The organism is Caballeronia pedi (assembly GCF_001544915.2).
GTDB lineage: Bacteria > Pseudomonadota > Gammaproteobacteria > Burkholderiales > Burkholderiaceae > Caballeronia > Caballeronia pedi.
The window spans coordinates 114,938-345,623 of the sequence record NZ_FCOE02000002.1; the positions used below are offsets into that span (position 1 = coordinate 114,938).

The 230,686-nt window shown below is 64.5% G+C and carries 190 protein-coding genes and 1 pseudogene; 111 read left to right on the plus strand and 80 right to left on the minus strand.

The features are described from left to right. The first annotated feature begins 11 nt into the window (after window positions 1-11). The 3 genes from AWB80_RS03190 (at window position 12) to AWB80_RS03200 (ending at window position 3,818) form a co-directional block, all read left to right on the plus strand. On the plus strand, window positions 12-320 hold the full coding sequence (locus AWB80_RS03190) for a helix-turn-helix domain-containing protein (protein WP_061173197.1): 309 nt from the start codon (window positions 12-14) through the stop codon (window positions 318-320). Window positions 321-370: 50 nt separating this feature from the next. Further along, window positions 371-1,642, plus strand: a complete 1,272-nt coding sequence (gene cls / locus AWB80_RS03195) for a cardiolipin synthase (RefSeq protein ID WP_061173198.1) — start codon at window positions 371-373, stop codon at window positions 1,640-1,642. A 106-nt stretch (window positions 1,643-1,748) separates the two neighbouring features. After that, window positions 1,749-3,818, plus strand: a complete 2,070-nt coding sequence (locus AWB80_RS03200) for a putative bifunctional diguanylate cyclase/phosphodiesterase (protein ID WP_061173199.1) — start codon at window positions 1,749-1,751, stop codon at window positions 3,816-3,818. Window positions 3,819-3,848: 30 nt separating this feature from the next. Here AWB80_RS03200 and AWB80_RS03205 read toward each other — a convergent pair whose 3' ends face one another. Continuing rightward, window positions 3,849-5,390, minus strand: coding sequence for a DHA2 family efflux MFS transporter permease subunit (locus AWB80_RS03205; RefSeq protein ID WP_061173200.1), 1,542 nt, complete (start codon window positions 5,388-5,390; stop codon window positions 3,849-3,851). Window positions 5,391-5,510: 120 nt separating this feature from the next. On the opposite strand from AWB80_RS03205, the gene AWB80_RS03210 reads away from it, so the two are divergent. Together AWB80_RS03210 and AWB80_RS03215 are read left to right on the plus strand one after the other, a co-directional pair. Beyond that, complete coding sequence (locus AWB80_RS03210) at window positions 5,511-5,954, plus strand: MarR family winged helix-turn-helix transcriptional regulator (RefSeq protein WP_061122936.1); 444 nt, start codon at window positions 5,511-5,513, stop codon at window positions 5,952-5,954. 135 nt (window positions 5,955-6,089) lie between these two features. After that, window positions 6,090-6,374, plus strand: a complete 285-nt coding sequence (locus tag AWB80_RS03215; RefSeq protein WP_061173201.1) for a DUF4148 domain-containing protein — start codon at window positions 6,090-6,092, stop codon at window positions 6,372-6,374. A 25-nt stretch (window positions 6,375-6,399) separates the two neighbouring features. Here the strand turns inward: AWB80_RS03215 and AWB80_RS03220 are convergent, their stop codons facing one another. Next, window positions 6,400-8,112, minus strand: a complete 1,713-nt coding sequence (locus AWB80_RS03220; protein ID WP_061173202.1) for a ShlB/FhaC/HecB family hemolysin secretion/activation protein — start codon at window positions 8,110-8,112, stop codon at window positions 6,400-6,402. Window positions 8,113-8,232: 120 nt separating this feature from the next. After that, window positions 8,233-9,711, minus strand: a complete 1,479-nt coding sequence (locus tag AWB80_RS03225) for a collagen-like triple helix repeat-containing protein (protein WP_061173203.1) — start codon at window positions 9,709-9,711, stop codon at window positions 8,233-8,235. A 581-nt stretch (window positions 9,712-10,292) separates the two neighbouring features. Between AWB80_RS03225 and AWB80_RS03230 the strand changes: the two genes are divergently transcribed. From AWB80_RS03230 to AWB80_RS03295, 14 genes are all read left to right on the plus strand, one after another. Further along, window positions 10,293-10,469 carry a Flp family type IVb pilin gene (locus tag AWB80_RS03230; protein ID WP_061173204.1) on the plus strand — a complete coding sequence of 59 codons (177 nt, stop codon included), beginning with the start codon at window positions 10,293-10,295 and terminating at the stop codon, window positions 10,467-10,469. A 169-nt stretch (window positions 10,470-10,638) separates the two neighbouring features. Continuing rightward, window positions 10,639-11,133, plus strand: a complete 495-nt coding sequence (locus tag AWB80_RS03235) for an A24 family peptidase (protein ID WP_061173205.1) — start codon at window positions 10,639-10,641, stop codon at window positions 11,131-11,133. Further along, window positions 11,130-11,588 (plus strand): TadE/TadG family type IV pilus assembly protein, encoded by a 459-nt coding sequence (locus AWB80_RS03240; protein WP_061173206.1) that lies wholly within the window; start codon window positions 11,130-11,132, stop codon window positions 11,586-11,588. Before AWB80_RS03235 ends, AWB80_RS03240 begins: the two co-directional genes overlap by 4 nt. Before the next feature lie 33 nt (window positions 11,589-11,621). Continuing rightward, a complete protein-coding gene (cpaB, locus tag AWB80_RS03245) occupies window positions 11,622-12,545 on the plus strand; it encodes a Flp pilus assembly protein CpaB (protein ID WP_061173207.1) in 924 nt (307 codons plus the stop codon). A gap of 29 nt (window positions 12,546-12,574) precedes the next feature. Next, on the plus strand, window positions 12,575-13,948 hold the full coding sequence (locus AWB80_RS03250; protein ID WP_087130939.1) for a type II and III secretion system protein family protein: 1,374 nt from the start codon (window positions 12,575-12,577) through the stop codon (window positions 13,946-13,948). Then, a complete protein-coding gene (locus tag AWB80_RS03255) occupies window positions 13,945-15,192 on the plus strand; it encodes a fimbrial protein (RefSeq protein WP_061173208.1) in 1,248 nt (415 codons plus the stop codon). Before AWB80_RS03250 ends, AWB80_RS03255 begins: the two co-directional genes overlap by 4 nt. Window positions 15,193-15,195: 3 nt before the next feature. Continuing rightward, window positions 15,196-16,578: a TadA family conjugal transfer-associated ATPase gene (locus tag AWB80_RS03260; protein WP_061173209.1), complete on the plus strand. Its 1,383-nt coding sequence runs from the start codon at window positions 15,196-15,198 to the stop codon at window positions 16,576-16,578. Continuing rightward, window positions 16,571-17,509 (plus strand): type II secretion system F family protein, encoded by a 939-nt coding sequence (locus AWB80_RS03265; protein ID WP_061173210.1) that lies wholly within the window; start codon window positions 16,571-16,573, stop codon window positions 17,507-17,509. Before AWB80_RS03260 ends, AWB80_RS03265 begins: the two co-directional genes overlap by 8 nt. Further along, complete coding sequence (locus AWB80_RS03270; RefSeq protein ID WP_061173211.1) at window positions 17,506-18,456, plus strand: type II secretion system F family protein; 951 nt, start codon at window positions 17,506-17,508, stop codon at window positions 18,454-18,456. Before AWB80_RS03265 ends, AWB80_RS03270 begins: the two co-directional genes overlap by 4 nt. 4 nt (window positions 18,457-18,460) lie before the next feature. Next, window positions 18,461-19,186, plus strand: coding sequence for a tetratricopeptide repeat protein (locus tag AWB80_RS03275; RefSeq protein ID WP_087130941.1), 726 nt, complete (start codon window positions 18,461-18,463; stop codon window positions 19,184-19,186). Window positions 19,187-19,208: 22 nt separating this feature from the next. Further along, window positions 19,209-19,487, plus strand: coding sequence for a DUF3613 domain-containing protein (locus AWB80_RS03280; RefSeq protein ID WP_061173212.1), 279 nt, complete (start codon window positions 19,209-19,211; stop codon window positions 19,485-19,487). A 6-nt stretch (window positions 19,488-19,493) separates the two neighbouring features. Next, entirely contained in the window at window positions 19,494-21,221 is a 1,728-nt protein-coding gene (locus AWB80_RS03285) for a TadG family pilus assembly protein (protein WP_061173213.1), read from the plus strand. Between the two features lie 4 nt (window positions 21,222-21,225). Then, the gene (locus AWB80_RS03290; protein ID WP_061173214.1) at window positions 21,226-22,614 is read left to right on the plus strand and encodes a sigma 54-interacting transcriptional regulator; all 1,389 of its coding nucleotides are present in this window, start codon (window positions 21,226-21,228) and stop codon (window positions 22,612-22,614) included. A gap of 14 nt (window positions 22,615-22,628) precedes the next feature. Then, window positions 22,629-24,536, plus strand: coding sequence for a M60 family metallopeptidase (locus AWB80_RS03295; RefSeq protein WP_061173215.1), 1,908 nt, complete (start codon window positions 22,629-22,631; stop codon window positions 24,534-24,536). 107 nt (window positions 24,537-24,643) lie between these two features. Here AWB80_RS03295 and AWB80_RS03300 read toward each other — a convergent pair whose 3' ends face one another. The 7 genes from AWB80_RS03300 to AWB80_RS03330 all read right to left on the minus strand — a co-directional run bounded on the left by AWB80_RS03300 (window position 24,644) and on the right by AWB80_RS03330 (window position 32,243). Next, complete coding sequence (locus AWB80_RS03300; protein WP_061173216.1) at window positions 24,644-25,516, minus strand: EAL domain-containing protein; 873 nt, start codon at window positions 25,514-25,516, stop codon at window positions 24,644-24,646. Window positions 25,517-25,819: 303 nt separating this feature from the next. After that, window positions 25,820-26,788 (minus strand): Csu type fimbrial protein, encoded by a 969-nt coding sequence (locus AWB80_RS03305; protein ID WP_061173217.1) that lies wholly within the window; start codon window positions 26,786-26,788, stop codon window positions 25,820-25,822. Further along, window positions 26,785-29,223, minus strand: a complete 2,439-nt coding sequence (locus AWB80_RS03310; RefSeq protein ID WP_061173218.1) for a fimbria/pilus outer membrane usher protein — start codon at window positions 29,221-29,223, stop codon at window positions 26,785-26,787. The genes AWB80_RS03305 and AWB80_RS03310 overlap by 4 nt, the downstream gene beginning before the upstream one ends. A 52-nt stretch (window positions 29,224-29,275) precedes the next feature. After that, the gene (locus tag AWB80_RS03315) at window positions 29,276-29,983 is read right to left on the minus strand and encodes a fimbrial biogenesis chaperone (protein ID WP_244206374.1); all 708 of its coding nucleotides are present in this window, start codon (window positions 29,981-29,983) and stop codon (window positions 29,276-29,278) included. Window positions 29,984-30,060: 77 nt separating this feature from the next. Next, window positions 30,061-30,570 (minus strand): Csu type fimbrial protein, encoded by a 510-nt coding sequence (locus AWB80_RS03320; RefSeq protein WP_061173219.1) that lies wholly within the window; start codon window positions 30,568-30,570, stop codon window positions 30,061-30,063. Window positions 30,571-30,737: 167 nt separating this feature from the next. Further along, window positions 30,738-31,034 (minus strand): hypothetical protein, encoded by a 297-nt coding sequence (locus tag AWB80_RS03325; protein WP_061173220.1) that lies wholly within the window; start codon window positions 31,032-31,034, stop codon window positions 30,738-30,740. 87 nt (window positions 31,035-31,121) lie between these two features. Further along, window positions 31,122-32,243 (minus strand): ABC transporter ATP-binding protein, encoded by a 1,122-nt coding sequence (locus tag AWB80_RS03330; RefSeq protein ID WP_061173518.1) that lies wholly within the window; start codon window positions 32,241-32,243, stop codon window positions 31,122-31,124. Between the two features lie 178 nt (window positions 32,244-32,421). On the opposite strand from AWB80_RS03330, the gene AWB80_RS03335 reads away from it, so the two are divergent. From AWB80_RS03335 to AWB80_RS03365, 7 genes are read left to right on the plus strand one after another with little or no spacing between them, the layout of a single operon-like run. Then, the gene (locus tag AWB80_RS03335) at window positions 32,422-33,792 is read left to right on the plus strand and encodes an ABC transporter substrate-binding protein (protein ID WP_061173221.1); all 1,371 of its coding nucleotides are present in this window, start codon (window positions 32,422-32,424) and stop codon (window positions 33,790-33,792) included. 24 nt (window positions 33,793-33,816) lie between these two features. Continuing rightward, entirely contained in the window at window positions 33,817-34,746 is a 930-nt protein-coding gene (locus AWB80_RS03340) for a carbohydrate ABC transporter permease (protein WP_061173222.1), read from the plus strand. A gap of 11 nt (window positions 34,747-34,757) precedes the next feature. Next, window positions 34,758-35,609: a carbohydrate ABC transporter permease gene (locus AWB80_RS03345; protein ID WP_208635602.1), complete on the plus strand. Its 852-nt coding sequence runs from the start codon at window positions 34,758-34,760 to the stop codon at window positions 35,607-35,609. Between the two features lie 32 nt (window positions 35,610-35,641). Further along, the gene (locus tag AWB80_RS03350; RefSeq protein WP_061173224.1) at window positions 35,642-36,622 is read left to right on the plus strand and encodes a sugar-binding transcriptional regulator; all 981 of its coding nucleotides are present in this window, start codon (window positions 35,642-35,644) and stop codon (window positions 36,620-36,622) included. 22 nt (window positions 36,623-36,644) lie between these two features. Next, on the plus strand, window positions 36,645-37,391 hold the full coding sequence (locus AWB80_RS03355) for an SDR family oxidoreductase (RefSeq protein WP_061173519.1): 747 nt from the start codon (window positions 36,645-36,647) through the stop codon (window positions 37,389-37,391). Window positions 37,392-37,421: 30 nt separating this feature from the next. After that, window positions 37,422-38,459 (plus strand): NAD(P)-dependent alcohol dehydrogenase, encoded by a 1,038-nt coding sequence (locus tag AWB80_RS03360; RefSeq protein WP_061173225.1) that lies wholly within the window; start codon window positions 37,422-37,424, stop codon window positions 38,457-38,459. A 34-nt stretch (window positions 38,460-38,493) separates the two neighbouring features. Further along, the gene (locus AWB80_RS03365; protein WP_061173226.1) at window positions 38,494-39,567 is read left to right on the plus strand and encodes an alcohol dehydrogenase catalytic domain-containing protein; all 1,074 of its coding nucleotides are present in this window, start codon (window positions 38,494-38,496) and stop codon (window positions 39,565-39,567) included. An 18-nt stretch (window positions 39,568-39,585) separates the two neighbouring features. On the opposite strand, the gene AWB80_RS03370 is transcribed toward AWB80_RS03365, so the two are convergent. Genes AWB80_RS03370 through AWB80_RS03385 form a run of 4 tightly spaced genes read right to left on the minus strand, consistent with a single transcriptional unit; the run spans window position 39,586 to window position 43,498 of the window. Next, window positions 39,586-39,954 carry a VOC family protein gene (locus AWB80_RS03370; protein WP_244206375.1) on the minus strand — a complete coding sequence of 123 codons (369 nt, stop codon included), beginning with the start codon at window positions 39,952-39,954 and terminating at the stop codon, window positions 39,586-39,588. Window positions 39,955-40,003: 49 nt separating this feature from the next. Then, a complete protein-coding gene (locus AWB80_RS03375) occupies window positions 40,004-41,083 on the minus strand; it encodes an ABC transporter substrate-binding protein (RefSeq protein WP_061173521.1) in 1,080 nt (359 codons plus the stop codon). A 23-nt stretch (window positions 41,084-41,106) separates the two neighbouring features. Next, window positions 41,107-42,132, minus strand: a complete 1,026-nt coding sequence (locus AWB80_RS03380) for an aldo/keto reductase (protein ID WP_061173227.1) — start codon at window positions 42,130-42,132, stop codon at window positions 41,107-41,109. Window positions 42,133-42,154: 22 nt separating this feature from the next. Next, window positions 42,155-43,498: a Rieske 2Fe-2S domain-containing protein gene (locus AWB80_RS03385; RefSeq protein ID WP_061173228.1), complete on the minus strand. Its 1,344-nt coding sequence runs from the start codon at window positions 43,496-43,498 to the stop codon at window positions 42,155-42,157. A 134-nt stretch (window positions 43,499-43,632) separates the two neighbouring features. Here AWB80_RS03385 and AWB80_RS03390 point away from each other — a divergent pair, with 134 nt between their 5' ends. The 5 genes from AWB80_RS03390 (at window position 43,633) to AWB80_RS03410 (ending at window position 49,889) form a co-directional block, all read left to right on the plus strand. Beyond that, a complete protein-coding gene (locus AWB80_RS03390; protein ID WP_061173229.1) occupies window positions 43,633-44,424 on the plus strand; it encodes an IclR family transcriptional regulator in 792 nt (263 codons plus the stop codon). A 42-nt stretch (window positions 44,425-44,466) separates the two neighbouring features. Next, the gene (locus AWB80_RS03395) at window positions 44,467-45,432 is read left to right on the plus strand and encodes a PDR/VanB family oxidoreductase (protein ID WP_061173230.1); all 966 of its coding nucleotides are present in this window, start codon (window positions 44,467-44,469) and stop codon (window positions 45,430-45,432) included. Window positions 45,433-45,574: 142 nt separating this feature from the next. Further along, the gene (locus AWB80_RS03400; protein ID WP_061173231.1) at window positions 45,575-46,264 is read left to right on the plus strand and encodes an ABC transporter ATP-binding protein; all 690 of its coding nucleotides are present in this window, start codon (window positions 45,575-45,577) and stop codon (window positions 46,262-46,264) included. Beyond that, a complete protein-coding gene (locus AWB80_RS03405) occupies window positions 46,261-48,804 on the plus strand; it encodes an FtsX-like permease family protein (protein WP_061173232.1) in 2,544 nt (847 codons plus the stop codon). The genes AWB80_RS03400 and AWB80_RS03405 overlap by 4 nt, the downstream gene beginning before the upstream one ends. Beyond that, complete coding sequence (locus tag AWB80_RS03410) at window positions 48,804-49,889, plus strand: lipocalin-like domain-containing protein (RefSeq protein ID WP_061173233.1); 1,086 nt, start codon at window positions 48,804-48,806, stop codon at window positions 49,887-49,889. Before AWB80_RS03405 ends, AWB80_RS03410 begins: the two co-directional genes overlap by 1 nt. A 7-nt stretch (window positions 49,890-49,896) precedes the next feature. Here the strand turns inward: AWB80_RS03410 and AWB80_RS03415 are convergent, their stop codons facing one another. After that, complete coding sequence (locus AWB80_RS03415) at window positions 49,897-51,063, minus strand: GGDEF domain-containing protein (protein WP_061173234.1); 1,167 nt, start codon at window positions 51,061-51,063, stop codon at window positions 49,897-49,899. Window positions 51,064-51,369: 306 nt separating this feature from the next. Between AWB80_RS03415 and AWB80_RS03420 the strand changes: the two genes are divergently transcribed. The 7 genes from AWB80_RS03420 to AWB80_RS03450 all read left to right on the plus strand — a co-directional run bounded on the left by AWB80_RS03420 (window position 51,370) and on the right by AWB80_RS03450 (window position 58,171). Continuing rightward, the gene (locus tag AWB80_RS03420) at window positions 51,370-52,071 is read left to right on the plus strand and encodes an RNA polymerase factor sigma-70 (RefSeq protein WP_061173235.1); all 702 of its coding nucleotides are present in this window, start codon (window positions 51,370-51,372) and stop codon (window positions 52,069-52,071) included. Between the two features lie 63 nt (window positions 52,072-52,134). After that, window positions 52,135-52,380: an MbtH family protein gene (locus tag AWB80_RS03425; RefSeq protein WP_061173236.1), complete on the plus strand. Its 246-nt coding sequence runs from the start codon at window positions 52,135-52,137 to the stop codon at window positions 52,378-52,380. A gap of 42 nt (window positions 52,381-52,422) precedes the next feature. Then, window positions 52,423-53,427 (plus strand): TauD/TfdA family dioxygenase, encoded by a 1,005-nt coding sequence (locus AWB80_RS03430; protein WP_061173237.1) that lies wholly within the window; start codon window positions 52,423-52,425, stop codon window positions 53,425-53,427. Then, window positions 53,424-54,239, plus strand: a complete 816-nt coding sequence (locus AWB80_RS03435; RefSeq protein WP_061173238.1) for an ABC transporter ATP-binding protein — start codon at window positions 53,424-53,426, stop codon at window positions 54,237-54,239. Before AWB80_RS03430 ends, AWB80_RS03435 begins: the two co-directional genes overlap by 4 nt. A gap of 94 nt (window positions 54,240-54,333) precedes the next feature. Beyond that, window positions 54,334-56,424 carry a Fe(3+)-hydroxamate ABC transporter permease FhuB gene (gene fhuB, locus AWB80_RS03440; protein ID WP_061173239.1) on the plus strand — a complete coding sequence of 697 codons (2,091 nt, stop codon included), beginning with the start codon at window positions 54,334-54,336 and terminating at the stop codon, window positions 56,422-56,424. Further along, window positions 56,421-57,188 (plus strand): siderophore-iron reductase FhuF, encoded by a 768-nt coding sequence (fhuF, locus tag AWB80_RS03445; RefSeq protein ID WP_061173240.1) that lies wholly within the window; start codon window positions 56,421-56,423, stop codon window positions 57,186-57,188. Before fhuB ends, fhuF begins: the two co-directional genes overlap by 4 nt. Continuing rightward, complete coding sequence (locus AWB80_RS03450; protein ID WP_061173241.1) at window positions 57,185-58,171, plus strand: ABC transporter substrate-binding protein; 987 nt, start codon at window positions 57,185-57,187, stop codon at window positions 58,169-58,171. Before fhuF ends, AWB80_RS03450 begins: the two co-directional genes overlap by 4 nt. A gap of 88 nt (window positions 58,172-58,259) precedes the next feature. Here the strand turns inward: AWB80_RS03450 and AWB80_RS03455 are convergent, their stop codons facing one another. Continuing rightward, entirely contained in the window at window positions 58,260-60,005 is a 1,746-nt protein-coding gene (locus AWB80_RS03455) for a cyclic peptide export ABC transporter (RefSeq protein WP_061173242.1), read from the minus strand. Between the two features lie 206 nt (window positions 60,006-60,211). On the opposite strand from AWB80_RS03455, the gene AWB80_RS03460 reads away from it, so the two are divergent. The 11 genes from AWB80_RS03460 (at window position 60,212) to AWB80_RS03510 (ending at window position 83,898) form a co-directional block, all read left to right on the plus strand. After that, window positions 60,212-69,745 (plus strand): non-ribosomal peptide synthetase, encoded by a 9,534-nt coding sequence (locus AWB80_RS03460; RefSeq protein ID WP_061173243.1) that lies wholly within the window; start codon window positions 60,212-60,214, stop codon window positions 69,743-69,745. Next, complete coding sequence (locus AWB80_RS03465; RefSeq protein ID WP_061173244.1) at window positions 69,742-74,712, plus strand: non-ribosomal peptide synthetase; 4,971 nt, start codon at window positions 69,742-69,744, stop codon at window positions 74,710-74,712. Before AWB80_RS03460 ends, AWB80_RS03465 begins: the two co-directional genes overlap by 4 nt. A 13-nt stretch (window positions 74,713-74,725) precedes the next feature. Then, window positions 74,726-76,087 (plus strand): lysine N(6)-hydroxylase/L-ornithine N(5)-oxygenase family protein, encoded by a 1,362-nt coding sequence (locus AWB80_RS03470; RefSeq protein ID WP_061173245.1) that lies wholly within the window; start codon window positions 74,726-74,728, stop codon window positions 76,085-76,087. A gap of 47 nt (window positions 76,088-76,134) precedes the next feature. After that, complete coding sequence (locus tag AWB80_RS03475) at window positions 76,135-78,333, plus strand: TonB-dependent siderophore receptor (protein WP_061173246.1); 2,199 nt, start codon at window positions 76,135-76,137, stop codon at window positions 78,331-78,333. A 55-nt stretch (window positions 78,334-78,388) separates the two neighbouring features. After that, window positions 78,389-79,234: a formyl transferase gene (locus tag AWB80_RS03480; protein ID WP_061173247.1), complete on the plus strand. Its 846-nt coding sequence runs from the start codon at window positions 78,389-78,391 to the stop codon at window positions 79,232-79,234. Between the two features lie 153 nt (window positions 79,235-79,387). Beyond that, a complete protein-coding gene (locus tag AWB80_RS03485; RefSeq protein WP_061173248.1) occupies window positions 79,388-80,314 on the plus strand; it encodes a GNAT family N-acetyltransferase in 927 nt (308 codons plus the stop codon). Window positions 80,315-80,420: 106 nt separating this feature from the next. Beyond that, the gene (locus AWB80_RS03490) at window positions 80,421-81,560 is read left to right on the plus strand and encodes an iron-containing alcohol dehydrogenase (protein WP_061173249.1); all 1,140 of its coding nucleotides are present in this window, start codon (window positions 80,421-80,423) and stop codon (window positions 81,558-81,560) included. A gap of 114 nt (window positions 81,561-81,674) precedes the next feature. Continuing rightward, entirely contained in the window at window positions 81,675-81,878 is a 204-nt protein-coding gene (locus AWB80_RS03495; RefSeq protein WP_061173250.1) for a hypothetical protein, read from the plus strand. A gap of 133 nt (window positions 81,879-82,011) precedes the next feature. Continuing rightward, window positions 82,012-82,923, plus strand: a complete 912-nt coding sequence (locus AWB80_RS03500; protein WP_061173251.1) for an urea transporter — start codon at window positions 82,012-82,014, stop codon at window positions 82,921-82,923. After that, a complete protein-coding gene (locus AWB80_RS03505; RefSeq protein ID WP_061173252.1) occupies window positions 82,901-83,677 on the plus strand; it encodes a class II aldolase/adducin family protein in 777 nt (258 codons plus the stop codon). The genes AWB80_RS03500 and AWB80_RS03505 overlap by 23 nt, the downstream gene beginning before the upstream one ends. 35 nt (window positions 83,678-83,712) lie before the next feature. Then, window positions 83,713-83,898 carry a 4-oxalocrotonate tautomerase gene (locus AWB80_RS03510; protein ID WP_008347661.1) on the plus strand — a complete coding sequence of 62 codons (186 nt, stop codon included), beginning with the start codon at window positions 83,713-83,715 and terminating at the stop codon, window positions 83,896-83,898. A gap of 53 nt (window positions 83,899-83,951) precedes the next feature. Here the strand turns inward: AWB80_RS03510 and AWB80_RS03515 are convergent, their stop codons facing one another. The 3 genes from AWB80_RS03515 to AWB80_RS03525 all read right to left on the minus strand — a co-directional run bounded on the left by AWB80_RS03515 (window position 83,952) and on the right by AWB80_RS03525 (window position 86,970). Further along, the gene (locus AWB80_RS03515) at window positions 83,952-86,129 is read right to left on the minus strand and encodes a malate synthase G (protein WP_061173253.1); all 2,178 of its coding nucleotides are present in this window, start codon (window positions 86,127-86,129) and stop codon (window positions 83,952-83,954) included. A gap of 185 nt (window positions 86,130-86,314) precedes the next feature. Next, a complete protein-coding gene (locus AWB80_RS03520) occupies window positions 86,315-86,668 on the minus strand; it encodes a HepT-like ribonuclease domain-containing protein (RefSeq protein WP_341866803.1) in 354 nt (117 codons plus the stop codon). An 11-nt stretch (window positions 86,669-86,679) separates the two neighbouring features. Beyond that, complete coding sequence (locus AWB80_RS03525; protein WP_061173255.1) at window positions 86,680-86,970, minus strand: nucleotidyltransferase family protein; 291 nt, start codon at window positions 86,968-86,970, stop codon at window positions 86,680-86,682. 260 nt (window positions 86,971-87,230) lie between these two features. On the opposite strand from AWB80_RS03525, the gene AWB80_RS03530 reads away from it, so the two are divergent. Beyond that, window positions 87,231-88,544, plus strand: coding sequence for a S8 family serine peptidase (locus AWB80_RS03530; RefSeq protein ID WP_087130946.1), 1,314 nt, complete (start codon window positions 87,231-87,233; stop codon window positions 88,542-88,544). Between the two features lie 114 nt (window positions 88,545-88,658). Here the strand turns inward: AWB80_RS03530 and AWB80_RS03535 are convergent, their stop codons facing one another. From AWB80_RS03535 to AWB80_RS03550, 4 genes are all read right to left on the minus strand, one after another. Next, window positions 88,659-90,887 carry a xanthine dehydrogenase family protein molybdopterin-binding subunit gene (locus AWB80_RS03535; RefSeq protein WP_061173257.1) on the minus strand — a complete coding sequence of 743 codons (2,229 nt, stop codon included), beginning with the start codon at window positions 90,885-90,887 and terminating at the stop codon, window positions 88,659-88,661. Window positions 90,888-90,907: 20 nt separating this feature from the next. Then, complete coding sequence (locus AWB80_RS03540; RefSeq protein WP_061173258.1) at window positions 90,908-91,912, minus strand: FAD binding domain-containing protein; 1,005 nt, start codon at window positions 91,910-91,912, stop codon at window positions 90,908-90,910. A 10-nt stretch (window positions 91,913-91,922) separates the two neighbouring features. Then, a complete protein-coding gene (locus tag AWB80_RS03545) occupies window positions 91,923-92,504 on the minus strand; it encodes a (2Fe-2S)-binding protein (RefSeq protein WP_061173259.1) in 582 nt (193 codons plus the stop codon). 567 nt (window positions 92,505-93,071) lie between these two features. Then, the gene (locus AWB80_RS03550; RefSeq protein ID WP_061173260.1) at window positions 93,072-94,388 is read right to left on the minus strand and encodes an MFS transporter; all 1,317 of its coding nucleotides are present in this window, start codon (window positions 94,386-94,388) and stop codon (window positions 93,072-93,074) included. Between the two features lie 194 nt (window positions 94,389-94,582). Between AWB80_RS03550 and AWB80_RS03555 the strand changes: the two genes are divergently transcribed. From AWB80_RS03555 to AWB80_RS03570, 4 genes are all read left to right on the plus strand, one after another. Then, entirely contained in the window at window positions 94,583-95,479 is an 897-nt protein-coding gene (locus AWB80_RS03555; RefSeq protein ID WP_061173261.1) for a LysR substrate-binding domain-containing protein, read from the plus strand. A gap of 96 nt (window positions 95,480-95,575) precedes the next feature. Beyond that, the gene (locus AWB80_RS03560) at window positions 95,576-96,769 is read left to right on the plus strand and encodes a M20 aminoacylase family protein (RefSeq protein WP_061173262.1); all 1,194 of its coding nucleotides are present in this window, start codon (window positions 95,576-95,578) and stop codon (window positions 96,767-96,769) included. Window positions 96,770-96,779: 10 nt separating this feature from the next. Continuing rightward, window positions 96,780-97,847 (plus strand): M14 family metallopeptidase, encoded by a 1,068-nt coding sequence (locus tag AWB80_RS03565; RefSeq protein ID WP_061173263.1) that lies wholly within the window; start codon window positions 96,780-96,782, stop codon window positions 97,845-97,847. Window positions 97,848-98,023: 176 nt separating this feature from the next. Then, window positions 98,024-98,530 carry a DUF4019 domain-containing protein gene (locus AWB80_RS03570; protein WP_061173264.1) on the plus strand — a complete coding sequence of 169 codons (507 nt, stop codon included), beginning with the start codon at window positions 98,024-98,026 and terminating at the stop codon, window positions 98,528-98,530. A gap of 7 nt (window positions 98,531-98,537) precedes the next feature. On the opposite strand, the gene AWB80_RS03575 is transcribed toward AWB80_RS03570, so the two are convergent. From AWB80_RS03575 to AWB80_RS03590, 3 genes are all read right to left on the minus strand, one after another. Beyond that, window positions 98,538-98,843, minus strand: a complete 306-nt coding sequence (locus AWB80_RS03575) for a high-potential iron-sulfur protein (RefSeq protein ID WP_061173265.1) — start codon at window positions 98,841-98,843, stop codon at window positions 98,538-98,540. Between the two features lie 543 nt (window positions 98,844-99,386). Continuing rightward, window positions 99,387-99,524, minus strand: coding sequence for an MFS transporter small subunit (locus AWB80_RS03585; protein ID WP_061173267.1), 138 nt, complete (start codon window positions 99,522-99,524; stop codon window positions 99,387-99,389). A gap of 22 nt (window positions 99,525-99,546) precedes the next feature. Then, the gene (locus AWB80_RS03590; RefSeq protein WP_061173268.1) at window positions 99,547-100,944 is read right to left on the minus strand and encodes an L-lactate MFS transporter; all 1,398 of its coding nucleotides are present in this window, start codon (window positions 100,942-100,944) and stop codon (window positions 99,547-99,549) included. Window positions 100,945-101,463: 519 nt separating this feature from the next. Here AWB80_RS03590 and adh point away from each other — a divergent pair. Both adh and AWB80_RS03605 read left to right on the plus strand, forming a co-directional pair. Next, window positions 101,464-102,984 (plus strand): aldehyde dehydrogenase, encoded by a 1,521-nt coding sequence (gene adh, locus AWB80_RS03600; RefSeq protein ID WP_061173270.1) that lies wholly within the window; start codon window positions 101,464-101,466, stop codon window positions 102,982-102,984. Between the two features lie 56 nt (window positions 102,985-103,040). Beyond that, a complete protein-coding gene (locus AWB80_RS03605) occupies window positions 103,041-103,430 on the plus strand; it encodes a DUF779 domain-containing protein (protein WP_061173522.1) in 390 nt (129 codons plus the stop codon). 5 nt (window positions 103,431-103,435) lie between these two features. On the opposite strand, the gene AWB80_RS03610 is transcribed toward AWB80_RS03605, so the two are convergent. Beyond that, window positions 103,436-104,215: an enoyl-CoA hydratase gene (locus tag AWB80_RS03610; RefSeq protein WP_061173523.1), complete on the minus strand. Its 780-nt coding sequence runs from the start codon at window positions 104,213-104,215 to the stop codon at window positions 103,436-103,438. A gap of 14 nt (window positions 104,216-104,229) precedes the next feature. Further along, window positions 104,230-105,873 (minus strand): acyl-CoA synthetase, encoded by a 1,644-nt coding sequence (locus AWB80_RS03615; protein ID WP_061173271.1) that lies wholly within the window; start codon window positions 105,871-105,873, stop codon window positions 104,230-104,232. A 222-nt stretch (window positions 105,874-106,095) separates the two neighbouring features. On the opposite strand from AWB80_RS03615, the gene AWB80_RS03620 reads away from it, so the two are divergent. After that, window positions 106,096-106,350 (plus strand): hypothetical protein, encoded by a 255-nt coding sequence (locus AWB80_RS03620; protein WP_061173272.1) that lies wholly within the window; start codon window positions 106,096-106,098, stop codon window positions 106,348-106,350. A 50-nt stretch (window positions 106,351-106,400) separates the two neighbouring features. Here AWB80_RS03620 and AWB80_RS03625 read toward each other — a convergent pair whose 3' ends face one another. From AWB80_RS03625 to AWB80_RS03635, 3 genes are all read right to left on the minus strand, one after another. Then, window positions 106,401-107,036, minus strand: a complete 636-nt coding sequence (locus AWB80_RS03625; protein WP_061173273.1) for a glutathione S-transferase family protein — start codon at window positions 107,034-107,036, stop codon at window positions 106,401-106,403. Between the two features lie 16 nt (window positions 107,037-107,052). Next, a complete protein-coding gene (locus tag AWB80_RS03630) occupies window positions 107,053-107,679 on the minus strand; it encodes a glutathione S-transferase family protein (RefSeq protein ID WP_061173274.1) in 627 nt (208 codons plus the stop codon). 72 nt (window positions 107,680-107,751) lie between these two features. Beyond that, window positions 107,752-108,528 (minus strand): NAD(P)H-dependent oxidoreductase, encoded by a 777-nt coding sequence (locus AWB80_RS03635; protein WP_061173275.1) that lies wholly within the window; start codon window positions 108,526-108,528, stop codon window positions 107,752-107,754. Between the two features lie 92 nt (window positions 108,529-108,620). Between AWB80_RS03635 and AWB80_RS03640 the strand changes: the two genes are divergently transcribed. Continuing rightward, window positions 108,621-109,517: a LysR family transcriptional regulator gene (locus AWB80_RS03640; RefSeq protein WP_061173276.1), complete on the plus strand. Its 897-nt coding sequence runs from the start codon at window positions 108,621-108,623 to the stop codon at window positions 109,515-109,517. Between the two features lie 195 nt (window positions 109,518-109,712). Further along, on the plus strand, window positions 109,713-110,849 hold the full coding sequence (locus AWB80_RS03645; protein ID WP_061173277.1) for a porin: 1,137 nt from the start codon (window positions 109,713-109,715) through the stop codon (window positions 110,847-110,849). Window positions 110,850-110,856: 7 nt separating this feature from the next. Here AWB80_RS03645 and AWB80_RS03650 read toward each other — a convergent pair whose 3' ends face one another. Together AWB80_RS03650 and AWB80_RS03655 are read right to left on the minus strand one after the other, a co-directional pair. Further along, window positions 110,857-111,879, minus strand: a complete 1,023-nt coding sequence (locus AWB80_RS03650; RefSeq protein WP_244206377.1) for an aldose epimerase family protein — start codon at window positions 111,877-111,879, stop codon at window positions 110,857-110,859. A 13-nt stretch (window positions 111,880-111,892) separates the two neighbouring features. Further along, on the minus strand, window positions 111,893-112,567 hold the full coding sequence (locus AWB80_RS03655) for an HAD family hydrolase (RefSeq protein WP_061173279.1): 675 nt from the start codon (window positions 112,565-112,567) through the stop codon (window positions 111,893-111,895). A gap of 167 nt (window positions 112,568-112,734) precedes the next feature. Here AWB80_RS03655 and AWB80_RS03660 point away from each other — a divergent pair, with 167 nt between their 5' ends. Continuing rightward, window positions 112,735-113,853: a 3-deoxy-7-phosphoheptulonate synthase gene (locus tag AWB80_RS03660; RefSeq protein ID WP_061173524.1), complete on the plus strand. Its 1,119-nt coding sequence runs from the start codon at window positions 112,735-112,737 to the stop codon at window positions 113,851-113,853. Between the two features lie 59 nt (window positions 113,854-113,912). On the opposite strand, the gene AWB80_RS03665 is transcribed toward AWB80_RS03660, so the two are convergent. Continuing rightward, window positions 113,913-115,457: a methyl-accepting chemotaxis protein gene (locus tag AWB80_RS03665; protein ID WP_061173280.1), complete on the minus strand. Its 1,545-nt coding sequence runs from the start codon at window positions 115,455-115,457 to the stop codon at window positions 113,913-113,915. Between the two features lie 237 nt (window positions 115,458-115,694). Here AWB80_RS03665 and AWB80_RS03670 point away from each other — a divergent pair, with 237 nt between their 5' ends. The 6 genes from AWB80_RS03670 to AWB80_RS03695 all read left to right on the plus strand — a co-directional run bounded on the left by AWB80_RS03670 (window position 115,695) and on the right by AWB80_RS03695 (window position 122,980). After that, entirely contained in the window at window positions 115,695-116,696 is a 1,002-nt protein-coding gene (locus AWB80_RS03670) for an FUSC family protein (protein WP_061173281.1), read from the plus strand. A 22-nt stretch (window positions 116,697-116,718) separates the two neighbouring features. Beyond that, entirely contained in the window at window positions 116,719-117,939 is a 1,221-nt protein-coding gene (locus AWB80_RS03675) for a hypothetical protein (RefSeq protein ID WP_061173525.1), read from the plus strand. 38 nt (window positions 117,940-117,977) lie between these two features. After that, a complete protein-coding gene (locus AWB80_RS03680; RefSeq protein ID WP_061173282.1) occupies window positions 117,978-118,616 on the plus strand; it encodes a Vgb family protein in 639 nt (212 codons plus the stop codon). A gap of 80 nt (window positions 118,617-118,696) precedes the next feature. Continuing rightward, window positions 118,697-120,976: an EAL domain-containing protein gene (locus AWB80_RS03685; RefSeq protein ID WP_061173283.1), complete on the plus strand. Its 2,280-nt coding sequence runs from the start codon at window positions 118,697-118,699 to the stop codon at window positions 120,974-120,976. A 46-nt stretch (window positions 120,977-121,022) separates the two neighbouring features. Next, complete coding sequence (locus tag AWB80_RS03690; RefSeq protein ID WP_061173284.1) at window positions 121,023-121,676, plus strand: hypothetical protein; 654 nt, start codon at window positions 121,023-121,025, stop codon at window positions 121,674-121,676. Window positions 121,677-121,762: 86 nt separating this feature from the next. Beyond that, window positions 121,763-122,980 carry an MFS transporter gene (locus tag AWB80_RS03695; RefSeq protein WP_061173285.1) on the plus strand — a complete coding sequence of 406 codons (1,218 nt, stop codon included), beginning with the start codon at window positions 121,763-121,765 and terminating at the stop codon, window positions 122,978-122,980. On the opposite strand, the gene AWB80_RS03700 is transcribed toward AWB80_RS03695, so the two are convergent. Beyond that, on the minus strand, window positions 122,922-123,914 hold the full coding sequence (locus tag AWB80_RS03700) for a LysR family transcriptional regulator (protein WP_061173526.1): 993 nt from the start codon (window positions 123,912-123,914) through the stop codon (window positions 122,922-122,924). The genes AWB80_RS03695 and AWB80_RS03700 overlap by 59 nt on opposite strands. 123 nt (window positions 123,915-124,037) lie before the next feature. Here AWB80_RS03700 and AWB80_RS03705 point away from each other — a divergent pair, with 123 nt between their 5' ends. Genes AWB80_RS03705 through AWB80_RS03715 form a run of 3 tightly spaced genes read left to right on the plus strand, consistent with a single transcriptional unit; the run spans window position 124,038 to window position 127,957 of the window. Further along, complete coding sequence (locus tag AWB80_RS03705; protein ID WP_061173286.1) at window positions 124,038-125,351, plus strand: MFS transporter; 1,314 nt, start codon at window positions 124,038-124,040, stop codon at window positions 125,349-125,351. A 31-nt stretch (window positions 125,352-125,382) separates the two neighbouring features. Next, window positions 125,383-126,888: a M81 family metallopeptidase gene (locus AWB80_RS03710; protein WP_061173527.1), complete on the plus strand. Its 1,506-nt coding sequence runs from the start codon at window positions 125,383-125,385 to the stop codon at window positions 126,886-126,888. A gap of 40 nt (window positions 126,889-126,928) precedes the next feature. Continuing rightward, window positions 126,929-127,957, plus strand: coding sequence for an alpha/beta fold hydrolase (locus AWB80_RS03715; protein ID WP_061173528.1), 1,029 nt, complete (start codon window positions 126,929-126,931; stop codon window positions 127,955-127,957). Window positions 127,958-127,969: 12 nt separating this feature from the next. On the opposite strand, the gene cadR is transcribed toward AWB80_RS03715, so the two are convergent. Then, window positions 127,970-128,401, minus strand: coding sequence for a Cd(II)/Pb(II)-responsive transcriptional regulator (gene cadR, locus AWB80_RS03720; protein ID WP_061173287.1), 432 nt, complete (start codon window positions 128,399-128,401; stop codon window positions 127,970-127,972). Window positions 128,402-128,644: 243 nt separating this feature from the next. On the opposite strand from cadR, the gene AWB80_RS03725 reads away from it, so the two are divergent. Then, entirely contained in the window at window positions 128,645-128,887 is a 243-nt protein-coding gene (locus AWB80_RS03725; RefSeq protein WP_061173288.1) for a hypothetical protein, read from the plus strand. A gap of 212 nt (window positions 128,888-129,099) precedes the next feature. Continuing rightward, window positions 129,100-131,070: a PhoX family protein gene (locus AWB80_RS03730; RefSeq protein ID WP_061173289.1), complete on the plus strand. Its 1,971-nt coding sequence runs from the start codon at window positions 129,100-129,102 to the stop codon at window positions 131,068-131,070. A 67-nt stretch (window positions 131,071-131,137) separates the two neighbouring features. On the opposite strand, the gene AWB80_RS03735 is transcribed toward AWB80_RS03730, so the two are convergent. From AWB80_RS03735 to AWB80_RS03765, 9 genes and pseudogenes are all read right to left on the minus strand, one after another. Further along, complete coding sequence (locus tag AWB80_RS03735; protein ID WP_061173290.1) at window positions 131,138-131,341, minus strand: hypothetical protein; 204 nt, start codon at window positions 131,339-131,341, stop codon at window positions 131,138-131,140. 154 nt (window positions 131,342-131,495) lie between these two features. Beyond that, window positions 131,496-132,551 (minus strand): glycosyl hydrolase family 28 protein, encoded by a 1,056-nt coding sequence (locus AWB80_RS44770; protein WP_425266831.1) that lies wholly within the window; start codon window positions 132,549-132,551, stop codon window positions 131,496-131,498. 15 nt (window positions 132,552-132,566) lie between these two features. Beyond that, window positions 132,567-133,433 (minus strand): glycoside hydrolase family protein, encoded by an 867-nt coding sequence (locus AWB80_RS44775; protein ID WP_244206380.1) that lies wholly within the window; start codon window positions 133,431-133,433, stop codon window positions 132,567-132,569. 172 nt (window positions 133,434-133,605) lie between these two features. After that, entirely contained in the window at window positions 133,606-135,240 is a 1,635-nt protein-coding gene (locus AWB80_RS03745; RefSeq protein ID WP_061173291.1) for a cyclic peptide export ABC transporter, read from the minus strand. A gap of 20 nt (window positions 135,241-135,260) precedes the next feature. Continuing rightward, a complete protein-coding gene (locus AWB80_RS03750; protein WP_061173292.1) occupies window positions 135,261-135,464 on the minus strand; it encodes an MbtH family protein in 204 nt (67 codons plus the stop codon). A 13-nt stretch (window positions 135,465-135,477) separates the two neighbouring features. Continuing rightward, on the minus strand, window positions 135,478-136,974 hold the full coding sequence (locus AWB80_RS03755; RefSeq protein ID WP_061173293.1) for a 4-hydroxyphenylacetate 3-hydroxylase N-terminal domain-containing protein: 1,497 nt from the start codon (window positions 136,972-136,974) through the stop codon (window positions 135,478-135,480). A gap of 16 nt (window positions 136,975-136,990) precedes the next feature. Further along, complete coding sequence (locus AWB80_RS03760; RefSeq protein WP_482764095.1) at window positions 136,991-148,603, minus strand: amino acid adenylation domain-containing protein; 11,613 nt, start codon at window positions 148,601-148,603, stop codon at window positions 136,991-136,993. 9 nt (window positions 148,604-148,612) lie between these two features. Continuing rightward, window positions 148,613-150,145 (minus strand): annotated as a pseudogene (locus AWB80_RS45740) (amino acid adenylation domain-containing protein); the annotation flags it as partial. Window positions 150,146-150,149: 4 nt separating this feature from the next. After that, complete coding sequence (locus tag AWB80_RS03765; RefSeq protein ID WP_244206397.1) at window positions 150,150-151,448, minus strand: NtaA/DmoA family FMN-dependent monooxygenase; 1,299 nt, start codon at window positions 151,446-151,448, stop codon at window positions 150,150-150,152. A gap of 176 nt (window positions 151,449-151,624) precedes the next feature. Between AWB80_RS03765 and AWB80_RS03770 the strand changes: the two genes are divergently transcribed. Further along, a complete protein-coding gene (locus AWB80_RS03770; protein ID WP_061173295.1) occupies window positions 151,625-151,984 on the plus strand; it encodes a DUF6072 family protein in 360 nt (119 codons plus the stop codon). Window positions 151,985-152,093: 109 nt separating this feature from the next. On the opposite strand, the gene AWB80_RS03775 is transcribed toward AWB80_RS03770, so the two are convergent. Beyond that, window positions 152,094-152,789, minus strand: coding sequence for an SAM-dependent methyltransferase (locus AWB80_RS03775; protein ID WP_087130949.1), 696 nt, complete (start codon window positions 152,787-152,789; stop codon window positions 152,094-152,096). A gap of 185 nt (window positions 152,790-152,974) precedes the next feature. Between AWB80_RS03775 and AWB80_RS03780 the strand changes: the two genes are divergently transcribed. The 3 genes from AWB80_RS03780 (at window position 152,975) to AWB80_RS03790 (ending at window position 155,096) form a co-directional block, all read left to right on the plus strand. Further along, window positions 152,975-153,988, plus strand: coding sequence for a prohibitin family protein (locus tag AWB80_RS03780; protein ID WP_244206381.1), 1,014 nt, complete (start codon window positions 152,975-152,977; stop codon window positions 153,986-153,988). A gap of 22 nt (window positions 153,989-154,010) precedes the next feature. After that, a complete protein-coding gene (locus tag AWB80_RS03785) occupies window positions 154,011-154,214 on the plus strand; it encodes a hypothetical protein (protein ID WP_061173298.1) in 204 nt (67 codons plus the stop codon). A 135-nt stretch (window positions 154,215-154,349) separates the two neighbouring features. Then, the gene (locus AWB80_RS03790; RefSeq protein WP_061173530.1) at window positions 154,350-155,096 is read left to right on the plus strand and encodes an SDR family oxidoreductase; all 747 of its coding nucleotides are present in this window, start codon (window positions 154,350-154,352) and stop codon (window positions 155,094-155,096) included. Window positions 155,097-155,116: 20 nt separating this feature from the next. Here the strand turns inward: AWB80_RS03790 and AWB80_RS03795 are convergent, their stop codons facing one another. Then, a complete protein-coding gene (locus AWB80_RS03795) occupies window positions 155,117-155,746 on the minus strand; it encodes a TMEM175 family protein (RefSeq protein ID WP_244206382.1) in 630 nt (209 codons plus the stop codon). A gap of 83 nt (window positions 155,747-155,829) precedes the next feature. On the opposite strand from AWB80_RS03795, the gene AWB80_RS03800 reads away from it, so the two are divergent. From AWB80_RS03800 to AWB80_RS03820, 5 genes are all read left to right on the plus strand, one after another. Then, window positions 155,830-156,438, plus strand: a complete 609-nt coding sequence (locus AWB80_RS03800; RefSeq protein ID WP_061173299.1) for a VC0807 family protein — start codon at window positions 155,830-155,832, stop codon at window positions 156,436-156,438. Window positions 156,439-156,501: 63 nt separating this feature from the next. Beyond that, complete coding sequence (locus AWB80_RS03805) at window positions 156,502-157,221, plus strand: FadR/GntR family transcriptional regulator (protein ID WP_061173300.1); 720 nt, start codon at window positions 156,502-156,504, stop codon at window positions 157,219-157,221. Window positions 157,222-157,324: 103 nt separating this feature from the next. Further along, window positions 157,325-158,092, plus strand: coding sequence for an SDR family oxidoreductase (locus tag AWB80_RS03810; RefSeq protein ID WP_061173532.1), 768 nt, complete (start codon window positions 157,325-157,327; stop codon window positions 158,090-158,092). 13 nt (window positions 158,093-158,105) lie between these two features. Next, a complete protein-coding gene (locus tag AWB80_RS03815; protein ID WP_061173533.1) occupies window positions 158,106-159,425 on the plus strand; it encodes an MFS transporter in 1,320 nt (439 codons plus the stop codon). A 4-nt stretch (window positions 159,426-159,429) separates the two neighbouring features. Next, window positions 159,430-160,677 carry an enolase C-terminal domain-like protein gene (locus AWB80_RS03820; RefSeq protein WP_061173301.1) on the plus strand — a complete coding sequence of 416 codons (1,248 nt, stop codon included), beginning with the start codon at window positions 159,430-159,432 and terminating at the stop codon, window positions 160,675-160,677. Here the strand turns inward: AWB80_RS03820 and AWB80_RS03825 are convergent. The 9 genes from AWB80_RS03825 to AWB80_RS45260 all read right to left on the minus strand — a co-directional run bounded on the left by AWB80_RS03825 (window position 160,630) and on the right by AWB80_RS45260 (window position 169,748). Then, a complete protein-coding gene (locus tag AWB80_RS03825; protein ID WP_061173302.1) occupies window positions 160,630-161,589 on the minus strand; it encodes a vWA domain-containing protein in 960 nt (319 codons plus the stop codon). The two genes, AWB80_RS03820 and AWB80_RS03825, sit on opposite strands and share 48 nt — an antisense overlap. Further along, on the minus strand, window positions 161,586-162,131 hold the full coding sequence (locus tag AWB80_RS03830; protein ID WP_061173303.1) for a hypothetical protein: 546 nt from the start codon (window positions 162,129-162,131) through the stop codon (window positions 161,586-161,588). Before AWB80_RS03830 ends, AWB80_RS03825 begins: the two co-directional genes overlap by 4 nt. Then, complete coding sequence (locus tag AWB80_RS03835; protein WP_061173304.1) at window positions 162,128-163,108, minus strand: vWA domain-containing protein; 981 nt, start codon at window positions 163,106-163,108, stop codon at window positions 162,128-162,130. The genes AWB80_RS03830 and AWB80_RS03835 overlap by 4 nt, the downstream gene beginning before the upstream one ends. A gap of 5 nt (window positions 163,109-163,113) precedes the next feature. After that, window positions 163,114-163,992, minus strand: coding sequence for a hypothetical protein (locus AWB80_RS03840; protein WP_061173305.1), 879 nt, complete (start codon window positions 163,990-163,992; stop codon window positions 163,114-163,116). After that, complete coding sequence (locus tag AWB80_RS03845) at window positions 163,989-164,852, minus strand: DUF58 domain-containing protein (RefSeq protein ID WP_061173306.1); 864 nt, start codon at window positions 164,850-164,852, stop codon at window positions 163,989-163,991. Before AWB80_RS03845 ends, AWB80_RS03840 begins: the two co-directional genes overlap by 4 nt. Window positions 164,853-164,855: 3 nt before the next feature. Further along, on the minus strand, window positions 164,856-165,875 hold the full coding sequence (locus AWB80_RS03850) for an AAA family ATPase (protein ID WP_061173307.1): 1,020 nt from the start codon (window positions 165,873-165,875) through the stop codon (window positions 164,856-164,858). Between the two features lie 156 nt (window positions 165,876-166,031). After that, window positions 166,032-167,261: a M24 family metallopeptidase gene (locus AWB80_RS03855; protein WP_087130950.1), complete on the minus strand. Its 1,230-nt coding sequence runs from the start codon at window positions 167,259-167,261 to the stop codon at window positions 166,032-166,034. Between the two features lie 30 nt (window positions 167,262-167,291). Beyond that, window positions 167,292-168,422, minus strand: a complete 1,131-nt coding sequence (locus AWB80_RS03860; RefSeq protein WP_061173308.1) for an FAD-binding oxidoreductase — start codon at window positions 168,420-168,422, stop codon at window positions 167,292-167,294. Between the two features lie 327 nt (window positions 168,423-168,749). Next, window positions 168,750-169,748 carry a hypothetical protein gene (locus tag AWB80_RS45260; RefSeq protein ID WP_208635598.1) on the minus strand — a complete coding sequence of 333 codons (999 nt, stop codon included), beginning with the start codon at window positions 169,746-169,748 and terminating at the stop codon, window positions 168,750-168,752. A gap of 43 nt (window positions 169,749-169,791) precedes the next feature. Here AWB80_RS45260 and AWB80_RS43840 point away from each other — a divergent pair, with 43 nt between their 5' ends. Both AWB80_RS43840 and AWB80_RS03880 read left to right on the plus strand, forming a co-directional pair. Further along, a complete protein-coding gene (locus tag AWB80_RS43840) occupies window positions 169,792-170,025 on the plus strand; it encodes a hypothetical protein (RefSeq protein WP_061173310.1) in 234 nt (77 codons plus the stop codon). Between the two features lie 584 nt (window positions 170,026-170,609). Continuing rightward, a complete protein-coding gene (locus tag AWB80_RS03880; protein ID WP_061173311.1) occupies window positions 170,610-171,824 on the plus strand; it encodes a trypsin-like serine peptidase in 1,215 nt (404 codons plus the stop codon). A gap of 81 nt (window positions 171,825-171,905) precedes the next feature. Here the strand turns inward: AWB80_RS03880 and AWB80_RS03885 are convergent, their stop codons facing one another. Both AWB80_RS03885 and AWB80_RS03890 read right to left on the minus strand, forming a co-directional pair. Beyond that, window positions 171,906-172,964 (minus strand): glycosyl hydrolase, encoded by a 1,059-nt coding sequence (locus AWB80_RS03885; RefSeq protein ID WP_087130953.1) that lies wholly within the window; start codon window positions 172,962-172,964, stop codon window positions 171,906-171,908. A 593-nt stretch (window positions 172,965-173,557) separates the two neighbouring features. Further along, window positions 173,558-174,595 carry an SGNH/GDSL hydrolase family protein gene (locus AWB80_RS03890; protein WP_061173313.1) on the minus strand — a complete coding sequence of 346 codons (1,038 nt, stop codon included), beginning with the start codon at window positions 174,593-174,595 and terminating at the stop codon, window positions 173,558-173,560. A 191-nt stretch (window positions 174,596-174,786) separates the two neighbouring features. On the opposite strand from AWB80_RS03890, the gene AWB80_RS03895 reads away from it, so the two are divergent. Together AWB80_RS03895 and eno are read left to right on the plus strand one after the other, a co-directional pair. Beyond that, complete coding sequence (locus tag AWB80_RS03895; RefSeq protein ID WP_160147404.1) at window positions 174,787-175,809, plus strand: phosphotransferase; 1,023 nt, start codon at window positions 174,787-174,789, stop codon at window positions 175,807-175,809. Beyond that, entirely contained in the window at window positions 175,806-177,083 is a 1,278-nt protein-coding gene (gene eno, locus AWB80_RS03900) for a phosphopyruvate hydratase (protein WP_061173314.1), read from the plus strand. The genes AWB80_RS03895 and eno overlap by 4 nt, the downstream gene beginning before the upstream one ends. A gap of 22 nt (window positions 177,084-177,105) precedes the next feature. On the opposite strand, the gene AWB80_RS43845 is transcribed toward eno, so the two are convergent. The 3 genes from AWB80_RS43845 to AWB80_RS03915 all read right to left on the minus strand — a co-directional run bounded on the left by AWB80_RS43845 (window position 177,106) and on the right by AWB80_RS03915 (window position 181,815). Continuing rightward, a complete protein-coding gene (locus AWB80_RS43845) occupies window positions 177,106-177,411 on the minus strand; it encodes a hypothetical protein (protein ID WP_061173315.1) in 306 nt (101 codons plus the stop codon). A 111-nt stretch (window positions 177,412-177,522) separates the two neighbouring features. Continuing rightward, entirely contained in the window at window positions 177,523-178,572 is a 1,050-nt protein-coding gene (locus tag AWB80_RS03910; protein WP_061173316.1) for a glycosyl hydrolase family 28-related protein, read from the minus strand. Between the two features lie 138 nt (window positions 178,573-178,710). Then, window positions 178,711-181,815: an acetoacetate--CoA ligase gene (locus tag AWB80_RS03915; RefSeq protein ID WP_061173317.1), complete on the minus strand. Its 3,105-nt coding sequence runs from the start codon at window positions 181,813-181,815 to the stop codon at window positions 178,711-178,713. A 430-nt stretch (window positions 181,816-182,245) separates the two neighbouring features. Here AWB80_RS03915 and AWB80_RS03920 point away from each other — a divergent pair, with 430 nt between their 5' ends. From AWB80_RS03920 to AWB80_RS03945, 6 genes are all read left to right on the plus strand, one after another. Beyond that, on the plus strand, window positions 182,246-182,518 hold the full coding sequence (locus AWB80_RS03920) for a DUF4148 domain-containing protein (RefSeq protein WP_061173318.1): 273 nt from the start codon (window positions 182,246-182,248) through the stop codon (window positions 182,516-182,518). 191 nt (window positions 182,519-182,709) lie between these two features. Beyond that, window positions 182,710-183,939: a TolC family protein gene (locus tag AWB80_RS03925; protein ID WP_244206384.1), complete on the plus strand. Its 1,230-nt coding sequence runs from the start codon at window positions 182,710-182,712 to the stop codon at window positions 183,937-183,939. 10 nt (window positions 183,940-183,949) lie between these two features. Continuing rightward, window positions 183,950-185,407 (plus strand): efflux RND transporter periplasmic adaptor subunit, encoded by a 1,458-nt coding sequence (locus tag AWB80_RS03930; protein WP_061173319.1) that lies wholly within the window; start codon window positions 183,950-183,952, stop codon window positions 185,405-185,407. A 31-nt stretch (window positions 185,408-185,438) separates the two neighbouring features. Next, entirely contained in the window at window positions 185,439-188,654 is a 3,216-nt protein-coding gene (locus AWB80_RS03935; protein ID WP_061173320.1) for an efflux RND transporter permease subunit, read from the plus strand. Beyond that, window positions 188,655-189,335: a heavy metal response regulator transcription factor IrlR gene (gene irlR, locus AWB80_RS03940; RefSeq protein ID WP_061173321.1), complete on the plus strand. Its 681-nt coding sequence runs from the start codon at window positions 188,655-188,657 to the stop codon at window positions 189,333-189,335. Beyond that, a complete protein-coding gene (locus AWB80_RS03945) occupies window positions 189,335-190,735 on the plus strand; it encodes a heavy metal sensor histidine kinase (RefSeq protein ID WP_061173322.1) in 1,401 nt (466 codons plus the stop codon). The genes irlR and AWB80_RS03945 overlap by 1 nt, the downstream gene beginning before the upstream one ends. A gap of 44 nt (window positions 190,736-190,779) precedes the next feature. On the opposite strand, the gene AWB80_RS03950 is transcribed toward AWB80_RS03945, so the two are convergent. Both AWB80_RS03950 and AWB80_RS03955 read right to left on the minus strand, forming a co-directional pair. Further along, window positions 190,780-191,079: a DUF4148 domain-containing protein gene (locus AWB80_RS03950; protein ID WP_061173537.1), complete on the minus strand. Its 300-nt coding sequence runs from the start codon at window positions 191,077-191,079 to the stop codon at window positions 190,780-190,782. 100 nt (window positions 191,080-191,179) lie between these two features. Next, window positions 191,180-192,007 carry a MetQ/NlpA family lipoprotein gene (locus AWB80_RS03955; protein ID WP_061173538.1) on the minus strand — a complete coding sequence of 276 codons (828 nt, stop codon included), beginning with the start codon at window positions 192,005-192,007 and terminating at the stop codon, window positions 191,180-191,182. A gap of 233 nt (window positions 192,008-192,240) precedes the next feature. Between AWB80_RS03955 and ssuD the strand changes: the two genes are divergently transcribed. The 4 genes from ssuD (at window position 192,241) to AWB80_RS03975 (ending at window position 195,836) form a co-directional block, all read left to right on the plus strand. Continuing rightward, complete coding sequence (gene ssuD / locus AWB80_RS03960; RefSeq protein WP_061173323.1) at window positions 192,241-193,389, plus strand: FMNH2-dependent alkanesulfonate monooxygenase; 1,149 nt, start codon at window positions 192,241-192,243, stop codon at window positions 193,387-193,389. Beyond that, window positions 193,386-194,168, plus strand: a complete 783-nt coding sequence (gene ssuC, locus AWB80_RS03965) for an aliphatic sulfonate ABC transporter permease SsuC (RefSeq protein ID WP_061173324.1) — start codon at window positions 193,386-193,388, stop codon at window positions 194,166-194,168. Before ssuD ends, ssuC begins: the two co-directional genes overlap by 4 nt. Further along, entirely contained in the window at window positions 194,165-194,974 is an 810-nt protein-coding gene (locus AWB80_RS03970; RefSeq protein WP_244206385.1) for an ATP-binding cassette domain-containing protein, read from the plus strand. The genes ssuC and AWB80_RS03970 overlap by 4 nt, the downstream gene beginning before the upstream one ends. Window positions 194,975-195,077: 103 nt before the next feature. Next, window positions 195,078-195,836 (plus strand): SDR family NAD(P)-dependent oxidoreductase, encoded by a 759-nt coding sequence (locus tag AWB80_RS03975; protein ID WP_061173325.1) that lies wholly within the window; start codon window positions 195,078-195,080, stop codon window positions 195,834-195,836. A gap of 27 nt (window positions 195,837-195,863) precedes the next feature. On the opposite strand, the gene AWB80_RS03980 is transcribed toward AWB80_RS03975, so the two are convergent. Next, window positions 195,864-196,337, minus strand: a complete 474-nt coding sequence (locus tag AWB80_RS03980) for an Lrp/AsnC family transcriptional regulator (RefSeq protein WP_061173326.1) — start codon at window positions 196,335-196,337, stop codon at window positions 195,864-195,866. A gap of 178 nt (window positions 196,338-196,515) precedes the next feature. On the opposite strand from AWB80_RS03980, the gene AWB80_RS03985 reads away from it, so the two are divergent. The 3 genes from AWB80_RS03985 (at window position 196,516) to AWB80_RS03995 (ending at window position 200,737) form a co-directional block, all read left to right on the plus strand. Further along, window positions 196,516-197,889 (plus strand): amino acid permease, encoded by a 1,374-nt coding sequence (locus tag AWB80_RS03985; protein WP_061173327.1) that lies wholly within the window; start codon window positions 196,516-196,518, stop codon window positions 197,887-197,889. A gap of 11 nt (window positions 197,890-197,900) precedes the next feature. After that, complete coding sequence (locus AWB80_RS03990; protein ID WP_061173328.1) at window positions 197,901-199,106, plus strand: amino acid aminotransferase; 1,206 nt, start codon at window positions 197,901-197,903, stop codon at window positions 199,104-199,106. Between the two features lie 74 nt (window positions 199,107-199,180). After that, a complete protein-coding gene (locus AWB80_RS03995) occupies window positions 199,181-200,737 on the plus strand; it encodes a class I adenylate-forming enzyme family protein (protein ID WP_061173329.1) in 1,557 nt (518 codons plus the stop codon). Window position 200,738: 1 nt separating this feature from the next. Here the strand turns inward: AWB80_RS03995 and AWB80_RS04000 are convergent, their stop codons facing one another. From AWB80_RS04000 to AWB80_RS04015, 4 genes are all read right to left on the minus strand, one after another. Beyond that, window positions 200,739-201,944, minus strand: a complete 1,206-nt coding sequence (locus tag AWB80_RS04000) for a benzoate/H(+) symporter BenE family transporter (RefSeq protein ID WP_061173330.1) — start codon at window positions 201,942-201,944, stop codon at window positions 200,739-200,741. A gap of 3 nt (window positions 201,945-201,947) precedes the next feature. Next, window positions 201,948-202,226 (minus strand): muconolactone Delta-isomerase, encoded by a 279-nt coding sequence (gene catC / locus AWB80_RS04005; protein ID WP_061173331.1) that lies wholly within the window; start codon window positions 202,224-202,226, stop codon window positions 201,948-201,950. Between the two features lie 32 nt (window positions 202,227-202,258). Beyond that, complete coding sequence (locus AWB80_RS04010) at window positions 202,259-203,386, minus strand: muconate/chloromuconate family cycloisomerase (RefSeq protein ID WP_061173332.1); 1,128 nt, start codon at window positions 203,384-203,386, stop codon at window positions 202,259-202,261. 105 nt (window positions 203,387-203,491) lie between these two features. Next, entirely contained in the window at window positions 203,492-204,415 is a 924-nt protein-coding gene (locus tag AWB80_RS04015; RefSeq protein WP_061173333.1) for a LysR family transcriptional regulator, read from the minus strand. Window positions 204,416-204,592: 177 nt separating this feature from the next. Between AWB80_RS04015 and catA the strand changes: the two genes are divergently transcribed. The 8 genes from catA (at window position 204,593) to AWB80_RS04055 (ending at window position 212,523) form a co-directional block, all read left to right on the plus strand. Next, on the plus strand, window positions 204,593-205,528 hold the full coding sequence (gene catA, locus AWB80_RS04020; RefSeq protein WP_061173334.1) for a catechol 1,2-dioxygenase: 936 nt from the start codon (window positions 204,593-204,595) through the stop codon (window positions 205,526-205,528). Between the two features lie 113 nt (window positions 205,529-205,641). Beyond that, window positions 205,642-207,000, plus strand: coding sequence for a Rieske 2Fe-2S domain-containing protein (locus tag AWB80_RS04025; RefSeq protein ID WP_061173335.1), 1,359 nt, complete (start codon window positions 205,642-205,644; stop codon window positions 206,998-207,000). Continuing rightward, the gene (benB, locus tag AWB80_RS04030; protein WP_061173336.1) at window positions 206,997-207,485 is read left to right on the plus strand and encodes a benzoate 1,2-dioxygenase small subunit; all 489 of its coding nucleotides are present in this window, start codon (window positions 206,997-206,999) and stop codon (window positions 207,483-207,485) included. Before AWB80_RS04025 ends, benB begins: the two co-directional genes overlap by 4 nt. A gap of 35 nt (window positions 207,486-207,520) precedes the next feature. Continuing rightward, on the plus strand, window positions 207,521-208,549 hold the full coding sequence (benC, locus tag AWB80_RS04035) for a benzoate 1,2-dioxygenase electron transfer component BenC (RefSeq protein ID WP_061173540.1): 1,029 nt from the start codon (window positions 207,521-207,523) through the stop codon (window positions 208,547-208,549). Next, window positions 208,546-209,322 (plus strand): benzoate diol dehydrogenase BenD, encoded by a 777-nt coding sequence (gene benD / locus AWB80_RS04040; RefSeq protein ID WP_061173337.1) that lies wholly within the window; start codon window positions 208,546-208,548, stop codon window positions 209,320-209,322. The genes benC and benD overlap by 4 nt, the downstream gene beginning before the upstream one ends. Before the next feature lie 20 nt (window positions 209,323-209,342). Continuing rightward, window positions 209,343-209,750 carry a RidA family protein gene (locus AWB80_RS04045; RefSeq protein WP_061173541.1) on the plus strand — a complete coding sequence of 136 codons (408 nt, stop codon included), beginning with the start codon at window positions 209,343-209,345 and terminating at the stop codon, window positions 209,748-209,750. Window positions 209,751-209,797: 47 nt separating this feature from the next. Then, window positions 209,798-210,985 carry a GTPase gene (locus tag AWB80_RS04050; RefSeq protein WP_244206398.1) on the plus strand — a complete coding sequence of 396 codons (1,188 nt, stop codon included), beginning with the start codon at window positions 209,798-209,800 and terminating at the stop codon, window positions 210,983-210,985. Then, window positions 210,982-212,523, plus strand: a complete 1,542-nt coding sequence (locus tag AWB80_RS04055; RefSeq protein WP_061173338.1) for a dynamin family protein — start codon at window positions 210,982-210,984, stop codon at window positions 212,521-212,523. Before AWB80_RS04050 ends, AWB80_RS04055 begins: the two co-directional genes overlap by 4 nt. Before the next feature lie 15 nt (window positions 212,524-212,538). Here AWB80_RS04055 and AWB80_RS04060 read toward each other — a convergent pair whose 3' ends face one another. From AWB80_RS04060 to mdlC, 5 genes are all read right to left on the minus strand, one after another. Continuing rightward, window positions 212,539-214,002: a benzaldehyde dehydrogenase gene (locus tag AWB80_RS04060; RefSeq protein ID WP_061173339.1), complete on the minus strand. Its 1,464-nt coding sequence runs from the start codon at window positions 214,000-214,002 to the stop codon at window positions 212,539-212,541. Between the two features lie 44 nt (window positions 214,003-214,046). Then, window positions 214,047-215,399, minus strand: a complete 1,353-nt coding sequence (locus tag AWB80_RS04065) for an MFS transporter (RefSeq protein ID WP_061173340.1) — start codon at window positions 215,397-215,399, stop codon at window positions 214,047-214,049. Window positions 215,400-215,499: 100 nt separating this feature from the next. After that, on the minus strand, window positions 215,500-216,579 hold the full coding sequence (locus tag AWB80_RS04070) for an enolase C-terminal domain-like protein (RefSeq protein WP_061173341.1): 1,080 nt from the start codon (window positions 216,577-216,579) through the stop codon (window positions 215,500-215,502). A gap of 12 nt (window positions 216,580-216,591) precedes the next feature. Further along, window positions 216,592-217,764, minus strand: a complete 1,173-nt coding sequence (locus tag AWB80_RS04075) for an alpha-hydroxy-acid oxidizing protein (RefSeq protein WP_061173342.1) — start codon at window positions 217,762-217,764, stop codon at window positions 216,592-216,594. Then, complete coding sequence (gene mdlC / locus AWB80_RS04080) at window positions 217,761-219,341, minus strand: benzoylformate decarboxylase (protein ID WP_061173543.1); 1,581 nt, start codon at window positions 219,339-219,341, stop codon at window positions 217,761-217,763. Before mdlC ends, AWB80_RS04075 begins: the two co-directional genes overlap by 4 nt. 105 nt (window positions 219,342-219,446) lie before the next feature. Between mdlC and AWB80_RS04085 the strand changes: the two genes are divergently transcribed. From AWB80_RS04085 to AWB80_RS04105, 4 genes are all read left to right on the plus strand, one after another. Continuing rightward, window positions 219,447-220,340: a LysR family transcriptional regulator gene (locus tag AWB80_RS04085; RefSeq protein WP_061173544.1), complete on the plus strand. Its 894-nt coding sequence runs from the start codon at window positions 219,447-219,449 to the stop codon at window positions 220,338-220,340. Between the two features lie 272 nt (window positions 220,341-220,612). After that, window positions 220,613-221,959 (plus strand): MFS transporter, encoded by a 1,347-nt coding sequence (locus AWB80_RS04090; protein WP_061173545.1) that lies wholly within the window; start codon window positions 220,613-220,615, stop codon window positions 221,957-221,959. A gap of 332 nt (window positions 221,960-222,291) precedes the next feature. After that, complete coding sequence (locus tag AWB80_RS04100) at window positions 222,292-222,732, plus strand: universal stress protein (protein ID WP_061173343.1); 441 nt, start codon at window positions 222,292-222,294, stop codon at window positions 222,730-222,732. 93 nt (window positions 222,733-222,825) lie between these two features. Then, window positions 222,826-223,131, plus strand: coding sequence for a DUF1488 family protein (locus AWB80_RS04105; protein ID WP_061173344.1), 306 nt, complete (start codon window positions 222,826-222,828; stop codon window positions 223,129-223,131). Window positions 223,132-223,134: 3 nt separating this feature from the next. Here AWB80_RS04105 and AWB80_RS04110 read toward each other — a convergent pair whose 3' ends face one another. The 3 genes from AWB80_RS04110 to AWB80_RS43850 all read right to left on the minus strand — a co-directional run bounded on the left by AWB80_RS04110 (window position 223,135) and on the right by AWB80_RS43850 (window position 224,010). Next, entirely contained in the window at window positions 223,135-223,365 is a 231-nt protein-coding gene (locus AWB80_RS04110; protein ID WP_061173345.1) for a hypothetical protein, read from the minus strand. Between the two features lie 76 nt (window positions 223,366-223,441). Continuing rightward, a complete protein-coding gene (locus tag AWB80_RS04115; protein ID WP_061173346.1) occupies window positions 223,442-223,693 on the minus strand; it encodes a hypothetical protein in 252 nt (83 codons plus the stop codon). A gap of 158 nt (window positions 223,694-223,851) precedes the next feature. Beyond that, window positions 223,852-224,010, minus strand: a complete 159-nt coding sequence (locus tag AWB80_RS43850) for a hypothetical protein (RefSeq protein WP_160147405.1) — start codon at window positions 224,008-224,010, stop codon at window positions 223,852-223,854. Window positions 224,011-224,260: 250 nt separating this feature from the next. Between AWB80_RS43850 and AWB80_RS04120 the strand changes: the two genes are divergently transcribed. Further along, a complete protein-coding gene (locus AWB80_RS04120) occupies window positions 224,261-226,030 on the plus strand; it encodes a PQQ-binding-like beta-propeller repeat protein (protein WP_061173347.1) in 1,770 nt (589 codons plus the stop codon). 66 nt (window positions 226,031-226,096) lie between these two features. Continuing rightward, window positions 226,097-226,669: a DUF1993 domain-containing protein gene (locus tag AWB80_RS04125; protein ID WP_061173348.1), complete on the plus strand. Its 573-nt coding sequence runs from the start codon at window positions 226,097-226,099 to the stop codon at window positions 226,667-226,669. 12 nt (window positions 226,670-226,681) lie between these two features. On the opposite strand, the gene AWB80_RS04130 is transcribed toward AWB80_RS04125, so the two are convergent. From AWB80_RS04130 to AWB80_RS04145, 4 genes are all read right to left on the minus strand, one after another. Continuing rightward, a complete protein-coding gene (locus tag AWB80_RS04130) occupies window positions 226,682-227,959 on the minus strand; it encodes an MFS transporter (RefSeq protein WP_244206399.1) in 1,278 nt (425 codons plus the stop codon). 133 nt (window positions 227,960-228,092) lie between these two features. Continuing rightward, window positions 228,093-229,025 carry a 3,5-dioxohexanoate:acetyl-CoA acetone transferase gene (gene kce / locus AWB80_RS04135; protein ID WP_061173350.1) on the minus strand — a complete coding sequence of 311 codons (933 nt, stop codon included), beginning with the start codon at window positions 229,023-229,025 and terminating at the stop codon, window positions 228,093-228,095. Between the two features lie 17 nt (window positions 229,026-229,042). After that, window positions 229,043-229,834 (minus strand): SDR family oxidoreductase, encoded by a 792-nt coding sequence (locus AWB80_RS04140; RefSeq protein ID WP_061173351.1) that lies wholly within the window; start codon window positions 229,832-229,834, stop codon window positions 229,043-229,045. A 109-nt stretch (window positions 229,835-229,943) separates the two neighbouring features. Continuing rightward, window positions 229,944-230,603 carry a GntR family transcriptional regulator gene (locus AWB80_RS04145; protein ID WP_279628637.1) on the minus strand — a complete coding sequence of 220 codons (660 nt, stop codon included), beginning with the start codon at window positions 230,601-230,603 and terminating at the stop codon, window positions 229,944-229,946. Window positions 230,604-230,686 lie beyond the last annotated feature (83 nt).

Genomic DNA, 230,686 nt, shown 5'->3' on the forward strand with positions numbered 1-230,686 from the left:
TTCAAAACGAGATGGTGAGTAGCAAACTGCTGAAGGCGCTGCACGAGACAGCGGGAGGATTGCATCACGCGGGCGCGATTGATGCGATGACGCTGCGGGAATTCGATGCGCTGTGTCTGCCGCCGGTGAAGGAGTACAGCGCGGCGCAAATCAAGCGATTGCGTCAGCGCACCAAGGCGAGCCAGGCGGTGTTCGCGGCGTGCCTGAACACCAGCGCATCGACGGTGCAGAAATGGGAGCAAGGACAGAAGCGGCCCAACGGCCCGTCACTGAAACTGCTGAATTTGGTGGATCGTCAGGGATTGGAAGTTCTTCTGTGAAACGTGGCATCAATGGGTGAAGGACAAATGTTCGCTTCACGAGGCCGCGCATGCCAACGATTGCCCTGATTGTCCTGACGGTTGTCGTGACGCTCGTCATCGTGCTGATCATCGCGAATCTGACGAGCGGCGAGAAGAAGATCGAGCACAAGATCGAACGTCTGTACCCAAGCGACGATCCGCAGTTCGTCCGCTCGATGGGTCTGCTGCTCGGGCCGCCCGTTGTCGGCGGTAACCGCTTCGAAGTGCTCCTGAACGGCGACGAGATTTTTCCTTCGATGCTCGCGGGCATCCGTTCGGCGCGCGAGACGATCACCTTCGAAACGTTCATCTACTGGTCGGGCGCGATCGGCGAGGAGGTCGCGCGGGCCTTGTCGGATCAGGCGCGCGCGGGCGTCGCGGTGCATGTGCTGCTCGACTGGGTCGGCACGTCGAAGATGGACAAGCGCTACTTGCGCATGCTGCGCGAAGCGGGCGCGGAAGTCGTCCAGTATCACAAACCGCACTGGAGCGGACTCGGGCGCATGAACGACCGCACGCACCGGAAGCTGCTCGTGATCGACGGGCGCATCGGATTCACGGGCGGCGTCGGTATCGCCGAGGAATGGACCGGGCACGCGCAGGACGAGAAACACTGGCGCGACACACATTTTCGTGTCGAAGGCGCGGCGGTCGGGCAGATGCAGGCGGTCTTCATGGACAACTGGATCAAGGCCACCGGCAACGTGCTGCACGGCCCGCGCTATTTTCCGAAGATCGACGCCGCGGGTGATGGTTACGCGCACATGTTCAGCAGCTCGCCCTCGGGCGGCAGCGACGACATGCAGTTGATGTACCTGATGGCGATCACCGCCGCGACGCATTCCATCCATTTGTCGAGCGCGTACTTCGTGCCGGACAAGCTGACGATCAACGCGATCGTCGAGGCGGCCAAGCGCGGCGTGCGCGTGCGCATCATCACGCCGGGCAAGCGCATCGACACGCACACGGTGCGCGAGGCGTCGCGCGCGTGCTGGGGCGATCTGCTCGCGGCGGGCGTCGAAATCTACGAATACCAGCCGACGATGTTCCACTGCAAGCTCATCGTCGTCGACGAATATCTGGTGTCGGTCGGCTCCACCAACTTCGACAGCCGCTCGTTCAAGCTGAACGACGAAGCCAACCTCAACATCTACGATCGCGATTTCGCGCGCCGCCAGACAGCGATTTTCGACGACGACGTCGCCCACGCGAAACGCATCACGCTCGACGACTGGCGCCGCCGTCCGCTCACCGAAAAACTGCTGGAACGCGTCGCCGCGCTGCTCGATTCGCAATTGTGACGTGCGGGTGAAGCGAATTGCGAATATTTCTCATTTGGAGTCTAAAGATTGCCAGACCTCAGCCGATAAGACGCTCACGCAAACGAGTCTTCGGCTACTGGCAACTATGCACGGCACCTACAACTTCTGGCTGGTCGCGGCATCGCTGGTCGTCGCGACGCTCGCTTCCTTTACCGCGCTCGATATTTCGGGGCGGATCGCGATGCTCGCGCATTCGCGCACGCGGCACATCTGGCTGGCTGGCGGCGCGGCGTCGATGGGCATCGGCATCTGGTCGATGCATTTCATCGGCGTGCTCGCCTTCGAGCTGCCGATTCCGCTCGGTTACGACTTCAAGATCACCGCCGGGTCGCTCGGCATCGCGGTGCTGGTGTCGTTCTTCGCGCTCCATGTCATCACCAGCAAGCGGCTGACGGCGCGAAGGCTCGTCGCGAGCAGCGTGCTGATGGGCGCGGGCATCGCGGCGATGCACTATACCGGCGACGCCGCGATGCGCATGCAGCCCGCGATCCAGTACGATCCGCGCCTTTTCGCCGCCTCGATCGCGATTGCCGTGGTGGCGTCGGGCGCGGCGTTGTGGATCGCGCATACGCTGTCGGACGCGAAGCAGATGAACGTGCTCGCGAAGCGCCTGGTGTCGGCGCTGGTGATGGGCATTGCGATCACCGGCATGCACTACACCGGCAACGCGGCGGCGAACTTCCTGCCGGGTTCGATCTGCGGCGCGGCGAACGACGTCGACGCGAACTGGCTCGCCACCACCGTCGTGCTTTTCACGCTGGCGATCCTGATCATCACGCTCGTGCTGTCGCGCTTCGATGCGCGCACCGCGTTGCTGGCCGGTTCGGTCTCGCGACTGAACGGCCAGATCGTGCGGATGGCGACGTTCGACACGCTCACGGACCTGCCGAACCGCCGCACGATGAACGAGCGCATCGAGCGCGCGATCATCAACGCGAAGCGCAGCGACAGCCGCTTTGCGATCCTCTTCATGGACCTCGACGGCTTCAAGACCATCAACGATTCGCTCGGCCATACGGTCGGCGACGAAGTGCTGAAGGCGTTTGCGCGACGTCTCCAAGAATGCGTGCGCGGCGGCGATACGGTGGCGCGTCTGGGCGGCGATGAGTTCGTCGTGATGCTGGAAAACCTGCATGCGCCGACCGATGCGCAGACCCTGGCCGAGCGCATCCTCGACGCGATGAAAAAGGGTTTGCTCGTGAGCAATCATCCGTTGCAGGTGATGCCGAGCATCGGCATTGCGCTGTATCCGCAGGACGGCGACAGCGTCGAGTCGCTGCTCAAGCACGCCGACGTCGCGATGTACGAGGCGAAGCGCGGCGGGCGCAGCACGTACCGCTTCTTCGAGGCGAGCATGAACGAGGCGGCGGTGCGGACCTTGCAGATTCAACAGGCGCTGCACGAGGCGCTGAACGGCGGCCATTTCTATCTGCTGTTCCAGCCGAAGTTTCGCGGCAAGAGCGGCGAACTTGCGGGCGCGGAGGCGCTGATCCGGCTGGACCATCCGGACATCGGCACGCTGACGCCGCTCGAATTCATTCCGATTGCGGAACGTTCAGGGCAGATCGTGCCGATCGGTTACTGGGTCGTGCGCGAGACGTGCCGGCATCTCGCGCGCTGGCGTGCAGAGGGGCGGCCGCCGGTGAAGGTGGCGATCAATCTGTCGCCGCGGCAGATGAACGAGGCGGATCTGGTCGCGAACATTCTCGAGATCGTGCACGAGGAAGGCGTGCCGAGCGTGCAGATCATGTTCGAGATCACCGAGACGGTGGCGATGCAGGACGCGCCGCGCACCATCGAGATGATTCGCGCGTTTCAGGAGAATGGCTTCGAGATCGCGATCGACGATTTCGGCACGGGCTATTCGAGTCTCGCGTATTTGCAGCGCTTTCGTGCGAAGCAGTTGAAGATCGACCGGTTCTTCACGAACGGGCTCGATGAGAACGGGCAGGAAGGGCGGGCGATCGTGTCGGCGATCATCGCGCTCGCGCATTCGCTCGATATGGACGTGGTCGCGGAAGGGGTGGAGACGGGTTCGCAGCTCGACCGGCTGCAGGACATGATGTGCGATGAGATGCAGGGGTTCTTGCTGGCGGTGCCTTTGTCGGCGGATGCGTTCGGGGTGATGCTGGAGCGGGGGGAGGTGAGTGCGTGAGGGGCTGGGCGCAGCCCTCGCACCCAAGACTCAATCCATCGCCGCATGCGGGACGGCTTCATCCGCGGCCGCCTTGCGCGCGGGCCGGATCAGCAGCAACAGCGGCACCACCAGCAAGGTCGCCACGAACATCAGCTTGAAGTCGTTGAGATACGCGATCATCGATGCCTGCTGCGTGATGGTCTGATTCAGCATCGCCATGTCCTGCATCGAGCCGCTCGACAGCACCGACTGCATCGCCGGATTGAACGGCGTCACCTGCGCGGCGAGGTCCGCGTGCGCGACCTGCGTGTTGCGCGTCATCAGCGTCTGCACGATCGAAATGCCGATACTGCTGCCGATATTGCGCATGAGGCTATAGGTGGCGGTGCCGTCGGCGCGCAGTTCGGGCGTGAGCGTGGAAAACGTCAGCGCCGACAGCGGCACGAACACGAGTCCTAGCCCGAAGCCCTGAATCACGCCCGGCCACACGATGTCCGATGCCGACAGCACGATCGTGTAATGCATCATCTGCCAGAGCGCGAGCGCCGAAATCAGAAACCCCGACAGCAACAGCAAACGCGCGTCGATGTGCTTCAGGAGCCGTCCGGCGACGAGCATCGCGATCATCGTGCCCGCGCCGCTCGGCGCCGTGACGAGGCCCGTCGTCGCGACCGGATAGTTCATCAGGTTCTGCAGCATCGGCGGCAGGAGCGCGCGCGTCGCGTACATCACCGCGCCGATCACGAAGATGAAACACGTGCCCGTCGCGAAGTTGCGATCCTTCAGCAACTGGTATTTGAAGAACGAACGCTGGCCCGCCGTGGCCGTATGCGCGATGAAAAACACGAACGCGAGCGCCGCGAGCAGCGCCTCGATACGGATTTCCATCGAGCCGAACCAGTCGAGCTGCTCGCCGCGATCGAGCATCGCCTGGAACGCGCCGATCGCGAGGCCGAGCGTCGCGAAGCCGAAGGCGTCGAATTTCACGGCGCGCCGCGCGGCCTGCGCGGGCAGAAAGGTCGACACGCCGAATAGCGCAAACGCGCCGATCGGCACGTTGATGAAAAATACCCAGCGCCAGTTGTAGCTGTCGGTGAGCCAGCCGCCGAGCGTCGGACCGAGAATCGGCCCGACCATCACGCCCATGCCCCAGACGGCCATCGCCTGGCCCTGTTTCTCGCGCGGGTTGATGTCGAGCAGGATCGATTGCGACAGCGGCACGAGCGACGCCCCGAAAATACCCTGCAACAGCCGCGACCCGACGATCTGCGTGAGTGTCTCCGACAGCCCGCACAACGCCGACGCCACCGTGAAGCCCGCGATCGATATGCACAGCAGCCGCTTCACGCTCAGCCGGTCGGAGAGCCAGCCGGTGAGGGGCGTCGCGATCGCCGCCGCGACGATATACGAAGTGAGCACCCACGTGATTTCGTCCTGCGACGCCGACAGGCTGCCCTGCATATGCGGCAGCGCCACGTTCGCGATGGTGCTGTCGAGCGTCTGGATCAGCGTCGCGAGCATGATCGCGATGGTCAGCATGCCGCGGTTCAGGGGCGCCGCGGCGCTTTCCGTGGAGACTTCGGAGGACATGGACTGGGCCGCGGGGCGGCGGCTTTTGTAAGTAGGGTGATGATAAGCAGGCTTATTATACGTTGCATTTCGGCCGATGAACGGCTGCACGCGTCGAAAGCCGTTACCTATAATCGCGCGATGGAAACCCAACTCGACAAACGCTTCGGCTTTCTGGTCGCGGACGTGGATCGCCTGTGCGGCAACCGGTTCGACGTACTGGCGAAGTCATCGCTCAATCTCACGCGCGCGCAGTGCCGCGTGCTCGCGTATCTCTCGCATTACGGCGAGGTGAATCAGGCGCGGCTCGCGGGGCTGCTCGAAGTCGCGCCGATTTCCGCCGGACGGCTGCTCGACCGGATGGAAGAGGGCGGCTGGATCGAGCGCCGCCTGAATCCCGACGACCGCCGCGAACGCCAGGTGCGCATGACCGCGAAGGCGGAAAAGGCGCTCGACCGCGCGCGCCGCGTCGGCGACGAGATCACGTCGGAGGCGCTCGCCGGTTTCAGCCGCCAGGAAAGCGAACAGTTGATCGCGCTGCTGCAACGCGTGCGCGGCAATCTGAGCCGCATCGTCGACCGGTGACGGGGCGCGAAATCGATCGCTGCCGGTTCTGGCGCGCCATGCTAACGTGCCGCCCGTGGATCGCGGATTGCTGACGCGATCCTTGCAAGCGTCGTTGTCTACTGTCGCAATTCATCCATCCGGAGAAGATCGATCATGAACAAACGCACACCGTTGGCCGTCATCGCCATGTCCGTCGCCGCGCTCGTCGCGATGCCTCTCGCGCAGGCGCAGGACACGGCGGCCTCCACGCCGAAGCAGGTCAAACAAGCCGAACGCAAGGCGGCGCGCGCGAAGAAGAACGCCGAATTGAAGGAACTGGAGAAGAACGGCTACAACCCGGCCGGCGAGCAGACCAACTATCCGCAGAATCTGCAGAACGCGCAGGCGAAGGTCAACGCGCAGAAGGCGGGCAAGCCGGCGCCGGCTTCGGCGCCGTAACGGACGCCGAGCTCGTTTCGCGTCTTTAATCGAGCTGATACGACAACGTCGCGTTGATCCGCGGACTGCGCGACGTACTCTCGACCGGCGCATCGCCCACCGCCTTCGCGACCGACAGATCGATGCTGTAATGCTTCGCATCGGACACGCGAAAGCCGATCCCCACCGACGACAATCTGCCCGGATTCGGCGTGCCGCCATGCAGGAACACGCGCGCGGCGTCGACCATCACATACGGCGTGAACGTTTTCAGATACGTCATGCCGATGTCGATCTTCCGGTTCACGTCGAACGACGCGCCCCAGCCCGAATCCCCGGACGCCTCGCCCGGCTGATAGCCGAGCGCGAAGCGCTGCGCGCCGAATGAGATCTGCTCGGACGTGGGCAGCGTATCGGGCGAATACTGTCCCGTGACCGATACGAGCGTGCCGATCTTCCACGGCCACTCGTTGCTTTGCGTGTAGGTCGCGCCGGTGCGCACGAACGTCAGCGAAACCGGATTGACCGGCGCGTAGCCCGCGATATTCGTCTGCGCGCTCTTCGATGCACCGAGCACGTCGAACGCCTTCGCCACGTTCACGCTCGCACGCCGCACGACGCCCGCGCCGATACCGGTGTAATCGAGCTGAAGCTGCGCGACGCGCACCTGCGAACGCTGCGACAGAAACGGATTGCCCGCGACGATGGTGTTCTTCAGCCGATCCTCGTCGTGCGACGCATACACCGTCGCCGTGCCGATCAGACTGCGCGCGTTGCTCAGCATGAATGGATAGACGCCGGAGAACGCGAGCTTGTCGTTCACGACCGTGCGTTCGATATACGACGGCAGGCCCGGATTGTCGACGGGATGACCGCGATAGTGCGAGGCATCGACCTTGGCGGTGAAGCCGTCCGTACCGACGGGCAAGGCGCCGTTCAACGCGTAATAGGTCTGATCGTCGCGGCCTTTTGGCAGGAGCGCTGCCGCCGTCAGCGCTTCGCCGAGCCCGAGCACGCCGTTTTCGGTCGCGCTCAGAATGCCCTGCACGCCCGGATGATTGAAGTCGATGCCCGTGCTGAAGTTGAACGGGTTGCGCTCGACATCGAGTTCGAGCGCGGTCGCGCCATCGGTGTTCTGCGGCGGCGCGACGTTCGCGCGGGTCGTCACGCCCGGAATCATGCCGAGCACGTTGATATAGCGCTCGAAATTCGCCTGCGTGAGCGGACGGTCCGCTTGCAGGCGTTCCGCGACCGCGCGAATGCGCTGCTGCGCCGCGCCCGCGTTGCCTTTCACGACGACCCGCGCAATATAGCCTTCGACGACCGTCACGCGCACGACGCCGTCCTGAAACGTCTGCGCCGGCACGAACGCGAACGACAGCGCATAGCCGCGTTCCTTGTAGAGCGCGGTGACGCCGTTCGCGGCCTCGATCAACTGGCCGATGGTCACGTCGCGGCCGACGAACGGCGCAAAGCGCGCGGCGATTCGATCGAAGGGCAGCGCCTTCACGCCTTCGATCTCGATCTTGCCGGGCGTGAGATGGCGCGCGAGCAGCGCATCGAGCGCGGGCGCGGGCGGCGCGACGCTCACCGAAACGGGCGGCCTGGGCGGCGCGTTGACTTGCGGCAGGGCGTCGAGCGGATTGCCGCCGAGGTTGGCGCGCGGCGCGGGCGGCGTTTGCGCCTGCGCGTGATGCGATGACATGGGCGCCGCAAGCGCGGCAAACATGAGCGCCCGTGTCCAGTCACGGATCTTCATTGTGATGCCCTCGTAGGGTTGCGAGAACGTCGTCGCGTTCTCGTCGCTTGTGTGCTGATGGTTTCAGTGAGGAGCGGGCGCGCCTGGCGAACTCGCTCCTCCAGTTTCCGCGTACGATGCCTAGCGCCGCGTGCCTCCCAACACGCCGCCGACGATCGAGCCCACCGCGCCCAGCAATCCGCCGCCGTTCGCGCCGCCCGTGGAGTTGCCGGTGGTGTTGCCCGTCGTGCTCGACAGACCCGCGCCCGCGCCGGCGCCCGCCGTCGTCGTCGAGCCCTGATTGGTCGCGACGGTCACGCCGACCGCGCCCGTGATCGACGTCACTGTGCCGAGCACGGAGCCCGCGCCGCCGGGCGAACCCGTCGTTCCGCCCGGCGCGCCGGTCAATGCGCCGACGACGCCGGTGACGGGCGCAAGCACGCCGCCCGTGCCCGTGCCGCTGGCCGCGCCCGTCAACCCGTTCACGATGCCCGTGACAGGCGCAAGCACGCCACTCGCGCCCGCGCCGCCCGCCGCGCCCGTCAACCCGCCCAGCAAACCTGTCACCGGCGCAAGCGGACTCGCGCCCGGCGTGCCGTGCACCAGCCCGCCCGCCGATGCCACCGTCTGCCCCGTCGTCGAAACCAGATTCCCGGCGCCCGCCGTCACCCGATTGCCGCCCGTCGCCGTGATGCTCTTGCCGGCGTTGTCGAGCGTGCCGCCGAGCGTCGTCAGCAGGTTGTCGACCGGCGTGCCGAGTCCGGTCGCCGCGCCCACGGTTTGCGTCGTCGAACCGGCGAGCGAGGTGATCGGCGTGATCGCCTGGCTGACTGTCTGCGTGAGCTGCTGCACGGGCGCGCTCGTGAGCGTCTGATCGAGCACGCCGCCCGTCTGCGTAACGGCGTTGCCCGCAATGCCGACGATGCCGCCGACCGGCGCCGTGACCGGCGCGAGCGGCGACAGCGCCCCACTGCCGAGACTGGACACGAGCGTGCCCGCGCCCGACACCGTCGTCCCGGTCTGCTCGACGACGCCGCCGAGACTCGACACCGTCGTGCCCACCGGATTCGTGCTCGTGCCGATGGCGCCGAGCCCGGCCGACACGCCATCGCCGAGCGTGGACACCGCCGCGCCCGCGTTCGATACGACAGCGCCAGCGGCCTTCGTGGTGTCCGTGCCGACGCCGGGCGCGGTCGTCGAGCCGATGACCGTGCCGACGCCCGATACTGTGTCGCCGACCGCGGACACCACGTTGCCCGTCTTGTCCGCGACGGCCGCGACCGGCTGGACAGTCGCGCTGCCCGTTCCGCCACCCGATCCGCCGCCGCCGGTCCCCCCGCCACCGCCACTGCCGCCGCCACCGGTGCTGCCGGTGTTGGTCCCCGAACCGCCGCCCGACCCCGAACCTCCACCCGATCCCGATCCGCCGCCGCTTCCCGATCCGCCGCCCGCGCTGCTGCCGTCGCCGGTCGAGATCGTGCCCGAGCCGCTGCCGCTCGCGCCGGCCGACTTGCTCATCGTCCCCGATCCGCCGCATGCCGCGAGCGCGAGCAGGCTGGCGACCGCAGCCGCGACGATGGTTTTGCGCATGACTTCGCGTTCGATGTTCTTCGTATTCATTTCGCCCTCGATGTTTCGTATTGAACGAACCGCGAGCGAATAACTGCATTAGGTGTGCCATCGCACGGACCGCGAACGATTGCGATGCTTGCGCACTACCGTTCGTTCCGATGCATCAAGGACTTGCGCCGAAAACGTATGAGTCGTACAGCACGCGGCAACGGCGCGTCGTAACGTTACGCACGCTGGGCGGCGTTACGCCGCGACGGGTTACGCGAAAAGCCCATGCTGGCTTGCAGGCAGGAAATTCGTGCTCCGGCGATCGCGTGAATCAGTTGCATTTACTGATATTTCGAATACGCCTGCCAAAAAGCAGCATCGATTAAGCGCCCTGCTCAAACAATCGGTCAGACAATAATTGATTTTGAGATAGGCTTGCGTTATAAATCGGCTAACGAATACCTCTTCCACGATGAACCGCCAGAGAGGGCGCGATCGACAGAGACGAGGCGAAAGATAAATCAAAGTTGGTATACCGGACCGACGCGCCGTTTCGGGCGAGGCGTAAGCACGCGCCTTTCCGTCAGGTGTGCGGATGGTATAAGCGGCCAGAGAATTAGAACCCATCCGAGGGCAACAAAATGAACGCAAACATTCTTCGATTCTTTCGCGACCGCCGCGGGATAACTGCCATCGAATATGGACTGATTGCCGGTGTATTGGCACTGGGCATCATGACGGCGGTCGGCGATGTCGCCACTCAACTGAAAAGCACGTTTCAGGCAATCAAGACAGAACTCGCGAAAACCGCGACCTGAGCGGCAATCGGCTTTTGCCGTTATTCGGCGCGGCCGACTGATCCGGTAAGTCCTTGATATTCGCGCCGTCGGTGACGGCGCGAGGATTTTTGTCGCCGCGCGATTATCGATTGAAAATCCGGATTAACGCGGATGACGGTTTTCGCCTTGCCTGCCGATTTGCTTTTATATGCTTTCCATTGAATCCGCGTCATTTATCGGCTGGGCGCTCGCCGTCGCTTTATTCGACTGGCGGCGCAGGCTCATTCCTAATGCGTTCATTATCGCGGGCACGCTGTGCGCACTGGCGTTCGCCGCGCTACGGATTTCTCCTTTCGATACGGCCATCGGCGCTGCGCTGATCGGGCTCGTGGCGGGCTTCGTCGCGCTCATGCCGTTCTACGTGCTCGGCATGATGGGCGCCGCCGACGTCAAGGTGTTCGCCGTGCTCGGCGTGTGGTGCGGACCGCGCGCGCTCGTCGGCATCTGGGTGGCGGCGAGTCTCGCGGCGTTCGTGCATGCGCTCGTGCTGCTCGCGCGCCGCCACGCCGCGTTCGCATTGCGCGATCTGCCCGACGCGGCCTCGCTCGACGAACGCAGACGCAGCAGCACGCCCTATGGCGCGTTGCTGTCGCTGGCCGCGCTCGGCCATCTGGTGCTCCACACGTTCGGAGCGCGCGCATGACGCGCCGGCGAAGCCGACACAGGCAGCGCGGCAACATGGCGATCGAGTTCGCCATCGTGTTTCCGCTCTTTTTCGTCGTGCTGTACGCGATCGTCACGTACAGCCTGATCTTCGTCGCGCAGCAGTCGCTGACGCTCGCGGCCGAAGAGGGCGCGCGCGCCGCGCTGCGCTTTCAGGCCAACGCGGTGAGCGTCGACGACGCCCTCGCGCGCCGCGCCGCCGCCGCCTGCGACACCGCAAACGGCCTGACCAACTGGCTGGCGGGCATCGCGCAATGCACCGCGACGCCCGCGCCGTGTGCGTATGACGCGACGCTGCGCTGCATCGAGGTCACGCTCGACTACGGCTACGCGCAACGGCCGCTCGTGCCGACGCTGCCGCTCTTCGGTCTGGCGCTGCCCGACGCGCTCGTCGCCCGCGCGATGGTTCAACTCGATCCGGACAACGTGCTATGAGCGCGCGCGTCCGCATCCACTTCTCCTGACGCCATGGCCAATCTGACCCGCACGCTCGCCATCCTGCTGTTCACGCTCGCGCTCGTTCTCGGGGTCTTCGCGGTGATGCTCGCGCGCGAGCCCGCGCCGGCTCCCGAGCGCGATCACGCGCCTGCGCACACCTCGGCGATGGTGACGCCGCAGCGCCTCGCGCCAGTCGTCGTCGCCGCGCGCGATCTGCCAGCGGGCCAGCCGCTCGATGCCGCCGCGCTCACCGTGCGCATGCAGGCGGAGCCTGCGCCGGGCGCGTTCAGCGACACCGCCGCACTGATCGGCCGCGTGCCGCTGGCGGCCATCAAAACCGGTACGCCCCTGACCGCCGACGCCCTGTCGAGCGGTCTCGCCGATGTCGTCGCGCCGGGCGAGCGCGCGGTGGCCGTGCGCATCGACGAGACCAACGCGGTCGGCAATTTCGCGCGCCCGGGCGACGCCGTCGACGTGTTCTTCACGTTGAAGCGCGAAGGCGGCGCGGCGAGCGGCGATGCGGAAATCTCGACCACGCAGGCGCGTCTGCTGTTATCGAAGGTGCGCGTGCTGAGCATCGGCGATGCGACGCTCGGCTCCGGCGCGGCCACAGCAAAAAGCACCAATCCGGGCAGCCCGCGCACGGCGGTGCTCGCGATCCGCACCGCCGATGTCGACGCGCTCACGCTCGCGGAAAGCGCGGGCCGCCTCGTGCTCGCGCTGCGCAATTCCGCCGATGACGAAACCCCGCCGCCCCAGACATTCGCGCCGCTCCATGCTGCGGCGTCCACGGACGGCGGCGCGGCGCGCGCGGCGGCGGGCATTTCGCTCGGCACGCTCGCGGGCGCACGCACGGCGGTGCGTCCCGTAGAGCGAACACGCAGCGCGCGCGCACCGGCGGGCGATGAAATCGAAGTGATCCGCGGCGGGCGCGCGGAACGCGTCGCGTATTGAATCAGACGGGAACCAGACGGCAAGCCAGCATGACGACAACAAGAAAACGATGGAAAACGGCGGCGCTCGCCGCATGCGTGGCGGCAGCGCTCGCGGCCAATGTGTACGCGGCCTCGCGCGATGCACCGCGCAGCGAGTCGCCGCTCTCCGATGCCAGCGTCATCGCCCTGTCGACGGGTGCGCAAAAGCCGCTCGCGCGCGGCCGGACGATTTCGCGCGTCGCGGTTGGCGATCCGGCCGTAGCCGATGTGAACGTGCTGAAGGGCGGCGGCGTGCTGCTCGTCGGCAAATCGGCGGGCACGACGAATCTGCTGCTATGGGAACGCGGCCGCGATTCGCCGCTGTCCTACACGGTCGAGGTCGCGGCGAGCGCGAGCGCCGCACTCGCCGACGCCGCTGCGCCGCAAGTGCGCGTGCTCGGCCAGACCGCCGTGCTCACCGGCACGACGCCGACGATGGAAAAGCATCAGCGCGCGGTGGCGGCGGCGCGCGCGTCGGTGGGCAAGGACGGCGCGCTCGTCGATGCATCGGCGGTGGCGACGAAAAGCGTCGTCCAGGTCGATGTCAAGGTGGTCGAGTTCAGCAAGACCGTGCTCAAGCAGGCGGGCTTCAACCTCTTCTCGCAGAACCACGCGGGCTTCGCGTTCGGCACCTTCGCGCCGAGCGCGCTCACGAGCGTCACGGGCGGCGCGACCAATCCGCTGTCCGTCACGGCGACGTCGCCGATCGGCTCCGCGTTCAACCTGCTGCTCAACTCGACCTCGCGCGGCCTGTTCGCGAATCTGAGTCTGCTCGAAGGCAACAACCTCGCGCGCGTGCTCGCGCAGCCGACGCTCGTCGCGCTGTCGGGCCAGAGCGCGAGCTTCCTCGCGGGCGGCGAGATTCCGGTGCCGGTGCCGCAATCGCTCGGCACCACGACGATCGTCTACAAGCCCTACGGCATCGGCCTCTCGCTGACGCCGACGGTGCTCGGGCCCGAGCGCATCGCGCTGAAGGTCGCGCCCGAGGCGAGCCAGCTCGACTTCGCGCACGCGATCACCATCGACGGCGTCTCGGTGCCCGCGCTCACCACGCGGCGCGCGGAAACGGCGGTCGAACTCGGCGACGGCGAGAGCTTCGTGATCGGCGGACTGGTCGATCGCGAGACCGCGTCGAACGTCAACAAGGTGCCGCTGCTCGGCGATCTGCCGATCATCGGCGCGTTCTTCAAGACCTTGCAGTACTCGCAGCAGGATCGCGAACTGGTGATCATCGTGACGCCGCATCTGGTCGCGCCGATCGCGAAGAACGCCGCATTGCCGTCCACGCCCGGTCAGCAATCCGAACAGCGCGACGGCCCGGTGTGGCGGACCTTCGTCGGCGGGGCGCTGTCTCCCGACGCCGCGCCGGGGTTTTCTCAATGACGCCGATGCGCTTTCTCTGCGCGAGCGCCGACGCCGCGCGCCACGACTGGCTGCAACGCGCGCTCGCGGGCGCGGGCGCGGTCGAACCTGCGCCGTGCGAGGCCGCCGCGCTCGTCGCGCAGATCGGCGAACGCGCGCCTGCGCTCGTGTTCGTCGATTTCAGCGCGAGCACGACCGGAAACACCCAGGCGAGCGTGCTTGCGCAAGCGGCCCGCGACGCGTTTCCCGAGGTGCCGATCGTCGCGCTCGGCACGCTCGCGACGCCCGCGCCGGCGCTCGCGGCATTGCGCGCGGGGGTGCGCGATTTCGCCGATGTCACCGGCCCGAGCGCCGATGTCGTCGCGATCGTGCAGCGCCTCGTCAATGAGCGTCCTCCTCAGCGCAACGAACCGGCGAGCCGTCAGGGCAAGCTGACCGTGCTGCTCGGCGCACGCATCGGCGTGGGCGTGAGCACGCTCGCGGCGAATCTCGCGGTGAGTCTGCAAAAACGCGGCGTGCAGACGGGCCGCACCACGGCGCTGCTCGATCTCGGCCTGCCCGCCGCCGACAGCGCGCTTCTGCTCGACACGCGCAGCGAACTGCACTTCGTCGATGCCGTGCGCAACCTGCGCCGCTTCGACGACACCTTCGTGAACACCGCGTTCGCGCGTCACGCGAGCGGCCTTGCACTCACCACGCTGCCCGCCGATCTCGCCGAGATGCGCGCGATCTCGTTCGCGTCGGCGGTCAGCACGCTGAACCGCCTGCGCGCGTACTTCGATCATCAGATCGTCGATCTGGGCGGCTTCTCGAATGCCGAATTCATCGCGCAGGCGTTGCAGGCCGCGGATGAAGCTTGGCTCGTCTGCGATCCGAATGTCGCGTCGGTCGTGTCGGCGATGTCGCTCTTCGACACCTTGCGTCCGGACGACGAAGGCGCGCCGCCCGCGTCGCTCGGACTCGTCGTGAACAAGTTCGACGCGGCGCTCAACTTCGGCGCGGATCAGATGGCCGAGCGGCTGAACCTGCCGCTCGTCGCCGTGCTGCCGGCGCGCGCGCAGGCGCTGGGCCGCGCGGTGAATCAGGGACGTCTGCTCGCCGATTGCGCCGGGCGCGACCCCTACGTGCGCGCGCTCGCGCCGCTGGTCGCGCGGCTGATGCACATGCACGGCGACCTTCACGAAGAAGCGTCGCGCGCGCGACCGACGGCCCGCGCCGCGCTGAACGTGGCGCATTTCCTTCCCAACTTTCTCAGACGGTCATAGACGATGGCTCAGGACTTCAGCAAGGACATCGCGTTCGCGAACGATCTGGCCGAAGACGCCACCGCGTTCGCCCATTCGCAGCAGTTTCAGGACGTGGCGACGGCGGCGCACGAGCATCTGCTGACGCGCATCGAGGAACTGGGCGCCGAGTTCGGCCGATGGTCGCGGCAGGCGATCCAGCAATTCGTCGATCTGGAAATGGACAGCTTCGTGCGTTTGCGCCGCGTGCCGTTGAACGAGAGCGAGGTGCGTCTGGTCGCGGCGGCGCTGACGAAGGAACTCGCGGGTTTCGGTCCGCTGGAAGACCTGCTCGCCGATGCCGCCGTCGAAGACATCCTCATCAACGGTTATAGCGACGTGTACGTGTCGCGTCACGGCATGCTCGAAAAGATTCCGGTGCGTTTCGCGGATAACGCGCATCTGCTGCGTATCGTGCGGCGGATTCTCGCGCCTATCGGCAGGCGTCTGGATGAATCGAATCCGATGGTCGATGCGCGTTTGCCCGATGGCGGTCGCGTGAATGTGGTGATCGAGCCGCTTTCGATCGATGGCCCGGTCGTATCGATCCGCAAGTTTCGTCGCGATCCGTTGCGTCCCGACGATCTGCTCGCCAACGGCACCTTCAATCAGGACATCGCTTCGTTGCTGCAGGCCGCAGTGGACGCGCGTTGCAACGTACTCGTGTCCGGCGGGACGAGTTCGGGCAAGACATCGCTACTGAACGCGCTCGCGTTCTTCATTCCGAAGCACGAACGTGTCGTGACGATCGAGGACACCGCGGAACTGTCGCTGAATCATCCGCATGTCGTGCGTCTGGAAAGCAGACCCGGCGGCTTCGACGGCGCGGGCGTCGTGTCGATCCGCGACCTGTTGCGCAACACGTTGCGGATGCGGCCGGACCGCATCATCGTCGGCGAAGTACGCGGTGGCGAAGTGCTCGAAATGCTTCAGGCGATGAACACCGGCCACGACGGTTCGATGGGCACCGTGCACGCCAGCTCGCCGCGCGAGTGTCTCTACCGGCTCGAAATGCTCGCGGGTTTTGCGGGCTTTCAGGGCACCGAAGCGAGCTTGAGAAGACAGATCGCCAACGCGATCGACTTCATCGTGCAGATCGGGCGGCTTTCGAACGGACGCCGCCGCATTCTTTCCGTCACCGAAGTCACCGGACTCTCCGACAACATCATCGCGATGCAGGAGCTGTATCGCTACGAACCTGCCGTCGATGCGAACGGCGACGAAGCAGACCGCTGGAGCTGGCTCGGCATTCATCCGAGTTCGCCGAAGCTCGCGAAATTCCGGCAGGCGCTCGGCGTCGCGCTGTCGGACGGCTTCGGTCAGTCCGGGCGATTCGGCGGCGGCTTCGGCGGAGGCTTCAATGGTTAGAGCCGTCGCGCTCATCGCGATGCTCGCGCTGCTGTGCGCGGCGGCGGCGCTCTTGCTGTGGCGTCGCGGCACGAACACGCGCGAGCGTGCGCTGACCGGGCGCTTCGTCGACCGGCAGGTGCAGACGCCGCGGCCCCAACCGGTCACGCGGCCCGCTGCCAACGCGACGACGCCAAAAGGCGACATCGCGCACGCGCGCGCCGCGTTCGCGAATCTGATGAATCGCGCGGGGATCGAACGTCCGCGCGCGCTCGCGGGCACGACCATGACCATCGCCGCGAGCGGCGCGGTCTGGGCCGAGATGAGCGCCGGGCCGGTGATCGGCGCGATCGTCGCCGCGCTCGTGCTCGCCGCCGTCTACGCGTGGCTGACGTGGCGCGCGCAGAAACGCCAGCAGCGCATCGTGCGGCAACTGCCGCCGTTTCTCGATGGCATCGTGCGCATGATCGTCATCGGCCATAGCGTGCCGGCCGCGTTCCAGGCCGCGCTTGCCAGCGCCGAAGCGCCGCTCTCCGAATGCCTCGGCCGCGCGCTGCCGATGCTGCGCACCGGCGTGGAAATCGATCACGCGCTCGGCGCGGTTGCGCGCATGTATCGCGTGCGCGAGCTGGAACTCGTCGGCTCGGTGCTGCGCGTATCGGTGAAATACGGCGGCCGCTCCGACGTGATGCTCGACCGCATGGCGGCGATGATGCGCGATCTGGAGCAGGCGAGCCGCGAACTCGTTGCGCTGTCGACGGAGACGCGCCTCTCGTCATGGGTGCTCGGCCTGCTGCCGATCCTGCTCGGCGCGATGGTGATCGTCACCAACCCCGAATATTTCGATGCGATGTGGAGCGACGCGCTCGGCAAGCGCCTCGTCTATGTCGCCGTCGCGCTGCAGATGCTCGGCGCGTGGTTGCTCTACCGGCTCGCGAGGCTCAGGACATGACCATCACGCCCGCCTTGCTCGGCGCGTTCGCGCTCGCCTCCGCCGCGCTCGCGGCCGGTCTGTGCGGCGTGCTCGCGCTCAGCCGCCATGCGCGCATGCGCCGCTCGGCGCGCACGCTCGATCACGCGTTGAAGGAGCGCGCGCCGGCCGCGCCCGCGCCGGCTGCCGCGCAGCGTCACGGCCTGCTCGCGGCGATCGGCCGCGCGAGCGCCGCGTGGCTCGATACGCCGTTCGGGCGCGTGGCCGTCGCCGAGGAAGATCGGCGTCTGCTCGAACGCTGCGGCTATCTCGACGCCCACGCGCGCGGGCGCTTTCTCGCGGCGCGCGTCGCGGGCGCGCTCGCCGCGCCGCTCGCCTGGCTCGCGCTCGGTCACGGCGCGGCGCACGGCGCGCGTTTCATGCTGCTGATGTTCATCGCGCTGTCGGCGGGCTTCATGGCGCCGAAGTGGTTCGTGCGGCGCCGCGCACTGGCGCGTCAGCGCGCGGTCAGCGCCGAATTGCCGATGTTCGTCGACTTGCTGCGCCTGTTGCAGGGTGTCGGCCTGTCGCTCGATCAGAGCCTGCAGGTGATGATCCAGGACTTCGGCAACGTGCTCCCGGTCATGTCGATGGAACTCGCGCTCGCGCAGGGCCAGTTCGCCACCGGCCGCACCCGCGAGCAGTCGATGAAGCGCCTCTCGACGAGCTACGACAACGAGGATCTCGCCGCGATCGTGCGCCTCATCGTTCAGGTCGAGAAGCACGGCGGCGCGGTGCAGGAACCGCTCAGGCAATTCGGCGACCGATTGCGCGAAACGCGCCGCGCGATGCTGCGCGAGCGCATCGGCAAACTCACCGTGAAGATGACGGGCGTGATGGTCATCACGCTGCTGCCCGCGCTGTTGATCATCACGGCGGGGCCGGGCTTCATCGCGGTGGTGCGTTCGCTGTCCACGCTACATCGATAGAGGCATGCTCATGATTCGTTCATTCGTTCCGACCTTGCTGTGCGCCGCGCTCGCCGCCTGCGCGACGAAGCAGGAAAACGGCTATGGCGTCGGCATTCAGGCCGAACGTCAGGCTGCGCTCGATCAGGCGCAACAAAAGGACGCCGCGCCCGACACGCCGGGCATGTATCTCGCGCTCATCGACCGCATGCAGGCGCAAGGGCTCTGGTTTGCGTCGCTCGCGCATATCGACGCCTACGAACAGCAATACGGCGAATCGCCCGACACGATTCTGCTGCGCGCCGACGCGCTGCGTCAGACCGGCCAGCCGGGCGCGAGCGCGGCCGCGTATGCGCGTCTCGCCGACACGCCGCTCGCCGCGCGCGGCCTGCGCGGGCTCGGACTGCTCGCGGGCGAGGCGGGCGATTTCGCGGGCGCGGCGCAGCGCTTCGAGGCCGCATCGAAGCGCGCGCCGACCGATGCGCTCATGCTCTCCGACCTCGGCTACGCAAGGCTGCGCATGGGCGATGTCACCGGCGCGCGCGTGCCGCTCATGAAGGCCGCCGAACTCGCGCCGAACAACCCGAAGATCCTGAGCAACGTCGCGCTGTATCTGCTCGCGAGCGGGCAGGCGGCGAACGCGCAAGGTCTGATGACGCAACAGAAGTTTTCGGCGGACGTGCAGCAGTCGATTCGCGCCGATGCGAAGCGCGTCGGCGATGCGGCGCGGGCGAGTGTCGCGTCGCGTTGAAAAGGAGAGAAGGATGAAACGGATGCGGAACCTGATACTGTGGCTGGCACTGGGCGTATCGCAACACGCGGCGCTCGCGCAGAGTGCGAGCCAGATCGGCGACGCCACGCAAGCGTGGCTCACGCTGCAGGCGAGCAACGCGGCAGCCGCGCCCGCGCAGCCGATGCCCGGCGCGCAGGCGGGCGCGGCGTATGCGCGCTATCTGAAGTCGTTCGAGACGCCGATTCCGGCGCACTATGGTTCGTCGTTCGAAGACGCGGGGCGGCCGTCGCTCGACGTGAACTATCGCGATATGAACTGACGCTTCATGACGAGGCATCGGAACGGCATCGGATCACATCGACGCACGCAGCGCGGCGCGGCGGGCATGGTCGCGGCGATCTGGCTCGTCATCGCGATCGCGGCGCTCGGTGCGATCGATATCGGCAATCTCTTCTTCGCGCGACGCAGCCTGCAGAGCGTCGTCGATCTCGCGGCGAGCGCGGGCGCGCAGGTCGTCGATGCGGCTTGCGCGCGCGCACAGGCCGTCGCGAACGGCAGCGCGAAGAGCAACGGCTTCGATCCGTCGGCGACGGGCAACGGCCTCACGGTCACGTGCGGACGCTGGGACGCGCAGATGAACGCCGCGCCCGACTATTTCTCGACGAGCGGCACGCCCGCGAACGCCGTGAAAGTGACGGCCTCGCGCACGGTGCCGTATTTCTTTCTCGGGCCCGCGCGGCAGGTGACGGCGCGTGCGGTCGCCAAGTCGACGGGCGTCGGCTCCTTCTCGATCGGCACGACGCTCGCGAGCATCGGCGCGGGCACGGTCAATGATTTGCTCAACACGCTGCTCGGCACGAATCTCAACCTGACGCTCGTGTCGTATCAAGGTCTGGCCGATGCGCGCGTGCGCGTCGGCGATCTCGTCACGGCGGCGGGCGTCGGCAGCGTCGATCAACTGCTCGCGACGCAGCTCACCGCCGGGCAGATCGCAAGGCTCATGCTGAGCGCGCTGCAGACCACGTCGGTCGCGAACGCGAATCTTTCGACCGCGATCGGCGCGATGGGCGCGATCGTCAACGCGAACATTCCCGGCAATCAGACCATCTCGCTCGGCAGCATCAACGGCGCGCCGGGGCTGCTGGCGGTCGGGCTCGCCAACACGCAGAGCGCGCTCGACGCCACCATCAGCCCACTCGAAGCATTGTTCGTGACGGCGGAGATCGCGCAGGCGGGCAAGGCCGCCGCGAACGTCGGCGCGGGGCTGACGATTCCCGGCGTGACGTCGGCGGCGCTCAAGGTGCAGATCGTGCAGCCGCCGGTGCTCGCCATCGGCGAAGCGGGCAAGGACGCAAACGGCAACTGGCGCACGCAGGCGCGCACGGCGCAGGTGCGCGCGTTCGTCGATGTCAGCGTGCTGCCGTTGCCGTTGCCACCGGGTTTCGGCGGCGCGCAGCCGATGATTCATCTGCCGCTTTATATCGACGTCGCGCCCGGTTCCGCGTGGCTCGTTTCGACGCAATGCCGCGGCAACGCAGCGGCGCGGCGCTCGGTGATCGGCGTGCAGACGGGCATCGCGAACGTGTGTGTCGGCGATGCGCCCGCGAACATGGGCGCGTTCAGTTGCACACAGCCCGCGACGCTCGTGTACGTGCCGAACCTGCTGACCGTGAGCCTCGCCGCGAGCCTGCCGGCGACCATGCCCGCATCGGCGGCCACGACGCTTTCCTTCGATGGCGTCAGCGGCAATGGCGACGACTATCAGCCGGTACCGTCCGCGCCCGGCGCATCGCTCGCCAATGCGCTCTCCGGCCTCAAAACGAGTCTCTCCGCGCCGGGCGGCCTTTCGGTCACATCGCCGGTATTGCCGCCGCTCCTGCTCAGCACCGTTGCGCCGCTTTTGCTTGGCCTTCTGGTCCCCACGCTCGCGACCGTGCTCGCCGGCCTCGATCAGGTGCTGTTGCCGGTCCTGCAACTGCTCGGCGCGCAAGTGGGAACGAGCACGATTCACGACCTGTCGCTCACATGCGGCGAGTCGCAACTGGCCTATTGAAGACATGAGACAGAACACCAGAATCGACGGCCTCGATATTCACGTATGGGAGGGCAAGGCCGACATCGTCGAGCGCGTGGTGCGCGCGATGTCGGGACAGGACGTGGACGTGCTGCGCGCGGATGGCACCTCGATCAGCGCGCCGCGCGATGTCGCGCGTCCCGCGCTCGCGATCATCAGCGTGAGCGTGATCGATGGCGGCGCGTTCGTGCTGCGCGACTGGGAAGCGCGCCATTCGATGCCGGTCGTGTGGGTCGGCGCGGCGCCGCGCGAGCGCGATCCGTCGATGTTTCCGCCGGACTATTCGCACATCCTGCCGCTCGACTTCACCGGCGCGGAGTTGCGCGCGATGGTTGCGAAGCTCGCGCGGCAACTGCGCGCGCACGGCGAGGACGCGCAGGCATCGCATGCGTTGATCGCGCATGCCGAGTGCATGAAGGCGTTGCTGCACGAAGTCGACACCTTCGCCGATTGCGACACGAGCGTGCTCCTGCATGGCGAGACGGGCGTGGGCAAGGAACGCATCGCGCAACTGTTGCACGAGAAGCATGCGCGCTATGGCGATGGTCCGTTCGTGGCGGTGAACTGCGGCGCGATTCCCGATGGACTTTTCGAATCGCTGTTCTTCGGCCACGCGAAGGGCTCGTTCACGGGTGCGGTGCTCGCGCACAAAGGCTACTTCGAGCAGGCGAACGGCGGCACGCTCTTTCTCGATGAAATCGGCGATTTGCCGCTCTATCAGCAGGTGAAGCTCCTGCGCGTGCTGGAAGATCAGGCGGTGACGCGTATCGGCTCGGCCACGCCCGTGCGGCTCGAATTCCGCCTCATCGCGGCGAGCAACAAATGCCTGCCGCAACTCGTGAAGGACGGCGCGTTTCGCGCTGACCTGTATTACCGGCTCGCGGTGATCGAGCTTGCGATTCCGTCGCTGGAAGAGCGCGGCGCGCCCGACAAGATCGCGCTCTTCAAGACGTTCATCAGCGAGGTCATCGGACGCGACAGGCTCGATGCGCTGCCCGAGATGCCATACTGGCTCGCGGATGCCGTCGCCGATATCTATTTCCCCGGCAACGTGCGCGAACTGCGCAATCTGGCCGAGCGCGTCGGCGTGACGGTGCGGCAGCTCGGCGGATGGGACGAATCGCGCGTGAAGCGCCTGCTCGTGCTCGCGCGCAGCGCAAAAGCCGCGCCGGCGGATGGCGGATCGGACCTGCTGGTGGACCGCAGCAAGTGGGACATGACCGAGCGCAATCGCGTGATCGCGGCGCTCGACGCGAACGGCTGGCGAAGACAGGACTCGGCGCAACATCTCGGCATCAGCCGCAAGGTGCTGTGGGAGAAGATGCGCAAGTTTCAGATCTTCGATGAAGAGCCGGAGACACGGTCGATGTAGCGGAGGATGCGGGCATGCGCTGGCGTTCATGGCTATTGATTCTCGCGTTGTGCGACGCGCACGCGGCATCGCGCTACTACGCGCCGGTGACGTTCTATCCGCACGACGCGGTGCGCATCTCGCGGTTCGCATCGACGCCCGGCGCGATGCAGGTGCCCTACGGCGCGGGCGCGAAAGTGGAGGAAGGCGAGTTCTATATCGTCTCCAGTGCATCGTTCAAGCTGCTGACCGCGCAAGTGCAACGGGACGGCACGATCGCGCTCGCGCAGGCGAAGTGGACGCCCGAGCTTGCCGCGAGCCAGATCTGGACCGTGGATAAGGAAGGCAGCGGCTTTCGCCTCTATTCGAAGCTGTTCGGCCGCTACGTGACGCTCGGTGCGCGCGTCGGGCTGGAAGCGGCATCGGGCGAGGCGCGGCAGAACTGGAGCATCGAAGCCGATGCGAACGCGGTGACCATCGCGGCCACCGGCACGAAGACGGGACTCGCCATCGAGCATCATGCGCTGCGCGACGGCGCGTTCGTCGAAGTGAACGCGCAGGCCGGGCAATGGCGTCTGTACAAGGTCGGGAACGAGGCCGCCGATCATGCGTATCGCACACTGGACGCGAGCGCGCGCTCGACGTATGACAACGTTGCGAAGCGATATCACCTGAACGCGTTCGCGCCCGATGCGATCGAGGCCGACCGGCTCGGCGGCTTTCGCTGGACGGATTACCATCCGTCGGGGCTGTATGTGTCGAAGGGCGAGTCCGTCGTGATCGACGTGACGGGTCTAGCCGACGATGGCCCCGATGGCCTCGTCGTCATGGTCGGCAACAAGAATGGTTTCTACAAACGCCAGCCCGCGGGCGATCCGCAGATGATCCTCGCGACCGAAGGGCGCAATGCGTTCGTCGCATCGCGCGACGGCCTGCTCTACTTCGAATACCTCGATAGCGGCTTCAACGAACGGCCGCGTCGGTCGATCGACGTTTCGGTGCGCGAAGGCGGCAGGCCGGTGCCGTTTTACGTCGAAGGCGTGACGACATCCGTCGAATGGCGCGCGATGCTGCAACGCTATGCCGACGCGCCGCTCATCGAGATGGCCGGCCGGCGCACGATGTTCACCGTCGCGCGTTCGATGTACGACAAGGCGGGCGCGGCGGACCCGGCGATGTTGCTAGGTTATGTCGAGCGCATCATGGGTTACCACGACGAAGTATCCGGTCTCGATGGTTCGAGCGCGCTCGATATGCCGTCGCCGTTGCGCGTGCATTTCATGCAGGACGCGATCTCGACGCATGCTGAATTGCAGAGCGCGTACATGTATGCGACGTACTACATGATCGGCCTGCCGATGAACAGCGCGGCGGAAACCCTGCTCAAGGTTCCGAAGGCCGATCAATGGGGCGTATGGCATGAACTCGGCCACATGTATCAGCAATGGGACTGGACTTGGCCGGGCGTCACCGAAACCACGGTGAACATCTATTCGCTGCATGCGCTGCAACGTCTCGGCGCGCCGATGATGTCGCCGCTGCTGCAGGTCGTCGATGCGCGCGGCAGGAAGAATCGGCTGGAGCTTGCGGGACAGTATCTCGCGCAGCCGTCACGCAATTTTCTCGACGATGCTTCGTTTCCGGTGCCGTCCGAGGCGCTCTGGATCAGGCTGGTGATGTACGAGCAGTTGCGTCGCGCGCTCGGGGATGGGTTCTATGCGCGGCTGCACAAGCTGTATCGGCGGCAGCCGTTGACGGAAGGCGAAGGCGGGGACCGCAACGAGGTTCAGACGTTCGTGTTGCGTGCCTGCATGGCGGCGAATCTCGATCTGACGGATTTCTTCTCGCGATGGGGATTGCCGGTGGATGCGGCCACGCGTGCGGCTGTGGGGAGGGCGAGGTTGAAGGCGCCGGAGGGGGATTTGACGAGGGTGCGGATTTGATTGATTGCTCGCAACCCGGATAAACCATCGAAAAAAACGCCGACGCAACCACGCATCGGCGAAATCCTGGCTTTACGAGGGCTGCCAGAAGCACTTCACTCCTTCAATCAAGCCGCATCAGCCAGCCTGATATCCCGTCGCGCCGGCCCGCGCCGCGCCATCGCGCTGGCAAGCCGAGCACCGGGCACGTTGTCGATGCCGAACGTCGGCCGAGCCAGAAAGAATCCCTGCGCGAGCACATGCGGCCATTGCGCGATCCATTGCGCCTGCGCGGCCGTCTCCACGCCTTCGACGACGATCGCCACTTTCAACCGCGTCAGCAGCGCCAACACCGACGAAAACACGATGCGCGCGTTTGGACAACGCGGCGCTTCGGACAGCAGTTCCTTCGCGATCTTCACCGTCCCGAAGTCAATCGGCCCGAGCGCGGCGAGACACGAGTATCCCGTGCCGAAATCGTCCATCGCGACGCTCACGCCCTTGTTCTTCAGTCGCCGCACGATCTTCGGCATCGTCGGCATGCGCGTGAGATCCTCGCTCTCCAGCAATTCGAGCTGGATGCAATCCGGCGCGACGCCGTGTTCCCGACAAATCGATTCCAGCCGCTCGGTAAAGCCCGGCAATGCCGCGACCGATGGCGGCACGTTCACCGCCACCGCATAATGTGCGCCGCCGCGCGCGCGCCAGGCCGCGATCTCGGACGCAACCGCGTTCAGCACGAACCACGTGAGTTCGCGCATGATCTCGGCGTCCTTGAACGCCTCGCAGAATGCGCCTGGCAACATGACGCCGTACTCCGGATGACGCCAGCGAATCAGCGCTTCCATTTGAGTCAGCTCGCCGCTGTCGACTCGGTAGATTCCCTGATAGGCGATGCAGAACTCTCCGGCCGCGAGGCCATTGAGCACGCGGTGCCTGAATGCATGAGTCGAGTTCGGCGCGACGTTCGCGACAGGCGAGCCGTGTGTCGTTCTTTTCATGCTGTAACCATCCGCTCCAGTTGGTCGTGCTAGCGGTCGCACGAGTCGTGCCAGACGCGCTTCGCATACGCAACGAAGCGCGCGCTACGGCAGCGAACCCGCAGCGCCAACGTTTGCGCTCCGTCGCACCTTGTCACGATTGCGCCACGGCACATCGCGACACGCCGGGAGTTACGTAACGGAACCGTGACGCGTTACGGTTATGTGGGGTGGCGCACATAAGGCAGGTTCGCATCGTTATGCCGTTTGCAGTATGTGCATGTCGATTCTGGAACATTTGTAATCCCGACTAGTGTCGATACTTCAATACGTGATCGTCGCGACGATCGTATCCATATAGTTACCCGCGCTCGGCGTCGCTTGCGGCAGCACGCGCGCATAGACGGTGATTGCCTGGCTCGCGCCGGTGCCGGTGCCGGCCACGGTCGCGGTGCCGCCGGTGCCATCGCCCCAAGGTGTCGTGAACGCGGCGTTCTGATAGAGCTGATAGCGCACCTGCTCGCTGCCGCCGGCCTTCGTCATGCGCCGGTCCGCGACGCTCGCGCCGCTGCCGCTGCCCGCCGAAAGCGCGATGGAGTACGGATCATCGCTGGTGCAGGCGACGCTCAGCGTGCCGCTCGCCGAAAGCGCGCTGTTCAGCACGCCTGCCGACCCGAAGTTGATGTTGGTCGCGGCAAGCGTGCAATCGTTGATGACGGTCGCCGATACCGTGAACGAAAGCGGATTCGAATTCGCCGTGAGCGTCGAGCATGAAGGTGCCGATAACAAGTACTGCTGATGCGTCATTTCGGCCTGCGTCGCACCGGAAAACGTCGACGTATAGACGCCCGCTACGAGCGATGTCTGTCCCGCGGGCATGCGCGCATAGAACGGAATCGTGCGGCTGCCCGACGCGATGCCGAGCGCGAGCGTGAGCGGTATATCGACCGCCACGGCGCCATAGCTCGCCGAACGGCGCGAGCCCCACACGGTGCTGCCGGTCGTATCGGCATAGAGGTTGTATTGCAGCGAGTCCGCGCCGTTCGCGGCGAGACGCGGCGAATACGACGCGCCTGCGCTGCCCGTGCCGATATTGATGCACGCGCGTACCGGCAAGGTCAGCACGAAACCGGTGCACGTCACCGTGACGGACCCCGATACGCTCGCGCTCGACGTCGTCGCGGGCGCGATCGAGCCGAAGTTGATGCTCGATATGGACGCCGTGCAGACCTGCGCGCGAACGGGCGCGATCGTGAGCAGAAACAGTGCGATGAAAAGCGCGAGGCGTGTCATCGCGATACGTCTGCGCAGGTGAACGGTCCGAGCGTCGGCAGAGCGTGGCCTTGCGCCTTGTAAGGCACACTCGCTTCGCAGTGCTTGCCGGCCACGAACGCATCGAGCATGTTCGCGCGCGCGAGGTCGTCGATGAAGGCGAGGCCGTCGTAACCCACCACATAGCGCTTGCCCGTTTCACGATGCGTAAGCTCGGTGCCCACAGGGAGTGGCTCGCCGTTCGCATCGACGAGTTGCAGTTGCGCGCCCGTGAAGCCGCGCAGCGGAAAACGCGCGAGCACGCCGGCGCGCGCCTGCGGCGCGAGATTGAGCTGCGTCGTGCCGACGGCGGTATCGGCGGGCAGGTCGAGCGGATCGATCGCGAGATGGTTCGCCTGATACGCGACGAGATCCGGCACGAGCAGATGTCCCGCGCGATTGGTCTTGCCGATCTCGCGGTTCTCGTGCAGCACGGGCACGTTCGCGACGCCATCGGTGGAGACGAGCGCGAAGGCATCGTCGATGCGGCGGCCCGCGAGCACGTCGCCCGCCATCAGGACGAGCGAGCCCGACGCGTCGAGCTCGCCGTACACGCGCGAGTCCACGTTTGCGACGGTCGCGAGCACATCGCCATAGCGCCCGCGATACGCGCCTTGCGCGAGCGACTGCTGGATGCCGTTCTGGCGCGCGGTCTGCACTTGCCAGCCGAAGCCGCCGCCGTAGTCGGCGGTCTTCGTGACGGCGGCGCCGAAGAGCGGCTTGCCGTGATCCGCGCCCGCATCGACGCTCGCATTGAGCGCGCCGCCGAGCGCAAAACTCAACGCGACGAACACGCCGGTGTTATGCGTGTCGCCGAAGTCGTGATACACGCTCGCGGAAAGCGACGTGCCGTGCGGCAGCGTCGTCGTGTAAGCGAGCGAGCCGATGCGCGAATCGCCGTAATAGGGATCGTCGAGCCCGACGAAGCTCGCGCTGGCGGTACTCGTCGAACCGAATACGCGCAGTGGCACCGCGAGCGTCGCGCGATAGGTCGAGCGCGGCACGGGCGTGCCTTCGGCGGAGGCGAGGTCGCTGTAATGCGCGGTGGCCTTCTGCGCTTGCAGATCGATGGAAAGCTCCGGCGTGCGCCATTGCCATCCCGCCGAAACCTGCATGCCGGAGCCGCCTTTGGTCGGCTGCACGACGATGGGCGTCGCTTCGTTCGCGAAGCCGTCGAAGAAGCCGGGCGGATACACATAGACCTGCGCGGTGTTCGCGCCGCCGTTGCCCGCGCTGCCCGCGAGCGAGACGTTGAACACGCCCGCCTGCCCGATACCGAACAACATGCCGATGCCCGCGTTGTACACGCCGCGCGTCGCTTCGCCGTGGGCTTCGAAGGTGAACGTATCGGTGATGCCGCGCCGCAGCGATGCGGAAATCGACGGATCGCCCGCATAGTCGAACGAGCGCAACGCATACGCACGCCGCACGAAACCGGCTTCGACGGAAAAATCGGTGAGGCCGCGCGCGAGCAGACGTGCATCGATGTAGAGCGGCACCGTCGTCATCACGCTGCGCCCGAGCACGTCGCGGCTCACGATGACAGCCTCGCCCGCGCCGTTGATGGCCGGCACGGCGTTGATGACGAACGGCCCCGAAGGCGCATTGCCGCTGAACTGGCGCACGTTGTTCACGTAGAGATCGACGGCGCTCGGCACCGCCGCCGAACCCGCGAGCGCGGGCACCGGATACGTGATCAGATCGGGGCGCAGGCCGAAATCGCGCGACACCTGCGCGCCGCCCATGCGTACCGGCCGCGTCCATGTGAGCGACGACGAGATCGTGTCGCCGAGACGCGTCGTCACGAGCGATGCGGTGTCCGAATGCGTCCACGATGTATCGAGCCGCACGTAGCGGCGTCGGTCGGCATACCAGTACGCGGTGCCGGTGTTGTCGAGCACGCCGCCGGGATAGAAGAAGCGTTGCTCGCTGTAGAGACCGTACTGCGTCGGCGAGTTGGTCTGCACGCTCGCTTCGTAGTTGATGACGAGGCCCGTGCCCGTCGCGGTCGTCGGCGGGCGCGCGGGCGTGTTGGCGAGCGAGGCGGGCAGGCGGCGCGCGTCGCCCGCATCGAAATCGATGCGCTGCCGCTCCGGCCGGTACGTGTAGCGCAGGCCCGGCACGAAACCGAGCGCGATGCGGCCTTGCGCGTCGGGCGGCAGATCGTCGGTTCTCAGGCCGATGTCGCGCAGTTCGTCGGCGGTGGAGTAGATCATCGTGTCGGTCACGAAGAATTGCGCGATCTTCTGCGTCGACGTGCCGTTGATCGCGACTTCCAGATACAGCTCGCCCGGAGCGTTCGATACGGCATTGCCCGCGACCGGCAGCGCGGCTTTCGATACGGCGGCGAGCATCGCGGGCATGTCATCCGCTCGCGTCTGCGCACACATCGACGCGAGCACGCAGAGCGGCGCCATCCAGCGTGTGCGCGGGTGTCGACGACGACGAACGTGGCATCGCATCCACGGCTCAGCGATCGGTCGGCGGCTCGCCAACGCTCACGCGCACCGTCACCGGCTCGCCGTTGACGAGCGCATGCACCGTCGCCGAGGTGACGTTCGCGGGCGCGTTCGGCACGGGCCAGCGGCGCGTCGCGCGCGGCAGCGCATAGCCGAGCAGGCCCGCGGACACGGGCGTCGACTGGCCGTTCGCCCAGTCGAGGCGCACGCGGCTCAGTTGCGCGTGGAGATCGCTGCGGTTCGACGCGCGCAGCATCAGCGGGGCGCCGTCCTGCGCGTTTTTTCGTTCGAGTGTCAGCGCAAGTGGTGGCGCGTGGTCATCGGATGCGCCCACGAACACCGGCACCGAATAGCGCAATTGCATGCGCACGCCCGTCGCCGACGCGGCTTGCCCGTTGGGTATCTCGTCGATCAGCAGACGGTAGGTCTCCTCGCGCTCGAGCGGCGCGTTGCTCACCCGCAGGATGCGGATCGTCTGGTCGCCATTGGGCGCGATGCGCACGATCGGCGGACTCGCGACGATCGCCGCCGTGCGTTCCAGATGGTCGTCGTCGAGCGACTGCGTCCACGCGAACACGCGCACCTGCGCATTGAGCGGCACGGAGCCGTCGTTGTGCAGCGTGAGCGCGGCGGCGGGCTTGTCGGCGGACAGATCGAGCCGGATCGGCGACACCTGCAACGCCGCCGCCGACGCGCCATTCGCCATCGACAGCCCCATGACCGACGCGAAAACGCAAGCGACAACGCGCCTCCCGAGCCGGCGCGCGGCCCGTTCAAACTGCGGATCGCGCATGCCTAGAACGTGATGGTCGCGGTGACGGTCGACGTATACGTGCCGGCGGCGGGCGTATTCTGCGGCGCGACGCGGCCATAGACCGTCAAGGTCTGCGCGGCGCCCGTGCCGGTGCCCGATTGCGTATCCGTGCCCACCGTCTGCCCCCAGACGAGCGTGCGCGCGGCATCCCGATAGAGCTGGTAGCCGACCGTCGGCGCGGGCGTGCCGGTGCCCGAGAGCAGGCGGTTCGGAATGGTCGAGCCGGTGACCGAGCCCGCGTCCAGGCCGACGTTGTACACGGCGCCATTGGAGCAGGTGACCGAAAGCGTCGTGGTCTGGTCGATGTTCGCCGCGATGACGCCCGAGTTGCCGAAGTTCAGCGCATTGGCCGCGATCTGGCAATCGTTCTGCAGCGTGAGGGAGACCGTGAAAGTGGTGGTGCGCGTGGCGGCGCCAACGCCGGATGGAATGAGCGGCCCGGTGGCCAGCGCGAGTGATACGAATGAAACCGCGATCGACTGACGACGCATTCTTCACCTCGTTATTTTTTTAGGTGTCCGTGCTCGCCAACGTTTGCTTCATCTCCGTCGCTGCGCTGGCGTCTCGGTGGACGCTTTCATTTTTGTTTATTCTTCAGACATAAGACGTGAGAGATTGTAACGAAGCGAGGTAATTTCGACCGCATCGAAACATTGCGCTAGAACGCGATCTCGACGATCGCCGGATTGCCTTTGTCGTTGCCGCTGCGGTTGCGCCTGACTTCTGCCACGCGAAAGCTCGCGAAGTATTCGCCGGTCAGAATGCGGTACTGTCCGCCCGCCGAGCAGGCGACCGCCGGCTGGTGCGCGTTGGTGTCGAGGGTGCAGACATCGAAGATGGTGAGCGTGACGGGCAACTCGACGCTGCCGATGGCGGCGCGCGTCGACGAAGACGAGCCGATGACGAGCGCGAGCACGACGGCCCACGCCGCGAGCGAGCGAATGGGGAATGCCATGGAGTTCACGGAAAGCGGACGAAGGTCTGCGGCGCGCGGATGCGCCGCTTATCCTCGTTTACGGCATTTTTCCCGTGAACTTGATCGTCAGGCGGTCGCGGTCTCCGCGACCGGCCGCATGCGTTCCAGCGCGCTGCCGTCTTCGCGGAACAGATGCACGTGCCGGATGCTGAAGCCCGCGTTCAGCCGCTGTCCTTCCACCGCCGTCGATTCGCCCGAACCCTTCACCTGAATCACGAGTTCGTTGGGCAAACGCAAATGCAGCAGCGTCTCGCCGCCAAGATGCTCGATCACCATGACTTCGCCGGTGAGACCGCTGTCGATATCGCCGCCGCACGCTTCGATGAAGTGCTCGGGGCGGATGCCGAGCGTGAGCGTCTCGCCCGCTTTCACCGACGAACCCGCGAACGGCAGCGTGAGCGTCTCGCCGCCGGGCAGCTCGATGGTGACGCCGGCGGCATCGACACGCATCACCCGCACATCCATGAAGTTCATCTTCGGCGAGCCGATGAAGCCCGCGACAAAACGATTGTGCGGCGTGCGATACAACTCCAGCGGCGAACCGATCTGCTCGACACGCCCGTGATTCAGCACGACGATGCGATCGGCCATGGTCATGGCTTCGGTCTGATCGTGCGTGACGTAGATCATCGTTGCGTTGAGCTGTTTGTGCAGCTTGATGAGTTCGAGCCGCATCTGCACGCGCAAGGCGGCATCGAGATTGGAGAGCGGTTCGTCGAAGAGAAAGACTTTTGGCTCGCGCACGATCGAGCGGCCGATGGCGACGCGCTGACGCTGTCCGCCCGAGAGCGCCCGCGGACGCCGTTCGAGCAACTGACCGATCTGCAGGATCTCCGCCGCGCGATGCACGCGCTCCTTGATCTGCGCTTCGGGCAATTTGAGCATGCGCAGCCCGAACGCGATGTTCTCGTACACCGACATGTGCGGATAGAGCGCATACGACTGGAACACCATCGCGACGCCGCGGTGCGATGGTTCGAGATCCGTGACGTCCTCGCCGCCGATCAGGACTTGCCCTGAGTCGATGCGTTCGAGTCCGGCGATGCTGCGCAGCAAGGTGGATTTTCCGCACCCCGAAGGACCGACGAAGACCATGAACTCGCGATCGGTCACTTCGATGTCGATACCCTTCAGAACATCCACGCCCGCAAAGCTTTTGCGGATCTGCTGCAAATGAACTGCGCTCATACGTGTCTCCTGTGTGCTGCTGCGGCAGCGCAGCATCGGATGCATCGTCGAATTTGTTCTTGACAACCTGTTCGCGCCAAAATATACAATTGTAAAACCGAAATTACAAGTGAAACGAAGGACGAGGGCAGACGAATCCGCAAGCCGTACCCGCTCGATAAAAACCAAGGAGACAGGCATGAAGAAGCGCTTCATCCCGGCCACGCAGCTCGGCCCGATCAAACACGTCGCGGCAGTCGCGCTATTGGCGGCGAGCGCGGCGTTCGCCGCATCGAATGCGCAGGCCTGGACTTTGAAGGAAGCGGCGCAGCCGTACTCGGGTACCACGATCAAGGCCATCTTTCTGGATCGGCCCGGCTACAAGGCCGCGCAACAACTTATCCCGCAGTTCGAGAAAGAAACGGGCATCAAGGTGCGCTGGGAAGTGATTCCCTACGAGAACACGCGCGAGAAGGAAGTGCTCAACTTCGTCGGCGGCGGCGATCAGGACATCGTGCTCGTCGACGTGGTGTGGATCGGCGAATTCGCGAGCAACAAATGGCTCGTGCCGATCAAGAAGTTCACCGACGACCCCAAGCTCGCGGACCCGAACCTGAACCTGAAAGGCTTCTTCCCGATCCTGCTCGATTCGTTCGGCACGTGGGACAAGGTCACCTACGGCCTGCCGTTCGATAACTATTCGGGTCTCATGTTCTACAACAAGTGCATGCTGAAGGATGCGGGCTTCGACGAGCCGCCGAAGACCTGGGACGAGTTGCTCACCACCTACGCGCCGAAGCTCACGAAGGGCGACAAGTTCGCTTTCGCGCTGCAATCGCGGCGCGGCGAAACGCAATCGGCGGATAGTTTCATGCGCGTGCTGTGGCCGAACGGCGGTTCGCTGCTCGACGCGAAGTTCAAGTCGAACCTGATGTCGGCGCAATCGCAGGCGGGGCTGGAATATCGGCAGAAGCTGATGAAGTACATGCCGCCGGGCATCGTCGATTTCGATCATGCGGAAGCGGTGAACGCGCTCGCGCAAGGCCAGGTCGCGATGATCACCGAATGGTCCGCGTTCTATCCGACGCTCACCGACCCCAGCAAGTCGAAGCTCGGCAACTGTCTTGCGATCACCACCGAACCGAAAGGCCCGGCGGGATTGAAGCCCGCGCTCGGCGGCTTCTCGCTTGCGGTGAATGCGAAGTCCAATGCGAAGAAGCAGGCGGCCTCGTGGCTCTTCATTCAATGGGTCACGTCGGAGGCCATGGCGAAGCCTTATCTCGAAGCGGGCGGCGTGCCGGCGCGCATGGCTATCTATCAGGACAAGGCCGTGCAGGACAAGTATCCGTTCGTGAAGCCGATGGTCGAATCGTGGCAGGGCGGCGTGCCGGATTATCGTCCGCGTTTCCCGGAGTGGCCGGCGGTGTCGGAAGTCATCGGCGAGTGGGGCAGCAAGATGATGCTCGGTCAGGTGACGGTCAAGGAGGGCGCACAGACCATCGGTCAGAAGACCGAGGACATCCTGAAGAAAGCGGGCTACTACGACGGCAAGAAGCCCTTGCTGAAGTAAGTTCAAGGAACCGGAGGCGATCGAATGGCATCACCCGCACTGCACGCGCGCGGACCGCGCAAGCCCGCGCGTTACTTCGGCATCCTGCCGCGTTCGCCCGCCTTCTGGTTTCTGATTCCCGCGATCGCCGCGCTCGCGATCATCGGCGTCTATCCGCTGCTGCTCGCGCTCTATAACTCGTTTCATCAGTACAAGCTCGCGGATCTCGCCTCGGGCACGCCATGGGTCGGCGTCGACAACTACATTGCGACGCTGACCGATCCGAGTTTCTGGGGAGCACTCGGGCGCACTGCGTTGTTCCTGTGCCTCACGCTGCCGATCGAAGTCGCGCTCGGCCTGTTCGCCGCGCTGCTGCTGCATCGCACGGACCTGCGCTGGATGCGCGCGGCCGCGCGCGTAAGCCTCGTGATTCCGATGGCGACGACGTATGCGGTCGTGGGCCTCATCGGGCGTCTGATCTTCAACCGGCAGTTCGGCGTGGCGAACTATCTGACGGGCCTGCTCGGCATTCCGCCGCAAGACTGGCTTGCGGACCCGACGCTCGCGTTCGTCTCCGTGATGATCATGGATATCTGGCAGTGGACGCCGTTCTGCGCGCTGATCCTGCTCGCGGGACTCTCGATGGTGCCGAAGGAAGCGGAAGAGGCCGCGCGCCTCGAAACCCCGAAGTGGAGCATGATCCTCTGGCATCTGCAACGCCCTTATTTGCTGCCCGGTCTCACGGCCATTCTCATTCTCCGTTCGGCCGACATGCTCAAGATGTTCGACGCCGTCTTCACGATGACGCGCGGCGGACCGGGCGCCGCGACGGAGTTCATCAGCGTCTATATCCAGCGCGTGGGCTTTCGTCTCTTCGATCAGGGCATGGCGTCCGCCCAGGCGATCATCCTGCTGATCCTGACGATCGTGCTGTCACGTCTTTATATCCGTTTCGTGTATCGGGAGGCCGCGTGAGTTCACCGACTTTGCAGACCACGCAACGCGCGAAGCGCGCGCGCGCGGCAAGAAAGCGCGCCACGGTATGGCATTTTCTCGGCCTCGTCGTCGTGTTCATGTCGTCCGTGTTTCCGTTCTACTGGATGGTCACGACGAGCCTGAAAAGCCAGGCCGACGCGCTCGCGTATCCGCCGAAATGGCTGTTCTCGCCGACCTTTCATCACTACTCGGCGGCGCTCTTCGAGCATGATGTCGCGGGCAGTCTTTTGAACTCGCTCATCATCGCGAGCAGCACGACGGTGCTCGCGATCCTGCTCGGCGCGCCCGCAGCCTACGCGCTCGCGCGCTATGAATTTCGCGGCAAGGAAGACCTGTGGTTCTGGTTCATCTCGAACCGCATGGTGAGCCCGGTCGTGCTCGCGGTGCCGTTCTTCCTGATCGCCACGAAGCTGGAACTCGTCGATACGCATATCGTGCTGATCCTGCTCTATCTGACCTTCTCGCTGCCGATCGTCGTATGGATCTGCACGGACCAGTTCCGCAACATTCCGGTTGAACTCGACGAAGCCGCGCGTCTCGATGGCGCATCGCCGTGGCGCGTGTTCTGGCGCATCAACCTGCCGCTCGCGATGCCAGGCATCGTGGTGTCGGCGATCTTCGCGTTCATCTTCTCGTGGAACGACCTGCTCTATGCGCTCGTGCTGACGCGCAGCGATGCGATCACATCGCCCGTCGCCGCAACGAGTTACATGAGCGGCTATGAGTTGCCGTGGGGCGAAATCATGGCGACGGGCACGCTGATCGTGCTGCCGATGGTGGTCTTCGCGTTGCTCGTCTCGGGCCGACTGGTGCAAGGCCTGACGATGGGCGCGGTGAAATAGAATCGCGTTCTTTGATTGAGCAACGAAACGACATGAGCAAGAGCGCACCGCCCATCGCCATCGCCGAAGTGGACGATTCCATCGACTCGGAAGAAGAGTTGCAGGCGCGCGTCGCGTGGCATTACTACGTCGGCAATCTGACGCAGCAGGAGATTGCGCAGCGCATCGGCAGCAACAGGGTGCGCGTGAACCGGCTGCTTGCGGCGAGCCGCGAATCGGGCCTCGTGCAGATCACGATCAACAGCAAGATCGCGCCGTGCGTCGCACTCGAGGAGGCGCTCGCGAAGCGCTTCGGCCTCGAATGCGCGGTGGTGGTGCCGAGCGGCGCGAACAACGAAGCGAACAACGCGGCGCTCGGCATAGGCGCCGCCGCCTATTTCGCGAAGCAGATCGTTGCCGGGCAAACCATCGGCCTGGGCTGGGGCCGCACGATCCGCGCCGTGCTGCGCGCAATGCCTCAGCGCACTTATGGCGCAGTGTCGGCGGTGTCGTTGCAGGGCGGTTTGTCGCATTGCCCGAGCATCAACACGTTCGACATCGTCTCGGACTTCGCGAACATCTGCCGCGCCGATGGTTATCTCTTCGCCGCGCCGATCTACGTGAGCAGTCAGAAGGCGCGCGACGTGATCCTGCAGGAAGACACCGTGCGCGAGACCTATGAACTCGCGCGCAATGCCGACCTCGCCTTGCTCACCTGCGGCGATCTGACGGAATCGCTGGTGGTGACCTACGGCATCGACAATCCCGAGCAGTTGCGCACGCTGCAAAAGGCCGGCGCGGTCGGCGACATGCTCGGTCATTTCATGGATGAGGACGGCGAGCTGATCGATCATCCGCTGAACCGCCGCACCGTGGCGATCACGCTGGACGATCTGCGCAAGATCAAACGCGTGATTCTCGTGAGCGGCGGCCAGAAGAAGTTTCATGTGACGCGCGCGGCGTTGCGCGGGCGCTATCCGTCCGTGCTCGTGACCGATGAAGACACCGCGCGACGTCTCTGTGATGAGCCTTGAAAAGGCCTTGAAAGACGACACCATGACGACCATCGACAGAAACCGCGAGTTCGCGGGCAAGACCGTGCTCGTCACGGGCGCGGGCAAGGGCATCGGTCATGCGACGGTTCATCTGCTGATCGAACGCGGCGCGCGCGTGATCGCATTGAGCCGCAGCGCAGCCGATCTCGACGCGTTGAAGCACGAGACGGGTTGCGAAACCATCGCCGTCGATCTCGCCGACGCCAACGCCGCGCGCGAAGCGGCGCGCAGCGTGCAGCCCGTCGATCTGCTGGTGAACAACGCGGGCATTGCCGTGCTGGAGCCGTTTCTCGACACGACCGTCGAAGCCTTCGACATGACCATGAACGTGAATCTGCGCGCCACGATGATCGTTGCGCAGGAGTGCGCGAAAAGCATGATCGCGCGCGGCGCGGGTGGATCGATCGTCAACGTATCGAGCCTGTCGGCGAACGTGGGCTTTGCGCTGCACGCGGCGTATTGCGCATCGAAGGGCGGACTCGACGCGATGACGCGCGTGATGGCCAACGAACTCGGCCCGCACGGCATCCGCGTGAACGCCGTGCTTCCGACCGTCACGATGACGCCGATGGGCGAACGCGCGTGGAGCGATCCCGCCAAATCCGCACCGATGCTCGCGCGCATTCCGATGAACCGCTTTGTTCAGCCGGTGGAAGTGGCGCGCACGATTGCTTATCTGCTCAGCGACGATTCGAGCATGGTGAGCGGCGTGAGCCTGCTGGTCGACGGCGGATTCCAGTCCTGCTGATACCGCAAATTTTCTATCAAAGGAACGACGATGGAAGCACTGGTTCTAGAGGAAGCAAGACGCATCAGCCTGCGTCCGTTCAGCCTGCCGCAGGTCGTGGGCCCGCGCGACGTGCGTATCAGGATTCATACGGTCGGCATTTGCGGCAGCGACATTCACTACTATCAGCACGGCCGCATCGGGCCCTTCGTCGTGAACGAGCCGATGGTGCTGGGGCATGAGGCATCGGGCACGGTCGTCGAAGTCGGCGAGGAGGTGAAGCATCTGAAGGCGGGCGATCGCGTGTGCATGGAGCCGGGCGTGCCGGACATGGAATCGCGCGCGTCGCGCGAGGGTCTCTATAACCTCGATCCCAAAGTGCGCTTCTGGGCGACGCCGCCGGTGCATGGCTGCCTCGCGCCTTTTGTCGTGCATCCGGCGGCGTTCACGTACAAGCTGCCGGACAACGTGAGCTTCGCGGAAGGCGCGATCGTCGAGCCGTTGTCGATCGGCTTGCAGGCCGCGAAGAAAGCCGCGATCAAGCCGGGCGATGTCGCCGTGGTGCTCGGCGCGGGCACGATCGGCATGATGTGCGCGCTCGCCGCGCTCGCGGGCGGATGCAGCCGCGCCATCGTGTGCGATCTCGTGCAGGAGAAGCTCGAACTGATCGGCGGCGTGCAGGGCGTCACGGCGGTGAACATCCGCGAAAAGCGCGCGCTCGACGTGGTGCATGAACTCACGGACGGCTGGGGCGCGGACATCGTGTTCGAGGCGAGCGGCAACGAGAAGGCGTTCGAAGGCATCGTCGATCTGTTGTGTCCGGGCGGCTGCCTCGTGCTCGTCGGCATGCCGCAGCGGGCGATTCCGCTCGATGTCGTCGCGGTGCAGATCAAGGAAGCGCGCATCGAGTCGGTATTTCGCTATGCCAATATTTTTCCGCGCGCGATTCAGTTGATCGCCTCCGGCAAGCTCGACATAAAGCCCTTCATTTCGCGGACCTTCCCGTTCGCGGAAGGCATCAGGGCGTTCGAGGAAGCAGCGAGCGGCGTACCGACCGACGTGAAGGTGCAGATCGTACTGGAACAGTAATTTCGCCACTCATATAACTATACGGAGACACGCCATGGCCGATTCAGAGATGACGGCGATAGTATGCCGCGCACCGAAGGATTATCGGGTGGAGCGCGTGCAGCGTCCGAGCGCCGCGAGAAACGAACTCGTGATTCGCATCGCCGCATGCGGCATCTGCGCGAGCGACTGCAAATGCTGGTCGGGCGCGAAGATGTTCTGGGGCGGCCCGAACCCGTGGGTGAAGGCGCCGGTCATTCCCGGACATGAGTTCTTCGGTTATGTCGAAGAACTGGGCGAAGGCGCGCAAGAGCACTTCGGCGTGCAGAAGGGCGATCGCGTGATCGCCGAGCAGATCGTGCCGTGCGCGAAATGCCGCTATTGCAAGTCTGGCGAATACTGGATGTGCGAAGTGCACAACATCTTCGGCTTTCAGCGCGAAGTGGCCGACGGCGGCATGGCCGAATACATGCGCTTTCCGCCGACGGCGATCGTCCACAAGATTCCCGATGGCATCTCGCTCGAAGACGCGGCGATCATCGAGCCGCTCGCCTGCGCGATCCATACGGTGAATCGCGGTGATATCCAGTTGAGTGACGTCGTCGTGATCGCGGGAGCCGGGCCGCTCGGCCTGATGATGACGCAGGTCGCGCATCTGAAGACGCCGAAGAAACTCGTCGTGATCGATCTCGTCGAAGAGCGTCTCGCACTGGCGCGCGAATATGGTGCGGACATCACGATCAACCCGAAAACCGACGACGCGTTGGAGACGATCCGCTCGATCACCGATCGCTATGGCTGCGACGTGTATATCGAAACGACGGGTGCGCCCGCGGGCGTGACGCAAGGGCTGGAACTGATTCGCAAGCTCGGACGCTTCGTCGAATTCTCGGTGTTCGGCGCCGATACGACTGTCGACTGGTCGATCATCGGCGACCGCAAGGAACTCGACGTGCGCGGCGCGCATCTCGGGCCGTATTGCTATCCGATCGCGATCGATCTGCTCGCGCGCGGTCTGGTCACGTCGAAGGGCATCGTCACGCACGGCTTCACGCTGGAAGAGTGGGACGAGGCGATCGCGGTCGCGAATTCGCTCGACTCGATCAAGGTGCTGCTCAAACCGAAATGATTGCGTTTGAAATCCGCGTCAGAAGGGCACTTCGCCGACGTGCCACAGCACGCCCGAAGGATCGAACACGAAGCCGACCTTCATACCCCAGCTTTGTATCGCGGGCGCGCGGGCAGGATTGACCGGAAAGCGCTCGCCCAGCGCCTCGGGATTCGTCTCGCGCCACCATGCATCGACATCGCGTACGAGCATTTGCAGCATGCAGTTTTCCGCGAATTCCTTCACATAGAAGTTCTGCAGGATGAAGCTGAAGCAGCCGGACTTCAGCATCGCGATGTTGTCGTCCTGATGCGTGACGCGAAAACCCAGCGCTTCGTAGAAGCGCTTGGACAGATCGAAGTCCCTGGCGGGAACGAAAGGACGCAGCGCGAGAAGTTGGTTCATCATGGAGAATCAGCGTGACGGAAGCGACAGTGTACCGTCCCGCCGATTCATTTCACGAGCCCGATGCGTGCAGGAAGATCTTATTGAACGTCCTGTTCCATTGGCCTCGTTCCTGCATCGTCATGGCCGGATCGACGAGCGCGACATTGACGCCCTGCATCGGCGATGCGACATTGCGATTCGTCGGCACATAGTCGCGCGACACGAGAATGCGCTGCGCATCGACCGATAACAGGTAGTCGTAGAGCAGCAGCGCGGCGGCCGGATGCGGCGCGTGCGTCAGGAGCGCGACGCCATTCGCGCGGGCCGCCGCCGGCTGCAATACGAACCAGTCGATCGGCGCGCCACGGCGCTTCGCCTGCGCGGGCATGTAGTTGTAGACCTCCAGCGCGAGCGGCACTTCGCCCGCCACCACGAGATTGTTCAGCAGCGAATTGCCCGTGCGCGCCGCGACGCCGTTCGTATCGACCAGCGTGCGGAAGAACTCGATGCCCTTGTCGCGACCCATTTGCGTCGCGACTGTCGCGAACCAGTCGGCGCTCTTGGCTTCGATGCCGAGTTTGCCTTTCCAGTGCGAGGCGAGCAGATCGTCGTAGGTCTTCGGCAGATCGGCGGGCTTGATCAGGCGCGTGTTGTATGCCTGCACCCACACGGACAACATCGTCGATGCCCATTGCCGATGCTCGGGCACGACATGCGGCGCAAGCTCCGCGAGCACCGGCGATGAAACCGGCGCAAGCAGCTTTTCGCGCCGCAGCGCATCGAGATACGACGAACCGGTATGCACCGCATCGACGATATAACGATGCCCCTGCGATTCCGCGACGATGCGTTGCACCACTTGTTCATCACCCGCGCGCCAGACATTGACCTTGATGCCGTAGCGCGACTCGAAAGGATCGATGAGCGGCGCGACATCGGGCTGCGCGATCGACGTATAGAAGTTCAGTTCGCCTTCTTCCTTTGCGGCCGCGAGAATTTTCTCGGCACGATCCGGACCTTCGTATGACGCCAGCGCGAGATTCGGCTGCGGCTGCGATTCTTTCGCGCAGGCCGCAAGCGGCAAACCAGCGGCGCCGAGTGCGAGCGTCGCCCCGGCAAGCCGTATCACGTCTCTTCTGGTCATTGTCATGGGGACGCGAACCTCCTTCTTCGTCATGATGACGCCGTTTCCGCGAAATTGCTTTGCCACACGCGTTCGAGCCGGGCGTTGAGCGCGTCGGGAAACGGGCCCATGCCGGAAACCGCGCATAGCTCTTTCAGTTGCTCCATCGAGGAGAATCCGCCCAGCGCCGTCGTCACGCCGGGATGTGCGAGCACGAAGCGAAAGGCGGCCTGCGCGAGCGATATGCCCGATTCGCGTGCAAGGAAACTCACGCGCGCGGCGCGCTCGCGCATCATTTCAGCATCGGCGGCGTTGCCGGAAACATCGCGCGCGAGCGGATGATGTCCGACGCCCGAGATGCTCTGATCGGACAGAAAGCCGCGTGCGAGCACGCTGTAGATCGCGGCGCCCGCGCCGGCGCGGTGAGCATCGTCGAGCACGGCGCCGCCGTCCTTGTCGACGGCAAGGTTAGCGGGCAGCACCATGCCCGCGCTCGGATTGAGCAGCGTGTAGGGCACGTTGAGCAGGCTGAACATGCCGGCTGCGAGCAACTCGCGCACGTAAGGCGCATCGTTGCCGCGACAGACGAAGCCGGCATACCGCACCTTGCCCGCATCGATGACACGCCTCACACCTTCGAGCACGCCGCGCGGCGCGAAGAAATGCTGCACGCCCAGCGTGTGATAGTCGCTGCCCACTGGCGCGCGCCTTCCGCACACGGGCGCGTTGTGAACCTGCAGCACGTCGAGATGATCGACGCCCAGTTCTTTCAGGCTCGATTCGACGGAGCGCACGACATGTCCGGCGATATCGTCGAGATTCTCCTCGCGTATTTCGACCTTCGAGTTGAGCAGCGGCCGCGCGTGAAGCGTGTGCAGCACGCGGCCCAGGTTCGCTTCGGCGCCGACGTAATCGGGTGCGACATCGAAGTAATTGATGCCCGCTTCGAGCGCGGCCTCGACGATGCGCAATTGCTCCTCGAAGCTGCCGCGCACCATGAGGCCTGCATTGCCGCCGCAGCCGAAGCCGATCTCGGATACCTTCAGGTCCGTGCGCCCGATGCTTCTGTATTTCATCGCGTGCCTCTTTCGCGCATGATCAGGTCGTGCTCGCGCTGGCTTCGCGCGCGGCGATTTCCGCTTCCTCGATGCGGCGATGCAAGTCCTTCACGTCTTCGATGATCGGGCCGTAGCGATCCGCATCGTCATTGAAGAAGCCGCGATGATAGAGCTTGCGAAAGTTATGCTTGAGCAGCGGCTTGCTGTAGTCCGGCGCCTCGCCCGAGCCATAGATGATTTCCGGCGATTCGTCGCGCCAGAAGTTGATCGGTTCGAGTCCTTCCTCGACGCGTCGAATCTGCTCGTCGAGCTGCCTGCGCAACAGCACGATGGGAATATCGGTGCGGCCGAGCAGTTCCTGCGAGCGATCGGTGATCGCGCCTTGTGCGTCCCATACGAGCGCGTCCTGCGCCAGCACGTAATCGAGAATCGGTTTGCCGCTTTCGTCGTAACGCGGCGGCTCGTAGTACGGCACGCTGTCCTGCTTCGGCGCATCGACGCCCGGCGGCGCGGCATAGACCTGATAGCAGATGTGGTACGTGTGCTCGTCGTCGATCGGCACGCGAATCTGATACTCGCTGCGCGGCGCGCCGGTCTTGCCGGTCTGCGTGAAGAACGGAAAGATCACGGTCGAATGTTCGCGCGTGTAGTCTTCGTCCGCGCCCAGATCCTTCGCATAGCGCACACCCTTCGAGATGCCGTGCTGGCTCGGATTCGCATACAGTTCCTTGATGCCGACGCCGGTCTTCAGCCGCGTATGCAGAGTATGCTCGGCGCGCGCGGAGGCTTCCTCGTAACGTCCCTGCTTTTCCAGCACGTACTGGAACATGTGGCCGTGCGCCCATGCGCTGTGCGTCGGATCGCCGGTGTTCTCATGACATTGCAGCCAGTTGCAGTCGATCTTCATGATGGCGATCTGGCGAATCGCGTTCGGCCATACGAAGAGATCCCAGCGCGGCAACGCGGGTGCGGGCAGCGGCCCGAGATACGCGAACACGAGCCCGCCCAGTTCCTGCACCGGATAGGCCTTCAGCTTCTGTTTGATCTCGCCGCGCGGCGTGGCTTCCATCGGCCGTTCGACGCATTTGCCGTCTTGATTGAAGAGCCAGCCGTGGTACGGGCAGCGCAGACCGCAGTTATCGGGAATGCCGAACTTCAATTCGACGTTGCGATGCAGACAACGATCACCGATTAAACCGAGCGTGCCGCTCTTGTCCTTGTAGAGCACGAGGTCTTCGCCAAGCACGCGCACCTTGTGCACAGGGTTTTCGTCGTCGAATTGCGAATAGGGCGCAATCGGAATCCAGTAGCGCCGCATCAGCTCTCCGCCCGGCGTGCCCGGGCCGACGCGCGTGAGTCTTTCGTTCATCGCTGCACTCAGCATGTTCCGTCTCCGTGTTCAGGTGAATGCAGATTAGGGTCCGTCTTGCGTTCTGACAAGCGGCACAAATTCTGTTGGACAGAACCAATCCATCGGGCTATAAATTTCATCATGAACGACTGTGAGGAGACAATGCGATGAACCTCGATCACCCGACGCAGGCGGCGGATGCGTCATTCGATGAAGCGAACGAGATCGACGACAAGCGTCCGCGCGTCGAAGCGGTCGAGCGTTCGCTCGCGATTCTTCAGTGTTTTCGCCTGCCGGGCGAGGCATTGTCGCTCGCGTTGCTCGCGCAGCGTTCGGGCTTCTACAAGAGCACGATCCTGCGGCTGTGCGCGTCGCTCGTGCACATGCGCTTTCTCGATCGCGACGCGAGCGGTCACTTCACGCTGGGCCCGGAACTGCGGCGTCTCGGCGCGCTGAGCCAGGCCGACGTGAGTCTCGAAGATCTCGTGCGTCCCGCGCTGCAGAAGCTGTCGACCTTCACGCGCGAGACCGCATCGTTCTATGTGCGTGACGGCGACGAGCGCATCTGTCTCTATCGCGTGAATTCGCCGCGTTCGGCGCGCCATCATCTGGACGAGGGTTCGCGTCATCCGTTGAAGGGCGGTGCGGCGGGCCGTGTGTTGTGGGCGTTCGATCCGCAATCGCGCGGCGAGGAAGCGAGTATGCCGGTGCGCGCGCGCGGCTGGGTCGTATCGAAGGGAGACCGCGATCCCGATCTCGCGGCGGTTGCGGTGCCGCTTTTGAACGAGCGTGGCGAACTGCTCGGCGCGCTGACAGTATCAGGCTTGCTCACGCGCTTCACGACCGATCAGGTGAAGGTGTTCCGCAAGATGCTGCTCGATAGTGCCGCTGCGCTCAAGCCGCGCTTGCCGATGAAGAGCGTGCTTGCGAGCGTCGCGCATCGCGTCGGACAGGATTGATCCCGCGGCGCGACGACGCCGCACGTATGGAGGAGTGGTTTCATGTCTTTGCAGATGAACGCAGCCGATGCGCCGATCAACATGCGCGTGACGGCCATCCGTTACGCCGCCGACGACATCAACGTCTACGAAATCCGCCGTCCCGACAACGCGGCATTGCCGCGCGCGGAGCCGGGCGCGCATATCGACGTGCATATGCCGAGCGGGCTCATGCGGCAGTATTCGCTCGTGACCGCGGATGGCGATGAGCGGGCGTATCTCATCGGTATCAAGCGCGATCGCGCGAGCCGAGGCGGATCGCGATTCATGCACGAGCAATTGCGCGTGGGACAGATGCTCGATATCGGCGGACCGCGCAATAACTTTCCTTTGTGCGAGACGGCTTCGCATACGGTGTTGATGGCTGGGGGGATCGGCATTACGCCGATCTGGTGCATGGCGCAGCGTCTGATGCGATTGAACCGGTCGTTTGAGTTGCACTACGCGTGCCGCGAGCGGGGCGAGGCCGCTTTCCTCGATACCTTGACTGCGTTGCCGCAAGCGCGATTGCATTTCGATTCTGAGCAGAATGGCCGCGTGCTCGATATGGCGGAGATCGTGGCTCGTGCGCCGGAGGGCGCGCATTTTTATTGCTGCGGGCCGCAGCCGATGCTCAAGGGCTATGAAGAAGCTACCGCTTCGATTGATCCGGAGCGGGTGCATATCGAATACTTCGCGCCGAGGGCGGTTGCTGCTTGTGATGGCGGGTTTGTCGTGCAGTTGCATCGCACGGGGCAGCAATTCGAGGTGCCTGCTGGCAAGACGATTCTTCAGGTTTTGCGCGAAGGCGGGGTTGCAGCGCCTTATTCTTGCGAAGAAGGGATTTGCGGAGCTTGTCAGGTGGATGTGGTGGAAGGGACGCCGGATCATCGGGATAGCGTGCTCACCGAGCGCGAGCGGGCTTCTTCGCGGACTATGTTGATTTGTTGTTCCGGGGCGAAGAGTGAGCGGCTTGTGATTGATTTTTGATTTTGTTTTTCGAAAAGCGAAGTCCCACCGGCATCTCGCGTAAAAGCCTGCTGGATGACGTGGAGCTTGAGTTGAGAGCATTGTCCGACGACCCCCCGGACATTTAGGCACAATCACATTGCCTGCAAAAAACTCAACGCCCATGCGACCCGCCGACTCCGCCATCACCGCCGCGCTCGAATGCCGCCGCCTCACGAAAACCTACCCCGGCGGCCGCATCGTCCTCGACGCGCTCGACTTCGCGCTCGGCGCCGGCGAGTTCGTCGCGATCATGGGCGATTCGGGCGTCGGCAAGTCGACGCTGCTCAATCTGATCGCCGGTCTCGACACAGCCGACAGCGGCGACGTGCTGATCGACGGCGCATCAATCTCCACCCTCTCCGACGACGCCGCCACGCGCCTGCGCCGCCAAAAGCTCGGCTTCGTGTTCCAGGCGTTCCACGTGCTACCGCATCTGACGCTCTATCAGAACGTCGCGGTTCCGCTGCTGCTCAACGGCATGCCGCCCGCACCCGCGCGCGCGATGCTCGCCGCCGTCGGCCTCGACGGACGCGACGGCGACATGCCGCGCCAGCTCTCCGGCGGCGAACTGCAGCGCGTCGCGATTGCGCGCGCGCTGGTGCATCGGCCGCGTCTGCTGCTCGCCGATGAGCCGACCGGCAATCTCGATCCGCAAACCGCGCACGAAGTGCTCGAACTGCTGCGCGCCGAAACGAAGGCGACGCAAGCCGCCACGGTCATGGTGACGCATTCGGAAGCCGCCGCCGCGTTCGCCGATCGCGTGGTGATCCTGAGCGACGGCGCACTGCACGCCGCGACGCTGGCCCGATGAGCGATATCGCCGTCACGCGCCGCACGTCCGACACGCTCACGCGCTGGCTGCTCGGCGCGCAATGGCGCAGTCATCGGGGCCGCGCGGTCGTCGCCATGCTGACGATCGCGCTCGGCGTCGGCCTCGGCTACGCGGTGCAACTCATCAACGGCGCGGCCTTCAACGAGTTTTCCGCTGCCGCGCGCAGTCTGTCGGGACAGGCGGATTTACAGGTGCGCGGCGCGCAGCCTTTCATCGACGAGAACCTGTATCCGCGCCTCGCGACGCATGACGGCGTAGCGGTCGCGAGTCCGGTGCTCGAAGTCGATGCCGCCGTGCCCGGCAGGAACGCGCCGCTCAAGGTGCTCGGCATCGACGTGTTTCGCGCGAAGCGTATCGCGCCGGATCTGACCGGCGTGCCCGCGCCGGACGCGTCGCTCGATGCACTCGCCGATGACGCGATCTTTCTTTCGCCCGCCGCGCAGACCTGGCTCGGCGTGCGCGACGGCGGCCAGGTGGAATTGCAGAGCGGCACGTCGCCGGTACGATTGCGCGTTGCGGGTGGCATCGCGCGCACGCGGCCGGGGCAGCGCATCGCGGTGATGGACATCGCCGCCGTGCAGACGCATTTCTCGATGACAGGCAGACTCTCGCGGATCGATCTGCAACTCGCGCGCGGCGTCGATCGCGATGCGTTCCGGCAGACGCTGCAACGCGAACTCGGCGCGCGTCTCGTCGTGACCGAAACGCGCGACGTCGAGAGCCGTACCGATCGGCTCTCGCGCGCATATCGCATCAACATGAACGTGCTCGCGCTCGTCGCGCTGTTCACCGGCGCGTTTCTCGTGTTCTCGACGCAGGCGGCGGGCGTCGTGCGCCGCCGCGCGCAATTCGCGATGCTGCGCGTGCTCGGCATGACGCGCACGTCGCTCGTGCGGCAGATCATGCTCGAAGGCGCGCTTCTCGGCGTCGTCGGCGGCGTGCTCGGCATCGCGCTCGGCTTCACCGTCGCGGCGCTCGCGCTGCGTTTCTTCGGCAGCGATCTCGGCGGCGGCTACTTTCCGGGCGTCGAGCCGCGTGTCGCGTTCGAGCCGGTCGCCAGCGCGATCTTTCTCGCGCTCGGCATCGGCGTGGCGCTCGCGGGCACGCTCGTGCCGGCGCTCGAAGCGGCGCGCGCCCGGCCCGCGCCCGCGCTCAAAGCCGGCAGCGAGGAAGCCGCGCTCGCGCCGCTCGGCACGCCGTGGCCCGCGCTCGCGTGCCTCGCGGCAGGCGCGGCGCTCTCGCAGGCGCCGCCCGTTTTCGATGCGCCCGTCGGCGGATACATGGCCGTCGCGTTGCTGCTGGTCGGCGGCATCGCGCTGATGCCGCGCCTCACCGCGATCGTGTTCCGACGCGCGATGAAACCGCGCGGCGCCGTCGCGACGCTCGCGCTCGCGCGTCTCGCGAATGCGCCGGGCCAGGCATCGATCGCGATGGGCGGCGTTCTATCGAGCTTCACGCTGATCGTCGCAATGGCGATCATGGTGACGAGCTTTCGCGTGTCGGTGGAAGACTGGCTCGCTCATCTGCTGTCGGCGGATCTGTACGTGCGGATGGCGTCGAGCGGCGACACCGGCGGCTTGCGGCCCGATCAGCAGATGCGCATCGCCGCTGCAAACGGCGTCGCGCATGCGGCGTTCACGCGCGCGTCGAAACTGACGCTCGATGCCGCGAAGCCGCCCGTCGCGCTGATCGCCCGCGAACTCGATGCGGCCGATCCCGGCGCGGCCCTGCAAATGACCGGCGAGGTGTTGCCGCCCGCCGCGTGGCGCGCAGGCGAAACGCCCGTGTGGGCCTCCGAAGCGATGGCCGATCTGTACGGCTATCGCGTGGGCGAGCGCGTGAGTTTGCCTGTCGGCGGGGCGCACGAGCGCTTCGTCGTCGCGGGGATCTGGCGCGATTACGTGCGGCAGACGGGCGCGTTGCAGATGCGTCTCGCCGATTACCGGCGACTCACCGGCGACACGACCGCCACCGATATAGCCGTCACCTTGCGCGCGGGTTCGAGCGCCGCGCAGGTCATCGAAGGCATCAAGAAGCTGCCGTTCGGCGACACGCTCGAATTCTCCGAGCCCGGCGAGATTCGCGCGCGCACGCTGACCATCTTCGATCGCAGTTTCGCCGTGACGTATCTGCTGGAGGCGGTCGCGATCGTGATCGGTCTGTTCGGCGTCGGCGCGACGTTTTCGATGCAGACGCTCGCGCGCTCGCGCGAATTCGGCATGCTGCGGCACGTCGGCGTGACGCGCGCGCAAATCCTCGCGCTGCTCGCGTCCGAAGCGGGATGGCTCACGCTGCTCGGCATCGCGATGGGCTGCGTGCTCGGCTTCGCGATCAGCCTGATTCTCGTGTTCGTCGTGAATCCGCAGTCGTTTCACTGGAGCATGTCGCTGCATGTTCCGTGGACGATGATCGCGGTCATCGCGTGCGTGATGCTGCTGTCGTCGTGCGCGACGGCGGTGCTGTCGGGAAGGCGCGCCGTGTCCGTCGATGCGGTGCGCGCCGTGCGGGAGGACTGGTGATGCGCCTGTGGCTTCTTCTCGCATGGCTGATCTCGGCGAGCGCATTCGCTGATGAACCCAAGTTCGCGCCCGTCGTGCCAGGACACGCGATCGAATGGCCGAAGGACAGCGGCGCGCATCCGCCGTATCGCACGGAATGGTGGTACGCGACCGGCTGGCTCGACACGCCCGATCATCAGCCGCTCGGTTTCCAGATCACGTTCTTTCGCTCGAATACCGGCAGGAAGCCGGGCGCGAGTGCGTTCGATCCGTCGCAACTGATCATCGCGCACGCGGCGCTGTCGGACCCGGCGTATGGACGGCTGGTGCACGATCAGAACATCGCGCGGCAGGGTTTCGGTCTCGCGTACGCGAAAGACGGCAACACCGACGTGAAGCTCGACGCGTGGCGCATGACGCGCGCGGCGGATGGCAGATACACGGTCATCGCCGATGCCGCCGGCTTCGCGCTCCATCTGACCTTCACGCCGACGCAGCCGCCGATGATCCAGGGCGAGCAAGGCTATTCGCGCAAGGGTCCGTCGCCGGAACAGGCGAGCTACTACTACAGCGAGCCGCAACTGAAGGTGACGGGCAGCGTGACGCGGCCATCGGCTGCGGGAAAGGCGAATGCGAGCGTCGCGGTGACGGGCCGCGCGTGGCTCGATCACGAATGGTCGAGCACGCTCCTTTCGTCCGATGCGGCGGGCTGGGACTGGCTCGGCGCGAATCTCGACGACGGTTCCGCGCTGATGGCGTTCAAGGTCCGCGCTCGCGACGGACGCGCCGTGTGGGCGCACGCCGCGCTGCGCGAGCCCGATGGCCGCATGCGGCAATTCGGCCCCGATGATGTCGAGTTCACGCCGCAGCGCCAATGGCGCTCGCCGCGCACGAACACGCTGTATCCGGTCGCGATGAACGTGCGCGTCGGCGGGATGCGGTGGCGGCTGAATCCGCTCATCGACGATCAGGAACTCGACTCGCGCGATTCGACCGGCGCGTTGTACTGGGAAGGGGCGGTGACGCTGGAAGGGGACGGCAAGCCGGGGCGCGGGTATCTCGAACTGACGGGCTACGCGAAGACGCTGGAGGTGGAGAAGCGGTGAGATGCGCTCACGCTTCGCGTAAAAGCATCGACTCCCGCACGCCCGCCGACACCCAGCGGCTCTTGCCCGCGCGCTTCGCTTCGTAAAGCGCGTTGTCGGCGTCACGCAGCACGCCGTCGAGTTCGTCGTGATGATGGTCGAACCTCGCGATGCCGATACTCACGCCGATCTGCAACGGCACATCGCCATCGGTGTGAAACGGCTTTGCGAGTTCGCGCACGACCACATCCGCGAGCACGAGCGGATCGGTCTGCGGCGGCGTGACGATCACGAACTCGTCGCCGCCGAGCCGCGCGACCAGCGAGCCTTCGCCCGACAGATGACGCAGCCGCCGCGCGACCAGCGCAAGCAGCGTGTCGCCGACTTCGTGGCCGTGCGCGTCGTTGACGGCCTTGAAGCCGTCGAGATCGAGATAGAGCAGCGCGGTGCGGGCGCTGTCGCGGGCATGCCGCGGCTCGCGCGAACGCACCGCCTGAAACAGACCCGCGCGGTTGAGCAGACCCGTCAACTCGTCGTGGCGCGCACGGCGGTCGTTTTCCTGTTCGGCTTTCATCGTCGAGACGAGCATGCCGTTCAGTCGCCAAGCGGCGGCGCTCATCGCGAAGAGATAGAAGGGGATTTGCAGCAGCGTGAGCCAGAGCGTCGGCTCGCCCGCCAGCACAGCGCCGATGCAGCACGGCCCGAGCGACAGAAAGATCATCACCGCGACGAGACGCGGCGCGCCGAAGTTGCGGAAACAGATGCCGCCGACCATCGCGGCCGCCGACAGAAAAGAGAGCGTCGACGCGATCCAGTCGCCGGACAGCACCGAGACGAGCGCGCCATAGCCGACCGTCGCACCCCAGAGCGGCGCGAGCAGCACGTAGGTGTCGGTCAGCGTGGATTTGCGCTCGCGCGCCCGGCGCCGTGCGACGACGAGCACGATCAGCCGCACCAGACACACGGCCATTTCGAGCGCGAGCCAGATGTGGAAAGGCAGCGACGGATGCCGGCGATCCAGCACCCACGCGACGGCGACCGTATTGAGCACCCCGCCCGCGAAGATCGGCAAGGTGCCGAACAGGCTCCCGACGAGGGCGACACGGATCGCGCGGGGGATATCGGCTCCCGCGTGCAGCAACCACGTGGCCGCGCGTCCGCGCGGCAGGGTGAACACCTCAGTTTGATGATTCATGTTGGGTTCCGGCGGCGGCCCGGCGTTGGCTGAACCCTCGCGGGAAAGCCGGACCACACATCGGATAACGGTCGTTCGCTTCGAAACTTTAGGTACACCGCACCCAATCGCCCCGTCATCCGCGATAAAAAATATTCATTTAGCGGCAGTTCTTGACATTTTGTCCGCTTCCCGCGCTCCCGCATCCCGTCAGGCGTGCGCCGAAATCGGGCGCAAACTTACAACCCGCTGACGCGTGGGGATGACGTTGAGAATGATTCGCGTTTACGCTAGCTTCTCAAATCCTACGAAAGCGGAGCACGATTTATGGCTTACATGCGCGTTCAGCCGGCATCGTCGAAGCGACCTTCGACCTCGCCGCCGCCTCCGAATCTGTCTCTCGATGCGTACTGGCATCGGCTGCGGCCCGTCGCGCGCGCCGGCGTCACGCCGGAACCGTCACCGCCGCAGCGCGCCTCGCCCGCGCCGAGCCTGCTCGATCTCGCCATCGCGAACCGGCAGATGCTTGTGAACATGGCGCGCGGCGTCGTCGGTTGCGCGAGCCGCGCCGAGGACGTGGTGCACGACGTCTTCGTCAATCTCATCGATCTGCCGCAGCAGGACGCCGTGCGTCAGCCGATGGGCTACATCACGCGCATGGTGCGCAACGCGTCGATCGACGCCTGCCGGCGGCAAAGCCTCGAAAACATCTATCGCGCGGACGAGGAAGACGGCTTCGACGTGCCCTCGCAGGAACTCACGCCCGAAGCGCGCGTGCAGGCGCGCGATACGCTGCGCCGCGTCTGCGATGCGCTCGCGCAATTGCCCGACCGCAGCCGCACCGCCTTCGAGATGGTGCGCCTCGGCGAGGAGACGCTGCAGAGCACGGCGCGGGCGCTGAACGTCTCGCAGACGCTGGTGCATTTCATGGTGCGCGACGCGCAACAGCATTGCGCCGATTGCCTCGATGCGCGCGAGCGCAATGTCGAATGTCCGGCGTTCGTCGGCGGGCGCGCGCGGCGGCGGTAAAAAAACGCGCGGCCCGCACGTCTATTCGATGAAGACCCATTCCGCACCGGAGAGAACATCACCATGACGCAACAGCAGAACCACGCAGCGGACGATCTCGTCTACACGGTCGTCATCAACGAAGAAGAGCAGTACTCCATCTGGCCGACGTTTCGCGAAGTGCCCGCGGGCTGGCGCGAAGTGGGCCAGCGCGGCGTGAAGGCCGATTGTCTCGCGTACATCGAGAACACCTGGACCGACATGCGCCCCGCGAGCCTGCGCCGTCACATGGACGCGCTCGCCGTGCAGGCGAAGTCGCGCCTCAACTGAGCCACGCGCATTCAGGCAAATGATTCCGCAAAAGGGCATCACATGACCGAACTCACCGCGTCCGCGGCCGCGCCCGAGCTGGCCGATCTGTGCATCGAGCCGGGCCTGCCGGTCGTCGTCTCGCCGCGCGCGGGCGCCGACATCACGCTCGCCGACGCCGCGCCGCTGCTGCAACGTATCGTCGCCGAGTCGCTCGAACGCGCGGGCGGCGTGCGCTTCACCGGCTTTCGGGTGGAGTCGATCGAGGCGTTCCAGCGTTTCGCCGCGTCGTTCGGCGATCCGCTAATCGGCTATGAATTCGCGTCGACGCCGCGCAGCCAGGTCGAGGGCGCGGTGTATACGTCGACGGAATATCCGCCGCATCGCTCGATTCCGCTGCACAACGAGCAGTCGTACACACGCGAATGGCCGATGCGCATCTGGTTCCACTGCGCGCTCGCGGCGCGCTCGGGCGGCGCGACGCCGATCGCCGACAGCCGCGCGGTGTATCGCGCGCTCGATCCGGCGCTGGTGCGGCGTTTCGCCGAACGCGAACTGCTGTACGTGCGCAACTTCGGGCAGGGCCTCGATCTGCCGTGGCAGAACGCGTTCGGCACGGAAGATCCGCGCGAGGTCGAGCGCATCTGCGCGGCGCGCGGCATCGCATGCGCGTGGCGCGACAGCGACGACGGCGAGCTGCTGCTGCGCACCGAAGAGCGTTGCCAGGCGGTCGCGCGCCATCCGCGCACGGGCGACATGGTCTGGTTCAATCAGGCGAATCTGTTTCACCTGTCCACGCTCGACGAGGAGATGCAGGAAGCGCTCGTCGATGCCGTCGGTCTTGATAACGTCCCGCGCAACGTCCATTACGGCGACGGCGCGCCGCTCGAAGCCGACGCGCTCGCCGAAATCCGCGCGGTGCTCGACGACCAGCGCATCACGTTTCCGTGGCTCACCGGCGACGTGCTGATGCTCGATAACATGCTGACCGCGCACGCGCGCGATCCGTTCGAAGGGCCGCGCAAGGTCGTCGTCGCGATGGCGCAGAGTTACCGCGAGGCGCGATGACGTTCCGTACCGCGCTGCGTGCGCGTTCCCTGACCGTCGCCTATCGCGACGACGTGGTGCTCGACGGGCTCGACATCGATATCGAAGCAGGACGCGTCACCGCGCTGTGCGGGCCCAACGGCTGCGGCAAGAGCACGCTTCTGCGCACGCTCGCCGGCCTGCAGCCCGCGCGCGCGGGCGAAGTCGAAGTGAACGGAAAGCCGATCGCCTCGCTGCGCCGCCGCGCGCTCGCCCGCACGCTGACGATGCTCGCGCAGTTCAACCAGATTCCGGCGGGCCTCACGGTGCGCGAGCTGGTTGCATACGGGCGCTATGCGCACGGCAGCTGGATGCGTGGCCTGACACGCGCGGACCACGCGGCGATCGACGCCGCGCTCGACGCGAGCGGTCTCGTCGACGACGCCACGCGCGATGTCGCTGCGCTCTCGGGCGGCGAGCGCCAGCGCGCGTGGATCGCGATGGCGCTCGCGCAGGAAGCGCCCATCGTCCTGCTCGACGAACCGACCACCTATCTCGACATTCATCATCAGCTCGACATCCTGCAAGAACTGCGGCGGCTCAATCGCGAGCGCGGCCTGACGATCGTATGGGTGCTGCACGACCTGAATCAGGCGGCCGCGTTCTCCGACGAGATCGTGTTGATGCGCGCGGGGCGCATCATCGCGCAGGGTTCGCCCGAGGCGATGATCGATCCGCGCCATTTGCAGGAGACCTTCGGCGTGCGCATGCTGCGCGTCACGCATCCGCAGACGGGCGCGCCGATGTGCGTGCCCGCCTACGAAGGCGTCGAGGCGCGGGAGATTGCCGCATGACGACATTCGCCACTCGCCGCCGCCTGCGCCGCGCGGCTTCGTTCTGGGAGCGCGTATCGGTCGTGCTCGCGCTGATCGCCGGACGGAAGGCGGCATGACGACAGCCGCTCAAGCTCAGACGTCGCGACGTGACGTGGCCGCGCCGAATCGCGTCGGCGTGATCGCGGTTGCGCTGATCGCGCTGATTCTCGCGCTTGCGGCGCTGCGCCTCGGCCCGGAGTTGCGCGCGTGGCTCGATGCGCCATCGGGCAGCGATGCCGCGCAGCTCGCGCACGTCTTTCTGTTCGATCTGAGCGCGCCGCGCGTCGTGGCGGCGCTCGTCGCGGGCGGCTGCCTTGCGATCGCGGGCGCGCTCTTTCAGGCATTGACGCGCAATCCGCTCGCCGCGCCGGATCTGCTCGGCATCACGGGCGGCGCGCAACTCGGCCTGCTCGCGGCGATGATCGCGCCGGAGATCGTCGGCGCGGCGTCGGTGCCGCTCTTGTTCGTGTGCGGTCTCGCGGCGGCGGGCTGCGTCGCGGCCGCGGCGGGCGGCTGGCGCGCGACGCCATTGCGGCTCGTGCTCGCCGGCAGCGTCTGCATGCTGTTGTTCTCCGCGATCTCGACGCTCCTGCTCGCGTTCTTCGAACAGACGGTGGTCGGGGCGTCGTTGTGGGCGAGCGGCAGTCTGTATCAGCCGGGTGCGGCGGGATTGCTGTCGGCGCTCGGCTGGCTCGTGCTGCCGCTCGCCGCATTGCCGTTCGTGATCCGTCCGCTCGATCCGCTCGCACTCGGCGACGATGCCGCCGCAGCCGCCGGCGTGCCCGTCGATGCGACGCGCCTCTTCGCGATGACAGTCGCCGTCGGCTTCGCGAGCGTCGCGGTGGCGATCGCGGGACCGTTGTCGTATGTCGGGCTGATCGCGCCGAATCTGCTGCGGCAAGTGCGCGGCGCAAAGGCGTCGAAGCTGGCGGCGCTCGTGCCGCTTTCGGCGCTCGCGGGCGGCGCGCTCGTGCTCGCCACCGACAGCGCCGTGCTCGCGCTCGGGCTCGATTCCACGTTGTCGACAGGCGTCGCCATCGCGTTCGTCGGCACGCCGCTGATGCTCGCGATGATCCGCAGCGGCGCGGCCTGGTCCGGCGCGCTGCATGCGGGCCCAGCGCGCGAAGCGGTGAAGCGCGGCATGCGCGCGGTGCGGGCGTTGTCGGCGTTGCCGACGCCGGTGCTCGCGGCGTTGCTGCTCGCGACCGGATGCGCGGTGGTTGTCGTGGGCGCGTCCATCGGTCCGACGATGCTCGGCCCGGCGCGCTGGATCGATGCGTTATCTCATCGCGACGACATCGCCCGCATGCTGCTCGAACTGCGCGTGCCGCGCCTGTTGTGCGCGCTCTTCGCGGGCGCCATGCTCGCGGCGAGCGGCGTGCTGATGCAGAGCATCGTGCGCAATCCGCTTGCCGGTCCCGAAGTGCTCGGCGTGACGCAAGGCGCGGGACTCGCGACGCTCGCCGCGCTGATGATCTGGCCGCTCGCAGGCCATCTCTTTCTCGCGGCGGCCGCGCTCGTCGGCGGCGGCGCGACGCTCGTCATCACGCTGCTGTTCAACCGGCGGCATCAGTACGCGCCGCTCGCGGTGGCGCTGACGGGCATCGTCATCGGCACGTTGTGCACGACGCTCGCGCAATGGCTCATCACGCAACAGAGCGTGCAACCGGCGCGCTTCGTCGTGTGGCTGGTCGGCGGCACGTATGGACGAAGCTGGGGCGAAGTCGCGACGATCCTGCCGTGGTGCGTGCTCGCGCTGCCGGTGCTGGCGCTGCTCGCGCGGCCGCTCGATCTGCTCGCGCTCGGCGACGAACAGGCGTCCGCGCTCGGCCTGCCGATCGCGCTGCTGCGCCCGCTCGTGCTGACCGTGGCGACGCTCGCCGCGTGCGCGGCGGTGGCGGCGGTGGGACCGGTCGGTTTCATCGGCTTGATGGCGCCGCATCTCGCGACGATGCTCGGCGCGCGCTCGCACGGCACGCGGCTCTGGCTCGCGGCGTTGCTGGGCGCGCTGGTGCTGGCCGCCGCCGATCTCGTCGCGCGCACCTTGCTTGCGCCCCGCGAGATTCCGGCGGGCGTGCTGACCGCGCTGATCGGTGCGCCGTACATGCTGGCGCTGCTCGTGATCGAGACGCGGCGTGACAAAGGCCGGGGCCGCGTGCGATGACGCATCGAGCGCGCAACTTCGCCGCTTTCGCGCCGCCCGAGCTTGCGCCGTATCTCCAGAACGTGTGGCTCGGCAGTCCTGATGAATCTATCGGCGACGATGCCGTCCGTATCCCGCTGACGTCCCTTGCCGATCATCGCGACGCGTTGCTCGCCGCGATGCACGCGCTTTATGGCGGCGACGCCGAGTTGCACGCGCGCGCGCTGCTGTCGCAATGGAGCAAGTACTACTTCGGGCTTGCGGCGCCTGCGGGCGTGGCGGCGGGGCGTCTGCTCGGGCGTCCGCTCGATATGTCGCCGGAGCGCACGCATCTGGTGCTGAAGGAGGGCATGCCCGCCGCTCTTCATTTCGATGCCGATGCCTTGCACGCTCCCGACGCCGATCCTGCGCGCCGCTATGCGGGCCTCGTCGCGCATCTGGACAGTGTGATCGGCATGATCGCGGCCATGACGAAGATCGCGCCGCGCGTGCTGTGGAGCAACGCGGGCAATCTGCTGGATTATCTGCTCGCGAATTGCCCGTCGATTCTGAGCGACGACGGTACCGATGCCGAATGGCTCTTCCGCCCGGCCGACGACAACCCGCTGCGCACGCCGATACGCGATGCAAAGCCGCGTTCAACGCTTCTGCCCAACCCGTTTCGCGTGCGCCGCGTGTGCTGCGTGCGCTATGAGATTCCTGGAGAGACGCAACTGTGCGCAAGCTGCCCGCTGCTTTTGACGATGCGCGACGACGAACTCGCATTGCAGGACGCCATCCGATGAAGCGTGTGGTCACGCTTGCGGCGTGTCTTTGCATCGCGTTGGCGGGCCGTGATGCGCTGGCCGACGAGAACAAGACATGCGCGCCGCTCGCCGGCAATCCGACCGTTTCGCAATTCAGCAAGACCATGCCTGCGCATCCGAAGCGCATCGTCGTGCTGGAGTTCATGTTCGCGGAAGATGTCGCGGCGCTCGACATGACGCCGGTTGGCGTGGTCGATCCGGAGTACTACGACGGCTGGATCGGTTACGACAGCGCGCGCTTCAAAGGTGTGCCGACGGTCGGCACGCGACAGGAGCCGAGTCTGGAGGCGATTGCATCGACGAAGCCTGATCTGATCATCGGCGTGGGTTATCGGCACGCGCCGATTTTTGCGGCGCTGGATCGCATCGCGCCGACGGTGCTGTTCCAGTTCAGCCCGGATGTCCAGAAGGGCGATGGTGACGGCGCGCGTACGCAACTCGACTGGACGCGCAGCATCTTTCACACGCTCGCCTGCATGACGGGGCGTGAACAGCAGGCGCGCGATGCTGAAGCGAAACTCGATGCGGGTCTTGCCCGCGATGCCGCGCGTCTGAAGGAAGCCGGCTTGTCGGGGACGCGCTTCGCGCTTTTGCAGGAACTCGGCTTGCCCGATCGATATTGGGCTTATACGGGTAACAGCACGGCGGCGGGCGTGGCGCGTGCGCTTGGCGTTCGTTTATGGCCCGAAAAGCCGACGCGTGAAGGAACGGTGTATTTGACGTCGGCGGATTTTTTGAAGCGGCCGGATGTGGCGGTGCTGTTCGTGACGGCATCGGGGGCGGATGTGCCTGTCGATGCGAAACTCGATTCGCCTGTGTGGCGGTTCGTGCCGGCGAAGAAAGATGGGCGGGTGGTGCTCGTCGAGCCGAATATTTGGGGGTTTGGCGGGCCGATGTCGGCGTTGCGGCTCGGGGATGTGATTACGGAGAAGTTGTTGGCAATGCCGAGGGTTGGTCCTTAGCTGACTTGCTTTTTTTTCGCTGGATCCCGTATTCGTGTTGGTCTGTTAACGTTGCCCCGCACAGGGGCAACGCTAATAAACGAAAAGCCTAGCGGGATCCGGCGACAACTGCCGTAGCCTCATCCACCACCGTAGACCTGACTCCCCCGCGCGTCTCATTCACCACCATCCCGTTCTCCAGCTTCAGCACCCGATCCGCGATCGAGAAATACCGATCATCGTGCGTCACGACAATCACCGTCTTCCCTCGCGAACGCAACTCCGGCAACAACTGCTCGTAAAACACCGCCTTGAACGCCGGATCCTGATCAGCGGCCCATTCATCGAACAGATAAAGCGGTCGATCTTCGAGATAAGCCACCACCAGCGCAAGCCGCTTCCTCTGTCCCGTCGAAAGCGAACGCGTGGAAAACGCGCCATCGACCACTTTCACCTTGTGATCCAGCGCAAGCCGCGCGACGAGCGCATTGGCCCGCGCATCCGCCGCCGCGCGCGACGCATCGTTCGGATCGACGATACCGAGTAGTGCATCGAACAGATGGAAGTCATTGAACACAGCCGTAAAACGCTCCCGATAAGCCGGCCGTTCGCCCGCACCCACCGCCTTGCCATCGACTTCGATCACGCCCGACTCCGGCTCATAAAGCCCCGTCAGCACCTTCGCAAGCGTGGTCTTGCCGCTGCCATTCCCGCCGACGATAAACACCAGCTCACCCGGCCTGAACGTCAGATCGACAGGACCGATACGGAACATGCGCTCATCGCGCTCATGAAAATACGAATGCGTAACGCCGCGCATCGTGAGCGTTTCAAAGCCCGCATCCTGCGCCGATGAAACCGGCGACGCATGCACGCGCAGACTGCCGAACTCCGCCATCACCTTCTCGATGCGCGCGAGCGAAACACGCGCGGCATTCAACGTGGGAATGTTGTTGAGCAAGCCATCGAGCGGCACGAGCATGAAAAGGAACACGACGACATAACCCGCCGTCGAGCCCGCGTCCGCACGCACGCCGAGCGACGGCCAGAACGCCGCCGCGCCGAGAAACCCATAGAACAGAAAGATGATCCAGCCCACACCGACCGCGTACGCGCTGAACGCACGCCGCCGATGATCACGCACCTCGCCGATCGCCGCGCCCAGTTGCCCGTCGACGAACTGTTGCGAACGCGCGCGATGCAGCTTCAGTTCCTTCGCGCCCGCGAACAGCGCGCCGAGATAGCCGAACAGCTTGTCCTGCGATTGTCCCGCCGCTTCGAGCGATGCAATCGCGCGCTTGTCGCCGAGGTGATAGCCGAGCGAGCCCGTGACGATCGCCGCGAGCGCCAGCAGGCACACCGGCCACGATAGCCACGCGAGATAGCCCAGGCAACCGAACACGATCGATCCGTGCATGACGATGTTCGGCAGCGCGAAGAAGAGCATCGACACGTTGGTGGCATCGTCGGTCAATACGGATTGCACGGGCGCCGCGCCAATGCGCTCGACATCGCGCAATTCGGCCGCCGCGACGCGCCGCGCGACATGCTCGCGCAATTGCGCCATGGTGTCCTGCGACAGCCGCGCGAACAGCACGCCCGAAACGACTCGCGTGAGCAGCGCGATGACCGCGCATAACGCGAAGCGCCATGCGAGCGCGCCATCGGCGGAAGCGGGCGTCGATAGCGCGCGATTGAGCGTCGCGACGAGCATCACGCTCGCGATGCCGTTCATCACGCAGGCGACGAGCGCGACCGCGAATGCGCCGCGCGAGCGCTTGAGCAGCGCGAGAATCAGGCGCGCCGCAGGCTTCTGCGTGGCGGAGGAATCTAAAAGCTCGTTGATGGCAGTCATTGGCAATGCGTCGCTTAAGTCGGAAAGGGTGCGCTGAATGCGCCTCTACATAGAGACGTTTCGGCGCGCCGAATCTTTAGCGCGTAAAAGGCGGTAAATATTTTTTCGCGCGAATCGTCATCCCGAGTGAAGCCGCATTTCCAGCGGCCCCATGTTCATGCCGCAGCTTTTTCCGATGCGGCGGAGCCCCGAAGGAATTCATGCCGATGACGAGTTTCCCGACCGCGCTGCATTTGCGTATCAAAGCCCTCGCGCGTCTTCAACCCGAAGCGCCCGCGCTCGCCTTCAATGGCCACGACGACGCGCGTCTTTCACGCGGCGAACTCGACGCCCGCGCTTCGCGGCTCGCGGCGCGCCTGCGCGCGGCCGGCGTCGGCGTTGAAGTGCGCGTCGGCGTGTGCGTCGAGCGTTCGTGCGAACTGTTCGTCGCGCTGCTCGCGGTGCTGAAGGCGGGCGGTGTGTTCGTGCCGCTCGATCCGCATCATCCCGCCGCGCGCCTCGACTGGATCGCGAAAGATGCGAACCTCGCGCACGGTATCGTCGATGCCACCGCCGATGACGCGATGCGCGCACGCTTTGCGCAATGCTTCGACGTGCAGCACGACGATATCGACGAGCCCGCACTCGATGACGACACGCCCGTGCATCCGCGCGCGGCCGCGTACATGATCTATACGTCGGGCTCGACGGGCACGCCGAAAGCCGTCGTCGTCGAGCACGGTCCGCTCGCTGCGCATTGCGATGCGCTCGCCCAAGCGCTCGGCATCGGCGAGCGCGATAGCCTGCTGCACTTCGCATCGGTCAATTTCGATGCCGCGCACGAGTGCTGGCTCGCGCCGCTCGCGGTCGGCGCACGTGTCGTCATCTCCGCGCCGCCGCCGTTCGCGCCCGAAGCGGCGCATGCGCTGATCGAACGCGAAGGCGTGCACGTCGCCGCGTTTCCGCCTGCTTATCTGCGTGAGTTCGCGGGCGTCGCGGAGCGCAAGGGCGTGCCCGCATCGCTGCGCGTGCTCGCGTTCGGCGGCGAGGCGCTGTCGCGTGAAGCGTTCGCGCACGTGCGGCGCGTGTTCGCGGCGCAGCGCCTCATCAACGGTTATGGGCCGACCGAAGCCGTCATCTCGCCGATGCTGTGGCCGGTCGATCCGCATGTCACGCCCGATCTCGGCGATGCCGATGCCTACGCGTCGCTGCCGATCGGTCGCGTGATCGGTCCGCGTGTCGCGCGCATCGACGATGGCGAGTTGCTGCTCGGCGGCGTGTGCATCGCGCGCGGCTATCACGGTCGCGCGGCGCTCACCGCCGAACGCTTCGTGCCGGATGCGTCGGGCGAACCGGGCGCGCGCATCTATCGCACCGGCGATCTCGCGCGCGAACGTGCCGATGGCGCGTACGACTATCTCGGCCGCATCGACGACCAGGTGCAGATTCGCGGCGTGCGCGTCGAGCCTGCCGAAATCGCGGCATGCCTGCGTGCGCATCCATCGATTCGCGACGCGGCCGTGCTCGCCGAGTCGATGAATGGCCGCACGCAACTAACCGCCTGTCTCGTCCTCGCCGATGAAGCTGCGAGCGATGCCGCGCTGAAGACGTATCTCGCGCAACAGTTGCCGGCAGCGTGGCAGCCGCATCGCTTCGTGCGGCTCGCGCGTTTGCCCTACACGTTGAATGGCAAGCTCGATCGCGATGCTGTGAAGGCACAGGTTGCGTCGGCTTCGGCCGTGCGCGATGCCGATTTCATCGCGCCCGCGTCCGCGACCGAACAACGTCTCGCGCAAACCTGGCAGCGCATTCTCGACGATGCCGCGCCCATCGGGCGCGCGGACCGATTCTTCGAGCGCGGCGGCGATTCGCTCGCGGCGATGCAACTGCAGGCGGCGATTCGCATCGACTGGCGCGTGAATCTGCGTCTCGATGCGATCTTCGACGATCCGTCGCTCGAAGCGCTGGCCGCATTGATCGATAGAAGCGCCGAAGAGACCAGCGCTGTGTCGATCATCAAGCGTGCCGCATCGACGAGCGAACGGCCTGCATCGTTCGCGCAGCAACGCTTCTGGGTGCTGGCGCAAACGCGCGATGCGGGCTCGGCGTATCACATCGCGGGTCATTGGGATATCAGCGGCAAACTCGACGCACACGCGCTGCAAAGCGCACTCGATCATGTGATCGAGCGGCACGAGGCATGGCGCACGACGCTCGTCGAGAACGACGACGGCATCGTGATGCAGCATATCCACGCGTCCTTGCCGGTCGCGATCGTGCGCGCAAGCGTCGACGGCCCCGACGCTGCACACGCGCTCGCTCAGCGTCATGCAGGCGAAGCGTTCGATCTGTCGAACGGTCCGCTGTTGCGCGCGACGCTCGTCTCGTTCGCCGATGATTCGCATCGTCTGATGCTGACCGCGCATCACGCCATCACCGATGGCTACAGCTCGCGCATCGTCTTCGACGAACTCGCGCAGGCGTATTGCGCTTACGTGCAGGGCCGCGCGCCCACATTGCCCGCGTTGCCGATCCAGTACGCGGATTACGCGCAATGGCAGCGCGAACTCGTCGCGGGCGAAGAGGGCGAACGTCAACTGGCCTACTGGCGCGGCGCACTCGATGCGGCACCCGAACCGCTCGCGCTGCCCTATGACCGCGCGCGTCCGGCGGAGCGCGACCATCGCGGTGGACGTGTGTCGTTGCGCTTGTCCGCGGATACGTCGAACGCATTGCGCGAGCTTGCGCGCAGCGCGCACGCATCGCCGTTCGTCGTGTTGCTGAGCGCGTTCGATGCGTGGCTTCATCGACTCACGGGGGCAAACGATTTCGTGGTCGCGGCGCCGGTCGCGCATCGGCAGCGGCCCGAGACTGCATCGATGATCGGGCTGTGCCTCAACACGCTCGCATTGCGCGCGCGCGTCGAAGCGCATCAAACGTTTTCCCAATTGATCGAGGCGACGCGCATGCATGCGCTCGCTGCATTCGCGCATCAGGACGTACCGTTCGATCGCGTGCTCGACGCGGTGAAACCGCCCGTCGCGCGCGGCGATGAATGGCTGCGCGTGAAGTTCGCGCAGCAGTTCGATGCGGAACTGAAGGCGACGTTGCCGAACGCATCGGCGATCGCGACGCCCGGCCCGGATCTCGCGGCGCGCTTCGATTTCGCGCTCGATTTCACCGACGATGCACGCGGCTTCGAACTCGTCGCGGCCCATGCGCGCGATTGCATCGACGACGCCACCGCGCACGCCTGGCTCGCGAGCTTCGCGACGCTCGTCGCCGATGCGGTGCGCGATCCTTCGCGCACGGTCGCAGCGCTCGATTGCGCGACGCAACCTGATTCGCAACGAGGCCGCGCGCTGAACTTCGACGCGAACGATATCCTCGCGCTGATCGCGCAGCATGCGGGCGCGACGCCGCATCGCATCGCGCTCGCGGATGCGCACACGCAAATCAGCTACGCCGAACTCGACGATGCATCGAATCGTATCGCGCTCGCGCTGCGTCAGCGGGGCGCGCAGGCGGAACACGCGGTGGCACTCTGCATCGAGCGTTCGGCGCGCTTCGTCGTCGCGTTGATCGGCGCGATGAAGTCGGGCGCGTACGCGGTGCCGCTCGATCCGGCGATGCCGCAGGCACGCCTCGACGCCGCGATCGACGCATGCGGCGCGCGCCTCGCGCTGATCGCGACGAAGGACGACAACGCGCCGCGCGCACTCGGCCATGCGCAGTTGCTCGATGTCGACGCACTCTCGCACGATGCGTCGCTCGCCAATGCCGCCGTGCAACGCGTGCAGCCCGCGCCCGATCAGATCGCTTACGTCATCTTCACATCGGGGTCGACAGGAACGCCGAAGGGCGTCGCGGTGTCGCATCGTGCGCTTGCCGACTACGTGCAAGGCATGCTCGATGAACTCGCGTTCGCGCCCGGCGCATCGATGGCGATGGTCTCGACCGTCGCCGCCGATCTCGGTCACACGACGCTCTTCGGCGCGCTGTGCTCGGGACGCACCTTGCATCTGTTGCCGGCTCAGTGCGCGTTCGATCCTGACCGCTTCGCCGCCGAAATGCACGCGCGCGAAGTGGGCGTATTGAAGATCGTGCCGAGTCATCTGCACGCGTTGCTCGAAGCGCAACATCCGGCTGACGTGCTGCCTTCGCATGCGGTCGTGACGGGCGGCGAACTGCTGCCGTGGGCGCTGGTCGATCGCGTGAAGGCGTTGAGGCCCGCGTGTCGCGTGATCAATCACTACGGCCCGACCGAAGCGACCGTCGGCGCTATCGCGTGCGAGGCATCTTCTTTTGCCGACGATGAACGCGGCTCGCAAGGCGCGCCGCTCGGACACCCGTTGCCGAATGCCTGCGCGTATGTATTCGATGCATCCGGCGCATGCGTGCCGCCAGGCGGGATCGGCGAGTTGCATCTCGGCGGTCCGGGCGTCGCGCGCGGTTACATCGGACGCGCGGCAGCGACGGCGGAGCGCTTCGTGCCGCATCCGTTCGCGCACGGCGAGCGGCTCTATCGGACGGGAGATCGTGTGCGTCTGCTCGCGCATGGACGCATCGCGTTTCTCGGGCGGGTCGACGATCAGGTGAAGATTCGCGGCTATCGTGTCGAGCCGGGCGAGGTGAGCGCGGCGCTTCGTGCGATCGAAGGCGTCGCGCAAGCCGAGACGTTGCCCGTCGATCGTGATGGACGCGTGCAGCTCGCATCCTTCGTGACCGGTTCCATCGCTGATGAAGCCGCGCTGCGTGCCGCGCTCGCCGCTCGCTTGCCGGATTACATGGTGCCCGCGACGATCGTCGTGCTCGACGCGCTTCCGGTGACGGGCAACGGCAAGATCGATCGCGCCGCGCTGCGCGACATCGCGATGAAGCCGGTGGAAACGTTCGCCGCGAGCGATGCGCCGCAAGGCACTGCCGAAGAAGCGATCGCTGCGGTATGGAAGGACGTGCTGAAGGCGAAGCAGGTCGGCCGTGACGATAACTTCTTCGAACTCGGCGGTGATTCGATTCTCGTGTTGCAAGTGATCGCGCGTCTGCGCAAGCGCGGTCTGCGCGCAACGCCGAAGCAGGTCTTCGACAACGCGACCGTCGCGCAACTCGCGCTCGTCGCGAAAGCGATCGAGACAACGGAAGCGAAAGCGCCCGTCGCGGTAACGACGCAGGGCGGCGACAATCCAATGCTGACGCCCGCGCAATTGCGCTTCTTCGCACTCGACATCGCGCAACGCGGCCACTGGAATCAGTCGATCGAACTGGATGCGCACGCGTCATTCGATCTCGATGCCTTCGCGCACGCCTTCGATGCGCTGCTGACGCATCACGAGATTTTCCGGCAACGCTTCGAGCGCGATGGCGCAACGAATGCATGGCGCGTCATTCAGGCGCAGAAAGCGTTCGATACGCTGCCGCTCGCGGCCATCGCCGCGCGCGACGAAACCGACGCACTCGCGCAGTTCGATGCGATTCAACGCACGCTCGATCTCGCACGTGGACCGCTCGCGTGCGCGCTTGCCGCGTCGCTGCCGGACGGCCGCACGAAGGTCTATCTAGCGATTCATCATCTGATCGTCGATGGCGTGTCGTGGCGCATCCTGCTCGACGATCTACAGAACGCGTATCGCGCGGCGCAAACGCGCGGCGTCGCGAGCCTCACGCGCACCGGCGCGACGGCGGCGCACTGGGCCGCGCGTCTTGCCAAGGCCGCGCGCGACCCGCAGTCGCCGTTCGCCGGCGAAGCGCAATACTGGACGACGATGGCGTCGTGGGGCGATGACCTGCATCTCGATCACCCTGAGGCGAAGGCGACCAACGCCGATGCGCAAATCATCGAACAGACGCTCGATGCGGCGCTCACGCGCGCCGCGCTGACCGATGCCAACGCAGCCTGGCGCACGCAGACGGTCGAGTTGCTGATCGCGGCGCTCGCGCATGCGATCGGCGCGACGTGCCGCATCGAACTCGAGGGACACGGCCGCGAGCCGCTTTTCGACGACATCGATGCAAGCCGCACGCTCGGCTGGCTCACGAGTCACTATCCGGTGTCGGTGCCGGTCGAGGCGACGCCCGGCGCGACGCTCGGCGCGACGAAAGACACGTTGCGTGCCGTGCCGCACAAGGGGCTCGGTTTCGGCGTGCTGCGCCATTACGGCGACGATGCGACGCGCGCGTCACTCGAAGCGCTGCCGCGTCCGCGCGTGACCTTCAACTATCTCGGCCAGTTCGATTCGCATGACGCGCGCGAAGCCGCGTTCTCGCCGCGTTTCGGCGGCGCGGGCTGCGAGCGCGATCCTTTGGGGCCACTCGGCAACGCGCTCGCGATTCACGCTTATGTCGGCAATCAACGCACGTTCAAGCTGCATTGGGTCTATGGCTCGACGCAATTCGAACGCGCGACCATCGAAGCCCTTGCGCAACGCTTCGAAAGCACGCTCGTTGATATCGTCGCCGCATGCGCCGAACGCATCGCGAGCAAGGGCGCGGGCGCGACGCCGGGCGACTTCCCGCTCGCGCGCGATGGCGGTCTGACGCAAGCGGCGCTCGAACGCGTGGCGGTGGATCTGCGAGGCGTCGCCGATATCTATCCGCTGTCGCCGATGCAGCAGGGCATCCTGTTCCACTCGCTGTTCGCGCCGGAGCAATCGACCTATGTGAACCAGCTCGCGGCGACGCTGATCGCGCCCGATGTCGAGCGCTTGCGCGCCGCGTTCGAAGCCGCGCCGCCGCGCCACGATATCCTGCGCACGGCCTTCACACCCGACGAAGCCGCGCCGATGCAGATCGTGCATCGTCACGCGCGCATGCCGTTCGACGTGCTCGACTGGCGCGATCGTCGCGATGGGTTGGCATCGTTCGAAACGTGGCTCGCCGAAGACCGCGCGCGCGGCTTCGACCTCGCGACACCGCCGTTGATGCGCGTCACGCTGATCCGCCTGACGGACGACGAATGGCGCATCGTGTGGACGCGTCATCATCTGCTGCTCGACGGCTGGAGCACTGCGCGCATGTTCGCGGATGTCTTGCGCGACTACATCGAACCGCCTCGCGCTCAGCCTTTCGCGGCGCATGCGAAGACGCGCTATCGCGACTTCATCGCTTGGCTTGCCAAGCGCGACGTCGAAGCGGACGAAGCATTCTGGCGCGATCGTCTCGCGCGCCTCGACGAACCGACGCGCATCGCCGAGCGTGAAGCCAGCGATAAGCCTTCGCTCGACGATCATCGCACGTGGCGCGCGACGCTCGATGCCGCGACGACCACGCGCCTGACCGACGCCGCGCGCCGTCTGCGCGTGACGCTCAACACGCTCGTGCAGGGTGCGTGGGCGCTCGCGTTGCAACGCATGACGCATCAAGCGAGCGTCGCGTTCGGCGCGACGGTGGCGGGGCGTCCCGACACGCTGCAGGACATCGACGGCGTGCTCGGCCTCTTCATCAGCACGGTGCCGGTGATCACCGCGCCGCTGCCGCAACGTGCCGCGTCTGAATGGCTACGCGAATTGCAGTCCGACAACGCCGCAGCCAACGAACACGCGCATACGCCGCTCGCGGATATCCAGCGCTGGGCGGGTCAGGGCGGTGGCGAATTGTTCGATACGCTCGTCGTGTTCGAAAACTATCCCGTCGATGAAGCGTGGGCCGGCCGCGATCCGCGCGCGCTGACGATGCGCGATCTTCGCAACATCGAAGCAACCGACTTTGCGCTGACGCTCGTCGTGGAAGCGGGCGAATCGATCGTCATCGATTACGGATACGACGCCGCGCGTCTCGATGAAGCGCGCGTGGCGGCGCTGCATCGCGCGTTGTCCGCCTGTCTGGATGCCTTCGCCGACAACGCCGATGCGCCATTGGGTTCGATCTCGCTCGCGGAGGACATTACCCGTTTCAACGCGACGTCGCGTGAATGGAACGCTGTGCAAAGCGCGCCGCTGCATCGACAGTTCGAGCGCATGGCGAAGGCCGCGCCGGACGCCATCGCGCTCGAAATGACCGCTGTCGATGGCGCGCTGCATCGCATGACGTATGCGGAGCTGGACGCGCGGGCGGATCGTGTCGCTGCCGCGCTGGTCAGTGCGGGCGTCGCGCCGGACACGGCGGTTGCGTTGTGTGTCGAGCGTTCGTTCGAAATGGTCGTCGCGTTGTTCGGCGTGTTGAAGGCGGGTGCGGCGTATCTGCCTGTCGATCCGGACTATCCGGCGGAGCGCATCGCCTACTTGCTCGACGATGCGAAACCTGCCGTCGTGCTGACCCAGGCGCACTTGCGCGAGAGCGTCGAAGCGGCTGCGTCGGGCGCACGCGTATTCGATATCGGCGCGCTCATGCAGAGCGATGCGACGCTTGCATCGCGCGTCGAAGTGACCAGCGCGCAACTGGCGTATCTCATCTACACGTCGGGTTCGACCGGCAAGCCGAAGGGCGCGGGCAACACGCACGAGGCGCTTTCGAACCGCATCGCGTGGATGCAGGACGCGTACCGTCTGACCGACGCCGATGTCGTGCTCCACAAGACCCCGTTCGGCTTCGATGTCTCCGTGTGGGAGTTCGTCTGGCCGCTCGCGACGGGCGCGAAGCTCGCGATTGCCGCGCCCGGCGATCATCGCGATCCCGCGCGTCTCGTTGCCGCGATCGAGGCGCATCGTGTGAGCACGCTGCATTTCGTTCCGTCGATGCTTGCGGCGTTCGTTGCGCATATCGACGAGTTCGGCGAGGCCGCGCGCTGCGCGAGCATCGAGCGGATCGTTGCGAGTGGCGAAGCGCTCGCGCCGGAACTCGTCGCGCGCGTGGCGCGGCTCTTGCCGCACGCGCGTCTTTACAACCTCTACGGCCCGACCGAAGCGGCCATCGACGTATCGCACTGGACCTGCCAAGCGAGCGATATCGATGCGCCTTCCGTGCCGATCGGCCATCCGATCGCGAACCTGCAACTGCATGTGCTCGACGCGGCGCTGCATCCGGTGCCTGCCGGCGGCATCGGTGAACTGTATCTCGGCGGCGCGGGCCTCGCGCGCGGTTATCTCGGACGCGCGTCGCTGACTGCGGAGCGCTTCGTGCCCGATCCGTTCGTCGCGGGCGCGCGGCTCTATCGCACGGGCGATCTCGCGCGCCGCCGCGACGACAACGCGCTCGATTACCTCGGCCGCATCGATACGCAAGTCAAGCTGCGCGGACAACGCATCGAGCCGGGCGAGATCGAGGCGCTTCTGCGCGGCGAACCGAATGTGCGCGATGCGGTCGTGATCGTGCGCGACGAACAGTTGATCGGCTACATCGCATGCGGCGCGCCCGATGCGTTCGATGAAACCGCCGCGCTGAATTCGTTGCGTTCGCAACTGCCTGCCTACATGGTGCCCGCGCATGTGATCGCGCTCGACGCGTTGCCCGTCACGCCGAACGGCAAATGCGACCGCAATGCGCTGCCCGCGCCGGAGCGCGCGCAAAGAACCGTCGAAATGCCGCAGACGCCGACCGAGCGCGAACTCGCGGCGATCTGGCAGCGCGTGCTGCATATCGAAACCGTCGGACGCGATGACGATTTCTTCGCGCTGGGCGGCCATTCGCTGCTCGCGACGCAGGCGAACGCGCAAGCCAATCTGCACTGGTCGCTGACGCTGCCGTTGCGCACGCTCTTCGACCAACGCACGCTCGCGCGCTGCGCCGCCGCGATCGACGCCGTACTGAATCAGCGCCACGCGACAGGCGACGCACACGATGCGGCGAGCGCCATCGACGCCTTGCTCGATGAACTGGAAACGCAATGACAAGCACAAGAGAAAACAAACCCGATCTGCTCTCGCTCGCGACACGCTTCGCGCAGTTGCCCGATGCGCAGCGCACGGTGTTCGTCGCGCGGCTCGCGGAGGCGGGCATCGACTTTCGCATGCTGCCCATTCCGCCGCGCGCGCGAGGCGATGCGTGCCTGGCGAGCGTGCCCGCTTCGTTCGCACAGACGCGCTTGTGGCTGCACGCGCGCATGATCGATGAACCCGCGGCGTATCACATCACCGAGCGTCTGCAACTCGACGGCACGCTCGATGCGAATGCGCTGCGCCTTTCATGCGATGCACTGATCGCGCGTCACGAAGCGCTGCGCACGACCTTCGCCGAAAGCGCGGACGGCGTGCTGCAAACCGTGCATGCGCCGATGCGCTGTCCGTGGCAGTCCGTCGATCTCACGCACGTGCCCGAGGCGCAACGTGAAGCACGCGCCACCGCGCTCGCACTCGCCGACGAAGCGCGCCCGTTCGATCTCGCGCACGCGCCGCTCATGCGCGCGCATCTCATCAGGCTCGATGCGCACACGCACTGGCTTTCGCTGACGACGCATCACATCGTGTCGGATGGCTGGTCCGCCGATATTGCGCTGGCCGAACTCGCATCGTTCTATCGTGCATATGCGCGCGGCGAGGCTGTGTCGGTCGCGCCTTTGCCGATTCAATACGCGGATTACGCGCTCTGGCAACGCCGCTGGCTCGATGCGGGCGAGCGCGAACGGCAACTCGATTTCTGGCGCGCGCGGCTCGATCCGTCGCGCGACGTGCTGATGCTGCCGGGCGCGGCGGCGCGTCCGAGCGAACGCAGCGCGCGCGGCGCGCGTCATGTGTTCGCGCTCGATGCCGCGCTCGCCGCACGCCTGCGCGCATTCGCCAACGAACACCGCGCGACGCCGTTTGCCGTGCTGCTTGCCGCGCTGAATGCTCTGTTCGCGCGCGCATCGGGCGAAACGCATATCCAGATCGGCGTGCCTGCCGCGAATCGCGAGCGCGCCGAGACAGCCGGTCTGATCGGCTTCTTCGTCAACACGCTGACGCTCGCTGCACGCGTGGACGCGACGCAGCCCTTCGCGATGCTCGTCGATGCCGCGCAAGACGCGCTCGTCGATGCGCAATCGCATCAGGACGTGCCGTTCGAGCAGGTGGTCGAAGCGCTGGGCGTCGTGCGCAGCGCGAGCCATCATCCGCTCTTTCAGGTGATGGCGGCCTACGGCGCGCGCCGCGCGCTGCCCGCTTTCGCCGATGTGCACGCGACCGAATTGCCCTCGGGCACGCCGTTCGCGAAGTTCGATCTGACCGCGAGCTTCGAGGAACGCGCGGACGGAACGCTCGCCGCTGCGTTCATCTACGCGCTCGATCTGTTCGAAGCCGATGCCATCGAACGGCTCTCGCGCCGCTTCGTCGAGTTGTTGCGTCATGCGCTGGACGCGCCGCAGACGCTCATAGGCGATTTGCAATGGCTGCCGCAGGACGAGCGCGCGCAACTCGATGCATGGAATCGCAACGCGCCCGAACATGCGCCGGCGTTCGTCTCCGTGCAGCAGCGCATCGCGCGTCATGCGCATGCGCGGCCCGACGCGCGCGGCGTCGCCGACATGACGCGCGCCTTCACGCGCGGCGATGTCGATGCACGGGCGACGCGCATCGCGCAACGTCTCATCGCTGCCGGCGTGCGGGCCGAGATGCGCGTGGGCGTCGCGTTGAGCCGTTCGGTCGATCTGCTCGTCGGCCTGATTGCGGCGCTGAAGTCCGGCGGCGCGTTCGTCCCGCTCGATCCGAGTCATCCGCGCGAACGCCTCGCGCAGATTCTCGACGATGCGCGCATCGAACACATCGTCACCGAGCGCGCTAGTCTGGATGCGCTGCCCGTGCCGCCGAACGCGCGCATTCTCCTTCTCGACGACGAAAGCCTCTACGCCGACGATGAAACGTCGCATATCGCATTGCCCGATGTGGCATCGGAGCAGGCCGCCTACGCGATCTATACCTCGGGTTCGACCGGCAAGCCGAAGGGCGTGATCGTCGATCACGGATCGTTCGCGCGCCATTGCGTCGCCATTGCCGAACGTTATGGCGCGACGGAGCAGGACACGTTCATGCTGTTCCAGTCGGTCAACTTCGACGGCGCGCATGAAGGCTGGTTCTCGCAGTACATCTCGGGCGCGGCGGTCGCGATCACCGCCGACACGCTCTGGCCGCCCGCGCTGACGTGCAAGCTCATGCGCAAGGAAGGCGTGACGATGACCTACGTGCCGCCCGGCTGCGCGACGCAACTCGCGGAATGGGCGCTCGTGCACGGCGCGCCGCCTACGTTGAAATCGATCACGGTCGGCGGCGAGGCGACTTCGCGCGAAGCCTTCGCGCTGATGCGCCGCGCATTTCCGAACGCGCGCATCGTCAACGGTTATGGTCCGACGGAAACCGTCATCACGCCGATGCTGTGGATGTTCAATCCCGGCGACGATCCCGCGAAGCTCGCTGATTGCGCCTATCTGCCGATCGGCACGCTGGTCGGCGCGCGCACGGCGCATGTGCTCGATGAGCGTCTGAATCCGCTGCCCGTCGGCGTGATCGGCGAACTGTATCTCGGAGGCGAAGGCGTGGGCGTCGCGCGCGGCTATCTCGACCGGCCCGCGCTCACCGCCGAACGCTTCGTGCCCGATCCGTATGGCGAGCCGGGCGCGCGTCTCTATCGCACGGGCGATCTCGTGCGGCGTCGCGCCGATGGCGTATTCGACTTCATCGGCCGCGTCGATCATCAGGTGAAGCTGCGCGGCTTGCGTATCGAACTCGGCGAGATCGAAGCGCAACTCGCTGCGCACGAAGACGTGCGCGAGGCGTGCGCCGTGGTGCGCGGCAAGGGCGCGCAGGCGGCGCTCGTCGCTTATGTCGAATTGAAAGCCGATGCACGCGAGCGCGCCGCGCTGGGCCGCGCCGCCGATGCCGTCGAACTCGACGCCCATCTGCGCCGCACGTTGCCGGACTACATGGTGCCCGCGCATATCGTCGTGCTCGATGCATTGCCGCGCAACGCGAACAGCAAGGTCGATCGCGCGGTGCTGCCCGAGCCGCCGAAGAAGGAGCGCGTGTACGAAGCGCCGGCGGCGGGCGTAGAAGCCGCGCTCTCGAAAATCTGGCGCGAGGTGCTGAACGTCGAGCGCGTCGGACGTGCGGATCATTTCTTCGAACTCGGCGGACATTCGCTCGCGGCGGTGCGTGTCGTGACGCGTGTCGCCGAGACGCTCGGACGCGACGTGCCGGTGCGCGCGCTGTTCGAAACGCCGGTGTTGTCGCAATACGCGAAGCGCGTGTTGCAGGCGGGCGCCTGCGAAGGCGCGGCGGATGCCGTGCAACGCGCATTCGAGCCTGACGAACACGGCGTGTGGCCGCTTTCCGCCGCGCAACTCGGACTCTGGTTCCTGTGGCGCGCGCAGCCGCACAGCGCCGCGTACAACATTCCGGTCGCGGTGCGCCTGCGCGGTCCACTCGATGCCGATGCCCTGCGCGAAGCGCTCGCGCAAGCGGCCGCGCGTCATCCGGCGTTGCGCACGCAACTGGTCGAACGCGAAGGCGCATTGCCGGGGCAACGGATCACGCCGATGTGGCATGTCGAGCTGCCGGTGATCGATCTCGCGGGACGGATCGACGAAGCGAAACGCATCACCGATGAAGACGCGCTCACGCCGTTCGACCTCGCCGCTGCGAAGCATCTCTGGCGCGCGCGTCTGCTGCGTCTTGCCGACGAGGATCACGTGCTGTCGCTCGTCGTGCATCACATCGTGTCGGATGGTACGTCGATCGATCTGTGGCTCGACGATATTCGCGCCACCTACGTCGCCTTGCAAAAGGGCGCGTCGGTGTCGGAGCGTGTGTCGAATGCGCTGGTGTTGCCATCGTCGGCGACGGGCGCGCGTTTGGCGTTCTGGCGCGATGCGCTTCGCGACATGCCCGCGATCGTGCTGCCCGAGCCCGAGTCGGGCCGCGTGGAAAACCCGCAATGGCTCGCGAGCCGTATCGCATTCGATCTCGATGGTGCGCTCGTCGAACGTGCGCGCTCGCTCGCGATGGACTGCCACGCCACGCTGCCCATGCTGTTGCACGCGGCGCTCAACGCGGCGCTGCACGGTTTGACGGGCGCGGACGATCAGCCCATCGGCGTACTCGCTTCGACGCGCGAATCGACCAGCGATGCCGCCCGCGACGCGCTCGGGCTCTTCATCAACGCGGTGGTCGTGCGCACGCGCATGACGAAGCTCGATACGCCCGCGAGCCTGCTCGCCACGGTGCGCGATGCCGCGCTCGCCGCCTACGCGCACGCCGACGTGCCATTCGCGGATGTCGTGTCCGCCTTGAACGCGCCGCGTCCCGGCGCGGGCAATCCGCTGTTTCAGGTGATGTTCAACTACCTTCGCCCGGCCGCGATGGCCACGCGCGACTGGGCGGGCCTCGCAATAGAAGGCTTCGACGATGTGCGTCATCGCGTCGTGTTCGATCTGGAACTGGACGTCACCGAATATCCCGACGGCCGCGTGAGCTGCGCGTTCTCCTACGCGAACGAACGCGTCGATGGCGGCTTCGTCGAGACGCTCGCGAAGCGCTATCGCGCGACCGTCGAGCAGTTCGCGCACGCGCCGCACGATGCTTTCGACGCATCCGAAGCGGTGTTGGAGAGTGTTAAGCACGTCGCGGCTGTCGCGCCTTCAGGCGAAGTGAACGCCGATGCAAAGGCGCTCGCCGATATCTGGAGCGAACTCTTCGACGGCCAGGCCGTCACGCCGCATCAGGACCTCTTTGCAGCAGGCGCGACTTCATTCGCCGTCGTGCGCTTCGTCGATGCGGCGCGCAAGGCCGGCTTCGACATCGCGATTCAGGACGTATTCGCCACGCCCCATTTCGCGGGCCTCGCCGCGACGCTTGCGCGGCGCGTTTCGCTGGCATCGACCAATGACATCTGAGAGACACAGGGACATGAAGAAAGAAACCGTATTCGATCTGATCGGCGTCGGCTTTGGGCCGTCCAATCTGTCGCTGGCCGTGCGGCTTGCCGAAGAGAGCGGCGCGTCGAACCGGAAGCATTGCTACATCGAGCGGCAGCCGGAGTTCGGCTGGCATCGCGACATGTTGCTCGACGATTGCCGCATGCAGATTTCCTTCCTGAAGGACCTCGTCACGCAGCGCGATCCGACGAGCCGCTTCACGTTCATCAACTATCTGTTCGAGCGCGGTCGCCTGAACGAATTCGTGAACCTGAAGAACTTCTATCCGACGCGCGTGGAGTTTCACGATTATCTGAGCTGGGTCGCGCAGGCATTCGACGATCGCGTGCATTACGGACAGAGTGTCACGGCCATCGAGCCCGTGTTCGAAGCGAATGGCGACGTGAACGCGCTGCGCGTCGTGTCGCAGGACGAGGACGGCCGCGAATGGCGTCGCGTGACGAGCGCGCTTTCGGTGGGCGTCGGCGGCACGGCGCGCGTGCCGGAGCCGTTCGCATCGCTCGGGCCGCATAACGTGATTCATTCGTCGGCGTATCTGAGCTCGATCGAGCGCGTCGCGGGCGATGATCGCAACGGCAAGAAGCGCATTGCGGTGATCGGCGCGGGACAGAGCGCGGCCGAAGTATTCACCGATCTCACGCGCCGCTTCCCGCACGTCGACGCAACGCTCGTGATTCGCGCGAGCGCGCTCAAGCCCGCCGACGATACGCCCTTCGTCAACGAGATCTTCAGCCCCGAATTCACGGATGTCGTCTACTCGCAAACGGAAGACGGACGCCGTTCGCTGATCGAGCGTTTCCGCGATACCAACTACGCAGTCGTCGATCGTCCGTTGATCGAGCAGATTTACGAAATGCTCTATCTGCAAAAGGTTTCCGATGACACGCGCCATCGTCTGCTGGCGAACACGGGCATCGAGAACACCGCGCGGCGCGCGAACGGCGAGATCGAGCTGACGATGCGCGACATGCTCACCGGCCACGCGCACGCGGAACGCTTCGATGCGCTCGTGCTCGCCACAGGATATCGGCGCGACACGCATCTCGCGCTGCTCGACGGCCTCGCGCCGCATCTGGACGATGCCCTCGCGCAGCGCAGCGTGGGCCGCGATTACCGGCTCGTCACGCCGGCGAATTTCAAGGCGCGCATCTATCTGCAAGGGTGCTGCGAAGAGAGTCATGGCCTCTCCGACACGCTGCTTTCCGTGCTCGCGGTGCGCTCGGACGAGATCGCGGCGTCGCTCGCCGATGCAGGTCAGGACAACGCCGCGACGCGAGCGGCGGATGCGAAGCAAACCGGGGTGAGCGGCGGCCGCGTGGCCGTGGCTCTTTGACAAAGTAGCGGCAAACAGAATGCCGCATTGCGATGGAGAAAAGAAGAATGATGTTGGCAAGGGGGACGCGCCGTAGCGCGATCGCCGTGGCGGCAAGCGCGGCGTTTGGCGTGGCGGCGATGAATCATGCTCACGCACAGGAGCAACAACAGCAACAGCAGGCGCAGGACGTCGCGCAGCAGACGAGCACGCTGCCTGCGGTGCGCGTGAACGCATCGGCGGACAGCGACGGCACGGTCGGCCTGGTCGCGCGCAAGAGCCGCACCGGCACGAAGACCGATACGCCCATCGACGAGATTCCGCAGACGATCAATGTCGTCACGTCGACGCAGATCGAGGAAACGGGCGCGACGACCATCAACGAGGCCTTGCGCTACGTGCCGGGATTTTCGTCGTATGGCTCGGATGTTCGTTCGGACTGGTATTCGGCGTTGCGCGGCTTCACGCCGACCGTTTTCGTCGATGGCTTGCAGGTGCCCAATACGCTGAATCTGTCGAGCTGGCGCGTCGATCCGTACATGATCGACAGCATCACCATTCTGCGCGGGCCGACCTCGGTGCTGTACGGGCAGGGCGATCCGGGCGCGATCGTCGATGTGCAGAGCAAGCTCGCCGATGGCGGGCGCTACCGCGAAGCGGGCGTGCAGATCGGCAACTATGCGCGCAAGCAGGTGATGTTCGACATCGGCGACAAGATCGACAAGGACGGCACGCTGTCGTATCGCGTGCTCGCCGTGGGACGCGACGGCAATTCGATGACCGGTCCGCATGCGGAGCAGCGCTTTGCGGTTTCGCCATCCGTGCGCTGGCAGCCGAGCGCGAATACGTCGTTGACGATCGCGGCGAGCTATCTGCAGGACTGGGGCGATGCATCGAACAACTTCCTGCCCGCGCAGGGCACGGTGCTGCCGAATCCGAACGGAAAGATTTCGCCTGATTTGTACACGGGCGATCCGACCTATTCGTACTATCGCAAGAAGGAATGGTCGATCGGCTATCAGTTCGAGCACAAGTTCAACGACATCTGGACGTTCCGGCAGAACACCCGCTGGATGCATCTGTCGCTCGACAACGGCGCAGTGTGGGGCGGCGGTCTCGATCCGAGCGATCCGACTGAACAGACGCTCGCGCGTTACGCGGGCCTCTTTCAACCGAACTACAGCCGTTTCGATATCGACAATCAGGCGCAGGCGCGCTTCGGCACGGGACCGCTCGAACATACCGTGCTGCTCGGCTTCGAGTACAACCGTCAGAACTCGACCGACAGCGAATGGCTCGCGCTCGGTCCTAGCCTGAACATGTACAACCCGGTCTATACGCCGGTATCGACTGCGATCTTCAGCGGCCCTGATTCTTTCGGCCAGACCAACACGCGCACGACGCTCGATTCGTTCGGCCTCTATGCGCAGGATCAGGTCAAGTGGAACCGCTGGATGCTGACCGTGGGCGCGCGCGAGGACTGGAGCAACACGAAGCAGGACGACATCGTCGGCGGGACGCAACTGAAGCAGGACGACAGCGCGTTCACGGGACGTGTCGGCCTGACCTATCTCGGCGATTACGGCTTGTCGCCGTACATCAGCTATTCGACTTCGTTCAATCCGGTCATCGGCGTGAAGATGGCCGATGGCGGGCTGGCCGCGCCGACGAAGGGCAAGCAGATCGAAGCGGGTCTGCGCTGGCAGCCACCGGGCAAGAACCTGATGCTCGGCGCGGCGGTGTATCAGATCAATCAGAAGAACGTCCTGACGCCCGATCCGAACGATCCGACCGGCACGTTCTCCGTGCAGACGGGTGAAGTGCGTTCGCGCGGCATCGAGCTTTCCGCGGTGGGCAATGTGACGCGCAATCTGTCGGTGATCGCGGCGTACGTCTATCAGGATGTGAAGAACATTAGCGCGAACGACGTGACGCTCGGCAAGTGGCCGGTGTCGATTCCGCTGCCGCGCCAGATGGCTTCGTTGTGGGCCGACTGGACGTGGCATTCGGGACCGCTCGATGGCCTTGGCTTCGGCGCGGGTATTCGCTATCAAAGCGGGCTCGCGGGCGCGGCGGACAACTCGCTGTATATCCCGAGCTACACGGTGTACGACGCCGCTGTTCATTACGACACGCAGCATTGGCGTTTCGCGGTGAATGCGTCGAACATTTTCAATCGCACGTTCGTGAGCGGTTGCCAGTCGGATTCGGCCTGTTTCTATGGCAATCCGCGCACGGTGATCGCGAGCGCCCGTTATAACTGGTGACGATCGCTGGCGGCGCTGTCGTGACAGGCGCCGCCATTTTTTCCAGCAGGATTCAATGTCGAAGATAAAACTGGTCTACATCATGTCCTTGCGCAACGCGGCTGCGGATCGCGCGGGACAGCACGTCGAGTACAAGGGCGCGACGCGATACATGAAGTCGCCGCTGGAATTTCTCGTCGAGCAACTCAATGCCTCGCCGTTGGGCGATTTGTATTCGCTCGAAGGCGTGATCTATGACGATGACGAAGGCTCGCCGCGCGATCGCGAGAAGCTCGCGGGTTATGGCTTTCGTTATGCACCAAGCGGGCAGTGGATTCATCCGCCGGAACTCGCCGTGCAGGGCGTGCCGGTGACGAGTCTGCTGCATGCGATTCCGTCGGCTTATCGGCGGTTGCCGATGGATGCGGTCGTCGAGCGCGCGGCGCAGAAGAGTGCGTTCGAGAAGCGTCTGCTCGACAAGCTGCACGCGCTCGATGCGGATTTTGTCGTGCTCGATGGGTTGCTGGTCATTCTCGATGAACTGGTTCGGCCGGGAGCGGAGTTTTGTCGGCGCATCGCGAATATTCATCCGGGGGTTACGAGGCTCGGGTCGCCGTTCGAGCGGCGCGGCGCTTATGCGACGCTCGATGCGCTTTATGGCGCGCGGGGCCAGCGCGTGGTGGATTGGAGCACGATGCGTGTGGCGTCCGCTCCTGTGATCGATAGGACCGGTGCTTCGTTTCATTACGTCGACAACGGGATCGATTCGGGTGAAGTGATTTTTGATGTGCTCGGCACGAGTATCGATCCCGTCGATAACATTCTCGAACTGCGCTGGAATAACTTTCAGCGGAGTTTGTTTCCTGCGCTTGAAGGGGGGCTTTTGGCTATGGCTGAAGTTCTTGCTAGGGACGTTGTGTAGGGCGTTTTTTGTCGCCGGATCCCGTATTCGTGTTGGTTTATCAGCGTTGCCCCTGTGCGGGGAGAAGCAGTGCCAATAGACCGACACGAAATCAGGATTCCATAGAAGCCTGAAGCCAAACCGAACATCGCAACCTTGCCGGAGACATCCACGATGAACATACGCTTTGATCCAGAAGTAGCAGCGACCGCGACCGATCGCACATTGACGACATGCCACACCGACGCGTTGCTAGAGGCGTTATGCGATATCTACACCAATGAACCCGAGCGCCGCACGGCCACGATTGCGCTACCTCAAGCGCAAAATGCCGAAGCGTTCATCGCACAAGCACGCAACGAGAACCTGATCGACAAGGCAGAAACCCGCGACGATCGCGTATTCCTGACGACATCGCGACAAACATTCTGGCAACTCCCACGCCCGTGGCTCAAATCGCCCGCGTCGAGCGAGACCTTGCTGAGCTACACACAAACCGGCAGCGTCACGCACCCGACAAGACCAACCAACGCCGAAGGCACCATCTACGAGCGCCACTTCCCGCAACTCGACATGACCTTCAGCCTTCGCACCGCCGACCCCGACGCGGACTCCGAAGTCTTCAGCGAATGGATGAATCTCGACCGCGTCGCGCACTTCTGGGACCAACGCGGCACGCGCGCCGAACACGCCGCGTATCTGAAGGAACGTCGCGAAGACGCGCACATGCATCCGATGATCGGATACTTCGACGACAAACCCTTCGGCTATTTCGAGTTCTACTGGGCGAAGGAAGACCGCCTCGGCCCGTTCTACGATGCAGGCGATTTCGACCGCGGCCTGCACTTGCTGATCGGCGATGCGCAGTTTCAAAGCGCGGGCAAGCTCAAGGCATGGTGGAGCGGCGTGCTCCACTACATGTTCATCGATGATCCGCGCACCGGGCGTCTCGTCGGCGAACCACGCGTCGATCATGTGCGGCATATCGCGTACATGCATCGAATGGGCTTTTATACGCTGAAGGAATTCGACTTCCCGCACAAACGCGCCGCGCTTACCGTGATCGAACGCGAAAAGTTCTTCAACGACTTTCGCTTCTGAAGCCTGGCCGACGCGGCGCATCGGGTCGGAACGAATGAAGGCTCTTATACTGTCGGGCACCACGCCGCTTACAGCGGCACCGACGATAACCTTCAGTCAGACACCCATGCCCCTCATCAATTACATCACGCAGATTCAATTCGATTTCGGCGCGGTGCGCCTGCTTGCAAGCGAATGCGAGCGCATCGGCATTCGCCGTCCGCTGATCGTGACCGATGCCGGTATCCGCGCGGCGGGCCTGCTGGACAAGGTGCTCGATGCGCTCGGTTCTTCATCGCCGGCGCCGGTGTTCGACGGCACGCCGCCGAATCCGAACGAAGCCGCGGTGCGCGCAGCCGTCGCGATGTACAAGGAGAACGCGTGCGATGGCGTGATCGCGGCCGGCGGCGGCTCGTCGATCGATCTCGCGAAGGGCGTCGCGGTCTGCGCGACCCACGATGGGCCGCTGCAAAGCTTCGCCGTCATCGAAGGCGGTCTCGCGCGCATCACCGCGAAGACCGCGCCTGTCATCGCCATTCCGACGACGGCGGGCACGGGCAGCGAAGTCGGGCGCGGCGCGATCCTGATCCTCGACGATGGCCGCAAGGTCGGCGTGATCTCGCCGCATGTCGTGCCGAAAGTCGCGATCTGCGATCCGGAACTGACGCTCGGCCTGCCGCCGATGCTCACCGCCGCGACCGGTATGGACGCCGTCGCGCATTGCCTCGAAACGTTCATGGCGCCCGTGTTCAACGCGCCCGCCGATGGCATCGCGCTCGACGGACTGTGGCGCGCGTGGCGGCACATCGAGCGCGCGACGCGCGACGGCTCGGACCGCGTCGCGCGCTGGAACATGATGAGCGCATCGATGCAGGGCGCGCTCGCGTTCCAGAAAGGCCTCGGCTGCGTGCACAGCCTGAGTCACTCGCTCGGCGGCATCAATCCGAAGCTGCATCACGGCACGCTCAACGCGATCTTCCTGCCAGCGGTCATCGCGTTCAACAGCAGCGCGCCGTCGATGCAGGAAGAGGGCAAGCTCGACCGCATCGCACAGGCGCTGGGCCTGAAAGCCGGCGATGAAGTCGGCGATGCGGTACGCGCGATGACGGTCGCGCTCGGCCTGCCGCGCGGACTCGCCGAACTCGGCGTGACGCGCGAGCTGTTTCCGCGCATCATCGCGGGCGCGCTGAAGGATCACAGTCACAAGACGAATCCGCGCGAGGCGTCGAGCGCGGATTACGAGGCCATGCTCGAAGCGTCGATGTGAAAAAGGGGACGGGGCGCGAGCGCAGTAGCGGCGGAGCATTTGCGGCATTGCAACATACCCTTACGGGAAAACCCTTAAGTCTGTTACAATGTCGCAAAGATTGAGGAACAGATCATGCGCCGCCGTTACGAAGTGCTCGAAAAAGCCGCCTTTGCCTTGCTCACGCTGTCCGCTGTCATGGACGCGAGCTACATCACCTGGGAAAAGCACCCGAACTTCCGTGAAAACGTCACGGAAATCGTCAAGTTGAGTGCGGATCTGTCGATGGCGAACCCGGGTGTCGGCGAAACGCCCCTGGTTCCGATGGCGTTCAACTAAGCTTCGATTCCCCTCCGGCGCGACGCTCGTTGCGCCTTCTGCTGCAAGCCACATACAGGTTATTCGGCCCGCCGTCGCACGAGGCGCGCCGACTGCTTTATGCTGGCGGCTTCCCGTGCCGTCGCCGCCCAGCATGTCCACCGTTCTCCATTCCGACGCCGCTTTCGGCGACCAGCTCCGCAGTTTCGCCCGCGCGATCGGGCAGATCGTGCTTCAGCGCAACGCCGCGACCGGCGCGCTGCTGTTTCTCGCCGTCCTGTGCGCAAGCCCGCGCCTCGCGTGCGGGCTGCTGATCGGCACACTGACGGGCAATGTCATCAGCGTGATCATCGAAGACCGCGACGCGCCCGCCTTTCGTGACGATCTCTACGGCTTCAACGGCGCGCTCGCGGCGCTCGCTGCGTTCACCTTCATCGGCGATGCGTCGCAGGCCGCGGCCGTCGCGATCGTCGCGGCGATGCTCGCCACCTTCCTCGCCAACAAACTCTCACGCGTGCTCTCCCGCCACGGCTTGCCGATCTTTTCCAGTCCGGCCATCATCGTGACCTGGTGCTGGCTGCCGCTTTTCGCCGAGCGCGGCGATACCGGCGCGATTCCGCAAGTCGCCGCCGGCGTCATCCCGATGTTGCAGGCCGCGTTCGCGGGTCTCGCGCCGATCACCTTCGCGACCGGCGCGCTCGCGGGCGGATTGATCGCAGCAGGGTTGTTCGCGTCGCGGCCGTCGCAGGCGGGCTGGGCGCTCGCGGGCAGCGCGCTCGGCGCGATGCTGCACGGGCTCGGCGGCGCGAGCGATGCCGTCGTGCTCTCCGGCGCGTGCGGCTTCAACGCGGCGCTTGCGGCGCTCGCCGCCGCGCCGCTCGGCAGGCGCTACGCGCTCGTCGCGATCGTGGCGGCCGTGCTGATCGAGCGCGTCATCGATTGCCTCGGCGTCGCCGCGCTGACCGCGCCGTTCGTGCTGGCGTCGTGGGCGGTGATCGCGCTGCGGCGGCGCATGTCGGGAACATCGAAAGAAGGAGATTCACATGTCGTTCACCCACACGCCTGAGCGCAGGATCGCGGAAAGCGGCCCGCGCTCGGCGGCCGAAACAGCCACGCGCGTGGATCTCGCCGCCGCCTACCGGCTCGTCGCGCTCAACGGCTGGGACGATGTCGTCTATACGCATATTTCCGCGAGCGTGCCGGACGAGCCGGGCCGCTTTCTCATCAATCCGTTCGGGCTTTCGTTCGATGAAGTCACGGCGTCGAATCTGGTCAAGATCGATATCGACGGCAATGTGATCGGCGAGAGCGCGAATCCGGTGAACGCGACGGGCTTCGCGCTGCACGGCGCGGTGCACGCGGCGCGGCAGGACGCCGTTTGCGTGATGCATCTGCATGTGCGCGAAGCGATCGCCGTGTCGACGCAGCCGCCCGGACTGCTGCCCGCCTCGCAGCACGCGATGCGCTTTCACGGCCACCTCGCGTATCACGACTACGAAGGCCTTGCGTTTTCGCCGGCGGAGGGCGAGCGGCTCGTCGCCAGTCTCGGCGCGCATCGCGCGATGCTCCTGCGCAATCACGGGCCGCTCACGCTCGGGCGCACCATCGCCGAGGCATATGTGCTGATGGATATGCTCGTCAAGGCATGCGATATTCAGCTTCGCGCGCTCGCGGGCGTGGGCAAGATGATCGTGCCGACGCCGGAAGTCGTCACGCGGACCGCGGCGCAACTGCATGACGACGACGCCATCGAAGGCGCGCTCGAATGGCCTGCGCTTTTGCGCAAGCTCGAACGCATCGATGCGTCGTATCGCGACTGATTCAGACTTTTTAGACTAACAGGGAGAGCGACGGAATGCCGACATTCAACATTCAACTGTTCGAAGGCCGCACGGTGGAAGAGAAGCGCAAGTTCGTCGAGGCGATCACGCGCACGACGTGCGAAACGCTCGGCTGCGAGCCGGGCTCGGTGGACATCATTCTGACCGACGTAAAGCGCGAGAACTGGGCGACCGCGGGCAAGCTCTGGTCGGAGCAGTGAAGTGCGCGCACATACGGCGCGATGCCGTATGTGCGCGATTTGCGCGCCTGGCGTTACGCCGAAGCCTTCACGGCGAGACGGAACTTGTGCAGCAACGGTTCCGTATAACCGCTCGGCTGCGTGCGTCCTTCGAATACGAGCGCGCACGCGGCCTTGAAGGCGAACGAGCTGTCGAACGCGGGCGCCATCGGGCGATAGGTCGGATCGGCTTCGTTCTGTTTGTCGACGACCGCGGCCATTCGTTCGAGCGTCTGGCGAACCTGCTCTTCCGTGACGATGCCGTGACGCAGCCAGTTCGCGATGTGCTGGCTTGAAATACGCAGCGTCGCGCGGTCTTCCATCAGGCCGACATCGTGAATGTCCGGCACCTTCGAACAGCCGACGCCCGCATCGACCCAGCGCACGACATAGCCGAGAATGCCCTGCGCATTGTTCTCGATCTCGTTCGTGATGTCCGCTTCCGACCACGCCGGCTTATCGACGACGGGAATCGTGAGCAAGCCGTCGAGCAACTCGTTCTTCTGGCCGTCGTAGTCGATGCTTTCGAGTTCCTGCTGAACCTGCTGCACGTCGACCATGTGGTAGTGCAGCGCGTGCAGCGTGGCGGCCGTGGGCGAGGGCACCCATGCAGTGTTCGCGCCGGCCTTCGGATGCACGATCTTCTGTTCGAGCATCGCGTGCATCAGGTCGGGCATCGCCCACATGCCCTTGCCGATCTGCGCGCGCCCGCGCAAGCCGGTGTTCAGCCCGACCAGCACGTTGTTGCGCTCATACGAACTGATCCACTTCGACGACTTCATGTCGCCCTTGCGCATCATCGGGCCGGCTTCCATCGACGAATGCATCTCGTCGCCGGTGCGGTCCAGGAAGCCCGTGTTGATGAACGCGACGCGCGCGCCCGCCGCCGCGATGCAGGCCTTGAGGTTCACACTCGTGCGGCGTTCCTCGTCCATGATGCCCATCTTGATGGTGTGACGCGGCAGGCCGAGCAGGTCTTCGACGCGTGAGAACAGCTCGTCCGCGAACGCGACTTCCGCGGGGCCGTGCATCTTCGGCTTCACGATGTAGATGGAACCCGTGCGCGAGTTCATCCTGTTCTTGAGGTCGTGCATCGAGCCGAGCGTGGTCATGACCGCGTCGAGGATGCCTTCCGGAATCTCGTTGCCGTCGCGGTCGAGCACGGCGGGGTTCGTCATCAGATGGCCGACGTTGCGGATGAACAGGAGCGAACGTCCGTGCAGCTTGAGGGTCGAGCCGTCGGGCGCGGTGTATTCGCGATCCGGGTTCATGGCGCGCGTGAAGGTCTTGCCGTTTTTCGTGACCTGTTCCGCGAGATGGCCCTGCATCAGGCCGAGCCAGTTGCGATAGAGCTGGGTCTTGTCGGCGGCGTCGACGGCCGCGACCGAATCCTCGCAGTCGATGATCGTGCTCACCGCCGCTTCCATCAGCACGTCCTTCACGTGCGCGGCGTCCGTCTTGCCGATGGAATGGTTCGCGTCGAACTGGATCTCGAAGTGAAGGTCGTTGTGCTTGAGCAGCACGGCGGACGGTTCTTTCGCGTCGCCCTGGTAGCCCGCGAACTGTTCGCCGTTCTCGAGGCCGCTCTTGCTGCCATTCTTCAGCGTGACCGCGAGCTGGCCCTGCTCGATGGCGTACTTCGTCGCGTCGGCGTGAGAGCCGTGCGCGAGGGGCGCGTGGTCGTCGAGGAAAGCACGCGCGTACGCGATCACCTTCGCGCCGCGCTTCGGATTGAATTGCGCGGTGCGCTCGGCGCCGTCCTTTTCGTCGATGGCGTCGGTGCCGTAGAGCGCGTCGTAGAGGCTGCCCCAGCGCGCGTTGGCGGCGTTGAGCGCATAACGCAGATTCGAGAGCGGCACGACGAGCTGCGGGCCGGCCTGCTCCGCGATTTCGCGATCGACATTGGCGGTGCTCGCCTGCACGTGCGCGGGCGCGGGCGCGATATAGCCGATCTCCTCGAGAAACTTGCGATAGCCGCGCAGATCGCGCACCGGGCCGGGATTGCTGCGATGCCAGTTGTCGAGCTCGGTCTGGAGGCGGTCGCGCTCGGCGAGCAAGGCGCGATTTTTCGGGGCGAGATCGTGCACGATGGCATCGAACCCCTTCCAGAAGGACGCGCTGTCGACGCCCGTGCCGGGGATGGCTTCTTCATCGACGAACTTCGCGAGACTCGCGTCGACCTGAAGGCCGTGTTGTTTGATCATGTCGTTCATGGGCACTCCGGCTGAATTTGCTGCTGCACAGGGTTTTGGGGTGGGCTGGGCCCTATGGTAGCGCGTCTTGGGGGAGGATCGAAGCGCGGGGGCGGTGCAAGGGGCGTGCCTGCGCGGGCCTTCGGACGGTCGGTATCCGGGGCGGAAGAGCGCCTTGCGGCACCGGGAATACTTCCTGGTTGCCGCTAGCTGACGCGCTTCAATTCGTCTGCAAGCAACTGGAACTGTTTGCCAAGCGCAGGGATGTCTTCACGGATCGTTACCCAGACAATCCCGAAATCGATCTTGTGGTAGCCATGCGATAGTACGTTTCGCATTTCATAAGCCGACTGGAACGGTACCTCGGGATGTTGGACGACGAAGGCAGGAAAGTATCGGCAGATATTTCTGCATGCTTCGCCAATCACTTCAATGTTACGGATGACCGCGTCTTGCGCGAGTTCATCGCCGTTGAAAGTCGCCTCGTCCAGTCCGGCGGTGTAGCGCGCAATACGCCCTATTGCCGTGAGGACGTGGTCTACGTACTCAGCCAAAGTCAATGCGTCTCGGCTCATACCGGAATAGCGCTTGCAATGATTTCATCGCGAGTTCGATCAGGCAGCGCGCGGGGAGTCAACACATCCACTTTCACGCCGAGCAGTTCCCGCAACTCTTGACGAATCGCGCCGATATCGAGCAATGATGTTCTCGGCGTAGGGTCGATGAGGAGATCAAGGTCGCTTTCCTCCGTATCTTCACCGCGTGCGACCGAACCGAAGATGCGAGCATTCTTCGCGCGATGCGCTTCGATGATGCGACGAATCTCGTCACGATGAGCTTCAAGTGCTATCGAGGGCTTCATGGCTGTTTGAATAATTGATTCGCTTGCCGAGTCGCCGGTTATCCGGTGACCGTCAGCTCAGGGGAAAAATTATACGAGCAATCTAGTATAGCGGCTCCGCCACGGCCTCAGAGACGCCTGCGTCCAGGCAGCAAAAATTCAGATACTTCGGCGATACCCGCTGTCCTAAACTGATTACAATCCGCCGACTTGCTTCGGCATAGAACAGGCATCATCGAGGCGACAGGTTCCATTAAAACAATTCGGAATACGTAATAACAATGAAGCTAATCTTCCCGCTAGCGCGCACGCCACGATCCGCGCGCCGACACCTATCCCTCATTGCATGGATTGCATGCGCGCATATCATCGGGCTGTATCCGGGCGTCGCCGCCGCTGTGGACGCGGGTCTCGCGGTGTGGCCCGCCACCGCGAATCTTCCCGCGAACCTCGGCGGCACCATCGACGGGAAATACACCGACCGCAACGGCAAGGTATTCGATGGCACGGGCTACACGGTCGTCGATATCGATGGCGCGTTTCGTCCGGACAATCCGTCGTTCACGACTGCGGCGGGCAGGAACAAGATCATCGCGGAAGCATGCTTCGGCCAACCTGCAGGAAGCGTAGCGTGGCCGAGCCTGTGCAAACATCAGACTTTCGTGAGCCGGCCGCTCGCGGGCAACCCGTCGGCGGGCTATTACTTCTCGTCTCTCCCCGGGGATTCGATGCCATCGGATTCCCCGGACAACACGTGTCGTCAGACGGATTCCAGCGGTCAACCTGGCTTCTGCCACTACTATCACGGCACAGTGACGTCGGGCGTGATGGTCGGCCAGCCCCGCACAAGAACAGAGGTCGACGCGACATTCACGTACACCGGCGTCGCGCCGGGCGCAAATGTCATCGCGCTCAAGATCGGCGGCGGCACCGGCACGGATGGGGCGATTGGCTGGCCGATCAATTCCGTCGTCGACGCGCTCAACTATGTCCACAACGGTCTGTTGGCGCGAACGGATATCGGCCCGTCGATCGTGGCGGTGAATATCTCGTCGAACGGCTCCTCGGCGGCGGGTGACTTGCCATGCGGCGCGAACAGCGAAGGCGCGCGCATCGACGAGATCGCCGGCAAACTACGCGCCAAGGGCGTGGCCGTCCTGATGTCGGCCGGCAACGACGCCGTGAATGGCACAGGCTCGTGGACCTGCGGAAGCAACGTCATCCCGGTTGGTGCGTCCGACATCCTCGCGCCGACCGAACCCACGACGTACAGCAATGTGTCGCAGCGCGTGAGTCTGTTCGCGCCGGTCGGCATCGGCGATCGCGCAAGCAGAAATTTCGTGCTCGTGCCCTGGTCAGGAAACGGCGCGCTGCATGGATCGTTCTATCCGTGGGGCACCTCTTTTGCTGCGCCACAGGTCGCAGGCGCTTTCGCGGTGCTAAGGCAGAAATTCGGCAAGACACCCAGCGTCGATTCGCTCGTTGCGTTGATGCAGGCTACCGGCAAGCCGCTGACCGGTTCGCGCGCGGGGCTTGCCAATTCCAGAGCGGCGGTGCTCAACATCGGTGCGGCGCTCGACGGCGCTCCCAACTGACCTGATACTCGCGTCGCCGCTCAATGAAGCGACGACGCGCTCGCCCCGCAACAGCCATCGAGCCCGGTTCCCGTGCCTGTGACGAAGACACGAAAGACCGGGCTATACCTGCGACTACGCCTTCAGCAAATCCTCGATCATCACCGGCAGTTTGCGCACCCGCACCCCCGTCGCGTGATACACCGCGCCGGTGATCGCCGCCGCGATTCCCGCCAGTCCGATCTCCGCGATCCCGCGCGCGCCGAGTTCGTTGAAGACCGTATCGGGGTAATCGAGGAACGTGACGTCCATCTTCGGCGTATCGGCATTGGTCGCTACGACGTAGTCGGCCAGGCTGCTATTGACAGGCGCGCCGCTGCGTTCGTCGTAGACCGTATGCTCGAACAGCGCCATGCCGACGCCCATCACCACCGCGCCTTCGATCTGATTGCGCCCCGCGCGCGGATTGAGGATCTTGCCCGCATCGATCACGGTCACGACGCGGCTCACGCGCAGGCGCGCGGTCGCGGGTTCCCACGTCACTTCCGCGAAGTGCGCGCCGAACGAATGGATCGACCACTTCTTCTTCAGCGGATCGTCGAAGCCGCCTTTTGCGCTGCCGCTGCCCGATGCCGCATGCAGCTTCGCGGCTTCGAGAATGCGTGCGAACGGCACGCCGCTTTCGGGCCGCTCGTTCTTGCGATGCACATGGCCGCCGCTCAGCGCGAGTTCTTCCGCCTTGACGCCCGCGAACGGCAATCCCTCCGTCTTCGCGGCGCGCGCGAGCAGCGTCTTGATGGCCGCGCGCACCGCATCCGATACCGCCGGAATCACCGATGCCGTCGCCGCCGATCCACCCGACACCGGCCCGAGCGGCAACGATGTATCGCCCAGACCGACTTCGATTCTGTCGAGCGGAATGCCCGTATGCTCCGCGACGAGCTGCGCGAGGATCGTGTACGTGCCCGTGCCGATATCCTGTGTGCCGCACGCGACACGCGCGGTGCCGTCCGCGCGCAGATCGACGGTGGCGTCCGCCGAGAAACGCAGGCCCGGCCAGCTGCACGCGCCGACGCCCCAGCCGAGCACGAGGCCATCGCGCTTCATCGAGCCGATGTCGGGCGTGCGCTTCGACCAGCCGAATTTCTCCGCGCCCGTCTTCAGGCATTCGACGAAATGCCGCGACGAAAACGGCAAACCGCTGCTTTCATCGACGCTCGGTTCGTTGCGCAAGCGCAGCTCGACCGGGTCCATCTTCAACGCGATGGCCAGCTCGTCCATCGCCGATTCGAGCGCGAACAGTCCGGGCACCGCGCCGGGTCCGCGCATCGACGTGGGTGAGCCGACATTGCGTTTCACCGTGCCGCCCGTCACGCGAAGATTGGGCGTGCTGTACATCGACGGCGTCGCTTCGCCGCAGTCTTCCGTGTAATCGTCGTCGATCGCTTCGTGATTCACGAAGTCATGCTGCAACGACACGAGCTTGCCGTCCTGCGTCGCGGCGAGCCGCACGCGCTGCTGCGTGGTCGGCCTGTGCCCGACGTTCTGGAACATCATCTTGCGCGAGAGCACGAGCTTCACGGGCCGCTCGAGTTGCCGCGTCGCAGCTGCGGCGAGGAGCGAATGCGGCCACATCCAGAGCTTGCCGCCGAAGCCCGAACCGAGATAGCGCGAGATCACGCGCACTTTCTCCTTGGGCAAACCCATCATCTGCATCAGCGTGCCCTGATGATTGGCGACGGCCTGACTCGTTTCGTAGAACGTATAACTTTCGCCGTTCCAGTGCGCGATAGTCGCGTGCAGCTCGATCGGGTTATGCGTTTCGACCGGCGTCACGTAGTTCTCGTCGATCTTCACGGGCGCGTCGTCAAAAGCCTTGTCGGGGTCGCCGCGTTCGCTGTGCACGTCGAGCTTTTTGCTGGCGTCGAGCGTCGCGCTCACGTCGTGCGGCGTCCTGTCGTAGCCGACCTTGACCGCGGCGGCCGCGGCGCTCGCCGCTTCGAACGTATCCGCCACGACGAGCGCAACGTACTGCCCGTAATAGCGAATGATGTCGTCGTCGAAGGGCGGGCGGTTCTCGTCGACGAAACCGGTATCGATCGAATTCCCGGAGATGCGATAAAAGCGGCCGATATTGCCGCGATGAAGAATCAGCTTCACGCCGCGCATGGCTTCTGCCGCGGCGAATTCGAGCGACGTGATCCTGCCGCTCGCAATGGTGGCGCCGACCGGCACGGCATACAGCATGCCGGGCAGGTCGACGTCGGAGGTATAAGTCGCGCGGCCGCAGACCTTCAGCGGTCCGTCGATGCGCGACTGGGGCCGTCCAATGAAGGACTGCGTGATGTCGGGCGCGGTGGACATGTTCGGTTCCTCGGTCGGGTTCAGGACGCGGACGTAGCCATCTTCAGCGCATGCACGATGCAGCGCGTCGACAGCTCGACCTTGAAGCCGTTCTCGCTTTGCGGTTTCGCATCGGCGAGCGCGGCATCGGCGGCGCGTTTGAACGTGGCGTCGTCGGGCGCGGCGTTCAGCAGTTCCTGTTCCGCCTCGCGCGATCGCCACGGCTTCGTGCCGACGCCGCCCAGACCCACGCGCGCGTGCGCGATGCGCCCATCCTTCACGCCGATCACGACGCCCGCCGACGCCAGCGCGAACTCATACGACGCGCGATCGCGCAGCTTCAGATAGAACGAGCGCGCGCCTTCGACCATCGGCGGGAGAGTTACGTGCGTGACGAGATCGCCCGCATCGAGCACGTTCTCGCGATCGGGCGTGTCGCCGGGCAGCAGGAAGAATTCGTCGATCGGAACCGCGCGCTTGCCGCCCGTGCCTTCGATATGCACCGTCGCTTCGAGCGCCTGCAGCGCGACGCACATGTCCGACGGATTGCTCGCGATGCACGATTCGCTCGTGCCGAGAATCGCCATCATGCGATTGACGCCCTGAATCGCCGAGCAGCCGCTGCCCGGTTCGCGCTTGTTGCATGGCGATGTCGTATCGCGGAAATACATGCAACGAGTGCGTTGCAGCATGTTGCCGCCGGTCGTCGCCATGTTGCGCAGCTGCACGGATGCGCCCGCGAGCACCGCCTGCGACAGCACTGCATAACGATCGCGGATCAGCGGATGATGCGCGAGATCCGAGTTGCGCGAAGTCGCGCCGATGCGCACGCCGCCATCGCCCGTGGCCTCGATCTTGTCGAGCGGCAGACGGCTGATGTCGACCACGCGCATCGGCCGTTCGACATTGAGCTTCATCAGATCGAGCAGCGTCGTGCCGCCCGCGAGAAAGCGCACTTCCGCGCCTTGCTGCGCGGTGTGCGCGAGCGCGCCGGCATTGATCGCGTCGCGCATGTCGCGCGCGCGGGAGAGCTGAAACATGTCCATGGCGCGCTCCTTATTTAGCCGTTGGCTTGTTCGCGCGCACCGACTGGATCGCCGCGACGATGTTCTGATAAGCGCCGCAACGGCACAGGTTGCCGCTCATGGCTTCGCGCACGTCATCGTCGCTCGGGCCGATGGGTTCATCGAGCAGCGCCACCGCCGACATCAACTGACCGGCCGTGCAGTAGCCGCACTGATAGCCGTCGCATTCGACGAACGCGGCCTGCAGCGGATGCAACGCCTCCACTTCGCCGATGCTTTCTATTGTCGCGATGGTGTCGCCGTCGCACGCGGCCGCGAAACAGAGGCACGAGTTCACGCGGCGGCCGTTCACATGAACGGTGCATGCGCCGCATTGGCCGTGATCGCAGCCCTTCTTCGTGCCGGTCAGATGAAGATGCTCGCGCAATGCATCTAATAACGTCGTGCGCGGATCGAGCGAAAGCGTCTCGCTGCGGCCATTGACGGTCATCGTGAACGTGACGGTCGCGCCGTCGGCCTGCGCGGGGGACGGTGCGAGTGCCTTGGCGCGCCGGGTCTTGTTGGGTGTATCGGCGTGCGTGGTTTTCGATTGGGGGATGTGACGTTGTGGCATCGAGCAATCTCCTTGAATAGTGCAGCACGCTGCTGCACTGATGCGGCAAAGCGGCAGGACGTGAGAGAGGCGAAGATGCGGCGAAGTGTCGGGCGCCGATGGCGCGGGGGAAGGGCGGCGGGAAAGGGTCTGCGCGAACGCGTGCAGGACCTTCGAACGCCGGCGATGCGGCGAAAGACGACACTCAGCCAGTATAGGCACGCGCCGCGAAACTTTCTCGATCGAAAGCTGGCGCGGACGGCAGCCATGCAGCGGGCGCACGAAGCATGCCCGCCACGGCGTCGAGGTGCTTCAGTGAGTGAGCACGGCGCGCGCGAACAATGAAAGCAGGAACACGCCGACCGTCGTGAAGGCGACGAGGGCCACGAGGATCAGGATCAGGCGAAGGATCATCTGCATCGTGTCGTTCCAAAAAAATGGCCGCTTGCGCGGCCGGAAGGAGGGGTGGATCGGTCAGCCGTCAGACTAGGCGCGCTTTCTTAAATCAGACTTAAGCGCGCCGACTCTCCATGCGTTCCGTTCGGGCCGGCCCATTTTCCTTCCTTTCCGGCCGCGATGCAGCGGAGCTTACCGCAGCGCTTCGCTATAACGGTCGCGCAGCGGGAACAGCGTCAGAAGCGCGACCGCGCTGCCGAAGATCACGTAATAGCAGATCGACAGCGGATCGCCCGTGGTCATCGTCAGCCATTGCACGATCGCCGGCGCAAAGCCGCCGAAAATCATCACCGCGACGTTGTAGCTCACCGAGATGCCCGTCGAGCGCACGCTCGAAGGCAGCAGTTCGGAGATGAACGCGGGATAGCAGCCCTGAAAGATGCCGAGATAGGTCATCAACAGCGCCTGACAGACGATCAGCATCGGCAGACTGGGATGCGCGGTGAGCACCGCGAAGATCGGATACGCCGTCACCAGCGACAGTGCGAGCGCGGTCCCCATCAGCTTCTTGCGGCCGATGCGGTCCGACAGGCGGCCGAAAAACGGGCAGCAGACGAGATACACGAGCGCGCCGATCGTCGAGCTGATGAGGCCGTCGGTGAGCGCCATGTGCAGCACGCGCGTGGCATGCGTCGGCAGATACAGCAGGAAGATGTACGTGCCGATGGTGCCGAACACCGTGAGCCCGAAGCCCGCGAGCACGGACATCCAGTGCTTCGTGGCGGTGTCGCGGATCGGCCGCGCGCTCAGTTCGTTCTTCTGCGCCTTGTCGACGAACACGGGCGATTCGTCGAGCTTCGAGCGCAGATACAGACCGACCGGCACGATCAGGAGACCGATCACGAACGGAATACGCCAGCCCGAGCTATTCAGGTGCTCGGGGCTCAGCGTGCGCGTGAGCACCGCGCCGAAGAACGAACCCGCGAGACTCGCCGCGGCTTGCGCGACCATCTGGAAGCTGCCGAAGTAGCCGCGCCTGTTGGCGGGCGCGTATTCGACGAGAAACGCCGTCGCGCAGCCCACTTCGCCGCCCGCCGAGAAGCCCTGGATCAGACGCCCGAGCAGCATCAAGAGCGGCGCGGCGATGCCGATCGCGGCATAGGTCGGCGCGAACGCGATGATCGCGATGCCGACCGCCATCAGCGAGATGGTCAGCGTGAGCGCCGACTTGCGGCCGACGCGATCCGCGACCGCGCCGAGCACGATGCCGCCGAGCGGGCGCGTCAGAAAGCCGACGCCGAAGGTGGCCCAGGTCGCGAGGAGTGAGATGGTGGGATTCGTTGCGGGAAAGTACAGCTTGGCGATGATGACGGCGAAAAAGCCGTAGACCATGAAGTCGAACCATTCGAGCGCGTTGCCGATGGTCGATACGACGATGGCTCGTCGGCCGGACATGTTGATCGCGGCATTCTCTTCGGCCGCGTGGGCTGCGGGTAGTACGGTGCTCATCGAATGCACTCCGTTGCGTGGGGCGATTGATCAGGTGCGACGACATCCGCTATTTTTGTTGGCTCGCCGGGCAAAGCACGCGAGCCGCTGCAACACGCAAACATTACGCCGAGTTGAAATAAGAAAATATAGAATTTCTGAACTGACACTCAAGCAAACCTGATCGAACGATCGGGGTTTGCCCCTAAGGCTCGATGAGCAACATTCGCTTTTTGCGCACCTTCATCGCCGTCGCGCGATACGGCTCGTTTGCGGCGGCCGCCGAGAAAGTCGCGCTCACGCAGGCTGCGGTGAGCATGCAAATGCAGTCGCTCGAAGACGATCTGAAACGCCCGCTCTTCGACCGCGTGGGCCGCACCAACCGGCTGACGAGCATCGGCAAGCAGGTCTTGCCGCAGGCGGAACGCATCGTCGCGCTATACGACGGCATGCGGCTCACCGGGCTCGACGACGAGATCGCCGGATCGGTGTCCATTGGCGCGGTCGATTCGGCGATGGGCGCGCTCGCCTCCGTCGTCACCGAATTGAAAGGTCAGTATCCACGGCTCGATGTGCGGCTCTTCACCGGCAAGGCGCTCGCGCTCGCGCCGCAAGTGGAGGCGGGCGAGATCGATGCCGCCGTGATCGTGGAAATGGCCGGCAAGACGCCCGCAAGCCTCAACTGGACGCCGCTTTATTCGGAGCCGCTCGTCGCGATCGGAACGCCGGCCAGCGCGCCCGCGAGCGCCGCCGACATGCTCGCGAGCCGGCCGTTTCTGCGTTTCGATCGCGCGCAGCGTACCGGTGCGCTGATCGATCGCGCGCTCAAGCACAACCGTCTCGCGGTCAACGAGTTTCTCGAACTGAATTCGCTGGAAGTGATCGTCGAACTGGTGCGGCAGGATGCGGGCGTGTCGGTCGTGCCGTTGCTCGAATACGGCTCGTGGGCGAGCGATCCCGCATTGCGCGTACTGCCGCTCGCGAAGAACACGCCGCGCCGTGTCGTCGGCATGCTGGAGCGCAAGATCCACGATCGCCACGCGGTGATGAGCGTCGTGCAGGAGCGCATTCGCGCGCGTTCGCGCGGCGCGCTGCCGCTGCAGGAAAGCTAAAGCTTTCCTTAAGTCACGGACAAGAAATATCAGCTTTCGCTGTTATTTCCCGCCATCGACAATGCTTCGGGTCATTCAATCACACACGAGGAAAGCATGTCGATCATTCCCGAGATCGCCCAGTCGCGCGACGAGATTCAGGCCATTCGCCGTGATATCCACGCCCATCCCGAACTCTGTTACGAAGAAGCGCGCACGGCGGAACTGGTCGCGCAAAAGCTCGCAAGCTGGGATATCGAAGTGACGTGCGGGCTCGGCAAGACGGGCGTCGTCGGTGTCTTGAAGACGGGCACGGGCAAACGCGCGATCGGCCTGCGCGCCGATATGGACGCGCTGCCCATTCCCGAATCGAACACGTTCGCGCATGCGTCGCGCCACGAGAACAAGATGCACGCGTGCGGCCACGACGGCCACACCGCGATGCTCCTCGGCGCCGCGCAATATCTCGCGAAGCACCGCGATTTCGACGGCACGGTGGTGTTCATCTTTCAGCCTGCCGAGGAAGGCGGCGGCGGCGCGAAGGCGATGATCGACGACGGTCTTTTCGAGCGCTTTCCCGTCGATGCCGTGTTCGCGCTGCACAACTGGCCGGGCATGGCGGCGGGCGAATTCGGCGCGCGCGTCGGGGCGACGCAGGCATCGAGCAACGAGTTCGAGATTCGCATCGAAGGCGTGGGCTCGCATGCGGCGATTCCGCACGATGGCGTCGATCCCGTATTCACCGCGCTGCAGATCGGCACGGGTTTGCAGAGCATCGTGACGCGCAACAAGCGGCCCATCGACGCGGCCGTGCTCTCGATCACGCGGATGCAGGCGGGCCACGCGGTCAACGCGATTCCGACCACCGCGACGCTCGCGGGCACCGTGCGCACGTTTTCCGTCGACGTGCTCGATCTGATCGAGACGCGCATGAAGGAAATCGTCGCGGCGACGGCGACGGCGTATCGATGCAAGGCCGAGGTCAGGTTCGTACGCAACTATCCGCCGACGGTGAATACGGAAGCCGAAACGCGTTTCGCGCTGGGCGTGATGCGCGACGTGGCTGGCGCTGAGCGTGTCAACGCCAATGTCGACCCGACGATGGGCGCGGAGGACTTCTCGTTCATGCTGCTGGAGCGGCCCGGTTGTTATGGGTACATCGGTAATGGAGTCGGTGCGCATCGCGAGCACGGGCATGGGCTCGGACCGTGCACGCTGCACAACAGCAGCTACGACTTCAACGACGACGTGCTCACGCTCGGCTCGACTTATTGGGTACGGCTCGTCGAAAAATTTCTCGCGCGTGCTTGAGGAGGCGGACATGTTTTCATCGACCTACCGCGAGGCGCGTCAGCGTTTTCTCGATACCGCCGCCGAGCGCCAACTCGCGGTCGATACGCGCGTGCTCGAAGGCATCGAGGGTCTGGAAGGCGAGACGCTCGCGACCGATGTCGTGCGTATCGGTCCCGCCGATGCGAAGCGCCTGCTCGTACTGACATCCGCGACGCATGGCGTCGAAGGCTTTTGCGGCTCGGGCGCGCAGATCGCATTGATGCGCGACGATGCGTTGCGCGCGTTGATGGAAAAACTCGGCGTCGCGATGCTGCTCGTTCACGCGATCAATCCGTATGGCTTTTCGTATCTGAGCCGCACGACCGAAGGCAATGTCGATCTGAACCGGAACAGCGTGGATTTCAGCGGGCCGTTGCCGCAGAACGCGGGCTATGCGGAACTGCACGATCTGCTGATTCCCGCGCACTGGCCGCCTGACGAAGCGAACGTCGCGGCGATTCGTTCGTACATCGAAACGCGTGGTCAATGGGCCTATCAGCAAGCGGTGACGACGGGGCAATACTCGCATCCGCAAGGCATGTTCTACGGCGGCGCGCAGACCGCGTGGAGCACGCGCACGATGCGCGATCTGCTCGCGGAATATGGCGAAACTTGCGTGGCGATCGGCTGGATCGACTTCCATACGGGGCTCGGCCCGAGCGGCTTCGGCGCGAAGATCTGCGTCGGCGATGTGACGCGTGCGCGTCGCTGGTGGGGCGCGGACGTGACGAGCCCGTCGGATGGCACGTCGATCGCGGCCGATGTCGCCGGACCATTGCTCGATACCTTGCGGCAGACGTGCGCGCATGCCGCGATCGCATCGATCGCGATCGAATACGGCACCGTGCCGCTGACCGACATGCTCGACATGCTGCGTGCGGATGTGTGGGTGCGTCATCACCCCGACGCGCCGGATGAATTGAAGGCGGACATTCGCCGGCAGATTCGCGCCGCGTTCTATATCGATGACGATGTCTGGCGCGGGATGATCGTCGGTCAGGCGCGGGCGGTGGTGTTGCAGGGGTTATACGGGCTTGCGCGCGAAGAAGGCGTGTGAGGCATAAGTAACGCGGATGGTTCTGCGGACTGCATCAAGCTGATTTTTGGGATATTGGGCTCGCGCACGTGAAGCACGTCATTAGAATTTCAAGTTCGCGAAACTAAGTATTTCTTATCGTCTATCCCGATGACGGCGATACAATCCGCACAACAGAAAAGAGCATCGTCCGCAACATGAAAGCAAACATCAAACTCTCCATAGCCGCGCTTGCGCTGCTCGCGACCAGCATCGCGTGCCACGCGCAGCAGCCCCAGCCGGCGCCGCAGCCGGTTCAACGCGCCGCCGGCCAGTCGCTCACGAAGGAGCAGCAGGCCGCACTCGACAAGCAGGACCAGGATATCGCGCAGGTCGCGCTGGCCATCGTCAGGTTGATCGATCAGAACAAGGCAGGCGAGGTGTGGGATCAGGGCTCGCCCATCGCGAAACAGATCATTTCACGCGATGACTTCGTGAAAAAGGTCGCGCATGATCGCGCGCCGCTCGGCGCGCCGGGCATGCGCATGCCGATGGGCGTCAAGCACTATCGCTACGACGGCTCCGGCAACCTGCCCGCCGGCTCGTACACCAACATCTTGTTCGATACCCAGTTCAGTCAGGCCAGTCAGTCGTCGCGCGAGATGGTGACGTTCTTCCTCGACTCGGACAAGGTCTGGCGCTTCGCCGGGTATTCGGTGCGCTGATTCGGCGTCACATGTTCGTCCAGGACGCGCACCATCCCTTGCCGGCCACGAGCTTGCCGTTGAAGAGCGTGCAGCCGCCCCAGGCGTCGCTCGATTTGCCCTGATACAACGAGCAGTTCGCGCAGTTCTGGTCCGCCGCGAAGTTCGGGTATTTCGTCTTGTCGATTTTCGCGGCGTCCTCCTTGTAGCCGACGGCGGCGGCGGCCGGATCGGATTCGCTCAGGTGCGGCAGATCGGCGCGGGCTCGTGTGAGCCACAGCGTCGAACTCATGCCGATGCCGAAAATCATGAAGCTGCGGCGTGACGTGTTCATGGTCGTGGACCGTTTTTCTGTCTGTGGGGATGTCGTTGCGCGCTCTGCGGCGCTAGTCGAACGATACGCTCACCCGCGCCGCCGTGCCCGGATCAAGGCGCTTGCAGCGCATACGTTTGCGAATCGAACGCGCGATCGGTTTTGCGTTCGTGCGCTTTTCGCATCCTCCTTCAACGTGCTGACAACGTCGTTCATTCCAGCCAGCGCTAAACCTTTGCGCGCGCGTGCCGTAAATCAGGCCAGAACGCAGTTGCAATCGCGTGAATCACCCCCGCGGCGCCCCGGCCGCGGCTCAATTCGAAGGAGAACGATCATGACTGAAGTTGAATGGATGATGGCTGGCATGTATATGGCGGCACTCGTGAGCGGCACGCTTTTCATGAGCGTGTTGGCCCGCCGCAGCCTGAACAGGGTGGAGGAGCGCGGCCACTGAGAACACTGCGCGCCGCTTGCGGAAGTCCGTCAGCGAGCCGCCAAACAGAACGCGCGCCGTGAGCCGATCGAAGAACCGGCCCTCCGGCGCGCGAAAACTTTCCTGCCGAGTTACTGAAACAGCTTGATCGCCTGCGTGAGTGTATTGGTCACGCCCCATGCGAGCGGAATCAGCACATACGCCCAGAACAGCAGAAGCAGCCCTTTATTGGACGAGCCACCTTCCTGAGTATTGACGCGGGTATTCATCGCGAATCTCCTCTCCAGAGTCTCAAACGGCGGCCTGCGCCGACGTGTTCATGTGGTGCTTCTCATGCACGCGCGTGACGAGCAGGTTGCAGAGGAAGCCGATCACGAGCAGCGTGGCCATGATGTGCAGCGTCATCGTGTACGCTTCTGCGCCGACCACGCCGTGCGACACCTGATACGCGCGCACGTAATTGACGAGCACCGGTCCCGCCACGCCCGCCGCGGCCCACGCGGTCAGCAGCCGTCCATGAATGCCGCCGACGAACGCCGTGCCGAACATGTCCGCGAGATACGCGGGAATGGTCGCGAAGCCGCCGCCGTACATCGACAGGATCAGGCCGTAAGCCAGCACGAAGAGCGCGATGTTGCCCGAGCCCGCGAATTGCGGCACGAGAAAATACAGCACCGCGCCCAGAACGAAGAACACGAAGTACGTATTCTTCCGCCCGATCCAGTCCGACGCCGACGCCCACACGAAGCGCCCGCCCATGTTGAAGAGCGAAAGCAGCCCGACGAAGCCCGCCGCCGCGCCCGCCGTGATCGACGTCTTGAAGCTTTCCTGAATCATCACCGAAGCCTGGCCGAGCACACCGATGCCCGCCGTCACGTTCAGGAACAGCACGAGCCACAGCAGATAGAACTGCGGCGTCTTCAGCGCCTGGTCGATGTGCACGTGGTTCTTCGTGATCATCTTGCTGGCGGTCGCGGGCGGCGTCCAGCCGGCAGGCTTCCAGTCGGCCGCCGGAATGCGGATCGCGAGCGCGCCGATCGTCATCGAGATGAAATAGAGCACGCCGAGCACGACGAACGTTTCGGCGACGCCGGCGCTGGTCGCGCTCTTGAAGTGGTTCATCAGCGCGACGGAGCCGGGCGCGGCGATCATCGCGCCGCCGCCGAAGCCCATGATCGCCATGCCGGTCGCCATGCCGCGGCGGTCCGGGAACCAGCGGATCAGCGTCGATACCGGCGACACATAACCAAGCCCCAGCCCGATGCCGCCGATCACGCCATAGCCGAGATAAAGCAGCCAGATCTGATGCAGATAGACGCCGAGCGCCGAGACGAGAAAGCCGCCGCCGAAGCAGCAGGCGGCGGTGAACATCGTGCGGCGCGGGCCGACTTTCTCCAGCCACTTGCCGGCGAACGCCGCCGACAGGCCGAGAAACACGATCGCGAGCGAGAAGATCCAGCCGAGCGTCGTCAGCGACCAGTCATCCGGCGCGGACTTCGTGATGCCGATGATCTTCGTCAGCGGCGCATTGAACACCGAGAACGCATACGCCTGCCCGATGCACAAGTGAACAGCGAGCGCCGCCGGCGGCACCATCCAGCGCGAAAAGCCGGGCCGGGCGATGGTCGCCTCCTTGGAAAAGAAACCTGTCGGGCCGTGCGCGGCCCCTTGATTGATCGTGCTGTTCATTGTGGTCTCCGTGGCGCGTCATGCATGCACGTGCGCGCTCATCGTTTGCTTGAGGTGCCGCCCGGGGTCGCCGGGAAGCAGCCCGCCGTGGTTCATGCGCCGGGCGACGCGGTCCGCATCGCCCGGCACAAGGCCATTTCGCGCCACCCAAACATGCGATCAAACGACATATAGGTGCGACGCTTTGCCACGGCTGGCATGACCATAGACAACTGTGAAAGGCTTTGCAATATGAACACTCGTGCCATAAGCGTTTGCCCGCAGGATCGGCGGCGCGCGCGGATGAGGGCGATGCTGTATCGCATCGCTACAGGGCGAGGCAAGTGTGCTGAATGTGAACAGTTCACATCGGCCTCGTATAAACCCTGACGATGCACCGCTGAACCGCATGACGATGCACCTTTCCCGCTCGGCGGTTCGGCGCGCGCGCGATGGCACGGAACTCGCAGTCAGGAACGACCGGCGCCGGACATCGGCAGCGCCGGCCCGTTCACGTCGACATGCGAGGAGCACATAGAAATGAATCACGCAGAGATGCAGTTCCTGAGCACCGAATACCCCTACAAAAAGCAGTACGGCAACTACATCGGCGGCAAGTGGGTGCCGCCCGCGGGCGGCGAGTATTTCGACAACATCTCGCCGATCACCGGCGAGCCCTTCACGTCGATTCCGCGTTCGCGCGAAGCCGATATCGAAGCCGCGCTCGACGCGGCGCATGCAGCGAAGGCATCGTGGGGCAAGACCTCCGTCACCGATCGCGCGAACGTGCTGCTCAAGCTCGCCGATCGCATGGAGCAGAACCTGCCGCGGCTCGCCCTGGCCGAGTCCATCGACAACGGCAAGCCGCTACGCGAGACGATGGCCGCGGACATTCCGCTCGCAATCGACCACTTCCGCTATTTCGCGAGCGCGGCGCGTTCGCAGGAAGGCGGCATCTCCGAGATCGATCACGATACGGTCGCGTATCACTTCCATGAGCCGCTCGGCGTCGTCGGGCAGATCATTCCGTGGAACTTCCCGATCCTCATGGCCGTGTGGAAGCTTGCGCCGGCGCTCGCCGCGGGCAACTGCGTCGTGCTGAAACCGGCTGAGCAGACACCCGCGTCGATTCTCGTGCTGCTCGAAGTGATCGGAGATCTGTTGCCGCCGGGCGTGCTGAATGTCGTGAACGGCTTCGGTCTGGAAGCGGGCAAGCCACTCGCGTCGAACAAGCGCATCGCGAAGATCGCCTTCACCGGCGAGACCACCACGGGCCGTCTCATCATGCAGTACGCGAGCCAGAACCTGATTCCCGTGACGCTGGAGCTGGGCGGCAAGAGCCCGAACATCTTCTTCGAAGACGTGCTGAACGCCGACGACAGTTTCTTCGACAAGGCGCTCGAAGGTTTCACGATGTTCGCGCTGAATCAGGGCGAAGTGTGCACGTGCCCGTCGCGCGCGCTGGTGCAGGAATCGATCTACGAGCGCTTCATGGAACGCGCGTTGAAGCGCGTCGCGGCGATCGCGCAGGGCCATCCGCTCGATACGAAGACGATGATCGGCGCGCAGGCATCGCAGGAGCAGCTGGAGAAGATCCTGTCGTATATCGATCTCGGCAAGCAGGAAGGCGCACAGTGCCTCTCAGGCGGTGAGCGCGCCACGTTCGACGGCGAGCTGAAGAACGGCTACTACATCAAGCCGACCGTCTTCAAAGGCCACAACAAGATGCGTATCTTCCAGGAAGAAATCTTCGGGCCGGTGCTGTCGGTGACGACCTTCAAGACGGAAGAAGAGGCGCTCGAGATCGCGAACGATACGCTCTACGGTCTCGGCGCGGGCGTGTGGACGCGCGACGGCACGCGCGCCTATCGCTTCGGCCGCGCGATTCAGGCGGGACGCGTGTGGACCAACTGCTACCACGCGTATCCGGCGCACGCGGCGTTCGGCGGCTACAAGCAGTCGGGCATCGGACGTGAGAATCACAAGATGATGCTCGACCACTATCAGCAGACGAAGAACATGCTCGTCAGCTATAGCGACAAGCCGCTCGGCTTCTTCTAAAGCGTGTGAGGCCGCCGCTGTTTGCGGCGGCGGCCGACTCGAACCACGGGGACATCATGAGCGAACAGGAAGTGCTGCGCGTGACCGCGACGCCCGCCGCGATCGACTTGATCGGCAAGCTCAAGGCCGAGCACGGCGAGGTGCTGTTTCATCAATCGGGCGGATGCTGCGACGGCAGCGCGCCGATGTGCTTTCCGGTCAAGGAATTCATGGTCGGCGGCTCGGACGTGAAGCTCGGCGCGATCGGCGGCGTGCCGTTCTACATGACCGAATCGCAATACGAGTATTGGCAGCACACGCAACTCATCATCGATGCGGTGCCGGGCAACGGCGGCATGTTTTCGCTGGAGCGTCCATCCGGATTGCGCTTTCTCACGCGCTCTCGTCTGTACAGCGATGACGAGAACGCGTGGCTCGAAAAACATCCGGTCGAACACGTGAGCTGACGCGTTCAGTCCCAGCGCGGCGGCCGCTTCTCGACGAACGCCTGCGTGCCTTCGAGCGTGGCGTCTTCCATCATGTTGCAGGCCATCGTTTCCGATGCGAGCGCGTATGCGTCTTCGATGCCGCTTTCGAGTTGCCGATAGAACAGCCCCTTGCCCGCCGCGACGGCCTCACGCGGTTTGGCGGCTATCGTGGCGGCGAGCGAGCGCACGGCATCGTCGAGCGCATCGGGCGCTGCGACGCGATTCACGAGGCCGCGTTCGCGCGCCGTGACTGCATCGATGAACTCGCCGGTCATGAGCATTTCGAACGCGGCCTTGCGCGATACGTTGCGCGAGAGCGCCACGCCCGGCGTCGCGCAAAAGAGCCCGAGATTCACGCCCGATACGGCGAAGCGCGCATCGCTCGACGCCACCGCGAGATCGCACATCGCGACGAGCTGACAGCCCGCCGCCGCCGCGATGCCATGCACGCGCGCGATCACCGGCTGCGGCATGCGCTGGAGCGTGAGCATCATATGCGAGCAGCGTGCGAACAGCGCGCGATAGTAATCGAGTGCGGGCTCGGCGCGCATCTCCTTGATGTCGTGACCCGCGCAGAACGCGCGGCCCGCGCCCGCGAGCACGACCACGCGCGCATCCGAATCGGCGATATCCTGCAACGCGCGTTCGAGCGCTTCGAGCATCGCTTCCGATAACGCGTTGAACGCATCGGGCCGATTCAGCGTGAGCCCGACGACGCCTTTCGTGCCGTACGCATCGGGTTCGATCAGAACGAGTTCGCTCATGTTCAGGCTCTCCATCAGACATCGATTGCCGCGACCGAGCCCGCACGCTTGCGCAACTCGAACTTCTGGATCTTGCCCGTAGATGTTTTCGGCAACTCGCAGAACTCGATCGCGCGCGGCACCTTGAAGCCCGCGAGCTGCGTCTTGCAATGCGCGATCAGCTCTTGCGCGCTGACATGCGCGCCCGCTTTCAGTTCGACGAATGCGCAGGGCGTTTCGCCCCAGCGCGCATCCGGTTTCGCGACGACGGCCACCGCGAGCACCGCTGGATGCCGGTACAACACATCCTCCACTTCAATGCTCGATATGTTCTCGCCGCCCGAGATGATGATGTCCTTGCTGCGATCCTTGATGCGAACATAACCGTCCGGATACTCGACCGCCAGATCGCCCGTATGGAACCAGCCGCCGCGAAACGCTTCTTCGGTCGCGGCCGGATTCTTCAGATAACCCTTCATCGCGATGTTGCCGCGAAACATGATCTCGCCGATGGTTTCGCCATCCGACGGCACGCGTTCCATCGATATCGGATCGCGCACGGTCACGGCATCCTGCAGGTGATAGCGCACGCCCTGCCGCGCATTGAGCCGCGCGCGCTCGCCGATATCGAGCTCGCTCCATTCGGCCTGATGCGCGCACACGGTGGCCGGTCCATAAACCTCGGTGAGGCCGTACACGTGCGTCAGCTGAAAGCCCATGCGCTCCATGCCTTCGATCATCGCGGCGGGGGGCGCGGCGCCCGCCACCATCGCATTCACTTTCTGTTCGATGCCGGTCTTCATTTCGTCGGGCGCGTTGACGAGCAGATTCTGCACGATCGGCGCGCCGCAATAGTGCGTGACGCCTTCGTTGCGGATCAGATCGAAGATGGATTTCGCATCGACTCGGCGCAGGCACACGTTCACGCCCGCGCGCGCGGCGACCGTCCACGGGAAGCACCAGCCGTTGCAATGAAACATGGGCAGCGTCCACAGGTACACGGCGTGCGTCGGCATGTCCCATTCGAGCACGTTGCTGATGGCATTCGTATACGCACCGCGATGGTGATAGACGACGCCCTTCGGATTGCCCGTCGTGCCCGACGTATAGTTCAGACAGATGGCGTTCCATTCGTCCGATGGCGGCGACCAGTCGTATTCGGGATCGCCGCTCGCGAGCAGCGCCTCATAGTCGATCTCGCCGATGCGCTCGCCCGCGCCGGTGTACTGCGGATCATCGATGTCGATGACGAGCACTTTCTGCGGCACGTTCGCGAGCGCCTTCTTCATGACCTCCGCGAACTCGCGATCGACGAGCACGGCCTTCGCTTCGCCATGCGTGAGCATGTAGGCGAGCGTGGCGGCGTCGAGCCGGGTGTTGAGCGTATTGAGCACGGCGCCCGACATCGGCACGCCGAAGTGCGCTTCGACCATTTCGGGCGTGTTCGGCAGCATCGCGGCGACGGTATCGCCGGGACCGATGCCGCGTGCAACGAGCGCCGAGGCGAGCCGCCGCGTGCGCGCGTAGGTTTCGGACCAGTCGCGCCGCACGTCGCCATGCACGATGGCGGGGCGCGTCGGATACACCGACGCCGCGCGCTCGATGAAGTTGAGCGGTGTGAGCGCCGCGAAATTGGCGGTCGTTTTGGAAAGGCCTTCTTCGTACATGCCCGCTGTCATGGTCGTCTCCTGTCGATGTACGCATTGTCGCTGCGCTTCTATTAGCTCCACATTATGCACGGGCTTACGCGCGCCTGACATCTCGTAATCAGCCGACACACCCTCGTGTGTGGATGGCGTCAGCGCGCTTCAAAGCGGCGCCTTATTCGAAGCGATGCCCTTCATGCGACGCGTCCTGTCGTCAAGCCGACGGGCATTTCTCACATCGCTAAGGAATTCGAAATGAAATGTATCGTAGCTGGCTTTGTTTTCGCGAGCGTCGCGCTCACGGCTGTCAATGCAATGGCGCAACAAATGGGCCGTTTCGCCGGTTTCGAGTCGGAGCTGCATATGATCGATGACACGATCAATCGCGTGGAGGCGCAGCGTCACGCGGGCCATGAAGATTTCGGCGGCCACGCATCGAAGGCCGAGACGCTGCTTCGTCAGGCAAAGGCGGAGTTGAATGCGGCGACCGAGTATCGCGTGCATCACTGAATTCGGCGCCTCACGTCCGGAATCTTCTTGACGTGAGGCGATTCGGCGCGTCAGGCGAGATCGTCTAGCTTTATCTCGAAGCCGCGCCTGACACCCGGACGCGCAAAGAGTGCGTCATACCAGCGCCGGACGTTCGGGTAATCGTCGAGCGAAACCTGATGACGTTCGTGCCGCCAGGCCCAGCCGAGAATCGCAAAATCGGCGACGGACAATTCGCCCGCCACGTACTCCACTTGTGCGAGACGCTTGTCGAGCACGTTATACAGGCGGCGCGTTTCATCGGAATAACGTTTGAGTCCATAGCGCCGATCGGATTCCGCCTCGACCATGCGGAAGTGATGCACCTGTCCCGGCATCGGGCCGAAGCCGCCCATCTGCCACATCAGCCATTCGAGCACCGGTACGCGGTCGCGCAGGCTCGCGGGCAGGAACTGGCCGGTCTTTTCGCCCAGATAAAGCAGGATCGCGCCGGATTCGAACACGCTGATCGGCTGGCCGTCGGGTCCATCAGGATCGACGATTGCCGGAATGCGGTTGTTCGGGCTGATGCGCAAAAACCCGGCCGCATGCTGTTCGCCTTTCGTGATGTTCACCGTCTTCACGGTGTAGGGCAGTTGCATTTCCTCCAGCGCGACGCTGATCTTGCGTCCGTTGGGCGTGTTCCAGGTATGCAGTTCGATGGTCATGGCGATGCGTCCCGGTTCAGGTCAATGCAGGCGACACATGTCGCTGAAAGCCCGCGCGCTGCGTGATGCCGACGTACCAGCGTTCGAGTTCGGGCAGCGCGGGCCGAACCAGTTCGGCGATGCCGAACCAGCGGCGCGCATATGCGGCGATGACGAGATCGGCGAGGGTGAAGGTATTGCCTTCGAGATAGTCGCGGCCTTTCAGATGCGTATCGACGACGCGCCAGAGCTTTTCCACTTCACTCGCGGTGGCGGCGAGCTGTTTGACGTCGCGATCCGCCGCGCTCGTGCGGATGTAGCCCCAGAAGAGCGGGCGCTCCGTGGGCTGCAAGGTGGAGAGCGCCCAGTCCAGCCAGCGGTCAGCGCTCGCACGCACCTTCGGCTCGGAGGGGTAGAGCGTGCTGGCCGCGCCGTATTGCATCGCGAGATAGCGGATGATCGAGTTCGATTCCCACAGCACGAAATCGCCATCGACTAAAGTGGGCACGCGGCCCGTCGGGTTCATCGCGAGGTAGTCGGACTCGTTGTTGCGGCCGAATTGCAGGCCCGCATCGATGCGTTCGTACGCGAGCCCCAGTTCCTCGCAGCACCACAGTACTTTCTGCACGTTGACCGAGTTGGCTCTGCCCCAGATCGTCAGCATTCGATTGTCTTCCTTCGTTGGTGTCGCGTTGCGCGTCGAAGGATCAATCTTAGCCGTGTTTCGCTTTTCGCCTCAGTCGATGTGCGCAGCGAACCCACTTTGCCCTGCCGCGAGTTCATCACGCAGAGTGAGATGAGGAATCGCATAGTCCCCATGATTCTGCTTGCGGAACGCGATAGGCGCGTCGTCGAAGAGCCGGTCCAGACGCTGGCCCAGCGCGTCGAAAGTTGCATCGAGTCGCGAGTCGTCCATCATGTTGGTCTGATAGACGACAAACGGCGGCAGCACGTCAAAGCCCGGATAGAACAGCACGCCGTGCTGAATCGGAAACAGGATGTCGTCGATCGGGCCGTTGATGCCGCGCGCACTGTAATGCGATTCCCAGCCGCCCGTGGTCACGACGATCATCGCGCGCTTGCCCGCCATCATGCCTTCGCCGTAGCGGTCGCCCCAATGCGTCCCAGAGTGCTCGCCCACGCCGTAGCCGAAGCCGTACGCATACACGCGCTCGACCCAGCCCTTCATGATCGCGGGCATGGAGAACCACCACATCGGGAATTGCAGGATCAATGCGTCGGCCCAGCGCAGCTTCTCTTGTTCGATCTCGATGTCACGGCTTTGCAGGCCGTTCTCGAACGCGTGTTTCGAGTCCAGGCTCGCGTGAAACGGCGCATCGCCGTTGCGTTCGCGAACATCGTTCGCATCGAGCGGGGCTTTCCAGTTCATCGCATACAGGTCGGAAACCTGCACATGGTGGCCTTCGGCGCGCAGGCGTGCGACGGCGAAATCATTGAGCGCGCCATTCAGCGAGCGGCGTTCGGGATGGGCATATACGATCAGCACATTCATCAGGCTTTCTCCAGTTCGGTTCAGGAATGAAGGCCAGCTTAAAGACTGCTCGGGTATATTGGAAATGAATATCTGAAATTGCAGGCATTGCCATGAATAATATCTTGAGAAGGCTCGATCTCAATCTGCTCGTCACGCTCGACGTCCTGCTCGCCGAGCAGAACGTCACACGAGCGGCCGAGCGTCTGCATTTCTCACAGCCGTCCGTGAGCGTGCATCTGGCCAAGCTGCGCGATATCTTCGGCGATCCCTTGTTGTTGCCAGGACCGCGCGGCATGCGGCCCACCGCGCGCGCCGAAAGCCTGCGCGAGCCATTGCGCGAAGCGCTGGCTTCGCTCGAACGCGCCGTGTCGCCCGAAACCGCATTCGATCCCGCGACCGCCGACAACACATGGCGCATCGCCGCCACGGACTACACCGAATCGACCGTGCTGTTGCCCGCGTTGAGCGGCCTGCGCGCGGCCGCGCCGCGCACGCGCATCGCGGTGCTGGAAATCATGCCGCCGCGGCTCGCCAAGCAGGCGGAGAACGGCGAGATCGATCTCGCGTTTCACATCGTGTCGGCTGAAACGGCCGGCTTTCATCAGCAGGCGCTCTTCACGGAAAGCTATGTGCTGGTGGGGCGCAAGGATCATCCGCGCTTGAAGCGGCGGCCGACGCTCGCGCAGTTCTGCGCGCTGGAGCACGTGATCGTGTCGCCCGATGGTGGCGGATTCTTCGGCCCGACGGACGCCACGCTCGCGACACTCGGCATGAAGCGACATGTGGCGCTCTCCGTGCCGCACTTCCTGTTCGTGCGCTCCGTGCTCGCCACGACCGATCTCGTTTCGATGCAACCGCTTCGCCTCGCGAAGCACTGGCCCGAGTTGCGCATCGTCGCGCCGCCCGTCGACGTGCCGGGTTACGAAATGTCGATGTACTGGCATGAGCGCGTGCATCGCGATCCCGCGCATCGATGGCTGCGTGAATTCATCGCGCAAGCTGTTTGAAAAGATATCGGTCATCATTGTTGCGCAAAAACACCACATGTATTGCACCAAACCAAGCATCGCGACATTTGATGTGCTAAAAAACGCGTGCGTTCATGCGTCAAGCTGAAGCCATCGCTGCTCAGACAGTGAACTGAAAGGCGGCGCATCGAGGCGCATCGATAACGGCTTATAACTAAACGCGTCCAACACATCATGAAGACAATCACATCGCGCGCCATCGCTGGCATCGGCGTTTCGTTCATCGCGCTCGTCTGTCAGTCCGCATTCGCGCAAAGCTCGGTGACGCTCTATGGCGTTGCCGACGTGAGCGTGCGCTATCTGACCAACGCCAACGCCAATAACGACGGCAAGGTGTTCATGACGAACGGCGCGATCACCAACAGCCGTATCGGCTTCAAGGGCACGGAAGATCTCGGCGGCGGCCTGAAGGCGATCTTCCAGTTGGAAAGCGGTGTGGAGCTGGAGAACGGCCAGTACGCCGACAGCGCGCGCGCATTCAATCGCGCGGCCTTCGTCGGTCTTTCGAGCCGCTATGGCACGCTGACGCTCGGCCGCCAGAAGACGCCGCTCTTCGACATGCTCGGCGATACCTACGACCCGCTCACCGTCGGCAATTACTTCGAGAACGCGTGGCTGCCGGTCGCACTGGGCGCGGGTCTCTATGCGGATAACGCGGTGAAGTACAACGGCACGTTCGCGGGCCTGACGATCGGCGCGATGTATTCGTTCGGCACGAACTACACCTCGACGGGCGCGGGCGGCTTCTCGGGTCAGGTGCCGGGCCATCTCGGCGCGGGCAACATGTACGGCTTCACGGCGTCGTATGCAATGGGTCCGCTGTCGATCGGCGGCGGCTATCAGCAGAACAGCGACAACTCCGCGAACAAGCAGAAGATCTGGAACGCGAACCTCGTCTATTCGATCGGCGCGGCGAAGCTCTATGCGGGCTATCTGCATTCGACCGATGACACCGGCTTCGTCGACAGCGTCCTGCAGCAGCGCGGGCTCGTGGCGGGCACGGATATCCTGAAGGGCTCGGGCCGACGCGACGACGGCCCGTTCGCGGGCATCACATATCAGGTTACGCCGGCGTTGTTGCTGACCGGCGCGTTCTATTACGACCACATGAAGAACGCGGCCATCGGCGGCGGCGCGACGGGCAGCGGCAATCGCTATACGGGCGTCGCGCTGGCGGAGTACGCGCTGTCGAAGCGCACGGAAGTCTACGGCACCGTGGACTTCAACAAGGTGACGGGCGCGGCCGATGTCGAATTGCCGGGCCGCTCGAATCAGACCGGCGTGTCGATCGGCTTGCGCAACATCTTCTGATCATGCGTCAGCGCACGCGCAGGCCGTAGCGCGTGCGCTGACGATATGTCTCGCCAGGACGCAGGACGGCGCGCTCGCCGTTCATGTTGATCTCGTCCGGATAACCGCCCGCTTCGAGACACAGCCCCGCATGCTTGCGATAGCGCGATCCGTTGCGCGCGGGCACGCCTTCCAGATAATTCCCCGAATAGAACTGCAAGCCGCGCGCATCGGTCGATACGCTCAACTCGCGTCCGCTCGACGGATCGAACAGCACGGCGACCACGCGCGGTTCCTGCGCGTCTTCATCGAATGCATAGCAATGGTCGAAGCCGCCCGCGATAGCGAGTTGCGCGTGCGACGCATCGAGCCGCGCGCCGATCGAAGCGGACACGCGCAAATCGAACGCGCTGCCAGCGACATGTTCGCGTGCAACGGGAATCGAGGTGGCATCGATCGCGAAGTACGTTTCCGATGCAATCGATATCCGATGATCGCGAATGCTCGCGCCGTTGCTCAGGTTGAAGTACGCGTGATTCGTGAGATTGACGGGCGTGGGCGCATCGGTGCGCGCTTCGTAATCGATCGACAACGTGCCTTCGTCGTCGAGCGCATAGCGCACGGTGACATCCAGATTGCCGGGAAGGCCCGCTGCGCCCGCGGGCGAACGCAGCGTCATGACGAGCGCATCGCCGGCGACTTCGGCGCGCCACATCTGCCGATGAAAACCCGCCGATCCGCCATGCAGATGATTCGCGCCTTCGTTGGGTTCGACCTGATGCGCGACGCCATCGAGCACGAAGCGCGCATCGCGGATGCGATTCGCCCAGCGTCCGATGATGGCGCCCATGAACGCGCTGCCGTTCAGGTATTCGGCAGGCGTGTCATGGCCGAGCAATATATCGGCGAAGTGTCCGTCGCGGTCGGGCGCGAGCCATGAGACGAGCGTCGCGCCCAGATCGCTGATTTCGATGCGCATGCCCGATGCATTGCGTAACGTGTAGAGATGCGCTTCGCCCCAGCGGCGAACGTCGATGATGGATTGAGTCATGCGCGCGATCATCTCACGGCCGGGCCGCGACTTCATCGAGATGCAGCAACAGGTCCGCCGGGTCTTCATAGACGCGCAACGCGCCGGAGCGTTCGAGTTCATCGCTGCCATAACCGCCCGACAGCAGGCCGACGCCGAGCGAACGGCAACGCCGCGCGGCCAGCATGTCCCAGATGCTGTCGCCGACGACGACCGTATGTTCGATCGGCACGTTCAGGCGCGCGGCGGCGGCGAGGAAGAGATCGGGATCGGGCTTGGCGTACTTCACCATGTCGCGCGTGATGACGACCTGCTTCGCCGGATCGACGCCCAGCGCTTCGAGATTCACCTGCGCGGTTTCCATGCGTCCGCTCGTCGCGATGGCCCAGCGCGTGCCGGCTTGCGTGAGTGCATCGAGCAGTTCGCGCGCGCCCGGCAGCGGGCACACCTGCGCGCGCAGGCGTTTGTACGCTTCGGCGTGCAGCTGACGCAGACGCTCGACGCGGTCCGCGCTGATTTCGCCATGCGTTTCGCGCAGCAACTGATTGGTGAAGAGCCCGCCGCTCATGCCGATCTTCCGATGGATGCGCCACACGGACAGTTCGATGCCTTCGGCGTCGAGCGCTTCTTTCCAGGCAAGCACGTGCTGGTAGACGCTATCGACGAGCGTGCCGTCGAGGTCGAACAGGAATGAAGTTTCGATGCGCATGACTGGCTCCCTGTAAAGGTATCGTTCCGGCTTCATCATACGCACGATCGAGCGCGCGGGGCGTCGCAAATGCGATAATCGATGTTTGCGCCGCAAGCCGCTATGCGAGCGGAAAGTACGCATAAAGTCCCTGAATTTTGCATCAATTACGCATGACGGAGCTTATCTTGACCCGCATCGACAATCCCTCCCGCGATCAGGAGGCAGGCGTGGCCGACTCCACGCAAGACACGACCCGTATCGACGACACGCGCATCGGCGCCGTGCGTCCGCTGATTTCGCCCGCGTTGCTGCTCGACGAATTGCCGGTTACGCCCGGCGTGCAGTCGCTGGTCGAAGAGAGCCGTGCGGCGATCGCGAACATTCTGCATGGCCGCGATGACCGGCTGGTCGTCGTGGTCGGACCGTGCTCCATCCACGATCACGATCAGGCGATGGAATACGCGCAGCGCCTGAAGACCGTCGCCGACCGGCTGCGCGACGATCTCTTCATCGTGATGCGCGTGTACTTCGAGAAGCCGCGCACGACGGTGGGCTGGAAGGGCTATATCAACGATCCGCGTCTGGACGGCAGCTTCCGCATCAACGAGGGCCTGCGCCGTGCGCGCGAGCTGCTGCTCGACATCAGCGGCCTGGGCCTGCCGACCGCGACGGAGTTTCTCGATCTGCTGAGCCCGCAGTACATCGCCGATCTGATCGCGTGGGGCGCGATCGGTGCGCGCACGACCGAGAGTCAGAGCCATCGGCAGCTTGCGTCGGGCTTGAGTTGCCCGATCGGTTTCAAGAACGGCACGGACGGCGGCGTGCAGGTCGCGGCGGACGCGATCGTCGCGGCGCGCGCGAGCCATGCGTTCATGGGCATGACGAAGATGGGCATGGCGGCGATCTTCGAGACGCGCGGCAATGATGATTGCCACGTCATCTTGCGGGGTGGGACGAAGGGGCCGAACTATGATGCGCAAAGCGTGGCAGCTGCGTGTGGCGCGCTGGCCAAACTCGGGCAGCGCGAGCAGGTGATGATCGATTGCTCACATGCCAATTCGAACAAATCGCATCTGCGGCAGGTGGATGTTGCGCAGGATATTGCGCGGCAACTGGAAGCGGGCGAGCGGCGGATCACCGGGGTGATGATCGAGAGCCATCTGGAAGAGGGTAGGCAGGATTTGAAGCCGGGCGTGCCGCTGAAGCACGGCGTGTCGATTACGGATGCGTGTCTCGGATGGACCCAGAGTGAGCCGGTGCTGGAGTTGCTTGCCGAGGCGGTGAGGAAGCGGCGCGGGGGGTGAAGGAACGAAGCTTCGGGTTTGTCGCCGGGATCAGCCGGCGACTTCACCACTCGCCGGCGTCAGCCCGTCACCTCGTGCAGACGAAACGTCTCCACCGCCGTCCGCAAAGCCCCAGCCTGATCTTCCAGCGACTGCGCCGCCGCCGCAGCTTCCTCCACCAGCGCCGCGTTCTGCTGCGTCACTTCATCCATCTGCGTGACCGCGCGCGCCACCTGCTCGATGCCGCTGCTCTGCTCTTCCGATGCAGCCGCGATCTCGCCCATGATGTCGGTCACGCGCTGCACCGCCGTGCTGATCTCGGTCATCGTGCGGCCCGCCTCATCGACCAGCGCGGTGCCCGATTGCACGCGTTCGACCGAATCGTCGATCAGTTCCTTGATTTCCTTCGCCGCCGCCGACGAGCGCTGCGCAAGTGAGCGCACTTCGCCCGCCACGACCGCGAAGCCGCGTCCTTCCTCGCCCGCGCGCGCCGCTTCCACCGCCGCGTTCAAGGCGAGAATGTTGGTCTGGAACGCGATGCCTTCGATGATCGTGATGATGTCCGCGATCTTCGACGAACTATGGTTGATCTCGCCCATCGTCGTCACGACCTGCGACACGACATGGCTGCCCTTGCCCGCGATCTCCGAAGCATTCGCCGCCAGCACGCTCGCCTGACGCGCGTTGTCGGCGTTCTGCTTGACCGTGCCGGTGAGCTCATCCATGCTCGACGCGGTTTCCTGAAGCGCCGACGCCTGTTCTTCCGTGCGCGAAGAGAGATCCACGTTGCCCGCCGCGATCTGCTTGGTCGCGGATGCAATCGATTCGCTGCCGCCGCGCACCGTGCGAACGGTTTCGATGAGGCTCGCCTGCATGGTCGCGAGACCGTGCAGCAACTGGCCCATTTCATCGTTCGACGTCACCTTGACGCTGCGGCGCAGATCGCCGGAAGCGATGGCATCGAACTGGGCGAGCGCGGCATCGAGCGGACGGGAGATGCGGCGGCGCAGCGAGATCCACGTATAGAACGCTGCGGCCACGCCGACCAGAATCGCGACGATGCAGCCGATGCGGAACATGCCGAAGATTTCCTCACCTGCGTCATACGAGGCCTTGGCCTGTTCGAATTGCAGCTTGCGCAGCGCGGCGCCCGTCTTCGCAAAGTCGTTGAACGCGGCCTGCATCGCGCTCGCATCGGCGAGGATCTTCGCCTGATCCTTCGCGCGCACGTCGGCATAACCATCGTCGATCAGCTTTTGCAGCGCGAGACGCTGCTCGTTGAATTTGTTCGCGAGCTGCTTTTCGTCGGGGCCTTGCGGCAGACCGGCGTAAATGGTCCATGCGTCGTCGGAGGTCTTGCGCATCAGCGCGCCGCGGCCGATGGCGTCTTCCGCGCCCGGCGTGCCGACGTTCAGCGCCGCACGGTCGAAGCTCAGGCGCTCGCGCGCCATGAACATTTCCGCATTGCCGACCGACACCGCGCTCGGCATTTCATTCGTGAAAAGGTTGTGCGTGACCGAATTGGACCGGCTCATGCCGATCAGCCCGACCATGCCGATCGCGATCAGCAGCGCGCTCAGAAGCGTCATGGCCAGGGCCAGTCGGCCTTTGATTGTGGAAAACATAGCTCTCTCAAGGTGGCTGCATCGCAGGGACGCGAGCGCGGGGGCGGCGATGCTTCGCCTGCTGCGCGGCCGATGAAACCCATCGGCTGGCCTGTATAACGACCGCGCAGCGAGCGCCTTTAGGGAATGCTTAAAAGCTACGAAACGCTTACAGCGCGCGTTCGCCCCTGATTCAGGGGCTTTCGGTTTGAAAACCGTTCTACACTTCATGCGGATTCACAATCGATATGTCCGCGTATGCCCGCCGATGCGCCGCAGCAATTCCGTCTCGCCAGCGAGATCAAGGTCTGGACGCTCCTGTACGCGGCCATCGCGCTGTTGCCGTTCGTCGTGCTCGCGCTCGCCACCGGCAACGCGATATGGATGAAGGCGTCGCTGCTCGCGATCGGCGCGGTCATCGCGGAGGACAAGCTCGCGCTCAGGCCGCCCGGTGTCATCGCGTATGGGCTCGCGGTGATCGCCGGAACGTATCTGCTGCTGCTGGCCGAACTGGTGCCTGCGTTTTTCGTCATCGCGTGCATGACGCTCGCGGCGGGCGTGATCCTGTTTGCATCGCGCGGAAAGAAGCTGCGCGCGCTCGGCAACTGGACCTTCCTTCCGGTGCTGATCCTCGCGAACGAACTGCATGGCGGGCGCACTGTCGATGCGTTGTTGCGCGAGACGCCCGCGTATCTGCCGTATCTGCTCGTGGCGCTCGTGCCCTCGGTGATTTCCGCGACGATACGCTCGCGCGGCAAGCCCGCTGCGCGCTGGTCCAATCTCGACGATTTCGGCCCGCGCGCGCCCTTCGGCGAAGATCTCGCCGCGATGCTCGCGGGCGTGGGCATCGCGGCGATGATGGTCGTGTACTGGCATATGGATCGCGCGCAATGGGTGATCTGGGGCGCGGCCAGCATCGTGACGGGCACGGTGGATACGGCGCGCGTGAAGCTCAAGAATCGCGCGTTCGGCGTGATGACGGGCGTGCCGATCGGCATCGTGCTCGGGCGTTATGTCGTGCCGCATTCGAGCATCGCCGTCACGCTCGCGACGCTCGCCGTGTTTCTCACGCTGGTCGCGTTCCAGCGCTATGTCGTCGGATATTTTTTCCGCTGCGTGTTCGTCACGCTCGCGATCATGCTGGCGAATCAGTCCACCGCCGATGCCTTCGAGCGAATCACGCATGTGCTCGCGGGCGGCGTGATCGGCATCGTGTGCGTGCTCGGCGTGCATGCGGCGGCAAGCCGTCTGTCGCGATGAAGGCGGTCTTGGCGGGACGCGCATGGATTCGCTGATCACGGCGGCCGCGCGCGCGCTCGCGGCGGGCGACCCGCTCGGCGCGCTGAACCGCATCGCGCTGCGCGAGGATGCGGGCGCGCTCGCGTTGCGCGGCATCGCGATGGCGCAGCTCGGCGATTTCGTGCGTGCACGCGCGCTCGTGAAAAGCGCGGCGCGCGCGTTCGGCACCAAAGAGGCGCTGGCGCGCTCGCGCTGCATCGTCGCGGAGGCGGAGATCGCGCTCGCATCGCGCGATCTCGCGTGGCCCGCGAAAGCGCTCGATCACGCACGCGCGATTCTCGACGCGCATGGCGACCACGTGAACGCCGCGCATGCGCGCTATCTGGAAGTGCGTCGCGCGCTGCTCATCGGACACATCGACGATGCCGCGCGCATGCTCGCCGAACTGGAACCCGACACGCTGCCGGCTGCGTCGCGCACCGCGCATGAACTGATCGCGGCGGGCATCGCGATGCGCCGTCTTCAGACCGGCGCCGCCCACGCCGCGCTCGAACGCGCGACGCAAGCCGCGCGGCAGGCGGCGATTCCCGCGCTCGCCGCCGAAGTCGAGAGCGCGTGGCGCATCCTGAACACGCGCGCGGCGCGTCTCATCGTGCAGGGAAAAGAGCGTCTGCTCCGGCTGGACGAAGTGGAGGCGCTGTTCGCATCGAATGCATTCGTCGTCGATGCGTGCCGTTCATGTGTGCGCGAGAACGGCGCGTCGATCTCGCTCGCGACGCGCCCCGTGCTGTTCGCGCTCGCGCGCATGCTCGCGCAGTCCTGGCCCGGCGATGTGCCGCGCGATGCGCTCATCCTGCGCGCGTTTCGCATCAGGGAAGCGGACGAGACGCATCGTGCGCGGCTGCGCGTCGAGATGGGCCGCTTGCGCACGATGCTGCGCGCGCACGCGGGCATCGATGCGACGCCGCGCGGCTTCGTGCTGAAACCGCGTCACGCGCGCGAGGTGGCCGTGCTCGCGCTGCCGGTCGAAGACGAATACGCGCCGCTGCTCGCCTTGCTGTCCGATGGCGAATCGTGGTCGAGTTCCGCGCTTGCGATCGCGCTCGGCGCGAGCCAGCGCACCGTGCAGCGTTCGCTCGATGCGCTGGCCGCGAGCGGCAAGGTGCAATCCTTCGGACGCGGCCGCGCGCGCCGCTGGACCACGCCGCCGATGCCCGGATTCACGACGGCCTTGTTACTCCCCGTCGAACTCGCGAGTGATTAGCATGAAGTCACGATCAACGACGCACGGAGGATAACGACATGAAACGCGCAAAGGCGGAAATCATTCGCGAATACGGACCTTTTGCGGATATCGAAGGCGTACATGGCGTGACCTGGGACGGTGAGCGCGTGTGGTTCGCCGCCGGCGACACGCTCAATGCCTTCGATCCCGAGAGCGGAGAAAAGGAGCGCACGCTGAACATCGCGGCGCATGCGGGCACGGCCTTCGACGGCGAGCATCTGTTTCAGATCGCCGAAGACCGCATCCAGAAGATCGATCCGAAGACAGGACGCGTGCTGTCGACGATTCCCGCGCCCGGCGGCGGCGCCGATTCGGGTCTCGCGTGGGCCGAAGGCACGCTCTGGGTCGGGCAATACAACGCGCGCAAGATTCATCAGGTCGATCCGGAGAGCGGCGCGATTTTGCGCACCATCGAGTCGAATCGCTTCGTCACCGGCGTGACGTGGATCGACGGCGAACTGTGGCACGCCACCTGGGAAGGCGACGAGAGCGAACTCAGGCATATCGATCCGCAATCCGGCGATGTCATCGAGCGGCTCGACATGCCCGAAGGCATGGGCGTATCCGGGCTCGAATCGGATGGACACGACCGCTTCTTTTGCGGCGGCGGGCGCACCGGAAAGGTGCGGGCCGTGCGCAAGCCCAAGCGGGGCTGAGGTCCCGATCCTTACTAAAGACTTCCGCTACCTGGCCGATAAACACCGATACAAGCAATCAGCGCAACAGGGCCACAGCGGTGCAGAGCAAAGCGACCGATTTCCTCGGAATCATCGGCGAGAACGTCGCCAGGAACTTGCCGTACATCGAACACGCGCGCCGTTTCGATGGACTCGGTCTCGCTCCGCTCGGCGTGCTCTTCGCCGCGTTCGGCACCTTCTTCGTGCCGCTGCCGTGGAGCGTGACGCTCGCGGCGCTCGTGTTCGGCGCGATGCTCGTTGTGCATCGGCTGCAGGAGGCGAACCGCAAGATCTTTGTCGCGCGGCAGGTCGCGAACGGGCTGCTTTCCATCGCCGAGGATTGCCTCAAGCTGCTGTCGCTCGAAGGCCGCATCATGTGCATCTCCGAGATCGGCCGCGGCCTCATCGAAGCGGACTGCGCCGACGATCTCGTCGGTCTCGACTGGCTCGCGCTATGGGACGGCCCCGATGCGCGGCAGGCGTTCGAGCGCGCGAAGACGGGCGAATCGACGTCGTTTTCCGGCGCGTGCCGCACGATGAACGGCAAGCTCAAATGGTGGACGTCGACCTTCGCGCCCGTGTACGGCGAGCACGGCAAGGTCACGGCCGTGCTGTGCAAGTCGCGCGACATCACGGCGGAGGTGATGCTCATCGACGAATTGCGTGGCAACGCGCGCGTGCAGAAGGACATGGAAGATCACGTCGACGCCGTGTTCTGGACCGCGACGCGCGATTTCCGCGAGCTTCTGCACGTGAGTTCGGCGTTTCAGCGCATGTGGGAAATGCCGATGTCCGCGCTCGAAGCCGATCAGACCGCCTGGTCGCAACGCGTGCATCCCGAAGACCTGCCCGCATTGCGCGACGAAATGCGCACGGCGGTGAACACGGGCGCGGCGACGCAGAGCTATTTCCGCCTCTGTCTGCCGCACGACCGAACACGCTGGGTGCGCGCGGACATCTATCCGGTGATCGAGGAAGGCGCGGTGTCGCGCGTGGTGAGCGTGTGCGTCGACGCCACCGACGAACGCCAGCGCCTGCAGGAATTGCATCGGCTCGCGAACACCGACAGCCTCACCGGCCTCAGCAACCGCAACGCGATGATGGAAGCGCTTTTGAAGCGCTGCGAATCGGGCGCGCCGTTCGCGTATCTGTTCATCGATATCGACCGCTTCAAGTCGATCAACGACACGGCGGGCCATATCGCCGGCGACGCGGTGCTGCGCACCATCGCGCGGCGCATTCAGGAGACGCTGCCGGAAGGCGCGGTGGCCGCGCGTCCGGGCGGCGACGAATTCACCGTGATCCTGCCCGGCACGTTCGATCAGGAGAGCATCGCGCGGGCGTGCCGCAAGCTCTCGCTCGCGTGTCATCGTCCGATCAAGATCGACTGCAAGAGCCTGACGATGACATGCTCGATCGGCGTCGCGCTGTATCCGGAGCACGGACGCACGCCCGAAGCGCTTTTCATCAGCGCCGACATGGCGATGTACGCCGCGAAGCGCGCCGGCCGCAACACGTTCCGCGTGTTCGGCGATCGCGAGAAGGACGATCTCGCGCGCGCGCATCTCGAAGCGGAACTGCACGGCGCGATCCGCGAGAACCAGTTTGTGCTGCATTATCAGCCGCAATATCGCGTGGATTCGGGTGAGCTCGTCGGCGTCGAGGCGTTGCTGCGCTGGAATCATCCGCAGCTCGGGCTGCTCGCGCCCGGCGCATTCGTGCCGGTTCTGGAGGAAAGCGCGCTCATCGTCGAGGCAGGGCATTGGGTCATCCGCGAGGCGGTGCTGGCGGCGTCGCAACTCGCGCTCGCGCTGCCGGCGGCATGCTCGGTCGCGGTCAACGTGTCGCCGAAGCAGTTTCGCGACCCGCGCCTCGTGTCCGTGCTGCGGCACGCGATCAGGCGCGGCTGCATCGATTCGGGCCGCATCACGCTGGAAATCACGGAGTCGGCGCTGATCGACAATGTCGACCACGCGCAGGACGTGCTGTCCAACGTCCGCGCGATGGGCGTGCGCATCGCCATCGATGATTTCGGCACCGGCTATTCGAGCCTCAGTTATCTCGCGCGGTTCCGGCCGGACGTGCTGAAGCTCGACAAATCCTTCGTCGACAATATCGCGACCGACGTGATGGTGCGCACGGTCGTGGAAGGCGTGATCGATCTCGCGCACAAGCTCGGCGTGACGGTCGTCGCGGAAGGCGTCGAGACGCGCGAGCAACTCGACCTGCTGCGCGAAGCGCGCTGCGACAAGGTGCAGGGCTTCCTGCTGAGCCGTCCGGTCCGGCTGGAAAGCCTGATGGAGCAGGCGCACGCGCAGGAAGCCGCGACGCTGCGCTGACGCGCGTATCATCGCGGCATTCGCGCATGCGAGCCGGAGACAATCGATGAAAACATCATCCTTACGCGTTTCACTGGCCGTGCTCGGCTGCGCGATCAGCACGCTCGCGCTCGCCGACGCCGCGCCGCCATGTCCGGGCGTGAACGAGGCCAACGCAGGCAGGCTGGTTCAGGTGCGCGACTTCACGCCGGTGAGCCAGCAAAGCAGCGCGTCGCATTTTCCCGGCTCGCGGCTGCGCGCCGCGCGCAATTCGATGAAGGTCGATCAGAACGCATCGGCGCTGGCGGACGGCATCGTCAAGGCGCTCAACGCGAAGGGCATCGGCGCGTGTCATTTGACTTCGCAATCGCCGCCGCCCGGGTCGGGCTGGCTCGTCACCGGCGAGTTCGACGAAACGCTGTCCACCGGACTCGGCGCCGGATTGCCGTCGATGGGTTCGTCGGGCAAGGGCGCGCCCAACACGCACGTCACCGTGCAGCTTGCCGATCTCGCGGCGAGCCCGGACGCGCCGCTCACGCAGATCGACACGAGCGGCGAGCTAAAAGGGCAGAAGTCGGCGGCCGCGCCCAAGCCTTACGGCGCGGCGGCGCGCTTCGTCATCAATACGGCCGAATCGATTTCCTCGCTCGACGATCTCGCGGCTAAGATCGCCGATCAGATCGCGGCGGAAAAGGCGAAGCTCGAAAGCGGCGCGCAATAAGCCGAATCACGGCGCAAGAACTGGAGTGCCGGCGCGCGCCGCATCCGTGAGGATGGGTCATCCCATCCCGTCACGGAGCCACTTCGATGCGCTTTCCCGCTTCCTTTCAGCGCCTGGCCTGGTCGAATCTGCTGGCGCAATCGGCTGAGCAGATCGGCCTTGCCGCCGCGCCCCTCGCCGCCGTGTTCGCGCTCGGCGCGTCCGCGGTCGATATCGGCCTGTTGCAGAGCGCGCAGACGCTGCCGTTCCTGTTGCTTTCGATGCCGCTCGGCGTGATCGCGGATCGCCGCTCGCGCCGCGCGCTGATGACGGTGGCCGAATGCGCCCGCGCGCTCGCGATGCTCTGCGTGCTGCTGCTCGTGCTGTCGCACGCATTGACGCTGCCGCTGCTCGCGCTCCTCGGCTTTCTCGGCGCGACCGGCACGGTGGCCTACAACGTCGCCGCGCCCGCGCTCGTTCCGGCGCTGGTCGAGCGGACCGCGCTGCCCGCCGCCAACGGCCGGATCGAGCTGGCGCGCAGTGTCGCGTATTCGGCGGGGCCGGCGCTGGGCGGACTGCTCGTCGGATGGATCGGCGCGGGATGGGCGTACGGTTGCGCGGCGGGGCTGTCGGCATCGGCGGCGATGCTGCTCGCGGGTTTGCGCGAACCGCCACGCCAGCGCGCCGCCGCGCGCCATTTCCTGACGGAGTTGCGCGAGGGCGCGCGCTTCGTCGCCCGCGACGCGCTGCTGCGCCCGATGCTCGCCACCGCCGTGTTCTTCAACATCGGCTTCTTCACGTTGCAGTCGGTCTATGTGCCGTACGCGGTGCAGCGGCTCGGCTTGAGCGCGTCGGCGGTCGGCGTGACGCTCGGCGCGTACGGCGTCGGCATGGTATGCGGCGCGCTGGCCGCGCCCGTGGTCGCGCGGCGCGTCGCCTTTGGCCGCATGTTGCTCGTCGGGCCGTTCTGCGGGCTCGCCGCATCGCTCGCGATGGTCGCGACGCTCGCCGCGCCGTCATTCTGGCTCGCGGCGTCGAGCTTCTTCCTGCTGGGCGTGGGACCGATTCTGTGGACCGTCGGCTCCACGACGCTGCGCCAGGCCATCACGCCCGCGACCATGATGGGCCGCGTCTCGGCGCTCAACAGCACGGCGACGTACGGCGCGCGGCCGCTCGGCGCGCTGCTCGGCGCGGCCATCAGCGCGCGCTACGGCATGGGGCCGTGCCTCGTCGCGGCGGCGGCGGGGTTCGTGGTGCAGGCGTGGATCATCGCGGTTTCTCCGGCGGCGCGTCTCGCCGAGGTGCCCGAAGGCGCGCTCGTTTGACGGGCGAAACAGGCGAACTGGGCGGCCGCGCGAACATCGGCATGCGTTCGAGAATCCAGTCGAGCAATTCCTGCGGTCCCGCCGCGAGTGGCCGCCCGGTCTTCACGAGCAACTTTGCCTGCGCGCTTTCGAACAGCGGATGCGCGATCGGAATCGTCGTCAGCTCGCCGCTCGCCAGTTCCCGATACGCGGCGAACTCGCCGATCAGCGTCATGAAATTCTCTGCCGCGACGAAGCGCTTCAGCGCGCCGAGCGAGTTCGTCGTGAGCGTCGGGCGGATCGCGAGATTGTCGGTCGTCTCCAGCATCTTCACGACATGCCCGATGCCGAAGGTCGGCGGCATCAGCGCGAGCGGATAGTCGAGCAGATCGCGAATCTTCGCGTCGCCGCCGCGCCGCGCCAGCGGATGGTCGCGCCGCGCGAGCAGCACGACCGGCTGCGGCGAACTCGCGCGAATTTCGATGCGCTCGTGCGGCGGCGGGTTGTACGCGAGCCCGATATGCGCGCGGCTCTGTGCGACTTCTTCCAGAAGGTCGTCGACGGCGAGCATCTGCACGTCGATTTCCAGGCACGGGTAGCGCGCGCAGAACGGCGCGAGCACGTCGTCGACGAGCGTATCGACATAACCTTCGCTCACCGCGAGCCGAATCTGGCCCTGCTGCAAACCCTTCAGCGCGTGCAACTGGTCTTCGAGCCTTTCCTGCTGCGAGCGGTAGCCGCGCCAGAATTCGAGCAGATGAAACGCCGCCTCGGTCGGCCGCACGCCGCGCGGTTCGCGCTCGAACAGCGTCGTGTCGAGTTCGTCTTCGAGCAATCTGATCTGCCGCGCGATCACCGAAGGCGACGTATTCAGATGGTCCGCCGCGCCGCGAATCGTGCCGTGCGACAGCACTTCCTGAAAATAGCGCAGCCGTTGCTGATTGATTTCCCGCATGGTCATTGACTCCGTGTTGCTCACAGAGCAACGATACGTGAACTTAGTTGCTCTTGCTCGCACAGTCGCACGCGCTCAACATGGCCTTACCCGAAGACGGGGGAGACAAACCAGGAGACGCGGATGTCGACGATTCAGACCCTGCGAGGCGGCGATGCCGTTTCGGCGCTCTACAACAGAATCAACTGGCGGCTCCTGCCGCTGCTCATCGTGTGCTACATGTTCGCGTATCTGGACCGCGTGAACGTGGGTTTCGCGAAACTTCAGATGCAAAGCGATCTCGGCTTTTCCGATGCAGCGTACGGCGTCGGGGCCGGGATCTTTTTCATCGGCTATGTGCTGTTCGAATTGCCGAGCAACCTGATGCTGCCGAAGATCGGCGCGCGCCTCACGTTCAGCCGCATTCTCGTGCTGTGGGGCATCACGTCGGCGTGCATGCTGTTCGTGCACAACGTGCCCGCGTTCTACGCGATGCGCTTTCTGCTCGGCGTTTTCGAAGCAGGCTTCGCGCCGGGCATGATCTATTACCTGTCGTGCTGGTACGGGCCGAAGCGCATGGCCCGCGCGATCGCGCTCGTGTTCGTCGCGGGGCCGCTCGGCGGTGTCGTCGGCGGGCCGCTGTCGGCGTGGCTGATCTCGTCGCTCGCGGGTGTCGGCGGACTGGCGGGATGGCAGTGGATGTTTCTCATCGAAGGCCTGCCGTGCATCGCGCTCGGTGCGCTCGTGTGGCGCGTGCTCGCAAACCGTCCGGCCGATGCGCGCTGGCTCACGCAGGACGAACAGCGTCTCGTCGAAGCGGAAGTCGGCGGTCATGGCGGGGCGTCGCACCGCATCGATTCGTTCCGGGAAATCGCGAAGAACCCGCGCATCTATCTGCTGGCGATCGCGTACTTCTGCATCATCTTCCCGATCTACGCGATCAGCTTCTGGCTGCCGACGCTCATCAAGGAGCAGGGTGTCAGCGATACGATCCGCCTCGGCTGGTATGCCGCGATTCCGTATGTCGCCGCCGCAATCGCGATGTACGCCGCCGGACGACGCTCCGACAAGGTCGGCGAGCGCCGCTATCACTGCGCGCTGCCCGCGCTCGGCGCCGCAGCGCTGCTGGTGATGACGCCGTATGCGTCGGGCAATCTCGTCGCGACGCTCACGCTGCTCACGCTCGCCACGGCCTGCATGTGGATGGCCTACACGGTCTTCTGGGCGATTCCGTCCGAAACGATTGCCGGTCCGGCCGCGGCGGGCGGCATCGCGCTCATCAACACGATCGGCCTGTCGGGCGGCTTCTGGGGCCCGGCGGTGATCGGCTGGGTCAAGTCCGCCACCGGCAGCACGAACGGCGGCCTCGTCGTGATGGCGTGCATGGCGGCGCTTTCATGCGTGCTGATTCTGACGAACAAACACAAAGTTGCCACCGCCAGCGCGCGCACGGCCTGAACCTCAATCGATATTCATAAGGATGACGAACATGAAGATCCTGATCGCGGGATTCCAGCACGAAACGAACACCTTCGCGCCGACGAAGGCGAGCTACCAGAGCTTCATTCAGGGCGAAGGCTTCCCGCCGATGGCGCACGGCGACGATGTCCTGAAGCTGCGCGACGTGAACGTGCCGATCGGCGGGTTCATTCAGTGGGCCGAGGCGCAAGGACATGAACTCATACCGGTGATCTGGGCGGGCGCGAGCGCATCGGCGCATGTGACGAAGGATGCGTATGAGCGCATCGCAGGCGCGATCGTCGAGCGCGTACAGGCGGGCGGCTTCGATGCGATCTATCTCGATCTGCACGGCGCGATGGTGACCGAACATCTCGACGATGGCGAAGGAGAGTTGCTGGCGCGCGTGCGCAAAATCATCGGCGAAGACATGCCGCTCGTCGTCTCGCTCGATCTGCATGCGAACGTCACCGCGCGCATGGTCGAACTCGCGGATGCGCTCGTCGCATATCGCACGTATCCGCACGTCGATATGGCCGAGACCGGTTTGCGCGCGGCGCATCTGCTGGCGCGGCGCATCGCGCACGGCAAGCCGTTGAAGCGCGCGATGCGCCGCATCCCGTTCCTGATTCCGGTGAACGGCATGTGCACGCTCGTCGAACCCGCGCGTGGCATGTACGGCATGCTCGAATCGCTTGAAAGGGAGGTCGTGTCGCTGTCGTTCGCGCCGGGCTTTCCCGCATCGGATTTCGATGAATGCGGTCCCGTGTTCTGGGGCTACGCGCTCGATCAGGACGCGGCGGACCAGGCCGTCGACGCGCTCTACGCGCAGCTCGTGAACGACGAAGCGCGCTGGAACGTGCCGTTCCTTTCGCCCGACGAAGCCGCGCGTGAAGCGATCGACGCGAGCCGCGATGCGACGAAGCCCGTGATCATCGCGGATACGCAGGACAACCCCGGCGTCGGCGGCGATTCCAACACGATGGGCATGGTCCGCGCGCTATTGCGCAACGGCGCGCGTGATGCGGCCGTGGGCGTCATCTGGGACGAGCAGGCGGCGCGTGCGGCGCATCGCGCGGGCGTCGGCGCGCGCATCCGGCTGGCGCTGGGCGGCGGCTCGAACGTGCCGGGCGATTCCCCGCTTGAAGGCGAGTTCGAAGTCGAGTATCTGTCGGACGGGCGCTTTCGTTTCGACGGACCAATGCTCAACGGCATGTCGGGCGAACTTGGGCCGACCGCGTGCCTGCGCATCGACGGTGTGCGTATCGCGGTGAGCAGCATCAAGATGCAGGTGTTCGACCGCAATCTCTTTCGCGTCGCGGGCATCGAGCCCGAGCGCATGAAGATTCTGGTGAACAAGAGTTCGGTGCATTTTCGCGCCGACTTCGAGCCGATCGCGCATCGCGTACTCGTCGCGAAAGCGCCCGGCCCAATGGCCGCCGATCCCGCCGATCTGCCGTGGCGTCATCTCGATGCGCGCATGCGCGTGCGACCGATGGGACCGACGCTGGCGGCGCTGCGGGCGTCGGCTGCGTGAGACGATTTCATCGAACATAACGAACAAGGAGAAGCACAACATGCCTGATGATCAGATCAACGCGTGGCGACGCCGCTTTCTCGGCACGACGATCGCCACTGTCGGCGCCATGCAGCTTGGGTTGAGCGACCTGGTTCGCGCTCAAACGACGCAACGTGCATCGTCGAGCGCGGGCTTTGCGGAGATCCGCCAGATCGACGCGGGCACGCTCAATGTCGGCTATGCGGAGGCGGGGCCGGCCAACGGGCCGGCGGTGATCCTGCTGCACGGCTGGCCCTACGACATCCACAGCTTCGCCGAGGTCGCGCCGATCCTCGCGGCGCAGGGTTATCGGGTGATCGTGCCGTATCTTCGCGGCTACGGCTCGACCCGCTTCCTCTCCGCCGATACGCCGCGCAATGGTCAGCAGGCTGTGGTCGCGGTGGACATCATCGCGCTCATGGATGCGCTGAAGATCCAGAAGGCCACACTCGGCGCGTTCGACTGGGGCGCGCGCACTGCGAACATCATCGCGGCGCTGTGGCCCGAGCGCGTGAGGTCGATGGTGTCGGTGAGCGGCTATCTGATCGGCAGCCAGCAGGCGAATCGCGCGCCCTTGCCGCCGAAGGCCGAGTTCGCGTGGTGGTATCAGTTCTACTTCGCAACGGAGCGCGGCCAGGTGGGCTACGAGGCGAATCGTCACGACTTCAACAAGCTCATCTGGCAACTCGCATCGCCGAAATGGAATTTCGATGACGCGACGTATGACCGTTCGGCGAAATCGTTCGAGAACCCGGATCACGTCGCGGTGGTGATTCATAACTACCGCTGGCGTCTCGGGCTCGTGCAGGGCGAGGCGCAATACGACGCGCTCGAACAGCGTCTCGCCGGCGCACCGACGATCGGCGTGCCGACCATCACGATGGAAGGCGACGCCAACGGCGCACCGCATCCCGATCCCTCCGCATATGCGAAGAAGTTCACCGGCAAGTACAGGCATCGCAACGTCGCGGGTGGTATCGGCCACAATTTGCCGCAGGAAGCGCCCAAGGCGTTCGCCGATGCGGTGATCGAAGCGGACCGCATGTAAGCGCAAAGAACACTACGCGAGATGCGTTTTCTTCTGCTTGCGCCCCGGCGTTTTACGCGATGTCAGTTCGTGCATGATCCCGCACGTATCGGTTACCTGCTCGCCGCGGCATTTTTTGCGCAACGCGTTGAGCTGGTCGCGTAGCCTGATCAATTCGTCGATGCGCGTGCCGACGTGGTGAATATGCGCATCGACGAGCGCGTTGATCGCGCAGCAACTCGGCGAGTGTGCCTGCGTAGCCTGAAGCAATGCGCGCACTTCCTCGTGCGTCATATCGAGCTCGCGGCAGTTTCTGATGAGACGCAGCCGCTCGACATGCGTTTCGTCATAGGTCCGGTAGTTGGCGTCCGTCCTTGCGGCGGGTGGAATCAGGCCTTCTTTCTCGTAAAAGCGGATCGTATCGGGCGTGCAATTCGTGATGCGCGCCAGTTCCCCAATTTTCATCTCGACACTCTTCTTGACCTTGGAGTGACTCCAGGGTGTTTACTTGTCATACAGCCAAAAAAACGGGAGTCAGTATGTTCCGGCCAGGGACTATCGGCAAGTCCTGATCCGGCAGCAAAAGCTTTCATGTTCGAAACTATGCAAAGGACTTCGAAGCAATGATGAAAGACTCGTCGTGAGCAACGGGCTGGGGGTGCTGCACAAGCGCTTAATCATGAAGACATGACAAAAAAGGGGAAAAGCATGAACTTCTTGCGCAAGCTGTTCGGGAATGAGTTCGATGGCGGGCGTCGCCGAAGCGGGAAGGGGTACGACACGCGTTATCACGCCGACGATCAGGCATACGACGACGAGCGATGGGACCGTCATCCCGGCTCGATTCCGCCGTTGCCGCCCGACCTGATCTGCCCGCAATGCCGCAAGTCGAATCTGCCCCGGACACTCGTGTGCAAGCAATGTGATACGTGGTTGGGCGGCGATCGGTGAGAGGCGTGGTGCGGGTGGATCACCACCCGCACCACATCATCGATCTGGCCACGCTTTCAACACATAAACAGAATAATTACGTAAGTTTGTCAAAATGGTTTCACATTGATTTCCTAGAGTAGCGCGTCATCCGGTATATCAGGCCGCAACGGTCTGAAACGAAGACTTCCATCACCGGAATACGACCCACAATCAAGGAATCGAAACCACACATGGCGCAGCCACTCGACCTCTCCCGCCGCAAGGCACTGAAGATCCTTGCCGGCGCACCGATGCTGCCGCTCGGCGGCACGGCCGTAGCGTCTCTGCTCACGGCCTGCGGCGGCAGCGACAGCAACGTAGCCACGCCCGCGCCCGCAGCGACGGCCGCGTTCACCACGGCCACGTTCAGCGGCATGGCCGCGCCGACCCTCGCCGCCCCCGACGCGATGGCGAAAACGACCGTCGCCTCGACGCTGACCGCGAACTTCAGCGACGGCACCAGCCGCGCGTACAAGCTCGCGTATCAGCCGTTCTTCGTGACCGGCGACACGGTGCCGAACACGGCGGGCGGCACGATCGTCGCGGGCGGGTACTTCGATATCGACAATCAGCCGATCATCGACCGTTCGGCTGCGGGCAAGGAACGTCAGTTCTTCTCGGACTGCCCGGACGGCACGTCGCTCATCAGGCTCGACAATCCCACGGTGAAGGGCGTGAAGGGTAACGCCGTGTTCGCAGTCGTGCAGTTCGAATACACCACGCGCGATCAGAGCGCGGCCAGCATGTACGGCCGCCTGCCATCGCCGATCGCCGTGCTCACGCTCGATCAGGACCCGGCGACCGGCAAGCTCTCGCTCGTGAGCTACGCGAACGTCGATACGTCGAAGGCGCACGGCCTGTGGATCACCTGCGGCGCGAGCCTGTCGCCGTGGAACACGCATCTGTCGAGCGAAGAGTACGAGCCGGACGCGGCGCTGGCTTCGAGCGACGCGCAGTTCAAGGCATACAGCCGCAATCTCTACGGCGACGAGACGAAGGCGCGCCCGTATCACTACGGCCATGTGCCGGAAGTCACCGTGCATCCCGACGGCACCGGCACGATCCAGAAGCACTATTGCCTCGGCCGCATCTCGCACGAGCTGATTCAGGTCATGCCCGACCAGCGCACCGTGATGATGGGCGATGACGCCACCAACGGCGGCGTCTTCATGTTCGTCGCGGACAAGCAGGCGGATCTTTCGGCGGGCACGCTGTACGTCGCGAAGTGCGCGCAGACGTCATCGGCGGGCGCGGGTTCGGCCACGCTTACATGGCTGAACCTCGGTCACGCGACGAGCGATGAAATCGAGAACCTCGCCAACACGCTGACGATCGCCGACATCATGGACGTCGTCAGCGACGAAAAGGTCGGCCCGACGCTGGACGCGAGCTACACGCGCATCCACTTCGGCGGCAAGTTCAACTGGATTCGCATCAAGCCCGGCATGGAGAAGGCAGCCGCGTTCCTGGAGACGCATCGCTATGCCGCCCTGCGCGGCGCGAGCATGTGCTTCACCAAGCTCGAAGGCACGACGGTCAACGCGAAGGACAAGATCGTCTACTCGGCGATGTCGCAGATCGTCAAGTCGATGGTGAAGGGCGACGCGCATTCGACCGACATCGCGCTCGATAAAGCGATTACCGCCGGCGCGGTCTACGCGTTCAACCTGAAGGCCGGTCAGCGCGATCGGGCGGGCGCGGCGATCGACAGCGAATGGGTGCCGGTCGACATGGCCGCGCCCGCCGCGCTCGTCGGCGAAGACATCGCGGCCGACGCGCTCGGCAATCTCGCGAACCCGGAGCGCATCGCGAATCCGGACAACCTCAAGTTCTCGGAGAAGCTGCGCACGCTCTTCATCGGCGAGGACAGCGGCGCGCACGTCAACAACTTCCTGTGGGCGTACAACGTCGATACGAAGTCGCTGACGCGCATCCTGTCGGCGCCCGCGGGCGCGGAATCGACCGGCCTTCACGCGGTCGACGAGATCAACGGCTGGACCTACATCATGAGCAACTTCCAGCACGCGGGCGACTGGGAAAGCGCGCTGCACTGCAAGGTTCAGGCGACGCTCGATCCGCTCATCCGCGCGAACTACAAGGATCGCTTCGGCGCGGCGGTGGGTTATCTGACCGCCGATCCGGCTTCGATCAAACTGAGCTGACGATGCGACGACGCCGCGAACGAAAGTCGCGGCGTCGATTTTTTTGCTGATGACAGCACGCGAGCAATCAGCAGCGCCGCTCGCAGTCGATATATTCGAAGCCCGCCGCGATCGCGTAGCGGATCGCTTCTTCGACGTTCGCGAATTCGCCCGGCAATCTCACGGAACGTTCCATCCCGTTCAAATCCTGGATTCGCGCCGTCGCGGCAAACACATTGCCCTGCCGGACCGCTGCCGGCGTGACCATCATTTCCCTGTAGCTGAAGACCATTTCTCTCTCTGTCGGATGTTGTCGGTCCCCGGCGTGCGGCGCCGGGGCACTTGTCTCGGTGTCGATAAAGCGCCGAACGATCGTCCGGCTCCTGCTGTTTCATGTTATCGGCACGGGCAGGCGATTCTTTACCGAAAGTGCATGAATCCCGTCCTTACTGGCCGGGAAACGGCCCGAACGCCATGCTGCAATCGACCGGCGCGACGTTTTGCGTGCCAGCCGCAGCGCGCGTGACACTGACTGTGCCGCCTGTCCTGAACGGCAGCGACGTGCCGCCCGCGCCGATCGTGACGAGCGCATCGGCGACCGTGAAGTTCGACGGCGCGACATCCGCGACGACGTTGTTCAGCGAGATCGTCAACGGATTCACGACCGGCGGCGCCGGCCAGCCGGGCGTGCCGCCCGACCAGCCCGAGCCTTGCATCACCGGACTCGCGGAGTTGAAGCCCTGGAACGTGTAGCTCGACGCATTGACGACGCGCACGCCATCGAGCGCGATGTCCCTGAAGTTCGGGTAGAGCCCGCCGTTCTTCGTCGGGCTGTAGTACGGCGAGAAGATCAGCGCCTGTGGCTTGCCGTCCGTCGACGTCTCCGGCATGCGAATGCACACGTTCGAATAGCGGATGTTCGACACCAGCCCGCTGCGGCTCCAGTCCGACTTGATGCGCAGGCCGTTGTCGGCGCCGTCGAGCACGAGATCGTAGACATTCACGTTGCTCACGCTCGGCAGGATGCCGTCGACCGCCGTGACGTCCGGATTGGACGTGCCCGCGTCCGTGCCCGCCGTCTCGCTGCCGATCGACATGCCGTGCCCCGTATAGAAGCGGCTATGCGCGATTGTGATGTTGTACGTGCGTCCGTTGACGGTGCCCGTGCCGCCCTTGATCGCGATGTTGTCGTCGCCGGTGCGGATGTGCGTGTACGCGATCAGCATGTTGCTCGCGTCGCCAGTCAGCTTGCCGAGGTTGCCAGGATTGCTCGTGATCGGGCCGGAACTCGCGGGATCGATGCCGTCGGTGTTCTTCGCCGTGTCCGGGCTGTAGTTCATGCCGAGATAGTTCGTCATCGCCTCGTAGACGGCGGTCGGCGTGTAGATCTTCACGCCCCACGCGGTGAAGCCATCGACGCCGCTCGGCACGACGTGAAACTTCGGCGCGTTCTGCAGCGTCACGCGATACAGCGTGAAGTTGCGGCCATTGCTGATCTGGATGAGACGCGGATTGTTCTACGCGAGGTTCTGCACCTTGTTCGCCATCCAGCCGATATCCCACCAGCTCATCGTGCTGCTGCCGTCCGGGCGCATCATCAGGTCCGGATCGTTCGGCTTGCTGCTGACGAGCGGGCTGCCGCCTCGTCCGTCGATGACGCCATCGCCCATCACTGCGGCATTCGCGATCTTGCTTGCGTTGATGAGCGCGAGACAGCCGTTGTCGCTCGCCGTGATGATGCCGCAGCTCGTGACGCCACGGGTCTTGTCGTACTGACGCGGATCGCGCGAGGCGAACAGCGTGACGCCCTTGTCGATCCAGAGCGTGACGCCGCTTTGCAGGTTCAGCGCACCGGCGACGAACGCGTTCGCGCCGTTCGGGCCGGGCACGAGGCGCACGGCCTTGTTGGTCGAAAGGCCGCTGCTCGACGGGTTCTTGCACGCGTCGATTGCTGCCTGGATGCGCGCGCTGTCGGGCGCGGTGTTGGTGGAGTCGGCGCTGTCGGGCAGCAGGCCGTTGGCTTGCGCGGTCAGCGCGGCGGGCAGCGTCGCGCAGATCTGCGGTGGCAGGGGCAGGGTGGGTTCGGGCGGCAGCGCGGGATCGTAGGTCGTCGTGCCGACCTGGAAGCCCGTGGGCGTGGGTGTCGGATCTGCCGAAGGCGTGGATGCGCCCGATGCCGGATCGGCCGAAGTGTCCGATGCGCCCGATGCGGCGGGATTGCCGTCGTCGTTGTTCACGACGTCGCTGGTCGCGGCGGAAGTCGTTGCCGGTGGCAGCGATGCATCCGAGCCGCCGCATGCGCTGAGCGTCAGCGCGATCGACGCGGCGGCGAGCCAGGCGGCACCGGCGCGCGCGAGCTTGAGAAGAGCAGGGTTCTGGTTCAATTGTTATGCCTCTTTGTAAAACGAACGAATCGTGAATGTCGTACGACATCGTTCGAATATTAGGCATCCCAATGAAAGAAACGATACTTGCTGTTCGCCCTTAAGCCTTTTGGACGGTTTCGCTTCGGTGTGGCGATTCGCGGCGCGCTTCTGAAAAAACACATAACACGCTTTATGTATCGGCGGCAGCCGTCATCACGCGCGCGACTTTTCCTTCTTCCATCCAGACGACCTTGTCGGCGGCACCGAACCAGCGATCGTCGTGACTGACTGCAATGACTGTCTTGCCGGCCGCCTTCAGTCGCGGCAGCAGTTTCTCGTAGTAATAGCGACGGAACTGAGGGTCCTGATCGGCGGCCCATTCATCGAAGATCAGCACGGGCCGCCCTTCGGCGAGCGCGCTGACCATCGCGAGCCGCTTGCGCTGCCCGCTCGACAGATCCGTCGTGCTGAAGCGCCCGAGCTTGTAATGAACCTTGTCGGAGAGGTCCATTTCCCTGATCAGCTCGGCCAGATCATCCTGCGCGGCATCGAGGCCATAGAGACGATCGAACAGATGAAAGTCGGAGAAGATCACCGAGAACAATTGCCGATACGCCGTTGCATTGGCATCGGTGACGTTCTTTTCATCCCAGCGCACTTCGCCGCTATCCTGCGCGTACAACTGCGTGACCAGATTGAGCAAGGTCGATTTGCCGCTGCCGTTGCCGCCGGCGATGAACGTCACTTCACCCGCCTTGATGAAGAGATCGCACGGACCGACGTGAAAGCCCTGCTGTCCGTCCGGATTCTTGTAGCTGTAGCTCACGCCGCGCAGCGTGATGCCGTGCGCCAGTACGGGCGCCGATGCGTCGGGCCCGGATTCCGCCGCGCGTTTGACCTGCTCCAGTTCGCGTTCGAGCACGTCCAGACGGTCCACGGCGAGATCGGCGCGGGACACCGCGGGCAGCGCCTGAATCAGACTGGCGATGGCGCCGCCCGAGAACACGATGACGAGAATGATCTTCGCCGGCGTCGACGTATCGCTGATGTAGTACGGAATCAGAAACACCATGCAGCCGAGCAGGCCATAGAAGAACGCGTCGCTGAGCGTCTGGCCGCGATTGAAGCCGCGCCCCGAACTCACGCGCAAATCCTGCACGGCGAGCGCCCGCTGCACGATGTAGTTATCGAAGAGGTCGGTGTCGCGGCGCGCATTCATCTTGATTTCGCGAAAGCCGCGCAGCAGATGATCGAAGCTCGAACGAAACGCGCTTTCCAGTTCTGTCGCTTCTTTGGAAAGCGCTTCCGCATACTTGTAGCTGCTGCGATAAAAGAATGTTGCGACGCCCAGAAACAGCAGCGTGACACCGAACGCAATCAGCGACAGGTAGCCGATATACAGCGCCGAAGACAATAGTTGCGTGACGAAATAAATCAGCACGATGACGGTCGGCGCGGCTTCCTCGATGGTCTGCAAGTCCCGGCCGATGGCAAAGTCCACGCGCATCGCGCCGATGTTCTCATAGGCCTCCAGATCCAGCGATCGCACCGCCCGCGCGATGCTCAGGCGTTTCTGCAGGATGAAGTTGGAAATCACGGTGGTGGTGGCGTTGAGCGCATAGTTCATCGCCAGAAGCAGCGCGACGCTCGCGATGAAGAAGAACGCCATCAGATAGAGGTTCGGGCCTTTCGACTGATCCTGGTTCGCGACGGTCGTGACCAGCGCGATCACGCCGGACATCATCACGCCTGGCAAGGTCGAGGCCAGGAGCAAGGGCGTGCGGTCGCGTCTGGCCTCGCCGAACAGCAGCTTGATGAATTTCATAAGTGCTTGTTATCCCCGTGCTACGGCGCTTCGCGCCGCAGGCTTGCCGGCCGTATGTCGGTCCAGTTTTCGTTGATGTAGGCGATGCACGACTGACGCGTCGCCACGCCGTACACGCTGCTCCATCCGGCGGGCACGGCGGCGAAAGAAGGCCACAGGGAGTGCTGCCCTTCGTCATTGCGCAGCACGAGAAACTCGCCGGTTTCGTCATCGAAAGGATTCATCTCGCTCTCCGGATCATGGCGTGTTCCAGACGGGATTCACCCATCCGTGTTCGTCATAGTCGGCGAGGCACTGATCGACCAGATCGGTCATCTGTGCCAGCGAACCATCCGCCGACGCCATCGCTTGCAGATGCACCTTGATTTCTTCGTGGCTGCCCATGTAGTTGCGTTCGTACAGTTCGTGACGGCCCGCGAACTCCGAGCCGACCGCGTCCCACATGAGCTTCATCAGCTTGATGCGCTCGCGGTGGCCGATGCCGTTCGAGCCGCGCACGTAGCGGGACAGATATTGATCGATCTCCGGGTTGTCGAAATCGCGCGTCGAGGAGGGCAGATAGATCAGCGCCGAAGCCACGATCTTGTGCACGATTTCCTTGATGCGCCCGTAGGCATCCGGCGCAAGGGCGCGATACGCCAGCGCCGCGTGCAGATTCGGCAACACCGCGCCATGCACCCAGTGATCCGGCTGACGCGCCATCGTGTTGGCGAGCGACCAGAACATGTGACGCAGTGCGATGACTTCGCCGAGCATCACCTGATTGCCGCGAAACTCGTCGCCGCTCGTGACGTGCAGCGCTTTCGAAAGCAGCCCGGTGAGAAAGTCCAGCTTCACCGCGAAACGCGTGCAGCCGTGAAAGCTCGTGCCGTGCATGAAGCCGGAAGCGGTCGGGAAATCCGGCGGCATGGCGTCCGTGCCGTGACTCAGCACGTTTTCCCACGGCACGAATACGCGGTCGAGGATCAGGATCGCGTCGTTCTCGTCGAAGCGGGAACTGAGCGGCGCATCGAAAGGACTCGACGCCTGCGCTGCCTGATACTCGTACGAATTGCGGCAAATGAGCTTGAGCCCCGGCGCGTTCATCGGCGTGAAGAACATGACGGCGCGGCTCTTGTCGCTTCGCGCTATGCCCGCGTGGTGGCTGAGAAACGTGTAGTGCGTGAACGCGGCCGAGGTCGCGACCACTTTCGCGCCCGAGATGACGAGGCCGCCGTCGGTTTCCTCGTCGATATGAATGTAGACATCCTGCGCCTGCTCGGGCCGCGCGCGATCGATCGGCGGATTGGCGAGCGCGTGATTCATGAAGGGCACCGTTTCCTGCGCGAGCTTGTGCCATTGCCGCGCGTTGTCGGCATGCGCGCCGTAGTAACCGGCGTTGACGTCGAGCGTATTCATGATCGACGCCTTGTAATCCGGCGTGCGTCCCATCCAGCCGTATGTCAGCCGCGCCCACGATGCAATCGCTTCCTGCTGTGCGACCAGATCGTCCGCGTTGCGCGCGTGACGAAAGTAGCGATGCGTGTAGCCGCCGTTTCCCGTGTCCGTCGCGCAGGTGAGCGCGCTCTGATGCGCGGGATCGTGCAGCGCGTCGTAGAGCCGGGCCATCGAGCGAGCGCTGTTGCGAAACGCGGGATGCGCGGCGACGTCGTCGATGCGCTCGCCGTTGAAGAAGACATCGCGTCCGTCCCGCAGGCTGTCGATGAATGCCCGCCCGGTCAACGGTCGCGCCATCAGAGGTCGCGATAGCTCATTCACTGTGTCTCACCCGATTGGCAAATAGATCACGAATGACCGGTCCGATGACCGCGAGCGCGTCGGCTCGCAGCATGTGGTCGTGTTCAAACGGCACATCGATCACGTTGAGCGCGCCACGGGCGCTCGCCCGCCATGCGCCCAACGAGGATTCGTTAGTGAGGGTAGCGGTGGCGCGCATGAAAGTCATCGGCGCGCTGAGCGGTGCGGGCCGGAACGACGCGGCAAGTGTCGCATGACAGGCCGTCACCTCGACCAGCGCCGGCAACGCGCTTTGCGGAATGTGCGCGAGCGGGCTTTCGATGGCGCGCATATGCTCCATCACGCGCTCCCATTGCAGCGCGCCGGGCGACGCCTCGCTGAACGGATAGCCGATCATCGCGAGGACATTGCCCAGATGCGTGGCCGGCGCGAGCGTTTCGTGCCGCAGGCCGCGCGGCAGATGGCTGTCGAGCAGCACGACATGCGCGACGGTTTCGCCCTGCGCTTCGAGGCTCGTCGCGATCTGATGCGCGACCAGCCCGCCGAACGACCATCCCATCAGCCGATACGGACCGCGCGGCTGAATCGTGCGGATATGCGCGATATACCGGTCCGCGAGCCCGGCGACCGAAGGCGGCGCGGCCTCGCCGATCAGCATCGGCGATTGCAGGCCGTACAGCGGAACATCGACGCCGAGATGCGGAATGAGCGTTGCATAGCACCAGCTCAGGCCGTAGCCAGGATGCACGCAGAAGAGCGGCGCGGCGGCGCTCGCATGCTGCAGCGGCAAGAGGGACGCGAGCGCATCCGGCGCGTGACGATGCCGCAGCCGCTCGCCGAGCTGGGCGACGGTCGGCGCTTCGAACAGCATGCGGATGCCGACGTCCACGCCCATCCGGTCGCGGATGCGGTTGACGAGGCGCGCCGCGCGCAGCGAATGGCCGCCCAGCGCGAAGAAGTTATCGTCGATCGATACGGCGTCGCGCTCCAGCGTCTGCGCGAAGAGCTGAGCCAGTTCCGCTTCGCGGGCGTTGCGCGGCGCGTGGAAGCGTCGCGGCGCGCGCGCCGGAGCCGGCAGCGCGGCACGGTCGAGCTTGCCGTTCAGCGTCACGGGCAGCCGGTCGAGCGTCGTGAAGATCGCTGGAACCATGTAGTCGGGCAGGCTGCCGATAAGCGCGGCGCGCACGCGGGTTTCGTCGTAATCCGTGCCGGCGACGAGATAGGCGGCCAGTTGCCCGTCGATCAGCGCAACCGCGCAGTCACGCACCGATGGCTGCGCACGCAACGCGGCCTCGGTCTCGCCGATCTCGACGCGAAAGCCCCGTATCTTCACCTGATGATCGGAGCGGCCGAGAAATTCCAGTTCGCCATCGGCGGACCAGCGCGCCAGATCGCCGGTTCGATACATGCGTTCGCCCGGCGCGCCGTGAGGGTCCGCGACGAAGCGCTCGCCGGTGAGATCGGGCCTGCCGAGATAGCCGCGCGCGAGTCCCCGGCCCGCGATGTACAGATCGCCGGCCGATCCCGGCGGGCAGCGGCCCAGCCAGCGATCGAGCACGTACACGCGCGTATTCCAAAGCGGCCGTCCGATCACCGCTCCCGGGCTTTGCGCGACAAGTTCCGCCGAGGTCGACCAGATCGTGGTTTCGGTCGGTCCATAGACATCGATCACGCGTTGGGCGTGCGCGTGCAGCCGTTCGGCGAGGCGCGTGGAGAGCGCTTCGCCACCTGTGAGCGCCAGCGTGAAGCCCGCGTGCGGCATGTCCTGCATTTCGTGCAGCAGCGCGTCCCACAGCGTCGGCGTCGCCTGCATCACGTTCGCGCGCGATGAACCGGCGAGGCGCGCGAGCCGGCGCGGATCCTTGACGTCGTCGGACGAGGCCAGCACGATCGTCGCGCCCGTGAGCAGCGGACCGAGCAATTCGAGGCAGGCGATATCGAAACCCAGCGTCGTCACCGCGAGCAGGCGGTCGCCGGGTTTCAGGCGCATGCGGTCCTGCATCGCCGAGAGCAGGTTGAGCAGCGCGCCGCGCGTCACCGCGACGCCCTTCGGCGTGCCGGTGGAGCCGGATGTGTAGATCACATAGGCCAGATTTTCCGCGCGGGAAGCGGGCGCGACAGCGTGTCCATCGACCTCAATCCCGCCAAGGCTTTCGACGACCAGCGCGGGCTTCGCGTCGGCGAGCATGGCCGCGATGCGCGCCTGCGGGTAAGCCGGATCGATCGGCAGGAAGGCCGCGCCGCTTTTCAACACGCCGAGCACGGCCACCACGATGTCGGGCGTGCGCGGCAGGATCAGCGCGACCAGATCGTCAGGCCCGATGCCTTGCGCGATCACTGTCTGCGCGAACCGATCCGAGCGCCGCTCGATATCGGCGTAAGTCCAGTGCGCGTCGCCCTGCATGACCGCGATGGCGTCCGGCGCGCGGCGCGCCTGCCGCGCAAACAGCGTCGCAACGTCCGCTTCGGCAAGCGCGCGCGCCGTGCGGTTCCACGCGTCCAGACGTTCGGCTTCGGCGGGCGCGAGCAGATCGCGGGCGATGATCGCGACGTCCGGCGTCGCCGCGACGTGCTCCAGCACGCGCACGAATCTGTCCAGCAGCGATTGCGTCGCGTCGGCATCGAACTGGCTGGCCCGGCAGTCGAGACGCAGCGTCATGCGCTTGCCCGGAATCGCGACGAGCGTCACCGGATAATGCGTGCCGTCGTATCCGTCGATGCTCGCAATCGCGAGTTCATCAGTGGAATCGGTGGCGCAGACGGTATCCATCGGATAGTTCTCGACGATCAGCAGCGAGTCGAACAGCTCGCCGTGTCCGGACTCTTCCAGAATGTCCGTCAGGCCGAGATGCTGATGCGGCAACTGGTCCGCGTGCGCCGCCTGCATGCGCCGGAACAGTTCAGGCCAGCGCTCGCCGGGATCGAGCGTGACGCGCAGCGGCAGCGTATTGATGAACAGGCCGACGCGCCGCTCGATCTCCGGCAGCTCGGCGGGACGGCCCGACACCGTGATGCCGAACACGATGTCCGCGCGTCCCGTGAGCCGCGCGAGCAGCACGGCCCAGCAACCCTGCAGGATCGTGCTGGAGGTCGCATCGAGACGTTGCGCCAGCGCGGCGAGCCGCTCCGACAGCACCTCGGACAGCTCGTTTTGGGCCGTGCGCACGTCCGGCGCATGCGAACCCGTGTCGGGGCGGCTCAGCCGGGTCGGTCCGTCGAGTCCGCGCAGCGCTTCGCGCCATGCCGCGCGCGCCGCCGCCTTGTCCTGACGCGTCAGCCATGCGTGCTGGTCGCGCAACGGAAGACCGCTTTTGAGCGCGTCGCCCGCATACAGCGACATCAGTTCGGACACCAGAATCGGCATCGACCAGCCGTCCAGCAGCAGATGATGATTGCTCATGACCAGCCGATGCCGCCGCGGCCCGGTTCGGACGAGCGCGAAACGCAGCAGCGGCGCGCGCGTCAGATCGAAGCGGCGCTCGCGCTCCGACGCGAGCACGGCCGAAAGCGCCCCGGCGACATCATCCGCGCCGGATACATCCGTCTCGCGCCACGGCGCGCTCAGCGCACCGGCGATCACCTGGACGGGCCGGCCGCTCACCGTGCGAATGCTGACGCGCAACGCTTCGTGACGCGCCAGCAGCGCATCCGCCGCGGCCCGCAGACGCGCGGCGTCGACTCGTCCTTCGAGCGCGAGCGAAATCTGCGCGATGTAGGGATCGGGGCCGGACGCATCGTAGAGCGAATGGAACAGCAATCCTTCCTGCAATGGCAGAAGCGGCAGGATGTCCTGCGTGCCGGGCGCGGCGGCCTCGATCGCATCGATCTCGGCTTGCGTGAGCGCGGCGCCGAGATCGGACGGCGTCAGTCCGCCGGTTTCGATCCGGGCGGTGACGCGCAATGCGTCGAACCAGCGCCGTGCCAGTTCGCGGATGGAGGCCTCGTCGAACAGGCCGCCGGCGAAGGTCCAGTGCGCGTGCAGGCGCGCGCCCTCGTCGCCGTCGACGACTTGCGCATCCAGCGCGATCGCATGGGACAAGGGCGCATCGGCATCGTCGCCGCCTTCGAGCGACAGGCCGCCGATCGAAGTCCACGCGCCGCCCGAGCGGCCGAAGCGGCCCAGATAGTTGAACGACAGTTGCGCGTGCGCGCCTTGCAGTTCCGGCGCGGTACGCGCATTGAGATAGCGCAGCAGGCCGTAGCCGATGCCGTGGTCGGGCAGCGCGCGCAGCGCTTCCTTGACTCGCTTCACCAGCGCCGCGCCGGGCTCGACGCCGTCGAGATCGATGCGCACGGGATGAAGGCTCGTGAACCAGCCCACCGTCTGCGACAGATCGAGACCGCTTTCGCCCGGCTCGCGCCCGTGTCCTTCGAGATCGAGCAGGACCGGGCGCGTATCGCCGCGCCAGCCGGATACGGCGAGCGCGTAGCCGGCGAGCAGCACGTCGTTGACGCCGCCACGGAATAGCGCGGGCACGCTGCCGAGCAGACGCGATGTCGTCGCGGCGTCGAGCACGGAGCTCACGCGGCGCGCGCTCGCGAATGTGTCGGTGCGATCGAGCGGGCGGGCGCCGAGCGGTGTATCGGGCGCGGACAGAATCCATCGCCAGCGATCGAGTTCGGCCACGCGCCGCGCGCTATGCGCGTCGTCGTGGAGGTGGCGCGCCCAGCGGCGAAACGACGTCGGCACCGGCGGCAGCGCGGGCGGCTCGCCTTGCGCGGCGAGTGCGTAGGCCTGCGCCAGATCGTCGAGCAGGATGCGCCACGACACGCCATCCACGACGAAATGATGGATCGTGAGCAGAAGCAGACCCGCCGACGCGCCCCGGTCGAACCACACCGCGCGCAAAACGCGGCCCTGCTGCGGCGCGAGCCATCGTTCGGACGCGTGTTGCTCGCGAGCGATGTGGCGATCGATATCGGCATCGGTCCAGTCGCGTGCGTCGATTCGATGCAACAGGGTTTGCGCATCGGCGGCGCGCGCGGCCGTATCGAGTTCTCCGTCGATCACGCGCGCCCGCAGCAGCGCATGCCGCGCGATCACGACATCCAGCGCCTGCGCTAGCGGGGCGTGCCGCGCGCCGTCCGGCAAGGCCACGCGCATCGACTGGCTGAATGCGCCGGTCGCACCGCCGCGCGCCATCAGCCAGCGCATGATGGGCGTGGCGGGCACGCGGCCAACCGTGTCGTCCGGGGCTTTCAGGACATCCTGAACCGCACCGGCGATCCGCGCCAGCGCGGCCGGCGTCTTGTGCCGGAACACATGCGCCGGGCTCAGATCGAGTCCGGCGGCACGCGCGCGGCTCACCAAGCGGATCGACAAAATGCTGTCGCCGCCCAGCGCGAAGAAGCTGTCGTCGGGCTGCACGTCTTCGCGTCCGAGCACATCGGCGAAAAGCTGTGCGATCAGCGCTTCCCGCTGCGTCGCCGCGACGCGCCGCGCCGACGCAGCCGCGCGCGACGGCGCAGGCAACGCGCGGCGATCGAGCTTGCCGTTGGGCGTGAGCGGCAGCGCGTCGAGCACGACGAACGCCGACGGCGTCATGTACTCGGGCAGGCGGCTCGCCACGGCTGCGCGCAGCGAGGTTTCATCGACAGCCCATGCCGGCACGACATAAGCGATGAGTTGCCGCTCGCGCACGGCGACGGCGCAGGCGCGCACGCCATCGTGTTCCATCAGCGCCGCTTCGATCTCGCCCGGCTCGATGCGAAAGCCGCGCAACTTGACTTGCTGGTCGACACGGCCGAGAAATTCGAGTTGCCCATCGGTCCGCCAGCGCGCGAGATCGCCGGTGCGGTACAGCCGCGTGCCGGCCCCGCCGAACGGATTGGCGACGAAGCGCTCGGCCGTCAGATCGGGCCGCCCAAAGTAGCCGCGCGCGAGCCCCGCGCCGGCGACGTAGAGTTCGCCGGTCACGCCCGCGCCGCACGATCGCAGGCAGGCATCGAGCACGTGAATCTGGCTGTTCCAGACGGGCCGTCCGATCGGCGGCGCGACCGGGCCGGCGAGGTCGTCGCTCATGGTCGCGCAGACGGTGACTTCGGTCGGTCCGTAAGCGTTGATGAGCCGCCGCCCGTTCGACCATCGTCCGGCGGTGTCGGGCGTGATGGCTTCGCCCGCCGTGACGATCGTGCACGCGGCGGGAATCGTGTCCGGGTCCATCGCCGCGAGCAGCGCGGGCGGCAGCGTCACGCAGGTGATCTCCTGCTCGCGAATCAGCCCGGCGAGACGCTCCGCCGACATCAACGCCGGATCGGCCAGTACGAGCCGCGCGCCGCGCAACAGCGTGACGAGCACTTCGGACACGGCGGCATCGAACGAAAGCGACGCGAACTGCAGCACGCGCGATGCCGCCGTAATGCCGAAGCGTGCGGCCTGCGCGCCGACCAGACTCGCGATGCCGGCGCGTGTCACGACGACGCCCTTCGGCTTGCCGCTGGAGCCCGACGTATAGACGACATAGGCCGGATGGCCGGGCGCGACGATGCGCGACGGCGTGCCGGTCGGCCAGCCCGCGAGCGAGGGCAACGCCGCGAGCGTGCGCGCGGGCCGCGCATCGGCGAGCATCGCGTCGATGCGCGCCTGCGGATAGTGCGGATCGACCGGCAGATACGCGCCGCCGCTCTTGAGCACGCCGAGCATCGCGACCACCATGTCGGGCGTGCGCTGCATCGTCAGGGCGACAACGCGCTCCGGCCCGATGCCATGCTCGACGAGCAAATGCGCCAGCGCGTTCGAGCGCGCTTCGAGTTCGCGGTACGTCAGCCGCTCGCCACCCTGCATCACGGCGATGGCGTCCGGCGTGCGCGCAGCCTGCGCGCTGAAGAGCGTGGCGACATCGGCTTCAGCGACGGGATGCGCGGTCGTGTTCCAGCGACGGATTTCATCGTGTTCGTCGCGCGACAGCAGATCGATGCGTCCCACCCGACTGTCGGGCTGCGTGGCCATCGTCCGCAGGATCTGCATGAGCGCGGCGAGCAGCCGCCGCGCGTCGTCGCCGGAAACCAGCTCCACGCGATGATCGATCCGCAACTCCAGCTCGCGTCCCGGCGTGACCATCACGCTGACCGGATAGTGCGTCGTGTCGTCGACGGTCATGCCCGTCAGCGCGACGCCGTCGATCTCGCCTTGCGTGTGCGCAACGGGATAGTTCTCGACCACCATCAGCGTGTCGAACAGTTCGCCGTGCCCGACGAGCGCCTGAACCTCCGTCAATCCGACATGCTGATGCGGCAGCAGCGCCGACTGGTCGCGCTGGATGCGTTCGAGCAACTGCGCGATGGTTTCGTCGGCGCGCAGTGTCGCGCGCAGCGGCAGCGTGTTGATGAACAGGCCGACACGCCGCTCGACATCCTGTAGCTCGGCCGGCCGTCCGGCCGCCGTGACGCCGAAGACGATATCGTCGCGCCCGGTCCGGTGGCCGAGCAGAATCGCCCACGCGCCTTGCGCGAAGGTCGCCAGCGTCAGGCCGAGACGGCGCGCGCAGTTTTGCAGATGCGCAGTCGCGTCCGCATCCAGATTGCCGGTGACGGACCGTTGCCGCGCGGCATGGATGCCGGGATCGGCGCTCGCGACGAGACGCGTGGGCCCGTCCAGCCCGGCCAAGGCCGCTTGCCATGCGTTGCGCGCGCTCTCGCGATCCTGCTTCGCCAGCCACACGAACTGATCGCGCAACGGCGGCGCGAGGCCGAGCGGCTCGCCCGCGTAAGCCCGCATCAATTCCGACACCATGACGGGCATCGACCAGCCATCGATCAAAAGATGATGCAGGCTCAGCACCAGCCGATGAAGACCGTCGCCCAGCCGCAGCAGGGCGGCGCGCTGCAAGGGCGCGGCAGTCAGGTCGAAGCGCCGTTCGCGGTCTTGCGCAAGCCAGTCCGCAAGCGCTTCATGTTGATCGACGTCGCGCCAAGGTGTGGCGACAGCACGGTGCAACGCCTGCACGACGCGCCCGTCGACGGCGTGGAAACTGACCCGCAACGCGTCATGCCGCTCGACCAGCCGGTCGATGGCGGCGCGCAGCCTGTCCCGGTCCAGCTTGCCTTCGAAGTCGAGCACCAGTTGCACGATATACGGGTCGGGGCCGGAGGCATCGAACATCGCGTGGAACAGCAGGCCTTGCTGCAACGGCGCGAGCGGGAGAATTTCCGTCGCGGCGGGTAGGTCGGCTCGCAGCGCCGCGACGACCGCAGGGGGCACGCCCGGCCACGAAGCGTCGGCAGGCTGTGGCTCGATGTTCGGTTCGCGTGCGACGACCGCGAGCGCCGCCGGTGTCTTTTCGCGAAAGACGTCGGCTGGCGTCAGCACGAGTCCCGCCTTGCGCGCGCGGCTGACGAGCTGGATCGACAGAATGCTGTCGCCGCCCAGTGCGAAGAAGCCATCGTCCGCGCCCACCGATGCGAGGCCGAGCACGTCCGCGAACAACTTCGTCAGCGTCGCTTCGCGCGGCGTCGCCGGCTCGCGCGTCGCGGACGTCCGCGCCTGGAACGCGGGCAACGCCTTGCGGTCGAGCTTGCCGTTGCGCGTGATCGGCAGCCGGTCGAGCCGAACGAAGCCCACCGGCATCATGTAGTCGGGCAGACGCTGCCGCAGCGCCGCGCGCACGTGGCTTTCGTCATACTGCCCGTCCACGACGACATAAGCGATCAGGCGGCTGGCGGCGCCGTCCTGCTGCGCCAGCACCGCGCACGCCCGGATCGAAGGCTGCTCGGACAGCGCGGTTTCGATTTCGCCCGGCTCGACGCGCAGTCCCCGCACTTTCACTTGCTGATCGGCGCGGCCCGCGAACTCGAGTTCTCCCGCCTCGTTCCAGCGCGCGAGATCGCCCGTGCGGTACATGCGCGCGCCGGGCGGACCGTAAGGATCGGCCACGAAGCGCTCCGCCGTGATGCCCGTCAGGCCGACATAACCGCGCGCGAGGACATCCCCTGCGATGTACAGATCGCCCGCGACGCCGATCGGGCAGACGTTCAGGAAGTCATCGAGCACAAGAATCCGTGCCGATGCGCGCGGCGCGCCGATCGGAACCGGATGCCGCAGCCGCCTGTCAGGCGTCGCCCGAAAACTCGTGACGAACACGCTGGTTTCGGTCGGGCCGTAGCAGTTCAGGAGCGTTATCTCCGGAAAACGCAGCAAAACTCGCTGAAAGCTCGCGACCGACGCCGTGTCGCCGCCGGTCAGGATCGTGCGCAGTCCGCTGAGGCATTCCAGATCTTCCGTGACCAGCAGATTGAAGAGGCTCGTCGTCAGGAGGAGATTGCCCGCGCCGTGCGTGGCGATTTCGCGGCGCAGGTCCGCAGGCGTCAACTGCTCGCACGCGGCCACGACGAGCTGGTCGCCGCGCAACAGGGCACTCCAGATTTCGTAGCTGCTGGCGTCGAACGCATAGGACGACTGGAACAGCACGCATTGCGGCGGGAAGTCCAGCAGGTCCATCGCCATGTCGACGATACCGGCGTGGGTCAGTTCGATGCCCTTGGGCAGCCCGGACGAGCCGGACGTGTACATGATGTTGACGAGCGACTGCGGCGCGATGTCGATGCCGACGGGACGGTCGTCGCCTTCGGCGAGCATCGCGGAATCGATGTGCAGCGCGGCCACGGGCCAATCGCCGGTGCTGAGACCGGCGTCGTGCAGGACCAGCGCGGTGCGCGTGTCGTCCAGCATGCGCTGCCGGCGCTCCGGCGGCTGACCGCGATAAAGCGGCAGATAGCACCCGCCCGCCTTCAGGATGGCGAGCGTCGCGACGATCAGTTCCAGCGAACGCGCCATGTCGACGGCGACGCGCGTCTCGCGCGCGACGCCATGCGCTCGCAGCCGATGCGCCAGCCGGTTCGACATTCGGTCGAGCTCGCGATACGTCAGCGCGCGCTCGCCGCTACGCAAGGCGATGGCGTCGGGCTGCCGCTCGACGATCTGCGCGAACCGTTGCGGGATCGACTGCGCTTGCCGTCGACGCTGCGGCGACGGTGCGCCGAACGCGAGCGTCGCGGCGCGTTCATCGGCCGCGAGTACGGTATGTTGGCCGATGCTCGCGTCGGGATCGCCGATGGCCTGATCGAGCAGACCCTGGAACGCGGACGCCATGCGGCGCGCCGTCGCCGGATCGAACAGCTCGGCGGCGAATTCGAGGCTGCCTTCGATGACCCCGCCGACGTGCGCGACGAGTTCGAACGCGAGATCGAACTTCGCCGCCGCGTTGCCGATCGCGCGGGGCAGCGCGTTCATGCCTTGCAGCGCGAGTGGCGCGTCAGCACCGTATTCGAGCGTCAGCGCAACCTGAAACAGCGGATGGCGCGCGACGCTGCGCTGCGGATTGAGCGTCTCCACGATGCTCGAAAACGGCACATCCTGATGCGCGTAGGCGGCGAGATCGGCAGCGCGCACGCGCGCGAGCAGTTCGCGAAACGTGGGTTGGCCGCTCGCATCGACGCGCAGCACCAGACTGTTCACGAAGTAGCCGATGACGTCCTTGAGTTGCTCGTCGAAACGCCCCTCGCCCGGCGTGCCGATAAACACGTCCGTGCCCGCGCCGAAGCGCCGCAACACGGCGACCAGCGCGCTCTGCAGGACCATGAAGAGCGTGGCGTGATGAGCCTGCGCGAAATGCGCCGCGCGGCGATGCAAGGCCGGATCGATGCGAAACGCGATGCGCTCGGCGCGGCCTAATCCATCGGTGGGTCGTGCGCGTACGCGCGGCAGCGGCAATTCATCCGGCAGGTCGACCAGCGCATCGCGCCAGTATGCGAGTTGCCGATGCGCGAGGCTGCCGGTTTCATCGGATGCGCCGAGCAGCGTGCGCTGCCATCGTGCGAAATCGGGGTACTGCACCGGCAGCGGCGTCCAGTCCGGTTGCGTGCCGCCGCGCCGCGCCGTATATGCGGTCGACAGGTCGCGCAGAAAGGGTGCCAGCGACGCGCCATCGAACGCGATGTGATGGAAGTTGAACACCAGCACCGCGCGATCGCGCGCCCAGCGCAGCAGGCGCGCCCTGAAGGGAATCCGGTTTGCCAGGTCGAACGGTGCGCCGGCTTCGGCGGCGATATCGTGATCGAGTTCGGCAGGCGTCGAGTCGGCGACGGTGAGCAGGTCATCTGGCTCATCGGCGGTCAGGAGATGCGGGACCACGCCTTGGTCCGTATCGCGAAAGAGGGTGCGCAGGCTTTCGTGACGCGTGACGATGTCGAGCAGCGCGAGGCGCAGCGCGTGCAAGTCACACGGTCCCGTCAGGTCGAAGGCGTAAGGCAGGTTGTAGGCGGTGTCGCCGCGTCCCAGCCGCGCCAGAAACCACAGTCCCTGCTGACCCGCCGACACGCAAGCGTGCGCGCGCGAATCCGCCGCTGCCAGGCGCGGGCGTCGCGCGCCGCCGCTTGCGAGCAAGGCCGCGAGCCGTTCGACGGTGGGTGCGCTGAATACATCGCTGACACTCGCATCGGCTTTCAGTACGGCGCGTATCCGGTTCGCCAGTTGCGCCGCAAGCAGCGAATGGCCGCCGGACGCGAAGAAATCATCGTGGATGCCTACGGTGTCCAGCCGCAATACGTCGGCGAACAGGCGCGCGAGTTCGATCTCGACGGGCGTTCGGCCCGCCGGGCCGCGAGCGGTATCGCGTCGTGGCGCGGGCAAGGCGGCGCGATCGAGCTTGCCGTTGGGAAGCAGCGGCAGCACCGGCAGCGCAACGAAGGACGACGGCAACATGTAGTCCGGCATCCGCCGCGCCAGCGCGTCGCGCACGGTGGCTTCGTCGTATCCGGCCGCGGGCACGAGATAAGCGACGAGCCGCTCATCCTCCTGCAAGGCCACGGCCGCCGCCGCAACCTGCCTGTGCGCGAGCAGCGCTGCCTCGATCTCGCCGGGCTCGACCCGGAAGCCGCGAATCTTGACTTGCCGGTCCGCACGGCCGAGATAGTCGATCTCGCCGTCGCCGCGCCGTCGCGCGCGGTCGCCCGTGCGATACATCCGCGAGCCGGGCGGACCATGGGGATCGGCGAGAAAGCGCTCCGCCGTCAGGCCGGGCTGTCCGAGATAGCCGCGCGCCAGTCCCGCGCCGGCGAGGTAAAGTTCGCCCGCTTCGCCGTCGGCACAGGGCCGCAGGCTTTCGTCGAGCACGTAAGCCGAGGTGTTCCAGAGCGCGTGGCCGATTGGCGCGCCGTTCTCCAGCGTGGCGATGGCGTGCAGGCTGTCGCCGCTCGCTTCCGACGAGCCGTAGAAATTCACCAGACGCGCATCCGGCACGCGCGCGGCAAAGCGCGCGGCCAACGCAGGCGGCAGCGGTTCGCCGCTGCATATCCAGAGCGGGCACCGGTTCAGCGCGGCGTGATCGGGCTGATCGAGCAGGGCGGCGAGCAGGCTCGGCACGACCGTGATGCGGCCGATGTCCAGCCGCGCGATCTCGGCGGCCAGCAGCGCCGGATCGCGGGCGACGTGCGTATCGGCGAGTGCGACGGTCGCGCCGGCGATCAGCGGCGCGAGGAGTTCCGTGGCGCCGTCGATGAAGCTCATCGAACTCTTGGCGAGCACCGTTTCGCCGGGCGCGAACGCATACGTCGCGGCAACCCAGCACAGGCGGTTGACCAGACCGGCGTGCAGGCCGACGACACCTTTGGGCCGGCCTGTGGAACCCGACGTATAGATGACATAGGCTGCATCGAGCGGCTGCGCACGCGCGCCGCCGCGAACGGCCGTTTCGCTTTCGGCGCAGTGATCGTTGGCGGGCAGATCGACCAGATGCAGTATCGGTATGTCCTTCATTGCATCGGCCAGTTCGGCGGCGAGCGCCGTGCTGGTCAGCACGCACGAAGGCCGCGCATCGCGGGACATGAAGGCGAGCCGGTCGGCGGGATACGCGGGATCGAGCGGCAGATACGCCGCGCCGCTGCCGAGCACGCCGAGAATGGCCATCACCATGTCGAAGGAACGCGGCAGCGCGATCGCGACGATGTCGCCCGGTCCGAGCCCGCGCGACATGAGCTGATCGGCGAGCCGGTTCGCGCGCACGTTCAGTTCGGCATAGGTCATCTGCCGGGCGCCTTGCACCAGCGCCGGGGCCGTCGGCGTGCGCGCGGCCTGGCGCTCCAGCAGGTCGCACACGGTCAGCATGGCCAACTCGTCGGCGGACCAGCGCGCAGCGTCGTGGCCGCCTCCGATCTGATCGGTCAATGCGTCCATTCCGTCAGTGATCCTGATGATGACTGGCTACGAGTCCACGCGCGCGCAACTCGGGAATCACGGCGCGACCGAATTCCTCGAAGGTGCCCGGAAAATGCGTCGGCGTGATGACGAAGCCGTCGCAGCAGTCTTCGAACAAGGCTTGCAGTTGATCGGCGACGTCAGCCGCCGTGCCGACGAGACGCGGCGTGCCCGTGCTGGCCGACAGCGCGATGGCGGCGTCGTCGACGCTGACGGCCGGTTTAGCGTCGAGCAGCTTCGCGAGCCACGCCTGCGTGCCGCCGGCGTCGACGGCGGGCCGTCTGTGCTGGCTTTCGAGAATCGGCTGTAGCGGCGCATCGCCGGACGCACCCGACAGATCGAGGCCCAGCATCGCGGCCAGATAGCTTCTCGCCGCGTCCGGCGCGACGAGCGTGTCGAGATGCGCGGCGCGAGCCTCGGCGATATCGCGCGTCTCGCCGATCACCGGCTGCACGGCGGCCATCAGGCGGATGTCCTGCGGCGAGCGGCCCATGCGCGCGGCGCGCGCGCGGACGTCGTCGCGCAGTTCGCGCATGGCGGCCGGCTCGTTCTGGATGGCGAAGATGACTTCCGCCCAGCGCGCCGCGAAGTCCCGGCCTCGGGGCGACACACCGGCGGCCATCAGCGTCGGATTGCCGCGACAAGGCAAGGTCAACGGTCCGCGTATGTCGAAGTGACGGCCTTTGTGATCGATCTGACGGATCTTGTCGGCGCGGGCATAGAGTCCCGATTGCTTGTCGGCGATGAGGGCGCCTTCATCCCACGAAGACCAGAGGTCGTGACACACCGTCAGCACTTCTTCGGCGCGCTCATACAGATCGCCGTGATCGAGCGATGTCAGATGCGCGAAATTGATGGCATTGCTCGCCCCCGCCGACGTCACGATATTCCATGCCATGCGGCCCTTGCTGAAATGATTCAGTGTACTAAGCGTTCTGGCGAGATGATACGGTTCCATGAAGGTGGTCGACAGCGTGACCGTGAACCTGAGCCGCTGTGTGACGCCGATCATCGGTGAAACCAGCAGCGCGGGATCGTGACGGATCGCGCCGCTCGCGCCACGGCTCGTCATGGTTTGCCAGACGCCGTCATCGCCCATTGGAACGGCGAGCGACTCCGGCACGAACGCATAGTCAAAGCCGTAGCGATCGAGGCTGCGAGCGAGGTTCTCGTAGAGCTCGCGATCGCAGAAATCGGTTTCGCTATAGGGATGGCGCCACATTGCGCCGAAGTGACTGCCCGGAGTAAGCACATAGGCCGAAAGGAGCATGTGCCGGCGCATCACGACGCGGCTCCGATTGCCGTGTCACACATTTGCGATGCCTTTATGCGATCATTTCCACCAGGGATCATGACGAACATGCGACACCACCTTTTTACTGGTAGTCACCGGAATTTCTGCGTATATTGTTCTAGTGTGATTGAAGTTGTCAATTAAGTTTCCCTGAGGGTAATGACATGAAAGACAACATTGCAGTCGCCGAAACTCCTCATACGGAAAAAGTTACAAGCGACACGCACGCTGTGGTATGCAGCACGAGTCCGGCCACCAATGGCGTCAAGCTCGTGGGTGAAGCATTCGTTCCCGGCGCGAGTCTGTTGATGGATGGAAATGTCGTCAACGGAGCCGCACATGTCGCCGCGGGCATCGGCATCAAGATGCTGTTCGGGCCGGTGGGTCTGCTGCTCGCAGCGGCCGATTCCTACTCGAAGTCGGTGACCGACAAATACCTGTGGAATCACGTCAGTGATCTGGTCGACAAGGCCAAGGAAACCCGCAGGGCAAGAGCCGAGGCGGCACCCCCGCCGGCAGAATAAAGCCCGACTGGCGTACTGCCGGAAACACCACAAGCATCACTGAGCACTTTTCCTTCAGATGCGCCCGAAACAATCGATATGCGCGTCTGGAGGAATACGCACGCTCGTTTCAATGCTCGAGTCGCTGAAAGACCCGAAGCTCGTGCCCATAAATCAGGCGGGGAATGAATTCATCATGCACGAGAGCGAGTTGGTGATCGCGGGCCCAGGCTTCCACAGCGCCTTCGGGAACCTGCTCGACCCACTCGCGCGTGAAGACGTAATCGTCGATGTTATGGGCGAGCCGTCGCCCGCCCGGGCGCGCGGTCATGTCCTTGTAGAGAAAGATGCCGCCCGGCCTGACACGATGGACGGCGGCTGCGAATACATCGCGCCTGTCCGGTGGCGGAACGTGATGCAGGACATCAACCATCGCGACGATATCGAATGGCCCTTCGGGCGCGTGAGCGACGGACCGGATATGTTCGAAGGTCAACATGTCCTGCGCGCCGAGACGCTGCGCGGCGGCGCGCGCCGATTCGAGCGGCGGCGCCATGACGTCGCAACCCACGCCGCGGCGGATCTTCTTGGTCGCGGCGAGCACCGCAAGCAGGGAACCCGCGCCGCAGCCGACGTCGAGCACATCGGCGCCGTCGCGCACGAATTGCAGCAGCTTATCGTAGGGGCAGACATACGGGCGAATCGCGCTCAGCCATCGCAGCGGCGTGGGTGTGTCGCAATAGGCCGCGTAGAAGAAACGCCGCAATTGCGCGGGCGTTGCCGAGGCGTCTATGGAGGGAATGGAAGCAGATGCGGGAGCGAGCATATCTGTCCGGGGGTGTCGTCCGATCTTGCGCTCGATGTTACTATGCAAACACTTCTTGCGCCGCCAAATTATCCGAATTCTTCGTTCTCCGCACGAGTTGATGCCAGATGAGCACAGCGGATCCAGTCGATGACGATGCTTCCAACCCTCCGAAGCACCGCTTAGTCAGGCACGTCCGGTATCGGATGAGCCGCAGCGAAAAGTTCATTGCGGTGTCGCTGATCGTCGGCGTCATCGTGCTCGCGCTGATTCCCTTTGTGTTCATCATCATTCCGGCGGGGCATGTCGGCGTGCTGTATCGCCTGCTCAGACACGGTACTGAGACCGACTTTGTCTATCACGAAGGGCTCAACGTCAAATGGCCGTTTGATCGTATTTATACCTACGAAACCAGGACCAAGACGCTCGATGAAAGCGTCCACGCCCTCGCCCGGGACGGTCTCAGTGTCCAGGTCGAGATTTCGGTTCTGTATCGCCCGGTGCCGGATAACGCCGGCAGGTTGCATCAGGAAGTCGGCTATGAGTATGTCGACCGCGTCGTGCGGCCGATTTCACTCGGCGCGGTGCGCGATATCATCGGCAAGAGCGATCCGCATGATCTGTATCGCATCAACGTCGAAGAACTGGAAGGCCGCATACTCGAAAAGATGCACGGGTCGCCGGCTGCGGCGGGGCTCATTTTCTTCGAGCGCGTCGTGGTGCGCGATCTCGATCTGCCGACCACCGTGAATGACTCGATCAATAGAAAGCTCACGGAAGAGCAGAATGCGCAGGCCTATCAGTTCCTGATCGCGCAGGCGAAAGATGAAGCGGAGCGCAAGCGGATCGAAGCTATCGGCATTCAGACTTTCTATTCCATCGTCGCCAATTCGCTGACGCCTCAATTGCTGACATGGCGAGGCATCGAAGCGACCGTGCAGTTGTCCAACTCCAGTAACTCGAAGATCGTCGTCGTGGGCGGCGGGAAAGATCAGCTTCCGTTGATTCTCGGGAGCGATATCGCCAAACAGCCGGATCTGCCTGCGCCCAAGCCAGTGGACCCGCAGTCGCATCAGCTTCCGCAATGGCATGAGCTTCCGAAGCTTTTCCCCAAGGCGGGCGACGGAAGCTCGGGTGCTGAAAACGGTGGCGGCACCATCGGTTCAGGCAATGACAGGAATCTTTCTCAGGCCGCCAGCCCCGGCGTGAAGAAACCGTGATTCGATATCGGGAGGCGCCATCATGATCGTCATTCCAACCTTCGTCTATGTCGTGCTTTGTCTGCTTGTCGCTTATCGCGGCCGGCGCACGCATATCGGTTATCTCGGCAGCTTTCTTCTGAGCTTGTTCATCACGCCGGTAATCGTGTTCGTAGGATTGCTGCTGCTGACGCCATCGCCGGAGAATGTCGAGATCGTTTATCGCGGGGATAAGCAGAAGGTTTAGCGCGGGCCGGAGGGATCGCAGGCGTATGCCACTTGTCGTTCAGTTCTCATTTGCTGGCGCGGCGGGCATCGACGATAGTTCTGTCACGGGAAGCTTATGCCCGTGCTCTATTCTCATCCTGCCATGGAGTTTGTCATGAAGCTGAAAGACAAGGTCGCATTGATCACGGGTGGTACCTCGGGCATCGGTCTGGAGACGGCAAAGCTGTTTCAGAGTGAGGGAGCAACTGTCGTCGTGACGGGTATGAACGCCGGCCGCCTCGAAGAGGCGTCGCGCGCTCTGGAAGGTAAAGCAATGGTGCTTGCGGTCGATGTACGTGACCCTGCGCAGATTAGCGAGGCCGTATTTGAAATCGTGGCGCGTCATGGCCGCATCGACATCGTTTTTGCGAATGCGGGTGCGGGTACTGCCGCACCATTGGACGCAATCACGCCCGAGCAGATTCAGGAACAGTTTTCACTGAATTTCAATGGCGTGTTCTTTACGATCCAGAAAGCAGCTCCCCACTTATCCAAGGGAAGCTCGATCGTGGTGACGACGTCTTTCCTGAATGAAGTCGGTACGCCAGGGCTTTCGATCCTGTCCGCTACCAAGGCGGCTACCCGTTCCCTGGTCCGCTCGATCGGAGCGGAGATCGCGCCTCGCGGGATTCGGATCAACGCAGTCAGTCCGGGTCCTGTCGCGACGCCGTTCCACCGCAAACTCGGTCTTTCCGACAAGGAACTTGCCGCGACTGGCGAAGCGATTGCGGCCGCGGTGCCGCTAAAGCGCTTTGGCGATGCGAGTGAAATCGCAAAGGCGGTGCTGTTTCTGGCCAGCGACGATTCGTCGTTCATGACGGGCACGGAGATCGTCGTCGACGGCGGATTAACGCAGTTCTGACAGGATGCGGGGCGAAAGCTTCAGCGATGCAGCGTCGGGTTGCGCAGGAACGGATCGGGACGGCAATACAGAATAAGAAAGGAAGCGAGCAATCCGAGCCGAAAGAGCGGTGGCATGATAACCACCAACGCGGATATGAAGAATACCGTCAGCATGATCCACGCCCTGAACCATTGCCACCTTCGGGGATAAGCGTCACCTCTGTTCTCTCGATGATGGGAATAACTTTCCCACATCAGGACCATATAGGTGCCCTGCACCAGAAGAAACACGAGCGCATAGAGCGTGAGCGGAAAGGTGGCCATTTCGCTTTCAGCGAGCCAGGCGGTAGTAAATGGAATGAAAGATATCGCGAAGAGGTTGGCGAAATTGGCCAGTGCCAACGTGCCGGTCAGATGCTGAGCGTGCCGGAGCACAGCGTGATGATTCAACCAGACCACGGCGACGAATGCATAACTCACCGCATAGCTGACGAGGTCCGGCCATAGGCTCAACAACGCGCGGAAATCGTGACCCGTCGGCGGTTTGAATGCCAGCACCATGACGGTGATGATGACGGCAAAGATTCCGTCGGAGAGCGCATAAAAGCGCGCCAGTCGGTCTTCGGCTTTGATCATGATGTCAGTGGCTTTATCACGGACCTTCGCCATATTATTCGACAGGCGTCAGGTCTGCGCGAAACCGGTCCGACGCTGCGACGATTCACGGTGACAACCGCCATGGAGCCGTTTCAGTGCGCTACGCGTTTGCGTTCCTCGTCAATGTAATCCTGCCTTGGGTGGCATATCGGCTCGCGCTCCCGAGTCTCGGCACCGAAGGCGCGCTCCTCGCCTCGGCCGTGCCGCTGTGCATCTGGCTTTGCGTCGACCTTGCCCGCTTTTCTCATTTCGATGCCCTGAGCGCCATCGTGCTGGCCGGCATTCTGATCTCCACCTGCGTACTCGCGCTGAAACCCGCGAACTGGCTTTTGCAATCGCGCGCGCCATTGGTTAGCGGCACCATCGGTGTGCTGTTTCTGCTTTCGCTCCTGTTACGTCGCCCGCTCGTGTTTTATCTTGCCCGCTCGACGCTCTCTCGCGAGCGTCAGGGCCGCGAACGCGAATTCGACGCGATGTGGCAAAACCGCCCGCAACTCGCGCGATCGATTCGGCTGATGACAGCCGTCTGGGGCATCGGCCTCGTGAGCGAAAACACCTTGCGGCTGTGGGTGGTCAACCAAATCGACATCGAACACGCCGGACGTGATTCGACCTGGATCGGCTACGCCTGCTACGGCGGACTGACGCTCTGGACGATGCTCTATCGCCGCATGTATCTCCGCAGGCAGCAGGGTCAACCCTGATTGTTCCGATGCACCGTGCTCTGATACCTTCAACATCATACGTATGATCTAGAAGGAAATCCGATGCCGACCTTGCACCGGCAAGTGCTGAACCAGATGGGCGAGCAGATCTGCGCGGGCAAATTCGCGCCGGGCGAGATTCTGCCCGCCGAAGATGAACTCGCAGAACTGATGCAGGTAAGCCGAATCACGATTCGCGAGACGATGAAGTCGCTGTCCGCGAAGGGCATGCTCCAGGTGAGACGCCGTCACGGCACGATCGTGCTGCCGCGCTCCAACTGGCAATTGTTCGATCCCGACGTCATCACATGGCGCGCGCGCGCCGGCACGGTCGACGCCGATCTCATCCGCGACCTGATGGAATTGCGCACGATCATCGAGCCGAACGCTGCGAAGCTCGCGGCAAAGCGCGCGACGCCGGAAGACCGCGTCGCCGTGCGTCGCGCGTTCAGGGCGATGGAGCGCGCCGTCGCGGGGCAAGGCGAGTACGTGCCCGCGGATCTCGCGTTTCACGGCGCGATCCTCACCGCGTGTCACAACCAGTTCGTTCAGCAGATGCAAAACGCGCTCTCCGCGATCCTGCGCACGAGCTTCGAGTTGAGCTCGGAGATCGAAGGCGGCCCGGCGCGCTCGCTGCCGATGCACGAAGCGTTGTGCATCGCCATTGAGCAAGGCGATGCGCCTGCTGCCGAGCAGGCCGTGCTCACGCTGATCGAACGCGCGGAGAAGGACTTCGACGATCGCGCGATGCTCAATCGCACCGCGAACGACAAGCCTCTGTAGCAGCGCGTCGCCAATACGCAATTAAAGGACCGCAGCCTTGAAAGAGGCTGCGCGGGCGCGCTCGCGTCCGCGTTTTTGAATGTATCTGATCAGGGAAACAGGCATGAACAAGTTGTTCGATCTAAGCGGCCGCACGGCGCTCGTCACGGGCTCGGCGCGCGGTATCGGCTACGCACTCGTGGAAGGGCTCGCGGCGGCGGGCGCGCGCGTCATCGTCAACGGCACGAAGGCCGATACCGTCGACGCCGCGGTGAGCCGCCTGCAGGCGCAAGGCTTCGATGCGCGCGGCCAGGCCTTCGACGTCACCGATGAGTCGTCCGTCGCCGCCGCCTTCGCGGCATGGGACGCGGAGGGCGTCGAAGTGGACATCGTCGTGAACAACGCGGGCATCCAGTTTCGCAAGCCAATGATCGAACTCGCGCTCGCCGACTGGCAACGCGTGATCGATACCAATCTGACGAGCGCGTTCATCGTCGCGAAGGAGGCGGCGCGGCGCATGATCGAGCGCAAGCGCGGCGGCAAGATCATCAACATCGGTTCGCTGACGAGCGAAGGCGCGCGCGCCACTGTCGCGCCTTACACGGCCGCGAAGGGCGGCATCAAGATGCTCACGCGCGCGATGAGCGCCGAATGGGCGCCGTTCGACATTCAGGCGAACGCGATCGGCCCCGGCTACATCCTCACCGACATGAATCAGGCGCTCGTCGATAACGCGAGCTTCGACGCATGGGTGAAGAGCAGCAACCCGTCGCAACGCTGGGGCAAGCCCGAAGAACTCGTCGGCACGGCGGTGTATCTCGCGTCGCCTGCATCGAGCTATGTGAACGGACAGATCATTTACGTCGATGGCGGCTGGCTCGCCGTACTTTGACATCGGAGACATTATGGATAGCTTAAAAACGGTAGCCCCGCAAAGATGGTGGCATCTCATGCCGATCATCTTCATCACGTACAGCCTCGCTTATCTGGATCGCGCGAATTACGGCTTCGCAGCGGCGGCGGGCATCGACAAGGATCTGGGCATCACGCCCGCGACTTCATCGCTGATCGGCTCGCTGTTCTTCCTCGGCTACTGCCTGTTTCAGGTGCCCGGCGCGATCTACGCGCAGAAGAACAGCGTGAAGAAGCTGATCTTCGCGAGCCTGATCCTGTGGGGCGTGTGCGCGGCCCTGACCGGCATGGTCAGCAACATACCGATGCTGATGGCGCTGCGTTTCGTGCTCGGCATCGTCGAGGCGGCGGTGATGCCGTCGATGCTCATGTACATCAGCCGATGGTTCACGCGCACGGAACGCTCGCGCGCGAACACGTTCCTGATTCTCGGCAATCCGGTGACGGTGCTGTGGATGTCGATCGTGTCCGGCTATCTCGTGCGCAACTTCGGCTGGCGCGAGATGTTCGTGATCGAAGGCGTGCCCGCGATTCTCTGGGCCTTCGTGTGGTGGTTCACGGTGAAGGACCGTCCGGCCGACGCGCCGTGGATGAGCGACAAGGAGAAGGCCGATTTCGACGCGATCCTCAAGTCCGAGCAGGCGCATATCGCGCCGGTGCGCGACTACAAGACGGCGTTCCGTTCGTCGATCGTGCTCAAGTGCTGCGCGATTCACGCGTTGTGGAGCATCGGCGTGTACGGCTTCATCATGTGGCTGCCTTCGATTCTGAAGTCGGCGTCGAAGTCGATCGATATCGTGTCGGTCGGCTGGCTCTCCGCCGTACCGTATCTCGCGGCCATCGTGCTGATGCTGATCGCGTCGTATCTGTCGGACAAGACGCGCAATCGCAAGCTCTTCGTGTGGCCCCTTCTGTTGATCGGCATGATCGCGTTCGTCGGGTCGTACCTCGTAGGAAGCTCGAATTTCTGGCTGTCGTTCGGCTTGCTCGTGATCGCCGGCGCGACGATGTATGCGCCGTATGGACCGTTCTTCGCACTCGTGCCCGAACTGATTCCGAGCAACGTGCTCGGCGGCGCGATCGGTCTGATCAACGCATGCGGCGCACTCGGCGCGTTCCTCGGCGCGTGGCTCGTCGGTTATCTGAATGGCGCGACGGGCAGTCCTTCGGCATCCTACGTGTTCATGGCCACGGCGTTGCTCGCGGCGGTCGTCATCATGATGCTGGTACCCGCGCAGTCGGGCCAGCGCTCGACACCCAAGGGAGGCGCGGGCACGAAGTCCGATACCGTGTCTTCCGCTCTCGTGGATTAACGCAATGGCAACGCTCATCACGGACGTCAAGGTCATTCTGACCGCGCCGGAAGGCATCAATCTCATCGTCGTCAAGGTCGAGACGAATCAGGCCGGCTTGTATGGGCTCGGCTGCGCGACCTTCGCTTACCGGCATCTGGCGGTCAAGTGTCTGATCGAGGATTACTTGCGGCCTTTGCTCATCGGACGCGATGCCGAGGCGATCGAAGAACTGTGGCAGTTGATGCATCAGAACGCGTACTGGCGCAATGGCCCGATCGAAAACAACGCCATTTCAGGCGTCGATATGGCGCTGTGGGACATCAAGGGCAAGCAGGCGAACATGCCGCTGTATCAGTTGTTCGGCGGCAAGGTGCGCGAAGGCGTGCCGATCTATCGTCATGCCGATGGCCGCGATCTGAACGAACTGTGCGAGAACATTCAGCGCTATCGCGAGCAGGGCATCACGCATATCCGCTGTCAGAGCGGCGGTTATGGCGGCGGCACGTTCGGCCGCGCGCCGTCGCATGCGCCCGAAGGCGCGGCGGACGGCATCTATCTCGACAGCCGCAAGTACATCCGCGAAACGCTCAAACTGTTCGATGGCATCCGCAGCAAGATCGGCTTCGATGTCGCGTTGTGTCATGACGTGCACGAGCGGCTCAAGCCCATCGAAGCGATTCGCTTCGCGCGCGAACTCGAACCCTACGAACTGTTCTTTCTCGAAGATGCGATCGCGCTCGAAGAGGGCGAGTGGATGCGCCAGTTGCGCGAGAAGACCACGACGCCGCTGGCGCAGGGCGAGCTCTTCAACAATCCGTACGAGTGGCGCTTTCTGATCACGGAACGGCTGATCGATTTCATTCGCGTGCATCTGAGTCAGATCGGCGGCATCACGGCTGGACGCAAGCTGCAGATTTTCGCGGAGCAGTTCGGCGTACGCACGGCGTGGCACGGTCCAGGCGATATGTCGCCGCTCGCGCACGCGGCGAACATTCATATCGATCTCGCGTCGCGTAATTTCGGCGTGCAGGAATGGTCGGGCACGGAGCCGCCGAACTTCGTCATCCAGCAGCTCAAAGGACCGCGCGAGGCGTTGCTCGATGTGTTCCCCGGGCTGCCGGAGTTTCGCAACGGCTTCGTCTACGCAAACGACAAGCCGGGACTGGGCGTCGATCTCGACGAGACTGAAGCGGCGAAGTATCCGTGCGAGCGCGACGTCACGCTATGGACGCAAACGCGTCTGATGGACGGCGGGCTGCAAACGCCTTGAGCGTATGCGGGCGGGCGCCGGCAGGAAGCGCCACACGAGCAATGCGAGAGCGAGCCCCGCAGGCGCCCAGTTCAGACTGGTCGGCACGCGGTCGCGATGCGCGTAACGCTCGTCCATCATCGCCGCGGTCAAGTCTTGCGGCGCGCGCAGACGGCGATAGTCGAACGCAACCTGCTGCGCGATCGACGAGAGATACCCCTCACGCAACTCGGACAGCTCCTCGTGGCTTTCGACGCCCGCGCCCGCACGCGATTGCGGCGGCACCTGAATCACGTCATCCGCGCGCCAGTAGCCGATGCGTTGGCCGTCGCGGTCGGTGCGCGGAATGGGCGCGGGCTGATCGCCGCCGACGCCGATCAGCCAGCCCTTCACCTGGCCGCGCGGGATATCGGTCACGCGCTGATCGCCGGGCAGAACCGGCGGCGCTTCCTGCCCGTCCGTGAAGAACAGCACGCTCGTATCGTGTCCGATGTTCGTCGCCGTGCGCACGGCCGCGAAGACGCCGCCTTCGGCCACGCGGCTCCAGTTGGTCCAGCGCATGTCGCCGCCGATACGATCCAGCGAAGCGAGCAGCGCATCGAAATTGGCGCAGACCTCGATGGGCGGAACGAGCAGTAACGTGCTCTGTCCCGTGAAGATGCTCCAGCCTATCTTCGATCCGCACGGCAAACGCTCCAGACCTTCGCGCATGGCCGCGCGCGCGAAGTCGAGCCTGCTGACCGGCGCGTTTCCCGTGCCGACATCCTCGACATCCATGCTTTGCGTGATGTCGAACGTGACGATGTAGTCGTACACGTTGCGCTGGAACATCACATCGGGCATCCAGACAGCGGCGGCGAGCAGGGGCACGGCCGCGACGATGGCCCAGTTTCGCCGTTTCAGGAACGCGAGCGTCGCCGCGATGGCGCTCATGGCAGATCATCGCTTTGCGCGCCGCGCAGCTTCACGGTGGATCGCTTCTTGACTTCCGCATCGTCCTGCTCGCCGGGCGTTTCGGGTGCGAGCCACAGCGCGCGTTCGAGGTTGTAGCGCGCGTCCCAGTCGTCCGGCATCAGCCGCAGCGCCGCGCGATAGCGCTCCTTGGCTTGTTCGAGCAGCGGCAGCGAGCGGATCGGGCCCGCGCCGTCCGCGCCGGCCGCCTCGCGCAGATGCATGTTGCCGAGATCGAATAGCGCTGCGGCTCGTATCGCGTGATCGTCTTGCTGCGTGACGAGCGCATCGAAGAGCCGTTGCGCTTCGTTTGGCCGTCCCGCTTTCGCGAACGATACCGCGCGCGCGAGCCGCACTTCGGGCGCGTCGTCGTGTTGCTGCGCGTCGGGGCCATTCGACGTGACTGCATTCAGCGCCGCCGCGACAGCTTGCGCGTGCCGCAGCATCGCCCATTCGTAGGCGGCCATCGCGGCGAAGCAGAGCGCTGCTGCGCCGAATGCGAGGTGAACGGCGCCGCGCCTCATGACCAGCTCCGTACCTGAACGAGCCGCAGCGCCAGCAGAGCCGCGCACGCGAACAGCGCGAGCGCGAAGCACAGCGTGCTGCAATCCTGCCGTGGCAGGCGCTCCTCGAATGTCACGACCGCGCTGTGCTGCCGGTCGATGTCCGACATCGCAGTGGCCATCGCTGCCGCGTCTTCCGCCTGATACAGCCGGTAGGGCGATGAAAGCCCCTGAAAATAGCGATGCAGTTCCGCTTCCTCGGACTGGTCGTCAGCGAGGGTGGGCTTGGTGAGATCGGGACTGTAGACGCCGCTTCGCAGATAAACGAAGTACAGCGCGACGCCGTTGCGCGCGAGGCCGCCGCTGATCGCGGCGCGCGCGTCGGCATCGAGATGCGCGCCGCCATCGGAGACCAGCACGATGGCGCGGCGGCCCGCGTAGCTGTGTCCATCGAACTGACGGATCGCGGCGATCAGGCCGCGGTCGAGGCGCGTATCCGGGGTGCCGCGGCCGATCGCGGTGCCTGACAGCGCCGCGTCGATGATGCGGTGATTCGCCGTGAACGGCACGGCGAGAACGGGGCTGATGCCGAACATCATGAAGGCGAGCCGGTCGTCCGGCCGCCCGGCGACGAAGCGTTCGAGCGCGTGGCGCGCCACGGCGTTCTTCGATTGCCCGCGCGGCTCGGCGACGGGCGTTTTCGACATCACGCCGTCCATGCTGGCGCTGCGATCCATCAGAATGAGGATCTCGGACGCGGTGCCGGTGCGCATGACCTGAACATGCGAGCGCCCCGGACCGGCCAGCCCGAAGACCATCGTGAGCATCGCCAGCATCGCGCACAGGCGGCGCGCATGGTCGATCGCTGCGCCGATGGCATCGCGCGGCAGCCAGTCGATCGACGAATACGAGAACGCCTCCGCTGGCCTCGGCAGCAAAGGTAAGAGCGCGAGCGGCAGCATGAGCAGGAGCCAGGGTCGGAGGAAATCGACAGGCATGGCCGTCAGCGCCTCTTCTCGGCCTGATACAGCGCTCGCGCGAAGTCGCGCAGCGCGAACGGCGCAGATGCGCCATCGCGATTGAAGAAGCGCTGCTGCGAGCTTGCATAGAACGCTTCGACGCGCGCGCGGAGCGCTTCGAGATACGGCGCGCGCGCGAGCAACGCGTGCAGCGACGCGGCGTGAACGACCTGACCGGCGGCTTCGTCGAGCGCGCGGTGCAGATGACGCCATGCCTTATCGTTGGCGTCGATGTCGCGTGTGTCGAGCGTGCGAATCGCCTGCCACGCGCGGGCGAAGGGCAGCCGTCTCGCGTCCTCGCGCCTGCGCCACGATGCCCACGCGGCCCAGCCCGCCAGCGTGACGAACAGGAACGCAAGCATCGCCAGCATGCGGCGACGCGGCTCCGTCTGATCCGGCGGCGCGACGATGCGGTCCGGCCTCAGCGGCTGAAGATCGCCCGCGCGGAACGACGCGCGCGGCGTCAGAGGCGCGACGCTGATCGGCCACGCGGCCACATGCAGCGTCGCGCCGTTGGCCGCCGCGAGATCGAATGCGGGCAGGTCGGCTTGCGTGAGCGTCTGCGCGGCGTTGACGATCTGATAGTCGATGACCATCCACGCGCGGCCCTGCGCGTCCCGCTCGATGCGCGGCGCGCGGCGTTCGAGCCACACGCCGACGCGTCCCGCCGATGGCATCGGCAGGTCGCGCAACGCTTCGCCATCGACGGAAAGGAGCACGCGTTGTGTCAGCACGTCGCCGAGAACGTGACCGAACGCGCGCGGTTGCTCGACGATGGCATCCTGGGCGTGGCATGGGTAGTTCAGCGCGACCGTCATCGCGACGATGGCCATGCGCACGGCCCGCGCGCTGCCGCGTCTCATGCGGCGCTTTCCAGAAAGTGGCGGGACAGCGCTTCGGCATCGAACGTGCCTTCGACGAAGAAGGGATGCGCCCCGCGCCTGCCGAGCGCCGTTTTCAGTTCGACGCGCCGTCTCGCGACGTTCTCGCGCCACTGCTGCACGAGGCGCGGCCGCAGCCAGAGCGTGCGCTTGCCGCCGGTTTCCATGTCGCGCACCGGCAGGAAGCGGCCCGCGTCCGGCGGCTCGATTTCGGCCTTGTCCCAGATCACGATCGGCACGACGCGAGCGCTGACGAGACGATCCAGCGCCGCGTCGAGTCGCGTGAGCGGCCAATGAAAGTCCGATACCAGAAACACCAGTCCGCGGCGGCCCGCAAGACGGTCGAGCGTGCGCGCAAGACCCGCATCGCCATTCGCGGTGTGTGGCGACTGCGTGCAATGGCGCAGCAGCGCCGCCATTTCGTCGCCGGCGGCGCGGCCGTGCCGGGGCGGCACGAAAAGATCCTCGCGCGCCTCGTGATCGAACGCGAGCATGCCGACCTGATCGCCGGCGCGAAATGCGCTATAGCCCAGCGCCTCGACGAAATCGGCTGCGAGATCGAGTTTCGTGCGTTGCGTGCCGAAGCGCATCGACGCGGACACGTCGACGATCACCTGTACCGGCACCGCGACGCGCTGCAGATGCAGGCGCACGAGCCACTGCGGCGGCACCGAGCGCTGGCTCGCGCGCAGATCGAGCCTGCGCGGATCGGGGTGGTCGAACAGGCGCGCGTGCATGGCGAATTCCTGTCCCGCGCCGAAGCTCGTCCCCGGATGCGAGCCTGGCCTGAAGCCGCGCGCGCGTCCCGGCAGCCGATAGTGGAATTCGACCGGATCTTTCATGATTCAAGGCACCGCGATCTTCTGCACCATCGTCGCGATGAGTGCTTCGGCGATCTCGTGCCGGCGCATCTCATACACCGGCGTGAAGAAAACGCGATGACCGAGCGCGGGCAAAAGCACGGCGTGCACGTCCTCGGGCAGCGCGTGCAGACGGCCATCGAGCCAGGCGTTCGCGCGCACCGCGCGCACCAGAGCGCTCATGCCGCGAGGGCTTGCGCCCGCGAGAATCAGCCGTTCCATGTCGACGTCATCGATCTCGATGCCGAAGCGCTGCGGCGTTTCCGTCGCCTGCCAGATGTCGAGCACGTACTTCTCGATGCTCGGGCTGAGGCTCACGCCGCGCTGGATCGCCGCGCCGATCTCGTTTAGCCGGGCGGCATCGATCACGGCGGCGGGGACGGCTTGCATGAGCGCGTCGGCATCGTGGAAAACCGGATCGAACACGAGAGCGCGGCGCACGTCGGCACTCGACGGCGTCGGCATGTTGAGTTCGAACAGGAAACGGTCGCGCGCGGCGGAGGCTAGTTCGAAAGTCTCGTCCTTCTCGACCTTGTTGCGGTCGGCGAACACGGTCAGATGCGGAAAGCGATAGTCGCGGCCGAATGCGGACACCGTGCGCTCGGCCATCGCGCGCAGCAGCAGCGATTGAACCTGCGGCCGCGAACGGTTGATTTCGTTGAAGAAGAAGGTGGTGAGGTTTTCACCGTGGCGCAGAAGTGGACCGGGATCGATGCGCGGCCTGCCGTCCGCGTCGACGAAGGTGTGATAGATCAGATCGCCGGGCATCAGGTCGATGGTGCCTTCGATGCGCTCGAAATCGCCACCCGTCGCCCGCGCGAACGCGCGCAGCAAGGTCGTCTTGCCTACGCCCACGCCGCCTTCGAGCAGGACGTGTCCGCGCGCATACAGTGCGACGTTGATCAGATGGATCGTTTCCTTCTGACCGACGACGGCTTGCGCGACCGCGGCTTCCATCTTCAGGGCGTCGCCGCGCCAGTCCTGCAGTTCGCTTTCCGATGCCATGGTTATCGTGACGAGGCGAGCGTGAATGACCGGATGCGTGATCCGGGCGCTGCCGTGCGTCGAATGCATAAGACGTGCCGACCCGACATGTCGAGTCGGCACGCGGATAAGCGGGGCACAGTGTCATCGCGCGAGACATACTGTGGCAGGACTGGCTCACAGCCAGTCGGTTTCGAAGCCGCACGCCGTGAGCGACACGCAACCCTGCTCGGTAAGCACGACCTGCTGTTCCAGCTTCACGCCCTGCTTGCCGCCCTCAGCGCCGATATAGCTTTCGACGCATACCGTCATGCCCGCCTCGAACAGTCCGTCGTAGCCCGAGCTGTCCCAATCGACCTGATGCGCGATCGACGGATATTCATCGACCATGCCGATGCCATGCGCGAGGCAGCAGTAGCGGTTCCTGACGAACGGGTCCGGAATCTTCCACGCCTTCTCGGAGAACTCGCGGAACGTCATGCCAGGCCGAAGGAGCTCCATGTTGTAGTGAACCTGCGCGTAGGCATGTTCATAGAGCGCGCGCTGCTCGTCCGATGGCCGGCCGTCGCCTACCAGCCAGGTGCGCGAGATATCGGAGCAGTAGCCGTGCGGACCGACCATGTCGGTGTCGAACGCGAGGAGATCGCCGTCCATCAGCACGCGCGATGAGCATTCATGCATCCACGGATTCGTACGGTCTCCGGAAGCGAGAAGGCGCGTTTCGATCCACTCTCCACCATGCCGGATATTTTCGAAGTGAAGATGGGCCCAGAGTTCGTTCTCGGTGATTCCGGGGCGCAACTCACGTCGCATTCGCGCGATGCCTGTTTCGGCGGTGCGTAACGACTCGCCGATCAGGACGAGCTCGCCGGGAGACTTGATCAGCCGTGCCGTCTCCATCAAGGCCTGACCGTCCAGTAACGTGATGCCTTGCTTCTCCAGACAGGCGCTGCCGAACGGGTCGAGCCGATCGACCGCCAGACGCTGGTCGCCCGCAGCGTGCTTCCGAAAGACATCGATGATCTCGGCGGCCCAGACTTGCGCGCGGCGCTCGGCTTCATGACCGGCGTTGAAGAAGGTCCAGCTCAGGGCATGCCGCAACTCGACATCGAGATTCAATCCGTCCCAGACATGCTCGCTGCTATGAAACTCCCACGCGATGATGCGGCCATCGGCGAACACCATGATGTATCGCGCGGGATTGCGTCCCGCCCAGACCTGCATGTTCGACGTGTCGGTCGCATATCGAATGTTGACGGGGTCGTACAGCAGGATCGCGGGGACATCGTGCGCGCGCAATTGCGCTTGCACCCGCGCGAGCCTGGATGCGCGGACGTCGCGTAATAGCGCTTCCTTTCCACCTTGTTCAACCGTGCTCTTCGCTTCGGACAGGCGGTCGCCGGCCATGCTGTCGCTCCTGGAGAGTTCGAAGATGCGTCAGAGTTCGAGCACGAGATCGGAAGTCGGCCGGCTGCAGCAGAGCAGCCGGAATCCTTTCTGCACTTCTCTGTCGCGGATGCCGCCGTTGTGCTTCATATCGACCGTGCCTTCTATCAGCCGCGTCTTGCACGTGCCGCAGACGCCCTGACTGCATGACGACGGTATCGAAACGCCGGCCTTTCTCGCCGCCGAAAGCACCGTTTCGGCGGGGCTCATGCTGAAGCTTCTCGACGAGCGCGAGAGCTTCACGGTGAACGTCTCCTGTGTAACGGGCGTGGCTTCGGGAGCGGGCTCCGGCGCGACACCGGCGGTGATGTCGAAGCTCTCCTGGTGATAGCGCGCCGGATCGTGTCCGCCTTCGCGCAGCAGCGTGCGCACGGCGTTCATGTATCCCGCGGGACCACATGTGAAGACTTCGCGCTCGGCGTAATCGGGCGCCCACTCGGACAGCAATCGAAGACTGAGCCTGCCCGTCGGTCCTGTCCAGTCTTCTTCATCGCCGATGCCTTCGCAGACGAAAAAGGTGCGAAGGCGCGGAGACAACTCGGCGAGTCGCTGCAGTTCCTTCCTGAAGACGATATCGGCAGGCGTTCGCGCGCTATGAACGAAGACGACGTCACGATCCAGCCCGAGATCGATGCTCGCGCGCGTCATCGACATCAAGGGAGTCACGCCCGAACCCGCCGACAGATACAGCGACTTCGCGGAAGCGGCGGCGGTCGCGGTGAACGTGCCGGACGGGCCATAGGCGCGCAGAAGGCTGCCCGGTTTCATCTGGTCGTGCAGCCAGTTCGACATGACGCCGCCGGGTACGCGCTTGACGGTGATCGAGAGTAGATAAGCGCGCGTAGGCGGCGATGAGATCGTGTAGCAGCGCTCCACCGATCGCCCGTGCACATTCGCCGACACGGTCATGAACTGACCGGGCTCGAAACGCACCGGCGCGCCATCGCCGACACGGAATTCGAAAGTCCTCACGTCGTGAGTTTCGTCGACGACGCGGCAACAGGTCAGCGTGCGTTGCTCGCCACTCGGCCAGAGCTTGCCGCCACTTTCCCACGTGCCGGGGTCCGAAAATCGATCGTCCGTTTTTGGCGCGGGAGTGAAAATTCTTTCTACCGAGTTCATGGCATCAAGTCTGTTGAAACGTCTGCTCGACGTGCGGGTGCGGATGGTGGTGGGTTCGCGAAAGCTTCCTTCGGTCGGTGGACTGCTCGATTGCTTGCGCTTGGGTCCGAGTATTGGATTGCGCAAAAACACCGTCAATGCGCTTTATTTTCCGGGCGCCATTACTTTAGGTTATGCGAGCGGCGGAACGTTGCCGGTGCGGAGGTCAAGTCTGCAGTTGGCTCGGTGGAGAACGCAAAAAGAAAAACCGATGCCCGGTAAAGGGCATCGGTTCTTCACTTGCGCTGATCAGTTGATCAGTAATGCGATGGTTATGCTGCCGCTCGATCAGCGGCCACGGCCGCCGCCACCGCCGCCGCCGCCGCCGGCGCCACCGCCGCCGTTGCCGCCACCACCGCCGTGGCCGCCGCCACCATGGCCACCACCGCCGTGACCGCCGCCCGAGCCGCCGCCATTGCCGCCGCCGTTACCGCCGCCATTGCCGCCGCCGTTGCCGCCGCCGTTACCGCCGCCGTTACCATGACCGCCGCCGGAGCCGCTACCGCCGTTGCCATTTCCGCCACCGTGACCAGCGCTGCCATGACCGCCATCGCCATGGCCGCCGTCGCCGTGCCCGTTGCCATCGCCGTGACCCTGGCCGTGGCCGTCGCCGTGCCCGTTGCCATCGCCGTGACCCTGGCCGTGGCCATCACCATGTCCGTCGCCGTGGCCATCGCCGTGGCCGTCGCCGTGGCCGTCGCCGTGCCCGTTGCCATCGCCGTGACCCTGGCCGTGGCCATCGCCATGTCCGTCGCCGTGGCCATCGCCGTGCCCGTCGCCGTGGCCGTCGCCATCGCCGTGACCCTGGCCGTGGCCATCGCCATGTCCGTCGCCATGTCCATCGCCGTGCCCGTCGCCATCGCCATGACCATGACCATGGCCATCGCCGTGCCCGTCACCATCGCCGTGGCCGTGACCATGGCCGTCGCCGTGTCCGTCGCCATCGCCATGGCCGTGACCATGGCCGTCGCCGTGTCCATCCCCGTCGCCATGACCATGACCGTGGTGCCCATGGCCACCCGTATCGCCGCCGGAATCACCTCCGCCCGAATCGCCGCCACCGGTATTTCCGCCTCCGGGAGCGCCCGACGATCCGTTCCCCGTGCCGGTGCCAGAGCCCGAACCCGTGCCGCCCGCGCCCGCCGTTGCGCCCGGTCCGGAGCCGGTCGAGCCCTGACCGGCGCCCGAACCGCTCGTGCCGCCCGCGCTGCCCGCGCTGCCGCCCGCGCTTGCTCCGGTCGATCCGCTCGATCCGGTGTTGCCGTGACCGCCTTGGATCAGGGGCACGACAGGCGACGTCGTATCCGCCGTCGATTCCGTGGCCGGAGACGTGCCCGCTGGCGAGTCCGCCGCCGCAACGGTCATCACGGCGCTCAGAACGATCGGCGCGCATCCCGGAGATGTCTGGTTCGTGCAAGGATCCGCCGCCGTTTGCGCGGACGCAAAATTCGACACGGCCGCGGCGATCACGATCACGCTGAGTTTGATCGCGGTATTTAACGTCAATTTTTTAGGATTACTCATGGTTGCCCCTTATGGTCTTTCTTCGCCACGCGTCACCTGAAGCGTCAGATGCGACGTGGGGCAAGAATGACAGGCTCCATGGAGCGTTCTGTGCGGTACATAACCCGAAGCGGGGCCACAGTCGCTTTACGTCGTGCGAGACCGCGCAGAGAACGTTTGCGAGCAGTCGGAAAAGCCGGACGGTGATCGCCCGCTACGGCTTCGTTCGCCGGATTTGTGACTTGCGATGCCGGACGAGGGCTGCCGTCGACATCGAGAAAAGAAGCGCGTTCGTCGTTACCCGATGCGAAAGCTTTCTATCGGTTGATAGTAGGCTATCTGTATGGTTGAGGAGCCGTCAAACGAACTGTGTGCTCTGGGCCGCAGAGGCTGTCAGACGATATCGCCGCGTGGGAAACCGCACATATCCGCTGACCAAAGAATCAGTACCGAGATGCGCAAATTTATGGACTAGAGTTCCTTATTGTTCGCTTTACTGATTGTCACGTCGATTCGTCGAAGTTAAGCGTACGCCGGAGGAGAAGAATGCATCGCTAATACAATGATCTTCATAAGACTTAGGAATACCAATCAACGGAAGCCGATAAACATCCGACACATCTTATCTATCAGCCGGAGGATGTCATGCAAAGATGCAAACCAGTCGCCTGCATCGGGGCGACGGCAGTCGTCGCACTGTCGATGGCGAGCGCGGGAATCGCCCGTGCGGACGATGAAGTCGTCGTGAATACGAACTCCTCCGAGGCACGCACTGCGACGGCGGATGTGTCGAATCTCAAGCCGGTCGTCAACGTGCTGCTTCCGCCCGACACCTCTTCGATCGTGCCGAACACCGACCCCGGGCCCTATACGCCGGGCATGAAGACGCAAAGCGGCATCGTGAACAATACCCAGACGAGAGCCTTCGGCGATTTCGGCATTCCATATACGACCGGCCGCGTGCAGGACGGCAACCAAAGCGCGTCCGGCACCACGACCGCGAATTACCTCAGCACCACATATCCGTACCGGGCGATCGGCAAGCTCACGTTCTCGGCCGGATACTGCACGGCAAGTCTGATTCGTCGCAGCGTGCTCGTCACGGCGGCGCACTGCATCCAGACCTTCGGCAGCGGCGGCACGCTCTTTTCGGGCTGGCAGTTCATTCCCGGACACTACGGCGCGTCCGGCGCCACGGCCGCGCAGATCGCGCCTTACGGCAGATGGTCGTGGGCCGCGCTGGTCCGGCCATCGACATGGGCGAACGGCACCGATACCGGCTCTGGCTCCGCGCGCAACAACGATGTCGCGGTGATCGCGCTGGCGAAGAATGCATCGAACCAGTTCATCGGCGATATCACTGGCTATCTGAACTATGGATGGAACAACTATTCCTTCATATCGTCGCCCAAGACCGGCAATCTTCAGACGGCGGCCGTCTCGACGTTCGGCTATCCGACACTGCTCGATGGCGGCGCGATCATGCAGCGAACCGATGGCCCGACCTATACGACGACCGTCAGCGGCGCATCGCAACTCTGGCAGGGAAGCAATCTCACGAGCGGTGCGAGCGGCGGTCCGTGGATCGTGAACTTCAGAGCGCGCGACGCCGCGCTCACCGGCGGCGCGGTCGTGGGCAATTCGTCGAATCTTGCGATCGTCGGCGTCACGTCGTGGGGATCGTCGGACCCGAACGCGCCCAAGGACAACTACGCGTCGCAGTTCCGTCAGAACACGCAGTATCCGAACGCGACCTATGGCAACTACGGCTCGGGCAATATAGCGTCGCTGCTGAATTCGCTGTGCAGCAGCGCGGCGCCAGGCGGCGGTACGTATGCATCGCAGGGCTATTGCAACTAGCGCGGCTGAAACGAAACGAGCGACCGCATCGGGTCGCTCGTGGAAAAGCTGACTCAGCGGGGCTGCCGAGCCTCGCGCAGCTTACATCGGATGGCCGGCGACGAAGTTCTTGTAGGCGTAGTACGCAGCCTTCGGCGTCTGACCGTCCGACTTCATCAGGCCGAAGTTGCCTTCGCTGTCGTCATACAGTTCGAACGCCTGAATCGACTGAATGTTGTACTTCGACGCGACGCTCTGGAACTGCGCCATCATGGTGTTGCCCGCCATGTAGTTCGCGATCTGCTGATCGGTGCCGTAGTTCGGACGCACGCCGAATTCGTTGATCCAGATCGGCTTGCCGAACGAACGGAGCACTCCCAGCATGTCGTAGCAACCCGTGCCGCCGCAGGCGCGCGTCATGTCGCCCTGGTTCGAATACCAGTGCCATGCGGTGATGTCCCAGTTCACGGTCGGATGACCGTGGGTGCCGTCAGGCTGCGAGCCGTCCATGAGCATCTGGAAGAACGCGTAGTGCAGCCACGTGCCGTTCACGACGATCTTCGCCGAACTGTCCACCGACTTCACGCCCGCGATCAGACCGCGAATCACGCCGCGCGCGACCACGAACGGCTGATTCTTGTAGTGCGTCCAGTTCGTGCCGTCGACATTGCCGGTGAGCGCTTGCGCTTCGAGTTCGTTGGCGACTTCGTAGTACTTGTACTTGTAGGTGCCCGCGACTTGCTGGCCGAGCGTGTAGCCCGCGTTGTAGGCAGTCTGCTCGTTGCTGTAGCCAGTGCCGAGCAGGATCACGGGGTACACCGTGATGCCGCTGGCCGCCATCGTCTGCGCCATCTTCGCGACGACCTTCGCCGAGTTCAGGCTATAGACGTCGTTACGGTAGATTTTCGCGCCCAGGTCCTGCAGTTGCGCAAGCTGGGTCGCGACAGCCGTGGAGTCGTATGCGCCGCCGTTGGTGTTGCGGCCATTGGCGCCGTAGAAGATCGAGGTGCTGGTCGATGCCTTCGCGGTCGATTCCGGCAGAGTGGCGCTTTTGCCGGTCGCGTCGAGCGCGCCATCGGCGTCGCCGCCGCCGCAAGCGGCGAGGAACACGCTCGTGAGTAGGGCGGTCGCGACCGCTGCGGCCTTACGTGCCGAGAACATGTTGAAGGTGCGAATAGAAGTTCGTTCTTGAGTCGTCATTTGCGTTTAGCATTGCTAAGAGTCATTAGCACGATGCCCGTGAGTTCGAGCACGCTGTCTGGCCTTTTCGGCGATGCGCGATCCAACGATATGTGCGTTGGGATGACGGTGATGATTCGTGTCGCCGTCGGGATGAGTTTAGTTAGTCATCCAAACGACATATCCGAAGCAAGTCTGGTTGCTCCGACGCCAGAGTCGAGGCGCGGAATGACAACCGGAGCGGCACGGATTCGCTGATAAGGTCCAGCGCGCGGCACGGCAAGCGCTCTGGATGGCGGAGTCGGGCAAACGATTGCGTTTGCCCGCGCGGGCCTTACGAAATGACAACGAGCTCAGTTCGAAGGCGGGCGTCGATTGACACCCGGTAACGTTTGCGCGGTATCGGTCAAAAGTGCCTAAAATAACGGCCTTTTGTTTCGCCACCGGCAACCGTTGCCGAAATCTTGATCAACGGGAGCAAGGTTATCGTCTTATGAGATGAATGTAAACTACTGTCACAGTAAAAAACAGACGTTTGTTGCGTCGTGTCACAGCAAAAATTACTGGCCCTTCAATCAGCGGCCGACCCCGCTTGCCGCGATCTGCTGCTCCACATATTGCGCGAACAGCGCATGCATGCGCGTCGTTGGATGCAGGTCATCGGCGAACATGTAGGTCTGGTCCGCATCCGGCGCTGAGTACGTAGTCGGCGAGCACAGCAACGAAGTGTCGCGCGGTGTTTTCGACGGATCGCAGGCTTGCGCGGTATTGGACACGGTGAAGCCATTGGCCCGATAGTTCGCGATGGTTTGCGTTGTCCAGGTATAGGAATCGATCAGAATGACCTTGCCTTGCAGGCCGTTTGTTTGCAACGCGCCGTTCAGCGTGGCGTTGAAGAGTTGCGATAGCTGCGTGAAGTTCGCGCCGCCGTCGGTCGACTTGATGCCATCGGGCGACAGTCCGATATTCGCGACGTTGACCACCACGACATGCGAGGCCCCGTTCTGCACGATCTGCGCGACGAGTTGCGCGAGCGTGGTGGCCGCGTTCTGCACCGTCGTATTGGCCGCGGGCGGGCTGCCCGCGCGCAGCACGTCGTTCGCGCCGGCCCACACGAGCACCAGTTGACCCGAATTGAAACTGCCGTGCGCGGACAGATAGCTCGCGATCTGCTGGTTGACCGGCATCTCGACATCGCCGATCACGTCGGTGAGGAACTGAGATTGATCGGCGGGCGTGGCGACGGTGGAACCGCCTTGCGCATACCCCAATCCGCCTTGCGGCTTCAACTCGTGCCCGAGGTCGATCGTGAATGCGGCCGTGAGCGTATCGCCGTAATACTGCGCGACATTCTGCGTCCAGACCTGCCCGGGATTCGTCGTGAAGCGTCCGCCGCCGACCGCCTTGGCGATCGGCGCATACGTCCCGACATCGGAGAGGCTGTCTCCGAAGGACACGACCTGCAGATGAACGCCGCCCGCCGGTCCGGTGGTGCTGCTCCCGCCCGAGTCGCTTCCGCCCGAGTCGCTTCCGCCGCCGCATGCGGTAAGCAGTGCAATCAGCATGGCAGAAATTGCTCTGCGGATGCCGGTAGTCATCGCGATATGGCCCATTGCGCGTCCGTCCCGTCGTTGGCCTGAGCGGCTTCGTGCGTGGCGAAGGCTCTTCGTCAGGCGGGAATGAAGTCGCGAACGCTGGACCGCAAGCAAGAAAGATGCGCTTACATAGCTCGCGGTCCGCAGCTGATCGAATCGGCTACCATGAGCCGACGATGCGTTCGAATCCCCGTTCCGAGGGCGCCAAGTTGGACCATTACATCGATCTGGCAAACGACTCTTCCGCGCTCGCCGCGCTGGTACAGCGACTCGGCCTCGCCGATGGCGATGCGGCGGCCACGGCGACACTGACCCCGCTGACGGGCGGCGTCTCCTCGAACATCTTTCGCCTCGATCTCGGCGACGAAACCTACTGTCTGAAACAGGCCTTGCCGAAGCTGAAAGTCGCGAAAGACTGGCTCGTGCCGGTCGAGCGCGTCTATGCGGAGATCGGCTGGCTTCAGACGGCTGGGCGGATCGTGCCGGGTCACGTGCCTGATGTGCTCGGCGTCGATCACGAAACGAAAAGCTTCGTCATGACCTTGCTCCCATCGACCTGTGCGAACTGGAAGCGCGTGTTGATGGAGGGCCACGTCGACCCGGCGATCGCGGCGCAACTGGGCGACGTGCTCGGCCGGATTCACGCGGCAACCGCAGGCGACACGGAAATCGCCGCGCGTTTCGCCACCGACGACATATTCCACGCGATCCGTCTGGAACCTTATCTCGAAGAATCCGCCCGACAGCATCCCGGGGTAGCGGCCGCGCTGCGCGCGTTGATCGTGCGCACGGCGGGCGCGCGCGAAGCGCTGGTTCATGGCGACGTAAGCCCGAAGAACATTCTGCTGGGTCCGCGCGGGCCGGTGCTGCTGGACGCCGAATGCGCGTGGTACGGCGATCCCGCCTTCGATGTCGGCTTCTGCCTGAACCATTTTCTGCTCAAGGCGGCGCGCGCGCCGAATGCGCTTGCGGCGCTGATTGCGTCGTTCGAGAAGCTCGTCGCGCATTACGTGCCGCACATCATGTGGACGAAGCCGGACGTGCTGCTCGGACGCGTCGCATCGCTGCTTCCGGCGCTGCTGCTGGCGCGCGTGGACGGCAAGTCGCCGGTCGAATATCTCGACGAAAATCGCCGGGCGCGCGTGCGCATCGCGGCGATCGAACTGCTCGGGCGGCCCGACAGCACGCTCGACGACATCACCACGTTCTGGCAAAGGGAGTTCTCCGAATGAGTCGTATCGAAGCGGTGCATGCGCGGCGTATCTGGGATTCTCGCGGGCGGCCGACCGTCGAGGTGGACATCGTCACCGAGGCCGGCGCGCGCGGACGCGGCATCGCGCCCGCCGGAGCGTCTCGCGGTTCGCGCGAAGCCATGGAACTGCGCGACGGCGGCGCGGCCTTCGACGGCAAGGACGTGATGACGGCCATCGCGGGCATCGGACGCGAGATCGCGCCCGCGTTGAGCGGGTTCGACGTATCGGAGCAGGCCGCGATCGATGCGATGCTGATCACGCTCGACGGCACCGCCGACAAGTCGCGGCTCGGCGGCAATGCGCTGATCGCGACGTCGCTCGCGGTATTGCACGCGGCGGCCCATGAAGCGGGCCTGCCGCTGTGGCGCTACGTGGCGGGCGACGAGGCAGTGCGGCTGCCGCTTCCGCAGATCCAGATTTTCGGTGGCGGCGCGCACGCCGAGCGGCGCGTCGATGTGCAGGATTTCATGGTGATCGCCACGTCGGCCACGAGTTTCGCGCAGGCGCTGGAGATGACGGCGGAAGTCTATCTCCACGCTGGCAAGCTCATGCGCAAACGCGGCGTCGCGCAGGGCGTGGCGGACGAAGGCGGATGGTGGCCGGCATTCTCCAGCAACGAGGAGGCGATGGACGTGCTGGTCGCGTCGATCGAAGCGGCGGGCTTCGTTCCGGGCGTGGACGTGGGCATTGCGCTGGACATCGCGGCATCGGAGTTCGGCAAGGGTGGCCAGTACACGCTCGGTCTGGACAACGCGCGACTCGACACCGACGCGATGATCGAAAAACTCCTGAGGTGGATCGAGCGTTATCCGATCGTGTCGATCGAAGACCCGTTATCGGAAGACGATGAAGCCGGCATGATCGCGTTCACGCGCGCAGCGGGCAGCAAAGTGCAGATCGTCGGCGACGATTTTCTGGTCACCAACGCTGCGCTCATCGAAGCGGCCGCGTCGAAAGGCGCGTGCAATGCGGCGCTCATCAAGCTCAATCAGGCCGGCACGGTGACCGAAACGCTCGCGGCATTGCGAGCCGCCAAAGCGCATGGCTATGCGTCGATCGTGTCGGCGCGCTCAGGCGAGACCGAGGATGTCGCGATCGTTCATCTCGCCACGGGCTGGAACGCGGGGCAACTGAAGGTCGGATCGTTCGCGCGCTCCGAGCGCATGGCGAAGTGGAACGAGGGCATTCGCATCGAGGATGGCGGGGAGCGGCCTGCGGGTTTCGCGTGCGCGTCGGTGCTGGCGCGTCGCTGAGCGGGGCGATCCGTTCAGCGGCCTAGCGCCAGTAGCCGGCCGCATAATGGCGATATCCCCAGCCGGGACGCCCCCAGTAACCGACCGCGACGGCGGGCGCATACACCGGCGCAGGCTGCGCGTAATAGGGCATCGGCGGCGGCCCATAGACCGCGACGGGCGCGACAGGCGCAAGCGGAATCACAGGCGCCATCGGCGCAATGACGACGGGCGCCACCGGCACGACCGGCATGCCGACGCTCATCCCGACGAACACATGCGCCTGCGCGCTATTCACCAATCCGATGCCGCACAGCGTAGCGACGGCGACATAACCGATCTTTCTCATGATCCTTCTCCTGGAAACGCGGTGCGGCGTGGATACGCATCGGTTGAGAAGGATTCTGGACGTCCTGAATGAGCAACGAATGAGGGACGTGCCGTCGCGCGCGCGATTACGTCATTCGGTTCCGCAGTCGTTGCAGGTGTTGTCGATGTAGCGCGCCGCCTTGCCTCGCTCCGGCGGGCTGATCTGCATATAGCCACCATCGAGCACGTTATGACGCACGACGTTGCGGCTATAGTCGACGCCCCCTTCGCCGTTGGACCCGCCGGTGATGTTGCCGCCATTGACCATGCGATTGCACTCGAGAACATTGCCGCCGGAATCCTGCGTGGCGTCGTTGTTCTCGGGGCCCATGCGGCAGTTGTCGGCCAGGTTATAGGCGATACGCCCGTTCACCGAGCCCACCAGCGCGATGCCGTAGAGCGGACAGTTGGCGAATGAATTGAACACCAGCACCGCGCCGGTGCCGCCGCCTTGCCCTTCGGTCTGAAACATCGACTGGCCGAAGAAGTCGCGGAAGCTGTTGCCCGCGAGGACGAAGTTGTCCACCGCGCCGTTGGTCTGAACCGGGATGTCGTAGTGGCCGGGGTTTTCCCAGTCGCGCACGCGCGTCGGATTCGCGCCCACGAAGTTGCAGCCGACGAGACTGTTCCCCGTCGACGGGCCTTCGTAGTTGAACATGTTGCTGTCCGCGCGGACCGTCTTTTTCAACGTCACGCCGGGTTCGCACTGGATATGCCGGTTGCTGGCCGTGACCACGACCGTGTGATTCAGCAGATAGGTGCCAGCCGGAACCAGCACGTCGCCCGCGTCGACGGCGGCCTGGAACGCCTTGGTGTCGTCGGTGGTGCCGTTGCCCCTGGCGCCGAAATCCTTCGGGCTGCGCGGGTCGATCAGTTTGGGCGGCGTGAAGGAGGTCTGCGGGCAACTGGGCGTGGCCGGGACCGGTGAACTGTTGAGGCTGGCGCGGGGGACGCTTTCATCGCCCCCGTATCTGATCTTATGCCACCAGCGCCTGAAATTTCGCGTCGAAAGGTGGTCCTGGAGGCGGCCGTCCTGCCACGCCGCGTAGGCCGTCTGGACCTGTTTCGTCACACCCGGAATGCCGACTACCACTGCCGCCACGCCAACCAGTAACACGCCGATCACGATGGGTTTTCTCATTTGCCTCGGCCCACCCTAAAAACGAATTTCAATTTGAACCATCCATGATAGCGATACTGGATTACACGTCTGAAATCGATGCTTCGGGTTGAACCGTCAGCCGCGCGAACGGTCGACGGTTCTCGCCCGCCCTGTGTCTTACGCGCGCCGGACCATGCCGCCATGTCTGCGGCCCGGCGCTTCGGGCGCATGCGCGACGCCGTAGTCGCCGTCGAGCGCGGCGGCGGCGGCGTACACGCCCGGTTCTTCGATGACGCCCGCATGATTGCCCGGCACTTCCGCGACGGTCAGCCCACGGCGCGCGATGTTTCGCCAGAGCGGCAGCGGGTCGCCGCGGTCCTGCTCGCGCGAGGCCGCGCGCACATAGACGATCCGTCCGCCCTCATACGGTCTGGGCCGATAGTTGTTCATCGCGGCGCGGCAGGTGTCGCGCAGCCGCCGCAGCACCGGAGGCATCGGATGCGCGGCCGGCGCCGCCTGCGCGCTCGGCACGCGGCCGAGCCGCATCGCCAGCTTGTTCCTGGCGGCGACGAACTTGGCCGCCACGAAACCCGCGCGGTCCCGCGGCTTCATCTTCGTGAACGTCTTCCAGAGACGGCTCACGTAATCGCGCCGGAAGTTCAGCCACGCGAACCACGGCAGCCAGCGTTCCTGCACGTAGGTGTCGAGCAGGCACACGAACTCCGTTTGCTCGCCTGCGCCGAATAGCTGCTGGGCAATTTCGAGCGCGACGAGTCCGCCGAAAGAAAAACCGGCGAGCGCATACGGACCGGTTGGCTGAACCTTGCGAATCTGCTCGACGTAAGTCTTCGCCATGTCCTCGACGCGGCGTTGCGGCGGCGTTTCGCCATCGAGCCCGAGCGCCTGCAGGCCGTACACCGGACGCTGCTTGCGCATCGAGCCGATGAGCCGCGTGCATTCGAGCACCGATCCCGTCACGCTGTGCACGAGAAAGAGCGGCGTGCCGTCGCCCTCGCGCATCGGCACGAGCAATTCCGATGTCTCCGGCAGCGCGCCATTGTCGATCACGTCGGCGAGCTGGGCGATGGTCGGCGCGCGCAGCATCGTCGAGAGCGGAATCGGGCGCCCGATGAGCGGCTGCAATTCCGCGAGCAGGCGCGCGGCGAGCAGCGAATGGCCGCCGAGTTCGAAGAAGTTGTCGTCGCGGCCGATCGGCGCGAAGGCGAAAAGCTGCTCCCACTTCGTTCGCAGCAGCCGTTCCAGTTCCTCGCGCGACGCGTAGCTGTGCGGCATGTCGCCGGACTGATGCCGCAGGGCAGGGTGCGCGCGGATCGCATCGAGCGAGGCGGGGTTGCGCAACGCGGCGGCATTGGTCACGTCGAGTCCGTTGACCGCGTTGCGCACGGCGGCTTCCGTGAGCTTGCCGCTGTGCGTGACGGGCAGATCGTCGACGGCGGCGATCACATCCGGCACATGCGCGGCGGACGTGCGGCGCACGAGGTCGCGGCGAATCCGCGCGATCAGCGGCCCGTTGAGCTGCGCGCCCGGCTTCAGCGTGACCAGCAACACGAGCCGTTCGATGCCGGTCTCTCTGATGCGTTGCTGCACGACGATGCCGTCGCGAATCTCGGGAATGTCGTTCAGCACGCGGTAGATCTCGCCCGGCCCGACATTGATGCCGCGCACGACCAGCACGCCATCGCTGCGCCCATGCAGGCGCGCCGTGCCTCGCGGCGGAAATTCGATCTGGTCGCCATGCGTCCATACGCCAGCATTGGCGCTGAAGTAGGCCTTGTGGAAGCGCTCGCCGTCCGGGTCGTTCAGGAAACCGAGCGGGCGCGACGGGAACGGCTTCACGCAGACCAGTTCTCCGACCCCTTGCGCGCGCGCGCCGTCGCACCACGCCTGGACGTCGAGCCCGAGGCTCTTGCACTGCGCTTCGCCCGCGTACACGGGAAGGTTCGGATTGCCGAGCACGAAACAGCCGAGGATGTCGGTGCCGCCGGAAATGGATTGCAGACGCAGCGGCTTCACGTTGTCGCGAACCCATTCGAACTGCGCGTCGAAGAGGATCGCCCCCGTCGACATCATCGAATGAAGCGCGCTGAGATCGAATTCGCGCGAGGGCACGAGCCCGCCGTCCTCGCACATCTTCAGATAGGCGGGACTCGTGCCGAACACGTTGATCCGCTCTTCGGCGACGAGCCGCCATAACGTATCGACCGATGCGATCGGTCCGTCGTAGGTCACGATTTCGACGCCCGACGCAAGCGCCGACAACTGCCAGTTCCACATCATCCACGCGCAACTCGTGTGGAAGAACATGCGATCGCCGGGCCGCAGATCGCAGTGCAGCCGATGCTCCTTCAAATGCTCGATCAGACTGCCGCCCGTGCCATGCACGATGCATTTGGGCTTGCCGGTCGTGCCCGACGAGAACATCACGAAGAGGGGATGATTGAAGCCGAAGTGCTTCCATTGCACGCGTTGCGGGTCGCCAGCGGCGACGAGCGCGTCGAGCGAATTGACGGGCGGCGTCGCGTGCACGGCCGATGGATCGCCGTCGAGGCTGACGATGCCCGCGAGCGTTGGCAGCGCATCGGCGAGCCGCGAGATCTTCTGCGCGAGCGGCGTGCCGGTATCGAACGGCTTCGCCGCGCTATGCGCGAACAGGAAGCGCGGTTCGAGCTGCGTGAAGCGATCGAGCAGCGTTTCGATGCCCATCTCGGGCGCGGCGGTGGATAGCGTCGCGCCGATGGCGGTCACGGCAAGCGCGGTGACGATCGCATCGGCGTCGTTGCGCATCACGGCCGCGACGCGGTCGCCTTCGCGCATCCCCAGATGCGTGAGGGCGTCGGCGAGACGGGCCACGCGTTCGCGCAGCTCGCCGCGCGTGAAGCGCAGGCGGCGGCCATCGGCATGACAGGCGGTGAGCGCGGGCGCATCTGCTCCGGCGATCGACAGCCCGAGCAGGTTCTCCGCATAGTTCAGCGTCACGCGTGGAAAGAAGCTCGCATGCTCGCAGATATCGCCGACACAGACCGGCTCCGCTTCGCCCGACCACGTCAGGCCAGGCGGCCACTGCATGAAATATTTCCAGAATGTCCGGTATTCCCGGACCGAGAAGTCGTGCAGCGCGGCGTAGTCGTCGAATGACCGCCCCGTGCGTGCCTGCAGCGCCGCAGTGAACACGGTCATCTGCGATGGTGTGCCGCGCTCGGGTGGCGGATCGAAAAGCGGCAGGCGTGTCTTCGCCTCGTTGGGCGATTCCGAACGATTCATGGTTGGGCTCCCTCAGTGGTAATGGCTTCACCGTGTCTTGCCGGCTTGCCTTTTTTATTTTCGAAACTGTGGTTCGTCATCTGGCGCCTTGAGCGCTCTCGCTTTGATGCGGTCCGTTTCCGGGCGGACCGAAGTCATCGATGATCAAGGTTATCCAGCCAGATCGCGCCGCTATGTGCGGCGCAAGACAAAAGTCATCGGCTGATCGACGCGAGGCCTTGCGCCCGGCAACGTTGGCTGAAAACGGCGATTGATTGGCATTTCGTTCTCGATGAGTTACTGGTCGTTGAATGGCAATACTGTTGCCGCCTGCGGAATATTCCCGTCGCCGGCGGCGCGCACATGACGGAAATGTCATGTCCTTCTCATGATGACGCACCGCCAGTGTCCCAAACTCGATACTCAGTCATCCGGAATATCGAGATCGAAAATGTTTACGACACGAACCGCCATTTTCTCGACCGCCCTCGTCGTTCTGTTGTCCGGGTGCGCATCGTCGCCAGAACCGGGCGCATCCGGAAGCAAGACGAGAGAGCAGGCGCGAGCCGAACTCGATCAGGCCTGGCGCGATGGATGGCTGCCTTACAAGCGCTCCGACTATCCGCCGAGCGAAGCGACGCGGGAGCGAAACAGGAAGCGTTATGTCACCAAGTATCCGGAAGACACGCCGAACGAGCCGCCGATGTCGAGGCACGCGGACTGAGGCTTTCGGGCGATCGATCGGGCGCGCGAGTGTCGACATCGATCGTCATTGATTCGCATATCGAAACGAATAGCATGCGAAAAAATCTCATGTTCACGTCATCTCCACGCGCCGGACAATCCATAGCATTCCTTGCAAAGAACCTTCATCGAACTATCCTGTTGGTACGCGCTCTTACTGCAGTGCTGCTGATGTCGGTTGGTCCCGCGCTGTATGCGCAAGCGCCTGCTGCGCCAGCCGGGCTGTCGCTTGCCGAGGTTCTCGGCCTCGCAGCCGAAGCCAATCCGATGCTTCGCGGTGCGCGCGCCGGCGTGAGTGCGTCCGAGGGTGCATTCATGCAGGCCGGCGCACGGCCCAATCCCGCGCTGTCCCTGCTTCAGGAAGGGTTCGGCGGCACCGATCGCACGACCACCGCCGCCGTCACTCAGCCGATCGAACTGGGCGGCAAGCGCAGCGCGCGCCTCGACGTCGCGTCATACGGCAGGGAGGTGGCGATGGCCACACTCGACAGCAGCAGCGCCACGCTGCGGGCGCAAGTGATCGCAGCGTTTTACGGACTGCTCGCCGCGCAACGACAGTTGCAGGTCGCGGAAGAATCGGCGCAGATCGCCACGCGCTCCGCCGAGCTTGCCGACAAGCGGGCCAAAGCGGGCAAGGTGTCTCCGGTCGAAGCGACCAAAGCGAGGGTCGCGGCGAGCGGCGTCCAGATCGAGGTCGTCAACGCGCAAACGCGCGTGTCGACGGCCGCCGAGAAGCTCGTCACGGTCACGGGCGCGCCGTCGGTGCGCGACCGGAACGTGCTCGACGATATCGAAGGCATACCGGACGTCGAGCCTTACGCCGAGCTTGCCCCCCGCCTGGACGATGCGCCTTTGACGCGTGCCGCGCGAGCCGAAGTGCTGCGCGCCAATGCCGCGATATCGGTCGAACGCGCCCGGCGCATTCCGGACATCACGGTAACAGCCGGTCTGAAGCGGGTTATCGCCGGCGGACTTCGCGACAATCAGGCGGTGATCGGCGTGTCGATTCCGCTGCCGCTCTTCGACACCAACAAGGGCGCGCTGCTCGAAGCGACGCACAAGGCCGAGAAGGCACAGGCCGACTTCGATACCGAGCGGGCCAATCTGCGACTCGAACTGACGCAGGCCTACGCGAACTACGAGCGCGCAAAGCAGGAGGCGTCGCGACTCAAGGTCGATGTGCTGCCAGCCGCGCGCCAGGCACTCGACGCGATGTCGCGTGGCTATCAGCTAGGCAAGTTCGGTTTCCTCGACGTTCTGGATGCGCAGCGCACGCTCTTTCAGGAGCAGTCGCGTTACGTGCAGGCGCTCAAGGACGCGCATCTCGCCGTAGCCGATATCGGCCGCCTCACCGGCACGCCGTTGCCGTCCGCGATCGTCGATCCATCCACCGCTCCCTGAAGGATTCGTCATGCCGCGCTCCAGACTTTTTGCCATCGCTGCGGCCGCCGTCGGAGTGGGCATCGCGCTTGCCGTGCTGGTGACGACGCTCAAGGCCATGCAGACCGATGTTGTCGGCGAAGGTGCATCGATCGCAGCGGGCAGTGCACATGGCGGCACGGTGCTCGAGTCCGGCGACCTCACGCTCGAAGTCGTGCTCTCCGAAAAGGCCGACGACGCGCGCATCATTCTGTATCCGTCCGCGGGCGGCAAGCCGCTGCAAAGCGGTGTGACCGCCACGGCGCAACTGATACGGGCGCAGGGGACCATCGAGACCATCCGTTTCATCGCTGCGGGCAACCGGCTGACGTCCGCGCAGCCCATCGCGAAGCCACACGTGTTCGATTCGACGCTGCAGGTTTCATGGAACGGCAAGCCGGCGACGTTCGACTACGCGCGCAGCGACGGCGCCATTCCGCTCGATGCGCAGCAGATGGAGAACGCAGGCATCGATGTCAGGAAGTCCGGGCCCGCGGAGATCGCTTCGATCGTTCAGGTGCCGGGAGAGATTCGCTTCAACGAGGACCGTACCGCGCACGTCGTTCCGCGCGTGGCGGGCATCGTCGAACAGGTTGCGGTTTCGGTCGGCGGAACGGTGCGCAAGGGTCAGTTGCTTGCCGTCGTCGCCAGCACGGACCTCGCCGACCGCAGAAGCGAGCTGCTGACATCGGAGCGCAGGCTCTCCGCCGCGCGCACGGCCTACCAGCGGGAGCGGCTGCTCTGGCAGGAGCGCATTTCCGCGGAACAGGACTATCTGCAAGCGCAAGTCCAGCTTCGCGAGGCGGAGATCGCGGTGCAGAACGCGCGGCAGAAACTTATTGCACTGAACGCAAGCGCGAGCGGCGGCGCGCTGAATCGCTATGAGCTGCGCGCGCCGTTTTCGGGAACGATCGTGGCGCGGCATATCACGCCGGGCGAGGCGATCTCAGCCGAGGCGAACGTATTCACGCTCTCCGATCTCTCGACGGTCTGGGCGGAAATGGCCGTGCCCGCGCAGCATCTCGATGCGGTGCGCGTGGGCCGCGAAGCGACCGTAAAGGCGGCTGCGTTCGCTTCGAGTTCGCAAGGCCAGATTTCGTACGTGGGCGCGTTGCTCGGCGAGCAGACGCGTTCGGCGCCGGCCCGCGTCGTTCTGCGCAACCCGGACGGCGCGTGGCGTCCCGGCATGTTCGTCAACGTGTTGGTGAACGCCGGAGGGCAGATTGTTCCGGTCGCGGTTGCGAGCGATGCGCTGCAGGAGATCGACGGCTCGCCCGCCGTGTTCGTCGCGACGCCGCGAGGTTTCGTCGCGCAGCCCGTCAGGACAGGCCGCAAGGACGACCGCATGGTCGAAGTGGTGAGCGGCCTGTCAGCCGGTCAGCAGTACGCCGCGTCCAACAGTTTCGTGCTGAAGGCCGAACTCGGCAAGGGCAGCGTCGAGGAAGAGTGACATCGACGCTACCCATTCACAGGACCATTCAATGTTCGAGCGACTCGTTCGTTTCGCGATCTCGCACCGCTGGCTGGTGATGCTGGCCGTCGTCAGCGTCGCCGCGTTCGGTGTCTTCAGCTACCAGAAGCTGCCGATCGACGCGGTACCCGATATCACCAACGTGCAGGTGCAGATCAACACATCGGCGCCGGGCTACTCGCCGCTCGAGGCCGAACAACGGATCACCTATCCGATCGAGACGGCGATGGCGGGCCTGTCGAACCTCAGTCAGACGCGCTCCATCTCGCGCTACGGCCTTTCGCAAGTCACCGTCATCTTCAAGGATGGCACCGATATTTACTTCGCCCGCCAGCTCGTCAACGAGCGTATTCAGGAGGCGAAGGAAAAGCTGCCCGACGGCGTCGCGCCGGCGATGGGCCCCACGTCTACCGGTCTGGGAGAAATCTATCTGTGGACCGTCGAGGCAGGCGCGTCCGCGCGCAAGCCGGACGGCACGCTCTACACGCCCGCCGATTTGCGCGAGTTGCAGGACTGGGTGATCCGGCCGCAGTTGCGCAACGTTCCCGGCGTCACCGAAGTCAATTCGATCGGCGGTTATGTCAGGGAGTTTCGCATCGCGCCGAATCCCACGAAACTGATGTCGTACGGCTTGACGCTCGCGGGTATCGTCAAGGCCGTCGAACGAAACAACGATAACGTGGGCGCGGGATACATCGAAAAGCGCGGCGAGCAGTATCTCGTGCGTGTGCCTGGCCAGGCCGGTTCTGTCGACGATATCGCGAACATCGTGCTCACCAACGTGGGCGGCGTGCCGGTGCGCGTGAAGGACGTGGCTCAGGTCGATGCGGGCCGCGAGCTTCGCACGGGCGCGGCGACATCGAACGGGCGGGAAGTGGTGCTGGGCACGGTCTTCATGCTGATGGGCGAGAACAGCCGGTCCGTTGCACGAGCCGTCGCCCGCAAGATGGACGATGTGAACCGCACGCTGCCCGCCGGCGTGCGCGCGATCCCGGTGTATGACCGCACCGTGCTGGTCGAGAAAGCCGTCGATACGGTGAAGAAGAACCTGCTCGAAGGCGCGGTGCTCGTGATCGTCATTCTGTTCCTGTTCCTCGGGAACATGCGCGCGGCCATCATCACCGCGCTCGTGATTCCACTGTCGATGCTGATGACCTTCACCGGCATGGTGAACGCGAAAGTGAGCGCGAACCTGATGAGCCTCGGCGCGCTCGACTTCGGCATCATCGTCGATGGCGCGGTGGTCATCGTCGAGAATTGCGTGCGGCGTCTCGCGCATGCGCAGGCGGCGGCGGGCAGGCCGCTCACGCGCGAAGAACGCTTCGCGGAAGTGTTCGGTGCGTCACAGGAAGCGCGCCGAGCGCTCATCTTCGGACAACTCATCATCATGGTGGTATATCTGCCGATCTTCGCTCTTACAGGCGTCGAAGGGAAGATGTTCCATCCGATGGCCGTCACCGTCGTCATGGCGCTCGCGGCGGCGATGGTGCTGACCGTCACCTTCATTCCGGCCGCGGTCGCGCTGTTCATCGGCAAGCATGTCGCGGAAAAGGAGAATCGTTTGATGGGCTGGGCGCGGCGCGCCTATGAACCGGCGCTCACGCGTTTCATGAGTCGGCCCGGGCGCGTGCTGGTCGGCGCGGTCTTGATCGTCGCTGTAACGACGGCGCTCGCGACGCGGCTCGGCAGCGAGTTCATTCCGAGTCTGAACGAAGGCGATCTGGCGGTCGCCGCGCTGCGCATTCCGGGCACGAGCCTCACGCAATCGCTGGAGATGCAAAAGAGCATCGAGCGAACGTTGAAGGAGAAGATCCCCGAGATCGACCGTGTATTCGCGCGCACCGGCACGGCCGAGATCGCCGCGGACCCGATGCCGCCGAACTTGTCCGACGGCTATGTGATGCTCAGGCCGACCGGTCAATGGCCCGATCCCGGCAAGCCGCGCACCCAGCTCATCAAGGAAATCGAAGCCGTTCTCGCCGCTTTGCCCGGCAACGCTTACGAGTTCTCACAACCGATACAACTGCGCTTCAACGAACTCATCTCGGGTGTGCGCAGCGACGTGGCCGTCAAGCTCTTCGGCGACGACATGGTCGTGCTGAGCAACACCGGCGACAAGATCGCCGCCGCGTTGCGCAAGGTGCCGGGCGCGGCGGAAGTGAAGGTCGAGCAGACGACAGGGCTGCCGGTCCTGACCATCGATCTGGTGCGCGACAAGCTGGCTCGCTATGGCATCACCGTGGCCGATGTGCAGGACACCGTCGCGGCAGCCGTGGGTGGACAGAAGGCCGGTACGCTGTTTCAGGGCGACCGGCGCTTCGACATCGTCGTGCGCCTGCCCGATGAGCTTCGCTCGGACATCGAGGCCATCAGGCGGCTGCCCATCGCGCTGCCGCCGCCCGCATCTTCCGCGCCGCGCGCGCCGATGCTTCAGGCGCCGTATGTCCCGCTCGACGAACTGGCGACGGTCACGGTCGGACCGGGTCCCAATCAGATCAGCCGCGAGGACGGCAAGCGCCGGGTCGTGGTGAGCGCCAATGTGCGCGGCCGGGACGTGGGTTCCTTCGTCGCCGAAGCACGCGAATTGATTCAGCAGAACGTGCAGGTGCCGGCGGGCTATTGGGTGTCGTGGGGCGGACAGTTCGAGCAGTTGCAGAGCGCGAGCGAGCGGCTGAAACTGGTCGTGCCTCTCGCGTTGTTCATGGTCTTCGTGCTGCTGTTCGTCATGTTCGGCAATGTGAAAGACGGGCTGCTGGTGTTCACCGGCATTCCGTTCGCGCTGAGCGGCGGCGTCGTTTCGCTGTGGCTGCGTGACATCCCGCTCTCCATCACCGCCGCGGTCGGCTTCATCGCGCTGTCGGGCGTCGCCGTGCTGAACGGCCTGGTCATGATTTCGTTCATCCGCAATCTGCGCGAAGAAGGCGCGCCGATCGACGAGGCGGTGCGGGAAGGCGCGCTGACGAGACTGCGCCCCGTTCTCATGACCGCCCTGGTCGCATCGCTCGGCTTCCTGCCGATGGCGCTCGCGACGGGAACCGGATCGGAAGTGCAGCGACCGCTCGCGACGGTCGTCATCGGCGGCATTCTGTCGTCGACGGCGCTCACGCTATTGGTCTTGCCGGTGCTCTATCGCGTGTGTCATTCGGTGTCGTTTCGAAGCAGCGCGCGCCGTGGTTTGACGACGCGGTGGCTGCAAGGCGTGAGTGTCAATAAAGGAGAGATGTAAATGCGAATCCTGATTGTCGAAGACGAACAGAAAACCGGGGCGTATCTGAAGAAAGGGCTGACCGAGGCGGGCTACGTCGTCGATTGGGTCCAGGACGGCATTTCCGGCGAGCATCAGGCCGGATCGGAAGACTATGACCTGTTGATTCTCGATGTCATGCTGCCCGGTCAGGACGGATGGACGCTGATCGAGAACATCCGGCAGCGCAGCACGACACCCGTGTTGTTCCTCACCGCGCGCGACGAGGTCGGCGACCGCGTAAAAGGCCTGGAACTCGGCGCCGACGACTACCTCGCCAAGCCGTTCGACTTCGTGGAGCTCAGCGCGCGCATCCGCTCGGTGCTGCGCCGCGGCCAGTCGCGCGATGTCTCCACGCTGCGCGTGGCGGATCTCGAACTCGACCTGAATCGACGCAAGGCAATCCGTCAGGGCGACACGATCCTTCTTACTGCGAAGGAGTTCACTCTGCTGTGGCTGCTGATCCGTCGCGAAGGCGAAGTACTGCCGCGCGCGACGATCGCCTCCCAGATCTGGGACATGAACTTCAGCAGCGACACGAACGTGGTCGATTCCGCGATCCGCCGTCTGCGATCGAAGGTCGATGACGGCTACTTTCCGAAGCTGATCCACACCGTTCGCGGCATGGGCTATGTCCTCGAATGCCGTGACGGCAATAAGTGATGCTCAGCCGTCTCTTGCCCAGGACGCTGCGTGCGCGGCTGACGGTTCTGATCGTTTTTTCGACCTCCGTGATTCTGACCATCAGCGGCGTGGCGCTGTTCAGCGCCTTGCAAAGCCGGCTCGAATCGAAGGCCTCCGAACAGATGACGAATACGTTGAGCGCGTTGCAGTCGCACCTCGGCGACATGCGCGACGTGGGTGAGATTCCGGTCAATCGCGCGGTGCTCGTCGATCAGTTGCATGGACACCGAAAAATGGATCTCGCAATTTCCGACCTGAACGGGCGTGGCCTGATTACCACGCGCGGGTTCAAGTCGTATCCGCCCATACAGGCGGCGGGGCCGGGAACGACGCCACTCCTCCTGTCACGCGAGAAGTCGACGCTCAGTTATCTTGTCGCGGTGGTGTCGCTTGCAGGCGCGACGGGCCCGCGTGTGCGCGTGGCCGTTCAATACGACCGCAGCAGCGATCTCGCCCTGCTTCGCTCTCATGCCGTCTGCATCATCGTCATTCAGTTGCTCGGGGTCGTGCTCGCGGCCGGACTGGCGTTCGGCACCGCGCTGGTCGGATTGAGCCCGCTGCGCCGGCTGGCCGCACGAGCCGAGCGGATGTCTTCGACGGGACTGGCTCAGCCATTCGCTGATCTGCATACGTCGGGTGAACTCAAGGAACTGGAACGCGCATTCAATGAAATGCTGCATCGGCTCGATGAATCGTTCACGCGGCTGAGCCAGTTTTCGTCGAACCTTGCGCATGACATGCGTACGCCCCTGACGAATCTCCAGGCCGCCGCGCAGGTCGCGCTCTCGCGGCCCCGCAGCGCGGCAGATTACCGCGACGTCATCGAATCGAGTATCGATGAATATCGGCGGCTGTCGAGGATGATCGAGGATATGCTGTTTCTCGCGCGATCCGAGCGTGTCGACGCGAGCATCGAGACGGTCAGACTCGATGCCGCCGCTGAAGCGGAGCGTGTCGCGAACTACTACGAATCGATGGCGGAAGAGGCCGGCGTGGGCATCGTCGTGCAGGGGCGCGCGCAGGTCGATGCCGATCTGCTGCTGTATCAGCGGGCGCTCAGCAACCTGATATCGAACGCGCTCAGGTTCGCGCCGCGCGGCTCGGTCATTCGCGTCGATTGCAAGGCGTCGCCGGACTCGACGACTATCGCCGTGTCCGATGCGGGCCCCGGCATAGATGCCGTGCACATCGAGCGGATCTTTGAACGGTTCTACCGGGTCGATCCTTCGCGACACAATTCCGCCGCGGGAACCGGTCTCGGGCTGGCGATCGTGAGATCGATCATGGAAAGCCATGGAGGGGTGTGCCGGGTTCACAGCGAACCCGGCGTTTCCACCACGTTCTCCTTGCGCTTTCCCCGGTCGATGCATGGCGCGTGAATGGCGCGTCGCATGGGGCTGTCCATTGCGACGCGCTGTCTTCGCTACTTCGCGGGCGGCGGGTTAGCCGATGCCTGGCGGCTCACGGGCTGGTCGTGATGGTCCGTAGCAGGCGACTTCTCGCCACGATGGGTCGTTACCGCGTGAACTTCCTTGTTCCGCGCGATCATCGCGTCCGTGGGCGGATACTGGGTCTTGGTACTGGGCACGACTCCGTCGTGCTGAGCCTGTACCAGTTCCTGCTGGACCTGTTGGCGAGACTTCTGTGCCATGGCGGACTGTGAGACCAGACCGAACGATATGCCCGTTATCGCGAGCACGACTGCGCCTTTTGCTGCTCTCATTGCTGTTCTCCAGGTTTCGACCGCCAAGTGGCGCGTCATGAAGACAGTATGTGAGACGGGCAGTGCGTCAGCGTGACGCGAAAATGAGAAATGCGCAGCGTTACTTCTGCGGCGCGCCGTCCCATGCGGGCAGCGTCGCGCCGTGATAGACGCTCAGAATCGACGATGCCACATTGGCCTGCTGATAACTCTCCACCAGCGCCTTGACCCACGGCGCCTGCGCATCCTTCGCGTTCACCGCGATGAAGTTGCGATACGGATTGTTCGTCACCTTCTCCTGCGCGATGCGCTCCTGCGGAATCTTGATGCCGGCCTTGATCGCCCAGTCGGTATTGACGACGGCGGCGTCGAGGTCGCCGATCGCGCGGCCGACGATGCCCGCATCCAGTTCCTTGATCTGCACGTGCTTCGGGTTGCTCGCGATATCGCGCGCGGTAGGCAGGAGGCCGGCGTTCTCGCGCAGCTTGATCACGCCGATGGCCTGCAACAGCAGCAGCGCGCGGCCTTCGTTGCTCGGATCGTTCGGCACGCCGATAGCCGCGTTCTGCGGCAGCGCATCCACCGATTTCCACTTGCGCGAGTAGAGGCCGATCGGCTGCACGTAGGTGAAGCCCACGGGCACGATGTCATAGTGACGCGCCTGGATCTGCGCATCGAGATAGGGCTTGTGCTGGAACGAGTTGGCGTCGAGGTCGTGTTGCGCGAGCGCTTCGTTCGGCTGCGTGTAGTCGGAGAAGGTCGTGACCTTCACCGTGAGGCCGTGCTTCGCCGCATTGGCCGCCACGGCGCGCCACACGTCCTCGTCCTCGCCGGACATGATGCCCACCCGCACGGTCTGATTCGCCGCGAGCGACGGCTGCGCGCTCACGACGCCCCACGCGAACAGGATCGACAACAGAGTAGCTTTGAAGGGATGCTTGATATTCATGATGCGCACGCATGCTGATTGAGAGAAGCGTGATGCTAGGGGCGCGGCGCGTGCGCGCCAAATAATATCGGGCGCTATCGATATGCCTGAAAAGCATCGCAGAAAAAGTGCTTTGCATTGGCGCAAATGCTGCTATCGATAGCACGATTCGTCGTTTAGCCCGCAAAGCGCGCGTTGCTAACATCGGCAGTATCGGCATCGGCGACGATGCCTTCGACAAGGCAGATTCCGCAATGAATGTTTTCTGGTTCATCCCCACGCACGGCGACAGCCGCTATCTCGGCACGTCGCAAGGCGCGCGCGCCGCGAATTACGATTACTTCCGCCAGATCGCCGTGGCCGCCGACACGCTCGGCTATGAAGGCGTGCTGCTGCCCACGGGCCGTTCCTGCGAGGACGCGTGGGTGGTCGCCTCCAGCCTGATTCCCGCGACGAAGCGTCTGAAGTTCCTCGTCGCGATCCGGCCGGGCCTGAGTTCGCCGGGACTGTCGGCGCGCATGGCATCGACGTTCGACCGGCTGTCTAACGGGCGTCTGCTCATCAACGTCGTGACGGGCGGCGATCCGACCGAACTCGCCGGCGATGGCGTGTTCCACGATCACGACACGCGCTACGAAATCACCGACGAATTCCTCACGATCTGGCGCGGCCTGCTGGAACAGTCGCACGACAGCGGCGCCTTCGATTTCGACGGCAAGCATCTGCGATCGCAGGGCGGCAAGGTGTTATATCCGCCGGTGCAAAAGCAGCATCCGCCGCTGTGGTTCGGCGGTTCGTCGCCGGCGGCGCACGAGATCGCAACGAAGCATATCGACACATATCTGACGTGGGGCGAACCGCCCGAGGACGTCGCACGGAAATTGGCCGATATCCGCCGCCGCGCCGCCGACGCGGGCCGCTCGATCAAGTTCGGCATCCGCCTGCATGTGATCGTGCGCGAGACCGAACAAGAGGCGTGGGCGGACGCCGACAAGCTCATCAGCAAGCTCGACGATGAAACCATTCGCCGCGCGCAGGCGCAGTTCGCGAAGATGGATTCGGAAGGGCAGCGCCGCATGGCCGCGCTGCACGGCGGCCAGCGCGACAAGCTGGAGGTGTATCCGCATCTGTGGGCGGGTGTGGGGCTCGTGCGCGGTGGCGCGGGCACGGCGCTCGTCGGCAATCCGGAACAGGTCGCCGGCCTGATGAAGCAATATGCGGAGCTCGGTATCGAAACGTTCATCCTGTCTGGATATCCGCATCTGGAAGAGTCATATCGCTTCGCGGAACTGGTGTTCCCGCTGCTGCCGCGCCAACAGCGCGAGCAGATCAGCGGGCCGTTGTCGGGGCCGTTCGGTGAAGTCATCGGCACGTCGGAGTTGCCGAGGGTGTCGGCATCATGACGCTGAATTCCATTGCTCGCCGCGCGTTGCCGTGGCTCGTGCCGGTGCTGATCCTGATCGCATGGGAAAGCGCCGCGCGCACCGGCGGACTGTCATCGCGCGTGCTGCCCGAACCGCTCGCGGTCGTGAAGGCCGCGTGGGCGCTGATCGAGTCCGGCGATCTGTGGACGAACGTGAAGGTCAGCGCGGGGCGCGCACTCGCGGGCTTCGCGATGGGCGGCGGCATCGGCTTCGTGCTCGGTCTCGCGACCGGCCTCTTCAAGCCCGCCGAAGTCGCGCTCGACTCGACCGTGCAGATGATCCGCAACATTCCCGCGCTCGCGATGATTCCGTTGCTGATCCTGTGGTTCGGCATCGGCGAGGAAGCGAAGCTCGTGCTGGTCGCGCTGGGCGTGTTCTTTCCCGTCTACGTCAACACGTATCACGGCATTCGCTCGGTCGACCGCGACCTGATCGAGATGGCGAAGAGTTATGGCTTGTCGGGCTTCGCGCTGTATCGGCATGTGATCTTGCCGGGGGCGTTGCCGTCGATTCTCGTCGGCGTGCGCTTCGCGTTCGGGCTGATGTGGGTGATGCTGATCGTGGCCGAGACGATCTCCGCGCAATCGGGCATCGGCTATATGACGATGAACGCGCGCGAGTTCCTGCAAACCGATGTCGTGGTGGTCGGCATCCTGCTTTACGCGCTGCTCGGCAAGCTGGCCGACACGGCCGCCCGCTCGATCGAACGCGCGACCCTGCGCTGGCATCCCGCGTATCAAACGAAGGCGCAATCATGACCGTGATGAATTCGACGCTGAGCGGCACCGCCGACAGCTTTACGCAAAGCTTGCCGCGCACGCAGCCGCTCGCACGCGCGCCGCACGCGGGGCGCGACCTCGCCGTGTCGCTGCGCGGCGTGGAGAAGCGTTTCGGCGAGCGCACGGTGCTGGACCGGCTCGACTTTTCGATCGAGCGCGGCGGCTTCGTTTCGATCGTCGGGCGCAGCGGTTGCGGCAAGTCCACCTTGCTGCGGCTCATCGCCGGTCTCGACCAGCCGACGGGCGGTGTCCTTCAACGCCACGCACCGGCAACGGCAAGCGAGTTGCAGGTGCGCATCATGTTTCAGGACGCGCGGCTGTTGCCGTGGAAGAGCGTGCTCGACAACGTGATGATCGGCCTGCCGCGCAGCCAGCGCGACGAAGCCCGCGCGACGCTCGCCGAAGTGGGCCTCGCCGAGCGTGAGAAGGACTGGCCTTCGCGTCTGTCCGGTGGACAGCGGCAGCGCGTGGCGCTCGCGCGCGCGCTCGTGCATCGGCCGGATCTGCTGTTGCTCGATGAACCGCTCGGCGCGCTCGATGCATTGACGCGTATCGAGATGCAGGGTTTGATCGAGCGTCTGTGGCGCGAGCACAAGTTCACCGCGCTGCTCGTCACGCACGACGTGCAGGAAGCGGTGTCGCTCGGCGATCGCATCGTGCTGATCGACGCGGGGCGCATCACGCTCGATACCGCGGTGCCTTTGCAAAGGCCGCGCACACGCACTTCGCCGGGATTTGCCGAACTGGAAGAGCAGGTGTTGTCGCGCGTGCTTCAGCGCGGCTGAGCGTTCGGTTTTTCGCACAACCCGTGCGGATTGAAGCGGATTATCGACCAGCGTTTCGCTCGCTATCCTGTCGGCTGATCACAGGAGCGAAGGAGCGTGAATCATGTCCGCGAGAAAGATTGCGATCATCACCGGCGGCAGCCGGGGACTCGGTCGAAACACCGTACTTAGCCTGGCGCAACGAGGCGTCGACAGCATCGTCACCTATCACAGCAACCAGCAGGAAGCCGGGAAGGTCGCGGCGCTGGTCGAGGAAGCCGGCGGGCGCGCGAAGGCGCTGCAACTCGATGCCGGCAACACGCGCGGCTTCGATGCCTTCGCAAGCGACGTTCGCGCGACACTCGCCGACTGGGGCGACGACCGCTTCGATTTCCTCGTCAACAACGCGGGGACGTCGCATCACAACAGCATCGAGAAAACGACGGAAGCCGAGCTCGATGCGCTCTACGAAGTTCACTTCAAAGGCGTGTTCTTTCTCACGCAGAAACTGCTGCCGCTGCTTCGCGACGGCGGCCGCATCGTGAATATTTCCTCGGGTCTCACGCGCATCATCGTGCCGGAGAGCGCGCCTTACGGCTCGATGAAGGGCGCGGTCGAAGTGCTGACGAAATACATGGCGAAGGAACTCGCGCCGCGCAGGATCGCCGTCAACGTGGTCGCGCCCGGTGCGATCCAGACGGACTTCAGCGGCGGCATGGTGCGCGACAATCCGGAACTGAACCGGCGCATCGCCGATATGACCGCGCTCGGCCGCGCCGGCCTGCCCGATGACATCGGACCGATGATCGCGTCGTTGCTGTCCGAGGATAATCGCTGGGTCAATGCGCAGCGGATCGAAGTGTCGGGCGGCATGGCGATTTGAACGTTGCCGAAGTGAGCGCGGAGCGCGCTATGCGTCCAGCGGCACCGCGCTCACGCACTTGAGTTCATCGAGACACACGCTCGACTTCACGCCGCTCACGCCCGGTATGCGCATCAGCGTATCGAGCAGAAACTCCGACAGTCCTTTCAGATCGCGCGTGATTACCTTCAGCATGTAATCGATATCGCCGGTCACGGCGAAGCATTCCTGAATCTCGGCGAGCTTGCCGACGACACCCTTGAACTTCGCGAGGTCGCGCACGTGGCCGCGCTCCATCGTCACCTGAATGAAGGCGACGACGCCGAAGCCGAGCACCTGCGCGTCGAGCCGGGTCTCGTAGCCCTTGATCACGCCCATTTCCTCCAGCCGCCGATGACGCCGCAAGGTCTGCGCGGGCGACAGGTTGATCGCCTCCGCGAGTTCCAGATTGGAGATGCGCCCGCGGGACTGCAGAATCCCGAGCAAACGCAGGTCGATACGGTCGATCTCGATAGTCTGCAATTTTCTTTCTCCGATGTGCCCGATGAGGAAATCCAGACGCGCAAACTAGGGTTTGTCTGCGCATCTTAGGAAATCATATTGTGTCGCAACAAATTTACACTGATTCCCCTCAATCGAGCGGGGACGCCCGCAGTCCGAAGCGTCCGGAATCCACCGCAGCACATAAGGAGAGAGACACGTGGCACATGAGGGACAAGGCACGCTCAAGCGCGGCCTGAAGAACCGTCACATTCAGCTCATCGCGCTCGGCGGCGCGATCGGAACCGGGCTGTTTCTCGGCATCGCCCAGACGATCAAATCCGCAGGGCCTTCGGTGCTGCTCGGGTATGCGATCGCGGGCGTCGTCGCGTTTTTCATCATGCGGCAACTGGGCGAGATGGTCGTCGACGAGCCCGTCGCGGGCTCGTTCAGCCATTTCGCGGACAAGTACTGCGGCCAATATGCGGGCTTCCTGTCGGGCTGGAATTACTGGGTGCTCTACATCCTCGTGTCGATGGCCGAGCTTTCGGCCGTGGGCATCTACGTTCAATACTGGTGGCCGGGCATTCCGACGTGGGTGTCCGCGCTCGTCTGCTTCTGCCTGATCAACGCGATCAACCTGACGAGCGTGAAGTCGTACGGCGAACTGGAGTTCTGGTTCGCGATCGTCAAGGTGGTCGCGATCGTCGGCATGATCGGCTTCGGCGGCTATCTGCTCTTCTCGGGCAGTGCCGGACCGGAAGCGAGCGTGTCGAACCTCTGGCGTCATGGCGGCTTCTTCCCGAACGGCGTCTCGGGTCTCGTGATGGCGATGGCCGTCATCATGTTCTCGTTCGGCGGGCTCGAACTCGTGGGCATCACGGCGGCCGAAGCGGATGATCCGTCGCACACCATTCCGCGCGCGACCAATCAGGTGATCTATCGCATCCTGATTTTCTACGTGGGCGCGCTCGGCGTGCTGCTGTCGCTGTATCCGTGGCAGAACGTGGCGACCGGCGGCAGCCCGTTCGTGCTGATCTTCCACGCAATGAACAGCAACTTCGTCGCGCATGTGCTCAATGCGGTGGTGCTCACGGCGGCGCTCTCGGTCTATAACAGCGGCGTGTACTGCAACAGCCGCATGCTGTACGGCCTCGCGCAGCAGGGCAACGCGCCGCGCGCGCTGCTCAAGGTCAACAAGCGCGGCATTCCGCTCGTCGCGCTCGGCGTCTCCGCAATCGCGACGGCCGCGTGCGTGCTGATCAACTATCTGATGCCGGGCAAGGCGTTCGAGTTGCTGATGGGGCTGGTCGTGTCGGCGCTGATCATCAACTGGGCGATGATCAGCCTGATCCATCTGCAATTCCGCCGGGCAAAGGCGCGCGCCGGTGAGACGACCGTGTTCAAGAGCCTCGGTTATCCGCTCACCAACTATCTGTGCCTCGCGTTCCTCAGCGGCATTCTGGTGGTGATGTGCTTGATTCCCGATCTTCGCATGTCGGTCTATCTGATTCCGGTGTGGCTCGTGGTGCTGGGCGTGGGTTATGCCATTCGCAATCGTCGCCGCGCGAATGCGGCGTTGTCGCGCGTCTGAAGGAGACCGTCATGTTCGAACACATCGAAACCTATCCCGGCGATCCGATCCTCTCGCTGAACGAAGACTTCGCGAAGGACCCGCGCAGGAACAAGGTCAATCTCAGCATCGGCATCTATTTCGACGACGCCGGCCGTCTGCCGGTCATGCGCGCTGTTCGCGAGGCCGAGGCTAGCCTGCTGGAACAACCCGCCGCCAAACCGTATCTGCCGATGTCGGGGCTCGCCGCGTATCGCGATGCCGTGCAGTCGCTCGTATTCGGCGATCACTCTGTCGCCCGCGCAGAAGGCCGCATCGCGACCGTGCAGACGCTCGGCGGCTCGGGCGCGCTCAAGGTCGGCGCGGATTTCATCAAGCGCTATTTCCCCGGCTCGGAAGTCTGGGTCAGCGATCCGACGTGGGATAACCATCGTTTCATTTTCGAGCGCGCGGGCTTCACGGTCGGCACGTATCCGTACTACGACGAAGCGACCGGCGGCCTGAAGTTCGATGCGATGCTCTCGGCCATCCGCGATCTGCCCGCGAAAAGCGTCGTGCTGCTGCACGCGTGCTGCCACAACCCGACCGGCGTCGATCTGAACGACGCGCAATGGATGGAGTTGATCGACTTGATCAAGCGGCGTGACTTGTTGCCGTTCGTCGACATGGCTTATCAGGGCTTCGGCGCGGGCCTCGATGCGGACGCGTTCGCGATTCGCGAACTGGTGCGTCAGAACGTGCCGGCGTTCGTCGCCAATTCGTTCTCGAAGAATTTTTCGCTGTACGGCGAGCGCTGCGGAGCGTTGTCGGTGATCTGCGAGTCGGCGGAAGCGGCGGCGCGCGTGCTCGGGCAGATGACGAGCGCGGTGCGCGCGAACTACAGCAATCCGCCGACGCACGGGGCGAAGATCGTTACGCGCGTGCTGACGACGCCGGCGCTGCGGCAATCGTGGGAAGAGGAACTGGCGTCGATGTGCACGCGCATCGCACGCATGCGCGGAGAAATCCACGCACGCCTGCGCGGCAATGTGCCGGACGCGATGCTCGCGCGGTATCTCGAGCAGCGCGGCATGTTCACTTTCACAGGGCTTTCCGCCGGACAGGTCGATGTATTGCGCGAACGGCACGGGATTTATCTGATCCGCTCGGGCCGGATGTGTATAGCTGCGTTGAACGATCGTAACGTCGGGGTGACGGCGGGGGCGATTGGGGAAGTGTTGGCGATGGAGACTGTCTAGCGTCGCGCGGCCGCTCATTCTCAACTCATTCTGCGCAAGCACACTGCATCCATCGCTAAAGAGGGGATGCAGTCATGAAGACCTGTGAAAAAGCGGCCTTTCGGTCCTATGTCGATAGTTTGCTCGATCAACTCGACAAGCACGCCGATCGCGCCGTCCTCCGTTATCTCGACCAGGACGTAACAGGCGGCGCGCTACGCGCCTCGATCTACCGCTATGCCCGCGCACTCGCGTCGCTCGGCGTCACGCGCGGTGCGCTCGTCGCGATGTTCGCGCCGAACTGCCCCGACGCGCTCGCCATCCGTTACGCGACCAACCTGCTCGGCGCGGCAACGATGTTCCTGCCCGCGATCGCCTCCGCCGAACATCGCGCGGCCTTCGTGACCCGCATGCAGCCGACCCTGCTCGTCGCGTTCGCGCAGACCGAACATCTCGTGCCGCCGAATACTGGCGCGCGCCTCGCCTATATCGGCACGGGACCGGCGCGCTTGCGTCTGGATCTGCGCGCGCGCGTGCAGCACGATCTCCCGGTCGAGAGCCGCGCCCGCCCCGACGACCTCGCGATGGTCGTCTCCTCGGGTGGCTCGACCGGCCTGCCGAAGGCGAGCCGTCGAAGCTTCGCGGCCTGGTCCGCGATGGTGAGCGCGCCGAGTCCGGCGGATCGTCGCCAGCTCGTCAATGGCGCGCTCGCCTATCTGTCGCAAGTGCTGGTCGACAACACGCTGCTGGGCGGCGGCGCCGTCGTGCTGAAGCCGCACTACGATCCAGCCGACACGCTTGCGACGATCGAAGCCGAACGCATCACCGACCTGCTACTCGTCGAACCGCAACTCTTCGAAACGATGGATCATCCGGACGTCGACCGGCGCGATTTGTCGTCGCTGCGCTCGATCGCGCATATCGGCGGATCGGCGCCCGCGATCCTGCGGCAGCGCGCGATCGCGCGGCTCGGCCCGGTGCTCACGCACATGTACGGCGCGAGCGAAGCGGGCCTCGTGAGCGTGCTGACGCCTTCCGACTTTCTCACCGATCCGGCCTTGCTGAACAGCGCGGGGCGCATCAGGCCCGGCGTCGACGTGCGCATTCGACGCGCCGACGGCACCTTCGCGCGCGGCGGCCAGCATGGTGCGATCGAAGTGCGCTCGGCGGCGGTGGCGCAGGGCTATTACCGGCAGCCGATCGAATCCGCGCAGAAGTTTCGCGATGGCTGGTGCCTGACCGGCGATATCGGTTTCATCGACGAAAAGCTCCATCTGCATATGCTCGGACGCGCGGCCGATGTCGCGGAGATCGATGGCGTCGTCATCGGTCCGGCGCAGCTCGAAACGCCGCTGTGCGCGCTGGCCGAGGTGCGCTATGCGCGCGCCGTCGCGGCGACGGATGCGGCAGGCGATTACAGATGGAACGTGGTGGTCGTGCCGTGGAAAGGCAGGCGGATCGACATCGCGCGTTGCGTGCGCGCACTCGAATCGGCGTGCGGCGTGAAGGTCGCGCAGGCCGTACGGATGGCCGCCGTGCCACGCGTGCCGCTCACCGAGCAGGGCAAGGTGGACCGCGCCGCGATCGGCCGCATGTGCCGGAACTTGGCGATTCGGCGTGTCGAGAAGGAAGACGCGGCGTGCAGCGCGTAGCTCAGCCCTTGTGCTGCGCGCGCCCGAGCACCAGATGCGCCACGGTCCCGAGCACGATGCCCCAGAACGCCGAGCCGAGCCCGAGAAAGCTCATGTTCGAAGCCGTCGCGATGAAGGTGATGAACGACGCCTCGCGATGCGCCTCGTCCTGCACCAGTCCGACGATGTTGGCCGCGATCGCGCCCAGCAACGCGAGCCCGGCCAGCACCGCGACGAACGCATTCGGCAGCGCGGCGAACAGCATCACGACGGTCCCGGCGAAGCATCCGCCCGCCAGATAGAAGAGTCCGTTCGCGATGCCGGCGACATAGCGGCGTTGCGGATCGCGATGCGCGTCGGGCCCGGTGCACAGCGCCGCAGTGATCGCCGCGATGACGATGGTGATGCCGCCCGAGAACGCGACCAGCATCGACGCGAGACTCGTCGTCATGAGGACGGGGCGCGTCGGCGTCTGATAGCCGGACGCGCGCAGAATCGCGAAGCCCGGCAGGAACTGTCCCGTCAGACTGACGATGACGAGCGGCACCGCAAGACTCACGGTCGATTGCCACGTCCAGGTGGGCATCGTGAAGACGGGACGCGTGAGGTGCAGGCTGACCGATTCGAAATGCGTCAGACCCAGCCCGACGGCAAGCGCGCCACCGAACGCCAGCACCAGAATGAGACAGTAGCGCGGCGCCCATCGGCGGAACACGAGGAAGCTCGCGAGCATTCCCAGAGCGAGCCACGGCGTGAGCGCCACCGCCTTGAATACGTTGACGCCGAACTGAAACAGGATGCCCGCCATCATCGCGCAGGCAATGCCTTTCGGGATGCGCTTGACGATCTGATCGAACCAGCCGGACACGCCGAGCGCGAAGATGCATGCGCCCGCGACGATATACGCGCCGATCGCCTCGCTCACCGGCATGCCGGGAAACAGCGTGACGAGCAAGGCCGTTCCGGGCGCGGACCACGCCGTGATGATCGGCTGCTTCAGCCACCAGCTCAGCGCGATGCCCGAGACCGCCGCGCCCATCGAGATCGACCAGACCCACGAGGCGATCACGTCGTTGCCGACATGCGCCGTGTGCGCGGCCTGAAAGAAGATCGCGAGCGGTCCCGCATACGAAATGATGACGGCGAGCAGCCCGGCGCTCACCGCCGACACGGACCAGCCTGCTTTCGGCGCGGCCGGTATGGAAGCCGGTTCCGTGTCGCGCTTCATGCTTCAGCGAATCGACGACGGATGGCGCGCGAGCGCGGTCACCTGCATCGTCATGTACGGGAACAGCGGCAGCGCCGAGAGCAGGGTATGCAGTTCGTCATGCGAATCCACATCGAACACGCTGTAGTTCGCATACTCGCCCACGATGCGATGCAACTGCTGCCATTTGCCCTGCCGTTGCAGCTCCTGCGAATATTCCTTCTCGCGGGCCTTGATTTCATCGGCCTTCGCGGACGGCATGTCGTGCGGCAGATGCACGTCCATTCTGACGAGATAAAGCATGGTGTTCCTCGCTCAAGTTTGAGTAGTTGCGTTCAGATGTTCTTGTCGCGCTGGTAGAACGCGAGCTTGTCCTCGTCGATCTGCAGGCCGAGACCCGGTCCCGCCGGCAGATGAAGATCGAAGTCACGATACTGCGGGCGCGCCGTGACGATGTCGTCTTTCAGCAAAAGCGGGCCGAACAGCTCCGTGCCCCATGTGAGTTGCGGAAGCGCGGCGAAGCCGTGAGCCGACGCGATCGACCCGATGCTGCCTTCGAGCATCGTGCCGCCATAGAGCGACACGCCCGCCGCATCGGCGATGGCGGCGGTGCGCATCATGCCGTAGATGCCGCCGGACTTCGCGATCTTCAGCGCGAACACGTCGGCGCAGGCGTGGCGCACGAGTTCGAGCGCGTCTTCCGGGCCAGTGACCGCTTCGTCGGCCATGATCGGCACGATGAAACGCGCCGCGAGCCGCGCGAGCGCACCGCGCTGTTCGCGCGGAGTCGGTTGCTCGATCAGGTCGATGCCCGCCGCCTGCAACGCTTCGATGCCGAGTGCGGCGTCGGCTTCGTTCCAGGCCTGATTCACGTCCACGGTGACTTTCGCGCGGTCACCGAGCGCGGCCTTGATCTGCGATACATGCGCGACGTCGTCGCGCACGCTGCGGCGGCCGATCTTCAGCTTGAAGGTATGGTGGCGGCGCTCGGCCAGCAGCATCTCGGCTTCTTCGATATCGCGTTGCGTGTCGCCGCTCGCGAGCGTCCAGAGCACGGGAAGCGTCTTGCGCACCGCGCCGCCGAGCAGTTCGCACACTGGCACGCCGAGGCGCTTGCCTTGCGCGTCGAGCAGCGCTGTTTCCATCGCGCACTTGGCGAAACGGTTGCCGCGCGCGATCTTGTTCAGCCGGAGCATCGCGGCATTGATATTGGTCGCATCCTGTCCGACGAGCGCAGGCGCGAGATACGTATCGATGGTCAGCTTGATGCCTTCGGGACTTTCATCGCCGTAAGACAAGCCGCCGATCGTCGTGGCTTCGCCTATGCCCTCGATGCCGTCGCTCGTGCGCAGGCGGACAATGACGAGAGTTTGTTGCTGCATCGTCGCCATCGCGAGTTGATGCGCACGGATGGTCGGAAGGTCGACCAGGATCGCTTCGACGGAGGTGATTTGGGCGTTCATACCTGAAATGTCGGGATGGATGGGTTGCTGAAGTATTGCGCGCCCGTTTGCCGCGTGTCCAACACCGTTGACGTCTAGTGTCATACCCCCGAGGTATGGCGCGCGTCATTGCCCCCGATCGGTGCGCGGCGTATAGGGAATCCGTTCCTCCTCGTACAGCCGGTAGATCAGTTCGAGCATCTCCTTGATGTCGCGCGACTCGTCGAGCGCGCGCATGCTCATGATGATGGGGGAAACCAGTGTCGGGTCGTCGAGTTCCTTGTAGCTGACGTCGTCGCGCTTGAGGCCGTAGACGCTGCTCGGCACAATGGAAATGCCTTCGCCCGCCGCGACGAGCCCCAGCGCGATCTGCAATTCGCGCACTTCGTAAATCTTGCGCGGCGCGAGCGCGCGGTCCTGAAACGCCGACAGCACCTGATCGGCATAGCTCGGGCGCGGCGCTTTCGGGAAGATGATCAACGTTTCATTGATCAGATCGCGCAACGCGAGCACAGGCTTCGCAAGCGACAGCGGATGCCCGACCGGCAGCGCGACGATCATCTGCTCTTCGCGCAGAATCACCCGGCGGATGTTCGCATCCTCATGACGAATGCGGCCGAAACCCACGTCGATGCGGCCATCCTTGAGCGCGCGAATCTGATCCATCGTCGACATCTCGTGGAGACTCAGCTCGACGGTGGCGTTCTCGTCGCGAAAACGCCGGATGATCTTCGGGAGCATTCCATATAAGGTCGAACCCACGAAACCGACCGAAAGACTGCGCTCGATATTGCCCACGCGCCGCGTCATGGATTCCAGCTCGGCGGTCTGCGCGAGCAGCTGCACCGCGTGCGAATAGAAGAACTTGCCCGTCTCCGTCAGCTTGAGCGGGCGCGAGTTGCGCTCGAACAATTGCACGCCGAGCGTCTCTTCGAGTTGCTGTATTTGCCGGCTCAACGGCGGTTGGGCAATGTGAAGTCGCTGCGCTGCGCGCGTGAAATTGCGTTCTTCGGCTACCGCTACGAAATAGCGGAGATGTCGCAACTCCATCTCAATACCTCCTGGATATAGCCCAATACTAAATCAGTGTTGGACTGGGCTTCTTTGCGTCCATTATCCTGCCTTCACGCTCTGTTTCAACACCCGACTATACCTTCCGAGCATATCTCTACCGGTGCTGAAGCAAGGGTTAACCCCACCAAAAAATTGCGAGATTCAGGAGCAGACATGAGCATCAAAGTGTTCGATACGAAGGAAGTCCAGGACCTGTTGAAGGCGGCTGCCAATCTCGGAGGTCAGGAAGGCAGTGCTCGTACCAAACAGATTACGCATCGCCTGCTGGGCGACCTGTTCAAGGCTATCGACGACCTCGACATGACGCCCGATGAAATCTGGGCCGGTGTGACCTACTTCAACAAGCTCGGCCAGGACGGTGAAGCCGCGCTGCTCGCCGCCGGCCTCGGTCTGGAGAAATTTCTCGACATCCGCATGGACGCCGAAGACCGCGAGGCGGACATTCACGGCGGCACGCCGCGCACCATCGAAGGCCCGCTGTATGTCGCCGGTGCGACGGTGCGCGACGGTGTATCGAAGATCGACGTCAATCCCGACGAAGACGCCGGCCCGCTCATCATCCGCGGCACGGTTACGGGCCCGGACGGCAAGCCGGTCGCGAATGCCGTGATCGAATGCTGGCACGCCAACTCGAAGGGCTTCTATTCGCACTTCGACCCGACCGGTGCGCAAAGCGATTTCAACCTGCGCGGCGCGGTCAAGACCGGCGCCGACGGCAAGTACGAATTCCGCACGCTCATGCCGGTGGGTTACGGCTGCCCGCCGCATGGCGCGACGCAGCAGTTGCTGAACACGCTCGCCCGCCACGGCAACCGTCCGGCACACGTGCACTTCTTCGCGACCAGCGAGAACCATCGCAAGCTGACGACGCAGATCAACATCGAAGGCGATCCGCTGATCTGGGATGACTTCGCCTACGCGACCCGCGAAGAGCTGGTGCCGCATGTCGTCGAAAAGACCGGCGGCAGCGCGCTCGGACTGAAGGACGATGCGTACAAGGAAATCGAGTTCGACATCCAGTTGACGCCGCTGGTCCAGGGCAAGGATAACCAGCTGGTTCATCGCCCGCGCGTGGCCGTCGCGGCGTAATCAAGCGAAAAGCCCGAAGCGGCGGCAACCCTGTCGCCGCCTGAATCTCCGCACCAATCATTCGACACCGATGCAGGCGCTCCGTGAATGGAGCGCGCATAGGGAGAGCACACATGTCCGCCATCACCGACAAAGCCAGTCAGCTCGACGAACTGCTGCAAACGGCAGTTCAGGACGACAAGGAAAGCGGCGTATTCCGCTGCCGCCGCGATATCTTCACCAATGCCGATCTGTACGAACTCGAGATGAAGCATATCTTCGAGAGCAACTGGGTCTATCTCGCGCACGAAAGCCAGATTCCCAACAACAACGATTACTACACGACGTGGATCGGCCGCCAGCCGGTGGTCGTGACGCGCGACAAGACCGGCGAACTGCACGCGGTCATCAATGCCTGTGCGCACAAGGGCGCGATGCTGTGCCGCCGCAAGCATGGCAACAAAGGCAGCTTCACGTGCCCGTTCCACGGCTGGACGTTCTCGAACACCGGCAAGCTGCTGAAGGTGAAGGACGAGAAGACCACCGAATACCCGATTCAATTCAATACGCACGGTTCGCATGATCTGCGTAAGGTGCCGCGCTTCCAGAGCTATCGCGGTTTCCTGTTCGGCAGCCTGAACGCCGATTCGATGCCGCTCGAAGAGTATCTCGGCGAGACGAAGGTCATCATCGATCAGATCGTGGATCAGGCGCCGGACGGCCTCGAAGTGTTGCGCGGCAATTCCTCGTACATCTACGACGGCAACTGGAAGATGCAGATGGAAAACGGCTGCGACGGCTATCACGTCAGCACCGTGCACTGGAATTACGCCGCAACGATGGGCCGCCGCAAGGTCGAAGGCACCAAGGCGGTCGATGCGAACAGCTGGAGCAAGTCGGTCGCGGGCGTGTATGGCTTCGACCACGGCCACATCCTCCTGTGGACCAAGACGATGAACCCGGAAGTGCGCCCGGTGTATGAGCATCGTGAAGAGATCAAGGCGCGCGTGGGCGACGTGCAGGCGGACTTCATCGTCAACCAGACGCGCAATCTGTGCCTCTATCCGAACGTGTTCCTGATGGACCAGTTCAGCACGCAGATTCGCGTGGTGCGGCCGCTCGGCGTCGACAAGACCGAAGTCAGCATCTTCTGCTTCGCTCCAAAGGGCGAGAGCGCCGAGAACCGCGCCACGCGCATCCGTCAGTACGAAGACTTCTTCAACGTGACGGGCATGGGCACCAGCGACGACCTCGAGGAGTTCCGCGCGTGCCAGTCGGGTTATGCCGGCATCACGGCAATGTGGAACGACCTGTCGCGCGGCGCGCCGCTGTGGGTTCACGGTCCGGACGAGAACGCAACGAACATGGGTCTCAAGCCGCTCATCTCGGGCGAGCGCAGCGAAGACGAAGGTCTCTTCGTCGTGCAGCATGAATACTGGGTGAACGTGATGCGCGACGCCCTGAAGAAGGAACAAGGGGAGGCACTGGCATGAGCTTCGACTACCACAAAATCTGCGCGACGCTGTATCGCGAAGCGCGCCTGCTCGATGACCGTCAGTGGGACGAGTGGCTGGGCTGCTATGCGGAAGACGTCACCTACTGGATGCCCGCGTGGGATGACGACGATCAGCTCACCGAGGATCACGAAAGCCAGATCTCGTTGATGTACTACCCGGATCGCGGCGGCCTGGAAGATCGCGTGTTCCGCATCAAGACCGAGCGCAGCGGCGCGTCGATGCCCGAACCGCGCACGAGCCACAACGTCACGAACGTGGAAGTGCTGGCCGAGCGCGACAATGAAATCGACGTGCGCTACAACTTCGACACGCTCAATCACCGCTACAAGATCACCGATCACTTCTTCGGCACGATGTTCGTGACGCTGCGAAAGGTCGGCGACATTCTGGTGATTTCGCGCAAGAAGATTGTGCTGAAGAACGACTATATCCGTCAGGTGCTCGACGTCTACCACGTCTGATGCGCCCGGTGATGAGACAGGAAGTAGGAGGCAACATGTCCAGCTATAACATTGCACTGAATTTCGAAGACGGCGTGACGCGCTTTGTCGAATGCAAGGCGGGCGAGAAGGTTCTCGACGCCGCCTTTCGCGCCAAGATCAACCTGCCGATGGATTGCTCCGACGGCGTGTGCGGCACCTGCAAGTGCCGCGCCGAAAGCGGCAGCTACGATCTCGGCGAGGACTACATCGAAGACGCGCTCTCCGACGACGAAAAGGAAGGCGGCCTCGTGCTCACGTGCCAGATGGTGCCGCAAAGCGACTGCGTGATCGCGGTCCCGGCTTCGTCCACGGCATGCAAGACGGCGCAAAGCAAATTCGCCGCGAAGGTCACGAAGGTGGCCCCGCACAACGACGCCGCCGTCGTGCTCGAACTGGACGTGGACGCCGCCACTTCGGCGCCGGTGTTCCTGCCGGGCCAGTACGTGAATATCGACGTGCCCGGCAGCGGTCAGCATCGCTCGTATTCGTTCTCGTCCGCACCGGGCGAAACGAAGATCAGCTTCCTCATCAAGAAGATTCCCGGCGGCGTGATGAGCACGTGGCTCGAGTCCGCAGAGACGGGCAGCGCGGTGGAACTGACCGGGCCGCTCGGCAGTTTCTATCTGCGCGCGGTCGAGCGGCCGTTGCTGTTCCTCGCGGGCGGCACGGGCCTCGCGCCGTTCCTGTCGATGCTGGAAGTGCTCGCGCGCGCGAACTCGCAACAGAAGATTCACCTGATCTATGGCGTGACCCGCGATCTCGATCTCGTGCAGGTCGAAGCGATCGAAGCGTACTCGGCGAAGCTGCCGAACTTCACGTTCAGCACGGTCGTCGCCGATGCCGATTCGGATCATCCGCGCAAGGGTTGGGTCACGCAGCACATGCCGGCGGAATCGCTGAACGACGGCGATGTCGATGTGTACCTCTGCGGCCCGCCGCCGATGGTCGATGCGGTGCGCAAGCACTTCGACGACAACGGCGTGAAGCCCAACAGCTTCCACTACGAGAAGTTCACCCCCAACGCCGCGCCGGTGACCGCATGAGCACACAACGGTTTGCCGGCAAGGTGATGGTCGTGACCGGCGCGGCGCAGGGCATCGGGCGCGGCGTGGCGTTGCGCGCGGCCGCCGAGGGCGCGCGGGTGCTGCTCGTCGATCGCGCCGATTTCGTGGCGGAAGTCGCCGCCGAAGCGAAGAGCGCGGATACCGCCGGTTTCGTCGCGGATCTGGAGACGTATGAAGGCGCGGCAGCGGCGATGGCTTTTGCGGCGCGCACGTTCGGCGGCATCGATATTCTCGTGAACGGCGTCGGCGGCGCGATCCGCATGCGTCCCTATGCGGAGTTCGAGCCAGCGCAGATCGACGCGGAGATTCGCCGTTCGCTGATGCCCACGCTCTACGCATGTCATGCGGTGTTGCCGCATTTGCTCGAACGTGGACGTGGAACCATCGTGAACGTGTCGTCGAACGCGACGCGCGGTATCCGGCGCGTGCCGTATTCGGCCGCGAAAGGCGGCGTCAACGCGATGACGCAGGCATTGGCGATGGAATACGGTGAACGCAATATCCGCGTGGTCGCCGCCGCGCCGGGCGGAACCGAAGCGCCGCCACGACGCGTCCCGCGCAACGCCGCCGGCGATAGCGAGCAGGAAAAACTCTGGATGAACGAAGCGGTAAAGCAGGTCACCGAATCGACCTACTTCAAACGTTACGGCACCCTCGACGAACAGATTGCGCCGATCCTGTTCCTCGCTTCCGATGACGCAAGCTATATCACCGGCGCGGTGTTGCCCGTCGCCGGCGGCGATAACGGCTGATGCCGCAGGAGACGAATGCCATGAGTGAACGCAAAGCCATCGTGCCCGTGGGCATGGAAGCGGTGTACGAGAAGATTCGCTATGCGCCGGCGATCCAGGCCGGCAATACGATCTATGTGTCCGGGCAGATCGGCCGCGATGCTGCCATGCAACTGGTCGAAGGCCGCGAGGCGCAGATCGTGCAGGCATTCGAGAATCTGAAGCTGGTGCTGGAAGCGGCGGGCGCATCGCTGAGCGATGTCGTCGACGTGACCACTTTCCACACCGATATGCGCGATCTGCCGCTGTTCATGCAGGTGCGCGACAGATACCTCAACACGCATCCGCTGCCGGCATGGACCGCGGTGGGAGCGCACATGCTCGGCGGCGCGGCGGGCTATATCGTCGAAATCAAGGCGGTGGCCGTATTGGCCGAACCAGGGAACTGACGGTGTTCGGCGAAATTGTTGCCGTGCTGCCGGCGCGCGCCGACGATATGGCGCGCCTCGCGATCCTGCTCGCACAGGGCGAGCCTATCGTCACGGTCATCGGCAAATACAATCATGGCAAGAGCCGTCTGCTCAATGAATTGATCGGCCAGGACGCCTTTGCTGTCGCCGACAGGCGCGAGACGGTGACGCTGTCGGATAGCGTGCATCGCGGTGTGCGCTGGCTGGATGCGCCCGGACTCGATGCGGATGTCGGCACCGAAGACGATCGTCATGCGTTGCATGCCGCGTGGCTGCACGCGGATATCCGACTGTTCGTGCATGCCGCGAAAGAAGGCGAACTGGACGCGAAGGAACTCGCCTTGCTCAGCGAGCTATACGCGGACGATGCGCGCTCGCAGCGGCAAACCGTGTTCGTGCTGTCACAAGTGGACCAGCTCGCCGACGACGCCGAACTGCACAAAGTGCGAAATGCGATAGATACGCAATGGCCGGGCGTCGCGCTGAATGAAGTGTCGTCCACGCGCTATCGCAAGGGGCGGGACGAAGGCAAGGCGCTGATGCTGGAAAAGAGCGGCATGCCTTCGCTGCGTGCCGGAATCGACGCGGCGCTCGCCCGCGTGCCGCAAGCGCGCACGCACGAGAAGGCGCTGCTGTTCGGCGAAATTCGCGAGGAACTGGCGGCGCTTCTCGCCGCTCGCGAGAAAGAACTCGAAGCATTGCGTGATACGCAGCGGCAACAACGTCTGTCGTTCGATCGCGGTTTGGCGAAGGTCATCGAGAAGGTGAGCGGCGATATCGAAACGATGCTGAACGCGCTCGGCACGGACCACGCCTCAGTGCCGGATACCGCGAAAGACGCGTACGGGATCACCGCAGGCAAGCTGGAGCGCGCGCACATTCAGATTGCCTATTCGCGCGCGTGTATCGAAATCGACGGGTATCTGGCGGGGCAGGGCGTCATCGGCTTGCCTTCGGAACAGGAAACCGTTGCGCGTGCGCTCAACACCGTGATGATCGCGGTCATGGGCGTCTCGGTGAAGTTTCGCAAGGACTTGCGCAGGATGTTCTGCACGGCGGCCGGTCGCGAGCGCATGCAGCGCGAGTTCACGCACTACTACGAACTGTCGAACGATAGAAAGGCGCTGACCGCGCGCATCGGGCGGAGTGAATCGGCTGTCGACGCTTCGAAGAATGCGTCGGCATCATTGAACGCAATGGAAGGCCGCGCATGAAAGCGGACGCGAGCAACGAACAACGTTTTATCGCCGATGTCGATGCGTTCGAGTTCATCGCACACGATGTCGAACGAATGCTTCACGCGATGGAAGACTGGCTCGCGCAATTGACTTCCGATCTTCACTTCAGTCGCCTGCTTTGCTCCGGACTAAAAGAACAGGGCGCGCTCGCCAGGCAGGCGCAAGCCATCAACGCCGAATTGCAGAAGAACCTGCTCACATGGCCGCAGCAGTGGGCCAGTCTCGAACCGGCTCAGGCACTGGCCGAAACCTTCGACGACAAGGTTCTGCTATTGGTCTTCGGCAAGTTCAACGCGGGCAAGAGTTCGCTCTGCAATCTCATCGCGGACCGCTTTGCTGCGCATGGCAAGACGGTGCAGTATTTCTATCTCGATGCGGGACGTATCGTCGAGACGACGGAATGCTTCAAGGAAGGCGTGACGGAAACCACAGCGCGTCTTCAAGGCGTGCGACTTGCGGGAAAGCTGGTGCTCGTGGATACGCCCGGGCTGCATTCGATCACACCAGAAAACGCCGCGCTCACGCAACGCTTCACCGATAGCGCCGACGCGGTCCTCTGGCTGACGAGTTCGACATCGCCCGGGCAGGTTCAGGAACTGGACGAACTCAGCCGCGAACTGCATCGCAACAAGCCGCTTCTGCCTGTCGTGACACGCAGCGACGTCTACGACGAAGACGAGATAGACGGCGAAATCCGCAAATTCCTGCGCAACAAGACGGCGCAGAATCGCGCCGAGCAGGAGGCCGATGTCAGGACGCGCGCGCAGGAAAAGCTGCTGACGATGGGCGTCTCCGACGACCTTCTGAAAGCGCCGGTGTCGATTTCTTCCTATCTCTCGCGCGCGCAGGGACAGACCCAGGCGGCAATGACCGACGCGGGTTTCGAGCGGCTCTACGCGGCGCTGATCGACATCGCTGAACCGACGCTGGCCTACAAACGCCGCAAACACGCCGAAGTATTCTTGCATCATCTGGAAGAGAACGTGATGGGCGTGTTGTCTCGCGATGTGTATTCGTCGCTCGCGGAACTGCGCTTATCATCGGATGCGGCGGCGGCGATGCTCGCGCACCAGCAGGAAAATATCGCCGATGCCGTCTGGCGAAGCGTCGCTCCGACATTGCCTGCGTTGCTGGATGAGCATTCGTCGACGCGTGATGTCGGCGCTATTCTCGACAGCTTGTCGCAATCGTTGGCCGAGTCGCTTTCGCGCGCGGTGGATCGGCAACTCGACGATTACGTCATTCAGACCGATAGCTCACTTGCGAAAATCCATCTTGATGACGATTCGAATTTCGACGAAACCGCTGTAGGTGTCGACTATCAACGGCTTCATGCCGCGCTTGCAAAGGCCATTCGCGAACAGGTATTGCGTTGGTCCAGCAACGCAGCCGACCAATGTCGCGCGTCGATCAGGCAACTGCTCGCGCGAGCCGCGCAATTGCAGAATGTTCTGCGAGCACACGAAACGGACCTGATCGATCTCAAGGCGCGACTTCGGTCCGAATTCGATTGAAGAGAAAGCGCTCGTTCAGAACGGATAGCGGATCGGACTGTCCATCACGCTGACCCATTGCGTCTGCGTGAATTCATGGACGTTAGCCGGTCCGCCGAAGCGTCCGCCATTACCGGATGCGCCCATTCCGCCGAACGGCACATGAAACTCGTTGTTCACGGTCTGATCGTTGAGATGCACCATCCCGGCGCGGATGCGTGAGGACAATGCAAGCCCGCGTGACATCGAGCGGGTATGGATTGCAGCCGCCAGTCCATAGTCCGACGCGTTCACGAGTTCGACGGCTTCATCGTCGCTGTCGAAAACGGTGACCGGTGCGACCGGCCCGAAGATTTCTTCCCTGAACGCTGCCATGTCCGGTGTGACGCCGGCGAGAACCGTCGGCTCGTAGAAGAGCCCGCTGAACCGGCCGCCCGCGAGAAGCGTCGCGCCGGCATCGACGCTCGTTTGCACGATGCCGTCGATACGATCACGCTGCTTTTCGTTGATCAGCGGTCCGAGATGCACCTGCTGTTTGAAGGGATCACCCACCGTGAGATTGCGCGCACGTTCGGCGAGCCTCGCCGCATATTGCCCGACGATCGAGCGGTGCACGAGATGCCGTCCCGTCTGCATGCAGATCTGCCCTTGGTGCAGGAAAGCGCCCCACGCTGCGCTGGATGTTGCGGCTTCGACGTCCGCATCATCGAGCACCACGATCGCGTTATTCCCGCCGAGTTCGAGTGCGACCTTCTTGAGCATGCGACCGCAGATTTCGCCGATCGAGCGGCCGACGCCCGTCGATCCGGTAAAGGAAAGCATGCCGACCTTCGGATGACGCACGAGCGCGTCGCCGGTCGCGGGGCCGCCGGGAATGACATGCAGCACGCCGGGCGGCAGGCCCGCATCTTCGAAAACCCTGGCGAGCAACAGGCCGCCCGCGACAGCGCTTTGCGGATCGGGCTTCAGGATGACCGCGTTGCCGAGCGCGAGCGCCGGCGCGACAGAGCGCATCGCGAGAAGAATCGGGAAGTTCCATGGCGCGATGACGCCGACGGTGCCCACCGGAACGTGTCGGCACAGGTTCATCCGATGCGCGATCGCCGAAGGATAGAGCGCGCCATCCGGCTGCATGGGAAGCGCTGCGGCCATCTGCAACTGCTCATAGGCCGCGTGGAGCTCCCACTCCGCCTTCGCGCGCGTCGAGCCGCACTCGCGAACGTTCCACTCGTTGATCTCGTGCGCGCGTTCCTTCAGGAGCCGCGCTGCCTCCCGCATGATGGCCGCGCGTTGATCGAAGGGCGTCGCGGCCCACGCTTCCTGAGCCTGCGCAGCCGATGACGCGGCATCGTCGATATCCTCGGGCGAACCGATGCCGATCACGCCGATTCGCTCGCCCGTCGCCGGTTCGATGACGAACGCCGTGCCGCCCCTGGCCGTCTTCCAGCCGTTTGAATGAATGCGCGCATTCCAGACATGCGCGTTGCCTTCGTTACTCATGGTGTTATCTCCGGTTTGGTATGACGATGTTTTCGCAAGACATCTCATTCGACGTGAGGCGCAAGGGTGCGCACGTGAGGCTCCGCCCGTGCGCGGCGATTGGAAATCAGCAGCACCGCGATGGCCGCCACGGCCCCGGGAACCGCGAAGACGAGAAAGTTGAATGTGATCGGGAACTGCTGGCTCAGCAGATATCCGCCGAGGGCCGGCCCCGCGACCGCGCCGAATCGTCCCGCGGCGGCGGCCCAGCCCACGCCCGTCGAACGGATGCTTGCGGGATAGAGTTGCGCGGCGAACGCGTGGACGATGCACAGCGTTCCGATGGTCGTCGCGCCGGCCGCCATCAGAAGAAGATTCAGGACGAAGGGCGATTGCCTGTAACCCAGCAGTCCGATGGACACGGCGGCTATCGCGAAGTACAGGACCAGCGTCGGCTTGCCGCCGTGACGGTCCGCCAGCCAGCCGCTGAACAGTCCTCCGGCGACCGCGCCGACATTCAGGGTAATCAGGAACGTGAGGCTCGAACCCAGCGAATAGCCGTTCGCGGCCATTAGTTTGGGCAACCAGGTGTTCAGGCCGTACACCATCAGCATGCACATGCCGAACGCGATCCAGAGCAGGAAGGTGTCGAGCGCCCGGCCGTGCGCGAAGAGATCGAACGCGCGCATGCGCGGGTGCGCATCCGGTTCCTTTTCGCCGGTAATAGCAAGGCTTGCAGCATTGCCCTCGAAGTCCGGCGCATAGTTTCGCAGAATCGGATCCGCCTGAGCGAAGCGCTTCTGGGCGATCAGAAAGCTCAACGACTCGGGCAGCCACTTGAAGAAAACGGGGAAGAACAACAGCGGAATGCCGGCGATGAGAAAGTTGGCGCGCCAACCGAAGGCCGGTGTGATCGCCTTCCCGGAGAGCGCCGCGATCACGCCGCCGACCGAGAAGAAGCTGAGCATGATCGTCACCATGATATTGCGCTTGCTGCGCGGCGACATCTCCGTCATCAACGCGACGATATTCGGCACCATGCCGCCGAGACCGACGCCGGTCATGAAGCGGCAGAGCGTGAATTCGGTCGTGTTGGTGCAGAAGGCGTTCCCGAAAGCGGCCACGCCGAAGACCACGAGACACAGCAGAATGATGCGCCGACGGCCGAACCGGTCGGAGGAACTGCCGAGCGTCAGCGCGCCGACCATCATGCCGAACAGCGCACTGCTGCCGATGAAACCCGCGGTGACGGGAGACAGTTGCCAGTCGTGCATCAGCTGAGGCAGGATCGATCCGTAGATCACGAGATCGTAGCCATCGAAGAGCATCAGCATCGAGCACCAGAACATCACCATCAGATGTCTGGAGTTGAGGCGCGTGCCGTACAGCGCGTCGCCAGCGGCGGCGTTATGGTCCATCTTTGTCTCCGGAATGAATGGATGCGCGAGCTCTGTGAGGCTCGTAGTTAGCATGACGAAATGTCAGGTTTGCGTGGCCGTGGAGGCGTGATTTCAGTCTTTAAACGAGAAAGCGGCTGATCGCGTCCTCGCGCCAGCAAATGCCGGCGCCCGGCTCATCGCCGATGTGAGCCTTGCCGTCCTCGAATCGAAGGAGCGGTTCGAGAATTGGGCCAGCGAGGTCCATGCGTTCGAGCCAGTGCGCGGTCGGGGTCACGGCCAGCAGATGCGCGCTGAATTCCTGAAAGATATGGCTGGACATGGGCAGACCGTGTTGTTCAGCGAGCGCGCTGGCTTTGAGCCAGCCCGTCACGCCGCCGATCTTCATCACGTCAGGCATGCAGAGATCGCAGGCATGACTGTCGATGGCCTTTTGCATGTCTTCCGGACCGAACCAGTTTTCGCCGATCTGCACCGGTACCTTTAACGCTGCCCGGATCGACGCATGTCCGGCGTAGTCGTGCTGCGCGGTAGGCTCTTCGATCCACGCGACGCCCTCCGCTTCCAGCGCGCGGCCCCGGCGCTTGCCTTCGGGAACGGACAATGCCTGATTGAAGTCGACCATGAGTTGAACCGAGTCGCCTGTCACTTGGCGGATTGCGCGCACGACTTGCAGATCGCGCTCCAGCGTCTCATAGCCAACCTTTGTCTTGATGGCCGCGAAGCCGGCTTCGACGGCCTCTTGCGCGCGTTTCGTGCCGAGTTCGACATCGTCCATGCCGTGGCTGTCATAAGCGGGAATCGGCCGCGCCCGGCCACCGAGCAGTTCGACGAGCGGCAGCCGATGCGCCTTGGCCTGCGCGTCCCACGCAGCCATGTCGATACCGGCGGTCGCGATGCGCATCAGGCCCGTATGGCCGAGCAGGCGGAATCGCGCGTTCATCGCGCGGTCGATCTCGAAAGGCGCAAGCGGCAAGCCCTTCACGACGGCTTCCAGTTCGTCTACCAGACGCTGGACCGGTTTCAGCGCAATCGGCGAGTACGTGAAAACGTAGGCATGACCCGTCACGTTCGCGTCGGTCAGCAGGTCGATCAGCACGAGCGGCGACGTAACGATCGTCCCGGACGCCGTTTTGAGCGGATACGGCAGGGGTACGTTGACTGCCCGCGCGCGCAGTCCGGTGATCCTGATTTCGTCCATGTTCGTCTCCTTTTATATCGATTCGGGCACTTTGCTTGTGTCGGCAGCTTCTTTCCGATGAACACCGTCCCAGATGAACTCACAGCCGAGTTGCTGCACGGACGGACATCCGATCTGGGCGAGCGTGGTGTCGATTTCGCTCTTGAGAAGCGCGAGCACGGCGTCGACGCCCGCTTCGCCATCGGCCGCGAGGCCATAGAGCGTCGCGCGGCCCAGCAGCACCGCACGCGCGCCCAGCGCGATGGCCTTCACCACATCCGCGCCACGGCGGATGCCGCTATCGATGAACACGGGAGCGTCGATGCTACGCGCAGTATCGTTCAGTATTTCGAGCGGTGCGATGGCGCTATCCAGTTGCCGGCCACCGTGATTGGAAAGAATCACGCCATCCGCGCCGAGCGCGATGCAGCGTTGCGCGTCGTCGACCCGGCTGATGCCTTTGATGAGGAGCGCATGAGGCCATAGATCGCGCAGCCATTTCAGGTCGTCCCACGCGAAGCTGGCGTCCATTTGCCGGCTCATCAAGGCGGCTTGCAGTTCCGTGTCCTGCACGTCCTGACTCGCGAAGTTCGCGAGTTGCGGCATGCCTTCCCGAACGAGATCGAACGACCAGCGCGGATGCAGCATGCCATCGAAAATCGTCTTCGCTGAATAACGCATCGGCAGGCCGAAGCCGTTACGCAAGTCTCGCTCCCGTTTGCCGTTGACGCCGACATCGGTTGTCAGGATCAGCGTCGTGTAGCCGGCGCTCAATGCGCGCCTGACCAGCAATTCCGCCAGCTTGCGATGGACGACATAGAGCTGGAACCAGAGCTCGCCGGTCGCGGCTTTCGCCACGTCCTCGATGGATGAAGTCGACGCGGTGGACAAGGCAAACGGAATACCGAAATTACCGGCTGCGCGAGCGAGCGCCAGATCGCCTTTCGGCCAGAAAATCCCGTTCAGGCCTGTCGGACCGACGACGAGAGGCGCGGACATCGGTTTGCCGAGAACAGTCGTTTGCGTGCTGCGTGCGCTCACGTCCACGAGTCTGCGCGGCTGAAACCTGATGCCTTTGAACACATCCTGATTGTGACGAAGACCGATTTCATCTTCCGCGCCGCCTTCGAGATAATCGAACACGATGCGCGGAAGCCGGGCCTTCGCGCGAGCGCGAAAGTCCGCGACGTTCACGAGCGTTTTCATGACACGCGCGTCTCGACTTCGATCAGCACGGGCTTGTTGCCGGCAAGCGCCTGACGCAGCGCCGCCGTCAGCGACGCGCCCGAATCCGCGTGCAATGCCTCGACGCCGTAGCCACGCGCAAGCGCGCAGAAGTCCAGACCGGGAACATCGAGACCGGGCACGTTTTCGGCGTGCAGCACGCCGGCGAACCAGCGCAGCGCACCATACGTGCCGTTCTTCATGATGATGAAGATGGCCGGAATGTCGTAACGAGCCGCCGTCCACAGCGCCTGAATGCCATAGTTCGCGGAGCCGTCGCCAATCACGCCGATGACGCGACGTTCAGGCTTCGCCAGTTGAATGCCGACTGCGGCGGGCAGCCCGAAGCCGAGGCCACCGGCTGCGGCGAAGTAGTAGCTTCCCTGTTCCGTCATGCGCAGTCGCTGCCACATCAGGTTGGTCGTCGAGGTGGATTCGTTCACATAGATCGCGTTGCGCGGCGCCATTTCATCGAGGATGTCGAACACGCGTTCCGGCGCGAGCCGTCCGGCTTCCTCGGACGCGGGTTCTGGCCGGCGCAGAGAGGCGGGCATCGGACGATGCGTTCTGGAAATGGCGCCGTTCAAGGCGTCGAGCGTCGAGGCGATGTCGGCGACGATGGCATCGCCCATGGGCGCGCGCGTGGCTTCGTTGATATCGCACGTAATGGCGATCAACCGCGCGCCGGGCGGCAGGAATTCGCCGGGTTCGTACTGGTGATATCTGAACACCGGCGCGCCGACGACCAGCACGAGATCATGCCCTTCCAGCAATCCGCTGATGCTTGCGATGCCCGCGGGCAACAGGCCGCGGAAGCAGGCATGCGTCGTCGGAAGCGAACAGCGCGGCGCCGACGGCGCCATCCACACGGGCATCGCGAGCTTTTCGGCAATCGACACGGCGAGGCTGTTGGCTTCGCTTGCATCGACGTCCGGTCCGAGCACCATCACGGGGTTATTCGCCTGTTCGAGCGCGCGAGCGAGCGCGTCGATCGTCGCGGCGGAAGGAAGTCCCGCCACGTCGACACGCCGGCTCGCGAGATGATCGACGCCCGCAGCGGCCTCCTGTTTCCAGTCATCGTACGGAACGGAAAGATACACCGGTCCCTTCGCGCCGGAGCCGGCGGTATGAATGGCTCGACTGAGCGCGAGCGGCACTTCCTGCGCGCATGACGGCTCGCAACTCCACTTCACCAGCGGACGCGGCAGCGTGGCGGCATCCACGTTGGCGAGCAGCGCCTCGACGCCGACCATCGCGCGAACCTGCTGCCCCGCCGTGACGACGAGCGGCGTGTGCGAGTTCCATGCATTCGCGAGCGCGCCCATCGCGTTGCCGGTGCCGGCCGCCGAATGCAGATTCACGAGCGTGGGGCGGCCGGTCGCCTGTGCGTAGCCATCGGCCATTCCGACGACCGCGCCTTCGTGCAAGCCGAGGATGTAGCGGAAGTCATCCGGAAAGTTTTTCAGAAAGGGCAACTCGTTCGAGCCGGGATTGCCGAAGAAAGTCGTCAGTCCCTGGTTGCGGAGAATGTCGTAACAAGCTTGATGGATCGTCTTCATGGCCGTGGTTCCTTTGCGTGCTTGCATCCTATGAGCGCGAAGCAAATAAGGCCAATCATCGTTTTTTCGTTCTTATAATAGAGACCGTCTATATGCGTGATGACCATGAGCACGGATCTCAATCTGATACGAACATTCGTCGCGATCTATGAAACGCGAAGCGTCAGCGCGGCGGCGAAGCGTCTGAGCATCACGCAGCCATCGGTGAGCTATTCGCTGACGAGACTGCGAGATCTGCTGCACGATCCGCTCTTCACGCGCACGCGCGACGGCATGGTGCCGACCTTCAACGCCACGCAGCTTTTCAATTCATTCAAGGGCGCGCTGGAAAGCATCGAGTCGGCCATAGCCGCCACCCGTAAATTCGACCCGACGCAATCGGAACGCTCGTTCAGACTCGCGCTCTCCGATCTCGGCGAGCTGTCTTTTCTGCCTCTTCTGGTGCGCGAGTTCCAGACGGTTGCGCCCTCGGTCGGGCTCGAGATCGTGCAGATCGACAGCGGCTTGATCGCGGAGTGGTTGCAGACTGGTTATGTCGATGCCGCAGTGGGCAATCTTCAGTTCGTCGGCGGCCAGGTGAGAAAGTCGACGCTGTTCAGCGAAAGTTATTCGTGTCTTCTCAGCGCGTCGCATCCTGTTATCGGCGAGCGTTTGAGTCTCGAAGATTATGTGGGCGCGAATCATGTGGTCGTCGCGCCTTTCACGGGACATCATCTCGTCGAAGACGTGATGAGCGAGATGGGACTGAGCCGGAAAATCGTTCTGCGCGTACCGCACTTCACGAGTCTCTTTTCGGCCGTCGCCTCCACCGATCTCCTGCTCACGCTGCCGACGCGCATCGCGCGCGCGTTCGCGGGCGAAGGCCGGCTGCGGGTATTGCCGCTTCCGTTCCCGACACCGACGTTCGAAGTCAATCTGTACTGGTATCCGCACGCGGAGGATTCCGCTGCGCAGCAATGGCTCTGCGACACGGTCAAGCGCACGCTGAGTCACGTCTGATACGCGATATCGTCAAGCCTGACGCCTTTCATTCCCGCAAGGTATAGCCAGCCACCAATTCGGTATTGGACGCTGGATAACCGGGTCGCCTATTCTGGGCCGACTCACAGAAAAAGCCGTCAACGCAGTCCGTCAACGAAGTCGACCATCACCCGATCCCGCCCGTGCTGGCTTTCGCATGCAGCGATGGAAACGCGCGCGCGCCGCGCGCCGGCGCATCAATCGAAAAAGAAAATCGCGGAATTAAAGCAGTTCTTAATCAAGGAGACATCATGCGTCAAATCGACGTTCAAAAGCTATGCGACGAAGCTAGGTTCCGGAAGTTTCATGTGCTGCTGCTTTTCTGGTGCGCGCTCATCATTATTTTCGACGGATACGATCTCGCGGTTGTCGGGATCGCGTTGCCATCGATCATGAAGGACATGGGTGTGCAGGCGACGGGCGCCGGTTTCATGGTGAGTTCCGCCTTGCTCGGCATGATGATCGGCGCGGTGTTTCTCGGAACGATAGCCGACAGAATCGGCCGCGTGCCGGCCATCGTGATCTGCCTTCTGCTCTTCAGCGTATTCACCGCCGCGGCGGGTCTGACACACGATCCGGTGATGTTCGGCATTGTGCGCTTCCTGGCGGGACTGGGTATCGGCGGCGTGATGCCGAACGTCGTGGCGCAGATGACCGAGTATTCGCCGCGCAAAATTCGCAGCACCATGGTGACGGTGATGTTCAGTGGATACTCTGTCGGCGGCATGCTGGCGGCGCTCGTCGGCAAGGCGATGATCGAGCGTTATGGCTGGCAATCCGTGTTCATCGCGGCGGGTCTTCCGGCGCTGCTCGCGCCCGTGATCCTGAAGTTCATGCCCGAGTCGCTCGCATTTCTGGTTCGAACCAAGCGCGCCGATAGCCTGAAGGCGATTCTTCCTCGCATCGATCCGGCATACGTGCCGCAACAAGCCGACAGCTTTTCGCTTACCGACCGAGAAGCCGCGCCCGGCTCGACGATCACGCGCCTGTTCGCCGAAGGCCGCGGCTTGAGCACGGTCATGTTGTGGATCGCGTTTTTCATGTGCCTGTTCATGGTCTACGCGTTGAGTTCGTGGTTGACGAAACTCATGGCGAACGCCGGACACAGCCTCGGCTCCGCGCTCACGTTCGTGCTCGTGCTGAACTTCGGTGCGATGATCGGCGCGATCGGCGGCGGATGGCTCGCCGACCGCTTCAACATCAAGCACGTCCTGATTGCGATGTACGCGCTCGCGGCCATTTCCATCAGCCTGCTGGGCGTGAAGGTTCCCGTCGGCGTGCTGTTCTTCCTGGTCGGGCTGGCGGGCGCCTCGACGATCGGCACGCAGATCGTCACCTACGCGTTCGCCGGGCAGTTCTATCCGATGGCGATTCGATCGACGGGCATCGGCTGGGCATCGGGCATCGGGCGCAGCGGCGCGATTCTCGCGCCCATCGTGATCGGCTTGCTCGTGAGCAGGGCGTTGCCGCTTCAGCAGAACTTCATCGCGATCGCCATTCCCGGCGTCATCGCGATGCTGGCGGTGTGCCTGATCAACGTGCGCCGTCCTCGACAGGAAGCGATCGCCGTCGCCCGTGCGGAAGCCGATCCGGCGTAACGCTCATTCCTTCGTGGACTTTGGTTGCCGGGGCTTCTGTGGCTCGGAGGGAGCGCCGCGTTGCGTCGGCGCTCGCGTGCATGCATCCGGTGGCGTGACATACGGCACGTCGTCGCAGCAGCATGCATAGACAGGAAAGCCGTACGCGTTCGTGCGGATGATGGTCGTCGGCCCGTGCAGCGGGCACACCGCTTTCATGTTGCCTCCTGAAAAACTAGACTGTTTTCATCGTACACGCCGCGTAGCCGAACGGGACATTCCGGCACGTCGTGGGCCGGTGCACCCGATGCTCGACTGCGCGTCTCTACAACCCCTGAAGAGGCGACGAGATCATGTACCGAAATATTCTGGTGGCGCTCGATGGCAGCGAATGCGCACAGCGTGCGCTCGATGAGGCGATCCGCATTGGCGCACGCGCCCGAGTGCGCGTCGTGCTCGTGATCGACAGTGCGGCCCTTTCGTCGTATCCGGCGCAGTACCGCGTGACGGTTCGCGAGGAAGGCGGGCAGGCGCTGGAAATCGCGTATGCGCGTCTCGTCGAGGCGGGCATCGACTGTGAAACGGAATTGGCGGAAACCCGCAACGTGACCGATACGATCGCGAAATGCCTGCAACGCCGGGCGGTTGCCATGCGAGCCGATCTCGTCGTGATGGGCACGCACGGCCGGACCGGATTGCGACGGCTCGCGCTCGGCAGCGTCGCGGAAGCATTCGTGCGGCGTGCGACGTGTCCCGTGCTGCTCACGCGCGCGCCGTCCACACCGACGCCTTGATCTGGATCAATACGCGGCGTAGATCGATGGCTGAGACTGAATGGATATGTGCTGCACGTCGGAATACCGCGCAACGCTCCACGAGGTATCGGCATGAACATCACGTTTCCGAGTCAGACGCCCGTCTATCAGGGCGATGAGCCTTCGCTCACGTTCGCCGCCGTCGCCGATGGCGAGCGCGTGGAATGCACGATTTCCGCCGAGGCGCTGGAGGATCACTTTGGCGCGGCGTCGTGGCGCGAGGAAGATTTGCAGCAGGCCTTCGAGAGCCATCGCTCGTCGATCGAAGGCGCGGCCGAACATGTGCTCAGCCGCGTCGGCGGTACTTCGGTCATGCTGCGCAGCGGATTCTTCCGGTTTCGCGAGGCGCGCGCTCAAACTCCTTCGAGCCGGACCTGACCTTTATTGCGGAGTCAGGCGATAGGGCGGCAGGGGTAGATCGTCACCATCGAGAAAGGCCGTCGCGCATCGGACCGCGAATCCGAGCGCGCCGTCCTTGCTGGCGAACGCGCCGAGATTGCCGAGCGAGGTTGCATGGCCGTCCTCTTCGAGAATCGAAGCCGTCGCGACGAATGCATTACCCACTTGCGTGACGGAGGGCTGAAAAGCCGCTCCCCGATGATAGATGATCATAGATTTTGATCTCTCATTGGAATGATCGAGGCGCGAGCCGCATGGATGCCGCTGCGTGCGTCATGAAGCGGGCGTGCTAGCGAATGCTGGTGCCGTGAGACTGGCGCGAATGTCGCGCGGACTGTCGATGGTCGATTTCCGCCATGCCATAGGCAAATGCGTAACGCACGGCGCCGGTCGCGCTCGCGAACTCGCCGAGCAGGCCGCTTGCGCGGCGCGCGCCGCTCGGTTCCCGAACCACGAGCGTCGCCGCATACTTGTCCTGATCCAGAACGGCGGTGGCGCTTAGTAAATGTCCTTTATAAACGACGTCGTTGGGTTGGGTCATCGTTCTCTCAGGTTCTGATGTTTTCGTTGTAAGCATCAAGACATCGCCTACATTCCGTAAGCAACAAGCCTAACCGTTCAATTTTTGTCGTCTTACCCGATTTAAGCTTTTTTACTTTTTTCCGGTGAACGCTTAAGTCAGACGAACTTCTTTCCGATTCAGATCGCGTCGTTGCGCCACGCGTTGACGAGCCGCGATACCGAACGCGTCGCCAGAACGAACAGAGTGCCCGAAAGCCCGAAATCGGACCGGCTCAATAATTCGGCCAGATAGAGCGTCGTCAGTGCGACGAGCGGATGGTAGATCAGGCGTTTCATCGGTCTCACCTTGCGGGCTGTCCTGTGCTGTAATGTGCCCGTCAGGGTGCATGGCAGTCCTTACCGCGCGTCGGCGATAACTGCCCGATCGTCCGCTTTTCAAATTTTAATCATCACACCAATACATAACGTCATCCGATCATTCCGCCAAAGCCTAGCCATCGCCCGACGATTTTTTCCCCAATTAAGCCGTCGCAGACAATAATCGCCAGGGCGCTCGGCTCGGCCCGTCCAAAACGGAGATGCGCAGATGAAAGGGCACTTGTCGGTTGGCGTGATCGCAGTCGCTTTTGCAGTCGCTGTCGCAGTCATCGGTGGATGCAGTGGCGGAAGCTCCAATTCCGATACCACCGCGACGAGCGGAGGCGCCTCCGCCGCATCGAGCCCCGCGGCGGCATCGAGTCCCGCGTCGGCGTCATCGGGCCCCTCGGCGGCATCGTCGGGCGGCGCTGCGAGCGCGCCTTCCAACGCAAGCTCGCCCGCCACCAGCTCGCCGTCCGCGTCGACGCCGGTGGACGTCACCACGTATCACAACGACATCCTGCGCACCGCGCAGCAACTCAGCGAAACCAGGCTGACGCCGGCTAACGTCAAGCCGTCGACCTTCGGCAAGCTCGGTTTCTATACCGTCGATGGCGCCGTCGATGCACAGCCGCTCTATCTCGGCAACGTGCCGGTCGCGGGCGGCACGCATAACGTGCTGTACGTCGCCACCGAGAACGCGAGCGTCTATGCGTTCGACGCCGACACGGGCACCGTGCTGTGGCGTGTTTCCACCTTGCTCGCGGGCGAAGTGCCGAGCGACGATCACGGCTGCAACCAGACCACGCCGACCATCGGCATCACGGCGACGCCTGTCATCGACCGCACGCGCGGGCCGAATGGCGCGATGTATGTCGTCGGCATGTCGAGAGACAGCGGCGGCGCGTATCACCAGCGCATTCACGCGATCGACATCGCGACCGGCGCCGAACTGTTCGGCGGCCCGACGGAAATCACCGCTTCGTATCCCGGCACCGGCTCGGGCAGCGTGAACGGCGTCGTGCCGTTTACGCCGGGCCAGTACATCGAGCGCGCGTCGCTGCTGCTGCTCAATGGCGTCGTCTACACCGCGTGGAGCTCGCATTGCGACACGCTGCCGTACACCGGCTGGGTCATCGGCTACAGCGCCGATACGCTCAACCAGACCGGCGTCGTCAACGTGACGCCGAACGGCGAGATGGGCGGCATCTGGATGAGTGGCGCGGGACTCGCATCGGATGGCACGTCGATCTATTTCCTCGATGGCAACGGCACGTTCGATCCGACCACCAACGCGCAGGAAATGCCCAACAAGGGCGACTTCGGCAACGGCTTCCTCAAGGTCACGCCGACGCCGACGCTGCAGGTGACCGACTACTTCGAGCCTTCGGACACCGTGCAGCAATCGAGCGCCGACCTCGATCTCGGCTCGGGCGGCGTGCTGGTGCTGCCCGATCTCACCGATATCAACGGCAACGTCCGGCATCTCGCGATAGGCGGCGGCAAGACGCGCGCGCTCTACATCGTGAATCGCGACTCGATGGGCAAGTTTGATTCGAACGGCGATCACGTCTATCAGGAACTGTTCTCGACGATCACCGGCCCGATGTTCAGCGCGCCCGCGTTTTACAACAACACGATCTATGTCGGCCCGGCGGGCGATCACCTGAAGGCGCTGCCGATCGTGAACGCGGTGGTGGCGACCACGGCGTCGAGCCAGAGCACGAGTCCGGCGGGCAACTGGAGCTTCCCCGGCCTCGCGCCGGTCATCTCCGCGAGCGGCAACACGAACGGCATCGTGTGGGGCGTGGAGAACGTGACGCCCGCCGTGCTGCACGCGTATGACGCGAGCAATCTCGCGATCGAGCTGTACAGCAGCAATTCGGCGGGCTCGCGCGATCAGTTCGGACCGGGCAACAAGTTCGTCTCGCCGACGATCGCAAACGGCAAGGTCTTCGTGGGCACGAAGACGGGCGTCGCCGTGTTCGGTCTGCTGTGAATCGTTGCGCGCGCGAAAGGTCTGCATCGGGATAAGATCGCAGACTTTCGACCGTGGAGCGCTTTCATGCAACTGACCCGTCTTCTCGTTCCGACCTTCGTGCAGACGCTGAAGAGTCTTTCGACATGGCTCGACAAGGCCGCCGCGCATCAGAAAGAGCAGGGCGCGCAGCCCGATGCGCTCATGACGCTGCGCCTCGCGGCGGACATGTATCCGCTCGCCGCGCAAGTGCGTTTCGTGTGCTTTCAGGCGCAGGAGCCGGTGTATCGGCTGCGCGGTGAAGACGTGCCGCAGACCTTGCGGAACGTGCGTGAAGAAGGGTGGAAGTCGAACGAGCATCCCGGCTCGTTCGACGATGCTCGCGCGCGTATCGCGGATGCGATCGCGTTTTTATCCGGCCTCGCGCCCGACGCATTCGATGCCGGAAGCGAATCGAAGATCGCGCTCGATCTGCCGAACGGCATCATTTTCGACATGACCGGCGAGCACTATGCGCGCGACTGGGCGTTGCCGCAGTTCTACTTTCACGCCGTGACCGCTTACGCGATTCTGCGCAATCACGGCGTGCCGCTCGGCAAGCCGGATTACATCGCGCACATGTTCGCGTATATGCGGCCCGGCACGTTGCCGAAGGGTTGAAGCGTCAGGACGTCACGCGTTCGACATCACGCGGCGCTTGTCGTCGGCGCGTTGCTCGTTGCCGTGACGCAGACGCGTGCTGCACACCGCCGCGATCAACAGCGCGATCGCGAGACACACGAGCCCGTTCATCGCGCGGCCGGTGGTCTGCTCGATGATGCCCATGACCGTCGGTCCGACGAAGCCGCCGAGCAGACCGCACGAGTTCACGAGGCCGAGCCCGCCCGCGAGCGCGCCGCCCGACAGCCGCGACGACGGGAACGTGAAGATGATCGACTGCACGACGAAGAACATCGACGCCGACAGGCACACGCCCAGCAGGCCGATCGCGGGCGTCGACCATGCGGCGATCAGCATGCCCGTCGCCATGATGACGAGCCCGCCGACGAGAATGCGGCGGCTCTTCGACGAATCGCTCGCGAAACGCGGCAGCGTGCCGGCGCCGATCGCGGCGGCGACCCACGGCGTCGCGCTGAGCAGGCCGATCATGAGCGGCGAGAATTTCCCCGACGCGCCGATGATGCCCGGCAGGAAGAAGATCACCGTGTAGATCGTCAGTTGATGGCAGAAGTAGACGAGAATCGCGAGCCACACCTGACGATCGCCGAGCACGCTGCGGAACCCGCCCGCGCCATGACCGCTGCTGCCTTGCGCGTCGTGCTCGGCGGCGAGGCGTCGTTCGAGCGCGACGGCTTCATCGCGTGACAGCCACGGCGCGCTGGTCGGCCGGTCGGGCAGCATTTTCCACACGACGAACGCGAGCAGGATCGCGGGCACGCCTTCGATCACGAACAGCCATTGCCAGCCGTGAAAGCCGAGCCAGCCGTCGAGTTCGAGCAGTGCGCCGCCGAGCGGCCCGCCGACGATATTCGCGACGCATACGCCGAGCAGGAAGTAGCCGGTTGCGCGAGCGCGTTCCTCACGGCCGAACCAGTACGTGAGATAGAGCATCACGCCGGGGAACAGGCCCGCTTCGGCGGCGCCGAGCAGAAGGCGCATCACATAGAAGGACGTTTCGCCGGTGACGAAGGCCATCGCGACCGAGAGCGCGCCCCACGTCACCATGATGCGCGTGATCCAGAAGCGCGCGCCGACCTTGTGCATGATCAGGTTGCTCGGAATCTCGAAGGCTGCGTAAGTAAGGAAGAAGAGACCCGCGCCGAGTCCGTACGCGGCGGCGGAGATGCCGAGATCGATGCTCATCGAATGCTTCGCGAGCGCGATGTTCGTGCGATCGAGAAAGCTGATCACGTAGACGATCACCAGCAAGGGCATCAGCTTGCGCAGCATCAGGCTGTTGAGCGACGCGTGCGGCGCGGCGCTCGTCGTGTTGGGCTTGTTCAAGATATGTCTCCGTAGGCGCTGTATTTCTAATGAAGCGATGGCGTGCGCGCGCCGCATGCACGGCGCGCGCATCGGACAATCAGAAGTTCACGTTGTCGCCGCCCTTGAGCGACAGCATCTGGCGCGCTTCGGCGGGCGTCGCGACTTCGAGCGACAGACCTTCGATCACTTGCCGGATCTTGCGCACCTGCGCTGCGCTCGATTCGGCGAGCTGGCCCGGGCCGATCCACAGCGAATCTTCGAGGCCCACGCGCACGTTCGATCCCTGCGCGACGCCGATCGAGCCGAGCGGAATCTGATTGCGTCCCGCGCCGAGGATCGACCACACGTAGTCGTTGCCGAACAGGCGATCCGCGGTGCGCTTCATGTGCGCGAGATCCTCGGGATGACCGCCGATGCCGCCCAGCAGGCCGAACACGCTCTGCACGAAGAACGGCCCCTTGACGAGCCCGCGATCGACGAAATGCGCGAGGTTATACAGATGCGAGATGTCGTAACACTCGAACTCGAAGCGCGTGCCGTTGGCCGAGCACGACGTCAGGATGTATTCGATGTCCGCGAACGTGTTCTTGAACACGAGATCGCGGCTCTTCTCCAGATGCTGGCGCTCCCAGTCGTGCTTCAGATCCTTGAAGCGATCGAGCATCGGATAGAGGCCGAAGTTCATCGAGCCCATGTTCAGCGAAGCCACTTCCGGCTGGAAGTGATGCGCGGGCTTGAGCCGCTCCGCCACCGTCATGTGCGGGCTGCCGCCCGTCGTCAGGTTGATGACGGCGTCCGTTTGCGACTTGAGGCGCGGGAGGAATCGCTCGAATATGGCGGGGTCCTGCGTAGGGCGTCCGTCTTCGGGATCGCGCGCATGCAGATGCAGAATCGCCGCGCCTTCCTTCGCGGCCGCGAGCGCGGCTTCGGCGATCTGGTCGGGCGTGACTGGCAGATGCGGCGACATCGACGGTGTATGGATCGCGCCCGTCGGCGCACATGTGATGATGACCTTGCGTTTCGTTGCCATATATTCCTCGATGTTCTTCAGAGCGTTTCGACGTTGCCGCAGACGGAGAGCGCCTGGCCCGAAATCGCGCTGCCGGCCGGCGAGCTGAGATACAGCACGCTTGCCGCGACTTCCTCTTGCGTCACCATGCGGCGCAGCGAAATCTTCGCGAGATACTGCTTTTCCATTTCTTCATAGCCGACGCCGAGCTGCTTCGCGCGCGCGGCGATCACGCCTTCCATGCGCGGTCCCTTGACGATGCCCGGCTGCACCGCATTCACGCGGATGTTGTCGGGTCCGAGCTCGATCGCGAGACTCTTCGCGAGACCGACGACGGCCCACTTCGTCGCGGAATAGGGCGTGCGGAAGCCGTAGCCGAGACGTCCCGCCACCGACGACATGAACACGATCACGCCGCCATCGGGCGCGTTGCGCAACAGCGGCACGGCCTCGCGCGAAAAGTAGTACTGGCTGTTCAGATTGACGTCGATGGTCTTTTCCCAGTCGTCGGAATCGATCGCATCGATGCCGCCCGTCGGGCCAGCGATGCCTGCGTTGTTGATCAGCACATCGAGACCGCCGAGCTCGCGCCGCACGTCTTCGAACACGCGCTTAACGTCGTCCTTGCTCGCGACGTCCGCGCGCGTGCCGGTGATCGTCGGCAAAACCGTCGATACCGCGTCGATGGCTTTCGGATCGACGTCGCAGACATGCACGCGAGCGCTCGTCGACACGAACGCCTTCGCGATGGCAAGGCCGATGCCCGATGCGCCGCCCGTGATCAGCACGCGCAGGCCGGCGCGCGGCGTGAGCAGTTTCATGAAATCCATCGTCTGACTCCTTTGTGGTTATGTTTTGCGGGGACGTGCACCGTCCTCGCTCAAGCGATTAGTCATACTGATAATTGTGTGCAAGGCGCGTGTGGCGCGCCCTTCCGGTTCAGCCTTGCGCGTGACGCCGCATGCGGCTCTCCTGCGCGCGCAGACGCGCTTCGAGATCACGCGCCGCGTCTTGAATGTCCTTCGCGATGCCGCGCGCGACCGCCGCGCCATCGCGCTTCCAGAGCGCATCGATGATCTGGCGATGCGCTTCCATCGACACGCGCATGTGCGCCACGTCGGGCGCGACCATGTTCAGGAACGGTCCGATGCGCATCCACATGTTCTGGATCGTCGCGAGCGTCATGTCGCTCGCGCCGTGCCGGTAAATGCTGGTGTGGAACGCGAAGTTGCAGCGCAGATAGGCGCGCGCGTCATCGGCTTCGACATGCGCGTCCATTTCGTCGAAGATGCGTTGCACCGCGGCGACGTCGTCGTTCGTCATGCGCGCCGCAGCGCGTTGCGCGACGCAGCCTTCCAGCGCGATGCGCACGTCGCGCAGTTCTTCGAGCAGTTCGGGCGTCATCGGCGGCACCATGAGGCCGCGCGACGGGCCATCGACGAGTGCGCCCTCCGCGCGCAGGCGTGTGAGCGCGGCGCGCACGGGCATCGTCGAGAGGCCGACCGCTTCGGCCACGCCGCGCAGACTCAGCGGCTGACCGGCGGCGAAGCTGCCGCTCATGATCGCTTCTCGGAGTTGCTGATAGACCTTCGTGGCCATCGTCTCTGTGGCGATGACTTCGAGTTGTGGAATGGGTTGCGATGCGGATCGGGGCGCCACAGGTGTTTCCTTGCTGATCTTTG

Bases quoted from the DNA above. Each gene is read 5' to 3' on its own strand.
- AWB80_RS03190 (WP_061173197.1), top strand. From the start codon at position 12: ATGGTGAGTAGCAAACTGCTGAAGGCGCTGCACGAGACAGCGGGAGGA.
- cls (WP_061173198.1), top strand. From the start codon at position 371: ATGCCAACGATTGCCCTGATTGTCCTGACGGTTGTCGTGACGCTCGTC.
- AWB80_RS03200 (WP_061173199.1), top strand. From the start codon at position 1,749: ATGCACGGCACCTACAACTTCTGGCTGGTCGCGGCATCGCTGGTCGTC.
- AWB80_RS03205 (WP_061173200.1), bottom strand. From the start codon at position 5,390: ATGTCCTCCGAAGTCTCCACGGAAAGCGCCGCGGCGCCCCTGAACCGC.
- AWB80_RS03210 (WP_061122936.1), top strand. From the start codon at position 5,511: ATGGAAACCCAACTCGACAAACGCTTCGGCTTTCTGGTCGCGGACGTG.
- AWB80_RS03215 (WP_061173201.1), top strand. From the start codon at position 6,090: ATGAACAAACGCACACCGTTGGCCGTCATCGCCATGTCCGTCGCCGCG.
- AWB80_RS03220 (WP_061173202.1), bottom strand. From the start codon at position 8,112: ATGAAGATCCGTGACTGGACACGGGCGCTCATGTTTGCCGCGCTTGCG.
- AWB80_RS03225 (WP_061173203.1), bottom strand. From the start codon at position 9,711: ATGAATACGAAGAACATCGAACGCGAAGTCATGCGCAAAACCATCGTC.
- AWB80_RS03230 (WP_061173204.1), top strand. From the start codon at position 10,293: ATGAACGCAAACATTCTTCGATTCTTTCGCGACCGCCGCGGGATAACT.
- AWB80_RS03235 (WP_061173205.1), top strand. From the start codon at position 10,639: ATGCTTTCCATTGAATCCGCGTCATTTATCGGCTGGGCGCTCGCCGTC.
- AWB80_RS03240 (WP_061173206.1), top strand. From the start codon at position 11,130: ATGACGCGCCGGCGAAGCCGACACAGGCAGCGCGGCAACATGGCGATC.
- cpaB (WP_061173207.1), top strand. From the start codon at position 11,622: ATGGCCAATCTGACCCGCACGCTCGCCATCCTGCTGTTCACGCTCGCG.
- AWB80_RS03250 (WP_087130939.1), top strand. From the start codon at position 12,575: ATGACGACAACAAGAAAACGATGGAAAACGGCGGCGCTCGCCGCATGC.
- AWB80_RS03255 (WP_061173208.1), top strand. From the start codon at position 13,945: ATGACGCCGATGCGCTTTCTCTGCGCGAGCGCCGACGCCGCGCGCCAC.
- AWB80_RS03260 (WP_061173209.1), top strand. From the start codon at position 15,196: ATGGCTCAGGACTTCAGCAAGGACATCGCGTTCGCGAACGATCTGGCC.
- AWB80_RS03265 (WP_061173210.1), top strand. From the start codon at position 16,571: ATGGTTAGAGCCGTCGCGCTCATCGCGATGCTCGCGCTGCTGTGCGCG.
- AWB80_RS03270 (WP_061173211.1), top strand. From the start codon at position 17,506: ATGACCATCACGCCCGCCTTGCTCGGCGCGTTCGCGCTCGCCTCCGCC.
- AWB80_RS03275 (WP_087130941.1), top strand. From the start codon at position 18,461: ATGCTCATGATTCGTTCATTCGTTCCGACCTTGCTGTGCGCCGCGCTC.
- AWB80_RS03280 (WP_061173212.1), top strand. From the start codon at position 19,209: ATGCGGAACCTGATACTGTGGCTGGCACTGGGCGTATCGCAACACGCG.
- AWB80_RS03285 (WP_061173213.1), top strand. From the start codon at position 19,494: ATGACGAGGCATCGGAACGGCATCGGATCACATCGACGCACGCAGCGC.
- AWB80_RS03290 (WP_061173214.1), top strand. From the start codon at position 21,226: ATGAGACAGAACACCAGAATCGACGGCCTCGATATTCACGTATGGGAG.
- AWB80_RS03295 (WP_061173215.1), top strand. From the start codon at position 22,629: ATGCGCTGGCGTTCATGGCTATTGATTCTCGCGTTGTGCGACGCGCAC.
- AWB80_RS03300 (WP_061173216.1), bottom strand. From the start codon at position 25,516: ATGAAAAGAACGACACACGGCTCGCCTGTCGCGAACGTCGCGCCGAAC.
- AWB80_RS03305 (WP_061173217.1), bottom strand. From the start codon at position 26,788: ATGACACGCCTCGCGCTTTTCATCGCACTGTTTCTGCTCACGATCGCG.
- AWB80_RS03310 (WP_061173218.1), bottom strand. From the start codon at position 29,223: ATGGCGCCGCTCTGCGTGCTCGCGTCGATGTGTGCGCAGACGCGAGCG.
- AWB80_RS03315 (WP_244206374.1), bottom strand. From the start codon at position 29,983: ATGGGGCTGTCGATGGCGAATGGCGCGTCGGCGGCGGCGTTGCAGGTG.
- AWB80_RS03320 (WP_061173219.1), bottom strand. From the start codon at position 30,570: ATGCGTCGTCAGTCGATCGCGGTTTCATTCGTATCACTCGCGCTGGCC.
- AWB80_RS03325 (WP_061173220.1), bottom strand. From the start codon at position 31,034: ATGGCATTCCCCATTCGCTCGCTCGCGGCGTGGGCCGTCGTGCTCGCG.
- AWB80_RS03330 (WP_061173518.1), bottom strand. From the start codon at position 32,243: ATGAGCGCAGTTCATTTGCAGCAGATCCGCAAAAGCTTTGCGGGCGTG.
- AWB80_RS03335 (WP_061173221.1), top strand. From the start codon at position 32,422: ATGAAGAAGCGCTTCATCCCGGCCACGCAGCTCGGCCCGATCAAACAC.
- AWB80_RS03340 (WP_061173222.1), top strand. From the start codon at position 33,817: ATGGCATCACCCGCACTGCACGCGCGCGGACCGCGCAAGCCCGCGCGT.
- AWB80_RS03350 (WP_061173224.1), top strand. From the start codon at position 35,642: ATGAGCAAGAGCGCACCGCCCATCGCCATCGCCGAAGTGGACGATTCC.
- AWB80_RS03355 (WP_061173519.1), top strand. From the start codon at position 36,645: ATGACGACCATCGACAGAAACCGCGAGTTCGCGGGCAAGACCGTGCTC.
- AWB80_RS03360 (WP_061173225.1), top strand. From the start codon at position 37,422: ATGGAAGCACTGGTTCTAGAGGAAGCAAGACGCATCAGCCTGCGTCCG.
- AWB80_RS03365 (WP_061173226.1), top strand. From the start codon at position 38,494: ATGGCCGATTCAGAGATGACGGCGATAGTATGCCGCGCACCGAAGGAT.
- AWB80_RS03370 (WP_244206375.1), bottom strand. From the start codon at position 39,954: ATGATGAACCAACTTCTCGCGCTGCGTCCTTTCGTTCCCGCCAGGGAC.
- AWB80_RS03375 (WP_061173521.1), bottom strand. From the start codon at position 41,083: ATGACAATGACCAGAAGAGACGTGATACGGCTTGCCGGGGCGACGCTC.
- AWB80_RS03380 (WP_061173227.1), bottom strand. From the start codon at position 42,132: ATGAAATACAGAAGCATCGGGCGCACGGACCTGAAGGTATCCGAGATC.
- AWB80_RS03385 (WP_061173228.1), bottom strand. From the start codon at position 43,498: ATGCTGAGTGCAGCGATGAACGAAAGACTCACGCGCGTCGGCCCGGGC.
- AWB80_RS03390 (WP_061173229.1), top strand. From the start codon at position 43,633: ATGAACCTCGATCACCCGACGCAGGCGGCGGATGCGTCATTCGATGAA.
- AWB80_RS03395 (WP_061173230.1), top strand. From the start codon at position 44,467: ATGTCTTTGCAGATGAACGCAGCCGATGCGCCGATCAACATGCGCGTG.
- AWB80_RS03400 (WP_061173231.1), top strand. From the start codon at position 45,575: ATGCGACCCGCCGACTCCGCCATCACCGCCGCGCTCGAATGCCGCCGC.
- AWB80_RS03405 (WP_061173232.1), top strand. From the start codon at position 46,261: ATGAGCGATATCGCCGTCACGCGCCGCACGTCCGACACGCTCACGCGC.
- AWB80_RS03410 (WP_061173233.1), top strand. From the start codon at position 48,804: ATGCGCCTGTGGCTTCTTCTCGCATGGCTGATCTCGGCGAGCGCATTC.
- AWB80_RS03415 (WP_061173234.1), bottom strand. From the start codon at position 51,063: ATGAATCATCAAACTGAGGTGTTCACCCTGCCGCGCGGACGCGCGGCC.
- AWB80_RS03420 (WP_061173235.1), top strand. From the start codon at position 51,370: ATGGCTTACATGCGCGTTCAGCCGGCATCGTCGAAGCGACCTTCGACC.
- AWB80_RS03425 (WP_061173236.1), top strand. From the start codon at position 52,135: ATGACGCAACAGCAGAACCACGCAGCGGACGATCTCGTCTACACGGTC.
- AWB80_RS03430 (WP_061173237.1), top strand. From the start codon at position 52,423: ATGACCGAACTCACCGCGTCCGCGGCCGCGCCCGAGCTGGCCGATCTG.
- AWB80_RS03435 (WP_061173238.1), top strand. From the start codon at position 53,424: ATGACGTTCCGTACCGCGCTGCGTGCGCGTTCCCTGACCGTCGCCTAT.
- fhuB (WP_061173239.1), top strand. From the start codon at position 54,334: ATGACGACAGCCGCTCAAGCTCAGACGTCGCGACGTGACGTGGCCGCG.
- fhuF (WP_061173240.1), top strand. From the start codon at position 56,421: ATGACGCATCGAGCGCGCAACTTCGCCGCTTTCGCGCCGCCCGAGCTT.
- AWB80_RS03450 (WP_061173241.1), top strand. From the start codon at position 57,185: ATGAAGCGTGTGGTCACGCTTGCGGCGTGTCTTTGCATCGCGTTGGCG.
- AWB80_RS03455 (WP_061173242.1), bottom strand. From the start codon at position 60,005: ATGACTGCCATCAACGAGCTTTTAGATTCCTCCGCCACGCAGAAGCCT.
- AWB80_RS03460 (WP_061173243.1), top strand. From the start codon at position 60,212: ATGACGAGTTTCCCGACCGCGCTGCATTTGCGTATCAAAGCCCTCGCG.
- AWB80_RS03465 (WP_061173244.1), top strand. From the start codon at position 69,742: ATGACAAGCACAAGAGAAAACAAACCCGATCTGCTCTCGCTCGCGACA.
- AWB80_RS03470 (WP_061173245.1), top strand. From the start codon at position 74,726: ATGAAGAAAGAAACCGTATTCGATCTGATCGGCGTCGGCTTTGGGCCG.
- AWB80_RS03475 (WP_061173246.1), top strand. From the start codon at position 76,135: ATGATGTTGGCAAGGGGGACGCGCCGTAGCGCGATCGCCGTGGCGGCA.
- AWB80_RS03480 (WP_061173247.1), top strand. From the start codon at position 78,389: ATGTCGAAGATAAAACTGGTCTACATCATGTCCTTGCGCAACGCGGCT.
- AWB80_RS03485 (WP_061173248.1), top strand. From the start codon at position 79,388: ATGAACATACGCTTTGATCCAGAAGTAGCAGCGACCGCGACCGATCGC.
- AWB80_RS03490 (WP_061173249.1), top strand. From the start codon at position 80,421: ATGCCCCTCATCAATTACATCACGCAGATTCAATTCGATTTCGGCGCG.
- AWB80_RS03495 (WP_061173250.1), top strand. From the start codon at position 81,675: ATGCGCCGCCGTTACGAAGTGCTCGAAAAAGCCGCCTTTGCCTTGCTC.
- AWB80_RS03500 (WP_061173251.1), top strand. From the start codon at position 82,012: ATGTCCACCGTTCTCCATTCCGACGCCGCTTTCGGCGACCAGCTCCGC.
- AWB80_RS03505 (WP_061173252.1), top strand. From the start codon at position 82,901: ATGTCGTTCACCCACACGCCTGAGCGCAGGATCGCGGAAAGCGGCCCG.
- AWB80_RS03510 (WP_008347661.1), top strand. From the start codon at position 83,713: ATGCCGACATTCAACATTCAACTGTTCGAAGGCCGCACGGTGGAAGAG.
- AWB80_RS03515 (WP_061173253.1), bottom strand. From the start codon at position 86,129: ATGAACGACATGATCAAACAACACGGCCTTCAGGTCGACGCGAGTCTC.
- AWB80_RS03525 (WP_061173255.1), bottom strand. From the start codon at position 86,970: ATGAAGCCCTCGATAGCACTTGAAGCTCATCGTGACGAGATTCGTCGC.
- AWB80_RS03530 (WP_087130946.1), top strand. From the start codon at position 87,231: ATGAAGCTAATCTTCCCGCTAGCGCGCACGCCACGATCCGCGCGCCGA.
- AWB80_RS03535 (WP_061173257.1), bottom strand. From the start codon at position 90,887: ATGTCCACCGCGCCCGACATCACGCAGTCCTTCATTGGACGGCCCCAG.
- AWB80_RS03540 (WP_061173258.1), bottom strand. From the start codon at position 91,912: ATGGACATGTTTCAGCTCTCCCGCGCGCGCGACATGCGCGACGCGATC.
- AWB80_RS03545 (WP_061173259.1), bottom strand. From the start codon at position 92,504: ATGCCACAACGTCACATCCCCCAATCGAAAACCACGCACGCCGATACA.
- AWB80_RS03550 (WP_061173260.1), bottom strand. From the start codon at position 94,388: ATGAGCACCGTACTACCCGCAGCCCACGCGGCCGAAGAGAATGCCGCG.
- AWB80_RS03555 (WP_061173261.1), top strand. From the start codon at position 94,583: ATGAGCAACATTCGCTTTTTGCGCACCTTCATCGCCGTCGCGCGATAC.
- AWB80_RS03560 (WP_061173262.1), top strand. From the start codon at position 95,576: ATGTCGATCATTCCCGAGATCGCCCAGTCGCGCGACGAGATTCAGGCC.
- AWB80_RS03565 (WP_061173263.1), top strand. From the start codon at position 96,780: ATGTTTTCATCGACCTACCGCGAGGCGCGTCAGCGTTTTCTCGATACC.
- AWB80_RS03570 (WP_061173264.1), top strand. From the start codon at position 98,024: ATGAAAGCAAACATCAAACTCTCCATAGCCGCGCTTGCGCTGCTCGCG.
- AWB80_RS03575 (WP_061173265.1), bottom strand. From the start codon at position 98,843: ATGAACACGTCACGCCGCAGCTTCATGATTTTCGGCATCGGCATGAGT.
- AWB80_RS03585 (WP_061173267.1), bottom strand. From the start codon at position 99,524: ATGAATACCCGCGTCAATACTCAGGAAGGTGGCTCGTCCAATAAAGGG.
- AWB80_RS03590 (WP_061173268.1), bottom strand. From the start codon at position 100,944: ATGAACAGCACGATCAATCAAGGGGCCGCGCACGGCCCGACAGGTTTC.
- adh (WP_061173270.1), top strand. From the start codon at position 101,464: ATGAATCACGCAGAGATGCAGTTCCTGAGCACCGAATACCCCTACAAA.
- AWB80_RS03605 (WP_061173522.1), top strand. From the start codon at position 103,041: ATGAGCGAACAGGAAGTGCTGCGCGTGACCGCGACGCCCGCCGCGATC.
- AWB80_RS03610 (WP_061173523.1), bottom strand. From the start codon at position 104,215: ATGAGCGAACTCGTTCTGATCGAACCCGATGCGTACGGCACGAAAGGC.
- AWB80_RS03615 (WP_061173271.1), bottom strand. From the start codon at position 105,873: ATGACAGCGGGCATGTACGAAGAAGGCCTTTCCAAAACGACCGCCAAT.
- AWB80_RS03620 (WP_061173272.1), top strand. From the start codon at position 106,096: ATGAAATGTATCGTAGCTGGCTTTGTTTTCGCGAGCGTCGCGCTCACG.
- AWB80_RS03625 (WP_061173273.1), bottom strand. From the start codon at position 107,036: ATGACCATCGAACTGCATACCTGGAACACGCCCAACGGACGCAAGATC.
- AWB80_RS03630 (WP_061173274.1), bottom strand. From the start codon at position 107,679: ATGCTGACGATCTGGGGCAGAGCCAACTCGGTCAACGTGCAGAAAGTA.
- AWB80_RS03635 (WP_061173275.1), bottom strand. From the start codon at position 108,528: ATGAATGTGCTGATCGTATATGCCCATCCCGAACGCCGCTCGCTGAAT.
- AWB80_RS03640 (WP_061173276.1), top strand. From the start codon at position 108,621: ATGAATAATATCTTGAGAAGGCTCGATCTCAATCTGCTCGTCACGCTC.
- AWB80_RS03645 (WP_061173277.1), top strand. From the start codon at position 109,713: ATGAAGACAATCACATCGCGCGCCATCGCTGGCATCGGCGTTTCGTTC.
- AWB80_RS03650 (WP_244206377.1), bottom strand. From the start codon at position 111,879: ATGACTCAATCCATCATCGACGTTCGCCGCTGGGGCGAAGCGCATCTC.
- AWB80_RS03655 (WP_061173279.1), bottom strand. From the start codon at position 112,567: ATGCGCATCGAAACTTCATTCCTGTTCGACCTCGACGGCACGCTCGTC.
- AWB80_RS03665 (WP_061173280.1), bottom strand. From the start codon at position 115,457: ATGTTTTCCACAATCAAAGGCCGACTGGCCCTGGCCATGACGCTTCTG.
- AWB80_RS03670 (WP_061173281.1), top strand. From the start codon at position 115,695: ATGCCCGCCGATGCGCCGCAGCAATTCCGTCTCGCCAGCGAGATCAAG.
- AWB80_RS03675 (WP_061173525.1), top strand. From the start codon at position 116,719: ATGGATTCGCTGATCACGGCGGCCGCGCGCGCGCTCGCGGCGGGCGAC.
- AWB80_RS03680 (WP_061173282.1), top strand. From the start codon at position 117,978: ATGAAACGCGCAAAGGCGGAAATCATTCGCGAATACGGACCTTTTGCG.
- AWB80_RS03690 (WP_061173284.1), top strand. From the start codon at position 121,023: ATGAAAACATCATCCTTACGCGTTTCACTGGCCGTGCTCGGCTGCGCG.
- AWB80_RS03695 (WP_061173285.1), top strand. From the start codon at position 121,763: ATGCGCTTTCCCGCTTCCTTTCAGCGCCTGGCCTGGTCGAATCTGCTG.
- AWB80_RS03700 (WP_061173526.1), bottom strand. From the start codon at position 123,914: ATGCGGGAAATCAATCAGCAACGGCTGCGCTATTTTCAGGAAGTGCTG.
- AWB80_RS03705 (WP_061173286.1), top strand. From the start codon at position 124,038: ATGTCGACGATTCAGACCCTGCGAGGCGGCGATGCCGTTTCGGCGCTC.
- AWB80_RS03710 (WP_061173527.1), top strand. From the start codon at position 125,383: ATGAAGATCCTGATCGCGGGATTCCAGCACGAAACGAACACCTTCGCG.
- AWB80_RS03715 (WP_061173528.1), top strand. From the start codon at position 126,929: ATGCCTGATGATCAGATCAACGCGTGGCGACGCCGCTTTCTCGGCACG.
- cadR (WP_061173287.1), bottom strand. From the start codon at position 128,401: ATGAAAATTGGGGAACTGGCGCGCATCACGAATTGCACGCCCGATACG.
- AWB80_RS03725 (WP_061173288.1), top strand. From the start codon at position 128,645: ATGAACTTCTTGCGCAAGCTGTTCGGGAATGAGTTCGATGGCGGGCGT.
- AWB80_RS03730 (WP_061173289.1), top strand. From the start codon at position 129,100: ATGGCGCAGCCACTCGACCTCTCCCGCCGCAAGGCACTGAAGATCCTT.
- AWB80_RS03735 (WP_061173290.1), bottom strand. From the start codon at position 131,341: ATGGTCTTCAGCTACAGGGAAATGATGGTCACGCCGGCAGCGGTCCGG.
- AWB80_RS03745 (WP_061173291.1), bottom strand. From the start codon at position 135,240: ATGAAATTCATCAAGCTGCTGTTCGGCGAGGCCAGACGCGACCGCACG.
- AWB80_RS03750 (WP_061173292.1), bottom strand. From the start codon at position 135,464: ATGAATCCTTTCGATGACGAAACCGGCGAGTTTCTCGTGCTGCGCAAT.
- AWB80_RS03755 (WP_061173293.1), bottom strand. From the start codon at position 136,974: ATGGCGCGACCGTTGACCGGGCGGGCATTCATCGACAGCCTGCGGGAC.
- AWB80_RS03765 (WP_244206397.1), bottom strand. From the start codon at position 151,448: ATGCGCCGGCACATGCTCCTTTCGGCCTATGTGCTTACTCCGGGCAGT.
- AWB80_RS03770 (WP_061173295.1), top strand. From the start codon at position 151,625: ATGAAAGACAACATTGCAGTCGCCGAAACTCCTCATACGGAAAAAGTT.
- AWB80_RS03775 (WP_087130949.1), bottom strand. From the start codon at position 152,789: ATGCTCGCTCCCGCATCTGCTTCCATTCCCTCCATAGACGCCTCGGCA.
- AWB80_RS03780 (WP_244206381.1), top strand. From the start codon at position 152,975: ATGAGCCGCAGCGAAAAGTTCATTGCGGTGTCGCTGATCGTCGGCGTC.
- AWB80_RS03785 (WP_061173298.1), top strand. From the start codon at position 154,011: ATGATCGTCATTCCAACCTTCGTCTATGTCGTGCTTTGTCTGCTTGTC.
- AWB80_RS03790 (WP_061173530.1), top strand. From the start codon at position 154,350: ATGAAGCTGAAAGACAAGGTCGCATTGATCACGGGTGGTACCTCGGGC.
- AWB80_RS03795 (WP_244206382.1), bottom strand. From the start codon at position 155,746: ATGGCGAAGGTCCGTGATAAAGCCACTGACATCATGATCAAAGCCGAA.
- AWB80_RS03805 (WP_061173300.1), top strand. From the start codon at position 156,502: ATGCCGACCTTGCACCGGCAAGTGCTGAACCAGATGGGCGAGCAGATC.
- AWB80_RS03810 (WP_061173532.1), top strand. From the start codon at position 157,325: ATGAACAAGTTGTTCGATCTAAGCGGCCGCACGGCGCTCGTCACGGGC.
- AWB80_RS03815 (WP_061173533.1), top strand. From the start codon at position 158,106: ATGGATAGCTTAAAAACGGTAGCCCCGCAAAGATGGTGGCATCTCATG.
- AWB80_RS03820 (WP_061173301.1), top strand. From the start codon at position 159,430: ATGGCAACGCTCATCACGGACGTCAAGGTCATTCTGACCGCGCCGGAA.
- AWB80_RS03825 (WP_061173302.1), bottom strand. From the start codon at position 161,589: ATGAGCGCCATCGCGGCGACGCTCGCGTTCCTGAAACGGCGAAACTGG.
- AWB80_RS03830 (WP_061173303.1), bottom strand. From the start codon at position 162,131: ATGAGGCGCGGCGCCGTTCACCTCGCATTCGGCGCAGCAGCGCTCTGC.
- AWB80_RS03835 (WP_061173304.1), bottom strand. From the start codon at position 163,108: ATGCCTGTCGATTTCCTCCGACCCTGGCTCCTGCTCATGCTGCCGCTC.
- AWB80_RS03840 (WP_061173305.1), bottom strand. From the start codon at position 163,992: ATGAGACGCGGCAGCGCGCGGGCCGTGCGCATGGCCATCGTCGCGATG.
- AWB80_RS03845 (WP_061173306.1), bottom strand. From the start codon at position 164,852: ATGAAAGATCCGGTCGAATTCCACTATCGGCTGCCGGGACGCGCGCGC.
- AWB80_RS03850 (WP_061173307.1), bottom strand. From the start codon at position 165,875: ATGGCATCGGAAAGCGAACTGCAGGACTGGCGCGGCGACGCCCTGAAG.
- AWB80_RS03855 (WP_087130950.1), bottom strand. From the start codon at position 167,261: ATGGCCGGCGACCGCCTGTCCGAAGCGAAGAGCACGGTTGAACAAGGT.
- AWB80_RS03860 (WP_061173308.1), bottom strand. From the start codon at position 168,422: ATGAACTCGGTAGAAAGAATTTTCACTCCCGCGCCAAAAACGGACGAT.
- AWB80_RS03880 (WP_061173311.1), top strand. From the start codon at position 170,610: ATGCAAAGATGCAAACCAGTCGCCTGCATCGGGGCGACGGCAGTCGTC.
- AWB80_RS03885 (WP_087130953.1), bottom strand. From the start codon at position 172,964: ATGTTCTCGGCACGTAAGGCCGCAGCGGTCGCGACCGCCCTACTCACG.
- AWB80_RS03890 (WP_061173313.1), bottom strand. From the start codon at position 174,595: ATGGGCCATATCGCGATGACTACCGGCATCCGCAGAGCAATTTCTGCC.
- eno (WP_061173314.1), top strand. From the start codon at position 175,806: ATGAGTCGTATCGAAGCGGTGCATGCGCGGCGTATCTGGGATTCTCGC.
- AWB80_RS43845 (WP_061173315.1), bottom strand. From the start codon at position 177,411: ATGAGAAAGATCGGTTATGTCGCCGTCGCTACGCTGTGCGGCATCGGA.
- AWB80_RS03910 (WP_061173316.1), bottom strand. From the start codon at position 178,572: ATGAGAAAACCCATCGTGATCGGCGTGTTACTGGTTGGCGTGGCGGCA.
- AWB80_RS03915 (WP_061173317.1), bottom strand. From the start codon at position 181,815: ATGAATCGTTCGGAATCGCCCAACGAGGCGAAGACACGCCTGCCGCTT.
- AWB80_RS03920 (WP_061173318.1), top strand. From the start codon at position 182,246: ATGTTTACGACACGAACCGCCATTTTCTCGACCGCCCTCGTCGTTCTG.
- AWB80_RS03925 (WP_244206384.1), top strand. From the start codon at position 182,710: ATGTCGGTTGGTCCCGCGCTGTATGCGCAAGCGCCTGCTGCGCCAGCC.
- AWB80_RS03930 (WP_061173319.1), top strand. From the start codon at position 183,950: ATGCCGCGCTCCAGACTTTTTGCCATCGCTGCGGCCGCCGTCGGAGTG.
- AWB80_RS03935 (WP_061173320.1), top strand. From the start codon at position 185,439: ATGTTCGAGCGACTCGTTCGTTTCGCGATCTCGCACCGCTGGCTGGTG.
- irlR (WP_061173321.1), top strand. From the start codon at position 188,655: ATGCGAATCCTGATTGTCGAAGACGAACAGAAAACCGGGGCGTATCTG.
- AWB80_RS03945 (WP_061173322.1), top strand. From the start codon at position 189,335: ATGCTCAGCCGTCTCTTGCCCAGGACGCTGCGTGCGCGGCTGACGGTT.
- AWB80_RS03950 (WP_061173537.1), bottom strand. From the start codon at position 191,079: ATGAGAGCAGCAAAAGGCGCAGTCGTGCTCGCGATAACGGGCATATCG.
- AWB80_RS03955 (WP_061173538.1), bottom strand. From the start codon at position 192,007: ATGAATATCAAGCATCCCTTCAAAGCTACTCTGTTGTCGATCCTGTTC.
- ssuD (WP_061173323.1), top strand. From the start codon at position 192,241: ATGAATGTTTTCTGGTTCATCCCCACGCACGGCGACAGCCGCTATCTC.
- ssuC (WP_061173324.1), top strand. From the start codon at position 193,386: ATGACGCTGAATTCCATTGCTCGCCGCGCGTTGCCGTGGCTCGTGCCG.
- AWB80_RS03970 (WP_244206385.1), top strand. From the start codon at position 194,165: ATGACCGTGATGAATTCGACGCTGAGCGGCACCGCCGACAGCTTTACG.
- AWB80_RS03975 (WP_061173325.1), top strand. From the start codon at position 195,078: ATGTCCGCGAGAAAGATTGCGATCATCACCGGCGGCAGCCGGGGACTC.
- AWB80_RS03990 (WP_061173328.1), top strand. From the start codon at position 197,901: ATGTTCGAACACATCGAAACCTATCCCGGCGATCCGATCCTCTCGCTG.
- AWB80_RS03995 (WP_061173329.1), top strand. From the start codon at position 199,181: ATGAAGACCTGTGAAAAAGCGGCCTTTCGGTCCTATGTCGATAGTTTG.
- AWB80_RS04000 (WP_061173330.1), bottom strand. From the start codon at position 201,944: ATGAAGCGCGACACGGAACCGGCTTCCATACCGGCCGCGCCGAAAGCA.
- catC (WP_061173331.1), bottom strand. From the start codon at position 202,226: ATGCTTTATCTCGTCAGAATGGACGTGCATCTGCCGCACGACATGCCG.
- AWB80_RS04010 (WP_061173332.1), bottom strand. From the start codon at position 203,386: ATGAACGCCCAAATCACCTCCGTCGAAGCGATCCTGGTCGACCTTCCG.
- AWB80_RS04015 (WP_061173333.1), bottom strand. From the start codon at position 204,415: ATGGAGTTGCGACATCTCCGCTATTTCGTAGCGGTAGCCGAAGAACGC.
- catA (WP_061173334.1), top strand. From the start codon at position 204,593: ATGAGCATCAAAGTGTTCGATACGAAGGAAGTCCAGGACCTGTTGAAG.
- AWB80_RS04025 (WP_061173335.1), top strand. From the start codon at position 205,642: ATGTCCGCCATCACCGACAAAGCCAGTCAGCTCGACGAACTGCTGCAA.
- benB (WP_061173336.1), top strand. From the start codon at position 206,997: ATGAGCTTCGACTACCACAAAATCTGCGCGACGCTGTATCGCGAAGCG.
- benC (WP_061173540.1), top strand. From the start codon at position 207,521: ATGTCCAGCTATAACATTGCACTGAATTTCGAAGACGGCGTGACGCGC.
- benD (WP_061173337.1), top strand. From the start codon at position 208,546: ATGAGCACACAACGGTTTGCCGGCAAGGTGATGGTCGTGACCGGCGCG.
- AWB80_RS04045 (WP_061173541.1), top strand. From the start codon at position 209,343: ATGAGTGAACGCAAAGCCATCGTGCCCGTGGGCATGGAAGCGGTGTAC.
- AWB80_RS04050 (WP_244206398.1), top strand. From the start codon at position 209,798: ATGGCGCGCCTCGCGATCCTGCTCGCACAGGGCGAGCCTATCGTCACG.
- AWB80_RS04055 (WP_061173338.1), top strand. From the start codon at position 210,982: ATGAAAGCGGACGCGAGCAACGAACAACGTTTTATCGCCGATGTCGAT.
- AWB80_RS04060 (WP_061173339.1), bottom strand. From the start codon at position 214,002: ATGAGTAACGAAGGCAACGCGCATGTCTGGAATGCGCGCATTCATTCA.
- AWB80_RS04065 (WP_061173340.1), bottom strand. From the start codon at position 215,399: ATGGACCATAACGCCGCCGCTGGCGACGCGCTGTACGGCACGCGCCTC.
- AWB80_RS04070 (WP_061173341.1), bottom strand. From the start codon at position 216,579: ATGGACGAAATCAGGATCACCGGACTGCGCGCGCGGGCAGTCAACGTA.
- AWB80_RS04075 (WP_061173342.1), bottom strand. From the start codon at position 217,764: ATGAAAACGCTCGTGAACGTCGCGGACTTTCGCGCTCGCGCGAAGGCC.
- mdlC (WP_061173543.1), bottom strand. From the start codon at position 219,341: ATGAAGACGATCCATCAAGCTTGTTACGACATTCTCCGCAACCAGGGA.
- AWB80_RS04085 (WP_061173544.1), top strand. From the start codon at position 219,447: ATGAGCACGGATCTCAATCTGATACGAACATTCGTCGCGATCTATGAA.
- AWB80_RS04090 (WP_061173545.1), top strand. From the start codon at position 220,613: ATGCGTCAAATCGACGTTCAAAAGCTATGCGACGAAGCTAGGTTCCGG.
- AWB80_RS04100 (WP_061173343.1), top strand. From the start codon at position 222,292: ATGTACCGAAATATTCTGGTGGCGCTCGATGGCAGCGAATGCGCACAG.
- AWB80_RS04105 (WP_061173344.1), top strand. From the start codon at position 222,826: ATGAACATCACGTTTCCGAGTCAGACGCCCGTCTATCAGGGCGATGAG.
- AWB80_RS04110 (WP_061173345.1), bottom strand. From the start codon at position 223,365: ATGATCATCTATCATCGGGGAGCGGCTTTTCAGCCCTCCGTCACGCAA.
- AWB80_RS04115 (WP_061173346.1), bottom strand. From the start codon at position 223,693: ATGACCCAACCCAACGACGTCGTTTATAAAGGACATTTACTAAGCGCC.
- AWB80_RS43850 (WP_160147405.1), bottom strand. From the start codon at position 224,010: ATGAAACGCCTGATCTACCATCCGCTCGTCGCACTGACGACGCTCTAT.
- AWB80_RS04120 (WP_061173347.1), top strand. From the start codon at position 224,261: ATGAAAGGGCACTTGTCGGTTGGCGTGATCGCAGTCGCTTTTGCAGTC.
- AWB80_RS04125 (WP_061173348.1), top strand. From the start codon at position 226,097: ATGCAACTGACCCGTCTTCTCGTTCCGACCTTCGTGCAGACGCTGAAG.
- AWB80_RS04130 (WP_244206399.1), bottom strand. From the start codon at position 227,959: ATGCTGCGCAAGCTGATGCCCTTGCTGGTGATCGTCTACGTGATCAGC.
- kce (WP_061173350.1), bottom strand. From the start codon at position 229,025: ATGGCAACGAAACGCAAGGTCATCATCACATGTGCGCCGACGGGCGCG.
- AWB80_RS04140 (WP_061173351.1), bottom strand. From the start codon at position 229,834: ATGGATTTCATGAAACTGCTCACGCCGCGCGCCGGCCTGCGCGTGCTG.
- AWB80_RS04145 (WP_279628637.1), bottom strand. From the start codon at position 230,603: ATGGCCACGAAGGTCTATCAGCAACTCCGAGAAGCGATCATGAGCGGC.